At 69.4% G+C, this 187,161-nt stretch carries 176 protein-coding genes, 1 pseudogene and 1 riboswitch (1 of these 178 cut by a window edge); of the genes and pseudogenes, 71 read left to right on the top strand and 106 right to left on the bottom strand.

Going from position 1 to position 187,161, the window contains the following annotated elements; genetic code table 11:
- The first annotated feature begins 1 nt into the window (after nt 1).
- The gene (locus tag ASV56_RS21790; RefSeq protein ID WP_062564052.1) at nt 2-1,219 is read left to right on the top strand and encodes a glycerate kinase type-2 family protein; all 1,218 of its coding nucleotides are present in this window, start codon (nt 2-4) and stop codon (nt 1,217-1,219) included.
- Nucleotides 1,220-1,224: 5 nt separating this feature from the next.
- Here ASV56_RS21790 and ASV56_RS21785 read toward each other — a convergent pair whose 3' ends face one another.
- Both ASV56_RS21785 and hppD read right to left on the bottom strand, forming a co-directional pair.
- A complete protein-coding gene (locus ASV56_RS21785; protein WP_062564051.1) occupies nt 1,225-1,707 on the bottom strand; it encodes a pyridoxamine 5'-phosphate oxidase family protein in 483 nt (160 codons plus the stop codon).
- A 93-nt stretch (nt 1,708-1,800) separates the two neighbouring features.
- Nucleotides 1,801-2,907 (bottom strand): 4-hydroxyphenylpyruvate dioxygenase, encoded by a 1,107-nt coding sequence (gene hppD / locus ASV56_RS21780; RefSeq protein WP_062564050.1) that lies wholly within the window; start codon nt 2,905-2,907, stop codon nt 1,801-1,803.
- Between the two features lie 130 nt (nt 2,908-3,037).
- On the opposite strand from hppD, the gene ASV56_RS21775 reads away from it, so the two are divergent.
- Nucleotides 3,038-3,508: an Lrp/AsnC family transcriptional regulator gene (locus ASV56_RS21775; RefSeq protein WP_253880229.1), complete on the top strand. Its 471-nt coding sequence runs from the start codon at nt 3,038-3,040 to the stop codon at nt 3,506-3,508.
- Nucleotides 3,509-3,576: 68 nt separating this feature from the next.
- On the opposite strand, the gene msrA is transcribed toward ASV56_RS21775, so the two are convergent.
- From msrA to ASV56_RS21710, 13 genes are all read right to left on the bottom strand, one after another.
- Nucleotides 3,577-4,083, bottom strand: coding sequence for a peptide-methionine (S)-S-oxide reductase MsrA (gene msrA, locus ASV56_RS21770; RefSeq protein ID WP_062564049.1), 507 nt, complete (start codon nt 4,081-4,083; stop codon nt 3,577-3,579).
- Complete coding sequence (gene msrB / locus ASV56_RS21765) at nt 4,080-4,526, bottom strand: peptide-methionine (R)-S-oxide reductase MsrB (RefSeq protein ID WP_062564048.1); 447 nt, start codon at nt 4,524-4,526, stop codon at nt 4,080-4,082. Before msrB ends, msrA begins: the two co-directional genes overlap by 4 nt.
- 71 nt (nt 4,527-4,597) lie before the next feature.
- On the bottom strand, nt 4,598-6,658 hold the full coding sequence (paaZ, locus tag ASV56_RS21760; RefSeq protein WP_062564047.1) for a phenylacetic acid degradation bifunctional protein PaaZ: 2,061 nt from the start codon (nt 6,656-6,658) through the stop codon (nt 4,598-4,600).
- Nucleotides 6,659-6,713: 55 nt separating this feature from the next.
- Nucleotides 6,714-7,460 (bottom strand): Phenylacetic acid catabolic protein, encoded by a 747-nt coding sequence (locus ASV56_RS21755; protein ID WP_062564046.1) that lies wholly within the window; start codon nt 7,458-7,460, stop codon nt 6,714-6,716.
- A gap of 7 nt (nt 7,461-7,467) precedes the next feature.
- Nucleotides 7,468-8,544, bottom strand: a complete 1,077-nt coding sequence (paaE, locus tag ASV56_RS21750) for a 1,2-phenylacetyl-CoA epoxidase subunit PaaE (RefSeq protein ID WP_062564045.1) — start codon at nt 8,542-8,544, stop codon at nt 7,468-7,470.
- Nucleotides 8,545-8,566: 22 nt separating this feature from the next.
- On the bottom strand, nt 8,567-9,079 hold the full coding sequence (gene paaD / locus ASV56_RS21745) for a 1,2-phenylacetyl-CoA epoxidase subunit PaaD (RefSeq protein WP_062564044.1): 513 nt from the start codon (nt 9,077-9,079) through the stop codon (nt 8,567-8,569).
- A gap of 1 nt (nt 9,080) precedes the next feature.
- Complete coding sequence (gene paaC / locus ASV56_RS21740; RefSeq protein ID WP_156429275.1) at nt 9,081-9,929, bottom strand: 1,2-phenylacetyl-CoA epoxidase subunit PaaC; 849 nt, start codon at nt 9,927-9,929, stop codon at nt 9,081-9,083.
- A complete protein-coding gene (gene paaB / locus ASV56_RS21735) occupies nt 9,929-10,213 on the bottom strand; it encodes a 1,2-phenylacetyl-CoA epoxidase subunit PaaB (protein WP_018001690.1) in 285 nt (94 codons plus the stop codon). Before paaB ends, paaC begins: the two co-directional genes overlap by 1 nt.
- 65 nt (nt 10,214-10,278) lie before the next feature.
- Nucleotides 10,279-11,268, bottom strand: a complete 990-nt coding sequence (paaA, locus tag ASV56_RS21730) for a 1,2-phenylacetyl-CoA epoxidase subunit PaaA (RefSeq protein WP_062564043.1) — start codon at nt 11,266-11,268, stop codon at nt 10,279-10,281.
- An 11-nt stretch (nt 11,269-11,279) separates the two neighbouring features.
- On the bottom strand, nt 11,280-12,485 hold the full coding sequence (gene pcaF / locus ASV56_RS21725; protein WP_062564042.1) for a 3-oxoadipyl-CoA thiolase: 1,206 nt from the start codon (nt 12,483-12,485) through the stop codon (nt 11,280-11,282).
- A gap of 161 nt (nt 12,486-12,646) precedes the next feature.
- Nucleotides 12,647-13,480, bottom strand: a complete 834-nt coding sequence (locus ASV56_RS21720; protein ID WP_062564041.1) for a PaaX family transcriptional regulator C-terminal domain-containing protein — start codon at nt 13,478-13,480, stop codon at nt 12,647-12,649.
- A gap of 72 nt (nt 13,481-13,552) precedes the next feature.
- Nucleotides 13,553-14,854, bottom strand: a complete 1,302-nt coding sequence (locus ASV56_RS21715) for an MFS transporter (RefSeq protein WP_062564040.1) — start codon at nt 14,852-14,854, stop codon at nt 13,553-13,555.
- A gap of 111 nt (nt 14,855-14,965) precedes the next feature.
- Nucleotides 14,966-15,484 carry a histidine phosphatase family protein gene (locus ASV56_RS21710; RefSeq protein ID WP_062564039.1) on the bottom strand — a complete coding sequence of 173 codons (519 nt, stop codon included), beginning with the start codon at nt 15,482-15,484 and terminating at the stop codon, nt 14,966-14,968.
- Between the two features lie 215 nt (nt 15,485-15,699).
- On the opposite strand from ASV56_RS21710, the gene ASV56_RS21705 reads away from it, so the two are divergent.
- From ASV56_RS21705 to ASV56_RS21680, 6 genes are all read left to right on the top strand, one after another.
- The gene (locus ASV56_RS21705) at nt 15,700-15,909 is read left to right on the top strand and encodes a CbtB domain-containing protein (RefSeq protein WP_018001696.1); all 210 of its coding nucleotides are present in this window, start codon (nt 15,700-15,702) and stop codon (nt 15,907-15,909) included.
- A 12-nt stretch (nt 15,910-15,921) separates the two neighbouring features.
- Nucleotides 15,922-16,725 (top strand): CbtA family protein, encoded by an 804-nt coding sequence (locus tag ASV56_RS21700; RefSeq protein ID WP_062564038.1) that lies wholly within the window; start codon nt 15,922-15,924, stop codon nt 16,723-16,725.
- Nucleotides 16,726-16,853: 128 nt separating this feature from the next.
- Nucleotides 16,854-17,049, top strand: a riboswitch (cobalamin riboswitch).
- Between the two features lie 136 nt (nt 17,050-17,185).
- Entirely contained in the window at nt 17,186-19,090 is a 1,905-nt protein-coding gene (locus tag ASV56_RS21695) for a TonB-dependent receptor plug domain-containing protein (protein WP_253880227.1), read from the top strand.
- The gene (locus ASV56_RS21690) at nt 19,084-19,905 is read left to right on the top strand and encodes an ABC transporter substrate-binding protein (protein ID WP_062564036.1); all 822 of its coding nucleotides are present in this window, start codon (nt 19,084-19,086) and stop codon (nt 19,903-19,905) included. Before ASV56_RS21695 ends, ASV56_RS21690 begins: the two co-directional genes overlap by 7 nt.
- Nucleotides 19,905-20,888, top strand: a complete 984-nt coding sequence (locus tag ASV56_RS21685; protein WP_172823807.1) for a FecCD family ABC transporter permease — start codon at nt 19,905-19,907, stop codon at nt 20,886-20,888. Before ASV56_RS21690 ends, ASV56_RS21685 begins: the two co-directional genes overlap by 1 nt.
- On the top strand, nt 20,885-21,667 hold the full coding sequence (locus tag ASV56_RS21680; RefSeq protein WP_062564034.1) for an ABC transporter ATP-binding protein: 783 nt from the start codon (nt 20,885-20,887) through the stop codon (nt 21,665-21,667). Before ASV56_RS21685 ends, ASV56_RS21680 begins: the two co-directional genes overlap by 4 nt.
- Nucleotides 21,668-21,755: 88 nt before the next feature.
- Here the strand turns inward: ASV56_RS21680 and ASV56_RS21675 are convergent, their stop codons facing one another.
- Nucleotides 21,756-22,709, bottom strand: coding sequence for a ParB/RepB/Spo0J family partition protein (locus ASV56_RS21675; protein WP_062564033.1), 954 nt, complete (start codon nt 22,707-22,709; stop codon nt 21,756-21,758).
- The gene (locus ASV56_RS21670; RefSeq protein ID WP_062564032.1) at nt 22,706-23,905 is read right to left on the bottom strand and encodes an AAA family ATPase; all 1,200 of its coding nucleotides are present in this window, start codon (nt 23,903-23,905) and stop codon (nt 22,706-22,708) included. Before ASV56_RS21670 ends, ASV56_RS21675 begins: the two co-directional genes overlap by 4 nt.
- 604 nt (nt 23,906-24,509) lie before the next feature.
- On the opposite strand from ASV56_RS21670, the gene ASV56_RS21665 reads away from it, so the two are divergent.
- The 3 genes from ASV56_RS21665 to ASV56_RS21655 all read left to right on the top strand — a co-directional run bounded on the left by ASV56_RS21665 (nt 24,510) and on the right by ASV56_RS21655 (nt 28,215).
- Nucleotides 24,510-25,532: a replication initiation protein gene (locus tag ASV56_RS21665; RefSeq protein WP_062564031.1), complete on the top strand. Its 1,023-nt coding sequence runs from the start codon at nt 24,510-24,512 to the stop codon at nt 25,530-25,532.
- Between the two features lie 205 nt (nt 25,533-25,737).
- Nucleotides 25,738-26,067 (top strand): carboxymuconolactone decarboxylase family protein, encoded by a 330-nt coding sequence (locus ASV56_RS21660; RefSeq protein WP_062564030.1) that lies wholly within the window; start codon nt 25,738-25,740, stop codon nt 26,065-26,067.
- Nucleotides 26,068-26,169: 102 nt separating this feature from the next.
- Nucleotides 26,170-28,215: a catalase gene (locus ASV56_RS21655; protein WP_062564029.1), complete on the top strand. Its 2,046-nt coding sequence runs from the start codon at nt 26,170-26,172 to the stop codon at nt 28,213-28,215.
- Here ASV56_RS21655 and ASV56_RS21650 read toward each other — a convergent pair.
- The 9 genes from ASV56_RS21650 to ASV56_RS21610 are packed head-to-tail and all read right to left on the bottom strand — an operon-like array spanning nt 28,176 to nt 36,555.
- Nucleotides 28,176-29,633, bottom strand: coding sequence for a UdgX family uracil-DNA binding protein (locus ASV56_RS21650; protein WP_062564028.1), 1,458 nt, complete (start codon nt 29,631-29,633; stop codon nt 28,176-28,178). The two genes, ASV56_RS21655 and ASV56_RS21650, sit on opposite strands and share 40 nt — an antisense overlap.
- Nucleotides 29,630-30,865 carry a putative DNA modification/repair radical SAM protein gene (locus ASV56_RS21645; RefSeq protein ID WP_062564027.1) on the bottom strand — a complete coding sequence of 412 codons (1,236 nt, stop codon included), beginning with the start codon at nt 30,863-30,865 and terminating at the stop codon, nt 29,630-29,632. Before ASV56_RS21645 ends, ASV56_RS21650 begins: the two co-directional genes overlap by 4 nt.
- A 51-nt stretch (nt 30,866-30,916) precedes the next feature.
- Nucleotides 30,917-32,044, bottom strand: a complete 1,128-nt coding sequence (locus ASV56_RS21640; RefSeq protein WP_062564026.1) for a BatD family protein — start codon at nt 32,042-32,044, stop codon at nt 30,917-30,919.
- On the bottom strand, nt 32,038-32,649 hold the full coding sequence (locus ASV56_RS21635; RefSeq protein ID WP_062564025.1) for a hypothetical protein: 612 nt from the start codon (nt 32,647-32,649) through the stop codon (nt 32,038-32,040). The genes ASV56_RS21640 and ASV56_RS21635 overlap by 7 nt, the downstream gene beginning before the upstream one ends.
- Nucleotides 32,646-33,509, bottom strand: a complete 864-nt coding sequence (locus ASV56_RS21630) for a vWA domain-containing protein (protein ID WP_062564069.1) — start codon at nt 33,507-33,509, stop codon at nt 32,646-32,648. The genes ASV56_RS21635 and ASV56_RS21630 overlap by 4 nt, the downstream gene beginning before the upstream one ends.
- Nucleotides 33,506-34,429: a VWA domain-containing protein gene (locus ASV56_RS21625; protein WP_062564024.1), complete on the bottom strand. Its 924-nt coding sequence runs from the start codon at nt 34,427-34,429 to the stop codon at nt 33,506-33,508. The genes ASV56_RS21630 and ASV56_RS21625 overlap by 4 nt, the downstream gene beginning before the upstream one ends.
- Nucleotides 34,429-34,758 (bottom strand): hypothetical protein, encoded by a 330-nt coding sequence (locus tag ASV56_RS21620; RefSeq protein WP_062564023.1) that lies wholly within the window; start codon nt 34,756-34,758, stop codon nt 34,429-34,431. Before ASV56_RS21620 ends, ASV56_RS21625 begins: the two co-directional genes overlap by 1 nt.
- Entirely contained in the window at nt 34,745-35,599 is an 855-nt protein-coding gene (locus ASV56_RS21615) for a DUF58 domain-containing protein (protein WP_082724963.1), read from the bottom strand. Before ASV56_RS21615 ends, ASV56_RS21620 begins: the two co-directional genes overlap by 14 nt.
- The gene (locus ASV56_RS21610) at nt 35,593-36,555 is read right to left on the bottom strand and encodes an AAA family ATPase (protein WP_026155584.1); all 963 of its coding nucleotides are present in this window, start codon (nt 36,553-36,555) and stop codon (nt 35,593-35,595) included. Before ASV56_RS21610 ends, ASV56_RS21615 begins: the two co-directional genes overlap by 7 nt.
- Before the next feature lie 236 nt (nt 36,556-36,791).
- Between ASV56_RS21610 and ASV56_RS21605 the strand changes: the two genes are divergently transcribed.
- The 7 genes from ASV56_RS21605 (at nt 36,792) to ASV56_RS21575 (ending at nt 46,275) form a co-directional block, all read left to right on the top strand.
- On the top strand, nt 36,792-37,379 hold the full coding sequence (locus tag ASV56_RS21605; protein WP_062564022.1) for an ANTAR domain-containing response regulator: 588 nt from the start codon (nt 36,792-36,794) through the stop codon (nt 37,377-37,379).
- Nucleotides 37,376-38,551 (top strand): ABC transporter substrate-binding protein, encoded by a 1,176-nt coding sequence (locus tag ASV56_RS21600; protein WP_062564021.1) that lies wholly within the window; start codon nt 37,376-37,378, stop codon nt 38,549-38,551. The genes ASV56_RS21605 and ASV56_RS21600 overlap by 4 nt, the downstream gene beginning before the upstream one ends.
- A gap of 286 nt (nt 38,552-38,837) precedes the next feature.
- The gene (locus ASV56_RS21595; RefSeq protein ID WP_062564020.1) at nt 38,838-40,049 is read left to right on the top strand and encodes an MFS transporter; all 1,212 of its coding nucleotides are present in this window, start codon (nt 38,838-38,840) and stop codon (nt 40,047-40,049) included.
- An 8-nt stretch (nt 40,050-40,057) separates the two neighbouring features.
- Entirely contained in the window at nt 40,058-42,484 is a 2,427-nt protein-coding gene (gene nirB, locus ASV56_RS21590; protein WP_062564019.1) for a nitrite reductase large subunit NirB, read from the top strand.
- Nucleotides 42,481-42,816: a nitrite reductase small subunit NirD gene (gene nirD / locus ASV56_RS21585; protein WP_062564018.1), complete on the top strand. Its 336-nt coding sequence runs from the start codon at nt 42,481-42,483 to the stop codon at nt 42,814-42,816. Before nirB ends, nirD begins: the two co-directional genes overlap by 4 nt.
- Nucleotides 42,817-42,827: 11 nt before the next feature.
- On the top strand, nt 42,828-43,673 hold the full coding sequence (locus ASV56_RS21580) for a formate/nitrite transporter family protein (RefSeq protein ID WP_062564017.1): 846 nt from the start codon (nt 42,828-42,830) through the stop codon (nt 43,671-43,673).
- A 4-nt stretch (nt 43,674-43,677) separates the two neighbouring features.
- Complete coding sequence (locus ASV56_RS21575; protein ID WP_062564016.1) at nt 43,678-46,275, top strand: nitrate reductase; 2,598 nt, start codon at nt 43,678-43,680, stop codon at nt 46,273-46,275.
- A gap of 2 nt (nt 46,276-46,277) precedes the next feature.
- On the opposite strand, the gene ASV56_RS21570 is transcribed toward ASV56_RS21575, so the two are convergent.
- Genes ASV56_RS21570 through ASV56_RS21550 form a run of 5 tightly spaced genes read right to left on the bottom strand, consistent with a single transcriptional unit; the run spans nt 46,278 to nt 51,852 of the window.
- Entirely contained in the window at nt 46,278-47,243 is a 966-nt protein-coding gene (locus ASV56_RS21570) for an ABC transporter substrate-binding protein (protein WP_062564015.1), read from the bottom strand.
- 19 nt (nt 47,244-47,262) lie between these two features.
- Entirely contained in the window at nt 47,263-48,234 is a 972-nt protein-coding gene (locus tag ASV56_RS21565) for an ABC transporter permease (RefSeq protein WP_062564014.1), read from the bottom strand.
- The gene (locus ASV56_RS21560; RefSeq protein ID WP_062564013.1) at nt 48,231-49,712 is read right to left on the bottom strand and encodes a sugar ABC transporter ATP-binding protein; all 1,482 of its coding nucleotides are present in this window, start codon (nt 49,710-49,712) and stop codon (nt 48,231-48,233) included. The genes ASV56_RS21565 and ASV56_RS21560 overlap by 4 nt, the downstream gene beginning before the upstream one ends.
- Complete coding sequence (locus tag ASV56_RS21555; protein WP_062564012.1) at nt 49,709-50,803, bottom strand: Gfo/Idh/MocA family protein; 1,095 nt, start codon at nt 50,801-50,803, stop codon at nt 49,709-49,711. Before ASV56_RS21555 ends, ASV56_RS21560 begins: the two co-directional genes overlap by 4 nt.
- Nucleotides 50,800-51,852: a sugar phosphate isomerase/epimerase family protein gene (locus ASV56_RS21550; protein ID WP_062564011.1), complete on the bottom strand. Its 1,053-nt coding sequence runs from the start codon at nt 51,850-51,852 to the stop codon at nt 50,800-50,802. The genes ASV56_RS21555 and ASV56_RS21550 overlap by 4 nt, the downstream gene beginning before the upstream one ends.
- A gap of 96 nt (nt 51,853-51,948) precedes the next feature.
- Between ASV56_RS21550 and ASV56_RS21545 the strand changes: the two genes are divergently transcribed.
- The 3 genes from ASV56_RS21545 to repB all read left to right on the top strand — a co-directional run bounded on the left by ASV56_RS21545 (nt 51,949) and on the right by repB (nt 55,616).
- Nucleotides 51,949-52,962 (top strand): LacI family DNA-binding transcriptional regulator, encoded by a 1,014-nt coding sequence (locus tag ASV56_RS21545; protein WP_062564010.1) that lies wholly within the window; start codon nt 51,949-51,951, stop codon nt 52,960-52,962.
- Between the two features lie 525 nt (nt 52,963-53,487).
- A complete protein-coding gene (gene repA / locus ASV56_RS21540) occupies nt 53,488-54,672 on the top strand; it encodes a plasmid partitioning protein RepA (protein WP_062564009.1) in 1,185 nt (394 codons plus the stop codon).
- A complete protein-coding gene (repB, locus tag ASV56_RS21535) occupies nt 54,669-55,616 on the top strand; it encodes a plasmid partitioning protein RepB (protein ID WP_062564008.1) in 948 nt (315 codons plus the stop codon). The genes repA and repB overlap by 4 nt, the downstream gene beginning before the upstream one ends.
- Before the next feature lie 446 nt (nt 55,617-56,062).
- Here the strand turns inward: repB and ASV56_RS23200 are convergent, their stop codons facing one another.
- Nucleotides 56,063-56,260 (bottom strand): hypothetical protein, encoded by a 198-nt coding sequence (locus ASV56_RS23200; RefSeq protein ID WP_156429274.1) that lies wholly within the window; start codon nt 56,258-56,260, stop codon nt 56,063-56,065.
- A gap of 531 nt (nt 56,261-56,791) precedes the next feature.
- On the opposite strand from ASV56_RS23200, the gene ASV56_RS23840 reads away from it, so the two are divergent.
- The 14 genes and pseudogenes from ASV56_RS23840 (at nt 56,792) to ASV56_RS24985 (ending at nt 62,606) form a co-directional block, all read left to right on the top strand.
- Nucleotides 56,792-57,085, top strand: coding sequence for an HD domain-containing protein (locus ASV56_RS23840; protein ID WP_156429273.1), 294 nt, complete (start codon nt 56,792-56,794; stop codon nt 57,083-57,085).
- Nucleotides 56,985-57,743 (top strand): HD domain-containing protein, encoded by a 759-nt coding sequence (locus ASV56_RS24995; RefSeq protein ID WP_367577169.1) that lies wholly within the window; start codon nt 56,985-56,987, stop codon nt 57,741-57,743. The genes ASV56_RS23840 and ASV56_RS24995 overlap by 101 nt, the downstream gene beginning before the upstream one ends.
- A complete protein-coding gene (locus ASV56_RS23835) occupies nt 57,659-57,955 on the top strand; it encodes a hypothetical protein (RefSeq protein ID WP_156429272.1) in 297 nt (98 codons plus the stop codon). The genes ASV56_RS24995 and ASV56_RS23835 overlap by 85 nt, the downstream gene beginning before the upstream one ends.
- A gap of 21 nt (nt 57,956-57,976) precedes the next feature.
- A complete protein-coding gene (locus ASV56_RS23830) occupies nt 57,977-58,345 on the top strand; it encodes a DEAD/DEAH box helicase family protein (RefSeq protein WP_156429271.1) in 369 nt (122 codons plus the stop codon).
- Nucleotides 58,342-58,530: a hypothetical protein gene (locus ASV56_RS21520; protein ID WP_062564005.1), complete on the top strand. Its 189-nt coding sequence runs from the start codon at nt 58,342-58,344 to the stop codon at nt 58,528-58,530. The genes ASV56_RS23830 and ASV56_RS21520 overlap by 4 nt, the downstream gene beginning before the upstream one ends.
- 194 nt (nt 58,531-58,724) lie before the next feature.
- Nucleotides 58,725-58,847 (top strand): hypothetical protein, encoded by a 123-nt coding sequence (locus ASV56_RS24855; protein ID WP_301336105.1) that lies wholly within the window; start codon nt 58,725-58,727, stop codon nt 58,845-58,847.
- 282 nt (nt 58,848-59,129) lie between these two features.
- Nucleotides 59,130-59,297 (top strand): hypothetical protein, encoded by a 168-nt coding sequence (locus tag ASV56_RS23825; protein ID WP_156429270.1) that lies wholly within the window; start codon nt 59,130-59,132, stop codon nt 59,295-59,297.
- A gap of 272 nt (nt 59,298-59,569) precedes the next feature.
- Nucleotides 59,570-59,797: a hypothetical protein gene (locus ASV56_RS21515; protein ID WP_062564004.1), complete on the top strand. Its 228-nt coding sequence runs from the start codon at nt 59,570-59,572 to the stop codon at nt 59,795-59,797.
- A 186-nt stretch (nt 59,798-59,983) separates the two neighbouring features.
- Nucleotides 59,984-60,238, top strand: coding sequence for a hypothetical protein (locus ASV56_RS21510; RefSeq protein ID WP_062564003.1), 255 nt, complete (start codon nt 59,984-59,986; stop codon nt 60,236-60,238).
- A 419-nt stretch (nt 60,239-60,657) separates the two neighbouring features.
- Nucleotides 60,658-60,927, top strand: coding sequence for a hypothetical protein (locus tag ASV56_RS21505; RefSeq protein WP_062564002.1), 270 nt, complete (start codon nt 60,658-60,660; stop codon nt 60,925-60,927).
- Nucleotides 60,928-61,014: 87 nt separating this feature from the next.
- On the top strand, nt 61,015-61,209 hold the full coding sequence (locus tag ASV56_RS24725) for a type I-E CRISPR-associated protein Cas7/Cse4/CasC (protein WP_253880226.1): 195 nt from the start codon (nt 61,015-61,017) through the stop codon (nt 61,207-61,209).
- 167 nt (nt 61,210-61,376) lie between these two features.
- Entirely contained in the window at nt 61,377-61,862 is a 486-nt protein-coding gene (cas7e, locus tag ASV56_RS24720; RefSeq protein WP_156429269.1) for a type I-E CRISPR-associated protein Cas7/Cse4/CasC, read from the top strand.
- 157 nt (nt 61,863-62,019) lie between these two features.
- Nucleotides 62,020-62,178: pseudogene (locus tag ASV56_RS24990) on the top strand (type I-E CRISPR-associated protein Cas5/CasD); the annotation flags it as partial.
- Entirely contained in the window at nt 62,157-62,606 is a 450-nt protein-coding gene (locus tag ASV56_RS24985) for a type I-E CRISPR-associated protein Cas5/CasD (RefSeq protein ID WP_367577172.1), read from the top strand. The pseudogene ASV56_RS24990 and the gene ASV56_RS24985, both read left to right, overlap by 22 nt.
- Here ASV56_RS24985 and ASV56_RS24710 read toward each other — a convergent pair.
- A complete protein-coding gene (locus ASV56_RS24710; RefSeq protein WP_253880231.1) occupies nt 62,518-63,180 on the bottom strand; it encodes an ATP-binding cassette domain-containing protein in 663 nt (220 codons plus the stop codon). The two genes, ASV56_RS24985 and ASV56_RS24710, sit on opposite strands and share 89 nt — an antisense overlap.
- A gap of 360 nt (nt 63,181-63,540) precedes the next feature.
- Here ASV56_RS24710 and ASV56_RS21490 point away from each other — a divergent pair, with 360 nt between their 5' ends.
- The 9 genes from ASV56_RS21490 (at nt 63,541) to ASV56_RS21450 (ending at nt 69,734) form a co-directional block, all read left to right on the top strand.
- On the top strand, nt 63,541-64,227 hold the full coding sequence (locus ASV56_RS21490; protein WP_172823804.1) for an urease accessory protein UreD: 687 nt from the start codon (nt 63,541-63,543) through the stop codon (nt 64,225-64,227).
- 7 nt (nt 64,228-64,234) lie between these two features.
- Nucleotides 64,235-64,537 carry an urease subunit gamma gene (locus ASV56_RS21485; RefSeq protein ID WP_062563999.1) on the top strand — a complete coding sequence of 101 codons (303 nt, stop codon included), beginning with the start codon at nt 64,235-64,237 and terminating at the stop codon, nt 64,535-64,537.
- A gap of 14 nt (nt 64,538-64,551) precedes the next feature.
- Nucleotides 64,552-65,106, top strand: coding sequence for a HupE/UreJ family protein (locus ASV56_RS21480; protein WP_062563998.1), 555 nt, complete (start codon nt 64,552-64,554; stop codon nt 65,104-65,106).
- Between the two features lie 11 nt (nt 65,107-65,117).
- A complete protein-coding gene (locus tag ASV56_RS21475; RefSeq protein ID WP_062564067.1) occupies nt 65,118-65,423 on the top strand; it encodes an urease subunit beta in 306 nt (101 codons plus the stop codon).
- Entirely contained in the window at nt 65,423-67,114 is a 1,692-nt protein-coding gene (gene ureC / locus ASV56_RS21470; RefSeq protein ID WP_062563997.1) for an urease subunit alpha, read from the top strand. Before ASV56_RS21475 ends, ureC begins: the two co-directional genes overlap by 1 nt.
- A 2-nt stretch (nt 67,115-67,116) precedes the next feature.
- Nucleotides 67,117-67,593, top strand: coding sequence for an urease accessory protein UreE (locus ASV56_RS21465; RefSeq protein WP_062563996.1), 477 nt, complete (start codon nt 67,117-67,119; stop codon nt 67,591-67,593).
- Nucleotides 67,553-68,212 (top strand): urease accessory protein UreF, encoded by a 660-nt coding sequence (locus ASV56_RS21460; protein WP_082724962.1) that lies wholly within the window; start codon nt 67,553-67,555, stop codon nt 68,210-68,212. Before ASV56_RS21465 ends, ASV56_RS21460 begins: the two co-directional genes overlap by 41 nt.
- Nucleotides 68,209-68,853 (top strand): urease accessory protein UreG, encoded by a 645-nt coding sequence (ureG, locus tag ASV56_RS21455; RefSeq protein WP_062563995.1) that lies wholly within the window; start codon nt 68,209-68,211, stop codon nt 68,851-68,853. Before ASV56_RS21460 ends, ureG begins: the two co-directional genes overlap by 4 nt.
- Before the next feature lie 74 nt (nt 68,854-68,927).
- Entirely contained in the window at nt 68,928-69,734 is an 807-nt protein-coding gene (locus ASV56_RS21450) for a non-homologous end joining protein Ku (RefSeq protein WP_062563994.1), read from the top strand.
- Here ASV56_RS21450 and ligD read toward each other — a convergent pair.
- The 4 genes from ligD to ASV56_RS21430 all read right to left on the bottom strand — a co-directional run bounded on the left by ligD (nt 69,731) and on the right by ASV56_RS21430 (nt 73,106).
- On the bottom strand, nt 69,731-72,262 hold the full coding sequence (gene ligD, locus ASV56_RS21445; protein WP_062563993.1) for a DNA ligase D: 2,532 nt from the start codon (nt 72,260-72,262) through the stop codon (nt 69,731-69,733). The genes ASV56_RS21450 and ligD overlap by 4 nt on opposite strands.
- A 129-nt stretch (nt 72,263-72,391) precedes the next feature.
- A complete protein-coding gene (locus ASV56_RS21440) occupies nt 72,392-72,574 on the bottom strand; it encodes a DUF3008 family protein (RefSeq protein WP_062563992.1) in 183 nt (60 codons plus the stop codon).
- Between the two features lie 4 nt (nt 72,575-72,578).
- Nucleotides 72,579-72,788, bottom strand: a complete 210-nt coding sequence (locus tag ASV56_RS21435) for a hypothetical protein (RefSeq protein WP_018001463.1) — start codon at nt 72,786-72,788, stop codon at nt 72,579-72,581.
- A gap of 21 nt (nt 72,789-72,809) precedes the next feature.
- Nucleotides 72,810-73,106, bottom strand: coding sequence for a hypothetical protein (locus ASV56_RS21430; RefSeq protein WP_062563991.1), 297 nt, complete (start codon nt 73,104-73,106; stop codon nt 72,810-72,812).
- 149 nt (nt 73,107-73,255) lie between these two features.
- Here ASV56_RS21430 and ASV56_RS21425 point away from each other — a divergent pair, with 149 nt between their 5' ends.
- Entirely contained in the window at nt 73,256-74,098 is an 843-nt protein-coding gene (locus tag ASV56_RS21425; protein WP_062563990.1) for a non-homologous end joining protein Ku, read from the top strand.
- Nucleotides 74,099-74,132: 34 nt separating this feature from the next.
- Here ASV56_RS21425 and ASV56_RS21420 read toward each other — a convergent pair whose 3' ends face one another.
- The 6 genes from ASV56_RS21420 to ASV56_RS21395 are packed head-to-tail and all read right to left on the bottom strand — an operon-like array spanning nt 74,133 to nt 78,107.
- On the bottom strand, nt 74,133-74,894 hold the full coding sequence (locus ASV56_RS21420) for an ABC transporter ATP-binding protein (protein ID WP_253880224.1): 762 nt from the start codon (nt 74,892-74,894) through the stop codon (nt 74,133-74,135).
- The gene (locus ASV56_RS21415; protein ID WP_082724967.1) at nt 74,894-75,910 is read right to left on the bottom strand and encodes a FecCD family ABC transporter permease; all 1,017 of its coding nucleotides are present in this window, start codon (nt 75,908-75,910) and stop codon (nt 74,894-74,896) included. Before ASV56_RS21415 ends, ASV56_RS21420 begins: the two co-directional genes overlap by 1 nt.
- Complete coding sequence (locus ASV56_RS21410; RefSeq protein WP_062563988.1) at nt 75,876-76,907, bottom strand: iron ABC transporter substrate-binding protein; 1,032 nt, start codon at nt 76,905-76,907, stop codon at nt 75,876-75,878. Before ASV56_RS21410 ends, ASV56_RS21415 begins: the two co-directional genes overlap by 35 nt.
- Complete coding sequence (tsaA, locus tag ASV56_RS21405) at nt 76,904-77,365, bottom strand: tRNA (N6-threonylcarbamoyladenosine(37)-N6)-methyltransferase TrmO (RefSeq protein ID WP_062563987.1); 462 nt, start codon at nt 77,363-77,365, stop codon at nt 76,904-76,906. The genes ASV56_RS21410 and tsaA overlap by 4 nt, the downstream gene beginning before the upstream one ends.
- A complete protein-coding gene (locus ASV56_RS21400; protein WP_062563986.1) occupies nt 77,358-77,567 on the bottom strand; it encodes a TOBE domain-containing protein in 210 nt (69 codons plus the stop codon). The genes tsaA and ASV56_RS21400 overlap by 8 nt, the downstream gene beginning before the upstream one ends.
- Nucleotides 77,568-77,594: 27 nt before the next feature.
- On the bottom strand, nt 77,595-78,107 hold the full coding sequence (locus tag ASV56_RS21395) for a DUF2478 domain-containing protein (protein WP_062563985.1): 513 nt from the start codon (nt 78,105-78,107) through the stop codon (nt 77,595-77,597).
- 193 nt (nt 78,108-78,300) lie between these two features.
- Here ASV56_RS21395 and ASV56_RS21390 point away from each other — a divergent pair, with 193 nt between their 5' ends.
- Entirely contained in the window at nt 78,301-80,424 is a 2,124-nt protein-coding gene (locus ASV56_RS21390) for a TonB-dependent receptor plug domain-containing protein (RefSeq protein ID WP_253880223.1), read from the top strand.
- 81 nt (nt 80,425-80,505) lie between these two features.
- Here the strand turns inward: ASV56_RS21390 and ASV56_RS21385 are convergent, their stop codons facing one another.
- A complete protein-coding gene (locus ASV56_RS21385) occupies nt 80,506-81,531 on the bottom strand; it encodes a LysR family transcriptional regulator (RefSeq protein WP_062563984.1) in 1,026 nt (341 codons plus the stop codon).
- Nucleotides 81,532-81,993: 462 nt separating this feature from the next.
- Between ASV56_RS21385 and ASV56_RS21380 the strand changes: the two genes are divergently transcribed.
- The 5 genes from ASV56_RS21380 (at nt 81,994) to ASV56_RS21360 (ending at nt 89,438) form a co-directional block, all read left to right on the top strand.
- Nucleotides 81,994-82,830, top strand: coding sequence for a glycosyltransferase (locus ASV56_RS21380; protein WP_062563983.1), 837 nt, complete (start codon nt 81,994-81,996; stop codon nt 82,828-82,830).
- 277 nt (nt 82,831-83,107) lie between these two features.
- Nucleotides 83,108-85,321 (top strand): TonB-dependent siderophore receptor, encoded by a 2,214-nt coding sequence (locus ASV56_RS21375; protein WP_062563982.1) that lies wholly within the window; start codon nt 83,108-83,110, stop codon nt 85,319-85,321.
- Nucleotides 85,322-85,540: 219 nt separating this feature from the next.
- Nucleotides 85,541-86,275, top strand: coding sequence for a trehalose-phosphatase (gene otsB / locus ASV56_RS21370; RefSeq protein ID WP_062563981.1), 735 nt, complete (start codon nt 85,541-85,543; stop codon nt 86,273-86,275).
- The gene (locus ASV56_RS21365; RefSeq protein ID WP_062563980.1) at nt 86,272-88,071 is read left to right on the top strand and encodes a glycoside hydrolase family 15 protein; all 1,800 of its coding nucleotides are present in this window, start codon (nt 86,272-86,274) and stop codon (nt 88,069-88,071) included. Before otsB ends, ASV56_RS21365 begins: the two co-directional genes overlap by 4 nt.
- The gene (locus ASV56_RS21360; protein ID WP_062563979.1) at nt 88,068-89,438 is read left to right on the top strand and encodes an alpha,alpha-trehalose-phosphate synthase (UDP-forming); all 1,371 of its coding nucleotides are present in this window, start codon (nt 88,068-88,070) and stop codon (nt 89,436-89,438) included. Before ASV56_RS21365 ends, ASV56_RS21360 begins: the two co-directional genes overlap by 4 nt.
- Before the next feature lie 463 nt (nt 89,439-89,901).
- On the opposite strand, the gene ASV56_RS24705 is transcribed toward ASV56_RS21360, so the two are convergent.
- The 6 genes from ASV56_RS24705 to ASV56_RS21340 form a co-directional block, all read right to left on the bottom strand.
- Nucleotides 89,902-90,333 carry a DUF6634 family protein gene (locus ASV56_RS24705; RefSeq protein WP_253880222.1) on the bottom strand — a complete coding sequence of 144 codons (432 nt, stop codon included), beginning with the start codon at nt 90,331-90,333 and terminating at the stop codon, nt 89,902-89,904.
- The gene (locus tag ASV56_RS24700) at nt 90,272-90,496 is read right to left on the bottom strand and encodes a DUF6634 family protein (RefSeq protein ID WP_253880219.1); all 225 of its coding nucleotides are present in this window, start codon (nt 90,494-90,496) and stop codon (nt 90,272-90,274) included. Before ASV56_RS24700 ends, ASV56_RS24705 begins: the two co-directional genes overlap by 62 nt.
- Before the next feature lie 91 nt (nt 90,497-90,587).
- Entirely contained in the window at nt 90,588-90,929 is a 342-nt protein-coding gene (locus ASV56_RS24695) for a hypothetical protein (protein ID WP_253879828.1), read from the bottom strand.
- Between the two features lie 39 nt (nt 90,930-90,968).
- A complete protein-coding gene (locus ASV56_RS21350; RefSeq protein ID WP_253880217.1) occupies nt 90,969-91,697 on the bottom strand; it encodes a P-loop NTPase family protein in 729 nt (242 codons plus the stop codon).
- A 74-nt stretch (nt 91,698-91,771) separates the two neighbouring features.
- Complete coding sequence (locus tag ASV56_RS21345; protein WP_253880215.1) at nt 91,772-92,383, bottom strand: metallophosphoesterase family protein; 612 nt, start codon at nt 92,381-92,383, stop codon at nt 91,772-91,774.
- Between the two features lie 838 nt (nt 92,384-93,221).
- The gene (locus tag ASV56_RS21340; protein ID WP_062563978.1) at nt 93,222-94,847 is read right to left on the bottom strand and encodes an acyl-CoA dehydrogenase family protein; all 1,626 of its coding nucleotides are present in this window, start codon (nt 94,845-94,847) and stop codon (nt 93,222-93,224) included.
- Between the two features lie 259 nt (nt 94,848-95,106).
- Between ASV56_RS21340 and ASV56_RS21335 the strand changes: the two genes are divergently transcribed.
- From ASV56_RS21335 to ASV56_RS21325, 3 genes are read left to right on the top strand one after another with little or no spacing between them, the layout of a single operon-like run.
- Nucleotides 95,107-97,365: a FepA family TonB-dependent siderophore receptor gene (locus ASV56_RS21335; RefSeq protein WP_062563977.1), complete on the top strand. Its 2,259-nt coding sequence runs from the start codon at nt 95,107-95,109 to the stop codon at nt 97,363-97,365.
- Between the two features lie 48 nt (nt 97,366-97,413).
- A complete protein-coding gene (locus tag ASV56_RS21330) occupies nt 97,414-98,133 on the top strand; it encodes a response regulator (protein WP_062563976.1) in 720 nt (239 codons plus the stop codon).
- Nucleotides 98,130-99,455 carry an ATP-binding protein gene (locus ASV56_RS21325; protein WP_062563975.1) on the top strand — a complete coding sequence of 442 codons (1,326 nt, stop codon included), beginning with the start codon at nt 98,130-98,132 and terminating at the stop codon, nt 99,453-99,455. The genes ASV56_RS21330 and ASV56_RS21325 overlap by 4 nt, the downstream gene beginning before the upstream one ends.
- Nucleotides 99,456-99,521: 66 nt before the next feature.
- On the opposite strand, the gene ASV56_RS21320 is transcribed toward ASV56_RS21325, so the two are convergent.
- The 7 genes from ASV56_RS21320 to ASV56_RS21290 form a co-directional block, all read right to left on the bottom strand.
- Nucleotides 99,522-101,582, bottom strand: a complete 2,061-nt coding sequence (locus ASV56_RS21320) for a 3'-5' exonuclease (protein WP_062563974.1) — start codon at nt 101,580-101,582, stop codon at nt 99,522-99,524.
- Entirely contained in the window at nt 101,579-101,944 is a 366-nt protein-coding gene (locus ASV56_RS21315) for a response regulator transcription factor (RefSeq protein ID WP_062564063.1), read from the bottom strand. Before ASV56_RS21315 ends, ASV56_RS21320 begins: the two co-directional genes overlap by 4 nt.
- Nucleotides 101,916-104,621 carry a sensor histidine kinase gene (locus ASV56_RS21310; RefSeq protein ID WP_062563973.1) on the bottom strand — a complete coding sequence of 902 codons (2,706 nt, stop codon included), beginning with the start codon at nt 104,619-104,621 and terminating at the stop codon, nt 101,916-101,918. The genes ASV56_RS21315 and ASV56_RS21310 overlap by 29 nt, the downstream gene beginning before the upstream one ends.
- Complete coding sequence (locus ASV56_RS21305; protein ID WP_062563972.1) at nt 104,618-104,824, bottom strand: hypothetical protein; 207 nt, start codon at nt 104,822-104,824, stop codon at nt 104,618-104,620. The genes ASV56_RS21310 and ASV56_RS21305 overlap by 4 nt, the downstream gene beginning before the upstream one ends.
- A complete protein-coding gene (locus ASV56_RS21300) occupies nt 104,821-106,245 on the bottom strand; it encodes a putative nucleotidyltransferase substrate binding domain-containing protein (protein WP_062563971.1) in 1,425 nt (474 codons plus the stop codon). Before ASV56_RS21300 ends, ASV56_RS21305 begins: the two co-directional genes overlap by 4 nt.
- A gap of 159 nt (nt 106,246-106,404) precedes the next feature.
- On the bottom strand, nt 106,405-106,656 hold the full coding sequence (locus ASV56_RS21295) for a hypothetical protein (RefSeq protein WP_156429268.1): 252 nt from the start codon (nt 106,654-106,656) through the stop codon (nt 106,405-106,407).
- A 9-nt stretch (nt 106,657-106,665) separates the two neighbouring features.
- A complete protein-coding gene (locus tag ASV56_RS21290; protein WP_062563969.1) occupies nt 106,666-108,207 on the bottom strand; it encodes a S8 family serine peptidase in 1,542 nt (513 codons plus the stop codon).
- A 231-nt stretch (nt 108,208-108,438) separates the two neighbouring features.
- Here ASV56_RS21290 and minC point away from each other — a divergent pair, with 231 nt between their 5' ends.
- From minC to minE, 3 genes are read left to right on the top strand one after another with little or no spacing between them, the layout of a single operon-like run.
- Entirely contained in the window at nt 108,439-109,185 is a 747-nt protein-coding gene (gene minC, locus ASV56_RS21285) for a septum site-determining protein MinC (protein ID WP_062563968.1), read from the top strand.
- Between the two features lie 22 nt (nt 109,186-109,207).
- The gene (minD, locus tag ASV56_RS21280; protein ID WP_062563967.1) at nt 109,208-110,029 is read left to right on the top strand and encodes a septum site-determining protein MinD; all 822 of its coding nucleotides are present in this window, start codon (nt 109,208-109,210) and stop codon (nt 110,027-110,029) included.
- 1 nt (nt 110,030) lies between these two features.
- Nucleotides 110,031-110,291, top strand: coding sequence for a cell division topological specificity factor MinE (gene minE / locus ASV56_RS21275; protein ID WP_062563966.1), 261 nt, complete (start codon nt 110,031-110,033; stop codon nt 110,289-110,291).
- Nucleotides 110,292-110,640: 349 nt separating this feature from the next.
- Here the strand turns inward: minE and ASV56_RS21270 are convergent, their stop codons facing one another.
- Complete coding sequence (locus tag ASV56_RS21270; RefSeq protein WP_062563965.1) at nt 110,641-111,267, bottom strand: dimethylsulfonioproprionate lyase family protein; 627 nt, start codon at nt 111,265-111,267, stop codon at nt 110,641-110,643.
- 27 nt (nt 111,268-111,294) lie between these two features.
- A complete protein-coding gene (gene hpbA, locus ASV56_RS21265; RefSeq protein ID WP_062563964.1) occupies nt 111,295-113,331 on the bottom strand; it encodes an N-methyl-L-proline N-demethylase HpbA in 2,037 nt (678 codons plus the stop codon).
- A gap of 147 nt (nt 113,332-113,478) precedes the next feature.
- Here hpbA and ASV56_RS21260 point away from each other — a divergent pair, with 147 nt between their 5' ends.
- From ASV56_RS21260 to ASV56_RS21240, 5 genes are all read left to right on the top strand, one after another.
- The gene (locus ASV56_RS21260; RefSeq protein ID WP_062563963.1) at nt 113,479-114,102 is read left to right on the top strand and encodes a TetR/AcrR family transcriptional regulator; all 624 of its coding nucleotides are present in this window, start codon (nt 113,479-113,481) and stop codon (nt 114,100-114,102) included.
- Nucleotides 114,103-114,377: 275 nt separating this feature from the next.
- A complete protein-coding gene (locus ASV56_RS21255; RefSeq protein ID WP_062563962.1) occupies nt 114,378-115,166 on the top strand; it encodes a pyrroline-5-carboxylate reductase family protein in 789 nt (262 codons plus the stop codon).
- A 78-nt stretch (nt 115,167-115,244) separates the two neighbouring features.
- Nucleotides 115,245-116,243 carry an ABC transporter substrate-binding protein gene (locus ASV56_RS21250; protein WP_062563961.1) on the top strand — a complete coding sequence of 333 codons (999 nt, stop codon included), beginning with the start codon at nt 115,245-115,247 and terminating at the stop codon, nt 116,241-116,243.
- A gap of 67 nt (nt 116,244-116,310) precedes the next feature.
- Nucleotides 116,311-117,198 (top strand): ABC transporter permease, encoded by an 888-nt coding sequence (locus ASV56_RS21245; RefSeq protein WP_062563960.1) that lies wholly within the window; start codon nt 116,311-116,313, stop codon nt 117,196-117,198.
- Nucleotides 117,191-118,213 (top strand): quaternary amine ABC transporter ATP-binding protein, encoded by a 1,023-nt coding sequence (locus ASV56_RS21240; RefSeq protein ID WP_062563959.1) that lies wholly within the window; start codon nt 117,191-117,193, stop codon nt 118,211-118,213. The genes ASV56_RS21245 and ASV56_RS21240 overlap by 8 nt, the downstream gene beginning before the upstream one ends.
- 13 nt (nt 118,214-118,226) lie before the next feature.
- On the opposite strand, the gene ASV56_RS21235 is transcribed toward ASV56_RS21240, so the two are convergent.
- Together ASV56_RS21235 and putA are read right to left on the bottom strand one after the other, a co-directional pair.
- Nucleotides 118,227-118,646 carry a GFA family protein gene (locus ASV56_RS21235; RefSeq protein ID WP_253880213.1) on the bottom strand — a complete coding sequence of 140 codons (420 nt, stop codon included), beginning with the start codon at nt 118,644-118,646 and terminating at the stop codon, nt 118,227-118,229.
- Between the two features lie 87 nt (nt 118,647-118,733).
- Entirely contained in the window at nt 118,734-122,132 is a 3,399-nt protein-coding gene (gene putA, locus ASV56_RS21230; RefSeq protein ID WP_062564062.1) for a bifunctional proline dehydrogenase/L-glutamate gamma-semialdehyde dehydrogenase PutA, read from the bottom strand.
- A gap of 110 nt (nt 122,133-122,242) precedes the next feature.
- On the opposite strand from putA, the gene ASV56_RS21225 reads away from it, so the two are divergent.
- Nucleotides 122,243-122,707, top strand: a complete 465-nt coding sequence (locus ASV56_RS21225; protein ID WP_062563957.1) for an Lrp/AsnC family transcriptional regulator — start codon at nt 122,243-122,245, stop codon at nt 122,705-122,707.
- A gap of 337 nt (nt 122,708-123,044) precedes the next feature.
- Nucleotides 123,045-124,145 carry a glycosyltransferase family 61 protein gene (locus ASV56_RS21220; protein ID WP_062563956.1) on the top strand — a complete coding sequence of 367 codons (1,101 nt, stop codon included), beginning with the start codon at nt 123,045-123,047 and terminating at the stop codon, nt 124,143-124,145.
- Between the two features lie 269 nt (nt 124,146-124,414).
- Here the strand turns inward: ASV56_RS21220 and ASV56_RS21215 are convergent, their stop codons facing one another.
- From ASV56_RS21215 to rocF, 7 genes are all read right to left on the bottom strand, one after another.
- Nucleotides 124,415-124,600 (bottom strand): hypothetical protein, encoded by a 186-nt coding sequence (locus ASV56_RS21215; protein WP_062563955.1) that lies wholly within the window; start codon nt 124,598-124,600, stop codon nt 124,415-124,417.
- A 59-nt stretch (nt 124,601-124,659) separates the two neighbouring features.
- A complete protein-coding gene (locus tag ASV56_RS21210; RefSeq protein ID WP_062563954.1) occupies nt 124,660-125,541 on the bottom strand; it encodes a universal stress protein in 882 nt (293 codons plus the stop codon).
- A complete protein-coding gene (locus ASV56_RS21205; RefSeq protein WP_062563953.1) occupies nt 125,538-127,010 on the bottom strand; it encodes an amino acid permease in 1,473 nt (490 codons plus the stop codon). Before ASV56_RS21205 ends, ASV56_RS21210 begins: the two co-directional genes overlap by 4 nt.
- A 35-nt stretch (nt 127,011-127,045) precedes the next feature.
- Nucleotides 127,046-127,747 (bottom strand): hypothetical protein, encoded by a 702-nt coding sequence (locus ASV56_RS21200; RefSeq protein WP_062563952.1) that lies wholly within the window; start codon nt 127,745-127,747, stop codon nt 127,046-127,048.
- Nucleotides 127,744-128,871 carry an o-succinylbenzoate synthase gene (menC, locus tag ASV56_RS21195; protein ID WP_062563951.1) on the bottom strand — a complete coding sequence of 376 codons (1,128 nt, stop codon included), beginning with the start codon at nt 128,869-128,871 and terminating at the stop codon, nt 127,744-127,746. Before menC ends, ASV56_RS21200 begins: the two co-directional genes overlap by 4 nt.
- A gap of 62 nt (nt 128,872-128,933) precedes the next feature.
- The gene (locus tag ASV56_RS21190) at nt 128,934-129,992 is read right to left on the bottom strand and encodes an ornithine cyclodeaminase (RefSeq protein ID WP_062563950.1); all 1,059 of its coding nucleotides are present in this window, start codon (nt 129,990-129,992) and stop codon (nt 128,934-128,936) included.
- 8 nt (nt 129,993-130,000) lie between these two features.
- Entirely contained in the window at nt 130,001-130,927 is a 927-nt protein-coding gene (rocF, locus tag ASV56_RS21185) for an arginase (RefSeq protein ID WP_062563949.1), read from the bottom strand.
- Between the two features lie 109 nt (nt 130,928-131,036).
- Between rocF and ASV56_RS21180 the strand changes: the two genes are divergently transcribed.
- The gene (locus ASV56_RS21180) at nt 131,037-131,465 is read left to right on the top strand and encodes an Lrp/AsnC family transcriptional regulator (protein WP_062563948.1); all 429 of its coding nucleotides are present in this window, start codon (nt 131,037-131,039) and stop codon (nt 131,463-131,465) included.
- A 5-nt stretch (nt 131,466-131,470) separates the two neighbouring features.
- On the opposite strand, the gene ASV56_RS21175 is transcribed toward ASV56_RS21180, so the two are convergent.
- The 10 genes from ASV56_RS21175 to ASV56_RS21130 all read right to left on the bottom strand — a co-directional run bounded on the left by ASV56_RS21175 (nt 131,471) and on the right by ASV56_RS21130 (nt 150,986).
- Nucleotides 131,471-133,360, bottom strand: a complete 1,890-nt coding sequence (locus tag ASV56_RS21175) for a serine/threonine-protein kinase (protein WP_062563947.1) — start codon at nt 133,358-133,360, stop codon at nt 131,471-131,473.
- 2 nt (nt 133,361-133,362) lie between these two features.
- Nucleotides 133,363-134,127, bottom strand: coding sequence for a PP2C family protein-serine/threonine phosphatase (locus tag ASV56_RS21170; protein WP_253880211.1), 765 nt, complete (start codon nt 134,125-134,127; stop codon nt 133,363-133,365).
- Nucleotides 134,124-134,798, bottom strand: coding sequence for a type VI secretion system-associated protein TagF (tagF, locus tag ASV56_RS21165; RefSeq protein ID WP_062563946.1), 675 nt, complete (start codon nt 134,796-134,798; stop codon nt 134,124-134,126). Before tagF ends, ASV56_RS21170 begins: the two co-directional genes overlap by 4 nt.
- Nucleotides 134,777-138,388: a type VI secretion system membrane subunit TssM gene (gene tssM, locus ASV56_RS21160; RefSeq protein WP_062563945.1), complete on the bottom strand. Its 3,612-nt coding sequence runs from the start codon at nt 138,386-138,388 to the stop codon at nt 134,777-134,779. Before tssM ends, tagF begins: the two co-directional genes overlap by 22 nt.
- A complete protein-coding gene (tssL, locus tag ASV56_RS21155; protein ID WP_062563944.1) occupies nt 138,385-139,986 on the bottom strand; it encodes a type VI secretion system protein TssL, long form in 1,602 nt (533 codons plus the stop codon). Before tssL ends, tssM begins: the two co-directional genes overlap by 4 nt.
- A complete protein-coding gene (gene tssK / locus ASV56_RS21150; protein ID WP_062563943.1) occupies nt 139,986-141,320 on the bottom strand; it encodes a type VI secretion system baseplate subunit TssK in 1,335 nt (444 codons plus the stop codon). The genes tssL and tssK overlap by 1 nt, the downstream gene beginning before the upstream one ends.
- Before the next feature lie 79 nt (nt 141,321-141,399).
- A complete protein-coding gene (locus ASV56_RS21145) occupies nt 141,400-147,516 on the bottom strand; it encodes a hypothetical protein (protein ID WP_062563942.1) in 6,117 nt (2,038 codons plus the stop codon).
- Between the two features lie 118 nt (nt 147,517-147,634).
- Nucleotides 147,635-149,755, bottom strand: a complete 2,121-nt coding sequence (locus ASV56_RS21140; protein ID WP_062563941.1) for a peptidoglycan DD-metalloendopeptidase family protein — start codon at nt 149,753-149,755, stop codon at nt 147,635-147,637.
- Nucleotides 149,756-149,758: 3 nt separating this feature from the next.
- Nucleotides 149,759-150,496, bottom strand: coding sequence for a hypothetical protein (locus ASV56_RS21135; RefSeq protein ID WP_062563940.1), 738 nt, complete (start codon nt 150,494-150,496; stop codon nt 149,759-149,761).
- A gap of 7 nt (nt 150,497-150,503) precedes the next feature.
- Nucleotides 150,504-150,986 (bottom strand): DUF1036 domain-containing protein, encoded by a 483-nt coding sequence (locus ASV56_RS21130; RefSeq protein ID WP_253880209.1) that lies wholly within the window; start codon nt 150,984-150,986, stop codon nt 150,504-150,506.
- On the opposite strand from ASV56_RS21130, the gene ASV56_RS21125 reads away from it, so the two are divergent.
- From ASV56_RS21125 to ASV56_RS21105, 5 genes are read left to right on the top strand one after another with little or no spacing between them, the layout of a single operon-like run.
- Nucleotides 150,985-151,464, top strand: coding sequence for a hypothetical protein (locus ASV56_RS21125; protein ID WP_062563938.1), 480 nt, complete (start codon nt 150,985-150,987; stop codon nt 151,462-151,464). The two genes, ASV56_RS21130 and ASV56_RS21125, sit on opposite strands and share 2 nt — an antisense overlap.
- Nucleotides 151,465-152,091: a MotA/TolQ/ExbB proton channel family protein gene (locus ASV56_RS21120; RefSeq protein ID WP_062563937.1), complete on the top strand. Its 627-nt coding sequence runs from the start codon at nt 151,465-151,467 to the stop codon at nt 152,089-152,091.
- Nucleotides 152,092-152,094: 3 nt separating this feature from the next.
- Nucleotides 152,095-152,580, top strand: a complete 486-nt coding sequence (locus ASV56_RS21115) for an ExbD/TolR family protein (protein ID WP_062563936.1) — start codon at nt 152,095-152,097, stop codon at nt 152,578-152,580.
- The gene (locus ASV56_RS21110) at nt 152,577-152,972 is read left to right on the top strand and encodes an ExbD/TolR family protein (protein ID WP_062563935.1); all 396 of its coding nucleotides are present in this window, start codon (nt 152,577-152,579) and stop codon (nt 152,970-152,972) included. The genes ASV56_RS21115 and ASV56_RS21110 overlap by 4 nt, the downstream gene beginning before the upstream one ends.
- Nucleotides 152,969-153,967, top strand: a complete 999-nt coding sequence (locus ASV56_RS21105; RefSeq protein ID WP_062563934.1) for a hypothetical protein — start codon at nt 152,969-152,971, stop codon at nt 153,965-153,967. Before ASV56_RS21110 ends, ASV56_RS21105 begins: the two co-directional genes overlap by 4 nt.
- Here ASV56_RS21105 and tssH read toward each other — a convergent pair.
- From tssH to ASV56_RS20970, 27 genes are all read right to left on the bottom strand, one after another.
- Nucleotides 153,946-156,576 carry a type VI secretion system ATPase TssH gene (gene tssH, locus ASV56_RS21100; protein ID WP_062563933.1) on the bottom strand — a complete coding sequence of 877 codons (2,631 nt, stop codon included), beginning with the start codon at nt 156,574-156,576 and terminating at the stop codon, nt 153,946-153,948. The two genes, ASV56_RS21105 and tssH, sit on opposite strands and share 22 nt — an antisense overlap.
- Complete coding sequence (tssG, locus tag ASV56_RS21095) at nt 156,576-157,556, bottom strand: type VI secretion system baseplate subunit TssG (protein ID WP_062563932.1); 981 nt, start codon at nt 157,554-157,556, stop codon at nt 156,576-156,578. Before tssG ends, tssH begins: the two co-directional genes overlap by 1 nt.
- Entirely contained in the window at nt 157,553-159,454 is a 1,902-nt protein-coding gene (gene tssF / locus ASV56_RS21090) for a type VI secretion system baseplate subunit TssF (protein WP_062563931.1), read from the bottom strand. Before tssF ends, tssG begins: the two co-directional genes overlap by 4 nt.
- On the bottom strand, nt 159,451-159,975 hold the full coding sequence (tssE, locus tag ASV56_RS21085) for a type VI secretion system baseplate subunit TssE (protein ID WP_062563930.1): 525 nt from the start codon (nt 159,973-159,975) through the stop codon (nt 159,451-159,453). Before tssE ends, tssF begins: the two co-directional genes overlap by 4 nt.
- Nucleotides 159,976-160,123: 148 nt before the next feature.
- Nucleotides 160,124-160,621 carry an Hcp family type VI secretion system effector gene (locus ASV56_RS21080; RefSeq protein ID WP_062563929.1) on the bottom strand — a complete coding sequence of 166 codons (498 nt, stop codon included), beginning with the start codon at nt 160,619-160,621 and terminating at the stop codon, nt 160,124-160,126.
- A gap of 37 nt (nt 160,622-160,658) precedes the next feature.
- Nucleotides 160,659-162,143, bottom strand: coding sequence for a type VI secretion system contractile sheath large subunit (gene tssC, locus ASV56_RS21075; RefSeq protein ID WP_062563928.1), 1,485 nt, complete (start codon nt 162,141-162,143; stop codon nt 160,659-160,661).
- Entirely contained in the window at nt 162,143-162,661 is a 519-nt protein-coding gene (gene tssB, locus ASV56_RS21070) for a type VI secretion system contractile sheath small subunit (protein ID WP_018001533.1), read from the bottom strand. The genes tssC and tssB overlap by 1 nt, the downstream gene beginning before the upstream one ends.
- 67 nt (nt 162,662-162,728) lie before the next feature.
- A complete protein-coding gene (locus ASV56_RS21065) occupies nt 162,729-164,039 on the bottom strand; it encodes a type VI secretion system ImpA family N-terminal domain-containing protein (protein WP_062563927.1) in 1,311 nt (436 codons plus the stop codon).
- A 15-nt stretch (nt 164,040-164,054) separates the two neighbouring features.
- Complete coding sequence (tagH, locus tag ASV56_RS21060) at nt 164,055-165,191, bottom strand: type VI secretion system-associated FHA domain protein TagH (RefSeq protein ID WP_062563926.1); 1,137 nt, start codon at nt 165,189-165,191, stop codon at nt 164,055-164,057.
- A 6-nt stretch (nt 165,192-165,197) separates the two neighbouring features.
- Nucleotides 165,198-165,782 (bottom strand): DUF6931 family protein, encoded by a 585-nt coding sequence (locus tag ASV56_RS21055; RefSeq protein ID WP_253880207.1) that lies wholly within the window; start codon nt 165,780-165,782, stop codon nt 165,198-165,200.
- Nucleotides 165,783-165,847: 65 nt separating this feature from the next.
- Complete coding sequence (gene yjfF / locus ASV56_RS21050) at nt 165,848-166,810, bottom strand: galactofuranose ABC transporter, permease protein YjfF (RefSeq protein ID WP_062563924.1); 963 nt, start codon at nt 166,808-166,810, stop codon at nt 165,848-165,850.
- Nucleotides 166,807-167,826, bottom strand: a complete 1,020-nt coding sequence (locus ASV56_RS21045; RefSeq protein ID WP_062563923.1) for an ABC transporter permease — start codon at nt 167,824-167,826, stop codon at nt 166,807-166,809. The genes yjfF and ASV56_RS21045 overlap by 4 nt, the downstream gene beginning before the upstream one ends.
- Nucleotides 167,823-169,319 (bottom strand): sugar ABC transporter ATP-binding protein, encoded by a 1,497-nt coding sequence (locus ASV56_RS21040; protein ID WP_062563922.1) that lies wholly within the window; start codon nt 169,317-169,319, stop codon nt 167,823-167,825. The genes ASV56_RS21045 and ASV56_RS21040 overlap by 4 nt, the downstream gene beginning before the upstream one ends.
- Before the next feature lie 55 nt (nt 169,320-169,374).
- Complete coding sequence (ytfQ, locus tag ASV56_RS21035; protein WP_062563921.1) at nt 169,375-170,337, bottom strand: galactofuranose ABC transporter, galactofuranose-binding protein YtfQ; 963 nt, start codon at nt 170,335-170,337, stop codon at nt 169,375-169,377.
- A 41-nt stretch (nt 170,338-170,378) separates the two neighbouring features.
- Complete coding sequence (locus tag ASV56_RS21030) at nt 170,379-171,884, bottom strand: aldehyde dehydrogenase (NADP(+)) (protein ID WP_062563920.1); 1,506 nt, start codon at nt 171,882-171,884, stop codon at nt 170,379-170,381.
- Between the two features lie 10 nt (nt 171,885-171,894).
- Nucleotides 171,895-172,806 (bottom strand): Gfo/Idh/MocA family protein, encoded by a 912-nt coding sequence (locus ASV56_RS21025; protein WP_062563919.1) that lies wholly within the window; start codon nt 172,804-172,806, stop codon nt 171,895-171,897.
- Complete coding sequence (gene araD, locus ASV56_RS21020) at nt 172,806-174,548, bottom strand: L-arabinonate dehydratase (RefSeq protein WP_062563918.1); 1,743 nt, start codon at nt 174,546-174,548, stop codon at nt 172,806-172,808. Before araD ends, ASV56_RS21025 begins: the two co-directional genes overlap by 1 nt.
- Nucleotides 174,549-174,556: 8 nt before the next feature.
- Nucleotides 174,557-175,546, bottom strand: a complete 990-nt coding sequence (araD1, locus tag ASV56_RS21015) for an AraD1 family protein (RefSeq protein WP_062563917.1) — start codon at nt 175,544-175,546, stop codon at nt 174,557-174,559.
- A gap of 237 nt (nt 175,547-175,783) precedes the next feature.
- Entirely contained in the window at nt 175,784-176,434 is a 651-nt protein-coding gene (gene otnC / locus ASV56_RS21010) for a 3-oxo-tetronate 4-phosphate decarboxylase (RefSeq protein ID WP_062563916.1), read from the bottom strand.
- Nucleotides 176,431-177,684, bottom strand: coding sequence for a 3-oxo-tetronate kinase (otnK, locus tag ASV56_RS21005; protein WP_062563915.1), 1,254 nt, complete (start codon nt 177,682-177,684; stop codon nt 176,431-176,433). Before otnK ends, otnC begins: the two co-directional genes overlap by 4 nt.
- A 3-nt stretch (nt 177,685-177,687) precedes the next feature.
- A complete protein-coding gene (locus tag ASV56_RS21000; protein WP_062563914.1) occupies nt 177,688-179,076 on the bottom strand; it encodes an NAD(P)H-dependent oxidoreductase in 1,389 nt (462 codons plus the stop codon).
- A gap of 15 nt (nt 179,077-179,091) precedes the next feature.
- The gene (locus ASV56_RS20995) at nt 179,092-180,597 is read right to left on the bottom strand and encodes a tripartite tricarboxylate transporter permease (protein ID WP_062563913.1); all 1,506 of its coding nucleotides are present in this window, start codon (nt 180,595-180,597) and stop codon (nt 179,092-179,094) included.
- 12 nt (nt 180,598-180,609) lie between these two features.
- Nucleotides 180,610-181,113 (bottom strand): tripartite tricarboxylate transporter TctB family protein, encoded by a 504-nt coding sequence (locus ASV56_RS20990; protein WP_062563912.1) that lies wholly within the window; start codon nt 181,111-181,113, stop codon nt 180,610-180,612.
- 76 nt (nt 181,114-181,189) lie between these two features.
- Nucleotides 181,190-182,182 (bottom strand): tripartite tricarboxylate transporter substrate binding protein, encoded by a 993-nt coding sequence (locus ASV56_RS20985; protein WP_062563911.1) that lies wholly within the window; start codon nt 182,180-182,182, stop codon nt 181,190-181,192.
- 37 nt (nt 182,183-182,219) lie between these two features.
- Nucleotides 182,220-183,275, bottom strand: coding sequence for a 4-hydroxythreonine-4-phosphate dehydrogenase PdxA (locus ASV56_RS20980; RefSeq protein WP_253880205.1), 1,056 nt, complete (start codon nt 183,273-183,275; stop codon nt 182,220-182,222).
- A gap of 157 nt (nt 183,276-183,432) precedes the next feature.
- A complete protein-coding gene (locus ASV56_RS20975) occupies nt 183,433-185,148 on the bottom strand; it encodes a dihydroxyacetone kinase family protein (protein ID WP_062563909.1) in 1,716 nt (571 codons plus the stop codon).
- Nucleotides 185,132-186,097, bottom strand: coding sequence for a sugar phosphate isomerase/epimerase family protein (locus tag ASV56_RS20970; RefSeq protein WP_062563908.1), 966 nt, complete (start codon nt 186,095-186,097; stop codon nt 185,132-185,134). Before ASV56_RS20970 ends, ASV56_RS20975 begins: the two co-directional genes overlap by 17 nt.
- A gap of 149 nt (nt 186,098-186,246) precedes the next feature.
- On the opposite strand from ASV56_RS20970, the gene ASV56_RS20965 reads away from it, so the two are divergent.
- The gene (locus ASV56_RS20965) at nt 186,247-186,939 is read left to right on the top strand and encodes a GntR family transcriptional regulator (protein ID WP_062563907.1); all 693 of its coding nucleotides are present in this window, start codon (nt 186,247-186,249) and stop codon (nt 186,937-186,939) included.
- 27 nt (nt 186,940-186,966) lie between these two features.
- Here ASV56_RS20965 and ASV56_RS20960 read toward each other — a convergent pair whose 3' ends face one another.
- Nucleotides 186,967-187,161, bottom strand: the 3' end of a protein-coding gene (locus ASV56_RS20960; protein WP_062563906.1) for a response regulator transcription factor. 417 nt of this gene lie beyond the right edge of the window; 195 of the gene's 612 nt are visible here — the last part of the coding sequence; its start codon lies off the right edge, out of view — the gene reads right to left on this strand; it ends in the stop codon at nt 186,967-186,969.

The raw sequence follows: 187,161 nt of genomic DNA, 5'->3' as shown, positions 1-187,161 counted from the left end.
GCTGGCGCAGCGGCTTTTCGCCGCTGCGGTCAGCGCCGCCGACCCGGCGCTGGCGGTGCGCCGGCATTTCCAGCGCCATCCCGACACCGGCGGCACCATCCTGGTCGCCGTCGGCAAGGCCGCCCCCGCCATGCTGGCCGAGGCGATGGTGCATCTGCCCGATGCCCGCATCGCGCTGGCCGTCACGCATGAGGGGAACGCGGCCGATATTCCCGGCGCCCGCGTCCTGACCGCCAGCCACCCGGTCCCGAACGAGGCCGGGCTGCGGGCGGGGCGCGAGATCCTGGCGGCGCTGGACGGCGCCGGACCGGGCGACCGGGTGCTGGCGCTGATCTCGGGCGGCGGCTCGGCGCTGATCCCGGCACCGCGCGCGCCGCTGACGCTGGCGGACAAGCAGGCGGTGAACCGGCTCTTGCTGGCCAGCGGGCTCGACATCACCGCGATGAATCTGATCCGCCAGCAGCTGTCCGAACTGAAGGGCGGCGGCTTCCTGCGCCATGCCGCGCCGGCGCCGGTGACCGGGCTGATCCTGTCGGATGTGATCGGCAACGAGTTGGGTGCGGTCGCCTCGGGGCCGACCTCGGCGCCGCTGGGCAACCGGGCACAGGCGCGCAAGCTGTTGCAGGACAATGGAATCTGGGACCGCCTGCCCGATGCGGTGCGCCAGGTTCTGGACGCGCCCGACAGCGCGGCGCCCCTGCCTGCGGCCGAGAATTACCTGATCGGCAGCAACGAGCAATCGCTGCATGCGATGCGGGACGTGGTGGCGCCGGGCTGGGCGGCGCGTATCGTCTCGGATCGGCTGGAGGGCGACGTGGCCGAGGCGGCGGCGCTGATCGTGCAGGCCGCGCGCGAGGCGCCGCCCGACCGCCCGACCGCGCTGATCTTCGGCGGCGAGACCACGGTGACCCTGCGCGGCAACGGCAAGGGCGGACGCAACCAGGAACTGGCGCTGCGCGTCGCGGATGCCATGCAGGGCCAGCGCGGCGACTGGGTGTTCCTGAGCGGCGGCACCGACGGCCGCGACGGGCCGACCGATGCCGCCGGCGGCGTGGTCGATGGCGGCACCATGGCTCGGATCGCGGCCGCTGGCGCCGATGCGCAGGCGCTTCTGGCCAACAACGACAGCCATGCCGCGCTGGCCGCCGCCGGAGACCTGCTGCTGACCGGCGCCACCGGCACCAATGTCGCCGATGTGCAGGTCATGCTGCTGAACTGAGGCGGTCAGAAGCTCAGGGCGAAATGCCGGCCCATGTCGGGCTGGCTGCCGGTGATCTTGGACTTGGCGATTTCATAGAGAAAGCGCAGGTTGCCGCCGGTCAGCCAGACCTCGGCCGCCGTCAGGTCCAGCCGCATCAGCTGGATATCGGGATCCTGCTTGCCGTCCTCGAACCAGCTGGCGGCGACGGCGTTCCACAGCTCGTCGAGCTTGGCGCGGTCGTTCGAAAGCGACAGCGTCCCCTCGATCCGGGCAAAGAGCCCCGCCGATTCCTCGGTGACGACATGCAGCGCCGGGGCCGGGCCCCCGGCGACCGCCTGCGCAAGGTCGGTGCCCTTGGCGGTGATGAACCACAATGTGCCGGTTTCGGGCTCGGCATAATGCGACATTGGCACCAGCCGGGGATCCTGCACCAGCCCCAGCATGCCCGAGTTGATATCGTCGAGCCGGTCCCAGAAGTCGCGGCTTTGGTCGTCGGTATGGGTCATTGCATCCTCCTGCCGTTGCCGAAGAAACGGCTGGAGGGCATACGGGTTCCCCGCGGCGGCGGCTAGCCTTTGTTAAGCCGGCCCGGGCGGCGGCTAGCCGGCCTTCGACAGCACGCCGCGCCGGATCTGATCGGCCTCGATCGATTCGAACAGCGCGCGGAAATTGCCCTCGCCGAAGCCGTCGTCGCCCTTGCGCTGGATGAACTCGAAGAAGATCGGCCCGATCACCGTGCGGGAAAAGATCTGCAGCAGGATGCGGGTCTCGCCACCGCCGACCACGCCTTCGCCGTCGATCAGGATGCCGTGCTTGCGCAGCCGGTCCAGCGGCTCGCCGTGGTCTTTGACCCGCTCGTGCGACATCTCGTAATAGGTGTCGGGCGGCCCGGGCATGAAATTCATCCCGGCGGCATGGATGCGGTCGGTGCCGACATAGATGTCCTCGCTGCCGATGGCGATATGCTGGATGCCCTCGCCCTTGTAGCGCCGCAGGTATTCCTCGATCTGGCTGTGGTCGTCGGTCGATTCGTTGATCGGGATGCGGATCTTGCCGTCGGGCGAGGTCAGCGCCCGGCTGACCAGCCCGGTCTGCTTGCCCTTGATGTCGAAGAAGCGGATCTCGCGGAAATTGAACGTGTCGTGATAGAAGCGATACCAGGTGTCCATGTTGCCGCGGATCACATTGTGGGTCAGGTGGTCGAGATAGTAGAAGCCGAAGCCCTCGGGCCGCGGATCGGCCTCACCCAGCCAGTCGAAATCACCGCCATAGGCGCTGCCCGTCTCGCCGTAGCGGTCGATGAAATACAGAAGCGAACCGCCGATGCCATGCACCGCCGGCGCCTCGATCGACTTGCCGGGGCCGGTGTATTCGGTCGCGCCCAGGCTCAGCGCACGGGCCAGGGCCAGCTGCGCATCGACCACGCGCCAGGCCATCGCCGGCGCGCAGGGGCCGTGTTCGGCGACGAAGCCCGCCGCATGGCTGTCGGGATCGGCGTTCAGCAGGTAGTTGATGTCGCCCTGGCGATAGAGCGTGATATCCTTGCGCCGGTGCTTCGCCACCGGCACGAAGCCCATCTGGCGAAAGATCAGGTCCAGCCGGCCCGGCTCGGGATGGGCGAATTCGACGAACTCGAACCCATCGGTGCCGGCGGGATTGGCGGCGCTGATGCTCGCCCTGGGGGCGTCATGCGGGAAAGGGCCCATGGTCTTCGTCCTGTTCAGTGCGTTCCTGGGTCCATTATGCCACCGCCGGGCTGCAACGGGCTTGCAAAGCGCCGGCTATCCGGCAAGGATTTGCACGAAATACGCATCAGATCGCAGGATGGTGCATGAAATGCAGCTGGATCGGTTCGACATCGCGATTCTCATCGCCTTGCAGCGCGACGGCGCCATGACCAATGCCGCCCTGGCCGAGGTGGTCAACCTCTCGGCCTCGCAATGCTCGCGCCGGCGGGCGGCGCTGGAACAGGCGGGCGTGATCGAGGGCTACGCCGCCCGGCTCAGCGCCGCGAAGCTGGGCTTCGGGCTGCGCGCCATCATCCGCGTCAACCTGTCGAGCCACGGCCAGCGCAAGGAGGACGACTTCGCCCGCTTCGTCACCAGCCAGCCGGCGATCCGCTCGGCCTTCTCGGTTTCGGGCGATGCGGATTACGTGCTGGACCTGCGCGTCCGCGACCTCGAAAGCTTCGCCGATTTCGTCCATGGCCAGCTGCTGCCGCATCCGCAGGTCGCCCAGGTGCGCTCGGAAATCGTGCTGAAGACGCTCAAGGACGAGCCCGGCGTGGCCCCGTTCGACACCGCCTGATTTCTTTGCTCCCGAAATACCCTCGGGGGTCCGGGGGCAGAAAGCCCCCGGCAGCAACCCCGCAAGCCCTACTCGGCCGCCTGCCGGCGCGGCAGCACCCAGTTCGGCCGGGCGAAATGGCAGGTATAGCCCGCGGGATGGCGTTGCAGGTAATCCTGGTGCTCGGGCTCGGCCTGCCAGAAATCCCCGGCGGGCTTGACCTCGGTCACCACCTTGCCCGGCCACAGGCGCGAGGCATCGACATCGGCGATGGTCTCCTCGGCGATCCGGCGCTGCTCGTCCGAGGTATAAAAGATCCCCGAACGATAGCTGGGGCCCAGGTCGTTGCCCTGGCGGTCGGGCGTGGTCGGGTCGTGGATCTGGAAGAAGAACTCGAGGATCTTGCGATAGCTGGTCCGGGCCGGGTCGAAGGTGATCTCGATGGCCTCGGCATGATTGCCATGGTTGCGGTAGGTGGCATGCGCCACGTCGCCGCCGGTATAGCCGACGCGGGTCGAGACCACGCCGGGCAGCTTGCGGATCAGCTCCTGCATGCCCCAGAAGCAGCCGCCGGCCAGGATTGCCGTCTCGGTCATTGCGCGTCCTCCACCTGGTCCAGGTAATCGCCATAGCCCTCGGCCTGCATCCGGTCGCGCGGCACGAAGCGCAGCGAGGCCGAGTTGATGCAATAGCGCAGCCCGCCCCGGTCGCTGGGCCCGTCGTTGAAGACATGGCCCAGATGGCTGTCGCCCTGGGCCGAGCGGACCTCGGTGCGGATCATGCCATGCGAGACGTCGCGCAATTCGCGCACGTTCCCGGCCACGATGGGCGCGGTGAAGGCCGGCCAGCCGCAGCCCGAGTTGTATTTCGCCGACGAGGCGAACAGCGGCTCGCCCGAGACCACATCGACATAGATGCCGGGTTCGAAATGGTGGTCGTATTCGCCGCTGAACGGCCGTTCGGTGCCGTTCTGCTGCGTCACCCGGTATTGTTCCGGCGTCAGGCTGGCCAGCGCCTCTTCCCTGGTCCTTGCGTTCATCGCGGCCTCCTTCAATTGCGATCGTCCCCCTATGTGGGGGCTCGATCGCGAAATGGGAATGGCCGCGACGCTCAGGCAGCGGCCTCGGACGCCAGCGGCCAGGTCTTGGCCACCATGGTCAGCACGTCATATTGCGCCACCACCTCGCCCCGCTGGTTCGTCACCCGGCAATCCCAGCGCACCTCGCCATGCTGGGCGTTTTCGCGCGGGTTGATCTCCTTGCAGGTCAGCCGCACCTGCAGGCTGTCGCCGAAATAGACCGGGTTCAGGAAACGCAGGTTGTCCACGCCGTAATTCGCCAGCACCGGGCCGGGATTGGGTTCCACGAACAGCCCCGCCGCGAAGCTGGCGATCAGGTAGCCATGCGCCACGCGGTCGTCGAAGAACGGATTGGCCCGCGCCGCCGCCTGGTCCATATGGGCATAGAAGGTGTCGCCGGTGAAATGCGCGAAATGCTCGACATCCTCCAGCGTGATGGTGCGGGTGGCGGTCACCAGCTGGTCGCCGATGCGCAATTCGGCCAGCGACTTGCGGAACGGATGCTCGCCCGAGCGGGTCGGCGCGCCTTCGATCCAGCGGCCGGTGACCGCGGACAGCAGGCGCGGCGTGCCCTGCACCGCCGTGCGCTGCATGTAATGCTTGACGCCGCGGATGCCGCCCATTTCCTCGCCGCCACCGGCGCGGCCCGGCCCGCCATGGACCAAGGGCGCCAGGGGCGAGCCATGCCCGGTCGAGCTTTTCGCCGTCTCGGCGCTGCCGATCAGCACCCTTCCATGCCAGGGCGCGGCGCCCAGCACCAGCTTTTCCGCGACCGTTTCGTCGCCGGTGAAGACCGAGCTGACCAGCGAGCCCCGTCCCATCCGCGCCAGCGCCACCGCCTCGTCCAAGTCGTCATAGGGCATCACGGTCGAGACCGGGCCGAAGGCCTCGACCTCATGCACCGCCGCGGCGGCCTTGGGCGCATCGGCATACATCAGCACCGGGTTCAGGAAGGCGCCGCGCTCGGGATCGCCCGAGGCGACGCGCACCGCGTCGGGATCGCCCGCGACGATCTCGGCCACGGCTTGCAGGTCGCGGATGCGCTCGCGCACCTCGGCCCGCTGGTCGAGGCTGGCGAGCGGCCCCATGCGCGTGCCCTCGTCGCCCGGCAGACCCAGCGCCGTCTTGTCCAGCCGTTCGCGCAGCGCGGCGACCAGCGCCTGCACCTGCGCGCGGGGGGCGATGACGCGGCGGATGGCGGTGCATTTCTGCCCGGCCTTGGTCGTCATCTCGCGGGCGACCTCGCGCACGAACAGGTCGAATTCGGCGGTGCCCGGCACCGCGTCGGGGCCAAGGATCGAGGCGTTGAGGCTGTCGGCCTCCATGGTGAAGCGCACGGAATTGGCCACCACCGCCGGATGGGTCTTCAGCTTGCGGCCGGTCCAGGCCGAGCCGGTGAAGGTCACGGCGTCCTGTTCGCTGACATGGTCCAGAAGGTCGCCGACCGAGCCGCAGATCAGTTGCAGCGCCCCCTCGGGCAAAAGCCCGGTATCGATGATGCGGCGCACGCAAAGCTCGGTCAGATAGGCGGTCTGGCTCGCCGGCTTCACCACGCAGGGCAGGCCGGCCAGCAGCGTCGGCGCGATTTTCTCCAGCATGCCCCAGATCGGGAAGTTGAAGGCGTTGATATGGACCGCCACGCCTTCCAGGGGCGACAGGATGTGCTGGGCGACGAAGCTGCCGTCCTTCGACAGCACCTCGACTTCGCCGTCGGTCAGCACGCGGGCATTGGGCAGTTCGCGCCGGCCCTTGGAGGCAAAGGCCAGCATGGTGCCAATGCCGCCCTCGATATCGACCCAGCCGTCGGCCCGGGTGGCGCCGGTGTGCAGGCTTTCGGCGTAGAACTCCTCTTTCCGCGCCATCAGGGCCAGGCCCAGGGCCTTCAACATGCCGGCGCGTTCGTGGAAGGTCATGGCGCGCAGGCTGGCGCCCGCGGCCCGGCCATGCTCCAGCACGGCCGCGAAATCGAGGCCCGTCGAGTCGATCAGCGCCACCGGCGCCCCGGTCGCGGCATCCAGCAGGGTCTGACCTTCCTTGGCGCCCGGCGTCCAGCCGCCGCAGACATAGCTTTCCAAACGGCGCAGCGTGGTCATCGCGTTTCCTTCCAATCCTGTTCGCAACGGGGCGCGGATGGCCGCGCCCCTGAAATCAAAGGCCGAATGCGGCCAGATGCTCGGCCACCAGCGTTTCCCAGCGGGCCAGCAGAACCTCGTTCGGCTGGTGGCGCAGGCCAAAGCGGCGCAGCGTCTCATAGCGCGCGGAATGCGCGGCGCCGAAGCCCGCCGCCACGCGCGGGTGCCAATAGCCAAGGCTCGCCTGCACCCTGTCGCGGTCGCTTTCGGCCAGCGCGGCCAGGCCTTCCAGGCCCAGTCCCGCGTGGCGCGCCTCGCGCGGGGCGATCTCGCGGAAAACCTCGGCCAGCGGCGCGTAGGAGACGCGGGTCAGCTCGGTCATCTGCACGCCGGCCGCGAGGCCCTGCAGCACGTTCATCACCACCGCGTCGGTCCAGCCCGCGATCGGGTAGTGGAACACCGACAGGCGCATGTCGCCCTCGCGCCGGGCGGCGCCGATGTCGGCCTCGCGGTCGACGCGGGCAGCCCAGTCGTGGCTTTGCTGATAGCGGCGGCTGTCGGTGCCGAAATCCGCCATGACCGCCAGCACGCGCTCGGCGTGGTCGGCCTTTTCCAGCGTGATCCGGCTGGCGGCGATACGCTCCTTGATCGCCGGGGCGAAGTTGATCGCATCGGCGAAGCCCGCCGAGGCCGCCAGCTCGCTGTCGACAAAGCTGGACATCAGCCGCAGGAGTTCGCCGCGATAGCGCGGCGGCACGTTGCCGGGCGAGGTCAGCACGCCGCCCTGCGCGAGATAGTCGTCAAGGTTCATGGTCTGGGTCATGGCTGCCTCATTCGTCATAGGTGACGACCACGCGGTCGCTGATCGGATAGGCCTGGCAGGACAGGACATAGCCGGCGCGGACCTCGTAATCCTCCAGCGCGTGGTTGATGGCCATTTCCACCTCGCCCTCCAGCACCTTGCAGCGGCAGGTCGAGCAGACCCCGGCCTTGCAGGAATAGGGCGCGTCCATGTGGTTGGCGATGGCGGCTTCCAGGATCGTCTCGCCCTCGCGCGGCATCTGGAAATTGCGCGTGGCGCCGTCCAGCGTCACCGTGGCGGCGGTGCCATTGCCCTGCGTCGCCGCCTGCTGCGACACGGCGCGGGCCTTGGCGCGGCCGGGCTGGCTGCTGGCGAACAGCTCGAACTTGATCTGCTCGTCGCGCATCCCGTGTTCGCGCAAGCTGGCGGCCACGGCCAGCATCAGCCCCTCGGGGCCGCAGATGAAGGCGGTGTCCAGCGCGGTCGGATCGATCCAGTGCTGGAACAGCGCCGCCATCTTGCCTTCGTCGATGCGGCCGGTGAACAGGTCGATCTCCTGCGCCTCGGCCTTGAGGATATGCAGCACCGAGAAGCGGCCAAGGTAGAGGTTCTTCAGGTCCTCGAGCTCCTCGCGGAACATGATCGAGTTGATCTGGCGGTTGGCATAGACCAGCGTGAACTGCGAGCGGGGCTCGCGCGCCAGCACGGTCTTGATGATCGACAGCAAGGGCGTGATGCCCGAGCCCGCCGCCACGCCCAGATATTGCCGCTCGGCCGCGGGGTCGGTCTGGGTATGGAACTTGCCCATCGGCGGCATGGCGTCGATTTCCACGCCCGGCGCCAGGTTCTCGTTGGCCCAGGTGCTGAAGGCGCCGCCATCGACGCGCTTGATGCCGACGCGCAGGCAGCCGTCGTCGACGCCCGAGCAGATCGAATAGGAGCGGCGCAGTTCCTCGCCGTCGAAGTCGCGGCGCAGGGTCAGGTATTGCCCTTGGGTAAAGTCGAACAGCGCCCGGTCCTCGTCGCGCGGGGCCAGGGTCACGACCACGGCGTCGCGGGTGTCGCGGCGCACGTCGGTCACTTTCAGCGGGTGGAAGCGTGCCATTTTGGGTATCCTTCCCAAGCCCTTACAGGCATTTGAAATAGTCGAATGGTTCCAGGCAGTCCTTGCAGCGATAGCTCGCCTTGCAGGGGGTCGAGCCGAACTGGCTGATCTTTTCCGTGTTGGTGCTGCCGCAGCGCGGGCAGGCGATGGTCAGGTTGTGGCCGCCCAGCCGGGCGATCCGGCCCGCCAGCACCCCGTCCGCCGCGGTGCCGTCCACCGGCGGCGCGATGCCATAGCCGCGCAGCTTGTCGCGGCCCTCGGGCGTGATCCAGTCGGTGGTCCAGGGCGGCGACATCTGCCGTTCCAGCCGCAGCTTGTCGATGCCGTGGCCGCGCAGCGCGGTCTCGATATCCAGGTTGATGATGCTGGTCGCCGGGCAGCCGGAATAAGTCGGCGTCACCTTGACGACCAGCGTGTCATCCTGCCAGGCCACGTCCCGGATGATGCCCAGGTCCGTCAGGCTGAGCACCGGGATTTCGGGGTCCGGCACCTCGGCCAGCCAGTCCCAGACCTGCGCGATGCTGGGCGCGGCCATCCTACCAGCTCGCACCGGGATAGGCGCGTTGCAGGAACTGCATCTCGGCCAGGATATAGCCCAGATGCTCGGTATGGATGCCCTGCTTGCCGCCCTTGTGCGCAAAGGCACTGTCGGGCAGCGCCAGCGTCGCCTCGGCGAAGACCGCGCCGACCGTCGCCAGCCAGGGCTCGCGCAGGCTGGCCGGATCGGGCAGGATACCCCGCGCGGCAATCTCGGCGTCCTTGGCGTCGGCCAGGAACATCTCGCCGGTATAGGACCACAGCGCCTCGACGGCAGCGGCCATGCGCCGGTGGCTTTCCGCGGTGCCGTCGCCCAGCCGCACGATCAGGTCCGAGGTCCGTTCCAGATGATAGGCCACCTCTTTCGCCGCCTTGGCGGCGATTTCCGCCACCCGCGGGTCGGTCGAAGCCGCGGCGCCCTTCAGGAATTCATGGTGCCAGGCGTCGAACAAGAACTGCCGCATCAGCGTATGGCCGAAATCGCCGTTCGGGCGCTCGACCAGCAGCAGGTTGCGGAAATCCCAGGCGTCGCGCAGATAGGCGAGGTCGTCGGCGCTGCGGTCCTGGCCCTCGACCTCGGCGGCGAGCGCCAGCCAGTTCTGGGTCTGGCCGATCAGGTCCAGCGCGACGTTGGCCAGCGCGATGTCCTCTTCCAGCGCCGGGGAATGGCCGCACCATTCCGAGACGCGGTGGCCCAGGACCAGGGTCGAATCCCCGATGCGCAGCAGGCATTCGAACAGCGCCTGTTCGCCGGCGTCGGGGGCGGGCACCGGGGGGTGGGCATGCGCGCCTTGCATGCGGGCCAGTTCCGCCACCTCGGGCGTGTTCATGTCGGGCAGCGAGGGCATCACATATGCCCCACTTCGTCCGGGATGTCGAAGAAGGTCGGGTGGCGATAGACCTTGCTGTTCGAGGGCTCGAACAGCGGACCTTTCTCCGACGGGCTCGACGCGGTGATCTGCGCCGAGGGCACGACCCAGATCGAGACGCCTTCATTCCTGCGGGTATAGACGTCGCGGGCGTTCAGGATCGCCATTTCAGCGTCGGGCGCGTGCAGGCTGCCGACGTGGCGGTGGTTCAGCCCGTGCTGGCCCCGGATGAAGACCTCCCAGAGCGGCCATTCCTTGGACATGGTGTTCTCCCTTACTTGGTCGCGGCGCGGGGGCCGCATGTTCCTGGCGGGTTATTCGGCGCGGGTTATTCGGCGGCGACGGCGCGGCGGGCGGCGGCCTTCTCGGCATGGACGACCAGCGCGTCGCGGAACCAGGCGCCGTCCTCCCAGGCCTTGACGCGGGCGCCCAGCCGATCCTTGTTGCAGGGCCCGTTGCCGGCCAGAACGTCGTAGAACTCGGACCAGTCCGGCTCGCTGAAATCGTAGCCGCCCTTCTCCTCGTTCCATTTCAGGTCCGGGTCGGGCACGGTCAGGCCCAGATATTCCGCCTGCGGCACGGTCTGGTCGACGAATTTCTGCCGCAGCTCGTCATTGGTGTTCATCTTGATCTTCCACGCCATCGACTGCGCGGAATGCACCGAGTCCTTGTCGGACGGCCCGAACATCATCAGCGAGGGATACCACAGCCGGTTCAGCGCATCCTGCGCCATGCGCTTCTGCGCCGGCGTGCCCTGCGCCATCTTCATCATGATGGCGTAGCCCTGGCGCTGGTGGAAGCTCTCCTCCTTGCAGATGCGGATCATGGCGCGGGAATAGGGGCCGTAGCTGGTCCTTTGCAGCGGCACCTGGTTCATGATCGCCGCGCCGTCGACCAGCCAGCCGACCGCGCCCATGTCGGCCCAGGTCAGCGTCGGATAGTTGAAGATCGAGGAATACTTCATCTTGCCGGCATGCAAGAGTTCCATCAGCTCGTCGCGGCTGACGCCCAACGTCTCGGCCGCCGAATAGAGATACAGCCCATGCCCGGCCTCGTCCTGCACCTTGGCCAGCAGGATCGCCTTGCGCTCCAGCGTGGGGGCGCGGGTGATCCAGTTGCCCTCGGGCAGCTGGCCGACGATCTCGCTATGCGCGTGCTGGCCGATCTGGCGGATCAGCGTCTTGCGATAGCCCTCGGGCATCCATTCCTTGGGCTCGATCTTTTCGCCGCGGTCGATGCGGTCCTGGAAGGCAAGCTCCTCGGGGGTCATCTCGTCGCGGGTCTTGCTGCCTTCGGATTTCACAACCTGGGCATACATGGCGGGCCTCCTCAGACGCGTTCGATGATGATGGCGATGCCCTGTCCCACGCCGATGCACATGGTGCAAAGCGCGTAGCGGCCACCGCTGCGGTGCAGCTGATACATGGCGGTCGTCACCAGCCGGGCGCCGGACATGCCCAAGGGGTGGCCCATCGCGATGGCGCCGCCGTTCGGGTTCACATGCGCGGCGTCATCCGGCAGGCCCAGGTCGCGCAGAGTCGCAAGCGCCTGACTGGCGAAGGCCTCGTTCAATTCTATCACATCCATCTGCTGGATGGTCATGCCCGCGCGCGCCAGCACTTTTTTTGCCGCCGGCGACGGGCCGATGCCCATGATGCGCGGCTCGACCCCCGCCGCGGCCATGGCGACGATGCGCGCCTTGGGGGTCAGGCCTTGCGCCTGCGCCGTCGGACCCGAGAGGATCGCCAGCGCCGCCGCACCGTCGTTCACGCCCGAGGCATTGCCGGCCGTGACCGTCAGCTCGGGGCCGTTCACGCCCTTGAGCCGGGCCAGCGTTTCCGCCGTGGTGCCGGGGCGCGGATGCTCGTCGGTGTCGAAGACGATGGGCTCGCCCTTCTTCTGCGGGATGGTCACCGGCACGATCTCGTCGGCAAAGACCCCGGCCGCCTGCGCCGCCTCCCAGCGGGCCTGCGAGCGGGCGGCAAAGGCGTCCTGGTCGGCGCGGCTGATGCCGAAATCGGCGGCGACGTTGTCGGCGGTCTGCGGCATCGAGTCGATGCCGAACTGCGCCTTCAGCGCCGGGTTGACGAAGCGCCAGCCGATGGTGGTGTCATAGACCGCGTTCGAGCGGGAAAATGCGCTTTCCGCCTTGGGCATGACGAAGGGGGCGCGGGTCATGCTCTCGACCCCGCCGGCGATGACGAAATCGCAATCGCCCGCCTTGATCGCCCGGGCCGCCATGCCGATCGCGTCCATGCCCGAACCGCAGAGCCGGTTCACCGTGGTCCCGGGCACGCCGATGGGCAGGCCGGCCAGCAGCACGGCCATACGGCCGACGTTGCGGTTGTCCTCGCCCGCCTGGTTGGCGCAGCCATAGATCAGGTCATCGACGGCCGCCCAGTCCACGCCCGGATTGCGCGCCATCAGCGCCTTCAGCGGCACCGCCGCCAGATCGTCGGCCCGGACCTGGGCCAGCGCGCCGGCATAGCGTCCGATGGGGGTGCGCACCGCGTCGCAGATGAAGGCTTCCTGCATCCCGCTTTCCTTTGTGTTCGTGAAAGACCGGCGATTCTCCCAATTCGCCGACCGATTGGTCAGCTTATAGCGCGGCAAACATCACAGATAAAGCAAAACTTGCGGCTTTCTGTGATGTTTTGTCGCATGCCCATTCAAAGCTCTGGAAAGACTGGCAAAAATCAGGCCATTCCGACCAGCCGGGCTTGGGTCAGCGCGGTCTGGGCCGGCAGCGGACCGTCGACGCCCTCGAACCGGGCGGCGATGTGGCGCTCGGCGCCCGGAGTCAGCCGGGCATAGAGCCGGTCGAACAGCGCGCGCGCCGCCCCGCCCTGCCAATCCCCCGGCAGCGCCTGGGCCGGCAGGAGCGGATCGCGCAAGAGGACATGGCGATAGGTCTCGACCAGCAGAAGCCGGATCACCAGCGCGGTCTCGTCCGGCAGCGGGTCGGCGGTTTCGACCGGCGAGAACCGCGCCAGCATGTCGCGATAGCGCGCCTGCAAGGCAGACAGGTTCCAATAGCGCGCCACCTCGGCCAGCGGCTGCGGATCGCCAGCCGGAAAGACCAGCGCGCCCGGCGGCACCGGCTGGCCGCGGTCCGGGCGGATGAAGACGCCGGGCGCCATCTGGCCCAGCCGCAGGTGGCGGGCCTGGTCCTCGGGCAGGTCGGGGGCGTGCAGGATCTGCCAGCCACGCGCCGGCGGGTCGGGCGCATAGAGCAGCGCCGCCGCGCGCTGGAACTCCTGCCCGGCCGAGGCGTCCAGCCGGTAATAGCTGCGCCGACCGGCCCGTTCGCCGCAAAGCCGCTTGGCCGCCACCAGGCGCGAGACGGCGGTGCGCACCAGCGATTCGCTGATGCCGACGCGGTCGCAGATCTCGATCAGCGTGCCGGTCCACAACACGCCGCCGCGCGGCACCACGACATCGCCATAAACGGTGACGATGAACGAGGCCGAGCGCAGCTCGGTCCCGGCCAGAATACTGCGGATCAGTTCCTCGGGCGTCATGCCTCGCATAAACCGCATCCGCCGCCGAAACGCAAACGGGCGGCCGCGGCGGCCGCCCGTCCGGTTGCGCTGGCCAAAGGCTCAGACCTGGTCGCGGCCCGAGGCCAGGATGCAGAGCAGCGTGATGACCGCCGCCGCCAGCAGGTAATAGCCGACCGAGGCCATGCCGTGATGCGTCTGCAACCAGGTCGCGGCATAGGGCGCCAGCGAGGCGCCGAAGATGCCGGCGAAGTTGAAGGTGATCGAGGCCCCGGTATAGCGCACCCGCGTCGGGAAGGGCGCGGCCAGCGCCGCGCCAATCACGCCATAGGTCAGCCCCATCAGGAACATGCCCAGGGTGATGAACAGATAGATCGAGCCCTCGTTCTGCGCATCGCCCTGCATCAGCGGCGCCAGCAGGAACGAGAAGGCGGCGATGGCCACCGTCACGCCGATCAGGAAGCCATAGCGCCCGATCCGGTCGGCGGCCTTGCCGGCGATGGGGATGGCGATGCCGAAGACGACCGAGCCGAAGATCTGCATCGCCAGCGCGTCCTTGAACGGGATCTGCAACACCTTGACGTTATAGGACAGCAGCCAGGCCGAGCAGATGTAGAACAGCACGAAGGTCACCAGCGCGACGAAAGTGCCCAGGAACAGGCTGCGCTTGTGGTTGCGAAAGACCTCGGCCACGGGGACCGAGACGCGCTCTTCCTTGGCGATGGCGCGGGCGAATTCCGGCGTTTCGGTGATCGACAGCCGCACCCAGAGCCCGATCACGATCAGGAAGATCGACGACAGGAAGGGCAGCCGCCAGCCCCAGGCCAGCAGATCCTCCTGGCTGATGAAATGCAGCATGGCCCAGAAGAAGCCCGAGGACAGGAACAGCCCCAGCGGCGCGCCCAGCTGCGGGAACATGCCATACCAGCTGCGCTTGCCGGGGGGCGCGTTCTCGGTCGCAAGCAGCACCGCGCCGCCCCATTCCCCGCCCAGGCCGAAGCCCTGGCCGAACCGGCACAGCGCCAAGAGCAGCGGCGCCCAGACCCCGATCTGGGCATAGCTGGGCAGCAGCCCGATGATGACGGTGGAGATGCCCATGGTCAGCAGCGCCGCGACCAGCGTGACCTTGCGGCCGATGCGGTCGCCGAAATGGCCGAAGACCACGGCGCCGAAGGGCCGCGCGAAGAAGGCGATCGAGAAGGTGGCGAATGACGCCAGCAGCGCCGTCATCGGGTCCGAGGACGGGAAGAACAGCGTCGGGAAGATCAGCACCGCCGCGGTCGCGTAGACGTAGAAATCGAAGAATTCGATGGTGGTGCCGATCAGGCTGGCCGTCAGCACCTGAACGGGCGAGTTCAGGGGTTTCTGCCGGCTCGCGGCAGCACCCGAATGGATATGTGTCATGGTTCTTGTCCGCAGATAGTCAAGGGAGGCGTCGCGGCCGGCGGAACGGGCCCGACGCGCCCCCATAGCGCAGGAAGCCGCAAGGCGAAAGGGCACCCGCGCCGGCCGGCTTCAGGGCAAGAGCAGCAGCGACCAGCGCCGGCCGTCATGGGTCAGCTGCATGCGCGACAGCGGCCGGACGCCGATGGCGCGGGCGGCGGCCAGCGGCGCGCCCAGCACATGCACCAGCGCCGCCTGGATCGGGGCCGGATGGGTCACGGCCAGCAGGTTGTCGCCCCCCTGCGCCCGGTCCTGCAACCAGCGGGCCATGCGCTCGACCACGGCGGCGAAGCTCTCGCCGCCATGCGGCGCCGCATGGGGGTCGTCCTGCCAGCGGGCGAAACCCTGGGGGTCCTGGGCCAGCACCTGCTCGGGGGACTGCCCGGCCCAGGCGCCATAGTCCATCTCGGCCAGCGCCGGGTCGGGTCGCGCAGCCAGGCCCATAGCCTCGGCCGTCTGCACCGCGCGGCGCAGGGGCGACACGCGGGCCGGACCCGGCCGGGGATGCGGGCCGGGCAGCGCGGGATCGTCACCCGGAAACACCGGCCGCGCCGGGGCCAGCGAACAGATCAGCAGGATGCGGCTTGCCATGGCGCCAGATTGGCCGCGGCGCCGGGCGGGCGCAAGTTTGCTTTGACATTTGCCGCTCTGCAGCGCAGCTTGCCCGGCATTGCCCAGTCGCGGGAAGCCGGTGGAACTCCGGCACGGTCGCGCCACTGTAACCGCGCCCATCAGGGGCGGAAGTCAGACCCCGAGCCCGGGCATGTCAACATCCCAACCGGACGCGTATCCGAAGGAGCATTGCGATGGCCTATACCGAAGCCACAGACGATTTCCGCAGCCGCCCGATTCCCTTGGGCGAATGGGCGCCCTGGGCGATCTTCGCCGGGCTGGTCATGCTGCTGGCGCTGTATTTCGTCAGCACCGAACAGGGCGCGGTCGCGCTTCTCGACGGCACCGGCGTGCATGAATTCGTGCATGACGCGCGCCACCTTCTCGGCTTTCCCTGCCACTGAGGAGCAGCCCCCATGACAGGACGTTATCTGGTGCTCGGCATGATTGCCGGGCTGATCGCGGGTGTGCTGGCCTTTGGCGTCGGCAAGGTCTGGGGCGAGCCGCCGGTCGCCGCCGCCATCGCGCTGGAGGAAGCGGGCGCGCCCGCCGCCCCCGAACACGCTCATGACCACGGCCACGACGCGCCGACCGCCGCTGCCACGGCCGAGCCCGAACCCGCCGGCCATTCCCATTCCCATGGCGAGGGCGAGGGCATCAGCCGCGCCACCCAGGCCGGCATCGGCCTGCTGACCGGCATGGCGGTGTTCGGCGCCGGCCTGGGCGGGCTTTTCGCGCTGGTCTTCGCCTTCGTGCAGGGCCGGTTCTCGCATCTAGGCGCGCGGGCGACGGCGGGGGTGATGGCGGTGCTGGGCTATGTCTCGGTCGTGCTGGTGCCCTTCCTGAAATACCCGGCCAACCCGCCCGCCGTGGGTCATGGCGAGACCATCGGCCTGCGCACGCAGATGTTCTTTGCCATGATGGCGCTGTCGCTCATCGCCATGGTGATCGCGGTGGCAGTGGCGCGCAGCGGCCGCGACCGCTGGCGCGCCGGCATCCTGGGCGGGCTGGCCTATCTGGTCCTGGTGGTCGTCGCCGGCCTCGTCCTGCCCGCCATCAACGAGGTGCCGGCCGGCTTTCCGGGCGACCTGCTCTGGCAGTTCCGCAGCGTGTCGCTGGTGATCGTGGCAATGCTCTGGGCCGGGATCGGGCTGATCTTCGGCCAGCTCGTGCAAGGGTCGCTGGCCCGTGACCCGGGCTTGCGGCAGCGGCTGGCCTGATCCCCTGCGGCAAAATGACAGGGCGCCGGCGGGTCCGGCGCCTTTTTCGTTCGGCTTCGGCATGAAACCATGGCCCGCCACCCCATGCGGGCCGGGCCAGACCCCTTGACAGCCGGGGCCTCGTCGCGCGAACAGGTGGCTGCTTCGGTTCCGGCCCCTTGCCGGATGAAAAGGGAAGCCGGCAAGCCCCCGGGCCAATCCGGCACTGCCCCCGCAACTGTAGGCGGCGAGCGACGGTCGATAATGCCACTGGGCGCGTCCCGGGAAGGCCGGCCGAAGCGACGATCCGCGAGTCAGGAGACCTGCCGAGGCGTTCACCCATTTCCGGCGCGGGGCGCACCGGGAAAGCGGCCGTTCCGCAGAGGTGACGCTCACCCCCTGGCGGGCGGGCCGACCGGCCCGTTGCGCAGGGCAGTTCTGCAACCCGCGGGCTGCGGCCCGTGCCCGGAAAGGTCAAGGCATGTCTCGGACCCGAGCTTTCATCATGACTCTGGCGGCGGCGCTGGTGCCGGCCGTCGCGACGGCGCAAGACGCCGTCATCCTGGATCCCGTGATCCTGTCGGCCGGGCTCAGCCCCATCGCCAGCGATGCCTATGGCCGCGCCTCGACCGTGCTGACCGCCGAGGAGATCGAGGCACGCGGCATCGCCACCGTGCAGGACGCGCTGCGCAGCGTGCCGGGCGTGGCCGTCACCTCGACCGGCGAGACGCTGACCAAGCTGCGCATCCGCGGCAGCGAGCCCGGCCACGTCCTGGTGCTGATCGACGGGGTCAAGGCGAACTCTCCGGCCTCCGGCGACTATACCTTCTCGGGCATGACCGCCGCCGACATCGACCGGATCGAGGTGCTGCGCGGCCCGCAATCGGCGATCTACGGCTCGAACGCGGCGGCGGGCGTCATCTCGATCACGACGCGGCGCGCGCGAGAGACGGGGTTCCGCTATGGCGGCGGGGTCGAGATCGGCGGGCTGGGCACCCGCGCGGCCAACGGCCATGTCAGCTATTCGGACGGGCGCAGCGAGCTGGTGCTGTCGCTGGACTCGCGCCATGTCGAGGGCGAGGATGCCTCCCGTTCCGGCGGCGACCGCGATTTCAACGACCGCGACACGATCGGGCTGCGCGGCCGCTATGACCTGACCGAGAGCGTCAGCGCGGGTTTCGCCCTGCGCCGCAGCTGGCAGGAATATGGCTATGACCTTGGCAGCTTCGTCCCGGTGCCCACCCCCGACGATTACCTGATCGACGCGCCGCTGACCGCCGAGCGCAACGAGCTCTTTGGTTCGCTCTGGATCGAGGCGCAGGCGCTGGACGGACGGCTGTCCCACCGGCTGACCGTCTCGGGCACCAACCAGGACACCCTGTTCCTGAACGACGGCGCCTATGACTATGACGACGCCGCGCGCCGCCGCGGCGTGCAGTATCTGGGCAGCTGGGCCATCGACGGCGCCGACCTGGCCAGCACCCGCCATCGCCTGAACTTCAGCGCCGCGACCGAGCGCGAGACCTATCGCAGCTCCTTTGCGCCCGGCGGGATCTATGAACGCGACACGACTGCGCTGGCGCTGGAATATCTGGGCAATCTCGACCCGGACATCGACCTGCAGGCCGGCATCCGCCGCGACCTGAACGACGGGTTCAAGGATGCGACCTCGTGGAACCTGTCGGCGGGCTGGCAGGTGCCGGGGCGGGACATCCGCCTGCGCGCGGCGGCGGGCCGGGCCGTGGTCAATCCCGATATGTTCCAGCAATTCGGCTATATCCCCGGCTCTTACGAGGGCAACCCGGACCTGCGCCCCGAACGCAGCCTCGGCTATGAACTGGGCGTCGATCTGTCCTATGCCGGCGGCGCGGGCACATTGGGCGCGACCGTCTTTCACAGCGATGTCGAGGACCTGATCACCGGCTCGGGCGAAAGCTCGGTGAACCTTGACGGCACCAGCACCCGCAAGGGCTTCGAGGTGACGACGGCCATGCAGGTGACGGATGCCATCCGCATCGGCGCCGACTATACCTATACCGACGCGCGCCAGCAGGATGGCAGCCGCGTCGCGCGTGTGCCCCGGCATCAGGTCAACCTGCGCGGACAGGTGGATTTCGCGGCCGGGCGCGGCGGCCTGTCGGCGGAGCTGCGTTATGTCGCGGACAATTACGACGAGGAATGGTATAACACCGCCTGGCCCGACACGCCGGCCACCACCGAACTGCCGGAATTCGCCACCGTCAACCTTGCCGCGCATTATGACCTGACCGAAAACATCCGTCTGCACGGCCGGGTCGAGAACCTGTTCGACAAGGACCATTCCGAGGCATGGGGCTATTACGGCCAGGGCCGCACCGCCTATGCCGGATTGCAGGCGCGATGGTAGCGCGCTGGCTTCTGGCCGGCCTTCTTGCCTGCCTTGCCCTGCCCGTCGCGGCGGAAGCGCCGCGCCGGGTCGTCTCGATCAACCTTTGCACCGACCAGCTGGCCATGCTGCTGGCGGCGCCGGGACAGCTGGTCTCGGTTTCCTATCTGGCGCGTGACCCGCTGTCCTCGGGCATGGCCGAAGCGGCGGCAGCCCTGCCGGCGAACAACGGGCTGGCCGAAGAGATCTTCCTGCTGAAGCCCGACCTGGTGCTGGCGGGCACCTGGACCCCGCCCACGACCCTTTCGCTGCTGCGCCGGGTCGGCGTCCCGGTCGAGGTGTTCCAGCCCGAAAGCGACATCGCCGGCATTCGCGGCAATATCGCCCGCATGGGCCAGGTTCTGGGCCGCGAGGCCGAGGCGGAAGCCGCGCTGGCGCGGTTCGACGCCGACCTCGCCCGCCTGCCGCCGGCGCCCGAGCCGCGCCCGCGCGCCGCGATCTATGCCGTGAACGGCTATACGCTGGGCAGCGACAGCCTGGCGGGGCAGATCGTCGCGCTGGCGGGCTATGCCAATATCGCCGACGAGCTGGGCCTTGGCCCGGGCGGCACGCTGCCGCTGGAGGCGCTGCTGCTGGCCCGGCCCGACCTGGTGATCCTGGGCCGCCGCTATGCCGGCCACGCCCGCGCCCAGGACATGCTGGACCACCCGGCCCTGCGCGCGCTGCTGCGCGACAGGCCGGCGGCGGTGATGGCCGACCCGGACTGGATCTGCGGCAACCCGCGCATCCTGCGCGCCGTGGCCAACCTGCCCGCCGCCGCCGGGGTCCGGCGATGATGCGCCCCGCCGTCTTGCTGGGCCTGCTCGGCCTGCTGGTCGCGGCGCTGTTTGCGGGCTCGCTGCTGACCGGGCCGGCCGGGGCCGGGATTGGCCCAAGCCTCGCCGCGCTGGTCCGGGGCGACGATATGCTGGGGCTGGTCATGCGCGAGATCCGCCTGCCCCGCGCGGCTCTGGGCCTGCTGGTCGGCGCGGCGCTGGGGCTGGCCGGCGCGGCCATGCAGGGCTTCCTGCGCAACCCGCTGGCCGAGCCGGGGCTGATCGGCACCTCGGCCTCGGCAAGCCTGGGCGCGGTGCTGGCGATCCAGACCGGGCTGGCGGCGGTCGTGCCCCTGGGCCTGCCGCTGGCGGCCCTGGCGGGGGCCGCGCTGTCGGTGCTGGCCATGCTGGCCCTGGCCGGCCCGCGCGGCGGCACGCTGTCGCTGATCCTGGCCGGCATCGCCATTTCGGCGCTGGCGGGGGCGGGCACCGCGCTGGTGCTGAACCTGTCGCCGAATCCCTTTGCCGCCAATGAGATCACCTTCTGGATGATGGGCTCGCTGGCCGACCGCGCCATGCCGCATGTCTGGATCGCAGCCGCGCTGATCCTGCCGGGCGCCGGGCTGCTGCTGACCACCGGCCGCGCGCTGGATGCGCTGACGCTGGGCGAGGATGCGGCGGCATCCAGCGGCATCGACCTGGGCCGGTTGCGGCTGCGGCTGGTTCTGGGCTGCGCGGCGCTGATCGCCGGGGCGACGGCGGTGGCGGGGTCCATCGGCTTCGTCGGGCTGGTGGTGCCACATCTCTTGCGCCGTGCGGCGGGCGCGCGGCCGTCGCGGCTGCTCGTCGCCTCGGCGCTTGGCGGGGCGGCGATGGTGCTGGCCGCCGACATCGCAGTGCGGCTGATCCTGCCCGCGCAGGACCTGAAGCTGGGCGTGCTGACCGCGCTGGTCGGAGCACCGCTGTTCCTGCACCTGATCCTGAAAACCCGGAGGCAGGCATGACGCTGGCGCTTTCTGCCCTGGCCTGCCGCCGTCACGGCCGGACGGTGATCGAGGGCATCGACCTGACCGTCGCGCCCGGCGAATTCGTCGGCCTGCTGGGCCCGAACGGCGCCGGCAAGACCACGCTGCTGCGCGCCGCGCTGGGGCTGCTGCCGGCCGAAGGGCACAGCTCGCTCGCTGCATTGCCGGCGCGGCTGCGGGCGCGGGCGGCGGCCTTCATGCCACAGGGGCGCGAGATTGCCTGGCCGGTCTCGGTCGAGACGCTGGTGGCGCTGGGACGCATCGCCCATCCCGATGCCGCGGGCGAGACCGACCACGCCGCCGTCGAGGCCGCGCTTTCGGCGCTGTCGCTTCTGCCGCTGCGCGACCGCCCGGCCACGCAGCTTTCGGGCGGCGAACAGGCCCGGGCGCTGCTGGCCCGCGCCTTGGCGCAGGATACGCCGCTGCTGATCGCGGACGAGCCCATAGCCGGCCTTGACCCGGCGGCGCAGATCGAGGTCATGCGGCTGTTCCGCCGCCTTGCGGACCAAGGCCGAGCGGTGCTGGCCTCACTGCACGACCTGGGGTTGGCGGCCCGGCACTGCACGCGGCTGATTCTGCTGCATCAGGGCCGGATCATGGCCGACGGCCGCCCCGAAGCAGTGCTGACACCGGAAAATCTGGCCCGCTGCTTTGGCGTCGCCGCCCATGTCGCGCAGGGGCCGCAGGGGCTGATGCTGCAATTGCTCGACACCTTGCAGCCGGTCGTTTCCCCGGATTGCACCCCACCCAAAAAGTAACGGAAGCCTGCGACGGTCCCGGGATCGTCGTAGATCTTTCCGCCTATGTTCCTGCATTGTTCCGGAAATTGCCAATTGGCAATCCGGTTCATTGCCGGAAATGTTCCTCAAGAAAACCGTCCAGCGCGGCCCGCAGATCCGCCTCGGACAGGGTATCCGGGAACTCCAGCCGGATCTTCTTGCCGCGCCGTTCGACGGCCAACGGCCCCTGGACCTGCTTCTCGGCCGCGGGCGTGGCGCCATGCGCTGCCTCTTTCAGCCGCGCCAGCACACGGGGCACCGGCACATGGGCGCCCTGCCCTGCCCGCGCGCGCGCCTGCTCGGCGGCGATGGCGCGGGCTTCGGCCAGCACCTTCTCCTCGGCATCTTGCAACAGCGGCCGGACGCTGCGGGCGTGCAGCTCTTTGATCTCGGTCAGGCGCGGCCAGGCATCGAGGATCGGTTGCGGCAGCCGGGCCAGATGCAGATAGCGCGAGAGCCAGGCCTCGGACACCTCGAGCCGCGCCGCCATCGTCTTCTGCTTGCCGCCGTAATAGATGTCGAGCGCCTGGAGATAGTCGCGCGCCCGTTCGTAATCGCTGAGATCGGCGCGGTCGCGGTTCTCGATATCGGCCAGGCGGAAAGCCTCTTCGTCGGTCAGGTCGCGCACCTCGACCAGATAGCGGAACTGGGCGTAGTTGTTCGCCCGCAGCCAGCTGATGGCGAAATGCCGCCGCGCGCCGCAGATCACCTCGTATTCCGCGCCATGCCCCGCCGGCAGCTTGCGCACGATGGCCGGGAACTCCTGCTGGCCCTGCGCCTTCAGGCTGTCGATCAGGTCGCGGCAGTTGTCCTCGTTCAGCAGGTCATAGGCGCGGTTGTGCCGGGCCCACATCACGCAGGTTGCGGGGTCGACCCAGCGCAGCACCTTCTCCTCGCGCTCGCCGCTCTCGGCCAGCGCGTTGCTGCGTTTCAGGAAGCGGGCGCCGGCCTTGTCGCTGGCGGCCGGCGCCGACAGGTCCTTCAGCACGTCGTCGAAGATCGCATCATGGCGCTTGCTCACAGCAGGCCCTCCTTGCGCAATTGGCGGTGATGGCTGGGCCAGGTCTTGCGGATCAGCAACTCGACCTCGCGGCCCACGGCGTCCAGATAGGCGCGGCAGCGCTTGTGCGTCTCGGTCCGCGTGGCGGGGCCGGTCAGCTCATAGACGGTCATCAGGTTGGCGGTGGCGTTGTCGATCTCGGCCGAATCCTTCAGCGCGGCGTTCAGCATGTCCTGCGGAAACACCGCGTCCATCATGCGCTTGATCGCCTGATGCGCCGATTTCTGGTCGTTCATCTTGGACGTCAGAATTTTGACGAAGCTGTATTCCCGCGCGCCGCCGTGCCGGGCCAGTTCGGCCAGGGTCGATTCCATCATCTTCAGGAAATGCGCGGTCGAGGCGAAGTCGATATTGTTCGGCGGCGCCGGGATCAGCAGCGCATTGGCCGCGCGCAGCACCGACAGCGACAGCATGCCAAGCGCAGGCGGCGGGTCCAGCAGGATGATGTCGAACTGGTCGGCGATCGAGGCGACACCCTCGCGCAGCCGGTCCAGGATGAAGGTCGGATCGCGCGCCATGCGCGCCGCGAATTCATATTCGGCATCGTAAAGCCCCAGATTCGCCGGGATCAGCGCGATGCCGGGCCAATAGGTCGAGCGCAGAGCATAATGCAGCGATTTCGGCCCGCCGTGCTGCAGGAAGGGATAGAGCGTGTCCTCTTCCTCATCCACGTCAACATCGGGATTCAGCCCGAAAACCGCCGTGGTCGAGGCTTGCGAATCGCAGTCGATGACGCAGACCCGATAGCCCTTTAGTGCGAAATACTGCGCCAGATGCACCACCACGGTCGATTTCCCGACACCGCCCTTGAAATTCTGCACCGCCATGACCAGCGGCGCATCTTCGGGCGCGCGGTGCGGCATGGTGCCAAAGACCTCGCGCATGCGGTTGACCTCGGCCAGGGTATAGCCGTTGCGGCGATTGGTGGCGGCATCCTTGGTCGGCTCGGGCAGGCGGCCGTCGGCTTCTGCGTCGCGGATCGCCTTTTCCGAGCGGCCAACCATCTCGGCCGCGGTGCGCACGTTGAACAGCAGATCGAGCTGCTTCTGCGTGCCGGGCGCGAAGACGCGCTCGCGCAGGCGTTCGATGACGGTCGAGGCGCGCTGGCTCAGCACGGCCAATTCGTCCAGGGTAACGGGGGAAATCGCGGGATTCATGGGATGACTTTGCTGCTCGGGTTGCCGCACTATGGCCGAAACGCCCGGAGGCGTAAAGTTCGGTTTTTGGGACGATGCTCCGCAGAAAGCGATAGCGAGGTGGGTGCGCTGTCAGCGCCGCAAGTTGCCCGGAAAGGCCCAGGCCTTTCCGTAACCCTCCGGTGCAAGCCATCCCCATTTGTAAGTCTTTCGCGGTGCGGTGGCCATCCGGCAATCCTGATCTTGTGGATAAAAAACACTCGCTGGGTTCAGATTCATCAGATTCAGGATTCATTCCCGCCTAGACCTTGGAAATGCTGCGGTATTCCCCGCAAAACTTACGATTCGGGATGGTTCGCGATTCTTTTCGGGATGGCGGCGCTTACGGATCGGGTGGCTATGGCTTACAATCGGGGATGCGGCGTCGCCTTACATTTCGGGTGACTCGAAAACCGGCGATTTGCGTAGGAAAAAGGCCAGCAAAAGCAAGAGGCTGCGAATCGCCTGGTGGCGGTCCATGCGACTAGCGCTTACTTTTTGGGTTCGCCCGCCCCGCCGTCCACCCCGACGCTTGAAAACTTACGTTCTCTCGAATACAAAAGTAAGGTCTTTGATGTAGGGGAACATGGCTGAGACCCGGATACGCACGGTGGAGGCGCGCCCGAACGCCGACAGCCTGGTGAAGCCGGGCGAATTGGTCGATCTGATCGAGGTCACGCCGCTGACGTTAAACGACCGCCGCATCTATAACCAGCTGCTCGAGAACGCCTGGGAGGCGATCGACAAGCCGGTGACCCACGTGATTTCCAAATCCACCCTGCGTGGCAGCCACAATTCCAACGACAGGGTGGGCGAAAGCCTGGAGCGGCTGATGTCCGCCATCGTCAAGGTGGCGGTGATCTGGGACGGCGAGCCCGCCATCGAGCGCGTGCAACTGCTGGGCGGCAACCTGGAAAGCGGCCGCAGCGACGGCTTGCTGGAGTATGAGATCCCGGCGCGGCTGCGCAAGATCATCCGCAACAGCCAGGTCTTTGCCCGGCTGCAGCGCGAGGTCATGTTCGCGCTGTCCTCGAAATACGCGCTAACGCTTTACGAGATGGTGCAAAAGCGCGGCAACCTGCGCTGGAAGGCTTCGGAACGCTTCACGCTCGAGGCCCTGCGCGGCATCATGGGCGTCCCGAAAGGTAAGCTTTCGTCCTGGTCGAACCTGAAGCTGCGCGCCATCGACCCGGCGGTGGCCGAGGTGAATGCGCTTTCGGACTTCCTCGTCGAGATCCTGCCGATCAAGACCGGCCGCGCCGTGACCCATGTCGAGATGCGCTGGTGGCGCAAGGATGGCGATGCCAGCGGCGCGGCGGATCGCGCCCTGCAATTCTCGAAGGTCGGGCGCCGGGTCAAGGCCGAAGGCCGCACCGAAGAGGTCCGCCCCGCCCCTGAGAGCCGTCCCCGGCCCGGCTGGCTGGAATCGCGCGGACCGGCCTTGCAGACCGCGACCTATGAAACGGCCCGCCTGCGCCACCCCGGATACGACATCTATTTCGTCGAAAGCGAATGGCGGGAATGGAGCGCCCGCAAGGAGCCGGCCAAGGACCCCGACCGCGCCTATCTCGCCTTCTTCCGCAGCTATGCCGAGAAGAACCCGCTCTAGAAATTGCCAATTGGCAATTTCCAGGGCGCTAGGAGTAGACCGTTCCAGTGATCCGCATAAAGCACACATTCTGCGGATATGAACTGTCGGCCCTTTGAGGCTCCGGCCTCTACGAAATGCCCTTCGACGCGCTCCGAACCACCGAGCTTTTTCCCTTCGTCAGGCTTGGCTTAAATGGCGGCATCAAACCCAGCATGGTGCCGACATGACCGCGAAGCAGAAACTGTCCGAGATGAACGCCCGCGCCGCCGCGCTCTACAAGGCCGATCCCAAAACCATGTCCGCCTTTCGCGGGCTGATGACCGCCGCCGGCCGCGAGGGCCGGGTCGCCCCGGCGATGAAGGAGATGATCGCGCTCGCCGTCGCCATCGGCCGCGGCTGCGAGGATTGCGTGGTCTTTCACGCCAGCGAGGCCAAGACCCAGGGCGCCGACCGTGCCGAGCTCCTCGAGGTGCTAGCCGTGGCCGTCGAGATGTCCGGCGGCCCTGGAACCGTCTATGCCGCCAAGGCGCTCGCCGCTTTCGACGAGCTCTGAGCCGCATCGCGAGGAACCCTGCCCGCCCGCGGACGTTGGCCCCGCATCGGCGGCTGGCCCCGGCTGCGCCATGGCCGCACCCACCCTTCAAAGGCAGGACAGATGGCTGAGAACTCCTATGACACCACCCGCGGTACCGGCGGCGAGACGCAGCAGATCGGCAGCGGGCTGACCACCAACCACGGCATCCCGATCGCGGACAACCAGAACAGCCTGCGCGCCGGCGCGCGCGGCCCGACGCTGCTCGAGGACTTCCTGCTGCGCGAGAAGATCTTCCACTTCGACCACGAACGCATCCCCGAGCGCATCGTCCACGCCCGCGGCTCGGGCGCGCATGGCTATTTCGAATGCACCGACCCGATCCCCGAGCTGACCCGCGCCAGCCTGCTTTCCGAAATGGGCAAGCGCACGACGGTCTTCGTGCGCTTCTCGACCGTGGCCGGGGGCGCGGGCTCGGTCGACACGCCGCGCGACGTCCGCGGCTTCGCGGTGAAATTCTACACCGACCAAGGCAATTGGGACCTGGTCGGCAACAATATCCCGGTCTTCTTCATCCAGGACGCGCTGAAATTCCCCGACCTGGTGCATTCGGTCAAGATGGAGGCCGACCGCGGCTATCCCCAGGCCGCGACGGCGCATGACACATTCTGGGACTTCGTCTCGCTGATGCCCGAAACGCTGCACACGGTGATCTGGGCCATGTCCGACCGCGCCATCCCGCGCAGCTTCCGCATGATGCAGGGCTTCGGCATCCACACCTTCAAGCTGGTGAACGCGCAGGGCCAGGCGCAATTCGTCAAGTTCCACTGGAAGCCGCGGCTGGGGGTGCAGTCGCTGGTCTGGGACGAAAGCGCCAAGCTGCAGGGCGCCGACAACGACTATCACCGCCGCGACCTGCATGAGGCGATCGAGGCCGGCGACTTTCCGGAATGGGACTTGGGGGTGCAGATCTTCGGCCAGGAACTGGCGGACAGCCTGCCCTATGACGTGCTCGATGCGACCAAGATCATCCCCGAGGAGGTGGTGCCGCTGCGCGTGGTCGGCCGGCTGGTGCTGGACCGCAACCCCGACAATTTCTTCGCCGAGACCGAACAAGTGGCCTTCATGCCTTCGAACGTCGTGCCGGGCATCGACTTCACCGACGATCCGCTGCTGCAGGGGCGGCTGTTTTCCTATCTCGATACGCAGAAGTCGCGGCTGGGCACGACGAATTTCCACCAGATCCCGGTGAATACACCGAAATGCCCCTATGCCAACATGATGCGCGACGGCATGATGCAGACCCAGGTGCCCAAGGGCCGCGCCAATTACGAGCCGAACAGCCTCGACCAGGCCGGCGAGGTGACCGGGCCGCGCGCCAATGGCCAGGTCTTCACCACCGTCCCGCAAGAGGTCGAGGGCCAGAAGCTGCGCATCCGGGCCGAGAGTTTCGGTGACCATTACAGCCAGCCGCGGCTGTTCTGGCGCTCGCAGACGGAAAACGAACAGGCGCATATCGCCTCGGCCTTCGTGTTCGAGCTGTCCAAGGTCGGGCTGGACCATGTCCGCAGCCGCGTTGTCAGCCACCTGCGCAATGTCGACGAGGATCTGGCCAGCCGCGTTGCCAAGGGGCTTGCCATCGACCTGCCCGCAGCCGCGGAGCCGTTCCGCGCGCCGGTGGACCTGCCGCCGTCCGACGCGCTGTCGATCCAGAAGAACTGGCACGAGACCCTGCAGGGCCGCAAGGTCGGGCTGCTGTTCGGCGAGGGCTCGGACGCCGCCGCCATCGACGAGCTCATCGCGCGGATCGAGGCCGAGGGCGGCACCGTCTTCACCATCGCCCCCAAGGTCGGGCCGCTGAAGCTGACGGGCGGCGAGCGAGCGGCGGACGGCCAACTGGCCGGCTCGCCCTCGGTGCTGTTCGACGCCGTCGGCATGATCCTGGCGCCGGACGAGGCACAGCGCCTGGCCAGCGACGCGGCGGCGCTGTCCTTCGTCATGGATGCCCACGCCCATCTCAAGGCCATCGGCCATTGCAAGGGCTCGCAGGTGATCCTGGATCGCGCCGGCATCCGGGATGGCGAGGGCGTCGGCCCCTATGCCGACCTGCCCGAAATGGCCAAGCGCCGCTACTGGTCGCGCGAGCCCAAGCTGCGCGACCTCGCCTGAGACCCCAGCATCGCCGCCGCCCGGCCCAGGTCGGCGGCGAAGTCGCTGCGCGCCGCGCGGGCCTCGGCGGCGGGCAGGCGCAGGATCAGGCTCGGGTGCCAAGTCAGCAGCACCGGCCCGCCGTCCAGCGCCGGCTCGACGCTGCCGCGCCGCGCGGTCAGCGGCGCCTTGCGCCCGGTCAGCGCCAGCGCGGCGCTGGCGCCCAGGGCAACGGTCAGGCGCGGCGCAACCAGCCGCCGCTCTTGGTTCAGCCACCAGCGGCAATGATCGATTTCCGCAGCCGAGGGGTTGCGGTGCAGCCGCCGCTTGCCCTGCGGCGCGAATTTGAAATGCTTGACGGCATTGGTCAGCCAGGCCCGGTCCGGGTCCAGACCGACCTCGGCCAGCACCGCGCGCAAAAGCTGCCCGGCGGGGCCTACGAAGGGGCGGCCGCGCAGGTCCTCGTGATCGCCCGGCGCTTCGCCGACGATCATCAGCGCGGCATCGGGATCACCCTCGCCCCAGACGGTGCGGGTCGCGGCGTGGCACAGATCGCAGCGTTGGCAGGCCGCGGCCTGCGCGCCGGCCTGTTCCAGAGTCGCGGGTGCGGTCTCATCCGTCGGCAGCCGCAGCCGGGCCGTGACCTTGGCGGCAAAGCCCGGCGCCTCGCTCGCCCCCGCCGCGGCCATGGCCGCGACGCGGCGCGGCGCATCGGCCAGCATCTGCGGCACCAGCCGGGTTTCGGGCAGGTTCTTCCAGTATTTCAGCGGCATCTCGGACCGCATCGCCCTGGTCTTGATCCGCGCCGGGTTGAAGATATTGGCGAAATAGGTCTGCCACAGCGCATGGCTGGCGTCGGGCGGCAGGTCGGGGCGCGGCACCGGGTCGGAAAACCGCAGCGCGCCGTCGAAATGCGCCACGCCCTCGGGGGTGACGATGCGCCAGTCCATGTCGGCGAAGCGGCGGGCGAAGAAGGGCGTGACCGCTTGCAGGATCGGGTGCTCCGGCTCGAACCAGGCGGCGAAGCGGCGGCGCGGGCCGGTCGCCGGCAGCTCGTGAAAGCGCAGGAAGGCGTGCATCTTGTGAATGTCGCGCCGCACCGAACGCGCCAGCGCCTGCAAGCGGATCACCAGCGGATCGGCGGGATTGCCCAGCAGGTCGCGCTGTTCCTGCACCCGCAGCAGCGCGGTATAAAGCAGGCTCCAGCGTTGCGGATCGCCGTGGAATCCGACCTGCCGGCACAGCGCCAGGAAATCGGGCGTGGCGCGGACCGGATGGAGCCCCGGCGGCGGCAGCGGTTCGGCGCCGAACAGATCCGGCGCTGCCCCGGCCTCGGCCCAGGTCACGGCGCCCGGTTGGATGCGGGCGCTGGCCAGCCGGCGGGCGGCTGCGCGCCAGGCAGCAAGCCGGTCGAAACGCGGCAGCTCGACCCGGATCATCCGAACAGCGACAATTGCTCGGGCGCCGGCGCGAAACGCGCGTGCAGCCCGGCGCTGTCGGTCAGCGCGCCGGGTTGCCAGTCGGGCAGGGTGACGAAGGGCCGCGCCTTCGCCATCACCGCCCCCATGCGCAACAGGTCAGCGTAGCGCAGCGGTCCGTTGCGCCGCGCTGCCAGGATGCGGGCGACGGTGCGGGTGCCGAAGCCCGGCACGCGCAGCAATTGCTCGCGCGTGGCCCGCGCCACGTCCAGCGGAAAGTCGCCGCGATGCGCCAGGGCCCAGGCAAGCTTGGGGTCCAGCGCCAGATCCAGGTTGCCATCCGGCCGCGCCGCGCCGATCTCCTCGGCGTCGAAACCATAGAAGCGCATCAGCCAGTCGGCCTGATACAGCCGGTGTTCCCGCAGCAGCGGCGGCTTGACCAGCGGCAGCGTGGCCGAGGCATCCGGGATCGGGCTGAAGGCCGAATAATACACCCGCTTCAGGTCATAGCCCGCGTAAAGCCGGGCCGAAGTGCGCAGGATCTCGCGGTCGGGCGTCGCATCGGCGCCGACGATCATCTGCGTCGATTGCCCGGCCGGGGCAAAGCGCGGCGGGCGCTTGCCGCGATGCGAGGTCTCGGCTGCCGCCTCGCGCGCCAGCCGCATGTCGGCCATGGCGGCGCGGATCGTCTCGGGCCGCTTTTCCGGCGCCAGCCGGCGCAGGCTCTGGTCCTGCGGCAGCTCGATATTGACCGACAGCCGGTCGGCCAGCAGCCCGGCCTCGGCCACCAACTCGGGCGCCGCCTCGGGGATGGTCTTCAGGTGGATATAGCCGCGAAAGCCGTGCTCGACCCGCAGCATGCGCGCGATGCGGACCATGTCGCCCATGGTCTGGTCCGGGCTGCGGATGATGCCCGAGGACAAAAACAGCCCCTCGATCATGTTGCGGCGATAGAATTCCAGCGTCAGGCCGACGACTTCCTCGGGCGAGAAGCGGGCGCGCTCGACATTGCTGCTGACCCGGTTCACGCAATAGGCGCAGTCGTAGATGCAGAAATTCGTCATCAGGATCTTCAACAGGCTGACGCAGCGCCCGTCCGGTGTATAGGCGTGGCAGATGCCGGTGCCGCCGGCCGAGCCGATGCCGCCCTGGCGCGCATCGCGCCGCGTGGTGCCGCTCGACGCGCAGGAGGCGTCGTATTTCGCCGCATCCGAAAGAATCGCCAGCTTCTGCTGCAGGGTTCGCCGTGCCATGGCGGCATGGTATGTTCGCGAAATGTTCTTGTAAACGGCAAAAGCCGCCGGCTAACCTTTGCGGATCTGGCGCAGGAAAGCCGCCGTGTCGAAACCGCCTGCCTCGGGCGAGAAGATCGCCCGGTCCAGCCGCTCCAGCGCCGTCGGATCGACCGGCCGGCCGGCGCGGCGGGCATGGTCGGCATAGGCGCGGGCGGCGTGGCGCAGCGCCAGCAGATCGCCGGCGGCCGCCGCCTGGCGCAGCGCCGCCGCATGCGGATTCGGCAGCCAGCGCCGCCAATCCGGCGCCCGCAGTCCCTGGCCGCGCAGCGCCCAGGCCAGCGCCACGGCCAGCCCGGCCAGGGCGGCGGCCCCGCCCAGCCACGGGCCGGTCAGCCGGGCGCCGCCGCCGACATTCGCCCCGACATAGCCATAGCCGAAGATGATCGGCTGGGTGATCGCGCCGCGCAACTCGCGCTTGGCTAGGTCGAACCAGGAAATCCGGATCGGTGGCAGCGTGCCCTGTTCGCCGGTGATCGGCCGCAGGCTCCATTCCCATTGCACGAAGGCCAGCGGGCCGCGCTCGGTCAGCCGAGTCTCGCGGATCTCGGGCGCGGTGAAGCTGATCAGCCAGGCTTCGCGCAGATCGGGGCGCGTCGGCAGCAGATGCGCCATGGTGTCCTCGGCGGTGATGGTGATGCGGCGGCGGATGGTCTGGTTGTCGCGGATCCGCGCCGGGTCGTCCGACAGCTCGTCCGTGACCTTCAGGTTGCGCGCCGCCAGCGGCAGGCCCGGCGCCGGATAGGGCGCCACGGCGACCGAGACCGCCGGGGCGGTCACATCGACCACGCTGCGCGTAGCGCCGTCGGCCTTGGTCAGGTGATGCGTGACCGGACCGATGACCAGGTTGCCGGGCCGGCGCGGAATAAGCGCGATCTGGCGCTCGAAGACCTGGCGCGGCAGGCCGTTCACCCGCTCCTGCCGCCAGTCGTCGGGCAGAAGCTGCATCCAGTCATAGGCCGGCGAATCCGGGAAGATCATCTCTTCCAGCGCCACGAAGCCGGTATATTCCCCGCGCACGGTCAGGCGGATCATCTCGCCCACCACCGGGTGGACCTCGGGCAGTTCGATGCGCAGCCGGTCCTGCGCGGCGGCCGGCGCGGCGATGAGCAGCAGCAGAAGCAGCAGCAGCCTCACCATGGCTCGCCCTCGGCCGGGCGGATCAGGCCAAGCGCGGCGCGGCGGTCGTATTCCGCCTTGAGCCGCAGGCGCAGGAACTCGCCCGGATCGTCGGCCAGCGTCGCGAGCCACTCGTCGCTGGCGGCGATGCCGCGCGCCTCGACGTCGCGCTTCCAGTTGATCATCAGCACGCCCGAGGTCGTGGTCTCGGTCGGCCCGGCCGGTCCCAGCCCGCCGGCGCCGGCGATGCGGCCGGGCACGCTGCTGTCGCCGCGCTCGGGCGGGATCAGCGCATTGACCGCCTCGCGGTTGCGGCGCGCCTCGGCATCGGCGGGATTGGCGAACAGCACCGCGTCGAAATAGGCCCGCGCCAGCGCGTATTCCCCGGTGGCGGCCAGGCTCAGGCCGCGGTTATAGGTCTGGGTCCGCCCGGCCGCGGCAAAGGCCGCATCGGCGGCCGGATAGGCGCCGGCGCGATACAGCGCCACGCCGCGCTCGGCCGGGTCGGGCAGCAGCGGGGCGGCCAGGCCCGGCAGCCCGGCCCACAGCGCCACCCGCCCCAGGGCCTGCGGCCCGGCCAGCGCCAGCAGCGCCAGCGCGACGGCGGGGGCGAGAAGCCGCCTCATGCCTGCCTCCGGAACTGCCAGAGCAGCGGCAGCAACGCCAGCGCCGCGATCCAGGGGCCAAGGTCGCGGTATTGCAGCGCCCGCATCGCCGGATCATCCCCCAGCGCCGAGCGCGCCAGCGCCGCCACTACCGGCCCCGGCGCCGTCGCCGGCACCACCCGGCGCGCGATCCGCGTCAGCGCCCCGGCATCGGCGGCGGGATCGCCCGCGACGCTGAGCGCCTGCACCTGCACGCCCGCGGCGCGCAGCCGCTGCGCCTCGGCCTCGGCCGCCGCATCGACGCCGCCGCCGTCCGAGATCAGCACCAGGTCGCCCCGCGCCAACCCCGCCAGCATCTGCCCTGCCAGCGCCAGCGCGGCGGCGGGATTGCTGCTCTTGCCGGGCATGGTGTCGCGGTCCAGCACCGCCAGCAGGCTTTCCAGCACGCGCGGATCGGCGGTGGGCGCGGCGGCGGTATAGGCCTCGCCCGCATAGAGGATCAGCCCGACCGGGCGGCCCGGCAGCGCCGCCATCACCTGCGCGGCGCCCGCCTGCGCATCGGCCAGCCCGCCGCGCAGGACCGAATCCGACAGGTCCATCGCGATCACCACCGCGTCGCTTTGCGCAAAGACCGGCGCATCGGCGCGCGGCACCGCGGGCCCGGCCAGACCCAGCGCCAGCGCCAGCCCGCCGGCCCAAGGCAGCAGCCGCAGCCAGCCCGGCGCGGCGCGGATCAGGCCAAGCGCCGCCAGCCCGGCCAGCATCGGCGGCGCCAACACCGCCTGCCAGCCGCCGGCATCCGGCCCGCGTCGCCAGCGCAGCCACGCCGCCAGCACCAGCAGCGGCAGGACCGCAAGCCACCAGGGGCGCAGCAGGATCATCCGCGCCTCCATCCGATCAGCGCCAGCAGCGCCAGCGCCAGCGCCGCGGGCCAGGCCCAGAGCGATTGCCAGAAGCGCAGCGGCGGGCGCTCGGCCGGGTTCGGCTCCAGCCGGTCCAGCGTCGCGGCCATAGCGCGCAGATCCTCCATGCCGCGCACCCGGAAGCTGGTCCCGCCCGAGGCCTCGGCCATCTCGCGCAGCATGCGGGCATCCACCGCGTCGCGCGACTTCGGCCGGGTTTCCAGGTCGTCGGGACCCAGCGCGATGGTGTGGACGCGGATGCCATGCGTCGCCGCCAGCCGCGCCGCATCGACCGCGCCGACCTTGCCCGAGGTCGCGACCCCGTCCGAGAGCAGCACCACCACCCGCGTGGGCGCATCGCTGTCCATCAGCCGCCGCATCGCCAGGCCCAGCCCGTCCGAAATCGCGGTGGCGCGGCCGGAAATGCCGATCTGCGCCTCGTCGATGGCGCGGGCCACGGCCTCGACGTCGAAGGTCACCGGCTGCGCGACATAGGCGCGGTCGCCGAAGACCACCAGCCCGATCCGGTCGCCCTTGCGCGCCGCGACAAAGCCCGAGGCGACCCGCTTGACCGCCTCGAGCCGCGACACCGGCTGGCCGTCCAGGCTGAAATCCTGTTTCTCCATGCTGCCCGACAGGTCCAGCGCCAGCACGATGTCGCGCCCCGAGGCCGGCAGCAGCGCCGATTGCCGCTGCATCTGCGGCCCGGCCAGCGCCAGAACCATCAACGCCCAGGCCAGCGCCGCCAGCATCCAGCCGCGCCGCGCCGCGCCGCCCGTGGTGCCGTCCAGCACATGCGCCGGCACCAGCAGCCCGCCCTGCGCCGCGCGCGGCGGCAAAAGCCGCATCAGCAGCGGCAGGGGCAGCAAGACCAAGGCCAGCGGAAAGGCGAAACCCATCAGCGACCTCGCCTGGCGATGCGCTCGATCTCGGCATCGGGCGGCGGCGGGGCGGCGCCATAGGCCGCCGGGCGCAGCGCCGCCGGCAGGCCGCCCCGGATGCGGGCGATGGCCAGCAGCCTTTCGCCGGCCGGCAGGCCCCGGGTGCGCCGGATCCGTTCGGCCCTCGACACGCGCCGGCCCAGCAGCGGCGACAAAAGCCAGGCCAGCACCAGCCCGGCCAGCAGGCCCAGCCCGAACAGCGCCAGGTATTCCGGCCAGCCCGGCGCCTGCATGGCCGGCGGCAGGCGCGAGGGCGCCAGTTGCGCCACCAGCTCAGCCGGCGTCATCGTCCGTCACCAATCGGGAATGCGCGCCCAAGGCACGCAGATGCGCCAGCAGCGGCTGCGGGTCATGGCGCGACAGCCGGCCGTGGCGGCTGTGGCTGCCGTCGCTGACCGCCAGCGCGGCGGCGGGCGGGGCGGTCTCGGCCGGGTCCAGCACCAGATGCAGCTCGAACCGCCGGCTTTGCGCCAGGCGGCGCAGGGCGGCATCGGCGCCGGCCGGCCCCTCGGGGCCCGTCGCCAGATGGACGCGCCCGCCCGGCGCCAGCATGCGCATGGCCTGAGCCAGCGCCGGGGCCAGCGCCGGGGCATCGGCGCCCCCGGCGACCCGTCCCAGCAGCGCCGCGTCATGGCCGCGCGCCATGGCCAGCGCCACGGCCTGCATCTGCGCCACGCCCCCGGCCGGGTTCAGCGCCAGGGCCGCGCCGGCGCCCAGCACCAGCAGCCCGACCGAGCCGCCGCGCCCGACCGCCCGCCAGCCCAGCATCGCCAGATGCCGCGCCGCCCGGACCGAGCGCAGCGCCGTGCCGGTGCCCCACAGCATGGCGGGGCGGAAATCGGCGATCAGCAGCGTGCTGTCGTCGCGATCCTCGTGAAAGCTGCGGACGTGCAACTGCCCGGTGCGCGCAGTGGCGGCCGGGTCGATGCGGCGCAGGTCGTCGCCCTCGGCAAAGGCGCGGATCTCGCGCAGGTCCATGCCCTGTCCTGCCACCCGCGCCGGGATGGCGCCGGGGCGGCGGCTGGCCGGACGCTGGCGCTGCATCCGCGCCGGCGGGCGCAGCGCCATCAGCTCGGCCGCCGTCAGCCGCAGGCCCGGCCGGTCCAGCGCGGCCGGCAACCCTACCACGGCCGCACCGCGCGCAGGGCGTCGGCGATCAGGCTGCGGCCGCTGCGCCCCTCGCCCTGGGCGCGCCAGCTGGGGATCAGCCGGTGCGCCAGCGCGTCCTCGGCCAGTTCCTCGGCATCCTCGGGCAGGCCGTGGTCGCGGCCCTGCATCCAGGCCCGCGCCCGCACCGCCGCCGCCAGGGCCAGCGTGCCGCGCGGCGAGACCGGGTGCTCGACCCATTCGTGCACCGCCCCGCCCGGCCGCGTCGCCATCACCAGCCGCACGATGAAATCCTTGAGCACCGGCGCCAGATGCACCGCCGCCACCTGCTGCCGCGCCGCCCGGATCTGCCCGTCCGAGATGCGCTGCATCGGGCCGGGTTCGGGCGCCAGTCCTTCGGCCTCGACCAGGTCCAGGATGCCGCGCTCGGCCCCGGCATCGGGCAGCTCCAGCCGCAGGTGCAGCAGGAAGCGGTCCATCTGCGCCTCGGGCAGCGGGAAGGTGCCCTCGTGCTCGATCGGGTTCTGCGTGGCCACGACCATGAAGGGATCGGGCAGCGGCCGGGTGACGCCGCTGGTCGTGACCTGGTGCTCGGCCATCGCCTCCAGCAGCGCGGATTGCACCTTGGGCGGGGCGCGGTTGATCTCGTCCACCAGCACCAGCGAATGAAAGATCGGGCCGGGCACGAAGTCGAAGCCGCCGCTGCCGGCGCGATAGACCTGCGTGCCGGTCAGGTCCGAGGGCAGCAGGTCCGGCGTCGCCTGGATGCGGGCATGGCTGCCCGACAGGCAGTCCGCCAGCCGCTTGACGGCGCGGGTCTTGGCGATGCCGGGCGGCCCCTCCAGCAGGACATGGCCGCCGGCCAACAGCGCGATCACCAGCCGCTCGGCCAGCCGTTCGTGCCCGACCAGCCCCTGCGCGACGCTTGCCGCCAGATGCGTCACGGCCTGCGCATCGACGTGATCCATATGTGACATGTTCGCTCTCCCTGACGGGAAGGTTGACCCGGGCGCGCGCCAGATCAAACCCCGACGGGCGTTTCTGCGACCAAGGGCTTAACCGGCTGCGATCCCGCGTCCGGCTGCCGCGCAGGCAGAAGCGCGCGCCGGATGCCCGCAAAGCGGGCAATGCCGGGACCGGCCGCCGCCCGGGACCGGCGCGGCTTGCCCCGCGCCCGGCGCCGTGCCAGCGCGGGACGAACAGCAGGGCCGCCATGCAGCAGAAGCTCGTCATCGTCGTCGTCGAACCCGACCCGGACCGCGCGCGGCCCATCGCCGAGGGCCTGCGCGCCGCCGGCGATCACGACATCCGCATCATCGCCGAGCAATCCGGTCTGGCGCGGCAGGTGACCGAGCTGCGCCCCGACGTCGTGCTGATCGACATCGCCAACCCCTCGCGCGACATCCTCGAGGAACTGGCGCTGGCCTCGGGCCCGTCCGAACGTCCGGTCGCGGTCTTCGTCGACCGCTCGGACGAGCCCCTGACCCGCGCCGCCATCGAGGCCGGGATCTCGGCCTATGTCGTCGACGGCCTGCGCCCCGAACGGATCAAGCCGATCCTCGACGCCGCCATCGCCCGCTTCAACGTCTTCCAGCAGATGCGCGCCGAACTCGCCGCGACCCGCGCCGCGCTCGAGGAACGCAAGGTCATCGACCGCGCCAAGGCGATCCTGATGTCGGCGCGCGGCATCAACGAGGAAGCCGCCTATGCGCTCTTGCGCAAGACGGCGATGGACCAGGGCAAGCGCATGGCCGAGATCGCGCAGCAGCTGGTCATGGCGGCGGGGCTCCTGGGCCGATGAAACGCTTGCGCCTGGGCTATCTGCCGCTGATCGACGCCGCGCCGCTGGTGGTGGCCCGCGAGCTGGGCTTCGCCGCCGAGGAGGGACTGGCGCTGGAGTTGCGGGCCTTCGGTGCCTGGGCGCAGGTCCGCGACATGCTGGGCGCCGGGCTGGTCGATGCGGCGCATATGCTGGTGCCGATGCCGCTGGGCCAGGCGCTGGGGCTGGGTCCGGCGCTGCCGGCGATGGACCTGGTGATGTTCCTGTCCCATGGCGGCCAGGCCATCGCCGTCAACCGCGCGCTGGAAGCGCGGCTGCGCGACGCCGGCCACGATTTCGCCTTTCGCGACGCCGGTGCCGCGGGCCGCGCGCTGCGCGCCGTGGTGGCGGGCCGGCTGCGGGTCGGCGTGCCCTTCCCCTTCTCGACCCAGCTCGAACTGACCAGCCTGTGGCTGAGCGCCAGCGGTTTCGCCCCGGCTGCGGTCGAGCTGGTCACCCTGCCGCCGCCGATGATGGCCGACGCCATGGCCTCGGGCGAGGTCGACGCCTTCTGCGTGGGCGAGCCCTGGGCCAGCGTCGCGGTCGAGCGCGGCGTCGCGGCCCTGCTGCTGCCGGGCACCGCGATCTGGCGCGCGCCGCCGGAAAAGGGCCTGGTCCTGCGCCGCGACTTCGCCGAGACCCGCCCCGAAGAGACCGGCGCCCTGATGCGGGCGCTGTGGCGGGCCGGGCGCTGGCTGGACGCGCCCGAGCATCGCGGCACCGCCGCCGAGATCCTGTCGCGCGCCGAATACCTCGACCTGCCGCCGGTGCTGGCCGAGCGCGGGTTGACGGGCCGGCTGATGATCGCACCCGCCGGCCATATGCGCGCGGCGCCGGATTTCGTCGCCTTCCACGCCGGCGCGGCCAGCTTCCCGTGGAAAAGCATCGCCGCGCTGATCGCCGGCCGCATCGCCCGCCGCCACGGCCTGCCCGAGACGCCCGCGATGCTGGCGGCCATGCGGCATTTCCGCACCGACCTGTATCGCCAGCACCTGCGCCCGGCCGGCGCGGCGCTGCCCGGCGCCTCGGCCCGGATCGAGGGCGCGCTGGCCGAGGACCGCGTGGTGCCGGCGGAAAAGGGCCAGATGATTCTGCGCGCCGACGGCTTCTTCGACGGCTTCAGCTTCGAACCGCCGCTGCCATCCCGGAACTGACCGATTTGCAGGCATTCGCCCGCCGCAGCCGCATGAAATTCATGCGCTGCAACGCAGCGACCGCGAAATCCGGCCAAGGCTGCACCGCAGCGCTTGCATCATTGCGCCACTCCGGCAATTCCTTGGACATGGCCCGGCGCAATGGCGCGCCACCGGCCCGCTCGCAACGATGCGGCAACCTTCCGAAAGCGATCCGCTGCGGCTTGCCTTCTGTCCCACGGGACAGCGTTCCTGCCTGCGCCGCTTTCCGACAGCCACTGACCCCAGTTTCGCCATCGGAGCACCCATGTCCGCCATTCCCCCGACCCATCCCGATTCCGGCCGCGCGCTTTCCCTGTCGACCGCGGCCTTCACCGTCTGTTTCGCGGTCTGGACGATCTTTTCCATCATCGGCATCCAGATCAAGCAGCAGCTCGCGCTGACCGAAACCCAGTTCGGCCTCTTGGTCGGCATCCCGATCCTCAGCGGCTCGCTGGTGCGGGTCGCGCTTGGCGTCGCCACCGACCGCATCGGCGGCCGCGCGGTCTATACGCTGACCATGCTGGCCGCCGCCGCCGCGACCTGGCTGCTGAGCTGGGCCGACAGCTATCCGCAGATGCTGCTGGCGGCGCTTGGCGTCGGCCTGGCCGGCGGCAGCTTCGCCGTCGGCGTGGCCTATGTCTCGCGCTTCTACGCCGCCGGACGGCAGGGCACTGCGCTGGGGATCTTCGGCGTCGGCAATGTCGGCGCCGCCGTGACCAAGTTCGCGGCCCCCTTCGTCATGCTGGCCTGGGGCTGGCAGGCGACGGCGCAGGTCTGGGCCGCGGCGCTGGCGCTGACCGCGATCCTGTTCTGGGTCTTCTCCAGGGACGACCCGCTGACCGCCGCCCGGCGTCAGGGCAGCCTGCCCCTGCGCAGCCTGCGGGCCGAGTTCGCGCCGCTGAAGACCATGCAGGTCTGGCGCTTCGCGGCCTATTACTTCTTCAGCTTCGGCGCCTTCGTCGCGCTGGCGCTGTGGCTGCCGCATTACCTGATCGGCGTCTATGGCTTCGACATCCGCACCGCCGGCATGGTCGGCGCCGCCTATTCCATCCCGGCCTCGGTGTTTCGCGCCTATGGCGGCCACCTGTCGGACCGGATCGGGGCGCGGCGGGTGATGTATGCGACCTTCGCCGTCTCGCTGGCCGCGACCGCGATCCTGACGCTGCTGCCCGGGCTGCCGGTCGCCGGCTTCCTGGTCACGATCTTCACGCTGGGCTTCTTCATGAGCCTGGGCAAGGCCGCCGTCTACAAGCACATCCCCAGCTATTATCCCGGCAATGTCGGCGCCGTCGGCGGGCTCGTCGGCATGATCGGCGGCCTGGGCGGCTTTGCCCTGCCGCTGCTCTTCGGCTGGCTCAAGGACCAGACCGGGCTGTGGTCCAGCTGCTTTGCCGTGCTGTTCCTGCTGGTCGCGGCCTGCCTTTTGTGGATGCACGCCTCGATCCGCCGCCTGCAACCCGCCCTGCAAACCGCCTGAGGTCCGCCATGAAGAAAAAACTCGTCATCATCGGTGCCGGCATGGCTTCTGGCCGGATGCTGGAACAGCTTTTCGACGCCGCCCCCGACGCCTGGGACGTGACCCTGTTCAATGCCGAGCCGCGCGGCAACTACAACCGGCTGATGCTGTCGCCGGTGCTGTCGGGCGAAAAGACCTATGAACAGATCGTCACCCACGATGCCGACTGGTATGCCGCGCGTGGCGTCACCTGCCGCTTCGGCGAGCCGGTGGTCCGCATCGACCGCGCGGGCCGCGTGGTGCATTCCAACCGCTCCAGCGCCGAATATGACGCGCTGGTCATCGCCACCGGCTCGGCGCCCTTCATCATCCCGGTGGTGGGCAAGGACCTGCCCGGCGTCGTCGCCTATCGTGACCTCGAGGACACGCAGGCGATGATGGCGACCGAAGGCAAGGACGCTGTGGTGATCGGCGGCGGGCTTCTGGGCCTGGAGGCGGCGGCGGGGATGGCGGCGCGCGGCGCCCGTGTCACCGTCATCCACCTGATGGGCCACCTGATGGAGCGCCAGCTCGATCCCGCCGCCGGCTACCTGCTGCAACGCGACCTGGAAAAGCGCGGCATCACCGTGCATTGCAAGGGCGCGACCAAGGCGATCCTGGGCCATGACCGCGCCGAGGCGGTGCTGCTGGAGGACGGCACCGTCTATCCCGCCGATCTGGTCTGCATGGCCGTCGGCATCCGCCCCGAGACCCGGCTGGCCAATGACGCGCATCTGGAGGTCGAGCGCGGCATCGTCGTCGATGACGCCCTGCGCACCAGCGACCCGCATATCTTCGCGCTCGGCGAATGCGTCGAGCATCGCGGCCAGCTTTTCGGCCTGGTCGCGCCGCTTTACGACCAGGCCAAGGTGCTGGCCCGGACGCTAATGGGCGAGGCAGCCGTCTTCGCCCCGGTCCAGACCGCGACCAAGCTGAAGGTCACCGGCTGCGACCTGTTCAGCGCCGGCGATTTCGCCGAAGCCCCGGGCCGCGAGGACATCGTCTTTCGCGATCCCGGCCGCGGCATCTACAAGCGGCTGGTGCTGGAAAACGACCGCATCATCGGCGTGGTCATGTATGGCGACACCGCCGACGGCAGCTGGTTCTACGGGCTGATGAAGGACGGCGCCGACATCGGCCCGATGCGCGAGACGCTGATCTTCGGCCCGGCCTTCCAGGGGGGCGCCACACCGGACCCTATGGCGGCCGTTGCAGCCTTGCCGCCTGAGGCGGAGATCTGCGGCTGCAACGGCGTCTGCAAGGGCATCATCATGGCCGCCGCGCAGGGCGGCGCCCATACGCTCGACGCGATGCGGAGCTGCACCAAGGCCAGCGCCTCCTGCGGCACCTGCACCGGGCTCGTGCAGCAGGTCATGGCGCTGGCGCTTGGCGGCGCGGTGGCCGAGACGCCGGCCGGCCTGTGCAAATGCACCGACCACAGCCACGAGGACGTGCGCCGCCTGATCCGCAGCATGGGGCTGAAGTCGATCCCCGCCGTGATGCAGGAACTGGGCTGGAAGTCCGTGGGCGGCTGCCATTCCTGCCGCCCGGCGCTGAACTATTACCTGCTGGCGGAATGGCCCCTTGAATACCGGGACGACCGCCAGTCGCGTTTCGTCAACGAAAGGAACCACGCCAATATCCAGAAGGACGGCACCTATTCCGTGGTGCCGCGCATGTGGGGCGGCGTCACCACACCGGCCGAGCTGCGCGCCATCGCCGACGCGGCCGAGAAATACAACGTCCCCATGGTCAAGGTCACCGGCGGCCAGCGCATCGACCTGCTGGGCGTGCGCAAGGAGGACCTGCCGCATATGTGGAACGACCTGAACGCGGCCGGCATGGTCTCGGGCGCCGCCTATTCCAAGGGGCTGCGCACCGTCAAGACCTGCGTCGGCAAGGAATTTTGCCGCGTCGGCACGCAGGATTCGACCGGCCTCGGCATCAAGCTGGAAAAGCGGATGTGGGGGTCCTGGACGCCGCACAAGCTGAAGCTGGGCGTCTCGGGCTGCCCGCGCAACTGCGCCGAGGCGACCTGCAAGGACATCGGCGTGGTCTGTGTCGACTCGGGCTATAACATCTCGATCGGCGGCGCCGCCGGGATGGAGGTCAAGGAGACCGTCGCCCTGGCCTCGACCCCGTCCGAGGACGAGGCGATCGCGATCATCCTGGCCGTGACCCAGCTTTACCGCGAAAACGCGCGCTATCTCGACCGGCTCTGGAAATGGATGGACAAGGTCGGGCTCGACTGGATCAAGGCGCAGATCGACGACCCGGCCAGCCGCGCCGCCCTGGTCGAGCGCTTCGAGATCAGCCAGTCGGTCTATCGCCGCGATCCCTGGGCCGAGCTTTCCACCCCGACCGAGACGCCTCGCTGGGCGCCTCTTGCCGACCTGACGCTGGAGGCTGCGGAATGACCATCTTCGTCGATATCGGATCCCTGGACGACATCCCCCGCCAGGGCGCGCGGCTGGTCAGGACCGCGCAGGGCTGCGTCGCGGTGTTCCGCACCATGGACGACCGGGTCTTCGCGCTGGACGACCGCTGCCCGCACAAGGGCGGCCCGCTGTCCGAAGGCATCGTGCACGGCAGCTCGGTCACCTGCCCGCTGCATAACTGGGTCTTTGACCTGAACACCGGCGCCGCGCAGGGCGCCGACCAGGGCCGGGTCCGCACCCATCCCGTCCGCGTCGACCAGGGCCGCGTCCTGATCGACGCCAGCCTGATCCGTTCCCGCAACGCCGCCTGAGGAGCCAGCCCATGTCCTATGTTCCCCCCGCCGACTTTGCCCGCAAGATGATCGACGCCGGCGAGGCCAAGGTCTTCATGTCCGCGCGCGACACGCTGATCCGCGCCTATATGGCCGGCGCGATCCTGGCGCTGTCGGCCGCCTTCGCCGTGACCGTGACCGTCAATACCGGCGAGCCGCTGCTGGGCGGGCTGCTGTTCCCGGTCGGCTTCTGCATGCTTTACCTTCTGGGCTTCGACCTGCTCACCGGCGTCTTCACCCTGGTGCCGCTGGCGCTGATCGACCGGCGCCGCGGCGTCACCCTGCGCGGCATGCTGCGCAACTGGGGGCTGGTCTTTGCCGGCAATTTCGCCGGCGCCTTCACCGTGGCGCTGTTCATGGCGATCATCGTCACCTTCGGCTGGTCCGAGGCCCCGAACGCCGTCGGCGAAAGAATCGGCCATATCGGCGAGGGCCGCACGCTCGGCTATGCCGCCCATGGCGCGGCCGGGATGCTGACGCTGTTCGTGCGCGCGGTCATGTGCAACTGGATGGTCTCGACCGGCGTGGTGGCGGCGATGCTGTCGACCAGCGTCTCGGGCAAGATCATGGCGATGTGGATGCCGATCCTGGTGTTCTTCTACATGGGGTTCGAACATTCCATCGTGAACATGTTCCTGTTCCCGGCCGGGCTGCTGTTGGGCGGCAATTTCACCATCGCCGACTACATGATCTGGAACGAGATCCCGACCGTCATCGGCAATATGGTCGGCGGCATCACCTTCGTCGGCGCGATGATCTATGCCACGCATCACAAGACCCGGCCCGAACTGGACCGTCAGCCGGCGCCGCAAGCGCCTGCCGTCGCGGCCGAGTGACGCCATGAACATGGCAGCGCCCCGCCCCGCCATCCGCACCACCTGCGCCTATTGCGGCGTCGGCTGCGGCGTCTTGGCGACGCCGGACGGGCTGGGCGGCCTCGGCATCGCCGGTGACCCCGAGCATCCGGCGAATTTCGGCCGGCTTTGCGTCAAGGGCGCCGCGCTTGGCGAGACCGTGGCGCTGGACGGCCGGTTGCTGGCGCCGCGCATCCACGGGCGCGAGGCCGGCTGGGACGCGGCGCTGGACCTGGTCGCGCGCCGGTTTTCCGACACCATCGCCGCGCATGGCCCGGATTCCGTGGCGATGTATGTCTCGGGGCAGCTGCTGACCGAGGATTACTATGTCGCGAACAAGCTGATGAAGGGCTTCATCGGCAGCGCCAATATCGACACGAACTCGCGGCTCTGCATGGCCTCCTCGGTCGCGGGCCACAGGCGGGCCTTCGGCAGCGACACCGTGCCCGGGCTCTACGAGGACCTGGAACAGGCCGATACCGTGGTGCTGGTCGGCTCGAACCTGGCCTGGTGCCATCCGGTGCTGTTCCAGCGGCTGGCGGCGGCGCGCGCGGCGCGGGGCACGCGGGTCGTGGTGATCGACCCGCGCCGCACCGCCACCTGCGACATCGCCGACCTGCATCTGGCCATCGCGCCGGGTGCGGATGCGGCGCTGTTCAACCTGCTGCTGGCGGATATCGACCGGCGCGGCCTGGTTGCCGCCGACCCTGCGGGCCTGGCCGAGGCGCTGGCCGCCGCCCGCGCCACCACCCCGGCCGCCACCGGCCTGCCCCACAGCGCCCTGCAACGCTTCCTCGACCTGTGGTGCGGCAGCGCGCGCGTCGTCACCGTCTATTCCCAGGGCATCAACCAGTCCGACTCGGGCACCGACAAGGTGAACGCGATCCTGAACTGCCACCTTGCCACCGGCCGCATCGGCCGGCCCGGCATGGGCCCGTTCAGCGTCACCGGCCAGCCCAACGCCATGGGCGGGCGCGAGGTCGGCGGTCTCGCGAACATGCTGGCCTGCCACCTCGCGCTGGAAAACCCCGCGCATCGCGCCGCGGTGCAGGGCTTCTGGGCCGCCCCGCGCATGGCCGAGAAGCCGGGCCTCAAGGCCGTGGACCTGTTCCGCGCCGTCGAGGCCGGGCGCATCAAGGCGCTGTGGATCATCTGCACCAACCCCGCCGTCACCATGCCCGAGGCGGACCGCGTGGCCCGCGCCATCGCCGGCTGCGCCTTCACCGTGGTCTCGGACCTGTTCGCGACCACCGACACGGCGCGGCTGGCGCATGTGCTGCTGCCGGCCACCGGCTGGGGCGAAAAGGACGGCACGGTGACGAATTCCGAACGCCGCATCAGCCGCCAGCGCCGCGCCCTGCCCGCCCCGGGCCAGGCCCGCGACGACTGGCGCATCCTGGCCGATGTGGCGGCGCGCATGGGCTGGGGCGCGGCTTTCGCCTGGCAGGGCCCGGCCCAGGTCTTTGCCGAGCACGCGGCGCTTTCGGGCGTGGCGGGTGCGCTCGGCAGCGATTTCGACATCTCGGACCATGCCGGCATCACGCCCGACGGCTATGAGGCGATGCAGCCCTTCCTCTGGCCGCAATCGGCGCAAAAGCGCGGCGGGCGCTTCTTCGGCGACGGGCGCTTCCACCACCCGGACGGCCGGGCGCGCATGGTCGCCGTGACCCCCGCCCTGCCCGCCCCGGACCCGGGGCATCCCTTTCGCCTGAACACCGGCCGGGTGCGCGACCATTGGCACACCATGACCCGCAGCGGCCGCGCGCCGCGGCTGTCGCGCCACCTGGCCGAGCCCTTCCTCGAGCTGCACCCGCAGGATGCCGCCCGCCTGGGCCTGGAACCCGCCACCCTGGCCGAGATCGCCAATCCGCTGGGCCGCGCCATCCTGCGCGTGCTGGTGACCGACCGCGTGGCGCCCGGCCATCCCTTCGCGCCGATGCACTGGACCGGCGAGACCGCGCCCTCGGGGCGGATCGACGCGCTGGTGCCGGGGCTGGCCGATCCGGTCTCGGGCCAGCCGGCGCTGAAATCCGCCGCGGTCGCGATCCGGCCGTTCCCGGCGGCCTGGTACGGCTTCGCCGTCTCGATCCGCGCCATGGCGCCCGATTGGGACTATTGGGCCAGCGCCACCCTGCCCGGCGGCTTCCAGGCCGAGCTGGCCGGGACCGCGCCGCCCGAGGACTGGGCGCAAGCCGCGCAGCGCCTGTTCGGGCTGGACGACCCGCCGCAGATCCTGCGCGACGACAGGCGCGGCATCCTGCGGCTGGCCTTCGCGCGGCGCGGAAGGGTGCAGGCGGCGCTGTTCGTCGCGCCCGGCCCCGTCGCCCTGTCGCGCAGCCACCTGGCCGCGGCGCTCGGCAACCCCTGCGAGCCCGGCCTGCTGGCCGGCCGGCCCGGCGGCGACCGCCCCGACGGGGGCGCGGTGGTCTGCGCCTGCCTGGGCGTCGGCGTGAACACCATCCTCGAAGGCATCAGGGACGGCCTCGCCTCGGTCGAGGCCATCGGCGAGGCCCTGGGGGCCGGCACCAGTTGCGGCTCGTGCCGGCCCGAACTGCGGGCGCTGCTGGCGCGCCAGCCCGCCTGAAATCAGAACGGGCTGTCGGGGTAATAGAACTTCTCGGCGTTCTCGGGCGTGATCAGCTGGCTGCCGATGATGAACCGCCCCGTCATCGGCGCGTTCGAGACGAAATGCAGCGCCGTCATCTCGATGGCCGAGGAGATCAGCGCCGGCGGATAGGTCACGTTCACCGGCAGCTGCTTGTCGCCCTCCATGATGCGCTTGACGATCTCCTTCATGCCGGCGCCGCCGATCACCCACATCTGGTCCTGGCGGTTGGCGGCGGCAATGGCTTCCAGCACCCCGACCGCCATGTCGTCGTCCGCCGCCCAGACCGCGTCGATCTGCGGGTATTTCGCCAGATAGTCCTGCATGACGTTGAAGGCGTCGTCGCGGTTCCAGTTGCCGTGCTGCATGTCCAGGATCTCGATCTCGGACCCGTCCAGCGCCTTCTGGAAGGCCTCGACCCGCTCGTTGTCCAGCGTGGTCGGGATGCCGCGCAGCACGACGATCTTGGCGCCGGGCTTCAGGTTCGCCTTGAAATATTCGCCCGCGACCCGGCCGAAGGCGGTGTTGTCGCCGGCGACATACAGATCCTCGATCCCCTCCTGCGACAACCCGCGGTCCACCACGGTCACGAACTTGCCCGCGTCCTTCACCGCCTTGACCGGCGCGGTCAGCGGCTCGGATTCAAAGGGCAGCACGACCAGCGCGTCGATGTCGCGCGTGGCCATCATGTCCTCGATGTCATTGACCTGCTTGGCGCTGTCGCCCGAGGTGGACAGCACGAATTCCAGGTTCGGATAGGCCGCGCCCAGCCGCTTGATCGTGTCCTGCGCGTGCCAGTTCAGCCCGCCCATGAAGCCATGCGTGGCCGAAGGGATGGCGACGCCGATCACCGTCTTCTCGCCCTCCTGCGCCAGCGCCGCGCTGCCCCAGGTCATCGCCAGCAGCCCCGCCACGGCGGCGCCCTGCATCAGGCTTCTGCGTTTCATGTCTTTCTCCTCCCAGAGGTCACCGCTCGCCGGCGGCATGTTTTTCCCGCTGCAACACGACAGCAAGAACGATGATGACGCCCTGGATCGCCCCGTTCAGATAGGGGCTGACCAGATTCGCCAGATTCAGGATGTTGTCGATCAGCGACAGGATCAGCACGCCCATCACCGTGCCCCAGACCCGGCCGCGCCCGCCCTTCAGCGCCGTGCCGCCGATGATGACGGCGGCGATGGCCTCCAACTCCCACAACACGCCGGTCGAGCCCGAGGCCGAGCCCAGCCGCGGCACGTAAAGCACCACCGCCAGCCCGACCAGCAGGCCCAAGAGGACATAGGTCAAGAGCCGCACCCGGTTCACGTCGATGGCGGAATAGCGCGCCACCCGGTCGTTCGAGCCGATGGCCTCGACATGGCGGCCGAAACGGGAATGGCGCATCATCCATTCGCCCAGCAGGGCGACCAGGGCAAAGCAGATGATCGGCCAGGTGATCCAGCCGATGCCGCCGTAATAGACCGGGCGATACAGCGTCCGCAGCGCGTAATCCAGGGACAGCGTGCCGCCATCGGCCAGCCAGGTCACCAGGCTGCGAAAGATGCCCATGGTGCCCAGGGTGACGATGAAGGGCTCGATCCGCGCCTTGGTCACCAGCGCGCCGTTCAGGTATCCGGCAGCCAGCCCGCCCAGCACCGCCACCCCCATGCCGATCAGGATGGTGCCCCAATGCGTGCCCAAGTTTGGCACCAGCACGTTCATGGCGATGATGGTGATCCCGGCCAAGAAGGCCGCCATCGAGCCCACGGACAGGTCCAGCCCGCCCGCCGTGATCACGAAGGTCATGCCCACCGCGATCATGCCGATGAAGGCCGAGCGCGCCAGCACGTTGGTGATGTTCGCCGGCGCCAGGAAGGCGCTGTTCAGGCTGGCCCCCAGCACGACCAGCGCGATCAGCGCGATCAGCGGGCCCAGGGTGTGGAAGTCGATCTTTCTCATGCCGCCTCGCTCACGCCCATGGCCAGGCGCACGATATTGTCCTCGGTCAGGGCCGCGCCCTGCAATTCGCCGGCCAGCCGGCCCTCGCGCATGACCAGCACCCGGTCGGCCAGGCCGATCACCTCGGGCATCTCGCTGGAAATCACCATGACGCTCAGCCCCTGCCCCGCCAGCTGGCGGATGAAGGCATAGATCTGGCTTTTCGTGCCCACGTCGATGCCGCGCGTCGGCTCGTCGATGATCAGGATGCGCGGATCGGTCAGCATGGTCTTGGCCAGCAACAGCTTCTGCTGGTTCCCGCCCGACAGCTTGCCCGCCACCATGTCGCGGCGCGGGGCGCGGATGTCGAAATCCTGCGTGGCGCGGTCCAGCGCCGCCTCTTCGGCGGGGCGGTCGATGCGCCAGCGGCCGAAACGCTCCAGCGCCGCCAGCGTCAGGTTCTCGCGCAGGGGCTTTTCCAAAAGCAGCCCGGCCTCCTTGCGGTCCTCGGTCAGATAGGCCAGCCCGTTGGCAAAGCCGTCGCCGGCCGAGCGGATGCCGACCGGCCGCCCGTCGATGCGGATCTCGCCGCTGGCGGGACGCAGCCCGGCGATGCCCTCGGCCAGTTCGGTGCGGCCCGAGCCGACCAGCCCGGCCAGCCCCAGCACCTCGCCCCGGCGCAGGCTCAGGCTGACGTCATGCACCCGGCCCGGCACCGACAGGCCGCGGACCTCCAGCGCGATCTCGTCGCCGGGCCGGCCTTTCGGCGGATAGAAATCCTGCAACTCGCGCCCGACCATGGCCGTGGCCATGCCGTCCTGCGTCAGCTCGCCTCGCAGCGCCCGGCGCACGACGCGGCCGTCGCGCAGGACGGTGATGCGGTCGGCCAGATGCGCCACCTCGTCCAGCCGATGCGAGCAGTAAAGCACCGCCACGCCCTCGGCCCGCAGCCCCTCGATCTGCGCGTAAAGCGCGCCGACCTCGCGATGGGTCAGGACCGCGCTCGGCTCGTCCATGATCAGCACGCGGGCGTTTCGGGACAGCGCCTTGGCGATCTCGACCATCTGCCGGTCCGGCACCGACAGGTCGCCGACCAGCGCGTCGGGCGAAATCGGGCTGTCGAGGCGTTTCAGCAGCGCCGCCGTCGCCTGCCGCATGGCCGCGTGATCCAGCCGCCAGCCGCCCGGCTCGCGGCCCAGGAAGACATTGGCGGCCACCGTCAGGTCGCGGGCCAGGTTGAATTCCTGGTGGATGACCACGATGCCCTGCGCCTCGGCCTCGGGGCCGCTGGCAAAGCGCACCGGCCGGCCGTCCAGCAGCACCTGCCCCGAGGTCGGATCCAGAAACCCGCCCAGCAGCTTCATGATGGTGGACTTGCCGGCGCCGTTCTCGCCGATCAGGGCATGCACCTCGCCCGGTTCCAGCGCGATGTCGATGCCGTGCAGCACCGTGACCGGGCCGAAGCTCTTGCCGACATTCTCCAGCGCCAGCACGCTCATGGCGCCACCTCGACCCAGGCGCCACCCTGGGCGGCCGAGGCTTGGACGGCGGCGATGAACGCCATGCCGGACAGCCCGTCCGCCAGTCCCGGCACCCGGTCGGCCGGGCCGTCATCGCCCCGGATGATCCGCGCGATGTCGCTGTAAAGATTGGCGAACCCCTCCAGATAGCCCTCGGGGTGGCCCGGCGGCGTGCGCGAGGATGCGCCGCGGTCCTGCGCCCGGGTCAGGATGCGCGCCGGCCCGTCCTTGCGGGTCAGCAGCAGCCGCTCGCAATCCTGCAACCGCCATTCCAGCGCCGTCTCGCTGCCAAAGACCCGCAGCGCCAGCCCGTTCTCCTGCCCGACCGCGACCTGGCTGGCCCAGAGCCCGCCCTTGGCCCCCGAGGCATAGCGCAGCGCCACCCGCGCGTCGTCGTCGACCATGCGGCCCGGCACCATGCTGGACAGATCCGCCGAAACCTGCGCCGGCACCTCGCCGGTCACGAACGCCGCCAACTGCCAGGCATGGGTGCCGATGTCGCCCAGGGCGCCGGCGCCGGCGCGGGCCGGATCGGTGCGCCATTCCGCCTGCTTGCCCTGCGCCGCATCGGCCAGCCAGCCTTGCAGATAGTCCGCCTGCACCAGCCGCAACTGCCCCAGCGCGCCCTCGGCCACCAGCGCCCGCGCCTCGCGCACCATCGGCAGTGCGCAGTAGTTATGCGTCAGGAAGAACCGCGCCCGGCTGGCCCGCGCGGCCGCGGCGATCGCTGCCGCCTGCGCGGGCGTCGCCGCCAGCGGCTTGTCGCAGATGACATGGATGCCGGCCTCCAGAAAGGCCACGGCGGGGGCGGCGTGCATGTGGTTCGGAGTGACGATGGCCACCGCCTCGATCCCGTCCGGCCGCGCCGCCTCGGCCCGCGCCATCTCGGCGAAATCGGCATAGCTGCGGATGCCCAGTTCATCCGCGCTGGCCTGCGCCCGGCCGGGGTCCGAGGACAGCGCCCCGGCGACCAGCTCGAACTGCCCGTCCATCCGCGCGGCGATGCGGTGGATGCTGCCGATGAAGGCCCCCTGCCCGCCGCCGACCATGCCCAGCCGGATCCGTGTCATAGCCCCAGCGCCCTGTCGATGGCGGCGCGATCCACCGCGCTGGCCGCGAAATCGTCGAAGGCATGCGGCGTCACCCGGATGATGTGGTCGCGCACGAAGCGCGCGCCTTCGCGGGCGCCGTCCTCGGGGTGCTTCAGCGCGCATTCCCATTCCACTACCGCCCAGCCGTCGAAGCCGTATTGCGTCAGCTTCGAGAACACGCCCTTGAAATCCACCTGCCCGTCGCCCGGGCTGCGGAAGCGCCCGGCGCGCTGCGCCCAGGGCTGGAACCCGCCATAGACGCCCTGCCGCCCGGTCGGGTTGAACTCGGCGTCCTTGACGTGGAACATGCGGATGCGGTCGTGATAGATGTCGATATGCTGAAGGTAATCAAGCTGTTGCAACACGTAATGCGACGGGTCGTAGAGCAGGTTCGCGCGCGGGTGCTGGCCCAGGCGGTCCAGGAACATCTCGAAGCTCACGCCGTCATGCAGATCCTCGCCCGGGTGGATCTCATAGCAGATGTCGATGCCCTCATCCTCGGCCAGGTCCAGCAGCGGGCGCCAGCGCGCCGCCAGCGTGTCGAAGGCCGCCTCGACCAGCCCCGGCGCGCGCTGCGGCCAGGGATAGAGATAGGGCCAGGCCAGCGCGCCCGAGAACACCGCCATGCGGTCGAGACCCAGCAGCCGGCTGACCCGGATGGCGCGGGCGACCCGCGCCACCGCCCATTCCTGCCGCGCCCGGGGCTTGCCGCGCAGCGCCGGCGGCGCGAAGGCATCGAAGCCCGCGTCATAGGCCGGATGCACCGCGACCAGCTGGCCCTCCAGATGCGCCGAAAGCTCGGTCACCGCGACGCCGTTCTGCGCGGCGATGCCCAGGAATTCGTCACGATAGCCCTGCGATTCGGCGGCGCGGTCTAGGTCCAGAATGCGGGCATCACCCACCGGCACCTGCACGCCGGCATAGCCCAGTTCGGCCGCCCAGCGGGTGATGCCGTCCCAGCTGTCGAAGGGCGCGGCATCGCCGATGAACTGCGCCAGGAACAGTGCCGGCCCCTTGATGGTCTGCATGATCGCCCCTCTCTCCCGTCCTGCAGGCTGCACCGGTCTGCAATCGATTGCAAACATTTTCTTGCGGCGGCTTGGGCAAGCGCCTAGCCTGACGCGATGGACAATCACGCGGGGCCGCAGGGCCGGGTCAGGCTGTCGGATGTGGCGCGGATGGCGGGGGTTTCGACCGCGACCGTCAGCCGGGTGCTGTCCCATCCCGACATGGTCGCCGAAGCCACCCGGCTGGCCGTGGCGCAGGCGCTGGACCGCAGCGGCTACCGGATGAACCACGCCGCCCGCAACCTGCGCAAGGGCCGCACCGGCTGCGTGGTGGCGCTGGTGCCGAACCTCGGCAACCCGTTTTTCGCCAAGATCCTCGTCGGCATGGGGCGCGAGCTGGCGGCGGCGGGCTATGACCTCCTGGTCGCGGACACCCAGGACCAGGGCAGCCTGCCTGCGACGCTGCGGCGCTTTCTCGACCCGTCGCGCGCCGATGGCATCATCCTGCTGGACGGGCGCGCCTCGGCCGCGCAGCTGGCGCCGGGCCCGGACCGGCCGCCGGTGGTGCTGGCCTGCGAATGGATCGAGGACGCCGCCCTGCCCCGCGTGGTGCTGGACAACCAGCGCGGCGCGGCGCTGGCGGTGACGCATCTGCGCGCGCTGGGGCATCGCCATATCGGCGTGATCGGCGGGCCGCCGGCGAATGTGCTGCACCAGGCCCGGCTTGCCGGCACGCGAGACGCGGCGCAGGACCTGCGGCTGACGCTGTTTCCGGGCGATTTCTCGCTGCAGGCCGGGCAGGCGGCGGCGCGGCACTGGCTGGCGCTCGCGCCGGCCGAGCGTCCCGGCGCCGTCTTCGCCTTTTCGGACGAGATGGCCTGCGCCTTCATCGCCGACCTCGGCCGCGCCGGGCAGCGGGTGCCGCGGGACGTGTCGGTGGTCGGCTTCGACGATATCGAGCTGGCCTCGCATCTGCTGCCGGCGCTGACCACGATCCGCCAGCCCAAGCGCGACCTCGGCCGCAAGGCCGCGCAGGTGGTGCTGGCCGCCATCGCCGGCCATGAGGTCGCCGCCGTCACCCGGCTGGAACCGCAGCTGATGCTGCGCGAGACGACGGCACCGCCGGGCTGACGGGTCCATCGCCGGCACGCGGCGCGGCCATCGCCACGGTGCGTCCCCGATCCGGCGCCGCGCCGGTCGCAAGCGTGTCGCGTAGCGTTGCCTGGTCTGTTAGTAAAGCATTGAATGAAAATGAAAACTTTTAGAGCAACTGGCGGGGACTGAAACCTGCGTATAGGGCGATGGTGTCCCAATGGCAGCGGGCGAAATCGCCGGGCTTGCGCTTGGGTTGCGACGCGACAGCGGCATGGTCAGAGAAATGGGAAACGCACCCTGCGCCGCGTGCCAGCGCGAATCGTAGGCAAGGCTTGCGGCCGCCCGTCCACCGCCGCGCCGCAGCCGGACCAGCACGAGCGATTTCCAATAGGGTGAAAACCAAGCTCGCGCCCGGCGCCGGAAGGCGCGATTTCCGATCCGCTGGAAAGCGCGGACATATCGCTGAGCGTATAAGAAAGCTTGCGAGTCGCGTGGACTTGCGAGATGTTCACGAAAAACGCCATTCAAACGATAAAAAGCGTGAACACGCGGAGCGGGCAGATGACAGACCTTTTTGCCGAGGACCTGAACGCGGTCATCAGGCAACATTCCGAGGCGCTGGCCAAGCAGCTTCACGCCCAACGGGAATCGCTGTTTCCGCCTGATGCCACTAAGCAGATGCGTAAGTTCACCTCGGGCGAGGCGGCCGCGCTGTTGGGGGTGAACGACAGCTACCTGCGCAAGCTGCATCTGGATGGCAAGGGCCCCTCGCCCGAAACCACGGCCGGCAACCGCCGGCTCTATTCGGTGCAGGATCTGCACGACCTGCGGCAACTGCTTGAAAAGACCGCCCGAAAGCCCGGAGATTATCTGCCCGGCCGGCGCGAAGGCGACCATCTGCAAATCATCGGCGTGATGAACTTCAAGGGCGGATCCGGCAAGACCACGACCGCGGCGCATCTGGCGCAGCGGCTAGCGCTGACCGGCTATCGCGTGCTGGCCATCGACCTGGACCCGCAGGCCTCGATGACGGCACTGCACGGGGTGCAGCCCGAATTCGACCTGCCCGACGGGGGCACGCTTTACGACGCGATCCGCTATGACGATCCGGCGCCGATCCAGGCGGTGATCCGCAAGACCTATATCCCCGGCCTGGACCTGATTCCCGGCAATCTCGAACTGATGGAGTTCGAGCATGAAACGCCCCGTGCCCTGGCCCAAGGCAATGCCGGGCTGTTCTTTTTCCGAGTGCGCGAGGCGCTGGCGCAGGTCGATGCCGATTACGACGTGGTGGTCATCGACTGTCCGCCGCAACTGGGTTTTCTGACCATGTCGGCGCTGTCGGCCGCGACCGGCGTGCTGGTCACCATCCACCCCGAGATGCTGGACGTGATGTCGATGAGCCAGTTCCTGCGCATGACCGCCGACCTGATGGACGTGATCGCCGACAGCGGCGCCGACATGTCGCATGACTGGATGCGCTACCTGCTGACCCGCTATGAGCCCTCGGACGCGCCGCAGAACCGCATCGTGGCCTTTTTGCGCACGATGTATGGCGACAACGTGCTGAACGCGCCGATGCTGAAATCCACCGCGATTTCCGATGCCGGCCTGACCAAGCAGACGCTTTACGAAGTGGACCGCAGCGCCTTTACCCGCTCGACCTATGACCGCGCGGTGGAAAGCCTGAATGCGGTGAACGATGAGATTGCAGCCTTGATCCAAAAGACCTGGAGGCGCGGATGAGCGAAGGCAAGAAACGCCGCATGTCGATGCTGGACAACATGACCGGCGCCGCACCGGCAGCACCGATGATGGCGAACCGGGCATTGCGCTCGGCGCGCGATGCGGTCGATACGCACCGGATCTGGGACCTGGACCCCGAGTCGATCACCGATGAGCGCAGCGCCGACCGGCTGGATCCGGCGGATGTGGCCGATTTGCGCGCCTCGATCGAGGCGGTGGGCCAGACCGTGCCGATCCTCGTGCGCCGCGACCCGGCGCGTCCGGATCATTACCTGCTGGTCTATGGCCGCCGGCGGCTTGAGGCGGTGCGCGGATCAAGCCAGGTGGGCAAGGTGCGCGCCATGATCGCCGCTCTCGACGATCACGCGGCCGTCGTGGCCCAAGCCTCTGAAAACACGGGCCGCCGCGACCTGAGCTTCATCGAGAAGGCGCTGTTTGCCCAGGAGTTGACGGAAAGCGGCTTCGGCAATCAGACCGAGGTCGCCGAGGTGCTGAACATGACGAAATCCGCCGTTTCCATGGCGCTTTCCGTGGCGCGGGCGGTAGGGCGCGAGCTCGCCTCGGCTATCGGCCCGGCACATGGCGTCGGTCGGCCGCGTTGGGAGGCGATGGTCAAGGACCTGCAAGCCGCCGCCCTGCCCGTCCCGGAGCTGGCGGAGCTGGCGCAGCGCGCCCGCAGCCAAGCGCGGCCGGACGCTGCCGACCCCTCGGTTGCTGCGTTCGATGCGGTAAGCCTTCGTTTACGAAAGGCCGTGACGCCGCCCGGTCCACGACGCGAGACGCGCCGGCTGGCGCTGGACAAGGACAGCGCCGCGAGGCTGACCCGAACCCGGGACGGTTTGCGGCTGGAGGTGCAGACCAAGGATCAGGATTGGGCGGAATGGCTTCTGGACCATGCCGGCACCGCCCTTGAAGAGCTTCACGCCCGCTACAAGAGGCGTTGAGGAGAGCAGTCGGAAACCATACAGGGGGCACGGACAAGCTAAAGAAGGTTCCGTGGAGCATGTACCCCACGAGACCCCTTCGATCTTAGCACGTCCAGGGTGGTCAATCGGTGTGGCACCGCAAGGCCATCCCGTCGATAAATGGGACGTCTTGCGCGATCTGGCATCGCAAGGACCCGTTTCTCGCTGTCGGGCTTCTGATCGATCGGCATCAAGCGCATGAGCCGCAGGATGCGCTTCTGGTTCACGCCGTGGCCCTCATTTTGCAGATGCCACGTCATCGCCGGACGCCGTAGAAGGGCGTGTCCAGGAACTGCCGATCGATCAGCTGCATCAGACTCCGGTTCATCTCCGTCTCACCCGATGGCTCGTCATAGAACGACGAGCGCGAGACCGACAGAGGCGGCACTGTGCGCCGGTCGACAGCGCGGGATGGTCCGGCCCAATCAACCTGCGCCCCGCTTGCCGGTCCACGGCTTGAGCTTTCGTGACAAAAAATCGTTGGCCACAGCCAGTTCCCCGATCTTGGCATGCAGCGAGCGGACCGTTTCCTCGTCCGCCTCAGCAGGCTTTCGGCTGCCCCGCTCGAAAATACCCGCAGCGCCATCCAGTAGCGATTTCTTCCACTCGTCCTTGGAGACCAAGAAACGTCAGACCGTAGCTTCCGTCACTGTCCGATGTCCGGGGAGTAGCTCACATCGTGCTGGCTGCGGCTGTGGATAACCTACCGCGCTTTGCATCTTTCGCCGAGGATTCGAGCAGCAATGACAACCGGAATGAGCAGCACCAATACAATACACAAAAAAATCCTGATTCTGACAGCAGTGTCGAAACCGTGACAGACGGCCCCTGGCCGAGGTGATCGACACGTGCGATGGACTGCAAGGCCTTCCTGTAGAGCCAATCAGTGACGGGACGGCGCTGGTAAGCGCTGAGAGGTTGCGTCCGATGATCGGAATTTGCGATGCTGTCTGGCACCAGACGTTAAGGCATATGGACATGATCGCAGCAGCCGATGCTGCAACGGTTGACCAGATTCGCACGCCCGCGGCCTATCTGGGGATCTTTCAGTGAATGCCGCCAGGGGCGAATTCTCGGCGGTTAAAATGATCCGCAATATTTCCCTGCAAAGTTCACAGCTGTGAACAGTCTGCCTGCTGGTCAAAGAATATTCCATGCGCGAACCCTGGGGAAAGCCCGACCTGCCGACGGGTGGTAGCCACCACCTGATTTATCACAGCGCGGATGTCGCCGCTGTGGTACACGAGCTGCTGCTGTTGCCAAGCTTTCGATCCCGCCTGGAAGCAGCCGCCGGGGTGCGCGTAGACGATGACGGCATCGCCTGCCTGGCCGCGCTGGCCTTCCTGCATGATGTCGGCAAGCTGGCCCCGCCTTTCAGGCCAAGGGCTGGCCGGCCGGCCATGGCATCCCGCCGCGCGATCACCTGCGCTGCGGATGGCGCTGGTTGAGCGGGAGGAGCCCGACAATGGCCTGGATGGCAACGCCGTGCATATCGTCCGCTGGCCGGGGATCCAGGAATGGTTCAAGGTGCTGTTCGCTCATCACGGGCAGCCCATCGCTGAACCGCCCGAAAGCTGGGCGACGGCGGCGTTCAACGATCCCATCGATTACAGCTGGAAAGCGTCCGAGCCCCAGATGGGACGGGCGATGTCGGCCTGGTTTCCCGAGAGTGCCGCGGCCGCTCCACTCGAGCCGGTTCCGCGGCTGGCCCATCATTCTGCGGGCTTGCTGGCGCTGGCCTACTGGATCGGCTCGGATCGCGGCATATTGGCTTCGTGCCGGATTACGACCGAGGCTATTATGCCAGGGTGCGCGCTGGCCCGCGCCTGGCTGCGGACGATCCAACTTGATACGACCTTGGCCAGCCTGCGTGGCGGCGCGGATTGGAAGCTGCTGTCCGACCATCGCCAACCGCGCCCGGCCAGCAGAAGCTGGCAGAAATGCCGCTGGACTAAACCCTGGTCATCCTCGAGGCCGAGACCGGCTCGGGCAAGACCGAGGCGGCATTGTGGCGCTTTGCCATGCTGTATCAGGCCGGGGCGGTGGACAGCCTTTACGTCGCCGTCCCGACCAGGGCCGCCGCACGGCAGTGGCAAGGCAGGGTGAATCAGGCGCTGAAGCGGATGTTCGCCGAACCTACGCCCGAGGCGGTGCTGGCCATCCCCGGCCAGATGCTGGCGGGCGAGGCGCGCGACATCCGGCTGCCCGACTTCAGGACGCGCTGGGACGATGGCGAAAACCGGCGCGGTGGGCGGCGGAACATGCAACGCGCTTCCTTGCGGCCCAGATCGCCGTCGGCGCCGTGGACCAGGCGATGATGGCCGGCCTGCAGGTCAAGCATGCGCATATGCGCGGCGCTGGCCCGGTCGCTGCTGGTCATCGACGAGGTGCATGCCTCGGACAGCTGGATGACCCGGATCCAGAAAAGAATGGTGGATGCGCAATGCGCGCTTGGCGGGCACACCTTGCTGATGTCTGCTACGCTGGGTGCGTCCGCAAGGGCAGGCTGGCGCGGGGGTGCCTTGCCCAGCTTCGACCAGGCGCGGCGCGAGCCTTATCCTGCTGTCTGGACGCGCCGTGATTGCCACCCGGTTACTGCGGATCCGCGCCTGAAAACTGTTGCGTTGCAGGCGCTTGACCGCTGGAGTCGGGCAGACGCGGCCGAACTGGCGCTGGCTGCGGCGGGCAGGGCGCCCGCGCGCTTGTGATCCGCAACACCGTCGATCACGCCCGGGAAACCTGGCGCGCCTGCGTTGATGCATCGCCGGAACTGGTGCTGGCGCTGAACGGCATCCCGGACATGAACCGCGCGCTGGTCGAGGCTGCCACCCATCCCGCGCAGCTTGAGGCGATTGCGCGGCAAACCGCTGGGAAAGCTATCTGCGCCGCATGACCGGCAGCGCCCTGGCCCAGACAGGGCGCCGAACTGGTCATCCTGGACCGGGCGCGGCCTTTTCCCGACAGCTTTCCGTCGGATGAGGCGGTGCGCATCCGGAGGGGCGAGGAAGGCGTGATCCTGACCTTGCCGGACGGAACCATCGGCCCGTTTGGGCGCCCATCGCCCGGCTGGCCTTGCCGGTGCATTGGTTGCGCGGCATGACCGGCGAGGGCAAGGTCACGGTGGACCCCGGCGCGGTCCTGACAGTCTGCACAGAGGAACAGCGCTTCTCCTATGGACCGGATGGGGTGTCGCGCGAAGAAATCGATTGACCGGATCAACGCAAGGAAAAACTGATGGAGGTATTTCGGGAGCGAGTATCAATGCTATCGGTTTCAGTGCGTTCCGAGCATTCTCGGAATAGTCCCAGTTTGCTCTTCTCCGGGGCAATTTCCCCGATCACTCGGGGCTTGCGATGAAACACGACCTGCTGCACGATCCGCTTATCGAAACGATGCGGGCATGTTCAGCCTGCCGGGGCTGCTTGCCGCGATGGCAGCGGGCAGGGTGAGCCGTTTCCGGCGCTGCGGCCGCATCAGCGCCCGGCCTGGCCCATGTTCCTGATGCAGCTTGGCGTCATGGCGCTGGACAGGGCGGGGCTGGCCTCGATCCCCGAGGACGAGGCCGTCTGGTGCGCGGCTTTGCGCCATCTGACGCGGGATTTTCCCGATGATGCGCCTGCATCTGGTCGTCGATACGCCGCGCAACCGGGCTTCATGTAGCCTTCTGGCCCCGGCGTCTGAAATGGACCGAGGTTCCGACGCCCGATGCGCTGACATGGTCATCACCTCGCTCAGTCATGACCTCAAAAGCGAAGTTGCGCAGAATGCCGTGCCCCAGGACTGGATCTTTGCGCTGGTCAGCCTTCAAACGATGGAGGGGTTAGGCGGCGCGGGGCATTATGGCGTGGCGCGGATGAACGGTGGATCGTCCTCGCGCGCCATGCTGGCCCTGGCGCCGGCGGGGCAGGGCAGGCGGGTCGGAAAAACCTGCATTGCTGCGGTGTCTGCCTTGGCTCGAAGGCCGGGCGCTGACGCTGGATCAGCTGCACCCTCTGGCCCTTGAGATCTGCCGGCGCGTGCGGTTGCAGAACGGGTTGCGCGCGCTTCGCGCCACATCCGCCCGGGTCGAGGCCAAGGCGTCCAAGGGCATGACCGGCGACCCCTGGGCGCCGGTCCGTGTCGCTGAGACCAAGGCGCTGACGCTGGGCGTGCAGGACTGAGCCTACAAGCTGATTTGCGAACTCTATTTCAGCGGCACCTGGGCTCGTCCCCCTGCTGGCCGAGCCGGGTCCGGACGAAGGGGCGGCCGACATGCTGCTGATCGCCGAGGCCTTTGCCCGCGGCAATTCCAAGACGGACGGCTTCAAGTCGCGGGTCATCCCGGTGCCCAGGCGGTCAGAAAGACCATGCTGGGCAGCGAGGCGGTCGAACTGGCCGAAGCCCAGATTGAGTTGGTGAAGCAGGTAGACAGCGCCCTGCGCGAGGCGCTGGCGCTGATCAGCGCCCAAGGCGAGCGGGATAAGGTCGGCAAGGCGGATTACGCCCGGACAACTCCCGCCCGCGATGCGCTGCAAGCGCGCGCCGATGCGCCGTTCTTTCCTGCGCTCTGGGGCAAGCTGGCGGCGGGCTGGGCAGCCGGAATGTCGTCCACGCCCGGCTGATGCGCGACTTGGCCTCGGCGGCGCGGGGCGTGTTCGAACGTGCCGCGCCGGGCATCCCCTGCGCCTCGATCATGCGGCCGCGGGCCGTGGCACGGGGCAGGGCGGCGCTGAACCGGGCATCGCCGCGATCTTCAAGGAAGCCGACATGACAGAGATCGAACATGCCTGAGCCCAGCGACTCCGTGGACACCTGCGCCTGCGTCATCGCCGCCGCCCTTGCTGTTGCTGACAGCGGCGACCGGGCCGCAGCCCGCCGCATGGGCCCCGAGGGCAGCGCATTCTCCTGGCGATGGTTGCCCGCCACGGCATCACCCGCGGCGAAGAGGACAAATGGCGCCGCATCACCAAGCTGTTGGCGCTGCTGACCCCCCGCCAGCGCGACCGGGGCCCGGCGCCGGGCCGGGCGGAAATTCGGCGCCGTGCTGGCCGATGGCGGCGCGGAAACGGCGCGGCTGGACAAGCCCGCCCTGTCGGAACAGCGCCTGGCCCGGCTGCTGGCCGCGCGCGGCCCGGCGCGGCTGGACGCCATCGAGCGCGCCATCCACGCCTTGGCCCGCCAGCAACCCTGCATCCGTGCGCCCAGCCTGGCCTGGGCCGTCCTACGCGAGGACGGCCGCGACATTGCGCGCGACTATTACGCCCGGCTTGACCGCCGATCCGAACAAAAGCCCGAGGATACCGATGACTGACCCCCGTTTCCTGCAGATCCATTTCATGGCCCTATACTGCCGCGCTGCTGAACCGCGACGATGCCGGGCTGGCCAAACGCCTGCCCTATGGCGGGGCATCTGCGCACCCGCATCAGCTCGCAATGCCTCAAGCGGCATTGGCGGCTGGCGGACGATCCGCATGCGCTCGACCGGATCGACGGCGCGGATGCGGCCTGCCGTTCGCGCGAGATCATCGAGCGCAAGGCGCCTGGCGAGGGCGTGCCGGTGACACGATCACGGAAATCCGCGAGGTGTTGCTGAAGGCGGTCTATGGCGACAGGGCACCGACAAGAAATCCCGCCAGACGCTGCTGCTGGCGAAGTCGAGGTGGCCTATCTGACGCAGGCCGCGCAGGCGAACGGCGATCCGAAACAGGCAAGGAGGTTGCCGCCGAGTGGTTCAAGACCTACAAGGCCAATCTCAAGGCCATGGGCGAGGGGGCGAAGCTGCCCGGCGGTCTGGTGGGCGCGCTGGTCGGGCGCATGGTCACCTCCGACCCGCGCGCCAATATCGAGGCGGCGGTGCATGTCGCCCATGCCTTTACCGTCCATGCGGAAGAGACGGAAAGCGACTATTTCATCGCCGCCGACGATCTGGCGCGTGACGAGGAAACCGGCGCCGACACCATCCAGGAAACCGAACTGATCTCGGGCCTGTTCTGTGGTTACGTCGTCGTGGACCTGCCGGCGCTGATCGACAACCTGGGTGGCGACCGGCGCCTGGCGGGCGAGGTGCTGCACAACCTGGTCTATCTGGTGGCCGAGATCTCGCCGGGCGCGAAGCTGGGCTCGACCGCACCCTACAGCCAGGCGTCGTTCCCGCTGCTCGAGGCAGGTGACCGCCAGCCGCGGTCGCTGGCCGAGGCGTTCCGCGACCCGGTCCGCCCGACACCGCGCAGGCGGTCGCGGCGCTGAGCGATCACCTTGCCGCGCTGGACGCTGCCTATGCCACCGGAGAGCAGCGCCGCGTGATGACGCTGGTGAACCGCGACCTGTCTGGCGCCGCACGCGGCACGCTGGCCGAGTTGGCGCAGTTCGCCGGCGGGCTGCCCACCGCGGTTCCGATGCCGGCATGACGCACCGCTGGCTGCACTTGCGCCTGGCTTCGCCGCTGATGGCCTTCGGTGGCGTGACCATCGACCATGTCGGCATCATGCGCGAGTTTCCCTCGGCCTCGGCGCTGACGGGGCTCTTTGGCAATGCGCTCGGCTGGCAGCGTCACCAGGGCGCCGAGCATCAGGCCCTGCAGGACCGGCTGGTCTTTCCCGCGCTGTCGCGGGGGCGATTTCCTGGATCATCACCGACAACCAGAATGCGCGCCCTTATGAGGGTGAACCAGCGTGGACGACATCTGGAGAGCCCGAGTGCAGAAACAAGGGGAGCCGCTATTCGAACCCCGCTGTCAAAACCCAGATTGGCAACGAAACCGGCAGAAAGTGGATAACGCACCACCGCCGGCGCGACTATCTGGCCGATCACGAAACCCGCGTCGTGCTGCGGCTGGCAGCGGGACAGGGGCTTTCGCTCGATGAGCTGGCGCAGGCGCTGGACCGCCCGGCGCGACCGCTGTTCATCGGGCGCAAGCCCTGCATGCCCTCGGCCCGGCTGGTCCAGGCTGGACCACGGCCGACAGCGCCCACCAGCCCCTGCAATCGCTGAACCTGGCCGGCCGCGCCCTGTGGCTGGACGAGGGGCAGGCCCATCCGCGCGCCCTGCGTCTGGACATTCCCGACACCCGCAACTGGGTCTCGGGCCTGCATGGCGGCACGCGCATCGTCTGGCAGGGAGATCTGGCATGAGCCTGCACCTGGTCGAAATGCCGCTGCCGACGCTGAACCGCTGGGCCGGGCCGCGCGCGCGCGGCGCCTTTGACGAAGGGCTGGCGCTGCATCACCTGCTGGCCGAGGTGTTCGGCGCCGCCGCGCTGCAACCCTTCCGCCTGCTGGTGGCGCCGCGCGTCCAGACGGGCACGCTTTATGCCTATGCCGCTCGCCCGGCCGAGGCGCTGCACCCAGCGCGGCGCCAGCATGATGTTCTGGCCGACGGTCAGGTGCGGGAACAGGTTGTAGCTCTGGAAGACGATGCCCACGTCCAGGTGCAGGGCGCGCAGCTGGGACCGGGTGACGTCGTGGTGCAGGTGGTGATTGCAGACGGTGATCTCGCCGCTGTTGATCTTTTCCAGCCCGTTGATGCAGCGCAGCGCCGTGCTTTTCCCCGATCCGCTGCGGCCGATGATGGCGACCGCGCTGCCCGGAGCGACGTCGAAGCCGGCCCGGTCGGCGCGCCGGCCTTCAGCACCCGCGCATCATGCGCGCGCGCCCCATTGGCCGCGCGTTTCGCGAAAGATCAAAAATTGCGCAGCCTACCTTGAAATCAGGCAATTCCGGCCGCGGACCCGGCGCGCGCCGTCGCCCCTGCCGCGCCGCCGATTGACCCCCGGCGGTATTCCGGTCCTGGTCGGGGCAGGCAAATTCGGGACCGGCTCATGGCATGCGACCAGCCCAATCCTGTCCAGGCGCTTCCGCGCAGTTTCGGGGCAGTTCATCTTGCGCGGGCCGGGGGCCGGCTGCTGCGGCTGCATCAGCAGGGCTGCATGAAGATCCTGCTGCCGCGCGGCCGCGCCGAGGCGGTGGTGGTGAACACCGCGGGCGGCATCACCGGCGGCGACCGCCTGGCGGTCCGGATCGAGGCGGGCCGCGACGAGGCGCTGACCGTGACCACGCAGGCCGCCGAGCGGGTCTATCGCAGCGCGGGCGGGACAGGGCAGGTCGACAACGAGCTGACGCTGGCACAGGGCGCGCGGCTTGACTGGCTGCCGCAGGAAACCATCCTTTACGAAGGCTCGTCCCTGGCGCGGCGGCTCAGCGTGCGGATGGCGGCGGGCGCCACGCTGCTGGCGCTGGAAAGCCTGGTCTTCGGGCGCGCGGCGCATGGAGAGACGCTGCGCCATGTCAGCCTGCGCGACCAGTGGCGGATCTGGCGCGACCAGCGCCTGATCCATGCCGAGGCGGTGCGGCTGGACGCGATGCCCGCCAGCGACGCGACCCTGGCCGGGATCGGCGCCAGCGCGACGCTGGTCGTGGTCGCCGCGGCGGCCGAGGATGCCTGCGAGACGGCCCGCGCCCTGGTGCCCGAGGGCGCCGTGGCCGGCGTCACGGCGCTGCCGGGGATGCTGGTCGCGCGCTTCCTGGCGCCCAGCTCGCAGGCGCTGCGGGCGGCGCTGATCCCGATGATCCGGCATTTCCGCGCGGGACCGCCGCCGCGCGTCTGGCAACTCTGAGGCTCTGATGAACCTGACCCCCCGCGAAAAGGACAAGCTGCTGGTCGCCATGGCCGCGATCGTCGCGCGCAATCGCAAGGCGCGCGGCCTCAGGCTGAACCATCCCGAGGCCGTCGCCCTGATCACCGACGCCGTGGTCGAGGGCGCGCGCGACGGGCGCAGCGTGGCCGAGCTGATGTCGCACGGCGCCGAGATCCTGCGCGCGGAGGATTGCATGGAGGGCGTGCCCGCCATGATCCCCGAAATCCAGGTCGAGGCGACATTCCCCGACGGCACCAAGCTGGTGACCGTCCACCACCCCATTCGCTGAGGAAAGCCATGCCCATGCGGAAAACCCTTGCCGTCCTTTTGCCGCTGGCGCTGCCCGGCGCGGCCCTTGCCCATCCCGGCCATGTGACCGGGGCGCCCTTCGCGGCGGGCTTTGCCCACCCTTTGGGCGGCAGCGATCACCTGCTGGCGATGGTGGCGATCGGCCTGTGGGCGGCAAGCCTGGGCGGGCGGGCGGTCTGGGCGCTGCCGCTGGCCTTCGTCTCGGCGATGATCGCGGGCGGCGCGCTGGGTGCGGCGCATCTGGCGCTGCCGCTGGTCGAGCCGATGATCCTGGCCTCGAGCATCCTTCTCGGGGCCGTCGTCGCCCTGGCGCTGCGGCCGCCGGTGCATCTGGTGCTGCCCGTGGTGGCGGTCTTCGGGGTGATGCACGGCTATGCCCATGGCGCCGAGGGGCCGGGCCACGGGTTTGCGGCCTATGTGGCGGGCTTCGCGCTCGCCACCGGCGCGCTGCACCTGGCCGGCATCGCACTGGGACGGCTGGCGCTGGTGCGCTGGCTGGGGGCCGCGACCGCCGCGGCGGGGCTCGTGGTCGCGGCGGTGCAGGGATGACGCGCGCTTCCCTGATCCCCGGCGAGATCATCGCCGCCGCGGGCGAGATCGTGCTGAACGCGGGCCGCAGCGCCGTCACCCTAACCGTCGCCAATACCGGCGACCGCCCGGTGCAGGTCGGCAGTCATTACCACTTTGCCGAGACCAACCCGGCGCTGGATTTCGACCGCGCGGCGGCCCGCGGCATGCGGCTCGACATTGCCTCGGGCACGGCGATCCGCTTCGAGCCGGGCCAGACCCGCGACGTGGCCCTGATCCCGTTCTCCGGGGCGCGCCGGGTCTACGGTTTCCGCGCCGGCGTGATGGGAGAGCTCTGATGCCCGCAACCCTGTCCCGCGCCGACTATGCCGCGATCTATGGCCCGACCACCGGCGACCGGGTGCGGCTGGCCGATACCGACCTGATCATCGAGGTCGAACGCGATCTGACCACCTATGGCGAAGAGGTGAAGTTCGGCGGCGGCAAGGTCATCCGCGACGGCATGGGCCAGTCGCAGAAAAGCCGGGCCGAGGGCGCGATGGACACGGTCATCACCAATGCGCTGATCGTCGATGCCTCGGGCATCTACAAGGCGGATGTGGGGCTGAAGGGCGGCCGCATCGCCGTGATCGGCAAGGCGGGAAACCCCGACATCCAGCCCGGCGTCGACGTGCTGATCGGCCCCGGCACCGAGATCATCGCGGGCGAGGGCCGCATCCTGACCGCGGGCGCCATGGACGCGCATATCCATTTCATCTGCCCGCAGCAGATCGACGACGCGCTGCATTCGGGCATCACCACCATGCTGGGCGGCGGCACCGGCCCGGCGCATGGCACGCTGGCCACGACCTGCACCCCCGGCCCCTGGCATATCGGCCGCATGATGCAGGCCGCCGATGCCTTGCCGATGAACCTGGCCTTTGCCGGCAAGGGCAATGCCGCGCAGCCCGCCGCGCTGGAGGAACAGGTCCGCGCCGGGGCCTGCGCGCTGAAGCTGCACGAGGACTGGGGCACCACGCCCGCCGCCATCGACTGCTGCCTGTCGGTCGCCGACCGCATGGACGTGCAGGTGATGATCCATACCGATACGCTGAACGAATCCGGCTTTGTCGAGGACACCATCGCCGCCATCGCCGGCCGCACCATCCACGCCTTTCACACCGAAGGGGCGGGCGGCGGCCATGCGCCCGACATCATCCGGGTCGCGGGGCTGGCGAATGTCATCCCCTCCTCGACCAACCCGACGCGGCCCTTCACCGTCAACACGATGGAGGAACATCTGGACATGCTGATGGTCTGCCATCACCTGGACCGTTCCATCCCCGAGGACATCGCCTTTGCCGAATCGCGCATCCGGCGCGAGACCATCGCGGCCGAGGACATCCTGCACGACCTGGGCGCAATGTCGATCATCTCCTCCGACAGCCAGGCCATGGGCCGGGTGGGCGAGGTGCTGATCCGGACCTGGCAGACCGCCCACAAGATGCGCCGGCAAAGGGGCAAGCTGGGCGAGGGCCCCGCCGACAATTTCCGCGTCCGCCGCTATATCGCGAAATACACCATCAACCCGGCCGTGGCGCATGGGCTGAGCCACGAGATCGGCTCGGTCACGCCCGGCAAGCGGGCCGACCTGGTGCTGTGGAACCCGGCGTTCTTCGGGGTGAAGCCAGAGATGGTGCTGCTGGGCGGCAGCATCGCCATGGCGCAGATGGGCGATCCCAACGCCTCGATCCCGACGCCGCAGCCGGTGCATTCGCGGCCGATGTTCGGGGCATTCGGCCGCTCGGTCGAACGCAGCGCGGCGATCTTTGTCAGCCGCGACGCGGAACTGGATCACCTGGGGCTGGCCAAGGACAGGGTCGCCGTCCAGGGCACCCGCGGCATCGGCAAGGCCGACATGGTGCTGAATGACGCGACGCCAAAGATCACCGTCGATCCCGAGACCTATGAGGTTCGCGCCGATGGCGAACTTCTGACCTGCCAGCCGGCCGAGTCCCTGCCGATGGCGCAACGCTATTTCCTGTTCTGAAGATGAAAGCCACATCCGTCCTTCACCCCCCGCTTGCCAGCACCCCCATCGACCGGGTCGAGCTGGATTACGACGCGCGCTTCCTGCGCCGCAAATTGCTGCGCACCGCCCTGGGCAGCGATCTGCTGGTGGACCTGCCCAAGGTGACGGCGCTGGCGCATGGCGACGCGCTTTTGACCGACGCCGGGCTGATCGAGATCGCCGCCGCCGAGGAACCCGTCTTGATCGTCACTGGCGACCTGCCGCGCCTGGCCTGGCATATCGGCAACCGCCACACGCCCTGCCAGATCGAGCCGTTCCACCTGGTCATTCGCGCCGATCACGTCCTGCGCGCGATGCTGGTCGGCATTGGCGCCACCCTGGCCGAGGCGCGCCGCCCCTTCACGCCCGAGGGCGGCGCCTATGGTCCGGCGCAGGTGATGGGCCACGACCACGGCCATGCGCATGGGCCCGGGCACCACCATCATCATCATGGCTGAGATCGCCGGGCTGCAGCGCCTGTTCGCCTGGCTGTCCCCGGCCTATCCGGTCGGCAGCTTCGCCTATTCCCATGGCATCGAGCAGGCCATCGCCGATGGCTGGCTGGCCGATGCGCAGGACGTGCAGGGCTGGCTGGCGGATCTCCTGCGCCACGGCGCCGGCCGCAACGACGCCATCCTGCTGGCCCATGCCTGGCGGGGCGAGGATGTCGCCGATCTGGCGCTGGCCCTGTCGGGCTGTGCCGAGCGGCGGCGCGAAACCCTTGAGCAGGGGGCCAGCTTCGCCCGCACCGCATCGGCCATCGACGGGCCCTTGTCGGCGGCGCCCTATCCGGTCGTCCTGGGGCAGGCCGCGGCCCGCGCGGGGGTAGCGCTGCCCGAAACGCTGGCGATCTTCCTGCAGGCCTTTGTCGCCAACCTGGTCACGGCCTGCGTCAAATCCGTGCCCATCGGTCCGACCGACGGCCAGCGCGTGCTGTCGGCCCTGATGCCGCTGATCCGCGACATCGCGGCCGAGGCGCAGGCCGCGACGCTGGACGACCTGGGCGGCTGCGCCTTCCGCGGCGACCTGTGCGCCATCCGCCACGAAACCCATCAGCCAAGGATCTATCGCACATGACCAGCCCGAACGGCCCCCTGCGCATCGGCATCGGCGGCCCGGTCGGCGCGGGCAAGACCCGCCTGACCGAGGCCCTGTGCCGCGCCCTGTCGCAAGACCTCTCGGTCGCGGCGATCACCAACGACATCTATACGCGCGAGGATGCCGAATACCTGATGCGCGTGCAGGCGCTGCCGATCGAGCGCATCCGCGGCGTCGAGACCGGCGGCTGCCCGCATACCGCGATCCGCGAGGATTGCTCGATCAACCTGGCGGCGGTCGAGGATCTGCGCCGCTGCTTTCCCGATCTGGACGTGGTGCTGATCGAATCGGGCGGCGACAACCTGTCGGCCACCTTCTCGCCCGAACTGGCCGACCTGACCGTCTATCAGATCGATTGCGGCATGGGCGACGACATTCCGCGCAAGGGCGGGCCGGGGGTCACCCGCTCGGACCTGCTGGTGGTCAACAAGATCGACATCGCCGAGGCGGTGGGCTGCGACCGCGACCGCATGGCCCGCGACGCGGCGCGGCAGCGGGGCGCGCGTCCGGTGCGCTTCTGCTCGCTGCGCACCGGCGAGGGCGTGGCCGAGATCGTGGCCGAAATCCGCAGGCTGGGCGGATTGGCCGCGCCGCCCGCCTGCGGACCCTCTGGACGCTGACGCGATGGCCCGGGCGGGAACATTGCGCGGCCTTCGCCGTTGATCCCAAACCGCCCCCACGCAAGAAAACCCCGATGGCGCCGCGTTCGTTCTGGAAGGGCTATCTGAAGCTCTCGCTCGTCACCTGCCCGGTGGCGATGACCCCCGCCACCAGCGAGGGCGAGAAGGTGCGTTTCCATACCCTGAACGCCAGGACCGGCCATCGCATCGCCAGCCGCTATATCGATGCCGGGACCGGCAAGCCGGTGGCGGATGAGGACCAGGTCAGCGGCTATCCCCGGGGCGAGGACGAATATGTCATGCTGGAGGCGGACGAGATCGCCTCGCTGGCCCTGGAAAGCACCCGCACCATCGACATCGAGATGTTCGTGCCCGCGGATTCCATCGGCTGGATCTGGTATGACAAGCCGCATTACCTGACCCCGGACGATGCCATCGGCGAAGAGGCGTTTTGCGTGATCCGCGACGCCATGGCGGCGACCGCCACGGTCGGCATCGCGCGGCTGGTGCTTTATCGGCGCGAGCGGGCGGTGCTGCTGGAGCCGCGCGACAAGGGCATCGTGCTCTGGACCCTGCGCTATGGCGACGAGGTGCGGCCCGAGGCGGATTATTTCGCAGGCATCGAACCCGGCAAGGTCGATCCGGCGGCGCTGAAGCTGGTGACGCGGCTGATCGACGACCGCACCACGGCCTGGGATCCGGCCATGGTCGCCGATCCGGTCCAGGACAAGCTGCTGGAGATCATCGCCGCCAAGACCAAGGCCCGCAAGCGCAGCGCCAAGCCCGCCGCCGAGAAGCCCGCGCCGCGCAGCAATGTCGTCGACATCATGGACGCGCTGAAGAAAAGCATCGCGGCGGAAAAGAAGCCCAAGGGCCGCTAGCGCGCCTTGGGCAAGGGCGCCGCGGCGGCGCGAAAGCCGTCCCAGGGATCGGCCGAAAGCTGTGCCAGGCGGGTCGGCATGTTCTGAAGCGTGAACCAGGCCGGGCCGGGCAGCTCGTCCAGTTCCTCCCAGCCCAGCGGGGCCGAGACGGCGGCGCCGGGCCGGGCGCGCGTGGAATAGGCTGCGACGGCGGTCGCGCCGCGCTGGTTGCGCAGATAGTCGATCAGGATCTTGCCGCGCCGCTTGGCCTTGCTGATGGTCGAGACGTAAAGCTCGGGCTCCTCGGCCGCCATCGCATCGGCCATGGCCTTGGTGAAGGCCTTGATGGCCGGCCATTCCGCCCGGGGCTTCAGCGGCGCCACGACATGCAGCCCCTTGCCGCCCGAGGTCTTGACGAAGGCCGCAAGGCCCAGAGCGTTCAGCCGCTGGCGCAAGGCCCGCGCGGCGGCGACCACCGCGGACCAGGCCACGTCCTCGCCCGGGTCGAGGTCCATGGTGATGAGGTCCGGCCGCTCCCAGTCGGCCAGGGTCGAGCCCCAGGGATGGATCTCCAGCGTCGCGGATTGCACCAGGCCCATCAGCCCGTCCAGATCCTCGATGGCGATCAGCGGCTCGCCCTTCGGATCCTGGGGATCCTGCACTTGCAGGACATGCGGGCTGATGCCCTTCCAGGCGTGTTTCTGGAAGAATTTCTCGCCCGCGATGCCGTTCGGGCAACGCAGCAGCGCCAGCGGCCGGCCGGTGATCCAGGGCGCGATCTGGCGCCAGACCTCGGCGTAATAATCGGCCAGTCCTTCCTTGGTGATGCCCTCGTCGGGCCAATAGACGCGGTCGGGATGGGTCAGCCGCACCCGGCGGCGTTGCGGGGCCGGCGGCTTGGCGGTGGGCTTGGCTTCGCGCGTGATCTCCTCGGGCGGCTTGTCCTCGCGCAATCCGCGAAACGAGGCGTGGCGCAGGTGGCCGTCGGCGGTCCAGGCGCGGAACTCGACCTCGGCCACCAGCTCGGGGCGGACGAAGCGGGCCTGGCGCGATTCCTCGGCGGTCAGGCGCGCGGCGAAGGGGCTTTCGGGGATGCGCAGCCGTTCGAGGCGCTGGAACAGGTCCTCGGCCACGGTGGCGGAAAAGCCGGTGCCGACCCGGCCGACATGGTCGAGCTGGCCGCCGTCATAGACGCCCAGGATCAGCGAGCCGATGGCCTTGCGCGACACCGACGAGGGCACATAGCCGGCAATGACGAATTCCTGCCGGGCCGAGCATTTCGACTTGACCCAGGCCTTGCCGCGCCCGGCGCGATAGGGGCTGTCGGCCAGTTTCGAGACAATGCCTTCCAGGCTGAGCCGGCAGGCGTGGCGCAGCACCATCGCGCCGCTTTCCTGAAGATGGCTGCTGAAGCGCACAAGCCCACCGTCCGCGCCCAGCAGCGGCGCCAGCAGCGCCTTGCGCTGGACCAGCGGCACGGCGGTCAGGTCATAGCCGTCCAGATACATCAGGTCGAAGGCGTAGAAAGCAAAGCGGTCCGTGCGCTCGGCGCTGAGATCCGCCTGCAGGGCCGAGAAATCCGAGGCGCCGGCGTCGGTTTCGACCACCAGCTCGCCGTCGATCACCGCCTCGCCCAAGGGCAGGCCGGCCAGCGCCGCCGGCAGCGCCTTGCCGAAGCGCGAGGTCCAGCCCAGCCCGCTGCGGGTCAAGAGCTTAACCCGCCCGGCCTGGATGCGGGCTTGCAAGCGGTAGCCGTCGAACTTGATCTCGTGCAGCCAGCGTTCGCCGCTGGGCGCCTTCGCAACCAGCGTGGCGAGCATCGGCGGCACGAAGTCCGGCATCGCCGCCTTGCGCGCGCCCTTGACGGCGGCAAGGTCCAGATCCGGGGGCGCGGCTTCCGGCGCCGGCTCGGGCTTGGTTTCAGGCTTGGCAGCGGTCTTGGCTGTCTTGCGGATGCGCCCGGTTTTCGAGGACCAGCCCGGCGCCTCGCCGGCGACATCGGCGATGTGGCGGCCGGTCTTGACCGACTCCGGGCGCTCGTCAAGGATGTCGGGGGCGTCCTCGGGCCGGGCAAAATCGTCCTCGCCCTTGATCAGCAGCCAGTTCTCGCGCTTTTCGCGGGGCTTGCCGCGCATGCGGATCAGATGCCAGCGGCCGTGCAGCTTTTCGCCCTCGAGCGAGAATTCCATATGCCCCTTGGCATAGCCCTGATGCGGGTCGCCGATCGGGGTCCAGCTGCCGCGATCCCACAGGATCACGGTGCCGCCGCCGTATTCGCCCTTGGGTATCGTGCCCTCGAAATCGCCGTATTCCAGCGGGTGATCCTCGACATGCACGGCCAGGCGCTTTTCGCCGGGCACCAGGCTGGGCCCCTTGGCGACGGCCCAGCTTTTCAGCACGCCGTCCAGTTCCAGCCGGAAATCGTAATGCAGACGGCGCGCGGCATGCTTCTGGATCACGAAGGCTTGACCCGTCTTGCGGCGCCGGCCGCCGCGCGGTTCGGGCGTGGCGGTGAAATCGCGCTTCTCGCGATAGGTTTCCAGCGCCATGCTCAGCGTCCCCGGAATGGATCGGAGCGTGCCATGCGGGATGTTCCCTTTCTGCTCGCAATGATCCAGTCAACGGCCGGCGCTGGGGTTTGTTCCCGCAGGGCGGGGCCGTCCGCCCCGCCGCCGGTGTCAATCCTTGTGCTCGGGCTTGCCCTTGCGCTTGGTGCTGGCGAGTTCTTCCAGCTCCTTCTCGGACATCGAGTCATACATCTGCCGCGATGCCTCGTGCAGCTCGCCCTTGGCGGTGTCGCCGCGCTTGGCGGACAGCGCCGCGCCGGCCGCCTTTTGCTGGGCCTTGGACTTGGCGGGCATGGCGTTATTCCCCGCCGTTGGTGGCGCGGTCGTTCTGCCGGGCCTTGCGGTCGCCCGCCTCGCGGTTCTGGCCGCCGGCATTCGCCTCTTCGTCGGGGCGGCGCATCCGGCCGGGGTTCAGCGCCGGATCGGCATTGCCCATCTTCAGCGCCTGGGCTTTCTGCTGGACGTTGAACTTTTCGTTCTCTTCCTTCGGGTCGAATTTCTCGCCCATGGCCGTATCCTCCGTTTTCGATCAGTGGTGATGCTCGGGCAGGGCTTTCAGCTCGTCCTTGGTCCAGCGCGTCACCGCATGCACGGTGCCCTCGGTGTCCCGCATGAAATCGAGCTCGCGCGCCAGGATGCCCACCGGCTTGGCGCCGATGCCCAGGAAGCCGCCGACGTCGATGATGACCTGCGCCTCGCGGCCATTGCCGTGGACATGCGCGACATGGCCGATCTTTTCGTCGCCCGGGCCATAGATCGTGGCGCCGGTCAGCGTGTCCGGGGTCAGTTCCTGCTCCTGCAGGCGGATATGATGGCTGTGGTCCATTCCGATCGCTCCTTTCCTGTGGGGTAGGCAAGGGGAACCGTCCCGGGGCCGGGATGTTCCGTCACGCTGCCGTGATCCCGGGTGCGGGTCGCGCGGAACCCGGACCGCGGCCGGGCGTTGGCCCCAGGCGGATGCGGAGGATGCGAGCCATGGCCCCTCGGGCAGTCTGGAAAGGCCGGTTGCAGATCGCCGAACTGAGCTGCGCGGTGGCGCTGCATACGGCGGCCTCGACCTCCGAGCGGATCGGCTTTCACACCCTGAACCGCGCCACCGGCAACCGGGTCCGGCGCCAGTTCGTCGACGCCGAGACCGGCAAGCCCGTCGAAAGCGAGGATCAGGTCAAGGGCTATGCGCTGGCCAGCGGCGAATATGTCGTGCTGGACCCCGACGAGATCGCGGCGGCGGTGCCGGAAAGCGACAAGACATTGGCGGTGTCGGATTTCATCGCCTGCCAGGACATCGACGACACCTATTTCGACCGGCCCTATTACCTGACCCCGGCCGACCGGGCCGCGCAGGAGGCCTTTGCCCTGATCCGCGAGGGCATGGCGCGCCGCAAGGTGGCGGCGCTGGCGCGGGCGGTGCTGTTTCGGCGCGTGCGCACGGTGCTGATCCGCGCCGACGATGCCGGCATGATCGCGACGACGCTGAACTTCGACCACGAGGTGCGCCCCGCCGCCGAGGTGTTCCGCGACATTCCCGCCCGGCGCATCAAGGGCGAGATGCTGGAGCTGGCCGAGCATATCATCAAGACCAAGATGGGCGAATTCGACATCTCGGGCTTCGACGACCGCTATGACGCGGCGCTGGCCGAGCTGGTCAAGGCCCGGATCGAGGGCCGCAAGATCACCCCCCGGAAACCCGCTCCGCGCGAGAATGTCGTGGACCTGATGACGGCGCTGCGCGAAAGCGCGGGGGTGGCGAAGAAGGCGTCCTCCTCGCGCAAGGCCCCGGCGGGGAAAAAGCCGGCACCGCGCCGGAAAAGCGGCTGATCGGCCCCGGGTGCCACGGCATGCGGCGACGATCTCAGTGGAAATGCAGTCGCCCGTCCGCGGTCTCGGTGCGGCCTATGGCGATGCCGTAGAGCCGCGACAGGTTTGCCGCCGTCATCACCTCGGGCGCCGGGCCCAGGGCCAGAACGCCGGCGCGGTTCACCAGCAGCACCTCGTCGGCCAGGGCCGCGGCATGGTCGGGGTCGTGGCTGGACAGGATGACGCCGTGCCCGGCATCGGCAAGGCGGCGGATCGCCTGGCCGACCTGGCGGCGGTTGGCGAAGTCGAGGCTGGCGGTCGGCTCGTCCATGACCAGCGCCGCCGCGTCCTGCGCCAGCGCCCGGGCGATCAGCACCAGCTGGCGCTGCCCGCCCGACAGAAGCGCCAGATCGGCCGTGGCCAGGTCGGCGATGCCCAGATCCTGCATCGCGGCCATGGCGCGGGCGGTCTCGGGCCTGCCGGGGCGGGCGAATGCGCCCAGCCGGGCGGCGGCGCCCATCAAGACGATGTCGCGGGCGGTGAAGGCAAAGGGATTGGCCAGCGCCTGCGGCACATGCGCAAGCCGCGCCGCGATCTGGCGGCGCGACAGCCGGTCGATCGGATCGGCGCCCAGCAGCACCTGGCCCGAGGCCGCCGGGATCAGCCCCAGGAGCGTGCGGAACAGCGTCGTCTTGCCGGCGCCGTTCGGCCCCAGCACGCAAAGCACCCGGCCGGGCGCCAGCCGGAAATCCACGCCCCGGATCAGCACCCGGTCGCCATGGCCCACGGCCAGGTCGCGGGCGGCCAGCAGCGGCATCATTCGCTCCACCCCCGCGCGCCGCGCGCCAGCAGGCCGACGAAGATCGGCGCGCCCAGCACGGCGGTTAGGATGCCCAGCGGCACCTCGATCTGGGCGATGTTGCGGGCGGCGGTGTCCACCAGCACCATGAAGCCCGCCCCGATCAGCACCGAGGCCGGCAGCAGCCGGTCGAAGCGCGGCCCGGTCAGGAGCCGCGCCGTATGCGGCACCATCAGCCCGACCCAGCCGATCACCCCGGCCATGGCGACGGCGGCCGCGGTCATCAGCGTGGCGCAGGCGATGACCAGAAGCCGCAGCCGGCCGGCGGGAATGCCCATGGCGCGTGCCTCGTCCTCGCCCATCGCCAAGAGCCCGATGCGCCAGCGCAGCGCCAGCAGCGGCAGCAGGCCGGCCAGCACGGCGGGCAGGGCGGCGATGTCGGGGCGCTTGATGCCGGCCAGGCTGCCCATCAGCCAGAAGGTGATCGCGGGCAATTGCTGCTCGGGGTCGGCCAGCAGCTTCACCAGCGCGATGCCGGCCCCGGCCAGTGCGCCGACGGCGATGCCGCACAGCACCATGACCAGCACCTGGCCCGTGCCGCGCAGCGCGAGGCTCAGCGCCAGTACCAGCCCGACCGTGGCAAGCCCGGTGCCGAAGCCCAGCATCTGGATCGCCATGACCGGCAGGCCCAGCAGGATCCCCAGCACCGCCCCGAAGCCCGCCCCGGCCGAAACCCCCAGGATGTCGGGCGAGACGAGCGGGTTGCGGAACACGGTCTGATAGGCCGCGCCGGCGGCGGCCAGCGCCGCGCCGACCAGGGCGGCGGCCAGCACGCGCGGCATGCGGATGTTCAGAAGCACCGTGACCGCCTGCGGGTCCGAGCGGTCGCCGCCGAGGATCGCCAGGATGCGGCCCGGCGGCAGGCCGTAGGGGCCAAGCGCCACGCCCAGCAACACCGCCGCCGCCAGCCCCGGCAGCAGCAGCGGCAGCAGGCTGCGCTCAGTCACCCAGCAGCGCCGAGACAGCGGCGGCATCGGGTCGCGGCCCATAAAACAGCTGGTAGAAATCGGCGATCTGGCCGTGCAGATCGCCCTTGGCGGCCTGGGGATACAGCTTGTGCGACAGCCAGATCACCCCGGCCAGCCGGTTGACCGAGGGCGGCGCATCGATGAAGCCGAAGGGCGCGGCCGGCGCCAGGTAGACCCGGCCCTGCGCCACCGCCGGAATGCTCTGCCATTCCGGCATCGTGGCGACATTCGCGGCGAAATCCGGATCGACGGCGATGATGACCTCGGGCGCCCAAGCCTGCACCTGCTCGGGCGAGACATTGGCCAGGCCGTCGCTGTCGGTCTGGGCGACGTTGGTGGCGCCGACGCGGGCGATGACCTCGGCATTGATCGAGTTGGGGCCGGCGGTCTCGGTGCCCTCGGGGCCGCGCGCGAAATAGACCCGGGGCCGCGCTTCAGCCGGGATCTCGGCCAGCATGGCGTCGAGGTCGGCCAGCGTGGTCTCGGCATAGCGGGCCAGCGCCTCGCCGCGCTCGGGCACGCCAAGCGCGCCGGCCATCTGCCGGATCGCCTGCGGCATCTGCGTGAAGCCGCCGTCGACCAGCACATAGGGCACGCCGGCCTGGTCCTGCACCCGCGCCGCCAGGTCGGCATAGGTCGCATTCACCGTGCCGTAATCGACGATCAGCTCGGGCCGGGTGGACAGAAGCACCTCGAGGTTCAGCGTGTCGCCCCTGCCGGTCAGGCGGCCGAGGGTCGGCAGGTCGGCGACCTCGGGGCGCAGGAAGGGCAGGTCCTGCGGCTTCAGCGGCCGGACCCAGCCGACCATCGCCTGCGGCTTCAGCGCGTAAAGCAGGGTCGCCGCCGGCGGTCCGGCGGCAAAGACCCGCGCCGGATTGGCCGGGACCGCGACCGCGCGTCCGGTCGCATCGGTGAAACGCGCCCCGTCCAGCGCCAGCGCCGGGCCGGCCGCCACCAGCGCGAGGATCAGGCCGGAGAGGCTCCGGCGGGTCAGGCGGATCATGCGAGGGCTCCGAACGCTGCCTTGATGTCGATGAGCGGGGTGCCGTCGAGGCAGTCGAGTCCGCGCACGGTCAGCACCGGCCCCCGCACCTCGATGAGCCGGACGACCGACGAGGCCACCGGGTTCGGCCGCACCGGAGAGCGCAGCGCGAAGGTGCCCGTCGCGCTGTCGCCGAACTTGGGATTTTGCAGCACCAGATCGCGGCGCGCCTGGTCCATCCAGTACAGGATCTGCAGGCGCTCCTGCGCCTCGATGCCGGTCAGCGCCGGCCCCCAGGGGTCGAACAGCTCGATCCGGCACGGCGGGCCGGCTTCGGCATCGCCGCGATGCGGGCAGTCGCCGCGCCGGGTCCAGGGGGTGCGGATGCGTCCGATGAACCACAGCCCGGCGTCAAAGCCCTGCGGCGTGCCGACGGCCTGCTCATGGGGCCTCAGCGCGTTTGCGTCGGCATCATTCATCCACGCCGACCATCACGTCCGAGGCCTTGATCACGGCCGAGGCGCGGCTGCCGACCTTGAGCCCCAGTTCCTTGACCGCGTCATTGGTGATCGAGGCGGTGACCACGCTGCCGCCCAGGTCGATGCGGACATGGCTGGTCACGGCGCCGGTCACGATCTCGGTCACGGTGCCGGGCAGGACGTTTCTTGCGCTGAGTTTCATGGCAGTTCCTTTCCAGAGGGTTGCAGGTCAGTCGGCCCTGGCTGCGCAGGCCTGCTGCAACCATGTGACAATCGCCTCGGCCTCGGCCGGCAGCGGCTGGGCCCTGTCCTCGGCGAAGGCCAGGAAGGCCTCGCGCCATTGCGGGGCGACGCCGACCAGCACCGGCAGGCCCTTTGCGCAGGCCTCGCCGATGGCGCCGACCAAGCCGCGGCCCGCCGCCTCCTGCTTGCCGAACTTGTTCACGACCAGCGCCTGTGCGCCGGGCAGGCGGCTTTCGACGACGGCGACGGCGGCCTCCAGCGCCTCGGGGTCCAGCCGGCAGCCGGGCACCTCGGGCGGCAGGTCGATGCTGATGCCGCGCCGCTCGCCATCCGGCAAGAGCGCCAGCACGATGTCGCAATGGCCGCGCGGCACCTCGGGATCGACCGGCTGCACGGTGCCGGCCAGCGCGATGCCAAGCGCCGTCGCGCGTTCGGCCGCCGTGCTCAGCACGCTGTCGGTCCTGAACTCCTCCTCGGAGCAGACATAGCGAATGTCCATGGTGGTTCCCCCCTTTGGCGCTGATTCTCGCGACGTTATGGATGATGGAACATAACGGGCGGTGCTGGCAAGCGCCGCGTGGCGCGGCGGACACGACCCGGGTGCGACGCCGTTCAGGCTATGGCCATCCCGTCCGGTTACGTTATGTCTTGTTAAACATAACGATTCGCGAGAGGGAGCGATGGGGTTTCACATGAGGGGGCTTTTCGCCCTGGCTTTGCTCGGGCTGGTGCCCGGGGCCGGCATGGCACAACAGCCCGACACGGGCGCGGCACAAGAGCCCGACACGGGCATGGCGCAAGAGGCCGCACCGGCCAGCCCGGTCTTCACGCTGGGCACGGTGGTGCTGACCGGCAAGGCCGATGCGGGGGGCGGCACCGCCAGCACCGTTCCGGCCGAGCAGGTTGCACGGCAGAACCGGCTGACGCTGGACGATGCGCTGGCCGTGGTGCCGGGGGTCGAGGTCGGCAATACCGGCGGCAGCCGCAACGAGCGGTTGGTCTTCGTGCGCGGCTTCGACCGCTTCCAGGCGCCGCTGTCGATCGACGGCATCCGGGTCTATCTGCCGGCCGACAACCGGCTGGACTATGGCCGTTTCCTGACCCCCGACCTGGCCGAGATCCAGGTGCAAAAGGGCTATGTCTCGGTGCTGAACGGTCCCGGCGGCATGGGCGGCGCCATCAACCTGGTCACGCGCCAGCCCACGCAGCCCTTCGAGGGCGAGGCCCGGCTGGGGGTCGAGGCCGGCAATCGCGGCGACATCTCGGGCCGCAGCGGCTATGTGTCGCTGGGCATGAAGCGCGACCAGTTCTGGCTGCAAGGCAGCTATCTGAAGCGCGACAGCGACGGCTTCCACCTGTCGCGCGATTTTCAGCCGCGCCCGCAGCAGGGCGCCGGCCTGCGCGACTATTCCGACAGCGAGGATTCGCGGCTGAACCTCAAGGCCGGCTGGACGCCGAACGCGAGTGACGAATATGTGCTGAGCTATACCCGCCAGACCGGGCAGAAGAACGCGCCCTATCACGTCGACCAGCCCATCCGTGGCCTGACCGACGAGCCTGGCGAGGGCCAAAGCTGGCAGCGCGACTGGACCTGGCCGGAATGGGACATCGACAGCCTGGCCTTCTATTCGCACACCGAACTCGGCGCCGGCTATGTCAAGACCAAGGCCTATTACAACCGCTTCGACAACCTGCTCTCGGCCTGGGACGATTACACCCACAGCACCCAGACCGAGCGCCGCGCCTTCGACAGCCGCTACAAGGACCGCTCCTGGGGCCTGAGCCTGGAGGGTGGGGCCGACATCGGCGAGCACAGCCTGCGCAGCGCCGCGCATTTCCGCCGCGACAAGCATGAATCGATCCAGTTCTCGCGCCCGGGACTGGGCGGCAGTCCCGATCCGGCCGAGATCAGCACCGAGGAAACCTGGTCCGTCGCGCTGGAGGATACCTGGCAGGCACGCGAGGATCTGCGCGTGGTCGCGGGCCTCAGCTATGACAGGGCCCGCGTGCTGGAAGCCGACCGGACCGGGGATGACGCCGGCCTGCCGACGGGGTCCTCGGATGCGGTGAACTGGCAACTGGCGGCGATCTGGCAACCGGGGGCTATGGGCGAATATCGCGCCAGCCTGTCCTCGCGCACCCGGTTCCCGACGCTCTTCGACCGCTACAGCACCCGCTTCGGGACGGCGGTGCCGAACCCGGACCTGGAATCGGAACGCGCGCTGAACGCTGAACTGGGCTACAGCGGCGACATCGGCCCCGCGACCGTGGACGCGGCGCTGTTCTACAGCAAGGTCAAGGACATGATCCAGTCGGTCCCGACCGGCGCGCTGGACGCAGAGGGCGAGCAGATCACCCAGAGCCGCAATGTCGGCGACGGGGTCTACAAGGGTTTCGAGGTCGCGGCGAACTGGCAGCTGGCCGACAGCCTGGTGCTGGTGACGAACTATACCTGGCTGCACCGTTCGATCACCGACCCGTTGCGCGCCGACTATCGGCCGACCGACACGCCGCGCCACAACGCCTTCCTGCGGCTGGACTGGCAGGCGACGCCGGTGCTGACGGTCTCGCCCTCGCTGCAGGTGTCGAGTTCGCGCCTGTCGGAAAGCGCGATCCAGCCCGAGGATCCGGCGGCCATCGCCTATACCCGCATGGGCGGCTTCGCGCTGGCGAACCTGGATTTCGCCTGGGCCGCCAGCGAGCGGGCCGAGGTGCTGTTCGGCGTGCGCAACCTTTTCGACCGCGACCACGCGCTGGTCGAGGGCTATCCCGAACCCGGGCGCAGCTTCTTCCTGACCACGGCGCTGCGGTTCTGAACCTGTCCGGGCAGCTGCCGAGGCCGCTTACGACGAGGATCGCGGCCCTGCCGGCCGCGATCCGTCCCGGCCCGAGGGCGATTATCCCTCGTCGCCCTCGGGCAGTACCGCGCCGGGCAGTTCGATCCGCAAGAACTGGTTGCGGGCATAGTCCAGGAACACCGCGGCGGCGAGCGGCAGCGTGCCGCCGCCGCGCAGCATGACGCCAAAGCGGTTCGCGGGCAGGCCCTCCTCGGACAGCGGCCGGAACACCAGCCGGCCCTCGGCGATGTCGGTCTGGGCGCCGATGGGCGTGGTGATCGAGACATAGCGCCCGGTCAGCGCCAGTTCGACCAGCATGCGGATGGAATCGACCTCGACCATGGGCGGCAGGGTCTGGGTCGCCTGCAGCAGGAACGGGTCGACGATCCTGCGGATCGAGATCTCGGAATTCGCGATGGCCATCGGATGGGCCAGGCATTCGGCCAGGCTGACCGGGCCGCGGCTGTCGGCCAGCGGATGGTCGTGGCGGATCATGGCGCCGATATGCACGTCGCGGTGCAGGGCGACGGCGATCTGCGGATGGGTGTCGGTGGGAAAGCCGAAGCCGACCTCGGCCCGCTCGTCGATCAGCCGCTCGATCACCTCGGCGCCCGGAACCATCGACACCTCGAGTTGCAGGCCCGGGTAGCGCCGGCCGAATTCCGAGATGATCTCGGGCAGGAAGGCGATGCCGATGCTTTCCACCGTGGCGATCCGCACCGTGCCGGTCTTGAGCCCGCGCAGCAGCTCCAGCTCGTCCACGGCGCTGTCGAGGATGTTGCCGAGGTTGCGGGTATGGCCGTAGAGGATCTCGCCGGCGGGCGAGAGCGTCAGGCGCCGGCGGCGGTCGCGCACGAAAAGCTCGACCCCCAGGGCGAATTCCAGCTGGCTGATCTGCCGCGACACCGCCGAAGCGGCGATGTTCAGGCGCCGCGACGCCTCGCGCACCGACAGGTGCTCGGCCACCGCATTGAAGTGAACCAGCGACGCCTGGTAGAAAATCCGCGCCAGCAGGGCAGGGGACAGCGCCTGCCCGCGGCTGACCGGAAGCGCGGTTTCCTCTGCTGTTGCCGATTGCTTCACCATGGACGTTTCTCCGTGTTGCTTTTCCGGCAGCAGCAGATGACCTAATCGGAAATTTCGCAACCCGCATCCTGCGTGATTAATCAACTTGGCTGCGGCATTTTTGTCGGGGCCGGGTTTAACAGTAATGAGTGCGCTGTCTCGGCGGCCGGGGATCCCACGATGCCCGGTCGCTTCGGTACGCGCCGGCCTGCGGAAAGTTCTGCTGCCAGATCAGGTCCTTGCCAGAGCTTGCCTGCGCGGCCATCCCCCGCTATGCATAAGAGAGTTTTCCAGTGGTGGCCCGTGTCAAGGGGCCGTCTATCTGTTGATCCATTGCCATGCGAAGGTGGTTTCAGATGGTGGTTTCTTTCCAGGCAATGGCCCTGTTCCGGGCTCGGCTTTCCTTCGCTGCGGCGCCGGCGGCCAAAGGCAACAGCGCGCGACTTTTTCCGGTCGGCGCGCATCGGGGCGGGGAGGCTGGCCATGGCTGACCTTATCGTCGGGATCTGCCGCTTTTCCTTCCTGGGCCGGGGCGACTGGGCCATCTATTCCGGCACCGGGCACGGCTCCGAGGCCGAGGCCGAAGCGCGCCGCAAGGTCGCCGAGACGCTGTATCAGCCCGAGCGGCTGGAGCAGCGCTTTCGCAGCTTCGAGGCGCTGACGCTGGCCTCGATCAAGGCGCAGCGCCATCCCGATTTCCATTTCATCGTGCTGACCTCGCCGGCGATGCCGCAGGCCTATCGCGCGCGGCTGGAACGGCTTTGCGCCGCCGATGGCCGCATCCACCTGCTGGTGTCGGACCAGCCGACGGTGAACGAGGCGCTGGCGCCGCTGCTGGCGCAGATCTCGGACGGCGGGCGGCACCGGCTGGTGCAGTTCCGGCTGGACGACGACGACTGCCTGGGCATCGAATACACCGCCGCCCTGCATCGCGCCGCCGAGGCGGGCCGGCAATACGACGTCTTCGCCTTCAGCATGCCGCGCGGGCTTCTGGTCAGCAACTATGCCGGTGCCGAGCCGGCGCGCTACGAGATCGACCGCCCCTTCCATTCGGCCGGCGCGGCGGTGCGGCCGCGATCGCCGGCGCAGACGATCTATTCCTTTGGCCATTACGCGCTGATGCGGCGCTTTCCCTGTCTCCTGGATCCGCGTTTCCTGGGCTCGCTGCAACTGAAGCTCGAAGGCCACGATTCCCGGCCCGAGGTGCCGCGCCGCGGCAACGGGTTGAGGGTGCTCGAGCAGCCGGTCTTTGCCGAGAACCTGGCCCGCGCCTTTCCCTTCGTCGCGCTGAGCCAGCTGGAAACGCTGCTTCTGGCCTGAGTTTCGGCTGACGCGCACCGGCGGTAACCGTATGGCGCCCCGCGCAACGCTCGGGCCCGCGCCCGGCTTGATGCGGGGTCTGTCACATTCGTGCCACAGCGGGGCAAAGGCGACGGCCTGGCGCGCTGCCCCTCCACGGGAATCGTTGACGGCGCCGGTCATGCATCGGTTAGGGAAGAAACCAAGCCAGCCGCGACCCTGACGCCTGCGGCCAAGCCAGCCGCTCGATATTTCCGGGGCGTGCCTGAGCATGGCGCACCCCGCCAGGAGTAGTTTCATGGTCGCGAACCCGATCCGCCGGCAACTTGCCGGCTGCGCCAGCCCTTTGGCGCTGGCCCTTGTGGGGGCACTGGCCGCCCCGGCCGCCTTGGCCCAGGACAGCGATGCGGCGCCGGATGCGCCCGTGGTGCTGGACACCGTCACCCTGAGCGGCGATGCCGCGACCGAGGGCACCGGCCGCTATACCACCCAGGCCGCCTCGGGCACTGCGGCGGGCCTTGACCTGTCGGCCAGGGAAACGCCGCAATCGGTCTCGGTGATGACCAGCCAGCAGATGCAGGACCAGGGCATCACCACGCTGAACCAGGTCGTGGACTGGACGCCGGGCCTGACCGCGCAGCAGGGCAACGGCGAATTCCGCTGGATCTTCTACGCCCGCGGCTCGGCGGTCGAGAACCAGCAGTTCGACGGCGTGCCGAACTATGTGCATTACTATTCCCGCGACGTGAACCCGCAGGAAGACATGGCGATGTTCGACCGCGTCGAGGTCGTGCGCGGCGCCACCGGCCTGCTGGAGGGGACCGGGAGCCCTTCGGCCTCGATCAACCTGGTGCGCAAGATGCCCACGGCCGAGCGGCAAAGCTCGGTCGAGGTCGAGGCGTCCAGCTTTGGCAACGGGCGGCTGACCTATGACACCTCGGGGCCGATCACGGCCGACGGCCGGCTGCGCGGCCGCTTCGTCGCATCGGCCCTGGCCGGCAACGGCTTCCGCGACTACATGACCGACGAACGCGGGCTGCTTTACGGCGTGCTGGAATACGACCTGACCGACAGCACCACGATCAGCGCGGCGCTGAGCCATGGCAAGGAAAAGATCGACGGCTATTCCTGGGGCGGCGTCTGGACCGCGCGCGACGGCAGCTTCTACGATTTCGATTCCCACACCGCCTCGGCGGCGGAATGGGAATATTCCGACCGCGAGCAGACCGTCGGCTATCTGGACCTGCGGCATGAGTTCGACAACGGCTGGGAGCTGACGGCCAAGCTGCGCCGGTCGAACGGCATGGTGGACATGCTGTCGTCCTATATGTGGTATGACACGACCGGAGCGCTGTATCGCGACGGGGCGCTGTTCCATTATGTCAGCCAGACCAACTCGGGCGACCTGCGCCTGTCGGGCAAGGTCACGCTGTTCGGGCGCGAGCATGACCTGGTCTTCGGCGTGAACGGCAACCGGGACCGGACGCGCTACGACGGCAAGAACCCCTATACCTATGTCATTGCCGATCCCTCGGTCGCCGATCCGAACGAGCATCCCTATCCGGAACCGAGCGACGTGACCTATTTCGGCGACATGGTGTCGCGGAACTACGGCCTCTACGGCTCGGCCCGCTGGAGCCTGGCCGAGAACGTCAAGCTGATCACCGGCGCCCGGGTGTCCTGGTATGAGGCGCAGAACGAAAGCGGCTATGCCGGCAGCAATTCCAGCGACGGCTACAAGGTCGATGCCGAGGTGACGCCCTATGTCGGGCTGGTCTATGACGTGAACGACACCTGGACCGTCTATGGCAGCTATACCGGGATCTTCACCCCGCAGAATGCCCTGGGCGTCGACGGGCTGATTGACCCGGTCTATGGCAAGAACTTCGAGGTCGGCGCCAAGGCCGCGCTGCTGGACGGCGGCCTGACCTTTGCCGCCGCCGCCTTCCAGACCGACCAGGACGGCCTGGCCGAGGACGACCCGGACAATACGGGCTGCGGCGGCCCCGCCACCGGCTGTTCCATCAACGCCGGGCTGATCCGCACCCGCGGCGCGGAGTTCGAGCTGTCGGGCGCCGTCAGCGACCGCTGGAACGTCGCGGCGAGCTATACCTATGCCCATGCCGAATACGAGGAAGGCGAGGATGCGGGCCAGCGCTACAACACCGGCACGGCGCCGCTGCACCTGGTCAAGCTGAACACCACCTATCGCCTGGCCGGCGCGCTGGAGGGGCTGACGGTCGGCGGCGCGCTGCGCTATCAAAGCCGGACCTATCAGGACAATCCGGACGGCTCGTTCGATTCCGGCGGTGCGCCTTATGCCATGCGCCAGGGCGGATTCGCGGTGGCCGACGTGATGGCGCGCTATGAGCTGTCCGAGGCGACGGCGGTGCAGCTGAACGTCAACAACCTGTTCGACAAGCAGTATTACTCGGCCATCGCCAGCCCGGGCTACGGCAATTTCATCGGCCGGGGCCGCAACGCCACCCTGTCCCTGGTGCATAGGTTCTGACACCGGCCGTCGCGCCGCATGCCGGCGCGACGGCATCCCCGCGACAGGCGCGCCGGCCCGCTTCATGTCCCTGACCGCGCGCCGATCACGGAACCTTGCGCCGCCTCCGGGCCTTAATGGAGCAGCGGTCGGCGCCGCGCCACGGCGGGGCAGGGGCCGCGATCCCGCGTCCGGCCGCGCCATGCAGCGCGCGCCGGCGGCGGCAGGAAGGGGCAGGGGTTGACGGATTACAGCACAGCGGGCGAGGCGATGCCGGACCCTCGAAGCCACGGTTTTTTCTTCGATTTCGACGGCACCCTGGCCGAGATCGCGCCGCGCGCCGAAGATGTGGTGCTGGACCAGGGCCTGCGCGCCGACCTGCTGCGGCTCTGGCAGCGCAGCGGCGGCGCCGTCGCCGCGCTGAGCGGTCGGCGCCGCGCCGACCTGGCCCGCTATCTGCCCGCGGGCATTCCCCTGGCCGGGCTGCACGGCTGGGAGATCGACGGCGACACCCCCGACCTTGCCGCGCTGGCGGGCGCGCTGGACGGGTTGCGCGACAGCCTCGCCGCCATCGTCGCTCGCCATCCCGGCGCGCGGCTCGAGGACAAGGGCCCGGCGCTGGCGCTGCACTGGCGCCTGGCGCCCGCGGCCGAGCCGGCCCTGACCCTGGCCGCCGAGCAGGCCGTCACGGCGCTTGGCCCGGGCTGGGTGCTGCAACCCGGCAAATGCGTGGTCGAGATCCGCCCCCGGGGCCATGACAAGGGCGATGCGCTGCGCCGCTTCATGGCGCACCCGCCGTTTCGCGGCCGCCGCCCGGTCGCCTTCGGCGACGACCTGACCGACATTCCCATGCTGCGGGCGGCGCGGCAGGCCGGGGGGCTGGCCGTGGCCGTCGGCGAACGCGACCTGCCTTGCGACCTGCGCCTGGCCGGGCCGGCCGCCCTTGCCCTTTGGATAAGACGGAGCCTCGAATGATCCCGATGCCTGCCCCCTCGCTGGAACTCGGCCTGATCGGCAATGCCGCGACCGCCGCGCTGCTGAACGCGCTTGGCGACGTGACCTGGATGTGCCTGCCGCGCTTCGACGGCGACCCGGTGTTCTGCCGGCTGCTCGAGCCGCAATCCGGTCCCGATAGCGGGCTGTGGTCGATCCGCTGCGACGGGCTGGCGCGCACCCGGCAAAGCTATCGCGGCCATACCGCCATCCTCGAGACGATCCAGGAGGACGACCAGGGCAACCGCCTGAAGATCACCGATTTCCTGCCCCGCTTCCCGGATCGCGGCCGGATGTTCCGCGGCCGCACGCTGGTGCGCATCGTCGAGCCGCTGGCCGGCACGCCGCGCATCACCGTGCGCCTGTGCCCGCGCCACGGCTATGGCGCCCATGCCGCCCGGGTCATGCGCGGCTCCAACCACCTGCGCTATGACCTGGACCAGCAGGCGCTGCGGCTGACCACCTCGGCGCCGGTGGAATTCGTGCTGAACGAGACGCCCTTCCTGCTGGACCGTCCGCATGCCTTCCTGCTGGGCCCCGACGAGCCGCTGAGCGACGGGCCCCATGTCATCGCCGCCGCCTTCCTGGAACGGACCGAGGCCTATTGGCTGGACTGGGTGCGGGCGCTGTCGATCCCGCCGGATTATCAGGAGGTGGTGATCCGCGCCGCCATCACGCTGAAGCTGTGCGAATACGAGGAAACCGGCGCCATCGTCGCGGCGCTGACCACCTCGATCCCGGAATATGCCGATACGCAGCGCAACTGGGATTACCGCTTCTGCTGGCTGCGCGACAGCTTCTTCACCGTCAAGGCGCTGAACAGCCTGGGCGTCACCAAGACGATGGAGGATTACCTCGCTTATGTGCTGAACCTCGCCACCGGCACGCCCGACGGCTATATGCAGCCGCTGTTTGGCCTTGGCCACGAGCGGGTGCTGGACGAAGAGACCTGCCCGGCGCTTCTGGGCTATGATGGCAACGGCCCGGTGCGCTGCGGCAACGCCGCTTATGCGCAGGTGCAGAACGACGGCTATGGCTCGGTGATCCTGGCGGTCAGCCAGTGCTTTTTCGACCAGCGCCTGCCGCGGCTCGGCGGGGTCGAGTTGTTCGAGCGGCTGGAGGTGCTGGGCCGGCAGGCGGTGGCGCGCTGGAACACCCCGGATGCCGGACTGTGGGAGTTCCGCACCCGCGAAAGCGTCCACACCCATTCGGTGCTGATGTGCTGGGGCGCCTGCGACCGGCTGGCGCGGATCGCGGCGCATCTGGGCCTGCCGCAACGCGCCGCCGCCTGGGGCGCCCATGCCGACGCCATGCGCCAGGCGATCGAGAGCCAGGGCTGGAACGACACGGTCGGGGCCTATGTCTCGGCCTTCGGCGGCGCGGACCTGGATGCGAGCCTGCTTCTGATGCCCGAGGTCGGCTACTGCACCGGCGAGAACCCGCGCTACCAGGCCACCGTCGCCGCCTGCGAGGCGCAGCTGCGCCAGGGCCACCACCTGTTCCGCTATCGCGCGCCCGACGATTTCGGCACGCCCGAGACCGCCTTCACCGCCTGCACCTTCTGGCTGATCGACGCGCTGGTCCGGCTGGGCCGCCATGACGAGGCGCGCGAGATTTTCGCCGCGGTGCTGGAACAACGCACCGCCCTGGGGCTTCTGTCCGAGGATGTGCATGTCGCCAGCCGCACGCTCTGGGGCAATTTCCCGCAGACCTATTCCATGGTCGGGCTGATCAACGCCGCGATCAAGCTGTCGCGCAAATGGGAAGACGTCGTATGAGCCGCCTTGTCGTCGTTTCGAACCGATTGCCCGCACGCGGCAAGGGCGTCGCGGCCGGCGGGCTTGCCGTCGCGCTGGAAGCGGCGCTGAAGGACCGGGGCGGGCTGTGGCTGGGCTGGTCGGGGCGCACGGCGGAAACGCCGGGCCCGGTCGCCCTCAGCCAGGCCGGCGAGGTCACCTTTGCCGCGCTGGATCTGACCCCGGCCGAGGTCAAGGGCTATTACGAAGGCATCTCGAACAGCGTGCTCTGGCCGCTGTGCCATTATCGCGCCGACCTGCTCGACTATACCCGCGACGACATGGAGTGCTACCAGCAGGTGAACGGCCGCTTTGCCGATGCGCTGGTCGGGCTGTTGCGGCCCGACGACCTGATCTGGGTGCACGACTATCACCTGATCCCGCTGGCGGCCGAGCTGCGCCGGCGCGGGGTGCAAAACCGCATCGGCTATTTCCACCACATCCCCTGGCCGGCGCGGGACCTGTTCCGGGCGCTGCCGCGCTCGCGCCGCTTCCTGTCGGCGATGCTGGCCCATGACCTGGTCGGCCTGCAGACCCCGACCGATACCGCCAACCTGCGCGACGCGCTGGAGGGCGCCCGCGACCGGCTCGAGTTCGCCCCGCCGCGCGACACCCGCATCGGCGCCTATCCGATCTCGATCGACACGGCGGGTTTTGCCGCCCGGGCCGCGCGGGCGCGCGATCTGCCGCGCATCCGCGAGCTGCACCAGCGTTTCGGTGCCCGCGACCATGTGATCGGCGTGGACCGGCTGGACTATTCCAAGGGCCTGCCCGAGCGGCTGCGCGCCTTCGAGCAGCTGCTGGCCAGCCACCCCGAGCTGCATGGCAAGCTGGGATACATGCAGATCACCCCGGCCTCGCGTGCCGGGATCGAGGGCTATGAACGCATCCGGCAAGAGGTCGCCGAGCGCGCCGGCCGGCTGAATGCGGCCTATGGCAACCTGGACTGGGTGCCGGTGCGCTATATCAACCGCGCCTTCAGCCAGACCTTGCTGGCCGGGCTGTATCGCATGTCGCGGGTCGGGCTGGTGACGCCGCTGCGCGACGGCATGAACCTGGTGGCCAAGGAATATGTCGCGGCGCAGGACCCGCAGGACCCGGGCGTGCTGATCCTGTCGCGCTTCGCCGGGGCGGCGGCAGAGCTTTCGGCGGCGCTGATCGTCAACCCGCATGACATCGAGGAGGTGGCCGAGGCCCTGGCCAGCGCCCTGACCATGCCGCAGGACGAACGCCGCGAGCGCCATGCCGCGATGATGGCGGTCCTGCGCGCCAACCCGATCGAGGCTTGGGCGCGCGGCTTTCTGAAGGATCTGGCGCCGGTGCCGATCAGCAGTGCGCCCGAGGCATAGGTGACCTGCGCCGCCATCCCGGCAGTCGGCCCGAAGCTGGTCCATCAAGCGACGACCGCATATGCCTCGGCCCGCGCCGGCGCCGCAGGTGCCTGCCGCGCCTTCCGTATTCCATGGCTTTGACTGGATCTTTCTGCGATCCGCGGCGATGCCTTGATCGTCCTGCGGTCATGGGACTTGCACGCGGCCGCCCGCAGCTTGCGGACGGCTGCCAACCACTGACGGCCGAAATGCCGTCGAAGCCCGGCAGAACCGCGCCGGCCTCGCATTTCTGCTTGCCGGCGTGGATGGTCGCTGCCGGTGTCATCCGGATGCCAGCGAACCTTCGTTCCTGCTTGCTGTCATCAGGCGCGCGATGCCCGGAGCGATAGCGCATGCCCAGCACAACCCTTTGGAAAGCTTGCGCGACGCGCGCTCGCCGGAGATCGCGCGGTGCGTGTCCTTGCCGGGTCGGGGACTGCTTTCAGCGGCCAGGCGCCGACAAGAGGGATATTGCGGTAGATGCCGATGAGGCAAAATCGTCAAAGGTCGGCGCGGTGTGCGCTTCCGGATCGGCAACGTCCTTCTCCCGACGTGACCTTGCCGGCAGCCTCGCAGGACAACGGGTTGTGTCAGCTGCGTCGATCTCGCGCACCCGCGTGATATATTCGGCGAGGAGCTTCTGAAGCAGCTCGGGATCATCGATGTTGGTGAATCCGGGAAGGGTGAAGTCGATGGAACCGGCAAGGGCCTTCTTCCCATTCATGGAATCAGCCAATTCCGCCTCGAGGACGTCGATGGATCGGCCGAGCCGATACCAGCGCGATGCCGTCCGGGCCCAGCCGGCTTCGGGATCAATCGCGATGAGCTGCGAGGTGGTGATGTTCGCAGTGCCGAGAAGCGGGTGGTCGGTCACCTCGCCCCAAAAGCATCACATGCCCGCCGGGCGAAATCGCCGCTTTCCAATCCGGCAGGACCGGCGCCTGTGCGAGGTCTGCGTCAGACGGGCCGGCCTCGGCGGCGTCGATGGCGCGCAGCACCTTGTCGAACCAGGCGCGCTCGTTGGGCGAGAGTTTCATGATGATACCTCCATTTCGATGGCTTGAAGAGGGGCGGCTGCGGCATCGCCGCAGGCGCGCTGGATTCAGGGAAGTATGAAAAGGGGCCGGTTCAGCGGAGCGTCGGCCCCTGTTCCAGATCGGCGGCGCGCTGCAGCATGCGGATGGCGGTCCGCACGCTGAGCCGATCCCGCTGCAGGGACGGATGGGACAGAATCTCGCAGATCGCCTTGACACTCGTCTCGGACAGGTTGCGCTTCGCGCCCTCGCGGCGCACGAAGGCCTGCAGTTCCGCAAGAGTGAGGTGGCGCAACCGGATCGGCGGGCACCGGCTGAGCAAGGGCTCGGGCAGCAGCCGGCAATCGTTCGAGGTCAGCACCCAGCTCACCCAGCTCATATCGAATTTCACCTGGTAATACGGGCAGCTCCAGCGCTGCGCGGTCAGCGGTTCCAACAGCGGCAGAACCGCCTCGGCCAGACCGAAGGCATGCCCTTACATCGAAACCGCGGTGCCGGCTTTTTCGATCTCGTCCACAATCATGACCGGATTGGCGATGCGGCTTTGCAGGACGGTTTCGATCAGTCGACCGGGGTAGGATCCACCCCAGCCACGTTGCGAACCGACAATGCCGAAGGAGGCATTCTCGCCGGTGGCCTCGATCACGGCGGTGGACGTGGCCAGCAATGTGGCAAGATCTCTGCCGAAACGGCTTTTGCCAATGCCGGGCGGGCCGGTGAGCTGGAGTGGCGGGATCCTGAGGCCCGGAGCACCCTCGCGCCACGAGCGGCGCATTGCGTGCCAGATCACCTCGGTGGCCGGGGCCATCCAGGGCATGTCCCCGTGCAAGCCCGCGGCCAGCTCGTCGGCGTGATGCTCGCTCCGGATCGAGATTAGCCGGACGCCGTCTTTCAAGGTCTCAAGCCGCGCCCGGTTATCGGACTTAAGATGTTCGAGGCCAGAAGCCGCCTTGCGGTGCTCCAGGAGCCGTTTGACCCGACGATTGATACGGGCCTCGTCGTGGGCACTGATCCCAATGAAATCCATAAGATCTGGCCCCTGGCCGTCGTCTGCATCCTCTACATCGCTGATCGGGGTTAGAAGCTCTGGAGGAATCTTCCCGCAGCGCAGTTTGCGCAGGTGATTCTTGAGGCGGGTTTCGAGTTCAATGCGCCCTTCGGCCGGGTCGAAGAAGCGGGCTTCTATGAAAGGGATGGTGGACATGGGAATACTCCGGGCATGAGGGGGCCATCGGCCGAGGAAGACCCGGCCGGGAAAGAGGATTGGGGGAATGGCGATCAGGCGCCGGGGAAGATCAGGCCGCGCAGCAGAAGCTCGGCCTGACCGCCCTCTGGCACCTCGTCGGGAGTGCCGAGCGAGACGTTGACAACCGGCGCGCCGCGGATGCGGGTCGAGAGCGGCCGGTGGGTATGGCCGAAGAACCAGTAGTCGGGCCGGTGTGCGTCGATCCAGCTTTCCAGATCCGAGGCGAAGGCCGGGCTGATGCTGGAAAGGGGACCGGCCACAGCCGCGTCCGGGGCGTGATGGGTCGCGACAATGGTCTGTCCGCGCCAAGGTTTGGCAATCTCCCGCGTCAGCCAGTCGCGGTGATCATGGTGAATCGCGACGGTGTCCCCGGGGCGGATCAGCCCGCCCTCCGCCCGGCGGATCCGGGCGTAGTCCAGCATCCCCATCCCGGCGCGGGCCATGGCCGCCTCCGGATCGCCGGTCAGTGCAAAGTCGGTCCAGAGCGTGCAGCATAGCAGCCGACAGTTGCCGAAGGTCAGCACCCGCTTCTGGGCAAGGTTTGCCCCGGCCTCCGTTACGATCCGGGCCAGAACATTGTCGTCGAGCGTGGCACCATAATAGTTGTGATTGCCGGGAATGACCCAGATCCGCGCGGGCGGCACCAGCGCCCGAGCTGGGCAGTGCCAGGGGCCAGCTCCGCCGCGGATCATTGGCCAGGTCGCCGGCGATGATCAGTGCGTCGAGGTCACGCAACACCGGCACGATGCCGGCGAACGGATCGCGTCCGTCGTCGGCCCAGAGGTCGACGTGCAGGTCGGCCGTGATCAGGATGTTCATTGGCCGCGCGCCTCCGCTGCAAGAATGAGTGCGACCTGGCCCTCGTTCGGATTGAAAAAACGGGCCTCGAAAAACGGGATGCAGGACATGAGGGGTTCCTTTTGGCAAAGCAGCGCCAGCAGCCGGAAACCGGCCGGGCTGTTGCAACAGAGGTGGGTCAGGGCAGGGGCCGACGTTCGGCTCAGCGCATGTGAGCGGGAAACCGGGCCGGGCAGGGCGGTGGTGATTGCGCCTGGGCCTCAGGGGCATCTTGTCCAGGGGCTGGATGGATTTCATATTGCGACATCGTGTCGACCTTCGAGACATGGCTCCGCCGTTCGGAAAGGCGGCACTTTCCGGCGGAAACGTGGTGGTCAGGAAACTGCGGAGATCTGGCGACCTTCAGGCGTTCCCATCGCTCCAAATGAGATTGAGGCGACCTTGCCGGTCAGTATCCGGACGGTCAACGGGTCAGGTCCAAGGCCGGATGACGGATCACAACCGCAGGAGACGGTCGGCCGGATTCCGTCAATAAATTGAAATCAAATGATTTTGTTCAGGTCGAGACACGGCAATGGCCACTAAATGGTTGTATAATGGTCAAAAAAGGGGCCCGAATGGTCATTATTTCAGTGGTAGGACAGATAGACGTTGCACAATCGGAAGCAATAATGATAATTTGATTTATGTAATGTGTTCACCAAACGCGCCGCCCAAAGCCTGCTCCGCGGCCGAGACCGGCAAGGCGCCGATGAACCGACCGCGCCTGCCGGTCAGGCGCGTTTCCACGAAACTTGTCGCCACGGCAGGCTCATGCGAGTCCAGCAAATTCGCCGCAGCCAGAAGCAGCGCCGTCTCCTCGACGAACCAGCGCGCCTCGGCCTCGGGCGGCAGGCCGGGCCAGCGCGCCCGATGCGCCGCCAGCGCGGTATCGTAGCCCGGCTCCAGCCCGATCACCGCATCCAGGCGAGCCGCAAGCGACTCGGCCGCCAGAGGCTCGCGCGCCAAGCTGCGCAGCGCGTCCAGGCAGATCACATTGCCCGAACCCTCCCAGATGCTGTTCAGCGGCGCCTCGCGATACAGCATCGGTAGCGGCGTATCCTCGACATAGCCCATGCCGCCCAGCATCTCCATCGCCTCGGCGACCACCAGCGGGCACAGCTTGTTGGCCAGGTATTTCGCCAGCGCCACGCCGATGCGGGCCAAGGCGCGGTCATGCCCGCCCTCGCTGGCCGCCGCCACGCCCAGCCCCAGCGCCAGGCAACCGGCCCAATCCAGCACCAGATCCCCCAGCACCGCCCGCATCAGCGGCTGGTCGATCAGCCGGCGCTGAAAGGCGCTGCGCTGCGAGATCCAGCGATGCGCCTCGCGCAGCGCGGCCCGCATCAAGCCGACCGGGGCCATGGCCGTGTCGAGCCGCGTGTGATGCACCATCTCGAGGATCGTGCGGATGCCGTCGCCCGCCTCGCCCAGTTGCCAGGCCAGCGCATCGCGATATTCGATCTCGGCCGAGGCATTGGCGCGATTGCCCAGCTTGTCCTTCAGCCGCTGCAACTGGATGCCGTTGCGCTCCTGCTCCAGCCAGCGCGGCACCAGGAAGCAGGTCAGGCCGTCCGGCGCCTGGGCCAGGGTCAGGAAGCCGTCTGACATCGGGGCCGAGCAGAACCATTTATGCCCGGTCAGCCGCCAGGCCGCACCGTCGCGCCGTGCCTGCGTCTGCGTGGCGCGCAGGTCCGATCCGCCCTGCTTTTCGGTCATCGCCATGCCCAGGGTGATGCCCGCCTTGGCGGCCGCCGGCCGGATCGAGGGATCATAGTCGCGCGACATCATCCCCCGCTGCCAGTCCGCAGGCAGGCCCGAGGCGGCGATCACCGGCTGCGCCGCATGCGTCATGGTCAGCGGGCAGCAATGGCCTGGCTCGACCTGGCTGGCCAGATAGACCATCGCGGCATGACGCGCATGGGCGGCGGGCCCGCCCTCCCAGGCGACCGAATGATAGCCGGCGCCGACCGACAAGCGCATGAACCGGTGATAGGCCGGATGGAAATGCACCTCGTCCAGCCGCCGGCCGCCGCTGTCGAACAGGCGCAGCTCGGGCGGATGACGCTCGGCGTCGCGGGCGGCATCGCGCATCCCCGCCGCGCCCAGGCCGGCGCCATAGCGCGCCAGGTCTTCCAGCGCGGCGCCCTGCCCGCGCAGCGCCCGGTGCAGCACGGGATCGTCCTGCCAGGGATCGACATCCCCGGCCGGCGCCGGCTGGTTCACCACCCGATGCGTTTCCAGCTCGGCCGTGCCTGGCAATCCGGTCATGCCCCGCCTCTCCTCTGGGCCGCCATCTTACTCCCGCGCGCCTCATTGGCATTCTCTTTTGTGTCCAAATATCCCACGGGGGTCCGGGGGTGTGAAACCCCCGGCAGCGGCGGTGAAGCCCGGCGATCCGGTCGATTTGCGACATTTCGCGACACAATAATCCCACACCGCGCATTGCTGCCCGGCTTCACAAATGCTTGAAGCGGGCCTAGCCCGCGCGCGCGCCAGCCATCCCCGAACCCTTTCAAAGGAACATGCGATGGCGACGCCTTTCCCGCGCCCGGCCACGGGCACCGCAATCTGTCTGCTGATGTCGCTGCCGGTCTTTGCCGGCGCGGCTCTGGCCCAAGACGCCACCAATCCCGATGAAACCATCGTCCTTGAAACGGTGGTGCTTTCGGCCGAGGAACAGGGCAAGCAGGCCCTCGGCACCTCGACCGTGACGGCCGAGGACATCCAGGATGCCCCGCCGGTCAATGACATTGCCGAAATCGTGCGCAAGATGCCGGGCGTGAACCTGACCGGTTCTTCGGCCACCGGGCAGCGCGGCAACCAGCGCCAGATCGACCTGCGCGGCATGGGGCCGGAAAACACCCTGATCCTGATTGACGGCAAGCCCGTGCTGTCGCGCAACGCCGTGCGCATGGGCCGCTCGGGCGAGCGCGACTCGCGCGGCGACAGCAATTGGGTGCCGGCCGAGATGATCGAGCGCATCGAAGTCATCCGCGGCCCGGCGGCGGCGCGCTACGGTTCGGGCGCGGCGGGCGGTGTGGTCAATATCATCACCAAGCGCCCGACCGAGCCGACGCTGAGCTTCGGCACCTATGTCAATTCGCCCGAAAGCAGCCTGGAGGGCGGCAATTACCGCGCGAACTTCCTGTTCGCCCGGCCGCTGGGCGAAAACCTGACCTTCCGGCTGACTGGCAACTACGCCAAGTCGGAAGCCGATGACCCGCTCATCAACGGCGTGATCGACGATTCGACCTGCGACTACGACACCGAGGCCGGCACCGAGGAAACCGTCGCCTGCCCGGCCGCCGGGGTCGAGGGCGTGGTGAACAAGGACGTGACCGCGCTGCTCAGTTGGCAGCTCGATGCCTCGAACGTCATCGACTTCGAGGCCGGTTTCAGCCGCCAGGGCAACCTGTTCGCCGGCGACCGGCAGAACTCCTCGGTGAACGAGGTGCTGACCTCGCTTTACGGCAAGGAAACCAACACCATGCTGCGCCGGACCTTCTCGGTCACGCATCGCGGCGACTACGATTTCGGTACCGCGCACAGCTATCTGCAATACGAGCGCACCGACAACACCCGCAACCTGGAAGGCACCGCCGGCGGCCCGGAGGGTTCGATCGTCGACACCGAGCGCGGCACCATCGAACTGGAAAACATCACTGCCAAGTCCGAGCTGATCCTGCCCATGCAGTTCTCGGGCCGCGAGACCAGCCTGACGCTGGGCGCCGAGCTGCGCCACGAGCAACTGGTCGACCCGATCTCGAACCGGCAGACCGTGAACGACGGCGCGATCCCCGGCACGATCAGCGACCCCGAGGCGCGCGACGCCAAGATGACCCAGCTGACCGCCGGGCTCTATGCCGAGGCGAACATCTACTGGACCGACAAGCTGACGGTGACGCCGGGGCTGCGGCTGGACCATGGCGATACCTTCGGTTTCAACGCCAGCCCCAGCCTCAACGTCAGCTACAAATTCGACGACGCCTGGACGATGAAGGTCGGCGTGGCGCGGGCCTTCAAGGCGCCGAACCTGTACCAGCTGAATCCGAACTACGTCTATTACACCCGTGGCAACGGCTGCCCGGCAGCCTATCCCAGCCTGGGCAGCGGCTGCTATGTGGTCGGCAACGCCGACCTCGACCCGGAAACCAGCCTCAATGCCGAAATCGGCATCGCCTATGACGCGGGCCAAGGCCTGTCGGGCACGCTGACCGCCTTCCACAACGATTACCGCGACAAGATCCAGGCCAGCCTGGAGCCGCTCGGCAGCTTCGACACCGGCAGCGGCAATCGCGCGCAATATTTCCAGTGGATCAACATTCCCAAGGCGGTCGTGGCCGGGGTCGAGGGCAACTTGAGCAAGGAAATCACCCCGACCCTGACTTTCAATACCAACTTCACCTATATGGCGAAGTCCGAGAACAAGGAGACCGGCGACCCGCTGAGCCTGGTGCCGAAATACACCGTCAACGCCGCGCTGGACTGGCAGGCCACCGAAAAGCTGACGGTCACGCCCTCGCTGACTCATTACGGCAAGATCGAATCGCCGACCTACAGTCCGACGACGCTGGATCCGGTGGAAAACCCCAAGGCGCGCGACCCCTATACGATCGTCAACCTGGGCTTCAACTACCAGCTGACGGACAATGCCCGCATGGGCGCCGGCGTCACCAATATCTTCGACGAGCGGGTGCTGCGCGAAGGCAGCGGCGTCAGCGCCGGGGCCAATACCTTCAACGAACCGGGCCGCGCCTTCTACCTGTCGCTGACCTCGACCTTCTGATATGGATCGGCGGCGCGCCCTCTGCGCCGCCGTTTCCGCCGAATGCCGATGACCGACACGCTTGAACCGCGCATCCTGATCGTCGACGACGCCCGCGACATCCGCGAGCCGCTGGGCCAGTATCTGCGCCGCAACGGCTTTCGCATCCGCCTGGCCGCCGATGCCGCCGAGGCGCGGGCGGCGCTCGAGCAGGATCCGGTGCATCTGGCGATCATCGACGTGATGATGCCGGGCGAGGACGGGCTGAGCCTCTGCCGCGACCTGGTGCAAAGCCGGCGCCTGCCGGTGATCCTGCTGACCGCCCGCACCGCCCAAGAGGATCGCATCCAGGGCCTCGACCTCGGCGCCGACGATTACGTCACCAAGCCCTTCGACCCGCGCGAATTGCTGGCCCGCATCCATGCCGTCCTGCGCCGGGTGCCGCCCGAACTGCCCGCCCCCGCCCTGACCCGGCGCCGCTTTGCCGGGCTGGTGCACGAGGCCGGCCGCGCCATCGTCACCCTGCCCTCGGGACAGGAGGTGGCGCTGACCTCGGGCGAGAACCGGCTCCTGTCGCTGTTTCTCGACCATCCCGGCCAGGTGCTGTCGCGGATGCGGCTGCTCGACCTGCTGGCGGGACGCGAGATGCGGGCCTATGACCGCGCGGTGGACAATACCGTCAGCCGGCTGCGCCACAAGATCGAGGCCAATCCGCGCCTGCCGCAGCTGATCGTCACCGAATGGGGCGGCGGCTACCGGCTGGCCGCCGAAGTCGAGCCGCTGGCATGAGCCGGCTCTGGCCCGGCGGGCTTGCGGCGCGCTTCTCGCTCTTGCTCATCGCGGCGCTGCTCGGCGCCAACCTGATCGCCGCCTGGGTCATGGCGCGCGAGGGCTCGGCCTTCGACCGCGCCATCCGCCTGCAGGGCGACGCGCACCGCCTGCACGCGCTGGTCGCGGCGCTGGAGACCGCGGACCTTGCCACGGCGCGGCTGCTGCCCGGCACCAGCAGCACCGGCTTCACCCGCTTCTGGGTCGCGCCGCAGCCGCCCGACCTCAGCGAGACCACGCGCCTGCCCGACCACGAAGCCGACCTCGCGGCCGAACTGCCGGGCCGGCTGATCCGCATCCATGAAAGCACCCCCCAGCCCGCCGAACAGGAACGCGCGGCGCTGATGCTGGTCTCGGTCCGGCTGGAGCGCGGCGTCGATGCCGGGCAATGGCTGAACGCGCTGGTCTATCCGCTGCCGGCGCATGATGCCTGGCAATGGAAGCAAGGCTTCTTCGCACCGCTGCTCGCCTCGCTTCTGGGCACGCTGGCCGTGGGGCTCGTGTTCGTGCGGCGGATGACCCGCCCGCTCAGCGCCCTTGCCGAGGCCGCCCGCGCCGCCGGCCGCGGCGACCGCAGCGCCCGCGTCACCGAATGCGGCGCGAGCGAGCTGCGCGAGGCGGCGCTGGCCTTCAACGACATGCAGCGCCGCATCGCCGGCTTCGAGGCCGAACGCATGCGCATGCTCGCCGCGCTTGCCCATGACATGCGCACCCCGATCACCGGCCTGCGCATCCGCGCCGAGATGCTGGAAGGCGACGAACAGCGCCAGGACATGATCCGCGTCCTCGACGAAATGGCGGTGATGGCCGACGGGCTGATGCATGCCGCCTCGGCCCGGCGCGGCGCCGAGCCGCTGCAACCCGTCGACCTCGACGCGACCCTGGCGCAGCTTTGCGCCGAAAGCCAGGCGAGCTACGCCGGCGCGGGCCCGCTGGTGATGCCGCTGCGCCCGGTCGCCATCCGCCGCGCCATCCGCAATCTTCTCGACAACGCCCGCCGCTATGCCGGCCCGGCCCGGGTCAGCCTGAAGCGCGGCCCGAACGCGGCGCTGATCCGCATCGAGGACGACGGCCCCGGCATCCCGCCCGCGCTGCTGCCGCGCGTCACCGAACCCTTCGTGCGCGGCGAGGCCAGCCGCAACCCGGCCACGGGCGGCACCGGCCTCGGCCTTTCGATCGCCCAGGACGTGATCGCCGCGCATGGCGGCACGCTGGAGCTCGGCAACCGCGCCGAAGGCGGGTTGCGGATCCAGATCCGCCTGCCGCTCGATGCCCAGGGCTGACGCCCTTTCGCCCTTCTCCGTTCTCCAAATACCCCGGGGCCCGGGGCAGCGCCCCGGCGCCGACGGCTAATATCGCAGCCGCGCGTAATAGGATGTCTCGGCCGCCGCCCGCGCCTCGCCCAGCGTGACGATGCCGCGCCCCTTCAGCAGGGGCAGCAGCGCCAGGAACACCTGCGCCGTCGCCAGCGCATCGCCAGCGGCATTGTGGCGCCCGGCGATCGTCACCCCCAGCCGCGCGGCGATGGCCTCCAGCGATTGCGAGGGCTCGTGCGGCTGGGCGATGCTGGCCAGCAGCAGCGTGTCCAGCACCGGCTGGTCGAAGCGCAGCCCGGTCGCCGCCTCTTTCAATTGCAGGAAGCGCATGTCGAAGGCGACGTTATGGCCGACCAGAACCGTGCCCGCGGCATAGGCGTGAAAGGCCGGCAGCACCTCGGCGATGCGGGGCTGGCCCCGCACCATCTCGGGGCGGATGCCGTGATAGGGGATGCCGGCCTCGGGGATCGAGCGGCCGGGGTCCACCAGCTGGTCGAAGCCCTCGCCGTGCAGGATCTTGCCGTTCAGCACCCGAACCGCGCCGATCTGGATGATCTCGTCGCCTCCGGCGGGGTCGAGCCCGGTCGTCTCGGTGTCGAAGACCGTATAGGCCAGCTGCTCCAGCCGGCTGTCGTCCAGCGCATGGCCGGCCGCATCGGCGCCGAACAGGTCGAAGTCATAGAACTCGGGCCGCGGATCGCCCGCCGCCTCGCGCCGGCCCTGGGCCATCGGCAAGAGAAAGCGAAAGAACGACCGGCCCGCGGCGCGGTCATGCTCCAGCCACAGCTCGCCGCCGTGGCGCTCGGCCACGGCGCGGGCCGACGCGCGGATCGCGGCAAAGCCCTCGGCCGGCGCGGCGTCCTGCGGCCAGCTCAGGTCCAGATGCGCCCAGCCCGGCGTCGCCGCCTCGGCCAGCCGCAGCCCCGGCGCCACCCCCTCGGGCAGCGGCGCCGCCAGATCGCCCAAGGCATGCACCAGGGCGAAACTGTCGACGCGCAGCCACAGGTCGGGGGCCGGCTCCTCGACCGCGGGCGCGCGGCCTGAACTGGCACGCAGATGCCCGGCCGCCGCCGCCAGCAGGTCGGCGCCCAGCATGTCCTGCAAGGGCCAGCGCGCCTGCGCATCCGCCCCGCCCTGTGTCAGCTCGGCCAGGCGCGCCGCCATGGCCTGCACCTCGTCGCGGACCACCTGCTGGAAGCTGTCGCGCTCGGCCGGTTGCAGGTCGGGATAGTCCAGCATGTCCAGCGCGGTCTGCATATTCGCCAGCGAGGCGCGGCTGGCCTCGGTCAGCGCCACCAGCCGCTGGTCGCGGCGCGATTGCGCCGCCTGTTCCTCGGTGATGTCGTCCAGAAGCAGCACATAGCCGGTCAGCGCGACCTCGGCCCGCACCGGCGCCCAGAGCACCTGCAACAGATGCCCCGCCCCGGTGGTGGTGACGAAGCGCGCCGCCCCCGCCGGTTCGCCGCGCGCCAGCTGCCGCTCGACCGTCTCGCGCGCATGCTCGATCAGCGGGCGGTCGATCACGGCATGGATCGAGCGGCCAAGCCCGATCAGGTCCGCCCCGCCGGCGATCTGCGGCGCGTCGGACAGCCGCTGGAACAGCGCCCGGGCGCGTTCGTTATACAGCAGGATGCGGCCGTCCAGCGTGCAGACCACGACGCTTTGCTGCAATTCCGCCATCAGCGCGCCCAGCTGGTCGCGTTCCTGCGCGACCTTGCGGCTGGCCTCGGCGACCAGGCGCTCCATGTCGGCCTGCAAGGCGCGGCTGCGGCCCGCCAGCCGGTTCACCGCCTGCGCCAGCGGCGCCGGGTCATCGAGCAGCGGCGCCGCCGGGTTCTCGGCCAGGTTCGCCGCCGCATCGGCCAGCCGGCGCGGTGCCCGCACCAGCCGGTCGTGCAGCGACAGCGCCAGCCAGCCGGCCCCGGCCGCGCCAAGCGCCAGCCAGCCCAGCAGCAGCGCGCCCTGCCCCGCCAGCGCCTGGGCCAGCGCCTCGGGCCGCGCGGCGCGCCAGATCAGCAAGCCCGCGCCGGACCATATCGCCAGCGCCAGCCCCGGCGCCAGCGCGGCCAGCACGCGGCCCCGGTCGAGCCTCATGCCAGCATCTCGCGGATCTTCACGATCAGCTCGCGGGTCGAGAAGGGCTTGGTGACATAGGCATCCGCACCGGCACCGATGCCGCGGGCGATGTCGGTCTCGCGTCCCTTGGCGGTCAACATCAGGATCGGCGTGCCCGCGACCTCGGGATCCGCCCGCACCGCCTCGCAGACCTCGAAGCCGGTCATGCCCGGCATGGCGCCGTCGAGCAGCACCAGGGCCGGGCGCTCGGCCCGGATCGCCGCCAGCGCCTGCACCCCGTCGGGGACGGTCAGCACCTCGTAGCCCTCGCGTTTCAGCATGAAGGACAGGGTCAGGACGATGTTCGGCTCGTCATCCGCGATCAATACCCGTGTCACCATCCACCCCCTCCCGATGGCGAAGCGGCAGGCTGAAGGCGAAACAGGCGCCCCGGCCCGGTTCCGACTCCAGCCACATCCTCCCGCCCAGATTATCCACGATCTGCTTGCTGATAGGAAGCCCGAGCCCCGTCCCCGGCGGCCGCGTCGCCGCATCGCCCGCCTGGCGGAACTTCTCGAACACCGCCGCCTGGTCGGCCAGGGGCACGCCCGGGCCGTTGTCGGCGACCCGCACCTCCAGCGCCTCGCCCGTCTGCCGCAGCGAAACGCGGACCCGGCCGCCCGGCGCGGGTGCGAATTTCGCCGCGTTCGACAGCAGGTTGACCATGACCTGCACCAACCGGTCGGCATCGCCCATGACCGGCGGCACCTCGGGCAGGTCCAGTTCCACCGCCACCTCGCGGTCGCGGAACAGGCCCATGCTGCTTTGCACCGCACCCCGGATCAGCGCCGCCATGTCGACCGGCGCGCTGTGCCATTCGGCCATGCCGGCCTCGATCTTGGCGAGGTCGAGCACCTGGTTGACCAGCCGGCTGAGCCGCTCGCTCTCGGTCAGGATGATGGCCGTGAATTCCTGCCGCTGCGTCTCGTCGATGTCGGGCGTGTCGATCAGCAGCTCGGCCAAGCCGCGGATCGTGGTCAGCGGCGTGCGCAGCTCATGCGTGACCGAGGACATGAAATCGTCCTTGAGCTGGTCGAGGCTCAGCAGCTTTTCATTGGCCGCGCGCAGTTCCTCGGTCGCAAGCTCCAGCGCCCGGGCATGGCTGCGCACCTGCGAGGCCTCGTCGAGGATTTCCAGCACGTCGGCGGTGCCCAGCGGCTCCTCTTGCGCGACCGAGGCGACCATGACGCGGGCCGAGGCGGTGCCGATGGCGCCGGCGATCTGGCGCTCGACCCGGTCCACCAGCCTTGCGTCGGGGGTCAGCGCGCCGGTCTCGCGTTCGTGGTCGGCAAACAGTGCCTCGGCCCGGGCCGGGCCCAGGAAGCGGGTGGCGAGGGCGCGCAGGTCCTGGGTCCGCGCCCGGCCGCGCCAGAACACCGGCCCGTCCGCGCCGCGCCGGAACACGTCGACGAACAGCACCGCCTGGCTCGCCTCGCGCACCGAGGGGCGGCTGGCCAGCGACACGCCCACGTAAAGCCCGACATTGACCAGGAGGCTCCAGAACAGCGCATGGGTCAGCTCGTCGAAGCCGGTCAGGCCGAACAGGCTGTGCGGCGCCAGGAACGCGAGCCCCGACGGCCCGTCGAGGAACCCCGCCGGGATCCAGCCCGATTTCGCGACCGAGGGCAGCATCAGCGTCCAGGCCCAGACCAGCGTGCCGCCGATCAGCCCGGCGAAGGCGCCGGCGCGGGTCGCGCCCTGCCAATACATCCCGCCCAGCAGCGCCGGGGCGAATTGCGCCACGGCGGCAAAGCTGATGAGGCCGATCGAGACCAGCGCATAGGCCTCGCCCGCGATGCGGAAATAGAGATAGCCCAGCAGCACGACCGCCAGGATGGCGGCGCGGCGGATGTTCAGCAGCAGCCGGGTCAGGTCCTGCCCCTCGCCCAGCCGGCCCCGGCGCAACAGCGCGGGCATGACCAGATCGTTGCAGACCATGGTCGAGATGGCCACGGTCTCGACCACGATCATGCCGGTCGCGGCCGAAAGCCCGCCGATATAGACGAAGAGCGCGAGCCAGGGCGCGCCTTGGGCCAGCGGCAGGGTCATGACATAGCTTTCCGCCCCTGCCCCGCCGTCGCCAAGGCTCAGCATGCCGCCGATGGCGATGGGCAGCACGAACAGGTTGATCGCCAGCAGATAGGCCGGGAACAGCCACGAGGCGCGCAGGATCTGCCGCTCGTTCCCGCATTCCACGACCATCATCTGGAACTGGCGCGGCAGCAGCAGCACCGACAGCGCCGACAGAAGCGTCAGCGCGAACCATTGCGCCCCGGCAAAGCCGGTGAATCCCGGCCCGCCCAGGGATAGCAGCGCGCCGATCTGCGGATGCTCCCGGGCGCGGGTCCAGATGTCGCCCATGCCGTCGAACAGCCCCCAGGTCACGAAGACCCCGACCGCCAGGAAAGCCACCAGCTTCACCGCCGACTCGAAGGCGATGGCGGCGACCATGCCCTCGTGCCGCTCGGACAGGTCCAGGTGGCGGGTGCCGAAGACGACGGCGAAGCCCGCCAGCGACAGCGCCATGTAAAGCGTGCCGTCGCGCCACCACGGCGCGCCTTGGGCGCCGGCATGGCCGGTCAGCACGTCATAGCCGACCGAGACCGCCTTCAACTGCAAGGCGATATAGGGCAGGATGCCGACGACGGTGATGATGGTGACCAGCGCCGCCAGGCCCGGGCTCTTGCCATAGCGGCTGGCGATGAAATCGGCGATCGAGGTGATGCGATAGCTTTGCGCAATGCGGACCATCTTGCGCAGCACCAGCCAGGCCAGCGCCATGGCCAGCATCGGGCCCAGATAGATCGGCAGGAACCAGACCCCGGCCGTGGCCGCGCGGCCGACGCTGCCGAAATAGGTCCAGGCCGAGCAGTAGACCCCCCAGGACAGCGCATAGACCAGCCCGTTGCCGCCCAGCGACCGGCCCTGCCCGGCCCGCCGGTCGCCCCAGGCCGCGACCGCGACCAGCAGCAGCAGATAGCCGAAGGATGCGACCAGCACGGTGCCCGGCGCGATCATTCGCCGCCATCCCGGCCCGAGACCAGCGCCAGCAGCCCGACCAGCACCGCCCAGATCACAAAAAGCGCCACCGGCAGCAGCGGCAGGCCCAGGACCGTCACCGGCTTGTCGAAGATCAGCAGCAGCGGAAAGTTCAGCGCCAGCACCCCCGCGCCGCACAGCGCCACCAATAGCCGGGCGGGCGGGCCGTCGCGGCGGTTCACAGCGCGTCCAGCCGATAGTGCTGCGCCAGCCAGGCCTTGAAATCGCGCACGATGTTCAGCGAATCGCGCAGCGCCTGGCGGTCCAGCGTGCCCAAGCCCGCCGGGCGGATGGTGTTGTCGGGTGCCCGTCCCGCCGCGATCTGGCCCAGGTTCGAGGCGAGCTTCAGCCCCATCATGCAATGCAGCGCATCGGTCAGGTCGCGCGCCTGCCCGGCGTCGATCCGGCCCGCCTCGGCCAGTTGCCGCAGCCGCTCGGCCGTGGGCTGCGCGCTCAGGCCATATTCCAGCGCCAGCGCCCGGACCCCGTGCACGACCGGGAAGATGCCCAGCTTCTTCAGGTCGATCTCGGCCGCCTCGGGGCCACGCAGGCCCGGCAGGCGCCGCCACCAGCCGCCCTGCGCGGTGCCGCCGAACTGCTGGATCGCCGCGGCGAAGCGGGCATGGAAGCCGTCGCCGCCGGTCAGGATGCGGCGCAGTCGCGCGCGCAGTTGCGCCAGCAGCTCGGCGTCCCCCGCCACCACCGCCGCATCCAGGAAGATCGCCAGGTTCATCGCCCCCTCGGGGTCGCTGCCATGCACCCAGTCGTAAAGCGCGGCGCCGAAGCCCTGGACGCTTTGGCACCACAAGGGCCGGCTCAGCATGATGCCGCCGGGACAGGGCGGATAGCCGAAGCCGATCAGCGCCTGGGTGAAGCGTTCGGTGATGCGGTCGAGCCCCGGGAAATCGAAGCCGTCGCGCAGGATCAGCGCATTGTCCTGATCGGTGCGGATGATCTGTTCGGACCGGCCCTCGCTGCCCATGACGATCAGGCAGGAATTGGCGCGCAGTGCCTCGGGGGCCAGCAATTCCCACAGCCGGCGAAAGATCTGCCGGTTCAGCCCGCCGACCAGCGCCGCGATGATCTCGATGCGCACGCCGTCGCCATGCAGGACGCGGATCAGCCCCTCGACCTGGCCCGCCGCATGGGCAAGGTCGGGGACGTCGGCGGCCTGGGCCACCTCGGCCGCGATCAGGTGCGAATGGCTGGCAAGAAAGCCCATCAGCTCGAGCTGGCTCAGGATGCCGACCACCTCGCTGCCGTCGCGCACCAAGAGGCGGTGGATGCGGTGGCGCAGCATCAACAGCATGGCGTCGTAAAGCGGGTCGCCCGCCTGCACCGACCAGGGGTCGAAATGCGTGAACGCGCCCACCGTCAGCGCCGAGGGCGGCCGGTCGCCGGCCAGCGCCGCCACCAGGTCGGTCGCGGTAAAGATGCCCAGCCGGTCGCCATCGCGGACCAGCGCATCGGCAATGCCGCGCGCGGCCATCTCGCGGCACAGCGTGACCAGGTCGGTGCCGGCATCGGCGAAATGCGGCTTGCGCAGCGCGGCGTCGCGCACCCGCGCCGTCATCAGCGAGACCATCTCCCGCTGCGCGCGCATTCCCGCCTTGGACTCGGCACTCGTCACGACACGATTCCCCCAGCCGGCCCCTACCCCGGCGCGGACCGGGCAGGACGGCACCGGCCGGCCGATGTTAGGCGGCAGGCGGGGCTTGCCGCAAGTCTTTTGACCGTGGGGATTTTTCCGGCGCCGCGCCGGTCAGCGCATCGCCTTGTAGGGCGGGTTCAGCCGGAACACCTTTTCGCGTGACAGCTTCCAATGCGCCAGCGGCCCGGTGCAGCGTTCCACCTCGCGCCGCGGGCCGGTGACGCGAATCGTGCCGGGAATCACCTCCTCGGCCGGCAGCGGTCTCAACTGGTCCAGAACCTCGGCCGTTTCCTCGCGCGAGGGGTCGCGGTCGTCGGAATAGACCAGCACGAAACATTCGTTGCGCTTGTTTTCCATAGCCATCGCCAAAACCTATTCGATCAGTCCAGCGCCTTCATATTCCTTGCCGAATCCGATCGGCCGTGCATGTTCGTTCGCCATCCGGATGATGTCGTCCGAGCGTTGCTGGTTGCGCTCGGCCGACAGCAGCCCGGGGGTCCGGGACAGCAACCGCGCGATCAGGCCCGCCACCGCCGGGCAGGCCATCGAGGTGCCGTCCATCACCCCTTTCGACGTGTCGTCGACCCAAGATATAATACCAACGCCCGGCCCGATAAAGTCCACCTCGGGGCCGATATTGCTGAAAGATGCAAAGAAACGCTCGCCCACGGGCGCCGGATCCCGGGCGACATTGCGCGCGGTGATCGCCCCCTCGGGCCAGGCGTCCAGCACACCGCCGGCCGAAACGCCCAGCACGGCCGCCGAGCGCGCCGGGTAGGACACCGGCGCCATGCCGTCGTTGCCGGTCGCCGCGACGCAGACCACGCCAAGCGCCCGCGCCCGCCGCACCTCGCGCGAGATCGAGATCGGCTCGGAGGACTGGCCCAGGCTCATGTTGATGATGTCGCAGCCGTCCTCGACCGCCTGGCGGATGGCGCGGGCGATGGCGAATTCGCTGGCGCCGCCGTCGCCCTTTTCGAAGACGCGATAGGCGTGCAGCGCCACCTTGGGCGCGACGCGGGCGATGATGCCGGCGACATGGGTGCCGTGGCCGGTGCCATTGCCGAACCATTCGTCCGCCGGTTCGGTGCCGGTGGTGTTCAGCCCCTTGACCAGGTTCAGCCCCGGCGCCGGGTCGACCCCGGTGTCGATGACCGCGACCTTGATGCCCTCGCCGTCGCTCTTGCCCGCCGGCGCCACCATGCGGGCCAGCGCATCGGGAAAGTCGTCGGCGATGGGCGGCACCGGCAGCTCGACCTCGGTGACGCCCTGGGGCGCGACCTCGACATCCTGCACCCCGCCCGGCCAATAGCCGGCCAGCGGCGCGCAGATGATGGCGTCGATGCGGGTCTGCCCGGCCGGCAGCGCGGTGCGGAACCAGCCCTGCGCATCGGTGCGCACGTCCGAGATGCCGAAGCCCCGGCGCCTGTTCAGAACCACCACGACCTGCGCCCCGGCGATGGGCTTGCCGCTGGCGGCATCGACGCAGCGCAGCGCCAGTTCCTTTTCCGAGCGGAAGGCGGTGGGCTTGGCCTGCTGGCGGATGATGTTCACCTGGCCGAAGCGCAGCGGGTAAAGCCGCAGCTCGGGCCGGATGCGCAGCCCGGGATAGGCGCGCTGCAGCACGAAGGCCTGTTCGGGCGTCATGCGGACCAGCGAGGCCTCGTCCTCGCCGATGGAATCGATCAGCCGGATGCGGCCCGCCTCGGTCTCGAGGATGCGCAAGGGCGGCCGCGTCGGCGACAGGTCGCCCGCCTCGGCCCCCTGCGCGGCGCTGCTGGCAATGCTGGCGCCGCGGCCCCCGAACAGCCGCTGGTGCATGCTGCGAAACAGCCGGAAGCTTGCGGTCTCCATGCCTTCGTTGAAGACGTTGTCCTCGGGGACGATGACATATTTCCGGGTCTTGCCTGACATGGCGGCGATTCCTTCCTGCCGGTTTCGGATCAGGTGACGGCAGAAGCGGCCATGAAGGCAAGAGGGGACGGTTTCCCGCCCATGCACCCGGGCCGGACGGCGTGTCTCTGCCGAAATCGCGCGGCGCGGCAGTTGCGCATGGACGCAGCCGCCGCGACGTATTAGGAAGGCAGCCCTAAGCGCGCCGGACAAGCGCGCAGCCAGAATCGACCATAGCCCGAGCAGAACAGAATGCACCCCGGCAAGAGCGCGACGCGCAAAGTCGCGACCCTGAAGCCTATCCAGATCCGCGGCCGCTTCTTCACGGCCGTGGCGCTGCATCTGTCGGGCCGCCCCGACGCCGGTTTCTTCGACGCGCTGGACGCGCGGCTGGCGCAGGTGCCGCTGTTCTTCGACAATGCGCCCCTGGTCATCGACCTGGAACAGGCCGAAGGGCTGGAAAGCGTCGATGAGATCCTGCGCCTGACCGACGACCTGCGGGCGCGCAACCTGTCGGTCTTCGGCATTCAGAGCGGCACGGCGGCGCAGGCCGCGGCAGCGCGGGCGGCGGGGCTGATCTCGCTGGCCGGCGGGCGCGACGTGCCGCTGGACCGCGTCAGCCGCCAGGGCAGCCGCCCCGAGACGCCGGCCCCGGTGCGCGAGGCACCGCAGCCCACCAGGATGGTGACGCAGCCGGTGCGCTCGGGCCAGATGATCTTCGCCGACCGCGGCGACCTGGTGATCGTCGGCTCGGTCAGCTCGGGCGCCGAGGTCATCGCGGCCGGCAACATCCACATCTATGGCCGGCTGCGCGGCCGGGCGCTGGCCGGCGTCAACGGTGACACCTCGGCCCGCATCTTCTGCCACGCGCTCGATGCCGAGCTGCTGGCCATCGCCGGCCTCTACCGCACCAGCGAGAATCTGGGCCCCGACACCCCCCGCGACAATGTGCAGGTCTGGCTGGATGGCGAGAAGCTGCGCATCGAATCGCTGAAATGACCATGATCGAAAGGAAACGCTCGTGAGCAAGGTTATCGTTGTCACCTCGGGCAAGGGCGGCGTCGGCAAGACGACCTCCTCGGCCGCCATCGCCGCCGCGCTGGCCGCACGCGGCAAAAAGACGGTCGTGATCGACTTTGACGTGGGCCTGCGCAATCTCGACATGATCATGGGCTGCGAACGCCGCGTGGTCTTCGACTTCATCAACGTGATCCAGGGCGACGCCAAGCTGAAGCAGGCGCTGATCAAGGACCGCCGGCTGGAGAAACTCTACGTCCTGCCGACCTCGCAGACCCGCGACAAGGACGCGCTGACCACCGAGGGCGTCAAGGCGGTGCTGGACGAGCTGCGCGAGGAATTCGACTATATCATCTGCGACAGCCCGGCGGGCATCGAGCGCGGCGCGCATCTGGCGATGTATTACGCCGACGAGGCGGTGGTGGTGACCAACCCCGAAGTGTCCTCGGTGCGCGACAGCGACCGGGTGCTGGGGCTGTTGAACTCCAAGACCTTCCTGGCGGAAAAGGGCGACGACAGCGCGGTCAAGGCGCAGCTGCTGCTGACCCGCTTCGATCCGGCCCGCTCGGCCAATGGCGAGATGATGAGCGTGCAGGATGTGCTGGAAATCCTGGCCATCCCGCTTCTGGGCATCATCCCGGAAAGCACCTCGGTGCTGAAGGCCTCGAACGAGGGCACGCCGGTGTCGCTGGACGAGAAATCGCCGGCCGGCAAAGCCTATCTGGACGCGGTCGGCCGCCTGGTCGGCGAACAGATCGAGATGCGGGCGACCCCCGGCGAACAGCGGCGCGGCTTCTTCCAGCGGCTTCTGGGACGGACGGCCTGAGATGTTCGGTTTCTCACTCCGCCCGCGCAAGCCCAGTTCGGCGCAGACCGCCAAGGAGCGGTTGCAGATCCTGCTTGCGCATGAACGCACCAGCAATTCCGGCCCCGACTTCCTGCCGCTTCTGCAGCGCGACATCCTCGAGGCGGTGCGCCGCCACATGGATGTCGACGGCGATGCGGTCGACATCAAGCTGGAACGCAGCGACGACCTGTCGAGCCTGGAAATCAACATCGAGATGCCCGGCACCCGCAAGGCGTCCTGACCGGCCGGCTTCTTTCTTGCCGAAATATCCTGGGGGGAGCGTTTCGCGCACCCCGTCGAGGGGTGCACGAAACGCGGGGGGCAAAGCCCCCCGGGCCCCGCGCGCAAGCCGAGCCGGACCAAGAACCCTCGCACATTGCGGCCGGCAAACCCGTGGCGCTCAAGGGCCCGACCGTCACCGACGCCCAAGCGGTGATGGCAAGGCTGCCCGAGCTACAGCGCCCATGCCGTCATCGACCAGCAGGTCGAACGCGGGGGCCCGACTGTCGCTCGATGCGCAGGGCCGGCGGCGCTGAACCTGACCGCCACCTTCAAGACTGCCGAGCCGGTCGCGCGCGACCGGCCGCGGTTCAGGGCGCTGCAAGCCGCGGCTTGTGCGAGGCCGCCTCGCGTTCCGGCCGCAACGCCCAAAGCGCCAGCAGCGGCTCGTCCCCGGCCTTCATGGCGTGCTGGATGTTCGGCGGATTGTAGAAGCTGCCGCCGACGCCGGGCTGGAACCAGTCGCCGTCTTCCTGCCAGAAATCGCCGGGCGAGAGCACGAGATAGGTTTCCTCGGGCGCGTGCTGGTGGTCGGGATAGCGGATGCCCGGCGCCAGCAGGCTGAGCCCGATCCACAGGTCGCGGCGGTCCTCGATCCCGCCCGGCCCCAGCAGCATGGCATTGGCATGGCCGTCCTCGAAGCCGGGCCCGGCGGTGGCATCGCCGCTGCGCCGGCGCCAGCAGAGCCGCGGCGCCAGGGCCCGCAACGCCGCCAGCAGCGCCGCAAGATCGGCCTGTTCGACCGGGCGGTCCAGCGCAGGCTCCAGCACCCGCTCGACCACCGGCTGGCTGGCCGGCGCCGCGCCGGGCGCGGCAGGCGTGGCCGCGGCCTTGGCGATCCAGGCCAGCGAGGCCCGCGATTGCGCACCGACTGCCCGAGCCTGCATGGCGGGCAAGGCGATGTCCAGGAAATCCTGCAATTCCTGCGGTCGTTCCATTCCGTGCCCTTTCCGTTTCCCGTTCGATTACAGATCCTTGACCAGCCGCAAGGCGTCGTAGATGGCGGCATGGGTATTGCGCGCCGCCACCGCGTCGCCGATGCGGAACAGCCGGAACTTGCCCTGGGGGTTCTTGCGGACATCCTGCAAGCCGCCGGTGGTCAGCGCCTCGTAATCCACCTCGCCCAGGTTCGAGGATTGCGGCTTGAGGTCGAAATACAGCTCGTCCAGCGGCCGGGTGCCGTGGTTCACCACCACCTGGTCGACCAGCCGGTCGCGGGTGACGCCGCCGTAATCGCTGCCCAGCGTGGCGCGCAGCCGATTGCCCTCGCGCGCGACCGATTGCAGCCGCCAGGTGACGGTGAAGGTGGTGTCGCGCTTTTGCAGGCTGCGCATATAGGGCACCAGGTTCATCGCCATGACCTCGGGCGAGAAGCTGCGGTCGGGGGTGACGATCTCGACCTTCGCCCCGGTCGCGGCGATCAGGTCGGCGGCCTGCAGCGCGGCATGGTCGCCGGCGTCGTCATAAACGAGCACGCTCGAGCCCGGCTTCACGTCGCCCGACAGGATGTCCCAAGCCGAGCAGACCAGCTCGTTGCCAGCCTGCAAAACCTCGGTATGCGGCAGTCCGCCGGTGGCGACGATGACCTCGTCCGGTCGGGTCGCGAGCACGTCATCCGCTTCGGCGAAGGTGTTGAAGTTGAAGGTGACGCCGTGCTTTTCGCACATGGCCTGGCGCCAGGCGATGATCGAGATCATCTCGCGCCGGCGCTCTTGCAGCGCGGTCAGGCGGATCTGGCCGCCGGGTTGGTCGGCGGCCTCGAAGACGGTGACCGTGTGGCCGCGCTCGGCGGCGACGCGGGCGGCCTCCATGCCCCCCGGACCGGCGCCGACGATGGTGATGCGCTTCTTCACCGCGGCCGGCGGGATGGTCTGCGGCATGGTCTCCTCGCGGCCCGTCGCCGCGTTGTGCAGGCAGAAGGCCAGCCCGCCCTGATAGATGCGGTCGAGGCAATAGTTCGCGCCGACGCAGGGGCGGATGTCGTCCTCGCGGCCCTCGACGACCTTGCGCACCAGATGCGGGTCGGCCATGTGGGCGCGGGTCATGCCGACCATGTCGACCAGCCCGGCGGCGATGGCGTGGCGCGCCGTCGGCACGTCGGGGATCTTGGCGGCGTGGAAGGTCGGGAAATTCGTGGCCTTGCGGATCTGGCCGGCGAATTCCAGGTGCGGCGCGTTGCGCATGCCCTGCACCGGGATCACGTCGGTCAGCCCGGCGTCGGTGTCGATATGGCCGCGCACCACGTTCAGGAAATCGACCAGCCCGCTGTCCTTGAGCTTTTGCGAGATGGCGATGCCGTCCTGCGCGTCGAAGCCGCCGGGCAGGCATTCGTCGCCGGTATAGCGCACGCCCAGCAGGAAATCCTCGCCACAGCGCTCGCGGATGCCCTTCAGGATGTCGAAGGTGAGGCGCAGCCGGTTGTCCAGGCAGCCGCCATAGGGGCCGTCGAGGTCATTGGTCAGCGGCGACCAGAACTGGTCCATCAGGTGACCATAGGCCTGCAATTCCAGCCCGTCCAGGCCCGCGGCCTTCATCCGCTCGGCCGCATCGACATAATCGCCGATGATGCGGGCGATGTCCCAGTCCTCCATCTTCTTCGGGAACGAACGGTGCGCGGCCTCGCGTTCGTGACTGGGCGAGACGACGGGCAACCAGTCCGCCTTGTCCCAGCGCGTGCGCCGGCCCAGGTGAGTCAGCTGGATCATGACCGCGCAGCCGTGGTCGTGGCATTCGTCGGTCAGTTGCTTCATCCAGCCGACCACCTCGTCCTTCCAGGCCAGAATGTTGTTGAACACCGGCGGGCTGTCGCGCGAGACCGAGGCCGAGCCCGCCGTCATGGTCAGCGCCACGCCGGCCTTGGCGCGCTCGACGTGATAGGCGCGATAGCGATCCTTGGGCATGCCGTCCTCGGGATAGGCCGGCTCGTGGCTGGTGATCATGATGCGGTTGCGCAGCGTCAGGTGCTTCAGCTGGAACGGCTGCAGAAGGGGATCGTTCGACATGGCTCTGCCTGCTCTGGGTGGAGTGTGCTGTTCCGAGAAAATCCGAAAATGTTCACTTGTGTCAATTAAAAAATCATCGGTGAACCGAAAGCGCCGCAAATTGCACATTTATCTTGCTCGGTTGTCGCGCGCGTCCTAAGCAGTGTCATGGATCAGGCGAACGCATCCGAAACGGGCTGGCGAGGGTCGCGCGAGGGTTGGCTGGAAGCCGGCTATCAGGCGCTGATCGAAAGCGGCATCGACGCGGTCAAGATCCTGCCCCTGGCCAAGCGGCTGAACCTGTCGCGCACCAGCTTCTACTGGTTCTTCGAGGATCGCGAGGCGCTGCTGTCCGCCCTGCTCGACGGCTGGGAGCTGCGCACCACCCGGCCGCTGATCGATTCGACCACGCAATATGCCGAGACCCGGGCCGAGGCGATGCTGAACGTCCTGACCTGCTTCCTGGCGCCGGGCGTCTTCGATTCGCGGCTGGAATTCGCGGTGCGCAGCTGGTCGCTGCAGGACGAGAACGTGGCGGCGCGGATCAAGGCCGCCGACTTGGCCCGGCTCGCGGCGCTGACGCAGATGCTGGCGAAATGGGGCATCGCTCCGGACGAGGCCGATATCCGCGCCCGCACCATCTATCTGGTGCAGATCGGCTATATCTCGATGCAGGCGGACGAGGACATCGAGACCCGGCTGGCCCGCATCCCCACCTATGTCAAGATCTATGCCGACGAGTTGCCCGAGCCGCGCGAAATGGCCCGTTTCACCGCCCGCTTCCGCCCCTGACGGCCGGCCCGGGCGCCGCGCATGGCGCAAAATTACAAGAAAGGGTCGCAAATCATCCCTATTGGGGGTAATTTTGCGGCATCCTTGCCTTAGGATCGTTCCGAAAACGCAATCTGGCGGGATATGTGCAGGATCGTCACGATTCCGTTCTTGCATGACCATGGAAGGGTCTTTGATGAACCCTGACAAGACAATCGTGAACATTTTCTTGCCAGATATGGCGCGAATCTGTTAGCCAAGTGGGGCAAGCTGGCAGAGATCGGGGAATCGACGACATGCGTGTGGGGATCATCGGCGCGACGGGATGGCTGGGATCGGCCCTTGGGCAGCACCTGCTGTCCGGCCGGGTGGTCCCGGCCGAGGCGCTGGTGCTGCTCAATCGCAGCGGTCCGCGCGCCGACTATCACGGCCACCGCCCGCATTGGGCCGCCGATGTCGCCGAACTGGTGGCGCTGGCGGATGTCATCGTGGTTTCCGTCCGCCCCGAGGACTGGCACGGCCTGGCGCTGCAGGCGCCGGGCAAGCTGGTCCTGTCCTTCATGGCCGGGGTCGGCGCCGATCTGCTGGCGGCCTCGGGCGGGCGGATCGTGCGCGCCATGCCGAATGCCGCCGCCGAAAGCGGCAATTCCTATTCGCCCTTCTGGGCCGCGCCGGGCGTCACTCCCGAGGATCGCGAGGCCGTGCGCCGCATCCTGGGCGCCATCGGCACCACCGACGAACTGCCGGCCGAGGCGCAGATCGACCTGATGACCGCCCTGCCCGGCTCGGGCGCCGCCTATCCGGCGCTGATGGCCATGGCCATGGCGGATTTCATGACCGGCCATGGCGTGCCGGAAACCGTCGCCTGGCGCGCGGTCGAGGCCGCGGTCTGCGGCGGCGCCGCCATGCTGGCGGGCCGGCCGCAGCGCGCAGTCGAACTGGTCGCGGCCTATCGCGACTATCGCGGCACCACCGCCGCCGGGATCGAGGCCGCCGAGGCCGCCGGCTTCCCGCAGGCGGTCGCGCGCGCGCTTGAAGCCGCCATGGAAAAGGCCCGCCGCCTGGTCGCACCCGCTCCGACCTAGCCCCATAGCCAGAGCCCGGCGCGCCAGGCGGCAGCGTCGCGGGGACCCTCAGCCAAGCCGCCACAGGGAGAAAAAACAATGAAAAAACTTGCATTCGCCATCGCCGCCGCCATCCCGGCGGCAGGGTTCTCGACCATGGCGCAGGCCGATTGCGGCTCGTTCACCATCGCCAGCATGAACTGGCAAAGCGCCGAGGTGCTGGCCAACCTCGACCAGTTCATCCTGAACAACGGCTATGGTTGCAGCGTCGACATCACCACCAGCGACACCGTGCCGGCCATCACCTCGCTGGTCGAGAAGGGTCAGCCCGAGGTGGTGCCGGAAGCCTGGGTCGACCTGGTGCCCGAAGTCGTCGCCGGCGGGCTGAAGGACGGCAAGATCGTCGAGATGGCGCGCTCGCTGTCGGACGGCGGCCAGCAGGGCTGGTACATCCCGCGCTACATGCTGGACGAACATCCGAACCTGAACAAGATCGAGGAAATCCTCGCCCACCCCGAGCTGTTCCCGGCGCCCGAGGATCCGTCGAAGGGCGCGATCTACAACGGCCCGCAGGGCTGGGGCGGCACCATCATCACCACACAACTCGCCAAGGCCTTCGACGTCGAGGGCAAGGGCTTCACCCTGGTCGACACCGGCTCGGCGGCCGGGCTCGACGGCTCGATGGCCCGGGCCTACGAGCAGAAGGCGCCGTGGCTGGGCTTCTACTGGTCGCCGACCTCGATGCTGGGCAAATACGACATGGTGCCGGTTGATTTCGGCGTGCCGAACGACATGGCGGAATGGAAGCGCTGCACCTCGGTCGCGGAATGCACCGACCCGAAGCCGAACGCCTTCCCGCGCGACAACGTCTTCACCCTGGTCTCGAAGGACTTTGCCGACAAGACCGACGCGGGCGTGCTGGACTATTTCAAGAAGCGCAGCTGGACCAATGACACCGTGAACCAGCTGATGGCGTGGATGACCGACAACCAGGCCACCGGCGAGGATGGCGCGCGCCAGTTCCTCAAGGACCACCCCGAGATGTGGACCGAATGGGTCAGCCCGGAAGCGGCCGAAAAGATCAAGGCGGCGCTTTGAGCCCCGCGCGGGGCCGCCCCGGCGGTCCCGCGCCTTCTTCGTCCTAGCCCCCCATCGAAAGGTCGCCATGGCTTGGTTCAACGAGTTTCCCCAGCTGGATGACGGTTTCCTCCGTGATCTGAAGAAGGTCATCGACGATGGCTTCCGCTCTTTCACCCGCAGCTACGGCGACGCCATCGAGGGCCTTTTCGAGCCGCTGCGCGTGTTCCTGATCTGGTCCGAGAACCTGCTGACCAACACCCCCTGGCCGATCATCCTGGCCGTGGTCGCCGCCATCGCCTGGTTCGCCAGCCGCAGCCTCAAGATCGTCATCGCCAGCATCGTGACCCTGTGCCTGATCGGCATCTTCGGCATGTGGGCCGATACGATGAAGACCATCTCGATGATCCTGACCTCGACGCTCTTGGCCATCGCGGTCGGGCTGCCGATCGGCATCCTGATGTCGCGCTCGGACCGGGTGCAGGCCTTCGTGAACCCCATCCTGGACGTGATGCAGACCATGCCCAGCTTCGTCTACCTGATCCCGGTGGTCATGCTTCTGGGCATCGGCAAGGTGCCGGGGCTGATCGCGGTGGTGATCTATGCCATCCCGCCGATGATCCGCCTGACCAATCTCGGCATCCGCCAGGTCGACGGCGAGGTGCTGGAGGCCGCCGACGCCTTCGGTTCCTCGAAATGGCAGCGCCTGGTCAAGGCCGAGCTGCCGCTGGCGCTGCCCACCATCATGGCGGGCATCAACCAGACCATCATGATGGCGCTGGCCATGGTCGTCATCGCCTCGATGATCGGCGTGCAGGGCCTGGGCCAGCCGGTGCTGAAGGCGATCTCGAACCAGTATTTCACGCTCGGGCTGTTCAACGGCCTGGCCATCGTCGGCATCGCCATCCTGTTCGACCGCATCAGCCAGGCCTGGGGCCACCGGCTGCAAAAGCATCGCGGAGGCAGCCATGTCTGATCCCATCGGCATCGAGATCCGGAACCTGTTCAAGATCTTCGGCCCGCGCGGCGCCACGTTCATCGACGCGGTCAACCGCGGCATGACCAAGCAGGAGCTGAACGAGAAGCACCGCCATGTGCTGGGCCTGCGCGACATCAACATCAGCATCCCCGCAGGCGCCATCCAGGTGGTGATGGGGCTGTCGGGCTCGGGCAAGTCGACGCTGATCCGCCACATCAACCGGCTGATCGACCCCACCGCGGGCCAGATCCTGGTCGAGGGCCAGGACGTGGTGAAGATGGCCCCGGACGAGCTGCGCGCCTTTCGCCGCCACAAGACCGCCATGGTGTTCCAGAAATTCGCGTTGCTGCCGCATCGCACCGTGCTGGACAACGTGGGCTACGGGCTCGAGGTGCAGGGCCTCGATTCCGCGGCCCGCAACAAGGTCTCGATGCGCTGGATCGAGCGCGTCGGGCTGAAGGGCTTCGAGGCGAAATATCCCGCACAGCTGTCGGGCGGCATGCAGCAGCGGGTGGGCCTGGCGCGCGCGCTGGCCAATGACGCGCCGATCCTGTTGATGGACGAGGCCTATTCGGCGCTGGACCCGCTGATCCGCTATGACATGCAGACCGTGCTGCTGGACCTGCAGAAAGAGGTCCGCAAGACCATCGTCTTCATCACCCACGACCTCGATGAGGCGCTGCGCATCGGCGACCGCATCGCGCTGCTGCGCGACGGTTCGGTGATCCAGCAGGGCACCGGTCAGGACATCGTGCTGCACCCGGCCGACGACTACGTGACGAATTTCGTCCAGCATGTCGATCGCGGCAAGGTGGTCCAGGTCGGCTCGGTGATGGAGCCGCTGAACGGCACCACGCCCGAGGCGACGATCGGCGCCGACGTGACCCTGACCGAGGCGCTGCGCGACATGATGGGCCGCGGCGTGCAGGCGCTGGGGGTCGAGGACGCCCAGGGCCGTCCGGTCGGGCAGCTGTCGCTGAAACGCGCCATCTCGGTCTCGGCCGGCGCCTGAGGCGTGCCGAACGCTATTCCCTGTCCATGCAGGGAATGGCGTTCAGCTGCTCCAGCCAGGGCAGCCGGGATCGGCCCCAGATCTGGGATCGCGGCACCAGCTGCGCGCGCTGGTCGATGGTTCCGGCGCGGATGCCGACGATCTGCGCGGCCTCGCCCTCGCCGGTGGTGTAGATCGGCGCGCCGCAGTCGCCGCAGAAATACTGGAACCGCTTGGCGCCGCTGTCGCCGTGCTTGAGATAGCAGCGGGGCGCCGTCCCGGTCAGGGTGAAATCCTGCGCCCGGGCACGGACCGTCAGCCGAAAGGCCGAGCCGGTCAGCCGCTGGCAATCGGTGCAATGGCAGATCGACACCGCCTCGGGGTCGATCACGGCGCGATAGCCGACCGCGCCGCAATGGCACTGACCGGTGATCTGCATCCGGGGTCTGTCCATGCGTTCCGCCCTTGCTCTGCCTGCCGGCGAAGCATAGCCCGGTTGGTCGGCGAGCGGCACCGGAAAAACCGGGCCGCCCGTGCCGTTTCAGCCCGCCAGCAGCGCCGCGTTGCCGCCTGCTGCCGTGGTATCGACGCAGAGGTGGCGCTCATGCGCGACATGGGCCAGGTCGGGCATCGCCGCGATCAGCGGCACGATCTCGCCCTCGCGCGCCGCCAGCGCCTCGGCATAGGCGCGGCCATGCGCGGCGTCGCCCCACCACAGCACCGCCGAGATGCCCTGAAGCCCGGTCAGCGACGCGGCCGGCAACGCGCCGTCGACGGCGACGGCATTGCCGCCCAGCCGCTCGACCGCGGTGACCTGCGCCGCCACCGCCGCCCGGCCCGGACCCAGGCACAGCACCGGCGCGCGGCTGTGGGCCGAAAGGCGGTTCAGCTCTCCGGTCGGGCCCGGCATCAGCCGCTCTTCGATGCGGCGCGGCGCGGCCGAGGCCAGCGCGGCGCGCAGGCGGACCTCATCCGCCGGCCCCTTCCATTCCATGCCGATGGCGGCCGGCGGCTGCGGCGCGAAGAAGCGCGGCACATAGCGCGGCCCGCCGGCCTTGGGCCCGTTGCCCGACAGCCCCTCGCCGCCAAAGGGCTGGCTGCCGACCACGGCGCCGATCTGGTTGCGGTTGACATAGATATTGCCGACGTGGATGGCGTCCGAGACCTCCTGCACGCGGCTGTCGATGCGGGTGTGCAAGCCGAAGGTCAGGCCGAAGCCGCGGGCGTTGATGTCGGCGATGACCTTGGGCAGCTCGTCGCCCTTGAAGGTCGCGACATGCAGCACCGGGCCGAAGACCTCGCGTTCCAGATCGGCGATGCCGCGCACCCGGATCAGCGTCGGGGCGACGAAGAAGCCGCGCTCCGGTGCCGCCAGCCGGTGCAGCACCCGGTCCTGCCGCGCGGCGACATAGTCGAGGATGCCGCGTTGCGCCGCCGGGTCGATCACCGGGCCGACATCGCTCGCCAGATCCCACGGATCGCCCACGACCAGCTCGTCCATGGCGCCCTTGATCATCTCGATCAGATGCGGCGCGATGTCCTCCTGCACGTAAAGGCAGCGCAGCGCCGAGCAGCGCTGGCCGGCGCTGCGGAAGGCGCCGTTGACTATGTCGCGCACGGCCTGTTCGGGCAGCGCGGTGGAATCGACCACCATGGCGTTCAGCCCGCCGGTCTCGGCCACCAGCGGCGTGCCGGGGGCGAGGTTCGCCGCCATGCTGCGCGCGATGGTCTGCGCCGTCGCGGTCGAGCCGGTAAAGACCAGCCCCGCCATGCGCGGGTCGGCGCTCAGCACCGCGCCGACCACGCGGCCGGCGCCGGGCAGCAGTTGCAGCGCCGCCGCCGGCACGCCGGCCTGGTGCAGCAGCTGGACGCCCAGCATGGCGATGATCGGCGTCGCCTCGGCGGGCTTGGCGATGACGGCATTGCCGGCCATCAGCGCCGCCGCGATCTGGCCCGAAAAGATCGCCAGCGGAAAGTTCCACGGGCTGATCGCGCCGATGATGCCGCGCGGGCCCTGCGGGCTCGCCTCGCCCTCGGCGGCGTAATAGCGCAGGAAATCCACGGCCTCGCGCAGCTCGGCCACGGCATCGGCCAGCGACTTGCCGGCCTCGCGCGCCAGCACGCCCAGGATCGGACCGGCATTTTCCTCGTAAAGATCGGCGGCGCGGCGCAGGACGGCGGCCCGCTCGGAGGCCGGCGCCTGCCAGGTCCGGGCATCGTCGACGGCCCGCGTCGCGGTTGCGGCATCGACCATCAGCACCTGGGCGATGGCCTCGCCCGTGGCCGGGTTCAGCACGTCCTGCACCTGCCCCGAGGCTTCGCGGACCGTCAGCGGCTGCGCATCCGGGATGGCGCCGTCGCGGGCGGCAAAGATCCCCGCCAGCACCTCTTCGTCCGACAGATCGAAGCCCTGCGAATTCGGCCGCTCGTCGCCGTACAGCGCAGCGGGCGCCAGCAGGCTGCGCGGCGGGCGCGCCTCGGCCAGCGCGTCGAAGGGGTCGCGGGCGACCTCCTCGGGCGAGATCGATTCGTCGACGATCTGGTTCACGAAGCTGCTGTTCGCGCCGTTCTCCAGCAGGCGCCGCACCAGATAGGCCAGCAGGTCGCGATGCGCGCCGACCGGCGCATAGATCCGGCAGCGGCCGTTATAGTCGCGCAGCACGATGTCGTGCAGCCGCTCGCCCATGCCATGCAGGCGCTGGAACTCGAAGCGGATGTCGCCCGCCATCTCCAGGATCGCGGCGACGGTCTGGGCGTTATGGGTGGCGAATTGCGGATAGATCCGGTCGGCATAGCCGATCAGCTTGCGGGCATTGGCGATATAGCTGACGTCGGTCGCAACCTTGCTGGTGAACAGCGGAAAGCCCGGCAGGCCCTCGACCTGGGCGCGCTTGATCTCGCTGTCCCAATAGGCGCCTTTGACCAGCCGCACCATGATGCGGCGGTCCAGCCGGCTGGCCAGCGCATGCAGCCAGTCGATCACCTGCCCGGCGCGCTTGCCATAGGCCTGCACCACCACGCCGAAGCCGTCCCAGCCGGCCAGCGAGGGGTCCGACAGCACCGCCTCGATGACCTTCAGCGACAGGACCAGCCGGTCCTGCTCCTCGGCGTCGATGTTCATGCCCATGCCGCCGGCCTTGGCCTGTTGCGCCAGCCGCAGCACCACCGGCACCAGCTCGGCCATGACGCGCGCTTCCTGCGCCACCTCATAGCGCGGATGCAGCGCCGAGAGCTTGATCGAGATGCCCGGATTGGCCTCGACCGAGCCCTTGTCGCAGGCCTTGGCGATCGAGGCGATGGCATCGGCATAGGCGCGGTCATAGCGCGCGGCGTCAAGCCCGGTCATCGCCGCCTCGCCCAGCATGTCGTAGCTGTAGGTGAAGCCCTGCGCCTCGCGCTTGCGGGCGCGGACCAGTGCGTCGTCGATGGTCTGGCCCAGCACGAACTGCCGGCCCATCTCCTTCATGGCGCGGCCGACGGCGGAACGGATCACCGGCTCGCCCAGCCGGCGCACCATGCGGCGCAAGGTGCCGGCCTGGTCGTCGTCCAGCACCTTGCCGGTCAGCATCAGGGCCCAGGTCGAGGCGTTGACCAGCGACGAGGTCGCCTCGCCCAGGTGCTTGCCCCAGTCCGAGGGCGCGATCTTGTCCTCGATCAGCGCGTCGATGGTCTGACGGTCGGGGACGCGCAGCATCGCCTCGGCCAGGCACATCAGCGCCACGCCCTCGCGCGTGGACAGCCCGTATTCGGCCAGGAAATGCTCCATCATCGAGGGCTTGGCCTCGGCCCGGATGCGGCGCACCAGATCGGCGGCGCGGCGGGTGACGGCGGCGCGCTGGCCGGCGTCCAGCCCCGCCTGCGCGACCAGCCCCTGCAGCAGCGCGGATTCGTCCGCGAATTTGGCTTGGCAGGAAAACACCTGGGTGCTGACAGAGGACATGCCGATCTCCTTGATCCGATGCGCGTGGTTTATCACAAGGATGCTGGTCGATGCGTCCGAAGTCATGCTATATGCTAGGCGAAAAGAACATTTTTGGGGCAGGTTTCAGGATGGATCATGCACTCGACGCCGTGGATCGCAGGATCCTAGCCGAATTGACGCAGAACGCGCGCATCCCGGTGGCGGAGCTGGCGCGCAAGGTCGGCCTGTCGAAGACGCCCGTGGCGCTGCGCATCCGGCATCTCGAGGAGATCGGCCTGATCACCGGCTACCGCGCCATCCTGTCGCCGATGAAGCTGGGCCTGACCAACGTGACCTATCTGGAGGTGCGGATGAACGACACGCGCGAGGCGGCGCTGCAGCAGTTCAACACCGCCGCCCGCGCCATCCCCGAGGTCGAGGAATGCTACATGATCGCCGGCGGCTTCGACTACCTACTCAAGATCCGCTCGCGCGACATGGCGCATTTCCGCAGGATCCTCGCGGAAAAGATCTCGACCCTGCCGCATGTGAACAGCACCTCCAGCCATGTCTCGATGGAGGCGGTGGTCGAGCAGAACTTCCACCTCAGTTGACGCCCCGGCCCGCAGCTTTCCGTTTTCGAAATACCCCGCCGCCCGTGCCACAGGCGGGGCGGCGGCCCGAAACGTGGCCGCGAAACCGCGCCGCCGCGAAAACCGCCGGGCTGGTTAACGGTGCCGGCCGGCGCCGCGAAGGCGGCGGCGCGGAACAGCATTCCAGAAATGCCCGATCGGCGGGAAATGATCACGGCTTTGCCGCGATACCCCGCCCCGAACCGGAACGGTTTCCGCCATGGCGGATCGTCAAGCCAGCAGCGGCGCGGCTTGCCTCGGACGGCGGCGCATGGTCTGAAGGGCCATCACCCTGACGTGACCCTTTGCAGAGCTGAACATGATTCACGAACCCCTTCCCGACGGCGGCTGGTCGCGGCAGATCCTGAACCTGCGCAACGCCTTGGTCTGCCCGGCCGAGACGCATCAGGACATCCCCGGCGTCTGGTGCGACGGCGACGTGGCCGAGGCCACGACCTGGCGCGACGGCGCCCGGGTGACGCCGCCGCTGACCGAGGCGCCCGAGCCCACCGCCACGCTGGCCGGGCTGCATCTCTGGGCCGGGATCTATTTCGGCCATTTCGGCCATTTCCTGGTCGAGACCCTGTCGCGGCTCTGGGCCGCGCGCGCCGAGGGCGTGGAAAGCGTCATCTTCACCCCGCGCCACAGCCGGCTGCGCGACTTCGTCTCCTACCAGAAGGAGCTGATCGAGCTGACGCTGCCCGACCTGCCGGTCCGCATCCTGCGCGAACCGACGCGGGTGGAAGAGCTGGTCGTCGCCGGCCAGGGCTTCGGCCTGGGGCGGATCTCGGCCGGAACCGAGGAATTTCGCAGCTTCATCCGCGACGCCTTCGCCCCGATCGAGCCGGGCGGGCTGGAAAACGTCTATGTCTCGCGCACCCGCTTCGGCGGCAAGGGCGGCATCATCAACGAGCAGCTGGTCGAGGACAACCTGATCGCCCAGGGCTATACACCGGTCTACCCCGAGAAACTGTCGATCCGCGAGCAGCTGTCGATCTTCAAGGGCGCCAGGCGCATCGTCGGGCTGGACAGCTCGGCCTTCCACATGCTGGGCTTTGTCGCCAATCCCGACCAGCAGGCCTGCATCATCCTGCGCCGCAACCATCCCGCCTATCACCATATCGTCGAGCATCTTGCCGGCTTCACCGGCCGCCGGCCCGAGGTCATCGACGAACTGGTCGCCGACTGGATGCCCGAGCGGCAGAAGATCGCCAACCATGTCACCTGGGGCGAGCTCGACCAGCCGCGCCTGGCACAGCGCCTGGCCGAGCTGGGGCTGATCGCCGACGCCGGCCGGTGGCGGGATGCGACGCCCGAGGAATTCGACGCCGCCGTCCAGCGCGCGGCCGAGCGCAGCCAGGAGCCGCTGGTGCGCCGTCCGACCGTGCGCCGCCCGGCCAAAGCCCCGGCGGCCGAGTGATCGGCCCAGGCCGTGCATTGCGTCTGTTCGCCCGCGCCCAGGTTCCGGGCGGTGGTCGAGCTTCAGCCCCTCCAGCGCCGGGTTGCGGACGCCGACGTCAAGCCCAGCGACAGATCGGCGACCAGCAGCGCGTCGTTGCGCAGAGCATCCGCACCTCGCCGGTCTGGCGCGAGAAATCCGGGTGCTCGGGGTCGGTTGTCAGCAGGTTCTGCAGCGTGATGCGACAGGCCCGGACGGTCAGCAGCGCGTCCGAGCCCGGCGGCTGGTATTCACCCCGATCTCGTATTGCTCGGCCTTGGTCGGTTCGCAGGGCTTGTCAGGCTGGGCGCCAGATAGATGCGGTCGTCCTGCACCGCGTCCATCTGCATGCTGCCCGATTGCGCGAAGCCGACGACACGCCAGCGCGCCGTCGCGACGCCGGCCATGTCCAGGCCCGATTGCACCATGACTGCCATAGCGCAGCAGCGCCTGGCCCGGCCCAGCAAGAAGCTCGCGCCGGCGTGATGGCCGATGCTCAGGCCGTCAGCCGTGGCACGATCAGGCGCGGCACCAGGGCGTGGCGCAGGATCTTGCCCGAGTTCGAGCCGACAAAGACCCGCATCAAGCCGCCCAACCCGCTGGAGCCGATCACCAGCAGCTCGTCCGGCCGCCAGTCCAGCGCGCCGACCGCTTGGCGCCAGTTGCGCCCGTCGCCCAGAACGCACTCCGGCAAGGCCTCGTCCGGCCAGTCGGCGCGGATGCGGTCGTGCAGGGCATGGGCCTGGCGGCGGAACTGGTTCGCGACCAGGTTCTCGGCGTCATAGCCCGCATCGCTGGGATACATCTGCCGGTCGCGCACGATGAAGGTGGCCAGCCGCAGGGCCGCGTGGAACCCCGCCGCGATCTGGCCGGCGCGCCGGGCCAGGGCGATGGAATGCTCCGAGGCGGACAGCGCGCAGGTCACCCGCGACACGCCGCCCGACAGCGCGTCATAGCCGCGCGGTGCCAGCGCCACCGGCACCTGGGCGCTGCGCAGGATCTCGCTGGCGACGACGCCTTCCTGGAAGCGCGCCATCGGCGCCTTGCGCGACGAACCCAGCACGATGGCGTCGGCATCGGTCTCCTCGGCCAGCGCCAGCAGCCCGGCGGCGGTCGAGGCGCCGTGCCGCGCCAGGTATTCCGCCGGCACGTCCGGCGGCATTGCCGCCCGCGCGGCAGCCAGGGTGCGCGCGGCATGGCGCTCCAGGAAGGCGGCATATTCCGCGTCGACCATCGCCGGCGAGGGGTGGTCCCAGGTCTGCGGCAGGATCACCGCCGCGACCACCCGGCCGCGCGCCGCCCGCGCCAGCGTGGCGGCCAGCCGCAGCGCCTCGGCCCCGCCCTTGTCCGCCGAGTGACCGACCAGGAACGTCTTCATTCCGCGGCATCCATCACGGCGTCGCCGCCCCGCTCCAGCGCCGAGTTCCGCGCCGAATAGGTCAGATACAGCACCGCCGCCAGCACCGCCCAGATCGCCGTCAGCTTGAAGACGATCGAGGACAGGCTGGAGATCAGGTAGAGGCACGAGACGATGCTGAGGATCGGCAGCAGCGGGAACAGCGGCACGCGAAAGCCGCGATGCGCGTCGGGCCGCTGATAGCGCAGGATGATGACCCCGGCCGAAACCACGGTAAAGGCGACCAGCGTGCCCATCGAGGTCAGGTCCCACAGCACCGCCGAGGGCAGGAAGGCCGCGATGGCCGCGACGCAGCAGGCCACGATCACGGTGTTCGCGGTCGGCGTCAGCGTATGCGGGTTCACCCGCGAAAAGATCGGCGGCAGCATGCCGTCGCGCGACATGGCGAAAAGCACGCGGGTCTGGCCGTAAAGCACCACCAGCGTCACCGAAAAGACCGAGACCACCGCCCCCGCCGACAGGATCACCGAGGGGATGGCCGAGCCGGTGACGTTCTGCAGGATCACCGACAGCCCGGCCTCCTGCCCCTCGAAGGCGGCTTGCGGCTGGGCGCCCAGTGCCGCCAGCGCCACCAGCAGGTAGAAGCTGATGACGATCACCAGCGCCAGGATGATCGCGAGCGGCAGGTTGCGGCGCGGGTTCTCGACCTCTTCGCCGGCGGTCGAGACCGCATCCAGCCCGACGAAGGTGAAGAAGATCGACCCCGCCGCCGCGCTGACGCCGGCAAAGCCGTGCGGGGCAAAGGGCGTCATGTTCTGCGGATCATAGGCCGAGAAGGCGATGGCGATGAACAGCGCCAGCACGCCCAGCTTGACCAGCACCATGATGGCATTGGCCCGCGCCGATTCCCGCGAGCCGCGCGTCAGCAGGATGCAGCACAGGAACACCAGGATCGCCGCCGGCAGGTTGATGATGCCGTCGCCGCCGAAATGCAGCGCATAGCCCTCGGCCACCAGGGGCGCGTGCAGCAGCGCGCGGGGCAGTTCCAGCCCGGTGGTGATCATCAGGAGATTGTGCAGATATTCGCTCCACCCGACCGCGACCGCGCCGGCCGAGACGCCGTATTCCATCACCAGGCAGGCCGCGACCATGAAGGCCAGCCCCTCGCCCAGGGTGGCATAGGCATAGGAGTAGCTGGAGCCCGAGACCGGGATCATCGAGCTCATCTCGGCATAGCAGAGCGCAGTCAGCCCGGCGGCCAGGCCCGCGATCAGGAACGAGACCAGCACCGCCGGCCCCGCGACCGGCACCTGCTCGGCCAAGACGAAGAAGATGCCGGTGCCGATGGTGGCGCCGACGCCGAACATGGTCAGCTGGAACAGCGTGATGCTGCGGCGCAATTCGCCGCCATGCGCCTGCGACTGGATCACGAATTGTTCGACCGGCTTTCGCCGCATCAGGCGCTGTCCTAGGCTTGGCATCTCGGCCATCTGTTCCTCCCTGCTTGTCCTCGCGGCGCCGGGCCTCAGCCCAGCCAATATTCCGCCTTTTCCGTATCGAAACCGATGATGCCCAGGCCGGCGGCGAAACCTTCGGTCAGCGCGGCGCGCAGTTCCATGCGTGCCGCCAGCGCCTGGTCGGGCGCCGCGCGCAGCAGCGCGTCCAGGTCGCGCGGGATCGGCACGCGGCGGGCGACCGTTGGCACGGGCGCGGCGGCGCCTTCGGCGCAGGCGGTCACGCCGGGACTGTCCAGCTGCCAATCCAGCATCAGCCGGTCCGAGGGCAGCCCGGCATTGATCCCCTCCATCGCGCCGTAGTAATCCGGCAGATAGGTGGTCGAGACGCCCCCCAGCGCCGCCACGTTCAGCCCGGCATTGACCGCGCGCAGCGGGTCATAGGTCCAGCGCACGAGCCGGATGCCGCGCTTGAGGCACCAGTCGCGCTGGAACCATTTCAGCCGCAGCCCCAGCCGCAGCCCGCGCGCCCGGCGCAGCACCGCCAGCCGGTGCGAATGCTGCACCCCCGGCGTGGCCGAGGGAAAGGCGAAGAGAAAGCCTAGCATGTCCGCGCCGTCGAAGGCGCCGGCGACCAGCCCGCCCTCGTGCTGGATCGCCAGCAGCAGATCGGCATTGTCGGCCGGGTCGCCCTGCCCCCAGACTGCGCGTTGCAGATCCTCGGAGCGTTTCAGCTCGGCCAGCCCGTCGAGTTCGCGGATCGCCACCGTCATGCGGCAAACACCTCGGGCGCGTCGCTGACCTGGGCGAGATAGGCGCGGTCCAGCGTGACGCCCAGGCCCGGCCCGTGGCGCGGCACGGCCATCAGCCCAGCCTCGGCCTCCAGCGGCTGCTCGACGATGTCGCGGCGGAAATAGCGGCTGGCGGAGGAGGTATCGCCCGGCTTGGTGAAATTCGGCAGGCTCGCCAGGTGGATGTTCTGCGCCCGGCCGATACCGGATTCCAGCATGCCGCCGCACCAGACCGGCACGTCGAAGGCCGCGCAAAGGTCGTGGATGGCGCGGGCCTGGCCAAAGCCGCCGACGCGCCCAACCTTGATGTTGACCACCCGCGCCGCATCCGCGACCAGCGCCCGCCGCGCATCGGTGGCCGAGCGGATGCTTTCATCAAGGCAGATCGCCGTCAGCATCTGCGCCTGCAGGCGGGCATGGTCGTGGATGTCGTCATAGGCCAGCGGCTGTTCGATATAGTCGAGGCCGAAGGCGTCCATGGATTTCAACAGCGGCAGGTCGCCCAGCCGGTAATCGGTATTGGCGTCCACGGTCAGCTTTGTGTCGGGGAACTCCGCCCGGACGGCCGCCAGCAAGCCCGTGTCATGGCCGCGCTTGATCTTCAGCTTGACGCGGCGATAGCCGGCCTCCACCGCGACCCGCACCCGGTCGAGCGTGGTCGGAATGTCGGCGATGCCCAGGCTGACGCCGACCTCGACCGCATCGCGCACGCCACCAAGCGCCGCCGACAAGGGCAGGTTCAGCGCCTTGGCCCACAGATCCCACAGCGCCATTTCCACCATGGCCTTGGCCATGCGATGCCCGCGCCAGGGGTCCAGCAGCGCCGCCAGCGCCGCCGGGCTGTCGAAACGGCGGCCGACCAGCTGCGGCAGCACCGCCTGGCGCAGAAAGGCCAACGATCCGGGCAGGGTTTCTTCCAGATAGTCGGGCAGCGGGTCCATGACGCCCTCGGCGTAGCCTTCCAGCCCTTCGCCGCGCAGCACCAGCAGCGGGAACAGCTTTTCCGTCATGGTGCCGGTCGAGATGACGAAAGGCGTCAGCAGGGGCAGGCGCACCAGCCGAAGCTCGGCCGCGTCGATGCGGATGCCGGGGAAAACGGGCGTCATGGAAACCTCCGGGGACATGATGGGGCGCGTTTAGCGGCCCCATGGGCGGGGCCGCAAGCGCCTCAGGCGGCCTTGGCCGCCTCGGCCCGCAGGATCATGCCGAAAAGGTCGCGCGGATCGTCCGGGTCGGCGATCATGTCGAGCCGCTGGAACAGGCCCGATTCCTTCAGCCGCGAATGGACATAGCGCAGCGCCGAGAAATCCTCGATGGCGAAGCCGACGCTGTCGAAGAGCGTGATCTGGCGCGCATCCGTGCGGCCCTGCGCCTGCCCGGCGATGACCTGCCACAGCTCGGTCACCGGGTGGTCGGGGGATAGCTGCTGGATCTCGCCCTCGATCCGGGTCTGCGGCGGATATTCGACGAAGATGCCGGCGCGCAGAAGAATGTCGCGGTGCAACTCGGTCTTGCCGGGGCAGTCGCCGCCGACCGCGTTGATATGGATGCCGCTGCCGACCATGTTGTCGGTCAGGATGGTGGCATATTGCTTGTCGGCGGTGCAGGTGGTGACGATCTGCGCCCCCATGATCGCCTCTTCGGCCGATCGGCAGGCCACGACCTTCAGCCCGCGGCCGGCAAGGTTGCGGGCGCATTTTGCCGTCGCCGCAGGGTCGATGTCGTAGAGGCGCACCTCGGAGATGCCGCAGATCGCCTTGAATCCCAGGGCCTGGAATTCGGCCTGCGCACCATTGCCGATCATCGCCATGGTGGTCGCGCCCTGGGGCGCCAGCCACTTCGCCGCCATGGCACTGGTCGCTGCCGTGCGCAGCGCGGTCAGGATGGTCATCTCCGACAGCATCAGCGGATAGCCGGTCGCCACGTCGGCCAGAAGCCCGAAGGCCGTCACCGTCTGCAAGCCCTGCCGGGTGTTCGAGGGATGGCCGTTGACGTATTTGAAACCATAGGTCTCGCCGTCCGAGGTCGGCATCAGCTCGATGACGCCGATGTCGGAATGGCTGGCGACGCGGGGCGTCTTGTCGAACAGCGGCCAGCGGGCAAAGTCGCGCTCGATCTCGGCGGCCAGCTCGGCCAGCATCGTTTCGACGCCGACATGCAGCACCAGCCGCATCATGTTCTCGACGCTGACGAAGGGGACATAGGCGGTTTCGGAGGGTTTCAGCATTTGGATACTCAGTGAAAGCTGCGGGTGGGACGGTCAAAGACCCGGCGGCCGAAAAGCGAGCCGGCCAGGTCCACCATCAGCCGCGCCGTGCGGCCGCGATCGTCCAGGAACGGGTTCAGTTCCACGAGGTCCAGCGAGGTCATCAGCCCGGATTCGTGCAGAAGCTCGCAGACCAGATGCGCCTCGCGGAAGGTGGTGCCGCCGGGGACGGTGGTGCCGACGGCCGGTGCGATGGACGGGTCGAGGAAATCGACGTCCAGCGACACGTGCAGCATGCCGTTCTCGGCCCGCACCCGGTCGAGGAATTCGCGCAGCGGCGCGACGATGCCGCGTTCGTCCAGCACGCGCATGTCGTTGACGATGATGTCGGTTTCGCGCAGCGCGGCCAGCTCGGCCTCGTCGACCGAGCGGATGCCGAACATGCAGATGTTCTGCTGCGGCACCGGCGCCGGAAAGGGCGGAAAGGCCTCGAAACCCGGCCGGCCGGCGATATAGGCGACGGGCGTGCCGTGCAGGTTGCCGGATTCGGTGGTCAGCGGCGTGTGAAAATCGCTATGCGCGTCCAGCCACAAAAGGAACAGCGGACGCGAGGCTGCGGCGGCATGTTCCGCCGCCCCCGCGACCGACCCCAGCGCCAGGCTGTGATCGCCGCCCAGCACCACCGGCATGCCGCCGGCGCCCAGCACGCCTGCCACCCGCTCGCGCAGGGCGGCGGTCCAGGCCAGGGTCTCGGGCAGCTGGTCCACGGCGGGGTTCGGGCATTCGGCCTGCGGCAGGCCGGCCAGCGAAACATCGCCCAGGTCCGTGACCGCGTGGCCCAGTTCGGCCAGCACCCGCTCGATGCCGGCGACGCGATAGGCGGCCGGCCCCATCAGGCAACCGCGGCGGCGCTGGCCAGAGTCGATCGGCGCGCCGACAAGGGAAATTCTGCTCATTCCGCTCTCCTTCTTCGATGGAAATTCCTGCCGCCTGGTGGTGACTTCAACCGGATCTTTGGCTAATTTGCACAGCAGTTCAACCAAACTGGCAGGTAAGGCCACCATTATGGACGATCTCGACCACGGGCTGATCGCCGAGCTGCGCCGCGACGGGCGGGCGCCGATTTCCGAATTGGCCGAGCGGTTGCGGGTCAGCCGCGCCACGGTGCGCAGCCGGCTCGAGCGGCTGAAGGCGGCGGGCGAGATCGCGGGCTTCATCGTGCTGACCCGCGCGGATGTGTCCGAGGCGCCGGTGCGCGGGCTGATGATGATCGGGATCGAGGGGCGCGGCAGCGACCGCATCACCGCGCGGCTGACCGGCATGCCGGCGGTGATGGCTGTGCATGCCACCAACGGCCGCTGGGACATGATCGTGGAGCTGGCCACGGAATCGCTGGCGGAACTGGACGAGGTGCTGCGCCGGATCCGCAACCTGGAGGGCGTGGTGACCTCGGAGACCAGCCTGCTGCTGACCACGCGCCGCGCCGGGCGCTGAGCCGTTCAGGGCGCCATGATCGGCTGCACCGCAACCGACGCGGCCTGGCCGGCGGCGCGCAGTTCCTCCAGCACCCGGGGCAACAGCTGCGCCGCCGGCACACCCGAGGGCGCGGCCGCGACCGCCGCCAGCGGCGCCTCGGTCGTCAGCGCCACCAGCAGATAGGTCCCGGGCGCCTGCCCGCCCAAGGACAGCGCGAAGCCGAAGTCGCGCGCGCCCTCGCCCGGCGCGGCCAGCTGCGCCGACAGGTCATAGACCTCGCCCGTGGGCGGCACGATCCACAGCCACAGGTTGCGGTCCCGGCCCGCCTCGACCGCGCCGCGGATCTGCAGCTGCTGGTCACCGGCGCTGGCCTCGGCCCGCAGCAGCAGGGGCGGTGCCGGGCGGCCCGAGATCTCGCGCAGGAAGTCCAGCGCCGGGCATTGCGCCGCGCTGGCCGTCGCCTGCTGGACCGAGGGGCTGACCCCGAAGCGGCTGCCATAGGCCGCGACCACCGGCGCCGGTTGCAGGTCGCCCGGACCGATGAATTGCAGCTGGCCGGCGTTGGGACCGGCGGCGATGCGCTCGACCGTCGCGCAGGCCGGCAGCGCCTGCTCGGCCAGGAAGCCCTCGCGCGTCGAGGGGTCGCGCGGCGGCAGCCCGGCCGGCGTCGCGGCCGGGGCGTCGGGCGGCGCGACGGCGGGCTCGCCCGGATCCAGCATCACCCAGCCAAGGCCGGCGATCCCCGCCAGCAGCAGCGCCGCGCCGCCGATCAGCGGCCAGCGCCGCGGCTCGGTTGCGGGCGGCACCGGCGGCGTTTCGGCGGGCGGCGGCGGGGCCGCGCCGAAGGGACTGGCGGAATGCGCCGGCCCGCTGAGGCCGGAACCCAGGCCCGAGCCGGTCACGGCGCTGGCCTCGGCCTCGGCCAGCGGCGCGGCGGCGCTGTCCTGCCACAGCGGCAGGCGATAGCGCGAGGGGATGCGCGAGGGGTCGTCAAGCATCGCCAGCACCGCGCCCATGTCGGCGGGCCGCAGCGCCGGGTCGGGTTCCAGCATGTGCTGGAGCAGCGGGAACAGCCGGTGCGAGATGCCGGACAGGTCCGGGATGGCGCCGCGCAGGGCCGAGGCCGAGACCACGGAATCGCCCATGTCCAGCGGCTTGCCGCGCGCCACCGCGGCGATCAGCAGCGCCAGGCCATAGACATCGGTGCGCGGGCCGATCTTGCCGCCCCAATGGCCCAGCTGCTCGGGGGCGATATACTTGAACTTGCCGGCAAAGCGCCCGGCCAGCCCGTCGCCCAGCTCGGTCGAGCGGGCGATGCCGAAGTCGATCAGCACCGCCTCGGCGATGCGGTCGTCGCGCAGGATCACGTTGTCGGGCGACAGGTCGCGATGGGTGACGCCGCTATCATGGGCGCGCATCAGCCCGGCACCGATGCGGCGCATCAGCACCAGCACCTCGGGTTCGGACAGTGCGCCGTCGGTCTTCAGCCGCGCGCCCAGGTGCCGGCCCTCGACGAATTCCATGATCAGGCAATAGCGGCCCAGCCCGGGGTCGAGGACGAAGTTGTGATAGCGCACGATGGAATCGTCGCGCAGCTGCACCAGCACCCGCGCCTCGCGCCGGAACATCTCCAGCACCGCCTTGTCGTCGGCGAGGCCGGGCAGGATGACCTTCACCGCCACCGGGTCGCCGGTGAAGACGTTCTCGGCGCGATAGACCTCGCCCATGCCGCCGGCGCTGACCAGGCCGAGGATGCGGTAATTGTTGTTGATCAGCGTGCCGGGCTGGACCAGCCGCGGCTCGGGCGTGGCCGCGCCGGCGCCGATCACCGTGGGATCGGCGGCCGAGGCCATCACCGTCGCGTCGGGCGGCGCGGGACGGGGGGCGTCGGGGTCGGGGTCCGGGTCGGACATGGTCAGTCCAGCTCCTCGACCAGGGCCGGCGGCGCCTGGCAATCGACCACGATCACGCTGACATTGTCGCGCGCGCCCCGCGCCAGGGTCTCGCGGATCAGCGCTTCGGCGATGCTGGCGGCGCGGCCGGCCTGGCCCAGCAGCCGGGCGATCTCGGCATCCTCGAAATGCTCGGTCAGCCCGTCCGAGCAGATCAGGAAGCGGTCGCGGTCCATGGCGAGCCCGGTCACCACCTCGGGCGCGGCGGGGTCGCCGACGCCGATGGCGCGGGTGATGACATTGCGGCGCGACGAGGCGCGGGCCTCGTCCTCGGTCATCTGGCCGGCGGCGATCAGCAGCGCCACCTCGCTGTGGTCGCGGGTCAGCCGGGTCAGCCGGCCGTCGCGCAGCAGGTAGACCCGGCTGTCGCCGGCCCAGACGCAGGCCAGTTCGCCCTCGTGCAACAGCAGCGCCGCCACGGTCGAGCCGGCGCCGCGCGCGCCGTTCCGGCCGGCGTGGTCGAGGATGCGGCGATTGGCGCGGTCGATGCGGGCGATGACGCGCGCGCGCTGGTCCTGGGCGCTGACCGCGACGCCGGTCGAGGCCAGCTCCTCGACGATCATGCCGCTGGCGACCTCGCCCGCCGCATGGCCGCCCATGCCGTCCGCGACGGCCCAAAGCCCGAATTCGGGCAGCGCGATGACGCTGTCCTCGTTCTGGTCGCGCAGGCAACCCCGGTCGGTCAAGGCGGCGAAATCATAGCGGAAATTCGTGTTCATCTCGATCATGCCCCGACCTCGTCCGGTGCCGCGCGGGCGATCAGCCAGCCCAGCTCGGCCACGCCCGGCCAGCCTTGGCAGCAGGCGGCGCCCGACGGGCCGTCCCCGGCGCCGAACCACCAATAGCTGCGCCCGGCCGTGGCATGGGCATGGTCGGCCATGGCCAGCTGCGCCAGCAGCCGTTCGGGCGACAGCGCCGGATTGGCGGCCCAGAAGCCGGGCCAGTCGGGCACCGGCGGACCGGGCGCGGGCAGCGCCAGTGCGGCGGCCGCCGCGCGCGGATCGAAGCTGTCGGCGGCCAGCAGGCCGGCCAGCGCCGCCTCGGCCGCGTCGTGGAAATCCTGGCCTGGCTCCAGCACCGGGGGCGCCCCGCCCGCCTGCGCCAGGACCAGCGGAAAGCGCCGGCCGCTGCGGTCGCGCGACGGCGCCATGACGCCGCGCAGCGCCTGGCCCGCCCCGGTCAGCGCCGGGCCGATCCAGAACCGCACCACGGGCGCCGCATCGAAGCGCGGCTGCCAGTCCGGCCCCTGCGCCTCGCGCCATTCCCCCAAGCCCGCCTGCAACCAGTCCGCGAAACCCGGCCAGCCCTCGGCCAGCCCGGCCGAGATGAAGTCGCCGAAGCCCGGATGCTTGCCGTAAAGCCCTGCCGCACCGGCGGTCAGTCGATGCTCTGCGGGCATTGGAAATCCTTGATCTCGGGCATGGTGAAGGGGTTCGCCACCGCGTTGATGGTGAAGTCATAGGTGATGTTGCGCCCGCCCAGCATGAAGGTGGCGCGCAGCGTGTCGCCGCGTTGCTCCTTGTAGCGGGCGGCGGCGAGGAACTGCATGAAGGTCCAGGAACTGCCCTCGAATCGCAGCACCGAGTCGCGCTCCAGGGGCGGCGACAGTTGCAGGATGGTGGACTTGCCCGCCCCCGGCCAGACCACGGTGCGCGGCATCGAGCCGGTCGCGGTCTCGACCACGGTGTCGTTGATCGCCAGGATCGCCGAGCGCACGGTCGGATGCGCATCGACCTGCGCCACGGTGATCTCGACCGAAGGGCTGGTGCCGCCGCCCGCGAAAAACGCGCGGCGGATGCGCTCGGCCCGCTCGAACTGGCGCAGGGTGGCGGTGGACAGGCGCTGGGTGATCTCCTTGTCGGCGCGCCAGGTCAGCCCCTCGGGGGTGCGCTCGACATAGGGCTCCAGGTATTCGGTGAAATACTTGTCCATCTCGCCACCCGGGCCGAAGAAGCGGGCGAAATTGTCGATGGACAGGCTGCGCGAGCCGCTGCCGAAGGGATAGGCCGGCGCGATGGTGTCGCGGCACATGAAGGTGATGCGGTCGGTCAGCGCCCGGTTCATCACCTCGATTGAGGCATCCGAGGCGCCCGAGCGGAAATCGCCCTCGGCCTTGGTCACCATGCGCGCCAGCGGGTCGGGCAGCTGCGAATTGTATTGCGTCAGCGAATTCAGCAGCGTCGGCAGCGCGGCGGCCGACTGGTCGGGGTTGTGCTCGGCCAGGCGCAGGTTTTCCCAGACCGCGCCCAGGTTGCCCAGCAGCGTGTCGATGGGCCGCTTGCCCGGCTCGCCCGCGACCAGCAGCTGCCAGTTCTCGAAGGCTTTCGCGATGGCCTCGATGGGGGCGGTGACGCTGTTGGTCTCCTCCTCGGCCCCGGCGCCGGCGCGGCGCGCGGCCTTGCCTTGCTTGCGCATCGCCGCGTCCATCAGAATGCGCTGCACCCCGGACGAGCGCGACTGGATGCGCGAGGCCAGCGCATCGCCGATGCCGCCCGCCGTGCTGCCCTCGGCCTCGGCTTGGGCCTCGGGCAGCTCGCCCTCCAGCTGCTCGTATTCGCGGGTCAGCTGGGTCTGGTCGGCGACCGACTTGACCAGTTCCAGGATGGGCGAATTCTGCGCCTGCGCCGCCGTCCCCAGCGCGGCGTATTGCGGCTTGTCGGCGACCATCGAGGCCAGCGTCAGGTTGTCCAGCACCGTGTTCCAGGCGGCGATGAACTCGGCGCGGTAACGATCCAGCAGGTCGCGGTCCAGCCGCGCCAGCCGGCCCTCGATCTCGTCGGAATTGGCGTAATCGCCCAGCACCCATTGGTCGCGGCGCAATTCCTCGCCCACCACGGCCAGCTGGTCGTAGAAATAGCTCCAGAAGCCTTCATAGGTATAAAGCCCCGGCACGGTCATGGCCGCAATGTCGCTGCCGTCACGGGCGGCAAAGACCTGCGTCGCGGCATTGCCGCCCGCCGCCTGCACCAGCGCCCAGTCGGGCAGGCCGGCGGCGACGGCGCCGTCCTTGATGATGGCATAGGCCTGTTCGTCCAGCGGCAGCTGCGAGATCGCCGCCCGGGCCTTGTCCACCGTGGTCTGGTCCAGCGTCACCAGCAAATCGCGGCGGTCGTCCAGCGCCAGCATGGCCTTCAGGTGCCCGGAAAGCTGGTCGATCATCTCGAGCCCCGCGCGGCCGGGATAATCCTGCCGCCAGCTTTGCGCGAACCAGGCCTCGATGGCGGGGTCGTCGGTGGTCTCGCCCTGCTTGCCGAGCAGCAGATAGACCTTCAGCGCGCGATAGATCTCGGTCATTTCGCCCGAGGCGATGATCTCGGGCATCCGCCGTTCCAGGTCCAGGATCAGCCGCGGGCGCAGCATCCGCTCCAGCGCATTGGAATAGCTATCGGTCGCGACCTTGTTCAGGCGGTCGCGCTGGCTGAGGCCGAAGCCTTCCCACAGGCTGGGCTCCTCGCTGTCGCCATAGCCGGCGGGCATGCTGGCCAGATCGTTCAGCAGCGGCAGCACCGGCGTCAGGTCCGGATCGTCGATCACGTCGCGCTGCAACTCCTCGGCGGCGGCGCGGCGCCAGTTGGTGGTCTCGGCCTCGGCGGTGCGGACCAGTTCGCGGTTCTTCCAGTAGCTGACGCCGATGGCGGTGCCGGCGCCCAGCGTCAGCACCGCGATGGCAGCCAAGGCCACGCTGCGCAGCACGAAGGCGCGCCGCACCGCCTTGCGGTCATGCGAGACCCAGCCCTGTTCCGGGAACACCACCCCGCGCAGCAGGTCGTGGATGAAGAAGCTTTTGCCGCGCCCGGACATGAAGCTTGATCCGATGCCCATGCCCGGCTCCTGGATCGCGCCCAGCACCTGGTCGATGGGCGTGCCCTCTTGCGTGCCCGAGGTGAAGTAGAAGCCGCGCAGGATGGCGTTGGTCTTGTAGCGCGTGGGCTCGAACACCTTGCGCAGGAAGCCGGCCACGCTGTCGCGCAGCAGGGCCATCTGGCCCGGCAGGCCGAAGATGGCGATGCGGGCGACGCCATCGGGTTCCTCGCTGAGCCGGTCGATGATCTCGTCCGACAGGCGCGAGACCAGGCGGTCGAACTCGGCCGGCACCGCTTCATGCGTGATCGCCTTGCGGTCGGCGGTCTGGAAGGTCACGCCCCAGACCAGCTTGCGGCGGTTCAGGCTGAAGCTGCTGAAATATTCGCGGAAACCGGCGATCAGGTCGGCCTTGGTGAACATCACATAGACCGGGAAGTCGATCTTCAGATGCTCGTGCAGTTCCGCCAGCCGGGCGCGCACCGTCTCGGCATGGGATTGCAGCGTCGCGGCGTCCTGCTGCATCATGTCCTCGACCGAGAAGGACAGGATCACGCCGTTGATCGGCCGGTTCGGGCGGGTGCGTTTCAGCAGGTCCAGGAAGGCGTCCCAGCTGGCCTTGTCGGCCACCTTGTCGCTGTCCTGCGTGGTATAGCGGCCGGCGGTGTCGATCAGCACCGCATCCTCGGCGAACCAGAAATCCATGTTCCTTGTGCCGCCGAAGCCGCTGATCGCCTGGGTCTGCGCCAGCGGGAAATCCAGGCCGGAATTGGCCAGCGCCGTGGTCTTGCCCGCGCCGGGCGGGCCGATGATGACATACCAGGGCAGGTCGTAGAGCGAGGCCGCGCCGCCGGATTTCTTCAGCACCGCCAGGGCTTCGGACATCTTCTCGGCCAGCGCCTTGCCGTCGCCCTCGGGTTCGGGCGGGACCAGCGCCTGCTCGATGGCGCGGGCGGCGCGGACGCGGCGGCGCCAGCGCAGCAGCAGCACCGTCAGCGTCGCGGCCAGGATCAGCCCGACGATCAGCCCCCGCCAGAACACCGAGGCCAGCGGCCCCCAGCCCGTCATCGGCCCGCCGATCCAGACCGCCGCGCACAGCGCCGCGATGCCCAGCAGGGTGACGGTCCAGCGCCACCAGCCATGCTTGCTCCAGCGCGGGGTCGGGACGTAGATGCCTAGCAGTCTCAATTCGCGGCCTCCTGCGGGGCGGGGGCGTCATAGGTGCCCTCGCGCGCCAGCATGATCTCGACCCGGCGGTTGGCGGCCTGGCCCTCGGGCCTGGCATTGTCGGCGACGGGATCGTCCTCGCCCCGGCCCTCGGTCGTCACGCGGGAGGGGTCTTTCAGCAGCGGTTTCAGCACCTCGGCCACGCCCTCGGCGCGGGCGGCCGAGATCTGGTAATTGTCCTTGAACCGGCCCCGGCCCGAGACCGGCACGTTGTCGGTATGGCCCTCGATCAGGATTGGGCCGGGTTCGGCGTTCAGCACCTCGGCGATGCGGGTGGCCAGGTCGGCGAAGCCCGGCTTCACCGTGACCGAGCCCAGGTCGAACAGCTGCAGGTTGCCGACGCGGATGGCGATATAGTCGCCCTTGGCCTCGACGCCGACGCGGCCGTCCGCGATTTCGGCCGCGAAGGCGTCGCGGATGCGTTGCAGCTGCGGGATCTCGGCGACATAGACCTCGCCCGGGGTGCGGTCGATCTGGATCGCCGGCGCGTCCAGCGCCACGCCGCGCAGATCCTCGGCCGCGACGGCGGCGTCGCGATTGATCAGCGTCAGCAGCGTGGCAAAGGCGGCGACCAGCGCCACGGCGGCGATGCCCGCCACCGCCGGCACCGGGATGGCGCCGAAGCGGCGCGCCCTGCCCTGCACCACCGGCACCCACATCACGGAAATATCCTCGTCCGGGCGCGGATTCACCCGGCGCAGGCTTTCATAGATGGCGCTGCGGATGCGCGACAGCTCTGCCGCGCCGTTCGGCATGGTGCGGAACTGGCCCTCGAAGCCCAGGGACAGGCAGACCAGCATCAGCTCCAGCAGGTTGTAGTTCTGCGCCGGGGCATAGAGCGCCTTTTCGGCCTCCTGGAAGAAGCCGACGCCGGAATCGCGCTTGTGAAAGAATCGCGCGACCATGGAATATTGCTGCCAGTTGCCGCGGTCGGCGCCGGGCAGGTTCTGGACGATGTCGTCCGCGGTGCCCGACAGCGCGTATTTTGCCACCAGCGCCTCATGCGGGTTGATGCCGTGCGAGAGCGCATTGCGCTCGAAGCGGTCGATTTCGCGCGTGACATGCTCCATCAGCGGCGCGACCTGCAATTCGACGAGGCCAGTGCGCAGACGTCCCAGCAGGATCAGCAAGGGGGCAGCCGAGGCGATCAGCGGGTTCGCGGAACTGGCCGCGCCCAGATCGCGCACCTGCATCGCCTGCGCCTGCGGGATGCGCGGCGCGACGCGGTTCGGCTGCTGCGGCGTGGCGATGTCGGGAAAGAAGCCGCGCTGGTCCGGTCCCGCCGCCCGCCCGATCTGCGCGGGATCGGCCGGGCCGAAAGGGCTGTGCCCGCCCTGCCCCGGCGGCTGCCAGCCACCGGGATAGCCCTGATGGCCGGGGGTCGGTTGCTGTGCTGCCGGGCGCGCCGGACCGCCGATCCAGGTCTGGCCCTCGGCCGGCTGGCCAAAGGGCGAGCCCGAGCCGCCGCCTGGCCCTGGCCGCGACCAGTCCTGCGGGTGCTGACCCGGAAGCGGGCCGCCGAAGACCGTCTTGTCGCCGTCGTCGTCCTTGCCCGCCATCACGACCTCTCGGGCACCGCCCACAGTTCCAGTTTCAGGTTCGGCCAGTCGCCGGCGAAATGCATGCCGATGGCCGTCGCGGTCGAGAATTCACGCCACAGCGGCGAGTTGCGCTCCAGCCGGAAATAGACGTTCGAGGACAGCACCCGGATCTGCCGCGGCGGGTTCGGCAGGTGCTGCAGCGCGATGCCGGGCAGGTTGTTGTTGACGATTTCCGACATGCGGGTGTTCGGCCCGACCTTGCACAGTTCGGGGAACTGCAGCTGCACCTGCGACAGCGGCTTGGCGCTTTCGACCTCGATGATGAATGTGGCCTCGCGGAACAGGTTGCGATCCGCCACCGCCGCCAGATAGGAGTTCTGCCGGACCTGCTGCAAGGGCAGCCGGATCGCCCGGCCGACGTCGCGCGACAGCAGGCGCTGGATGTCGGCCACGATCTCGCCGAAACTTTCCTTGGGGTTTTCGTGGTCATAGGCCGGGTAATCCGGCGCGTGCCGGCTGGCGCTGTCGAAGCTGGCAAGCTCGCCCGCCAGCGAGACCAGTTCGCGGTAAAGCTGCTCGGGATGCACGGCCAGCGTCCGAGACAGGTGGCGCAAGACGCCGATCTGGCGGTTCAGCGCCATCAGCATCAGGTAGTCGCTGGCCTGCAAGCCGCCGCCTGCCGAGGGGTCGGTGGCATAGCGCGACAGGCTTTCCAGCCGCGCCTCGATCCAGCCGATGACCCGGGTCAGGTAGCCCATGACTTGCGGATGCGCGCCGATGACCAGCGAAGGCGGCGGAAAGGTCTCGTCCAGCGTGACCACGCCGTCGCGCAGCTCGGCGATGCGGGCCAGGCGGATGTTCTGATAGCCGGGGCGCGGGGTCTTGCGGATCGCGATCTCAAGCCGCGGCACGGCCAGTTCCAGCACCTGCTCGATGCGCGCGGACGAGGCGCTGTCGCTGACCGTCTCGGTCACGATGCCCCAGCGGGTCGTCGCGCCCTCGTCCTCATAGGGGGCGGCGTCGCGCATGTTGGGGCTGGAATCGGGCAAGGTCAACCAGACGAATTGCCCGGCCGCGTCCTCGGGCACCCGCACCGGCACCGGCAGCGGCCCGGTGCCCGGCGCGTCGAAAGGCGTGCCGTCGGGCATGATCCCGGCCACGGCGCGCAGCGCGATCATGCCCTGCTGCGCCTGGTCGCGGTCCAGCACCAGCTCGCCCACGCCCCAGGGATAGGGGGTGATCAGCCGGGTGCGGGCCTGGACCAGATGCTCGTGATAGCGGTCGGCCTGCTGCAGATGCTGGGGCTGCAGGAACAGCCCCTCTTTCCAGGCGACCTTGCTGAACCAGGACATGCGTCAGCGAACTCCCGTTCTCGTTGTGTCTTCCCGCGGCGGCGCGGCCAAACTAGCGACGCGCCGCCCGGGTGACCAGTCAGAATTGCCAGCGGAACTGGCCCGAGACGCCGACGCTGTCCAGCTGGTCGCCGAACCGGGCGTCGATGCGCGCCCCGGCGCTAAGCTGACGGCCCCGCGCCTTCGGTCCCATCACCTTGATCCAGTTGGCGCCGACGCTAAGCTCGCCATAGGAACCCAGGTTCTCGGTCGTCAGCGTCTCGGTGTTCTCGGCCGAGGCGAAAAGCGAGATCGTCGGGTCGGCGAAATCCTTGTACCAGGTGCCGGTCGCGAAGGCGTAAAGCGCCGTGTTGCGGCCGTTGTCGACGAAGGTCTTGGCCAGGGTGGCGCCGGCGAAGCCGATCTTGCGGGTGCTGTCCTTGAAGATCAGCGTGTAATCCTCGTCGAAGCGGATCGAGTCGGTGGACAGCTTCGACCAGGCGAAGCCCATGGTCGGCAGCACCGCCCAGCCGCTGTCCCCGATCGGGAAGCCGTAGCTGATCGAGCCGCTGAGCGTCTGGGTGTCCGAGGAGAAGTCGGTCTCGTCCAGGCCCAGGCCGGTATAGCCCGGCAGCGGCTTGTTCTCGATGGTGAAATCGGTGCGCTCGATGCGGTATTGCAGGTCGGCCTGGAACCGCCCCTTGGTCGCCGTGGCATAGAGCCCGGCATAGCGCTGCTCGAAATCGGTCGAGGTATAGGAGGTCAGGATCGAGGTCAGGTCCTGCGAGTTCGAGGGGTCGATGGCATAGACCGGCTGGCTGGTCGAGCCGCGGTTGATGCCGGCCAGCGCGCCGAAGGCCATGTTCCAGCCGCCGAAGCGGTTGTCGAAACAGGCCAGGTCGGTGCCGACCTGAAGGCCGTAGTAATCGGCATTCACCTCGGTTTCGACATTGCTGATGCCGTTGTCGGTGCGGCCGCTGGCGGTGGCGTGACCGCCGATGGCGCGGCCCCAGCTGCCGATGCCGCAGGGCTTTTCCTGGTCCTCATAGGCCAGGGCGGTGACGAAGGGGCTGGTCGGGCGGTTCACCACCGAGCCGATCAGCGACTGCACCAGCGCCACGTTGCCGAAGATCGCGCCCATGGCCGGGTTCAGCTGGCTGACCAGCTCCAGGTCGCCCTGGCGGTCCGATCCGGCGCGCTGCACCGAATAGACGATACGCTCGGACCCGGCCGGCAGGTCGCTGCGGGTATAGTTGAAGTCGTTGGCGCTGCCGAAACTTTCGTCGACGTCGATCAGCGTTACCCGCGCCCCGCGCTGCGGCACGGTATCGCGGTCGGTCAGGTCGAAATCCAGGTGGTAATTGCCATGCGCGGCGCCGCCCAGCACCTCGATCCGGTCGGCGGTCATGGTGCGCAGGTTCAGGTCCAGCCGATAGGTGCCGCTGCCGTTCAGGCCGCCGATGCGCAGCACGCCCGAGGTCGAATTGTCGGCCATGTCCAGAGTGCCGCTGTTCGTGACCGCGCCCGAGACGTGGGCCTGGTTGCCCGCCACCTCGACCGTGCCCTGGTTCAGCAGCGCGCCGTCCAGCAGGCCGGCCAGCGCCAACGTGGTGCCGGAGCCGACCACGGTGCGCGCCGCCGAGACCTGGCTGCCGGCGCCGAGTGTGTAATCGGCATTCAGCCGCAGGTCGCGGCCGATGCTGGCGCCGTCGCGCAGGACCAGCGTGCCGCCGTCATAGATCAGGTCGCCCGTGACCGTGCCGGCCAGCGTCGCCCGGCCCGAGGTCGCCAGCGAGCCGTCCAGCGTGCCCGCCTGGGTCAGGGTGCCGCGGTTCTCGAGATCGCCGGTCAGCCGGCCGTTCAGGAAGAAATTGCCGCCCGCCTGGTTCAGGATGCCGCCCGTCGCGGTCAGCCCGCTGCCGGCGACGATACGCGCCGTCGCGCCGGATTCGTTGCGCATGCCGCCCGCAACGGTGGCATCGCCGCCGCGGGTGGTGAAATTCCCGGCCTCGTTCACCAGCCCGCCGGCGAGGGTGCCGGCCAGGGTCAGGTCGGCGCGGTTGGTGACGGTGCCCTGGATGCGGCCGGCCCAGTCGGCGCTGCCGGTGTTCAGCACCGCGCCGGTGATGGTGCCGGCACCGGCCAGCGTGCCGGCATTGACCAGCGCGCCCTGCAGGGTGCCGTCGACGGTCAGCGCGCCGCTGGCCAGGTTCTGCGCCGCGACCGGCGCGCCTTGCGCGGCGTCCGGGTCGGCCATGGCCAGCCGGCTGCCGGCGGCGATGCTGGCGGTGCCGGCATTCAGGAACTCTTCGGTCGAGAGTGTGCCCGCCACGTCCAGCCGCCCGTTCCGGAGGTTGCGCAGCGACTGGACGCTGCCGCCCAGCGTGGCCGTGCCGGCGTTCTCCAGCATGCCGGCGATGGTGCCGGTGCCGGTCAGCCGGCCAAGGTTGCCGACATCGCCGGCGATCGTGCCGCCCGTCAGCGTGGCGGTGGCGCCGGCGCGGTTCGCAAGATCGGCCTGCAGTTGGCCGGCCAGGGTCAGGCCGCCGGCGTTCTGCACCGTCGCGGCCGAGGTCAGCACGCCCGTCTCGGCGATCGACATGGTCTGGTTGTTGAAAAGCTGGCCGATGTTCAGCCGGGCGCCGGTCGTCAGGGTGCCGTCGTTGACCAGCCGCCCGGTGATGCGCCCGCGCCCGTTCAGCGTGCCGGCACTGGCGACGTCGCCCTCGACCGTGCCGCCGTCCAGCGTCACGGTGCCGTGGTTTTCCACGAAGCCGTCCAGGGTGCCGGCCAGGCTCAGCCGGTCGTTGTTCACCATGCCGTCGTCGAGGCTGAGGCGGTGGCCCGCGCCGACCGTCACCCGCTCGTCATTGATCAGCGTGGCGACGCTCAGGTCGTCTTGCAGCGCCAGCGTGCCGGTGTTTTCCAGCCGGTCGACCCGGCCCGCGATAGTGGCATTGCCGGCATTGGCCAGCGTGCCGGTCACGGTGCCGGTCCCGGTCAGGGTGCCGCCATTCTCCAGCCGCCCCGCCAGCGTGCCCCCGGCCAGCACGGCCGAGCCGCGGTTGCTCAGCGTGCCCTCGATCCGGCCGGCCAGCGTGGCGCGGTCGTTGTTGACCAGGGTGCCGTCGCCGCGCAACGTGCTGCCGGCGGCGACATTCAGCACCTCGTCATTGACCAGCGAGCCGACGCGCAGCGTGCCGCTGCTGGTCAGGGTGCCGGCATTGGTGACGGCGCCCGTCACCCGTCCGGCCAGCGTGGCCGTGCCGTTGTTGGCCAGCGCGGCGATGGTGCCGTTGCCGGTCAGCGTGCCCGCGTTCGTCACCGTGCCGGCGATGGTGCCGCCGTCCAGCGTCGCGCTGTCGTGGTTGACCACATCGGCCTCGAGCCGGCCCGAGACGATCAGCTCGTTGCCGTTCTGCACCGCCGTGTCCGATTGCAGCGTGCTGCCCGCGGCCACGTCCACGAGGCCCGCGTTCTGCACCGAGGCGACGCTCAGCCGGCCCTGCGAGGTCAGCACGCCGGTGGCCGCGTTCTCCACCCCTCCCCCGACCCGCCCGGACAGGGTGGCGCTGCCGGCATTGCTCAGCGCGCCGGTGATCGTGCCGCTGCCCGAGGTCTGGCCCAGGTTGACGACCCGGCCGTCGACCGTGCCGCCGTTCAGCGTCAGGCGGCCGTTCGCCTGGTTCTGCACCATGCCGTTCAGCCGGCCGGCGACGGTCAGGCGGTCGCGGTTCTCGACCACGCCGGTCGCGGTCAGCACCCCGGTCGAGGTGATGTCGACCACCTCGTCGTTCACCACCCCCGCCACGGACAGGCTGCCGTCCTGGGTCAGGGTGCCGGTATTGGTGACCGTGCCGGTGACCGTGCCGGTCATCTCCATGCTGCCGCTGTTCGTCACCCCGCCGGTGATGGTGCCGGCGCCTTGCAGGTTGCCGCTGTTCGTGACCGATCCGGCCACCGTTCCCGCCGCTAGCGTCGTGGTGCCCGAATTGTCCAGGTCGCCCGTCAGCTGGCCCGAGAGGTTCAGCTCGGCCTCGTTCTCCAGCGCCGTGGCCGTGGTCAGCGTGCCCGCGACCTCCATCACCCCGTCGTCGTGGTTGCGCACGCTCTGCGCCGTGGCCGTGGTGCCGGCGTCGATGGCAAGGGTGCCCTCGTTCGTCAGGGCGCGGACATTGTTCAGTGCGCCGCTGGAATCGGCATCGGTGGTGACATGCAGGTCGCCGCGGTTGTCGAGATCGTGGCCGCGCATGTCCAGCCCGGCCGAGACGGTGATGTCGCCGCTGGTATCGTTGGTCAGGTTGCCCTCGAGGAAGGAATCCTCGCTATAGGTGACGGTGCTGCGGTTCAGCAGGTCGCCGATGATGTCGACGTTGTTCACCGTGCCGCCCTCGTTGGCGAACAGGTCGGCGACGATGGTCAGCGTGTCCTCGGTGCCGTTGGTGCCGTCCACCCGGCCCGAGTTGGTGAAGATGCCGTCCACGCCCAGGGTCACGCTGCCATTGGTGCCGTCCAGCGTCAGCTGGTTGCGGTTGGTCAGGTCGCCGTTCACCTGCGACGAGGAATTGACCAGCAGCGTGCCGCGGTTGGTCAGGTTGCCGTTGACCTCGGCGCCGTCCAGCGTGACCGTGCCGCTGGCGCTGTTCTGGATGCCGGCGGTGCCGTTCACGGTCACGGTGCCGGCGATGTTCAGCGCGCTGCTGTTGTCGATGCGCTGGGTCGCGGTCACGGTCTCGCCCGCGTCGACGGTGGCGGTGCCGGAATTGTCCAGCCGCTCGACCTGAAGGTCGCCGGTCAGGTTCAGGGTCTGGTTGTTGTCGAGCGTGCCCACGGAACCGCGCGCGTTCAGCACGCCGTCGTTTTCCAGCGTGCCGGTGACGCTGCCGCCGTTCAGCGCCGTGGTCGCGCCGGCCCCGTTCAGCAAATCGCCCGCGATCGTGCCGGCGACCGTGGCCTGGCCCCGGTTCACCACGCGCTGGTCGGCGGTCAGGACATGGCCGGCGCCGACGGTCATCGTGCCGGTGACATTGTTGGTCAGCTGCCCGACCCGGACGTCGCCCGAGGTGGCCAGGATATTGTCGTTCGTCAGCCGGCCCGCGACCTGGCCCGCGATATTCATCGTCCCGGCATTGTCGACCCCGCCCGAGATCGCGCCGTTCGCGCCCATGTTGACCGTGCCGGTGGCGCTGTTGTCCAGCCCGCCGCTGAGGCTGCCGTTGACGGTCAGCCGGTCGTTGTTCTGCAGCGCCCCGCCGGTGCTGGTCAGGCTGTCGCCACCGCGCACGGTGACCTGCTCGTCGTTGACGAGCGTTCCGACCGTCAGCGCGCCGTCGGTGGTGACGGTGCCGGTGTTGCGCACCTCGCCCGAGACGGTGCCCCGGCCCGTCATGCCGCCGGCGTTGTCGAGATCGCCGTCCAGCGTGCCGCCTTCCATCGAGAGACTTCCGTCGGCGTCATTGACCAGATCCGCTGAAATCTCGCCCTGCAAGGCGATGTCGCCGCTGTTCTGCAACGCATTGGCGACGCTGAGCCGACTTCCCTCCTGGACGATAAGCTCGCCGCCGTCGTGGTTCTGCCATTCATCGGCCGAACTATCGCTGACCACATAAGTCTGGCCGTAGTCATCGACCCGGCCATTCACCGTCCCGAGGATGTTCAGCCGGTCGTTGTTGCGCACATCCCCCGTGACCTCTCCACGTAAGGCGAAGAAACCGTCGTTGACCACATTGCCGGCCAGAGCACCCTGCCATCCCAGGGCCAGCGTGCCAGGACCGTCGATGTGGACGTCGCCGTCAACGTCAATGTCCAGTACCAACTCGTGGCCGCTGCCGACCCAAAATTCCAGCGGGTCGCTACCATTGGCATTCAACTCCCCGCCCCAAAATCCGTCACGCCTCAGCCGGAAATCGCCGCCGTCCAGCCGCAGCCCCGCCGCCGTGACCGGCCCGCTGACCCGCATGGTGATCCTGCCGGAAGGCGAGCCGGTGATCACTCCGGTTTCATTCGCCGGCAGGTTGTCATGATCGCCGTCGGCATCAAGCCAGATCTGGCTACTGTCCGACCAGCCTTGGTCCACGCGCGAAAGATCCAGCTCCATGTCCGCCCGCGCCGCCCCCGGCAGCGCGGCGAGCGAGATCAGTGCGGTGGTCGCGAAAAGGCGCGAGCGGGCGAAGCGCCGCAGCGGCAGGGAAATGTCCGATATGAAAACTGGCAGCATCTGAATTCACTTTTTGCGAAGGAATAATGTGGCACGCACGGAACTCTGCTTAACAGGGTTACTTTGGCCCGCCGGGCCTGCACAAGTCCCGAACCGCCCCCTGCGGCGATTTTCGCGCTCAGCCGGGGCCGGGATGCCGCATCCGGTCCACCTCGGCCACGAAGGCGCGCAGCGCGGCGGTCAGCGGCCGGGCCGGCATGGTCTCGACCGCCGCGACCGCGCCGCCGGGGCCGGACATGCGCCGCTCGGCCCAGTCGCGCAGTTCGGCCACCGTCCAGCGGCGCAGGAAGGGGTTCGCCGCCACCACCGCGCCGCCCATGACGCTTTCAACCGATTGCGCCGGATCGGCCCGCAGCGCCATATCCGCGCCACCCGGGCCCAGGAAATGCGCCAGATACAGCCGTCCGGCCGAGACGGCATGACCGCGCGCGCGCAGGAAGGCCTCGTTCTCCTGCGCGAGATGGCGCACCATCTGCCGCGACAGCGCCGCGTCCAGCCGCAGGTCCAGCACCTCGCGCGGCGACAGGCGCGCCACCAGGTCGGGGCGATAGCTGCGCATCATCCGCAGCCAGGTGCTCTCGATGAACTGGCCAAGCCCGGTCGCGGTCGAGCGCGGGTTCTTCGCCGCCGCATCGCCGCCGCTCTCGACCCGGATGATATGGCCGATCAGCGTCTCGATGGAATCCGAGGCCAGCACCTCGCCCCCGCCGCCCAGGAGCGGCAGCGGGTCGACCGGCGTGCCGTCGCGCAGCAGTTGCAGCGCCAGCCCCGGCTCGGCCCGGCCCGGAGCGACGCCGGCGCGGCCGATGACGGCGCCTTGCGCCAGCTCCGCCCCCTGCGCCACCTCGGGCGCAAGGCCCAGATAGCGGCTGACCAACCCGCCGGGATGGGTGATCTCGACCAGGCCCGCGCCAAGCGCCGAGACCCGCCCGGCGGCGACCGCCAGCACCGGGCTGCCCTGCGGCGCGCTCCAGACCACCTGGCCACGGCCCTCGGCCGCATCGCCCGGCACGAAGCGCTGCGACAGCACCCCGCCCACGGGTTGCAGCAGCGCCGCCCCCTCCGCGCGCCGGACCCGCGCGCCGGGGGCGTAGCATTCGAAACCCTCGGCCGTCGGCACGACATAGCAGGGCTTGTCGCCCGAAGGCCCGCTGACGCCGACGAACAGCACCGCCCCCGGCCGCTCGGCGGCGGCATCGGCATAGATCAATGTCAGCCGGTCCTGCGCATCGGCGAAGCCGTCCAGGTCGAAGACCTGCGACATCAGCGCCAGCGCCTCGCCGATGACGGCGGGCGGCACGTCGCCGCGCAGCGCCGCGGAATAGATCACGTCCAGCAGCCGCTGCTGGCCCTGCGGCGGCGCGGCATCGCCGGCGCGCGCCATGGCGTCCTGCATCAGCGGCTGGTCGGCCCAGGCATCGGCCGAGGCCGCCAGCTGCCCCGCCGCCGACAGCGCCAGCGAGCCGAGATAGCCCTGCGGCCCATAAAGCGACAGCTGGATCACCTCGCGCCCGCCGTCGCGCGGCCGCCAGCGCAGCGCCAGCACCGTGCCGCGCGCCAGCTTGCCGTCCATCGCAAGCTGGCTGTGCAGGCGCTCCTCGACCCGGGCCGCGGCCCCGGCATCGAAGCCGTTTTCCGAAAGCAGCGCCGCGGCCGTGGTGTCGCGCGCGGTCTCCAGCACCATCTCGCGCCACAAGGGCACCCGGCTCGCGGCATCGCGCAGGAACAGCACGCCCGCGCTGGCATCGGCCTGGGCCGGCGCGGCAAGGCTGGCGTTCATCAGCCGCTCGCGGCCGCGCTCGGCCTGGAACAGCGCGAATTCCTCGCGCGTCGAGGGCAGCGCCGCCACCAGCTGCCGGTCCTGCGGCACCAGCGTGCTGTCCAGAAGCCGCACCCCCGCCGCCGCCCCCGGCACCCGCCCCGAAGCGGTCAGCGCCGGCGGTGCAGGCAGCCGGCGCGTCTCGGCCTCGGCACCGTCGCCGGGCGGCGGGATGATGATCGGGTCGCCGGGAATGTCGGTGAAGGTGTCGCCGCGCACCACCGGGGCGATGTCGAATTGCGATTCGACCTGCACCATGGCCGGCTCGGACGCCAGCAGGGCCGAAAGGCGCGGCCACAGCCAGGCCCCGAGCCCGGCCAGCACCAGCGCCGCCAGCGCGCCGCGCAGGGCAAGGCCCCGGCGCCGACGCCGGCGCGCGCCCTGGCCCATCTGGCGGAAACGGGGGTCGATCCCGGTCATGGCCTAGCGGAACAGGCCCGAACCCATCAGCGACGGGTTGATCTGCCGGCTGGGCGTGGGCTGCTGCGCCGGCGCAGGCTGGCGGCGCGGCGCGGCCTGCTGGGCGCGGCTGGCCGCAGGCGCGGCGCGGCTTTCGCGTGCCGGGGCAGAGCGCGCCGCGGCGGCGCGGGGCGTGGCCGCGGGCTGTGTCGCGGCCGTGGCCGGCGCGGGGCATTGCAGCTCGCCCCGGCGCAGGATGGCGCGGAAGAGGCCGGTGTCCGGGCGCGCGTCCGCCTCGGCGCCGGCCGCCTGCGACCAGCGCCGCACCGCCCCCGCCGAGCCCGCGCCCCAGGCGCCGTCGATGCTGCCGGCATAGCAGGCCATGCGCCGCAATTCGGTCTGGATCGCCTCGGCCAGACGATCGGCATCGGGATCGAAGGCGCCGTCGCCCAGCAGGCGCTCGAAAAGCCCGGCGTCGCGCTGTCGGATCGCCTGGCGCGATTCGAAGGCCAGGCCCAGCGGCCCGCGCGGATCGAAGCCGGCCAGCACGGCAAGGTCGCCGACGATGATCGAGGGTTGCGGCAGACCGGGACGGGTCGGGGGCTGCGGCCCGCTGTCGGGCAAGGGCGCGGGCATCGGCGCGGCCACCGCCTCGATCACCTGGCCCGAGGGCAGCGGCGTGATGACCAGCCCCTGCGCGCCGGCCGGCGCCGTCCAGCCCGCCAGCACGACCATCGCCAGATATGCCCCGCGCCTGCCCATCCCCCCCTCAATTCGGCCTTGGCGTGGCGAAGACCGTCCAGTCGGCGCGGTCCTGGGTGTCGATCTCGGCGAAACGGGCGTCAAGATAGCCGCGCAGCAGGCAGTCCCGCTGGCCCTCGATCTGGAATCGGCGCGGTGCCACGCACATCGGAATCGCCCCCGCCAGCACCTCATTACCGAACACATCGGCGGCGAAAATGTAATAATAGCGTGAGCGCAGCGGGTCGCGTTCCAGGGTGGCGCATTGGTTCGGCGCCACCCGCCACCAGCCCCGGGTGGCGAAATCCTGCCCCGAAGGGCGGGCCAGCGCCACGTTCAGCACGTCAAAGGACTGATTGCACAGCCGAAGCTCGGCCCATGCGGCTGCCGGGCCGAGTGTGGCCAGCACGCCCAAGGCCAGAATTTTCAATTCAGGGTTGATAGAGCGCCGATTGAGCACCGCTTTCAGCCATGTTACAGCCCGGGACGGGCAAAGGAGTTTCAACAGCATGAAACCGATCCTGACAGCGGGCGCAACCTTTCCGCGAGGCCGGGGCCCTGGCTTGCGGGCGGCCGCGCTGCTGGCGGTGCTGGCCGGGCCCGCCCTGGCGCAGCAGGACGCCCCCGCCGCCAAGCCGCTGCTGCTGGAGCTGAACGGCGCCGTCACCACGAAGGACGGCGGCTGCCAGCTGACCCTGGTCGCGACCAATGCGCTGCCGACCGGTCTGACCCGCGCCGCCTGGCAGGTGGCTATCTTCGACCGCGCGGGCGCGGTGCAGGGCCTGCCGATCCTCGACTTCGGCGCGCTGCTGGCCGGCAAGACCAAGGTCGCGCAATTCGCCCTGCCGGGCCAGGGCTGCGACGGCATCGGGCGCATCGTCGTCAATGACGTGGCGGAATGTCTGGCCGAGGACGGCTCGGACCAGCGCATGGCCTGCCTGACCGGGCTCGAGGCCCGCAACCGCAGCGAAATCGAGTTCGGATTGTAAATGTTCGCCGACCTGCCGCTTGTCACCTGGATCGTCTTTGCCGCGCTGGCGGGGCTTTCGGTGCTGACCCTGACTGTCGTGATCTTCAAGCTGATGCAGTTCCGCCGCATGGGCGTCGGCGGCCACCGCCTGGCCGAGGCGATCCTGGACGACTGGCTGAACGGCCGCCCGGACGAGGCGCAGCGCAAGGCCAATTCCGGCCGCACCGTGCTGGCCCGCGTGCTGGGCGCCACCATGTCGGGCCTGCGCGCCCGGCCCTCGGAACCCGGCTATGGCGAGGAACTGGCCCGCCAGGTCGCGCTGGCCGAGCTGGTGCAGATGGGCGCGCGCATGCGCCTGCTGGAGGCCGTGGTGCAGATGGCACCGATGCTGGGGCTTCTGGGCACGGTCATCGGCATGATCGACGCTTTCGGCAACCTGGCGCTGAGCCAGCAGACCTCGGACCCGCGGCTGCTCGCCGGCGGGATCTGGACGGCGCTGACCACCACGGCGGCCGGGCTCGCCATCGCGCTGGTCGCCTATTTCGTCTCGGCCTGGCTGGAAGGCCGGATAGAGGATGAGCGCCAGGGTATCGAGCTGGCCGTTTCGGCCGCGATCCACGGCCGGATCGCGCGGCCCGGACGCTAGGCCATGCAGGTGGCGCGGCCCTCGATCCGGCCACCCGGGCTCGACCTGCCGCGCAGGCCGCGCCGCCGGGGCTTCTTTGCCATGACGGCGCTGGCGGATGTGCTGTTCCAGCTTCTGATCTTCTTCATGGTCTCGGCGAGCCTCGTCAGCTATTCGCTGCTGCCGCTGCGCAGCGGCGCGCTGCGCGACAGCGGCGGCGGCGCGGCGGCCGGCGAGGAGGCGCCGCAGGCCGGCACCACCCTGACCGAGGCGCGCGCCACCGCCGTCTGGACGCTGAACCCCGGCGGCATCACCGCCTCGGGCCAGCAATTCGCCCTGCCCGGCGTGGCGGCGCTGGCCGATGCGCTGGCGGCGCAGGGGACGCGCAACGTGCTGATCGTGCTGCGCCCCGCGGTACCGGTGCAGGACCTGGTGCAGGTGCTGGAAATCCTCTCGGCGCGCGGCATCGACTCGGTGCAGATCGCCGAGGCGCCCGGGGGCGCGGGATGAGCCTGCACCTGCCCTCGCGCCGCGAGCGGCGGGTGCATGTCGACAGCGCGCTGTCGATCGTGAACATCGTGCTGCTGCTGATCTTCTATTTCCTGCTGACGGGCCAGGCGCCGCGGGTCGAGACGCCGCTGGAGCTGGCGCGCTCGACCACGCTTTCGGCCGAAGACCTGCCCTCGCCGGTGCTCGAGATCCGGGGGCCGCAGGACTGGCTGCTGGACGGCGCCCCGATCCGGCCCGAGATGCTGCCGGCGGCGCTGGCCTCGGTGTCGGGGCCGGTGCATCTGCTGATGGACCGCGCGGCGCCGTCCAGCCTGCTGATGCAGGTGCTGCGCCGGCCCGAACTGGCCGATCACGACATCCGGCTGGTGACGCGGAAGGATGTCGCGCCGTGATCGGCCAGCAGCCCATGGCGCGCGGCTGGGCGGTCGCGGCGGCGCTGTCGCTGGCCGTGCATGGCGCGGCGGCGGGCGCGTTCCTGTGGCGCCCGGCCCTGCCCTGGCAGGAGCCGACGCCGGCGCCGGCGCAGATCCAGGTCAGCGCCCTACCGCTGCCGACGCTGGCTCCCGAGACCGAGGTTCTGCGCCCGATCACCGCCCCGGCGCCGCCCGAGCCCGAGACCGGACCGGAGCCCGCACTGGCGCCGGCGGTGCCGCAGGGCGCTTCGCCCGTGCTGACCAGCAGCGCCCTGCCGACCGGCCGCGAGGCTGCGCCGCCCCAGCCCGAACCGCAGCCCGAGGCCGGGGCCGAAACCGGTCCCGACGCCGACCCGCGCCTGGTCGCCCTGTTCCAGCGCATCCGCAGCCAGCTGACCGCGCCCTGCCTGCTGGCGCTGCCGGCGCTGGATGCCGAGGGGCGGATCCGGCTGAACCTGCTGGCCGCCGACGATGCGCAGATCCCCGGCCTGCTGCGGGCGCTGACGCAGGGGCTGGAAACCGGCGTCGACGGCCAGGCGGTGCTGCTCGACCGCCGGCAATGCCCGGCGCTGGCCTTTGCCCGCCGCGACGCGCGCTATCCGGTGTTCCCGCTGGGCATCAACCTGCAATCGCAGGACGTGGCCAGCGGCGCGAGCCTGCGCGGCACCATCTCGGGCGGTGCCGGGCGGCAGGTCACGCTGCTGTTGATCGACGACAATGGCGTGACCCACGACCTGCGCCGCTTCATGGTCAGCGCCGGCGGGCAGATCCGCTTCGACCTGCCCATCGCCCGCGACGGCGCCGGGCGCGACACGCATCAGCTGCTGCTGGCGGTCGCCACTCCCGCCCGCCCGGCCAGCGTCAGCGCCGGGGCGGGCGAACTGGCCGAGACCTTCTTCGAGCGGCTCGCGCGCGAGGTCGGACCCGAGGCGCTGGTCGGGGTCAGCAGCGTCTATGTTCGTGCAAAATCATAGGAAAAGCCGTCATCCTTCACCTGGATTCTAACGTCCGACATGCCTTGCCCCGAGACCATGCGCGACAGCACCTGCCGCGACAGGTCGGGCAGGATCGAATTGGTGATGATATTGTCGATCATCCGGCCGCCGCTGTCCGGGTCGCGGCAGGCGGCGACGATATGGTCGATGACCGCATCGTCCCAGGTCAGGCTGGCGCCGTGGCTCTCGCGCATGCGCCGCGCCACCGAACCGAGCTTCAGGCGGCTGATCCCGCCCAGCACCTCGGCCGACAGCGGCACATAGGGGATGGTGACGATCCGGCCCAGCAGCGCCGGCGGGAAGGTGCCCAGCAGCTCCTCCTTGAGGCTGGCTTCCAGCGTTTCCTCGTCGGTGATGCTGCCCTCGGGGGCGAGGGTCATGATCGTGCCGGTGCCGACGTTCGAGGTCATCAGGATGAGCGTGTTGCGGAAGTTGATCGGGCGGCCGTTGCCGTCCTCCATCCGCCCCTTGTCGAAGACCTGGAAGAACAGCTCGTGCACGTCGGGATGGGCCTTTTCCATCTCATCGAGCAGCACCACGGAATAGGGCTTGCGGCGCACCGCCTCGGTCAGCCGGCCGCCCTCGCCATAGCCGACATAGCCCGGGGGGGCGCCTTTCAGCAGGCTGACGGAATGCGCCTCTTGGAATTCGGACATGTTGATGATGATGACGTTCTGCTCGCCGCCGTAAAGCGCCTCGGCCAGCGCCAGCGCGGTCTCGGTCTTGCCGACGCCCGAGGGGCCGCAGAGCATGAAGACGCCGATGGGTTTCTCGGGGTTGCCGAGACCGGCGCGGGCGGTCTCGACCCGGCGCGCGATCATCTGCAACCCCTGGTCCTGGCCGATCACCCGCGCGCGCAGCAGGTCCGACAGGCCCAGCACCGCCTGCAATTCATCGGCGACCATGCGGCCGGCCGGGATGCCGGTCCAGTCGCTGATGACGCTCGCCACCGCCTGCTCATCGACATGCGGCCAGATCATGCGCGCGTCGGCGTGGATCTGGCCCAGCTGGTCCATGGCGGCGGTCAGCTCGGCGCGGATGGTGTCCTCGTCGAAACCCTCGCCCTCGCGTGCCGCCAGCGCCTTGCGCAGGGCCAGGATTTGCTCGACCAGCGTTTTCTCGTCGGCAAAGGCGGCTTCCAGATCAGCCAGCTTGGCACGCGCGTCGTCCAGCCGGGCGCGGGCCTCGTCCAGCCGGGCGGCATCGCCCTCGCCCAGGTCGCGCTCGGCCTCGCGGGCGGCGATCTCGGTTTCCAACCCGGCGATCTCGGCGCGCAGGTCGGCGATGCGGGCGGGGATGGCGCTTTGGCTGACCGCGACGCGGGCGCAGGCGGTATCCAGAAGCGACACCGCCTTGTCGGGCAATTGCCGCGCCGGCAGGTAGCGCGCCGAGAGCTTCACCGCCGCCTCCAGCGCCGCGTCCGCGATGCGGACCTTGTGATGCGCCTCCATCGGCGCCAGCAGGCCGCGCATCATGGCGCAGGCGACCTCGACCGAGGGCTCATCGACCGAGATCGGCTGGAAACGTCGGGTCAGCGCTGGATCCTTCTCGAAATAATTGCGGTATTCGGCCCAGGTCGTCGCGCCGATGGTGCGCAGCGTGCCGCGCGCGAGCGCCGGCTTCAGCAGGTTCGCGGCATCGCCCGTGCCCGCCGCACCGCCGGCGCCGACCAGCGTATGCGCCTCGTCGATGAACAGGATGATCGGCGTGGCCGAGCTTTGCACCTCATCGATGACCGAGCGCAGGCGCTGCTCGAACTCGCCCTTCATGCTGGCCCCGGCCTGCATGGCGCCGATATCCAGCATGTGCAGCCGCATGCCCCGCAGCGCCGGCGGCACCTCGCCCGAGGCGAGCTTCTGCGCGAAACCCTCGACCACGGCGGTCTTGCCGACGCCGGCCTCGCCGGTCAGGATCGGGTTGTTCTGGCGCCGGCGCATCAGCACATCGACGATCTGGCGGATCTCGTCGTCGCGGCCGACGACCGGGTCCATCTTGCCATCGGCGGCCTGCGCCGTCATGTCGACCGAGAACCGCCCCAGCGCAGTCGCGGCGCCCTCGCGGCCGGCGGGCGCGGCGCCGATGCCGGTGCCGTCCATCGGGCGCAGGCTTTCCTCTTCCGAGTCCTTCCATAGGCTGCGCGCCTCGGAGCCGATGCGTTCGGCCGACATCTCGGCGAACAGGGGCGAATATTGCTCGATCTCGCGGCGCAGGACCGGGTCGTTCAGCAGCGCGACCAGCAGGTGGCCGGTGCGGATCTGCGCCTCGCCGAAGAACAGCGTGGCATAGGTCCAGGCGTGGTTCAGCCCGTCCGCCAGCCGTTCCGAGATGCCGGGGGTCTCGGTCACGTTCTTCTGCAACCCGTCCATCGCCCGGCCCAGGTCCTTGAGCATCCGGCCCCGGTCCAGCCCCAGCCCGCGCAGGGTGACGGAAATGTCGCCGTCCTGTTGCGAGACGGCGTGGAACAGCCAATGCGACAGCTCGACATTGCGGTTGCCGTCGCCGCGCGCCTGCCGCATCGCCTGAAGGAAGGCTTCATAGCCCAGCCGGTTCATCTTGCCGGCGAATTTCTCGATGGTGATCGCGGTCATCAATGGCCTTTCGCGGAATGCTGGCCCGCATCGCGGCCAAGCGCGAAACGGGCGACTTCAATCGGGGCGCCGCTGCGGGGCAGGCCCTCGGGGCGCATGGCGGCAAGCCAGCCGATGGCGGCATCGCCGCCCAGGGTGGCGGCGGGAATGCGGTCGGCCGGCAGCGCCAGCGCCAGGTCCACGTCCAGGCACTTGCCCAGATACCAATAGACCAGCGCCGCCAGCTGGCCATGGTGCGGCTGGCCGGGCAGGAAGCTGCGATAGGTCCGGGCATCGGGCAGGTCCAGCCGGATGCAGATCTTTTCGTTCACCGATTGCAGCCGCGCGCCCAGATAGCTGTCGCGCCCCAGCGCCCCGCCCCGGCCCAGGCCGCGCAGCTCGTCGGGTTCGAATTCCAGCCAGCTGGTGACATGTTCCTGCACCGTCACCGGAAAGCCGAAATAGCCGCCGAGCAATTGCCGCAGCCGCACGCCGCTGCGCACCCGGCCGCCAAAGACCGGCACCAGCGGCAGGCGCGCGATGTCGGGAAAATCGTCGTGCTGGCGGAAGGCGGGCGAGCCGATCCCCGCCACCGCGCCGACATAGGACTGGAAGCGGTCCTGGTCGGGGCGGTCGTGCTGGGTGATGGCATGGGAGTCGGACCAGGCGCGAAAGAACAGCTGGTAGAACCGCGCCGACAGCATGTCGGTGAAGGCGACGAAGGCATCCTCGCCCGCGTCCTGCCAGCGCAGCACCTCCTCGGTGGTGTTCAGCGGCAGCGCGCCTTGCGGGCCGAAGAAACCGGTGAACTGCGCGCGGATGCGCGGGCGGGGGCCTTCGATCTGGACGTCGGCCAGATCCTCGGCCGGGAAGGCCAGGCGCGGGTCCTGGCCGATATCGGCGATGTCCTGCGCGCGCCGCGTGCTGCGGCCGATGCGCGGCTTGGCTTCGGCCTCGCGCTCCAGCCGGCGCAGCAGGGCAAGAAAGCCCGGCGCGGTCATATCAGCGGCCCCATGCCGGTGCGGGACGGGAAACGCTTGAGGATGCCGCGCTGGCGGCTGGCGATCACCGTCTGGGTGAAGCTGTTGATGCTGGCATATTCGGCCAGGAAGCGGTCCAGCACCGCGCCCAGCAGGATGATGCCGCTGCCCTCGAAGGCGGTTTCGTCGAAGCTCAGCACCAGCTCCAGCCCGCGGGCCGGAAAGATGCCCTCGGGCCGGCGGATCGAGCGGGTGATCGGCCGCACCGCCAGCCCGGTCAGCCCAGCGATCTGCACCTCGGTCACATGGTCCGAGGCGTCGGCGAACAGCGTCAGGATCTCGCGCAGGCTGGCGGCGCCGTCGCGGCCGAAACGGTCGTCGAGGCCGAAATGGTTCAGCGACAGATAGGAGATCAGCCGCCAGTAGACGTCGCCCTGGCGCATGCGGTGCGGGCCGGCGCGCTCGATTTCGGTCATCGCCTCGCGCGGCGGCGTCGGGCCGTTCACGCAGGTCAGGGACAGCGCCTGGTCCGAGACCATGGCGAAATCGTCCGAACCCGCCAGGGGCAGCACCGCCGGCAGGTGCCGGTTCGAGCACAGCGCCCGGATATGCAGCCGCTGCGCGCGGCGGCCGACGACCGACTCGGGCGGCTCGTAGATGGCGATGAAACTCTCGGTGCCGCGATAGTCGTGGCGCTGGCCGGTGCGGCGCTCGGTCTCGGTCAGCCGGCGCGGCTTGCGGCGGATGGTGTGGTAATAGGCCGCGCGCGGCGCGCCGCCCTGCGGCAGGGCGTAAAGCGGATGCACATCGACCCGGTCATGCGCGGTGCCATAGCTGGCCTGCACGCGCAGGATGCGCTGGATCTCGTAATGGGTGATCGGGCTGGAATCCGGGGTGACGACATATTCATGGCGCTTGTCGTCCAGCCGCACCTGGTTCGAGCTTTCCTCGAACAGGTTGATCGCCGGCGCGCAGTTCAGCCGGATGTCGCGCGGCTGGATCTGGCGCGCCAGCTCGTCATTGGCGCGGTCGAATTCCAGGATGAGTTGCACCTCGCCCGCCGGGATGCGGGACAGCACGCTGCGCATGTCGGTCAGGCGGAAGCCCATGAACTTGCGCGGAAAGGCGAAGAAATCGCGCAGGATAGCGAACCCTTCGAACAGCCGGCCGTCGCGGTCGAAAAGCAGCTCCTCGCGGGTGAAGCCGATCTGCTCGACCTGGCCCTCGCGCAGGCGCAGGAAGGCCGGGTCGCCGTTCGGCATCAGCCAGCGCAGCGAGACTCGGGTCAGGTTGCAATGGATCTGCTCATAGGCGGCGATGGCGCGGACATGGTCGGCGGTCAGGTGGAAGGTCAGCGCGTCGGGCGCGTTCAGCCCCATCGCCTCGCCATCGGTGCGGGCAAGGTCGATCTGCAGGCCGGCGCGGGTCGCCGGGTCGGGGTCCTGGCCCAGGCCGCCCAGCGTCGTGGTCTGGTCGTGATAGGTCAGCCCCGCAACCGCCAGCGGCAGCACCACCAGGTCCGAGGTCAGGCTGAAGCGGCAGGCCACGCGCTTTTCGGCATCGCGAAAGCGCGCGTCCAGATATTCGCCGCGCTTGAAGACCTGCGGCCCCTCGTTCCGGCGCGACAGCGGCGCGGCCTCGACGATCATGCAGCTGGGGATCGGCGCCAGCGCATCGGGAAAGATCTGCTCCAGCAGTTCGGTGGTGAAGTCGCGGAACTCCTCGTCGAGCTTCAGCTGCACGCGGGCGGCCAGGAAGGCCGAGCCCTCCAGCAGGCCGGCGATGGTCGGGTCGATGTTTTCGCGCAGGACGCCGCCCAGGCGTTCGGCGAGGCCGGGAAATTCCTCGGCGAATTCGGCCGAGCGCTCGTAGAGCATGTCCAGTTCGCGCTCATAGGCGTCGCGGAAGGCTTTTCTCATGGCTCGGCCTGCATGCGTTTCATGGCGATCTTGCCGGCGGCGGGGTCGACCTCGGCGTGAAACTGCACCGCGATGTCGGTCGGGTCCGAGATCATCTCGGCCAGGATCTCGAAGGTGACGCGCTGGTCGGGGCCGGGGTCCAGATCCTCGACCCGCACCTCCAGCGTCTCGGGGCGCAGGCGCGGCTCGTTGCGGATCAGCGCCTCGCGGATGGCCTGGGCCAGGTCCATCGGCGTGCGATGGTCGCGCCACAGCGTGTCCATGTCGGGCAGGCCGTGATTGACGACGGAATCGCGCACGCGCGGCGTGTCGGACAGGTCGGTGCAGACGTCCAGCCGGATGGTGTTCATCAGGCTGGCCAGGTCCAAGACCAGGTTGCGGCGCAGCGATTCCTCGCTCGCGCCCTCGCGGTGCTTCTGGCTGATGAGCGTCAGGTCGCGCTCGCCCTCGGTATAGCGGCGGCCGGGGTCGCGCGAATCGCGCCGGCGCGCGGAATCGCGAAAGATATGCATCAGGGACATTTCGCGCAGGCCCCTGCGCACGGTCTCTGCATCAGAGCGACGCGCCATCATCGGCCCCCGGTTGCGGCGCGCCCGGGCAAAGGCCCGGCGCGCAAAGGAACAGGGCCGGCTGGGCCGACCCTGTCCCCGATTGCTGGCAAGGGGGCGCTTAGGCGCTCCACTCCTTGTTCTCGGCGATGTCCCAGCCGGCCAGGGTTTCGGCGCCGGCGGCACCGGTGTCCTCTTGCAGGGTGTAGGCCACCTCGAACTGGCGGAAGTTCAGGGTCAGGGTTTCTTGGATGCGGTCAAGACCGTCCTTGGCGCCACCAGTCGAATAGCTGGTGATCATGATCTTGCCCATCTTGATGCGGAAATATTCGACCGGCGCCGCGCCGCCCGACTTGCGCACGATCAGCTCGCCGTTTTCGATGTGCTCGCCGTTGGTGCAGCGCTTGATCAGGTCGTTGGTGGCCAGGTCGACGTATTTCGTCAGGGTAATATCCTGCACGTTGACCTTGCCGCCGCCGCCGCCCGAACCGACATGGGTGGTGCCCGACTGGGTCAGGCCCCAGTTCCAGGCCAGCACATCGATTTCGTCGCGGTGGGTGTCGTCCTGCGACTCGCCCTTGATGTTGTTGGAAAGTTTCAGAAAGATATCGACAGCCATTCGATCACTCCTTGGCTATAATAATCATCTCAATGGGTTACTTGCCTTTCGGCAGCTTGGAGACCAGCGACATGCCGACATCCATGCCTTCCAGCTGGAAGTGCGGTTTCAGGTAGAATTTCCCCATGTAGTAACCGGGGTTTTCCTCGTCCTCCACCACTTCCACCTTCGCACCGGCCAAGGGTTTCTTGGCCTTCTCGCGCTCGGTCGCGCTCTCGGGGTTGCCCGAGACGTATTTGTTGATCCAGGTCTGCAACTGGGTCTGCAATTGCAGCCGGTCCGGGCTTTGCCCGATCTTGTCGCGCACCATGCACTTCAGATAGTGACTGAAGCGTGACACCGCGAAGATATAGGGCAGCCGCGAGGACATGTTGTCCGAGGCCGTCGCCTGGTCGTCGACGTATTTCTTGGGCCGATACAGCGTCTGCGCCCCGATGAACGCCGCCTTGTCGGTGTGCTTGCGATGGATCAGGCCGATCATGCCGGCTTTCGACAGCTCGGCCTCGCGCCGGTCGGTGATCGACACCTCGGTCGGACATTTCAGGTCCTTCGAGCCGTCGCCGGTGTCGAAATTGTGCGTGGGCAGGTTCAGCACCTCGCCGCCCGACTGCACGCCGCGGATCTGCACGGTCCAGCCATGTTCCTTGTGCGCGCGGTTGATGTTCACCGCCAGCGCATGGGCGGCGTTCATCCAGGAGTATTTCTGACCGGCGTGGCCGTCGGTCTCTTCCTCGAAGTTGAACTCCTCGACCACGGAATTCGAGTTCTGGCTGTAGGGTTCCCGCGCCAGCACGCGCGGCATGGTCAACGCGACATAGCGCGAATTCTCGCTGTCGCGCAGCCCGTTCCAGGCGGCGTAATCCGGGGTGTCGAAGATCTCGGACAGGTCGGGGGGCGTGCCGAGCTCGGTCCAGCTGTCCATGCCCAGCAGCTCGGGCGCGGCGGCCGAGATGAAGGGCGCATGCGCCGCGGCGGCGATCTTGGACATGTCGCGCAGCAGCGCCACATCGGCCGTCGAATGGTCGAAGTAGAAGTCGCCGATCAGCGCGCCGAAGGGCTTGCCGCCCAGGGTGCCGAACTCGGCCTCATAGACGCGCATGTTCAGCGGCGACTTGTCCCATTTGGCGCCGGGATAGCGCCGGAACATCTGCTGCAGTTCCTTCTTCGAGACGTTCATCACCTTCACGCGCAGCGAGGCGTCGGTCTCGGAATGGTTGATCGTATAGGCCAGCCCGCGCCACGACGATTCCAGCTTCTGGAATTCCTCGTTGTGGATGACCTCGTTCAGCTGTTCGGTCAGCTTCTGGTCCAGCTTCGACAGCATCGCGTCGATGGTGTCGATCACGTCCTCGGCGATCAGGGTCTCGTCGTCCAGCGCCTCGCGCACCAGCGCCACGACGGCATTGTCGACCTCTTTCGCGGCGACGTCGGTGCGCGGCTTGATGGTCTGCTTCAGGATATCCGAGAACTCGTCAAGGCCGGTCAGGCTGCCTGCGGCCTCGGCCTGCTGTTTCTGCGCCATCAGTTATCCTCTTCCTCGGCCGATTTCGACGTCTCGCGCTCGGCCAGGGCGGCCATCAGTTCGGGGTCGTTGAGCAGCTTGCGGATCTGCTCCTGCGCCTTGGGCTTCGAGTTCATGTAGCGCTGCAGGTTCGCCAGGTGCTGGCGCGCCTCCAGCAGTTTCTTCAGCGCCGGGATCTGGCGCGCGACGGCGGCCGGGTTGAAATCGTCCATGCTTTCGAAGGTCAGCGAGACGCCCAGCCGGCCCTCGCCGCCCAGCTTGTTCTGGACGTTGAAGCTGGCACCGGGGGCCACGCTCTTCATGTAGTCGTCCAGCGTGGCGGCGGTCACGTCGACGAAGTCGCGCTCTTCCATCTCGGGCTTCTCGACCTCGGAGGCATTGCCCGACAGGTCGGCCATGACGCCCATGACGAAGGGCAGCTCGACCATCTTCTCGCTGTCATAGGGGTCTTCGTAGGAAATATTCACCCGAGGCGGGCGGTTGCGCTTGATAAAATCGGTCGCCTTGTCCGAAGCCATCAGATCAATCCTCCATTGCGCAAGGCAAACTGTAAAACACCCGGCGAGTCAATTCCGCAAAACTGCCCTAAGTTTCCCCGCCGGAACCCGCCTGGGCAAGCAATTCCGCCACGATGGCGTCAAAACGCTTGTGCAGCATGTCACGCGCCTTGGCCAGAAGCAACGGCACCGGGCTGGCCGGCTCATGGGTGGCGAAATAGCCCTCGACGCCCTGCAGCGTGGCGACCAGGTCGGCGCGGCGGGCGATCGGCGGCGGCGCGGCGGGCGCAGCCACGGCCGCGGGGCGGCCTTCCAGCCCGGCCTGGGTCAGCGCCTTCAGCCGCTCCATCGGCAGGGCGAAGGGCGTGCCCTGGCCAATGCGCAGCACCGCGACGCCGGCCTGCTGCGGCATCAGCATCTCCAGCGCCTCGACCAGCGGGCGGCCGATCAGCGCGCGCGCCTGCGCGACCAGCATCAGCGCCGGGGACGAGGGCTCCTGCGCGGCCAGCCAGGCGCGCGCCGCGTCCAGCGCCGCCTCGGCCGCGGCGCGGTCGGGGACCGGGCGTTCGCCCGCCGGCGGGGCGGGCAGCGGCGCGGGCGCATCGGCGACGGCCGGGTCCGCGGCGGGGGTCGGCGCCTCGGGTTCGGGCGCGGCCTGCCAAGGCGACAGCTCGGGCCGGGCGGCGGCGATCATGGCCTGCATCTCGGCCACCGCATCGCGCAGCGCGGCCAGGTCGGGGCGGAAGCCCTGCCCCGCCGCCAGCGCCGCGATGCGGTGCAGCGCGTCCAGCAGCCGCGACAGCCGCTCATGCACCTGCGTCACCGCGCGCAGATTGGCCTCCGAACGCAGCGCGCCCAGGAAGTCCGAGCCCGCCAGATCCTGTTCGGATTCGCGCGGGCTGGCCTTGCCGGTCACCACCATATAGCGACGCAACGTCACTTCGCCGTTCGGCACCACCGAGAGGTGCATGAGCGGCATCACCGCGGTCGCCTGGGCGTTCAGCGCCTCGATGGCGGCGCGGCGCGCGCTGCCCTGCGGATGCAGATCGTCCGGCCATTGCGCCAGCGCCGCCGCCATGTCCTCGACCGTGGCGGTGAAATCCTCAAGCCGCCCGGCCAGGATCTGGAACCGTGCGAGCAGGCTCAGCAGCCGCAGGTCGCGCGACCGCGCCAGCAGCCCTCGGATCGCCGCGGTCTCGGCCGCCAGATCGACCGAGCGCGGGTCGAACAGCCGGTCCTCGCGCCGGTCGCCCGGGTTGCCGGGGATGAAATAGCGTTCGGGCAGGCGCGATTCCGCCTCGTAGTAATAGTCGAGGAAGGCGTCGTCCTCCTGCGCCTCCAGGTCGGGTCCGCAGGGCGGCTCTGCGGCCACGGGTTCCAGCACGTTGAAATCAGCCAAAGCGAAATCCTCTCGTCACGGCGCGCCACCGTCATGGGCCTTGCGATAGGCTTCGGCGAACAGGCGCAGGAATTCGTCCAGGATGCCGTTCTCGCTGGCGGTGCGGGCATCCCAGCGCGCGACATATTCATCCCAGGCCTTGGCCTTGCGGTTGCCCATCAGCCCGCCGCCCTTGACCTCGCCCTCGATCCGCTCGGGCGCGAGATCGCCGACCAGGCCCAGCAGCGCCGGTTGCAGCGCGGCGAAAAGCGCGGTCTGGTGGCGGCGCAGGTCGCCAAGCGCCGCGTCGAAACCGGCGGCGCCGGTCAGGAAGCCGGCGCGCGGGCGCAGGAACAGCGCCTCCAGCGCCTCGCCGGCATCGGGCAGGAATTTCAGCGGGTTGTTGTCGCTGGCGCCGCGCATGGTGCGCTCGGCCGAGCGGGTGAAATGCCGCGCCGCCGCCCGGTCCTGCAAGCCGGCCATGACCTGGCCCGCGACGGCGCGCAGGGCCTGGCCAAGCGCGCGGGCCAGATCCTCGGCCGCGACATTGCGCGCCAGGTCGGGCGGCAGGCCCGCGCCTTCGCAAAAGGCGCGCAGCACGGCCGAGGCGTCCTCGGCCGGGGGCGCAGGGGCCGGGGCGGGCGCCACCGGCGCGGGGGCGGCTTCGGGCGCAGGGCTGGGAAAGGCCATGAAGTCGCTGGCGAAATCCGGGCCGCGCCGCGTGTCGGAAGGCGGCGTCACGTCGATGGGCGCGGGTGCCGGGGCAAGCGCCCAGGGGTCGTCGATCACCGGCTCGTCCACCGGACTGTCCACGCGATGCTCGGGCAGCGAGCCCGGCGTCATCGGCGCGCCCTCCGGCTGGTCGAACAGCGCCACCACCACATATTGCCCGACCTGGAAGCGGTCGCCGTGGCGCAGGACATGCGGCCCGTCCAGCCGGTGGCGATGGCCTTGCAGGAAGGTGCCGTTGGTCGAACGGTCGCGCAGCAGCCAGCGCCCCTCCTCGAACCCCACGTCGAAATGATGGCCCGAGATATGGCGGCTGGCGTCGGGCAGCACCCAGTCCATGCCCGAGCGGCGGCCGACCTGCAGCCCGCGCTGCGGCACGGCGACGCTGACCGGGCCGCCGTCGTCCAGCACATGGAAGTTCTCGATTTGCAGGGTCAGGGTCATATCTTGTCAATAGGCACGAAACAGCGCCTCGGCCATATCCAGGAAACGCGCAAGATAGAACGACCGCCGCGACAGGTCCGCCCGCGCAAGGCAGGACAGCACCGCGCTGTTCAGCGCCACCGGTGCCTTGTGCGGGGCCGAGCGTTCGGGGTCGTTCGGCGCCGGCGTGCCCGTGGACCAGCCCACCGCCAGCGCCAGCAGGACCGAGGGGCTGCGGGTCGGCGCCCAAAGCGCCGCGCGCATGATCTCGTGCCGCTGCCGGGTCGTGGGCTGCGCCAGCCAAGCAGCGATCTGCTGCATCGCCGGGCGCTCCTGCGGTTGCAGGTGGTCGGCCATCAGCCGCAGGCATTCATAGCCCCAGCCCGCCGCGACGCTGGGCAGGGCGGCGAAGGCGGTGAAGGTCACAGCCTCTTCCGGCGTGGTCGAGGCGCGCAGCCGGTGCAGGAAGGCCAGCCCCTCCTCGGCCTCGCGCGGGCGCAGCTTGACCAGCTCGGCCAGCTGCGGGATCTCGGCGAACAGCGCCGACGGCGCGGCCTCCCGCAGCATCCGCCGGGGAGGCTTGGTCTTTTCATCCGCCGCGCTTGCGTCCATTCCGCCGTCTCATCGCTGCCCGCGCCGACTATGAAAGCAGCGGACGGGAACCGCAACCTTCGCGATCACGCCAGACGGGATTGCGACAGTTTCAGCAGCCCCTTCTGCAGCAGGATGAAGACCAGCAGCAGCACGCCGATGACGATCTTGGTCCACCAGCTCGACAGCGTGCCGTCGAAGACGATGTAGGTCTGGATCAGCCCCATGGTCAGCACGCCGACCAGCGTGCCGAACATATAGCCTGCGCCCCCGGTCAGCAGCGTGCCGCCGATCACCACCGCCGCGATGGCGGTCAGCTCTGTCCCCACCGTCGCCAGCGAATAGCCCGAGCCGGTGTAGATGGAAAACACGATGCCCGAGAGCCCGGCCATCAGCCCCGAAAAGGCATAGACCAGCATGGTCGTGCGGCCCTGCCGGACGCCCATCAGCCGCGCCGTCGCCTCGCCGCCGCCAAGCGCATAGACGGATGCGCCGAAGCGAGTCTTGTGGGCGACGACCATGCCCGCCAGCACCGTCAGCAGCATGACGACCCCGATCAGCGTCAGCCGGCCCTTGCCCGGCATCAGCCAATAGGCCGATTGCAGGGTCTTGTAGAACGGATGCGCGATCGGCACCGAGTCGATCGACAGCATATAGGCCGTGCCGCGCGCCAGGAACATGCCGGCCAGCGTGACGATGAAGGCGGGCATGGCCAGCCGGTCGATCAGGAAGCCCATGGCCGCGCCGAAGGCGGTGGTCAGCGCCAAGAGCAGGGCGAAGACGACCAGCGGGTGCAGCGACGTCTCGCGCAGGATCACGGCAATGAACACGCCGGAAAAGGCGATGACGCTGCCCACCGACAGGTCGATGCCACCCGACAGGATCACCAGCGTCATGCCGACCGCGACGATGCCCAGATAGGCGTTGTCGGTCAGCAGGTTGCCGATCACCCGCGTCGAAAGGATGTTCGGGAATTGCAGCCAGCACAGCAGATAGGCCAGCAGGAAGATCACGGCGGTCGCGTAAAGCGGCAGGGCGCGGGTGTTCATTTCGCGGCTCCTCGTTGCAGCGCGGCCTCGCGGCTGGCGCGGTGGCTGTCGCGCCACAGCCGCCATTCCGCGGCGATGCGCGGCGATTGCAGCACCAGGATCACCAGCACCAGCCCGGCCTTGATGACCAGATTGTATTCGGACGGGAACCCGGCCAGCAGGATGCCGGTGTCGATGGTCTGGATGATGAGCGCGCCCAAGAGCGAGGCGATGATGGAGAACCGCCCGCCCAGCAGGGAATTGCCGCCGATCACCACGGCCAGGATGGCGTCAAGCTCCAGCCACAGTCCGGCATTATTGGCGTCCGCCCCGCGGATGTCGGCGGTGACGACGATCCCGGCCAGCGCCGCGCAAAGCCCCGAGACGACATAGACCGCGATCAGCAGCACCGTGGCGTTCACCCCGGCCAGGGCGCTGGCGCGGCGGTTGATGCCGATGGATTCGACCAGCAGGCCAAGCGCGGTGCGCCGCATCAGCGCCGCCATGCCCAACCCGCAGGCCAGCCACAGCCAGGCCGGCACCGGCAGGCCCAAGAGGCTGCCCGAGCCGAAGAAGGCGAAGCCTGCGTCGGTGAAGGTCAGGATGCGCCCTTCGGTGATCAGCTGGGCGATGCCGCGCCCCATGGTCATCAGGATCAGCGTGGCGACGAAAGGCTGGATGCCGACCACGGCGACCAAGAGCCCGTTCCACAGCCCCGCGAGCGCACCGGCGGCCAGCGCCAAGAGCAGCGCGGGCACCAGCCCCCAGCCGCCGGCCACGGCCCATGCGGCGACCGCGCCGCAGATCGCCATGGTGGTGCCGACCGACAGGTCGATGCCGCGCGTGGCGATGACCAGCGTCATGCCCACCGCCAAGAGCGCCACCGGCGCGCCGCGCTTCAAGACGTCGATCATCGGCCCGACCAGCCGGTCGCCGCTGATGCCGATCTTCAGGAAATCCGGATAGAACACCGTCACCAGCGCCACCAGCAGCGCCAGCGCCACCAGTTGCGGGGCAATGCGTTTCAGCAGGGTCATGCCGCCACCTCCCCGCCGGCGATGGCGCGCATGATCTCGGCCCCGGTCACGCGCGGCCCGTCCAGCTCTGCGACATGGCGGCGGTCGCGCAGTACGATCACCCGGTCGGCGCTGGCGACCAGCTCGTCGATCTCGCTGGAGACCAGCAGGATCGACATGCCGGCCTGGGTCAGCTCGCGGATCAGGCGCAGGATCTCGGCATGGGCGCCGACGTCGATGCCGCGCGTCGGCTCGTCCAGGATCAGGAAGCGCGGGTTCATCGCCAGCCAGCGGGCGAGGATCGCCTTTTGCTGGTTGCCGCCGGACAGCTCGCCGATGGGCTTTTCCCGGCCCGAGGTGCGGATGTCGAGCCGCTTGATATAGTCGTCGGCGATGCGGTTCTGTTCGGCGCGCGGAATCGGCCGCGCCCAGCCGCGCCGGGCCTGCAGGCCCAGGATGATGTTCTCGCGGATCGACAGTTCGGCGACGATGCCGTCGGTCTTGCGCTCTTCGGGGACGAAGCCGAAGCCTTCGGCGATGGCGGCGCGCGGGCTGGACAGGTCCAGCCGGGACTGCGCGTCGCTGGCCTCGCCCGATTGCGCGGGGCGCACGCCGAACATCATCTCGGCGCTTTCGGTCCGGCCCGAGCCCAGCAATCCCGCCAGCCCCACCACCTCGCCCTGCCCCACGGTCAGGTCGAAGGGCTCGACCACGCCGCGCCGGCCGAAGCCGCGGAATTCCAGCAAGGACGGGCGGGCGGCGGCGGTCCGGGCGGCCTGCCCGGCCACCTCATGCTCCAGCGCGCGGCCCAGCATGTGCTCGATCAGCTTCACCCGGTCCAGCTCGGCCGTGCGCTCGGTCACGATCTTGCGGCCGTTCCGCAGCACGGTCACGCGGTCGGTCAGGTCAAACACCTGGTCGAGGAAATGCGACACGAAGACGATGCCCAGGCCGCGCTCGCGCAGCCCCCGCACCACGTCGAAGACCATGCGCACCTCGGCCGCGTCCAGGCTGGCGGTCGGCTCGTCCAGGATTAGCACCTTGCCCGACAGCGCCACGGCGCGGGCGATGGCGACGATCTGCTGGATGGCGACGGAATAGCTGCCCAGATCGCGGTCCACGTCGATGTCGAGGCCATAGGGCCGCAGCGTCTCGCGCGCCTCGGCCCGCAGGGCGCGGCTGTCGATCAGCCCCCAGCGGCGCGGCTCGCGGCCGAACATCAGGTTCTGCGCCACGGTCAGGTTGGGCAGCAGGTTCACCTCTTGATAGACGGTGCCGATGCCCTGCTCCTGCGCCTCGACCGTGGATTGCGGGTCGATCTGCGCGCCGTCCAGGGTGATGGTGCCGCCGTCGCGGCGATAGGCGCCGGTCAGGCATTTGATCAGCGTGGACTTGCCGGCGCCGTTCTCGCCCAGAAGCGCGTGGACCTCGCCGGCGGCCAAGTCGAAATCCACCGCGTCCAGCGCCTTCGTTCCCGGGAATGTCTTGGTCAAAGACCGGATGGTCAGCAGCATCGTGCCCCTCCTTGCTCGGTCCGGGCCGCCGCATGGACGGCCCGGCCGCCGGCTGTCAGTAGCCCAGACCCTTGCGGCGCTCGTATTCGCCGGCCGGGTCGTCGGCTTGCGTGTAGAGCTTCGACTCGGTCTGCAGGAACTTCGCCGGCTGGGTGCCGTCCTTCCAATAGGCGGCGAGCGCGTCGAAGGCCGGGCCGGCCATGTTCGGGGTCAGCTCGACGGTGGCGTTCGCCTCGCCATTGGCCATGGCCTGGAACAGGTCCGGCACGCCGTCGATGGACACGACCAGGATGTCGGTGCCCGGCTTCAGCCCGGCCTCCTTGATGGCCTGGATCGCGCCGACCGCCATGTCGTCGTTATGGGCATAGAGCGCGCAGATGTCCTTGCCGCCATTCTCGGCCTGCAGGAAGCTTTCCATCACCTCCTTGCCCTGGGCGCGGGTGAAATCGCCGGTCTGGCTGCGCACGATCTTCAGATTGTCATGGCCGGCCAGCGCGTTCTCGAAGCCCTTCTTGCGGTCGATGGCGGGGCTGGAGCCTGTGGTGCCCTGCAACTCGACGACGCGGCATTCCTTGTCGCCGACGGTGTCGACCAGCCATTTGCCGGCGACCTCGCCCTCATGCACCAGGTTCGAGCCGACGGCGGTCAGGTAAAGATCGTCCGAGCTGTCCACCTGCCGGTCCAGAAGCACGACCGGGATCTCGGCCTCCTTGGCCTCTTGCAGCACGGCGTCCCAGCCGGTGGCGACGACCGGGGCCAGCAGGATCGCGTCCACGCCCTGCGCGATGAAGGAGCGGATCGCGGCGATCTGGTTTTCCTGCTTCTGCTGCGCGTCCGAGAATTGCAGCTTCAGGCCGCGTTCCTCGGCCTGGGTCTTGGTCAGCGTGGTCTCGGCCGCGCGCCAGCCGGATTCCGAGCCGATCTGGGAAAAGCCGATGGTTTCGCCCTCGGCCAGCGCGGCCGTGGCCGAGATCGCCAGCGCGGCAGCGGCGGCGGTGCTCATCAGGAATCTGGTCATGGTTTCCTCCCTCAATGACCGTTTTCTACGGGGCTGTCCTCTCAGCCCCGCAAGTCCTCCGGCAGCAGCGCGTCGGGCAGGTTCTGGAAACAGACCGGCCGCAGGAAGCGGCGGATCGCCAGGGTGCCGACGCTGGTGGCGCCGAAATTCGTCGATGCCGGGTAAGGGCCGCCATGCACCATGGCGTCGGCGACCTCGACCCCGGTGGGCCAGCCATTGGCCAGCACCCGGCCGGCCTTGCGTTCCAGGACCGGCATCAGCCGGCGGGCCAGCGCGGTGTCGCCGGCCTCCATCTGCAAGGTGGCGGTCAGCTGGCCGTCCAGCGCGCGGGCAAGGCCCAGCATCTCGTCGTCCGAACTGGTGGTGACGACAAGGCCAAGCGGGCCGAAGACCTCTTCCCCCAGGGCGTGGCTGTGCAGGAAGTCCCGCGCGCTGGTCCGGTAGATGCCGGGCCGCGCATTGCGGCCCCGGCTGTCGCAGGCCAGCACCGGCGCGGCATGGGCTCCGATACGGGCGGCGCCTGCGCGATAGGCCTCGGCGATGCCATCGGTCAGCATGACCTGTTCCGGGGCGTCCGTCAGCGCCTCGGCGGCGGCGGCGGTGAAGGTCTCGGCATCCTCGGCGCGCAGCACCAGCAGGCCCGGATTGGTGCAGAACTGCCCCGCGCCCATGGTCAGGCTGGCGGTCCAGTCGCGCGCGATCTGCTGGCCGCGCGCCGCCAGCGCATGGGGCAGCACGAAACAGGGGTTGATGCTGCCGAGTTCGCCGAAGAAGGGGATCGGCTCGGGCCGCGCGGCGCAAAGATCGTAAAGCGCCCGGCCGCCGCCCAGGCTGCCGGTGAAGCCGACGGCGCGGATCAGCGGGTGCTGCACCAGCGCCGCGCCGGTCTCGTGCCGGTCGCCGTGGATGAAGCCGAAACTGCCGGCGGGCATGCCGGTGGCGCGGATGACGGCAAGGATGGCCTCGGCCACGATCTCGCCGGTGCCGGGATGGGCGGGGTGGCCCTTGACCACCACCGGGCAGCCCGCCGCCAGGGCCGAGGCGGTGTCGCCGCCCGCCGTCGAGAACGCCAGCGGGAAGTTCGAGGCGCCGAAGACCGCCACCGGCCCGATCGGGCGCTGGATCAGCCGCAGGTCGGGACGCGGCGGCTGGCGGTCCGGCAGCGCCTTGTCGTGGCGGCGGTCGAGGTAATCGCCCTTGCGGATATGGTCCGCGAACAGCCGCAACTGGCCCACGGTGCGGCCACGCTCGCCTTGCAGCCGGGCCTCGGGCAGGCCGGTTTCCTGCGTGCCGATGGCGGTGATCGCCTCGGCCCGCGCCTCGATCTCGTCGGCGATGGCGTCGAGGAAAGCCGCGCGTTCTTCGCGCGCGGTCCAGCCATAGGTCCAGAACGCCTCCTCGGCCGCGGCGCAGGCGCGATCCACCAGATCGACGGTGCCGCTGGCGAAATCATGCGCCGGGCCATGCGCGGGGGCCGAGCGGAATGTCGCCTCGCCCCCGACCCATTCGCCCGCGATCAGATGCTTGCCTTGCGGTGTCCAGTCCATCGGTTTTCCTTCAAAAGTCAAATGCGTCCACGGTATTGCGGCTGCCAAGGGTAAAGGCGTCCGCCACCAGCACCATCGGCGACAGGTCCACCTCGGAGGCGCCCCTGCGCACCAGCTCCGCCATGCGCGCGTAAAGCGCCGGGTATTCGCCCATGATGCTGGCCCGCCCGCCGGCCTCGGTGCCGTCGATCTCCAGCACATTGCCGCCCAGCCGCAGCGCCAGCCGGCCGGCGTCGGTCCGGAACTCCATGTCCCAGGTCTGCGGGCCCTGCTGGCGGAAATCGAAATCGGCGGTGATATTGCCCGACAGCGCCAGCCGCGCGGCGATGGGGGCCTGGCGGTTTTCCGGGAAATCCAGCTCGGCGGCGCGCAGATGCACCGGCATCGGCAGGATCTCGGTCAGGATCGACAGCGCGTTGATGCCGGGGTCGAAGACGCCCATGCCGCCGGCCTGAAAGATCCAGTCCTGGCCGGGATGCCATTTGCGCACGTCCTCGCGCCAGGTGATCCGGCCCTCGTGGATCACGCGATCGGCGAGCCATGCCTTGGCACCGGCAACGGCATGGGCCATGCGCGAATGCCAGGTGGCGTAAAGCGTCACCCCCTGCGCCTGCGCCAGGTCGCGCAGGATATGCACCTCGGCCAAGGTCGCGCCGGGCGGCTTTTCCAGCATCAGGTGCCGCCCGGCGCGCAAGACCGCCTGCGCCGCCTCGAAGCGCGGCACGGGCGGCAGGCACAGGCTGACCGCGCCGATGTCGGGGCGGGCGTCGAGCATGTCCTCGATGCGCGGGAAAGCCTCGACCCCATCGACCCGGCCGTGGCGGCTGACCGTCGCGGCCAGTTCCCAGTCCGGGCTGGAGGCCAGCGCCGGAACGTGCTGGTCCAGCGCGATCTTGCCAATGCCGACGAGCGCGAGTTTCATCAGTGGCTGTCCTTTCCGACCGGGTTGCCACGGCAGCCGCGCAGGAAATCCAGGTCCGCGCCGGTATCCGCGCCCATGACATGCGCCTGATGCAGCCAGGCGTAACCGCTCGCCGGCTGGTCGGGCAGCGGCTGCCATGCCGCCAGCCGCGCCGCCAGTTCCGCGTCGGAAATGTCCAGGTGCAGCCGGCGGTTCGGCACGTCCAGTTCGATCATGTCGCCGTCGCGCACCACGGCCAGCGGCCCGCCCGCCGCCGCCTCGGGCGAGGTGTGCAGGACCACGGTGCCGTAAGCCGTCCCCGACATGCGCGCGTCGGAAATCCGCACCATGTCGGTGATGCCCTTGCGCAGCACCTTGGGCGGCAGGCCCATGTTGCCGACCTCGGCCATGCCGGGATAGCCCTTGGGGCCGCAGTTCTTCAGCACCATGACGCAGGTCTCGTCGATGTCCAGCGCCTCGTCCTCGATCCTGGCCTTGTAGTCGTCGATGTCCTCGAAGACGACGGCACGGCCGCGATGCACCATCAGATGCGGGCTGGCGGCCGAGGGCTTCAGCACCGCGCCCTTGGGCGCCAGGTTGCCGCGCAGCACCGCGATGCCGCCCTGGTCGGTCAGAGGCCGGTCGGCGGGCAGGATCACGTCCTCGTTCCAGTTCACCACGTCCTTGACCTCGTCCCAGATCGTGGCGCCGCTGACGGTCAGCGCGTCCTTGTGCAGCTGCCCGGCCTCGCCCAGCCGCTTGATGACCACGGGCAACCCGCCGGCATAGAAGAACTCCTCCATCAGGTATTGCCCCGAGGGCATCAGGTTCACGATGGTCTTGACGTCGCGGCCGCAGCGGTCCCAGTCGTCCAGCGTCAGGTCGACCCCGACCCGGCCGGCCAGCGCCAGCAGATGCACCACGGCATTGGTCGAACCGCCGATGGCGCCATTGGTGCGGATCGCGTTCTCGAACGCCTGCCTGGTCAGGATGTCGCTGGGCTTCAGGTCGTCCTTGACCATCTGCACGATGCGCCGGCCCGACAGCTGCGCCATGACGCGGCGGCGCGAATCCACCGCCGGGATCGCGGCATTCCCGGACAGAGCCATCCCCAGCGCCTCGGCCATCGAGGCCATGGTCGAGGCCGTGCCCATAGTGTTGCAGGTGCCGGATGAGCGGGACATGCTCGCCTCGGCCTCCAGGAACTCCTCCTGCGTCATCTCGCCGGCCTTCACCGCCTCGCTGAACTTCCACAGATGCGTGCCGGACCCCACCCGCTCGCCGCGGAAATAGCCGTTCAGCATCGGGCCGCCGGTGACGATGATCGAGGGAATGTCGGTCGAGGCCGCCGCCATCAGCAGGCTGGGCGTGGTCTTGTCGCAGCCGACCAGCAGCACCGCGCCGTCCATCGGCTGGCCGCGGATGGTCTCCTCGATCGCCAGCGCGGCGAGGTTGCGAAACATCATCGCGGTCGGCCGGAACGTGTTCTCGGACGCCGAGAACACCGGCACCTCGACCGGAAAGCCGCCGGCCTCCCAGACCCCGGCCTTCACCTTTTCCGCCAGTTCGCGCAGGTGGCCGTTGCAGGGCGTCAGGTCCGACCAGGTGTTCAGGATGCCGATCACCGGGCGGCCGTCGAACAGGTCGTGCGGATAGCCCTGATTCTTCATCCAGCCGCGATGATAGATCGTGTCGCGCGAGGTGCCGCCATACCAGTGCTGCGAGCGAAGCTGACGGGGCCAGGGGGCGGGTTTGAAGGACATGGGCGACCTCAGAGGGCAAAGACGGCGACCGGCGCCGATGCGTTGGGCTGTTGGCTCAGCGGGTTTTTCAGCGGCAGGCCGAAGGCGTCGCAACTGATCTCGAAACTGTCGCCCGGCCGGGCCGAGACGCCGTCGGCAAAGGACAGCGTCGCCGTGCCGAAGAAATGCACATGCACGTCGCCCGGCTGGCGGAACAGCGGGTATTTGAAATGGTGGTGTTCCAGGTTGGCCAGGCTGTGGCTCATGTTCGCCTCGCCCGACAGGAACGGCTTTTCCCAGATCACGGCGCCGTCGCGGATGACGCGGCTGGTGCCCTCGACATGCTGCGGCAGGTCGCCCAGCCGCAGCTCGGGGCCATAGCTCGCCGGGCGCAGCTTGGAATGCGCCAGCCACAGGTAATTGCCGCGTTCCGTGACGTGGTCGGAAAACTCGTTCCCCAGCGCGAAGCCCAGCCGGAAGGGCGTGCCGTCCGGGCCGATGACGTAAAGCCCGGCGATTTCCGGCTCTTCTCCCGCGTCCAGCGCAAAGCCGGGGCTGTCCAATGCCGCGCCGGGCGCCACGGCGGCATGGCCGTTGCCCTTGTAGAACCATTCGGGCTGCGCGCCGACCTGGCCGGCGCCGGGCTTGCCGCCTTCCAGACCCATGCGGAACATCTTCATGCTGTCGGTCAGCTCGTCGCCGTCCAGCTTGGCATGCATGGCATTGCGCGTCGCGGCCGAGCCGAGATGCGTCAGCCCCGTCCCGGTCAGGTGCAGATGCGCCGGGTCGGGATGGTCCAGCGGCAGCAGCATCCGCCCCTCGGCCAGCACCTGCGCCAGATCGACCGCGGCGCCTTGGCCGCGCGCCTGGACCTCGTCGGCCAGGCTGCGGCCGGCGGCGATGGCGTCCAGCGCCAGGTCGCGGGTCGCGGTGGCGCCGGGCACCAGCCGGGCCTCGGTTTCGTGCCGCAGGGCGACGGCGCGGCTGCCGTCGGGCAGTCTGATTTGCGACAGGAACATGGGCCGATCCCCCTTGCGCTTGCGATGGATGCGAGGGCCGCGCCGGGCTCAGGTCATGCGTGGTCAGACGTCCGCATGGCGGCGCATCCGATTGCCTTGCATCCCCCTCCCGGCGGCGCAGCGCCGCCGCATCGGCCCCGGCTTGCGACGGCGGCCTGACGGAACGATAACGCCGCGACGACATGATAATAAAATGACATTGCCACCATTCGCCATATCAATTTTGATATGATTAGGTCAGTCCTGCCAGGCGATCTCGTGCAGGCGCAGCAGTTCGGCGACCTGGGCGGAGTCCAGCATGTTCGGCCGGGTGCCGCGCAACAGCAGGGCCAGCCGGGCGGTGGCCTCGAGTTCCTCGATGGCATTGCAGGCGCCTTCGAGGTCGAGCCCGGCGACGACCGGCCCGTGATTGGCCAGCATCACGGCCGAGCGGCGGCCGGCAAGGCCGCGCACCGCCTCGCCCATGGCCGGGTCGCCGGGGCGGAAATAGGGCAAGAGCCGCACCCGGCCCAGCTGCATCAGCGCATAGGGGGTGATCGGCGGCAGGAAATCCTCGGCATCCGCCTCGGGCAGCGCCGACAGCGCCACGGCATGGCAGGAGTGCAGATGCACCACCGCCGCCGTGCGCGCCCGGGTCTGGTAGAAGGCCGCGTGCAGCGGCATTTCCTTGGTCGGGGCATCGCCGCCGACCTGCCGGCCCGAGGCGTCGAAATGCGCCAGCCGGCCCGGATCGAGCCGGCCGAAGCTGCTGCCGGTCGGGCTGACCAGCAAGCCGCCATCCGGGGTGCGGACCGAGATATTGCCGCTGGACCCCGCCGTCAGCCCGCGCGCGAACATCGAGGCGGCAAGCTCGCAAAGCCGCTCGCGCAGGCGGGCATCCGTGCTCATGCCCGGCCCGCAAGCACGGAATCGGCGGCGGCAAAGAAGTCCTCGGCGCCGAAATTGCCGGATTTCAGCGCCAGCACCAGCCCCGCGCCGGCGCGCATCGCGGGCACGCCGGGCGCGATCTCGGGGCCGATCTCCAGCGCGCCGGGGGCCAGCGCCTCGACCACCGCGCCCGAGGTCTCGCCGCCGGCGGTAATCAGCCGGGACACGCCGCCCGCGACCAAGAGCCGCGCGGTCTCGGCCATGAAGCCCTCCAGCGCGGTCGCGACCCGGGCGCCGCCGTGGCGGTCCTGCACCGCGCGCACCGCCTGCGGATCGGCCGAGGAATAGACCAGCGGCAGGCCGTCTTGCGCCAGCGCCCAATCGGCCGCCGCCCGCGGGGTTGCTGCGCCCAACAGCACCGCCTCGGGGTCGATCTCCTGCGCCGGCGCACCGCTCGCGACATGCCGCGCCACCTGTCCCCGCGTCGCGCGCGAGCAGGAACCCGACAGCGCCGCCGCCCGGCCCGGCTGGCCTTGCCACGGGGCGGCCCCCCCGGCCAGCAGGCCGGCGCGGGCAAAGTTTCCCGGCAGCCCCAGCGCGATGCCCGAGCCGCCGGTGATCAGCGGCATATCGGCCGCCGCCTGACCCAGCGCCACCAGATCGGCGTCGCGGATCGCATCGGCGATGACCAGCGGCCGCCCGGCCTCGGCCTCGGCCGCCAGCCGCGCGCGGATCGCCGGCACCCCCTGCCAGACCGTGGCGGCCGGCAGGTGGCCGACGCCGCACCTCGCCTGCGCGGCCAAGCAGCGGCGCAGGTCGGGGTCGGTCATCGGCGTCAGCGGATGCGCCTCCATGCCGCTTTCGCTGAGCAGCCGGTCGCCGACGAACAGGTGGCCCTGCCAGACCGTGCGCCCCGCCGCCGGAAAGGCCGGGCAGAAGATCACCGCATCGGCGCCAAGCGCCTCGGCCAGCGCCTCGGCCACCGGGCCGATATTGCCCTGCGGCGTCGAATCGAAGGTCGAGCAGTATTTGAACAGGAACTGCCGGCAGCCTTGGGCGCGCAGCCAGTCCAGCGCCGCCAGCGACTGGCGCACCGCCTCGGCCGCCGGGACCGAGCGGGTCTTCAGCGCCACCACCCCGGCCTCGACCGCGGGATCCGCCGGCACCTCGGGGATGCCGCAATATTGCACGGTCCGCATGCCGGCCTTGACCAGCGTATTGCCCAGGTCGGACGAGCCGGTGAAATCGTCGCCGATACAGCCCAGCAGCATGGCCTAGCTCCAGTCCTGCGCGTCCTGCGCCCGGCGCAAGGCCAAGAGTTCGGACCCCTCGTCCAGCGCCACGTCGGCGCAGCGGATCGGCTGGCCGGCCGCGACATCGCGCGCGAGCTTGCGCCCCGCCGCCAGATAATAGGGGATCGGCGCGTCCTCGGCCAGCGCCGCCGCCGGGGTCATCCGGCCCGAGACATGGGCGATGGAGTGGTGGTGCCCCTCGGCCGACAGCAGCGTGCCGGCGGGCAGGTCGCGGTCGGCATGGGCGGTCAGGTCGATCACCGGGCGCGGCTCTGCCACGCCCGAGGACTGGCCCAGCAGCGCGACCTCGAAGACGGTGGTGGCGGCTTCCAGCCCCAGCAGGTGGCGCGGCAGGCCGATCATCGCGGTGCGGCCGTTCCGGGCCACGACATGGCCCTTGTCGCGCAGCATGGCCCAGCTTTCGTCGTCCTCGCAGGCGACGGTGACGAAGACCCCGCCGGCAAAGCTGGGCTCGCCCGGCAGGCGCAGACAGTGGAACACGTCGAGCGCCGGCGTGCCCCCCAACAGCCCGCCGTCGGCAGCCGGCGCCATGATATCGGCCAGTTCGGTGATGCGGGCGATGGGCGCGTGCAGGTCGGCCCGGTCGGGGCCAAGACCAAGCGCATTGGCGACCACCGTCATCTCGCACAGGTCCGGCACGGCGCGCTGCGGCAGGGCGGCAGCCGCCTTGGCGCGGCCGGCGGCGACTTCGGGCCAAGGCCGGTCGCCGGCCAGGGTCCAGGCGCCGAAGTCCGGCGCCGGCACGGTCACGCCGTTGCTGGTGATGGTCCGGGTCGCCGGGTCATAGACGAAGTCGTATTCGCTGGACTTGCCGGCCGCGACCAGGCGCAGCCCGACCACCTCGGCCCAAGTGGCAAGGCCGATCAGCAGGCTGGGCTGGTCGCCGTCGACCGGCGAGACCACCCGGCCCTGCGCCGCCGCCATGCGCGCCAGGATCGGGCCGACGACGCTGTCGGTCTCCTTGGTCACCATGACGACATGCTTGTCGGCCTCGATGGCCAGCCGGGCGTGGCGGGCGCCGGCCTCGGGGTTTCCGGTCGCCTCCAGCACCACCTCGACCGGCACTTCGGCCAAGAGCGCGGGGTTGCTGGCGGCGATGGGCTTGCCCGCCGCCCAGGCCGCACGGATCTGCGCGGCGTCGGCGCATTGCGCGATCTCGGCGCGGTCATGGCCGGTTGCGGCCAGGGCGGCGGCGGCAATGGCCGGGTCGCGGTCAAAGGCCAGCCGGCAGGACAGGCCGCGCACATGGCGCGCCTGCGACAGGAAGCTGCGGCCGAAACCGCCGCTGCCGATCAGGGCGCATTCGATGCGGCGCGTCTCGCGCCCGGCGAACATCCGCAGGTGGTTCATGGCGGCCCTCTTTTCTTATTCGACCGGCTGGCGGCGACGCAGGCGCCCGCCCAGGTGCAGCAGTTTCGGCAGGATCAGCAGCGCCAGCCCCAGCGCCATGATCGAGCTGACCAGCGTGTTCGAGAAGAACACCGACAGCGAGCCGTCCGACAGGATCATCGACTGGTGAAAGGCGTTCTCGGCCTTGTGGCCCAGCACCATGGCCAGCACCAGGGGCGCCAGAGGATAGTCGAGCCGGGTGAACAGATAGCCGACCACGCCGAAGAGCAGCACCAGCCACAGATCGAAACTGGCGTTCGAGACGGTATAGCCGCCGACGAAGCAGATCGCGACGATCATCGGCCCGATGATCGAGAACGGGATGCGCAGCAGCGCCGCGAACATGGGCACGGTCAGCAGGACCAGGATCACCCCGATCACGTTCGAGACATACATGCTGGCGATCAGGCCCCAGACGAAATCCGGCTTGGTCGCGAACAGCATCGGCCCGGGCGTCAGGCCCCAGATCATCAGCCCGCCCATCATCACCGCCGCCGTGGCCGATGACGGCACGCCAAGCGCCAGCATCGGCAGCATGGCGCAGGTGCCGGCGCTGTGGTCGGCAGTCTCGGGGGCGATGATGCCCTCGGGGCGGCCGGTGCCGAAGGCTTGGCCCTTGCGCGAGGCCTGGCGCGCGATGCCGTAGGACATGAAGGATGCCGCCGTCGGCCCGCCGGGCGTGATGCCCATCCAGATGCCGACCAGGCCGGAACGCACCGAGGTCGCCCAATAGCGCGGCAGTTCGGCGATGGTGCGCAGCACGTCGCGCAGGTCGATGCGGGACGAGACGCCGCGGAACGACAGCCCCTCCTGCACCGTGGCCAGCAGTTCGCCGATGCCGAACAGGCCGATCACCACGACAAGGAAGCTGATGCCGCCCAGAAGATCGGAAAAGCCGAAGGTCAGGCGGACCTCTCCGGTCACGTTGTCCATGCCGACCGAGGCGAGCAGCAGCCCCGTCGCCAGCGCCACCACCGTCTTGACCGGCGAGGCGCTGCCCATGCCGATGAAGGCGGCAAAGGCCAGGAAATAGACCGCGAAATATTCCGGCGCGCCGAAGCGCAGCGCGAAGTTCGAGGCCCAGCCGGCCAGCAGGGTGATGACGATCACGCCCAGAAGCGCGCCGATGCCGGCCGACATGAAGGCAAGCGTCAGCGCCCGGGTCGATTGCCCCGAGCGCGCCATGGGATAGCCGTCGAAGGTGGTCGCGACCGAGCTTGGCTCGCCCGGGATGTTGAACAGGATCGAGGTGGTCGAGCCGCCGAACAGGGCGCCCCAATACATCGAGGACAAAAGGATGATGGCCGAGGTCGGGTCCAGCGTGAAGGTCAGCGGGATCAGCAGCGAGACGCCGTTCGGCGCCCCGAGCCCCGGCAGCACGCCGACGACCAGGCCCAGAAGCACGCCCACCACCATCAGCAGCAGGTGCATCGGCGTGATGGCGACGCCGAAGCCATGCATCAGAAGATCGAAATTGCCCATGACGCGCCCCTATCAGTAGATGCCCAGAAGCGGCTCGATCGGCCCCTTCGGCAGCGGCATCAGGAAGATCACCTCGAAGATGATGTAAAGCGCCGCGGCGAAGCCCAGCCCGATGGCCAGCGCCACGGGAACGCGATAGCCGCCCTTGCGCCAGGTGTTCCAGGCGATGTAGCCGGTCGCGCCGACATAGATGCCCAGCGTCAGGGTGGCGACGACGAAGGCCAGCATCGCGGCCAGGAAGCCGCCCAGCCGCGCGAGCCGCTCGCCGTCCAGGAACGGCGCCTCGATGCCGGCATCGTCCAGCGCCGGGCGGCGATGCTTGACGAAGGCGGCGACCAGGTTCCACAGGCTGGCGGCGATCAGGATCAGCCCGACATAGAACGGGAAATAGCCCGATTGCGGGCCGCTTTCCTCCCAGCCATAGCCCAGCTCGGTGGCGCCGATCACTGCGGCCGCGCCGATGGCGCCGGTGCCGATGGCGGTGCCGATCTCGGCGTGAAAACGTCTGACGGTCATCGCTCCCCCCTCAGGTTGCCGTCCGGATATGGAGGGGCGCCGGCCGGGAATCCCCGCCGGCGCCCGCGTCAGCCTGTCACTCCTTGGACCAGCCCTCGGCCTTGAAGACCTCGACCGTGCGGGTCTCGCTGTCGGCGATGAACTTCGACAGTTCCTCGCCGGTCAGATAGGCGCCGGTCTGCGAGGTCTTGGCCAGGTAGTCCTTCCAGTCCTGCGATTCGGCGACCTTCTTCAGCGCGTCGCGATAGAAGGCCACGGCCTCTTCCGGCACGCCGGCCGGCAGCCAGACCGTGCGCGGCATCTGGTAGCTGTCGATGGCCAGGCCCTGCTCCTTGCAGGTCGGGATGTCCTGCCAGCCCTTGCCGTCGTGGATCGGCGCACTCTCGGCCATGCGGGTCGGCGAGAAGACGCAGAGCGGACGCACCGCGCCGGCCTGCCACTGGCCCAGGTTCTCGTTCGGGTTGTTGACATTGGCCGCGACATGGCCGCCGGCCAGCTGCACGCCGACCTCGCCGCCGCCGTTGAAGGGCACGTATTTGAAATCGGCGCCGGTGGTCTGCTCGATCAGGGCGACCAGGGTCTCGTCGGTGTCCTTGGACTGGCTGCCGCCGAAGGGGATCTTGCCGGGCTCGGCCTTGGCCGCCTCGACCAGGTCCAGCACGGTCTGATAGGGCGCGTCGGCCTTGACCCAGACCACGAACTCGTCCACCGCCAGCGCGGCGACCGGCTGGAGATCCTCGGCCTTGTAGGCCAGCTTGGCGATATGCGGCAGCAGGTAGACGTTGTTGGTGCCGAAGATCACCTTGTTCGGGTCGGCGGCGTTCTGCTTGGCGTAAAGGAACGCCTCGGCGCCCGAGCCGGCGCCCTTGTTCAGCACCACGATGGGCGCGTCGACCAGCTTGTCGCGGGTCAGGATCGCCTGGATGGTGCGGGCGAAGTTGTCGGTGCCGCCGCCGGCGCCCGAGGCGACGACGAATTCCTGCGGCCGCTCGGGCGCCCATTCGGCGCTTGCGGGCAAGGCTGCCGCGAGCGCCAGCGCCGCGATGGCTCCGGTCTTGAGATGGTTCATGGTCGTTCCTCCTCCACAGATCTTTGCGCCGGGCTCCTCAGCCGGCAACGCGCGCCGCTTCTGCCACGGCTTCGGTGGCCCAGTCCGCGGACAGGGCGGCCTGCCCCTGCCGGGGCGGGTTCAGTTTCGCCAGGTCGAAGCCCAGCCGGGCGGCGGCCAGCGTCGCGCCCAGGTCGGCCTTGCCTTGGCCGGCGATGTCGAAGGCGGTGCCATGCGCCGGGGTGACGATCGGGAAGCCGTAGCCCGCGATCAGCGTCACGCCGCGGTCGAAGCCCATCAGCTTCATCGCGATCTGGCCCTGGTCGTGATACATGGTCAGCACGGCGTCGAATTCGCCGCGCGTCGCCCGCACGAAGACCGTGTCCGACGGGATCGGGCCCGAGACCCGGATCCCCTCGGCCGCGGCCCGGGCCACGGCGGGGGCGATGATGTCGTCATCCTCGTCGCCGAAGTTGCGGCCGTCGCCGGCATGCGGGTTCAGCGCCGCGACGCCGATGCGGGGCTTGGGCTTGCCGGCGCCCTCCATGACCTCGACGGTCAGGCGGATGCTGTCCAGGATGCGCTCGACCGACAGGCGCGAGGCGACCTCGCGCAGCGGGATATGCGAGGTGACGCGGGCGTTCCAGACCTCGTCCAGCACGTTGAACTCGCGCCCGCTGCGGGCGGCGCCCAGCGTGGCGTCGATGAAGCCGATCTCGTCGACATAGGCCGGGCGCGCCAGCCGCATCGAATGCTTGTTGAAGGGCGTGAACATCACCGCATCGGCCAGGCCCGATTGCGCCAGCCGCAAGACGGCGGCGAAGTTCTGCAGCGAGGCCGCGCCGGCTTCCGGCGACGAGGCGCCCAGGCTGCGCCCCTCGACCGGGCAGTTCGCCAGGTCGACGATGACGCGGCCGGCGGGCAGTTCGGCTTGCAGCGCATCGGCCGCCAGCACCGGCAGGTCCAGCGCCACGCCGGCATGCTCGGCCCCCATGCGCAGCACCCGCGCGTCGCCGACGACCACGATGTCGCGGTCCTGCATCTGAGGATGCGCCAGAAGCTTCGCGGCCAGTTCCGGCCCGACGCCGCCCGCATCCCCGATTGCCAGTGCCATCCGCATGTCCGAATCTCCCCCTCGGCTTACATTTAGAATTCTGTATACAGCATTTTGAGCCCTGTCCACGAGTTTCTTCCGGGCCGTGGCGCCAAGAGGCGAAAGCAAACGGCGCCGGTGTCGCCCCGGCGCCGTTAAGCCGTCAGGCAGAGGCGGATCAGGCCTCGCGCAGCGCCTCGGCCACGACCCGCGCGCAAAGCGCCAGCGACACAGCGCCGGCGTCGGGATGGCCCAGGCTGCGTTCGGCCAGCGGGCGGGCACGGCCCAGTTTCGGCAGCAGCTGCGCGGTGGCATCGGCCGCCTGGGTGGCGCTGTCGGCGGCACGCTGCCAGGCTTCGGCCAGCGGCGTGCCGGCATCGACCGCCGCGCGCAACGTCTGGACGAAGGGCACGAAGGCATCGACCAGCGTCTTGTCGCCGGGCCGGGCGCCGCCCAGCCGCAGCACCGCGACCAGGCCCGCCTGCGCCCCTTCGGCGACACGCGCGGCCGAGGCCGGCTCGGCATCGGTCAGCGCCGCGCCCCAGCCGCGCAGGGCCACGCCCCAGAGCGCGCCCGAGGTGCCGCCGGCGCGATCCGCCCAGGCGTCGCCCGCCAGCCCCAGCACCGTCGCGGCGCCGGCCCCGGCCTGCGCCGCCTCGGCGGCAGCGGCCGCGGCGGCCTTGGAGCCGCGCGCCATGCCCTGCCCGTGGTCGCCATCGCCGGCCTGGGCGTCGATCTGGCCCAGCATCTCCTCGGCCTCGGCCAGGGCCTGCGCCAGCCGGCCCAGAAGCCCGGCGATGCAGGCGCCGGCCTTCTGCGACTCGGCCGAGCCGGGCGCGATGCCCTGCGCCGGCGCGACCTGCGGCGCGGCATCCTCAGCGACGGCCTCGCCCGGCGCGACATTGCCCTTGCGGAAGGCCGGGGCATCGGCCGGAGCGCGCCAGAACGCCTCGAGTTCCGCGTCCAGCCACAGGATCGACAGCGAGCAGCCGGCCATGTCGAGGCTGGTGACGAATTCGCCGACCTCCGGGTCGACCACCTCCAGCCCCTCGGCTTCGAGTTGCCGCGCGATGTGGTGCCAGAGCACGAAAAGCTCTTCGTATTTGGTGCAGCCCAAGCCGTTCAGCACCACGGCGATGCGGCCGGCATGGCCCTGCGGCCGCTCGGCCAGCAAGGGCGCCAGCAGCATGCGGGCAATCTCGGCGGCGGGTTTCATCGGTTCTTCGCGGATGCCCGGCTCGCCATGGATGCCAAGGCCCAAGGCGACGCCGCCCTCGGCGACCCGGAACAGCGGCGCGGCCTGGCCCGGCAGGGTGCAGCCGTCGAAGGCGACCCCGAAGGAAACGGCGGCGGCATTGGCGCGTTGCGCCACCGCCTCGACCGCGTCGATGTCGAGCCCCGCTTCGGCGGCGGCGCCGGCGATCTTGAAGACCAGCAGATCGCCCGCCACGCCGCGGCGCTTCGCACGCTCGGCCGGGCCGGCGCTGGCGACGTCGTCGGTCACGGCCAGGATGCGGGCGTCGATGCCCTCGGCCCGCAGCCGCTCGGCCGCGGCGCCGAAGTTCAGCACGTCGCCGGCGTAATTGCCGAAGCCCAGGATCACGCCGCCGCCGCGATGCGCTGCCCGCGCCACGCCGGCCACGGCGCTGGTCGAGGGCGAGGCGAAGACGTCGCCCGCCACCGCCGCATCGGCCAGGCCCGCCCCAACATAGCCCAGGAAGGCCGGGTAATGGCCCGAGCCGCCGCCGACCAGCAGCGCCACCTTGCCCCGGGGCCCGGGCGCAGCGCGCAGGGCGCCATGCGGCACCGGGCGCACGCGGTCGCGGTTCGCGGCGCAGAAGCCCGCAAGCGCGGTGGCGGCGAATTCCTCGGGATCGTCAAACAGCCTGGTCATGGTTCCTCCTGCCGGCAAGGATGCTGCGGATATAGTCGCGGTTCTGCGCACAGACGCCCAGGCCGTCGCCGCCGTAATGTTCGCACAGGAAGGGCGCCGCAAAGCCAAGGTCCAGCGCCGTCCCGATGGCCGCGCGCCAGTTGATCGTGCCGCCCAGCAGCGGCGCGGGATGGGTCATGACCAGCCCGCTGCGGCGGTCCTCGATCCGGTAATAGTTCTTGACGTGCCAATAGCCGGCAAAGGGCGCGCACAGCCGGATCATCTCGGCCCAGGGCTCGACCGGGCGGTGCAGGCGGACCAGGTTGCCGATGTCGATGTTCAACCGGACGGCGGGATGGTCGACCTCGGTCACGAAGCGCACGGCATCGCGCGCGGTGCCCAGATAGGTGTCCTCGTACATTTCCAGCGCGATGCTGACGCCGCATGCCGCGGCATGGCCGGCGAGCTCGCGCACGCGCTCGACCGCCAGGCGCCAGATTGCCGGATCGTCGGGGTTGCGCGGCCCGTCCTCGGTCCAGAACCACAGCGCCTGCTGCTGCGCGGGGGTCAGCGGCTCGAAGAAGCCGAAGCTGACATGGCCCGCGCCCAGTTCCGCCGCGCAGTCGATGACGCGATGGCCATAGGCGAGGTATTCGGCGCCGTGCCGGGCGTCGATCAGGCTGCGCCGCGAGGTTGAGATCGCCGGCACCGCCAGCCCCAGGTCGCGGCACAGCGCCGCGAAATCCGCCCGGCGCACCGGGTCCAGGTCGGCGACCCGCAGCCAGGAATCGGTCGGGTCCACCGCCTCGAAGCCGGCGGCGGCCACCTGGCCCAGTGGCCCGGCCCAAAGCTCCGGGCCCCCGTCCTGCATCGCCCGCCCGTCCGGCAGCACCGCCGGGAACGGGATCATCGCCGCCGCGATCGGCCAGCTTTCGGCCGTCCAGCCGGCGGCCTTGGCATGCTGCGCCATGTCTCCCCCCTTTCGAATCATCCCCTTGCGCCTGTCCTAGCGCATGGTGGTTCGCACAGCAATTATTTTGTATGCAGCATTCAGAGCACGTCATTGACTTGCGCCCCGGCCATGCGTAGCCATGACGAAAGCTAGCAAGGAGAGCCATCGTGGAGGAATCCCGCATCCGCAGCGCCGGATTGCCCGAGACCCCGAACCGGATCGAGCGGCATTCGCTGCACGATGCCATCCTGACCCGCCTGCGCGACATGATCATCGAGGGCGAGCTGGCGCCGGGCACGCGCATCAACGAAGGCCAGGTCGGCGCCTTCCTGGGCGTGTCGCGCACCCCCCTGCGCGAGGCGATCAAGTTCCTGGCCAGCGAGGGGCTGATCGAGCTGATCCCCAGCCGCGGCGCCGTGGTGAAGAAATTCACCGCCAAGGAGGTGCGCGACATGATCGACGTGATCCGCACCCTGGAACAGCATGCCGGCCGCACCGCCTGCGCCACCGCCAGCGACGCGGGCATCGCCCATGTGCGGGCGCTGCACGACCAGATGATCGGCTGTTACCAGCGCGGCGACCGGCTGGCCTATTACAAGCTGAACCAGGCCATCCACAGCGCCATCGTGGCGCTGGCGGACAATGCCGCGCTGGCCGACGTGCACCAGCTGTTGCAGACCCGGCTGAAGCGCATCCGCTTCATCGGCCACGAGGGGCCGCAGAAATGGGCCGGCGCCGTGGCCGAGCACGAGGAGATGATCGCCGCGCTGGAGGCGCGCGATCCCGACCGGCTGGCCGCCATCATCGGCGAGCACATGGACCAGGCCTGGAACCGGGTGCAGGACGGGCTGGAGGGCTGACCGCCGGTGGCCGGGCCGGGACCAGGCTCAGCGCGTCGCCAGCGCGATCAGCTCGGCCACGGATTTCACGTTCATCTTTTCCAGGATGCGGGCGCGGTGGTGATCGACCGTGCGCGGGCTGATGCCGAGCGCCGCCGCCAGTTCCTTGCTGGAGATCTCGGAGGGGCGGGCGATCATGCGCTGCACGATTTCCAGCTCGCGCGCGGTCAGGCTCTGGAACCG

Origin of the sequence: Paracoccus aminovorans (genome assembly GCF_001546115.1) — a bacterium.
GTDB classification, from domain to species: domain Bacteria; phylum Pseudomonadota; class Alphaproteobacteria; order Rhodobacterales; family Rhodobacteraceae; genus Paracoccus; species Paracoccus aminovorans_B.
This window is presented reverse-complemented; position numbering and strand designations above follow the sequence as displayed.

Bases quoted from the DNA above. Each gene is read 5' to 3' on its own strand.
- ASV56_RS21785 (WP_062564051.1), bottom strand. From the start codon at position 1,707: ATGACCCATACCGACGACCAAAGCCGCGACTTCTGGGACCGGCTCGAC.
- hppD (WP_062564050.1), bottom strand. From the start codon at position 2,907: ATGGGCCCTTTCCCGCATGACGCCCCCAGGGCGAGCATCAGCGCCGCC.
- ASV56_RS21775 (WP_253880229.1), top strand. From the start codon at position 3,038: ATGCAGCTGGATCGGTTCGACATCGCGATTCTCATCGCCTTGCAGCGC.
- msrA (WP_062564049.1), bottom strand. From the start codon at position 4,083: ATGACCGAGACGGCAATCCTGGCCGGCGGCTGCTTCTGGGGCATGCAG.
- msrB (WP_062564048.1), bottom strand. From the start codon at position 4,526: ATGAACGCAAGGACCAGGGAAGAGGCGCTGGCCAGCCTGACGCCGGAA.
- paaZ (WP_062564047.1), bottom strand. From the start codon at position 6,658: ATGACCACGCTGCGCCGTTTGGAAAGCTATGTCTGCGGCGGCTGGACG.
- ASV56_RS21755 (WP_062564046.1), bottom strand. From the start codon at position 7,460: ATGACCCAGACCATGAACCTTGACGACTATCTCGCGCAGGGCGGCGTG.
- paaE (WP_062564045.1), bottom strand. From the start codon at position 8,544: ATGGCACGCTTCCACCCGCTGAAAGTGACCGACGTGCGCCGCGACACC.
- paaD (WP_062564044.1), bottom strand. From the start codon at position 9,079: ATGGCCGCGCCCAGCATCGCGCAGGTCTGGGACTGGCTGGCCGAGGTG.
- paaC (WP_156429275.1), bottom strand. From the start codon at position 9,929: ATGCCCTCGCTGCCCGACATGAACACGCCCGAGGTGGCGGAACTGGCC.
- paaB (WP_018001690.1), bottom strand. From the start codon at position 10,213: ATGTCCAAGGAATGGCCGCTCTGGGAGGTCTTCATCCGGGGCCAGCAC.
- paaA (WP_062564043.1), bottom strand. From the start codon at position 11,268: ATGTATGCCCAGGTTGTGAAATCCGAAGGCAGCAAGACCCGCGACGAG.
- pcaF (WP_062564042.1), bottom strand. From the start codon at position 12,485: ATGCAGGAAGCCTTCATCTGCGACGCGGTGCGCACCCCCATCGGACGC.
- ASV56_RS21720 (WP_062564041.1), bottom strand. From the start codon at position 13,480: ATGCGAGGCATGACGCCCGAGGAACTGATCCGCAGTATTCTGGCCGGG.
- ASV56_RS21715 (WP_062564040.1), bottom strand. From the start codon at position 14,854: ATGACACATATCCATTCGGGTGCTGCCGCGAGCCGGCAGAAACCCCTG.
- ASV56_RS21710 (WP_062564039.1), bottom strand. From the start codon at position 15,484: ATGGCAAGCCGCATCCTGCTGATCTGTTCGCTGGCCCCGGCGCGGCCG.
- ASV56_RS21705 (WP_018001696.1), top strand. From the start codon at position 15,700: ATGGCCTATACCGAAGCCACAGACGATTTCCGCAGCCGCCCGATTCCC.
- ASV56_RS21700 (WP_062564038.1), top strand. From the start codon at position 15,922: ATGACAGGACGTTATCTGGTGCTCGGCATGATTGCCGGGCTGATCGCG.
- ASV56_RS21695 (WP_253880227.1), top strand. From the start codon at position 17,186: ATGTCTCGGACCCGAGCTTTCATCATGACTCTGGCGGCGGCGCTGGTG.
- ASV56_RS21690 (WP_062564036.1), top strand. From the start codon at position 19,084: ATGGTAGCGCGCTGGCTTCTGGCCGGCCTTCTTGCCTGCCTTGCCCTG.
- ASV56_RS21685 (WP_172823807.1), top strand. From the start codon at position 19,905: ATGCGCCCCGCCGTCTTGCTGGGCCTGCTCGGCCTGCTGGTCGCGGCG.
- ASV56_RS21680 (WP_062564034.1), top strand. From the start codon at position 20,885: ATGACGCTGGCGCTTTCTGCCCTGGCCTGCCGCCGTCACGGCCGGACG.
- ASV56_RS21670 (WP_062564032.1), bottom strand. From the start codon at position 23,905: ATGAATCCCGCGATTTCCCCCGTTACCCTGGACGAATTGGCCGTGCTG.
- ASV56_RS21665 (WP_062564031.1), top strand. From the start codon at position 24,510: ATGGCTGAGACCCGGATACGCACGGTGGAGGCGCGCCCGAACGCCGAC.
- ASV56_RS21660 (WP_062564030.1), top strand. From the start codon at position 25,738: ATGACCGCGAAGCAGAAACTGTCCGAGATGAACGCCCGCGCCGCCGCG.
- ASV56_RS21655 (WP_062564029.1), top strand. From the start codon at position 26,170: ATGGCTGAGAACTCCTATGACACCACCCGCGGTACCGGCGGCGAGACG.
- ASV56_RS21650 (WP_062564028.1), bottom strand. From the start codon at position 29,633: ATGATCCGGGTCGAGCTGCCGCGTTTCGACCGGCTTGCTGCCTGGCGC.
- ASV56_RS21645 (WP_062564027.1), bottom strand. From the start codon at position 30,865: ATGGCACGGCGAACCCTGCAGCAGAAGCTGGCGATTCTTTCGGATGCG.
- ASV56_RS21640 (WP_062564026.1), bottom strand. From the start codon at position 32,044: ATGGTGAGGCTGCTGCTGCTTCTGCTGCTGCTCATCGCCGCGCCGGCC.
- ASV56_RS21635 (WP_062564025.1), bottom strand. From the start codon at position 32,649: ATGAGGCGGCTTCTCGCCCCCGCCGTCGCGCTGGCGCTGCTGGCGCTG.
- ASV56_RS21630 (WP_062564069.1), bottom strand. From the start codon at position 33,509: ATGATCCTGCTGCGCCCCTGGTGGCTTGCGGTCCTGCCGCTGCTGGTG.
- ASV56_RS21625 (WP_062564024.1), bottom strand. From the start codon at position 34,429: ATGGGTTTCGCCTTTCCGCTGGCCTTGGTCTTGCTGCCCCTGCCGCTG.
- ASV56_RS21620 (WP_062564023.1), bottom strand. From the start codon at position 34,758: ATGACGCCGGCTGAGCTGGTGGCGCAACTGGCGCCCTCGCGCCTGCCG.
- ASV56_RS21610 (WP_026155584.1), bottom strand. From the start codon at position 36,555: ATGTCACATATGGATCACGTCGATGCGCAGGCCGTGACGCATCTGGCG.
- ASV56_RS21605 (WP_062564022.1), top strand. From the start codon at position 36,792: ATGCAGCAGAAGCTCGTCATCGTCGTCGTCGAACCCGACCCGGACCGC.
- ASV56_RS21600 (WP_062564021.1), top strand. From the start codon at position 37,376: ATGAAACGCTTGCGCCTGGGCTATCTGCCGCTGATCGACGCCGCGCCG.
- ASV56_RS21595 (WP_062564020.1), top strand. From the start codon at position 38,838: ATGTCCGCCATTCCCCCGACCCATCCCGATTCCGGCCGCGCGCTTTCC.
- nirB (WP_062564019.1), top strand. From the start codon at position 40,058: ATGAAGAAAAAACTCGTCATCATCGGTGCCGGCATGGCTTCTGGCCGG.
- nirD (WP_062564018.1), top strand. From the start codon at position 42,481: ATGACCATCTTCGTCGATATCGGATCCCTGGACGACATCCCCCGCCAG.
- ASV56_RS21580 (WP_062564017.1), top strand. From the start codon at position 42,828: ATGTCCTATGTTCCCCCCGCCGACTTTGCCCGCAAGATGATCGACGCC.
- ASV56_RS21575 (WP_062564016.1), top strand. From the start codon at position 43,678: ATGAACATGGCAGCGCCCCGCCCCGCCATCCGCACCACCTGCGCCTAT.
- ASV56_RS21570 (WP_062564015.1), bottom strand. From the start codon at position 47,243: ATGAAACGCAGAAGCCTGATGCAGGGCGCCGCCGTGGCGGGGCTGCTG.
- ASV56_RS21565 (WP_062564014.1), bottom strand. From the start codon at position 48,234: ATGAGAAAGATCGACTTCCACACCCTGGGCCCGCTGATCGCGCTGATC.
- ASV56_RS21560 (WP_062564013.1), bottom strand. From the start codon at position 49,712: ATGAGCGTGCTGGCGCTGGAGAATGTCGGCAAGAGCTTCGGCCCGGTC.
- ASV56_RS21555 (WP_062564012.1), bottom strand. From the start codon at position 50,803: ATGACACGGATCCGGCTGGGCATGGTCGGCGGCGGGCAGGGGGCCTTC.
- ASV56_RS21550 (WP_062564011.1), bottom strand. From the start codon at position 51,852: ATGCAGACCATCAAGGGGCCGGCACTGTTCCTGGCGCAGTTCATCGGC.
- ASV56_RS21545 (WP_062564010.1), top strand. From the start codon at position 51,949: ATGGACAATCACGCGGGGCCGCAGGGCCGGGTCAGGCTGTCGGATGTG.
- repA (WP_062564009.1), top strand. From the start codon at position 53,488: ATGACAGACCTTTTTGCCGAGGACCTGAACGCGGTCATCAGGCAACAT.
- repB (WP_062564008.1), top strand. From the start codon at position 54,669: ATGAGCGAAGGCAAGAAACGCCGCATGTCGATGCTGGACAACATGACC.
- ASV56_RS23840 (WP_156429273.1), top strand. From the start codon at position 56,792: ATGCGCGAACCCTGGGGAAAGCCCGACCTGCCGACGGGTGGTAGCCAC.
- ASV56_RS24995 (WP_367577169.1), top strand. From the start codon at position 56,985: ATGATGTCGGCAAGCTGGCCCCGCCTTTCAGGCCAAGGGCTGGCCGGC.
- ASV56_RS23835 (WP_156429272.1), top strand. From the start codon at position 57,659: ATGCTGTATCAGGCCGGGGCGGTGGACAGCCTTTACGTCGCCGTCCCG.
- ASV56_RS23830 (WP_156429271.1), top strand. From the start codon at position 57,977: ATGCGCATATGCGCGGCGCTGGCCCGGTCGCTGCTGGTCATCGACGAG.
- ASV56_RS23825 (WP_156429270.1), top strand. From the start codon at position 59,130: ATGTTCCTGATGCAGCTTGGCGTCATGGCGCTGGACAGGGCGGGGCTG.
- ASV56_RS21510 (WP_062564003.1), top strand. From the start codon at position 59,984: ATGCTGGGCAGCGAGGCGGTCGAACTGGCCGAAGCCCAGATTGAGTTG.
- ASV56_RS24725 (WP_253880226.1), top strand. From the start codon at position 61,015: ATGGCGGGGCATCTGCGCACCCGCATCAGCTCGCAATGCCTCAAGCGG.
- cas7e (WP_156429269.1), top strand. From the start codon at position 61,377: ATGGGCGAGGGGGCGAAGCTGCCCGGCGGTCTGGTGGGCGCGCTGGTC.
- ASV56_RS21490 (WP_172823804.1), top strand. From the start codon at position 63,541: ATGAAGATCCTGCTGCCGCGCGGCCGCGCCGAGGCGGTGGTGGTGAAC.
- ASV56_RS21485 (WP_062563999.1), top strand. From the start codon at position 64,235: ATGAACCTGACCCCCCGCGAAAAGGACAAGCTGCTGGTCGCCATGGCC.
- ASV56_RS21480 (WP_062563998.1), top strand. From the start codon at position 64,552: ATGCGGAAAACCCTTGCCGTCCTTTTGCCGCTGGCGCTGCCCGGCGCG.
- ureC (WP_062563997.1), top strand. From the start codon at position 65,423: ATGCCCGCAACCCTGTCCCGCGCCGACTATGCCGCGATCTATGGCCCG.
- ASV56_RS21465 (WP_062563996.1), top strand. From the start codon at position 67,117: ATGAAAGCCACATCCGTCCTTCACCCCCCGCTTGCCAGCACCCCCATC.
- ASV56_RS21460 (WP_082724962.1), top strand. From the start codon at position 67,553: ATGCGCATGGGCCCGGGCACCACCATCATCATCATGGCTGAGATCGCC.
- ureG (WP_062563995.1), top strand. From the start codon at position 68,209: ATGACCAGCCCGAACGGCCCCCTGCGCATCGGCATCGGCGGCCCGGTC.
- ASV56_RS21450 (WP_062563994.1), top strand. From the start codon at position 68,928: ATGGCGCCGCGTTCGTTCTGGAAGGGCTATCTGAAGCTCTCGCTCGTC.
- ligD (WP_062563993.1), bottom strand. From the start codon at position 72,262: ATGGCGCTGGAAACCTATCGCGAGAAGCGCGATTTCACCGCCACGCCC.
- ASV56_RS21440 (WP_062563992.1), bottom strand. From the start codon at position 72,574: ATGCCCGCCAAGTCCAAGGCCCAGCAAAAGGCGGCCGGCGCGGCGCTG.
- ASV56_RS21435 (WP_018001463.1), bottom strand. From the start codon at position 72,788: ATGGGCGAGAAATTCGACCCGAAGGAAGAGAACGAAAAGTTCAACGTC.
- ASV56_RS21430 (WP_062563991.1), bottom strand. From the start codon at position 73,106: ATGGACCACAGCCATCATATCCGCCTGCAGGAGCAGGAACTGACCCCG.
- ASV56_RS21425 (WP_062563990.1), top strand. From the start codon at position 73,256: ATGGCCCCTCGGGCAGTCTGGAAAGGCCGGTTGCAGATCGCCGAACTG.
- ASV56_RS21420 (WP_253880224.1), bottom strand. From the start codon at position 74,894: ATGCCGCTGCTGGCCGCCCGCGACCTGGCCGTGGGCCATGGCGACCGG.
- ASV56_RS21415 (WP_082724967.1), bottom strand. From the start codon at position 75,910: ATGCCGCCGCTGTCTCGGCGCTGCTGGGTGACTGAGCGCAGCCTGCTG.
- ASV56_RS21410 (WP_062563988.1), bottom strand. From the start codon at position 76,907: ATGATCCGCCTGACCCGCCGGAGCCTCTCCGGCCTGATCCTCGCGCTG.
- tsaA (WP_062563987.1), bottom strand. From the start codon at position 77,365: ATGAATGATGCCGACGCAAACGCGCTGAGGCCCCATGAGCAGGCCGTC.
- ASV56_RS21400 (WP_062563986.1), bottom strand. From the start codon at position 77,567: ATGAAACTCAGCGCAAGAAACGTCCTGCCCGGCACCGTGACCGAGATC.
- ASV56_RS21395 (WP_062563985.1), bottom strand. From the start codon at position 78,107: ATGGACATTCGCTATGTCTGCTCCGAGGAGGAGTTCAGGACCGACAGC.
- ASV56_RS21390 (WP_253880223.1), top strand. From the start codon at position 78,301: ATGAGGGGGCTTTTCGCCCTGGCTTTGCTCGGGCTGGTGCCCGGGGCC.
- ASV56_RS21385 (WP_062563984.1), bottom strand. From the start codon at position 81,531: ATGGTGAAGCAATCGGCAACAGCAGAGGAAACCGCGCTTCCGGTCAGC.
- ASV56_RS21380 (WP_062563983.1), top strand. From the start codon at position 81,994: ATGGCTGACCTTATCGTCGGGATCTGCCGCTTTTCCTTCCTGGGCCGG.
- ASV56_RS21375 (WP_062563982.1), top strand. From the start codon at position 83,108: ATGGTCGCGAACCCGATCCGCCGGCAACTTGCCGGCTGCGCCAGCCCT.
- ASV56_RS21365 (WP_062563980.1), top strand. From the start codon at position 86,272: ATGATCCCGATGCCTGCCCCCTCGCTGGAACTCGGCCTGATCGGCAAT.
- ASV56_RS21360 (WP_062563979.1), top strand. From the start codon at position 88,068: ATGAGCCGCCTTGTCGTCGTTTCGAACCGATTGCCCGCACGCGGCAAG.
- ASV56_RS24700 (WP_253880219.1), bottom strand. From the start codon at position 90,496: ATGAAACTCTCGCCCAACGAGCGCGCCTGGTTCGACAAGGTGCTGCGC.
- ASV56_RS21350 (WP_253880217.1), bottom strand. From the start codon at position 91,697: ATGTCCACCATCCCTTTCATAGAAGCCCGCTTCTTCGACCCGGCCGAA.
- ASV56_RS21340 (WP_062563978.1), bottom strand. From the start codon at position 94,847: ATGACCGGATTGCCAGGCACGGCCGAGCTGGAAACGCATCGGGTGGTG.
- ASV56_RS21335 (WP_062563977.1), top strand. From the start codon at position 95,107: ATGGCGACGCCTTTCCCGCGCCCGGCCACGGGCACCGCAATCTGTCTG.
- ASV56_RS21330 (WP_062563976.1), top strand. From the start codon at position 97,414: ATGACCGACACGCTTGAACCGCGCATCCTGATCGTCGACGACGCCCGC.
- ASV56_RS21325 (WP_062563975.1), top strand. From the start codon at position 98,130: ATGAGCCGGCTCTGGCCCGGCGGGCTTGCGGCGCGCTTCTCGCTCTTG.
- ASV56_RS21320 (WP_062563974.1), bottom strand. From the start codon at position 101,582: ATGAGGCTCGACCGGGGCCGCGTGCTGGCCGCGCTGGCGCCGGGGCTG.
- ASV56_RS21315 (WP_062564063.1), bottom strand. From the start codon at position 101,944: ATGGTGACACGGGTATTGATCGCGGATGACGAGCCGAACATCGTCCTG.
- ASV56_RS21310 (WP_062563973.1), bottom strand. From the start codon at position 104,621: ATGATCGCGCCGGGCACCGTGCTGGTCGCATCCTTCGGCTATCTGCTG.
- ASV56_RS21300 (WP_062563971.1), bottom strand. From the start codon at position 106,245: ATGCGCGCGCAGCGGGAGATGGTCTCGCTGATGACGGCGCGGGTGCGC.
- ASV56_RS21295 (WP_156429268.1), bottom strand. From the start codon at position 106,656: ATGGCTATGGAAAACAAGCGCAACGAATGTTTCGTGCTGGTCTATTCC.
- ASV56_RS21290 (WP_062563969.1), bottom strand. From the start codon at position 108,207: ATGTCAGGCAAGACCCGGAAATATGTCATCGTCCCCGAGGACAACGTC.
- minC (WP_062563968.1), top strand. From the start codon at position 108,439: ATGCACCCCGGCAAGAGCGCGACGCGCAAAGTCGCGACCCTGAAGCCT.
- minE (WP_062563966.1), top strand. From the start codon at position 110,031: ATGTTCGGTTTCTCACTCCGCCCGCGCAAGCCCAGTTCGGCGCAGACC.
- ASV56_RS21270 (WP_062563965.1), bottom strand. From the start codon at position 111,267: ATGGAACGACCGCAGGAATTGCAGGATTTCCTGGACATCGCCTTGCCC.
- hpbA (WP_062563964.1), bottom strand. From the start codon at position 113,331: ATGTCGAACGATCCCCTTCTGCAGCCGTTCCAGCTGAAGCACCTGACG.
- ASV56_RS21260 (WP_062563963.1), top strand. From the start codon at position 113,479: ATGGATCAGGCGAACGCATCCGAAACGGGCTGGCGAGGGTCGCGCGAG.
- ASV56_RS21255 (WP_062563962.1), top strand. From the start codon at position 114,378: ATGCGTGTGGGGATCATCGGCGCGACGGGATGGCTGGGATCGGCCCTT.
- ASV56_RS21250 (WP_062563961.1), top strand. From the start codon at position 115,245: ATGAAAAAACTTGCATTCGCCATCGCCGCCGCCATCCCGGCGGCAGGG.
- ASV56_RS21245 (WP_062563960.1), top strand. From the start codon at position 116,311: ATGGCTTGGTTCAACGAGTTTCCCCAGCTGGATGACGGTTTCCTCCGT.
- ASV56_RS21240 (WP_062563959.1), top strand. From the start codon at position 117,191: ATGTCTGATCCCATCGGCATCGAGATCCGGAACCTGTTCAAGATCTTC.
- ASV56_RS21235 (WP_253880213.1), bottom strand. From the start codon at position 118,646: ATGGACAGACCCCGGATGCAGATCACCGGTCAGTGCCATTGCGGCGCG.
- putA (WP_062564062.1), bottom strand. From the start codon at position 122,132: ATGTCCTCTGTCAGCACCCAGGTGTTTTCCTGCCAAGCCAAATTCGCG.
- ASV56_RS21225 (WP_062563957.1), top strand. From the start codon at position 122,243: ATGGATCATGCACTCGACGCCGTGGATCGCAGGATCCTAGCCGAATTG.
- ASV56_RS21220 (WP_062563956.1), top strand. From the start codon at position 123,045: ATGATTCACGAACCCCTTCCCGACGGCGGCTGGTCGCGGCAGATCCTG.
- ASV56_RS21215 (WP_062563955.1), bottom strand. From the start codon at position 124,600: ATGGCAGTCATGGTGCAATCGGGCCTGGACATGGCCGGCGTCGCGACG.
- ASV56_RS21210 (WP_062563954.1), bottom strand. From the start codon at position 125,541: ATGAAGACGTTCCTGGTCGGTCACTCGGCGGACAAGGGCGGGGCCGAG.
- ASV56_RS21205 (WP_062563953.1), bottom strand. From the start codon at position 127,010: ATGGCCGAGATGCCAAGCCTAGGACAGCGCCTGATGCGGCGAAAGCCG.
- ASV56_RS21200 (WP_062563952.1), bottom strand. From the start codon at position 127,747: ATGACGGTGGCGATCCGCGAACTCGACGGGCTGGCCGAGCTGAAACGC.
- menC (WP_062563951.1), bottom strand. From the start codon at position 128,871: ATGACGCCCGTTTTCCCCGGCATCCGCATCGACGCGGCCGAGCTTCGG.
- ASV56_RS21190 (WP_062563950.1), bottom strand. From the start codon at position 129,992: ATGCTGAAACCCTCCGAAACCGCCTATGTCCCCTTCGTCAGCGTCGAG.
- rocF (WP_062563949.1), bottom strand. From the start codon at position 130,927: ATGAGCAGAATTTCCCTTGTCGGCGCGCCGATCGACTCTGGCCAGCGC.
- ASV56_RS21180 (WP_062563948.1), top strand. From the start codon at position 131,037: ATGGACGATCTCGACCACGGGCTGATCGCCGAGCTGCGCCGCGACGGG.
- ASV56_RS21175 (WP_062563947.1), bottom strand. From the start codon at position 133,360: ATGTCCGACCCGGACCCCGACCCCGACGCCCCCCGTCCCGCGCCGCCC.
- ASV56_RS21170 (WP_253880211.1), bottom strand. From the start codon at position 134,127: ATGATCGAGATGAACACGAATTTCCGCTATGATTTCGCCGCCTTGACC.
- tagF (WP_062563946.1), bottom strand. From the start codon at position 134,798: ATGCCCGCAGAGCATCGACTGACCGCCGGTGCGGCAGGGCTTTACGGC.
- tssL (WP_062563944.1), bottom strand. From the start codon at position 139,986: ATGGCGGGCAAGGACGACGACGGCGACAAGACGGTCTTCGGCGGCCCG.
- tssK (WP_062563943.1), bottom strand. From the start codon at position 141,320: ATGTCCTGGTTCAGCAAGGTCGCCTGGAAAGAGGGGCTGTTCCTGCAG.
- ASV56_RS21145 (WP_062563942.1), bottom strand. From the start codon at position 147,516: ATGCTGCCAGTTTTCATATCGGACATTTCCCTGCCGCTGCGGCGCTTC.
- ASV56_RS21140 (WP_062563941.1), bottom strand. From the start codon at position 149,755: ATGACCGGGATCGACCCCCGTTTCCGCCAGATGGGCCAGGGCGCGCGC.
- ASV56_RS21135 (WP_062563940.1), bottom strand. From the start codon at position 150,496: ATGGGCAGGCGCGGGGCATATCTGGCGATGGTCGTGCTGGCGGGCTGG.
- ASV56_RS21125 (WP_062563938.1), top strand. From the start codon at position 150,985: ATGAAACCGATCCTGACAGCGGGCGCAACCTTTCCGCGAGGCCGGGGC.
- ASV56_RS21130 (WP_253880209.1), bottom strand. From the start codon at position 150,986: ATGCTGTTGAAACTCCTTTGCCCGTCCCGGGCTGTAACATGGCTGAAA.
- ASV56_RS21120 (WP_062563937.1), top strand. From the start codon at position 151,465: ATGTTCGCCGACCTGCCGCTTGTCACCTGGATCGTCTTTGCCGCGCTG.
- ASV56_RS21115 (WP_062563936.1), top strand. From the start codon at position 152,095: ATGCAGGTGGCGCGGCCCTCGATCCGGCCACCCGGGCTCGACCTGCCG.
- ASV56_RS21110 (WP_062563935.1), top strand. From the start codon at position 152,577: ATGAGCCTGCACCTGCCCTCGCGCCGCGAGCGGCGGGTGCATGTCGAC.
- tssH (WP_062563933.1), bottom strand. From the start codon at position 156,576: ATGACCGCGATCACCATCGAGAAATTCGCCGGCAAGATGAACCGGCTG.
- tssG (WP_062563932.1), bottom strand. From the start codon at position 157,556: ATGACCGCGCCGGGCTTTCTTGCCCTGCTGCGCCGGCTGGAGCGCGAG.
- tssF (WP_062563931.1), bottom strand. From the start codon at position 159,454: ATGAGAAAAGCCTTCCGCGACGCCTATGAGCGCGAACTGGACATGCTC.
- tssE (WP_062563930.1), bottom strand. From the start codon at position 159,975: ATGTCCCTGATGCATATCTTTCGCGATTCCGCGCGCCGGCGCGATTCG.
- ASV56_RS21080 (WP_062563929.1), bottom strand. From the start codon at position 160,621: ATGGCTGTCGATATCTTTCTGAAACTTTCCAACAACATCAAGGGCGAG.
- tssC (WP_062563928.1), bottom strand. From the start codon at position 162,143: ATGGCGCAGAAACAGCAGGCCGAGGCCGCAGGCAGCCTGACCGGCCTT.
- tssB (WP_018001533.1), bottom strand. From the start codon at position 162,661: ATGGCTTCGGACAAGGCGACCGATTTTATCAAGCGCAACCGCCCGCCT.
- tagH (WP_062563926.1), bottom strand. From the start codon at position 165,191: ATGACCCTGACCCTGCAAATCGAGAACTTCCATGTGCTGGACGACGGC.
- ASV56_RS21055 (WP_253880207.1), bottom strand. From the start codon at position 165,782: ATGGACGCAAGCGCGGCGGATGAAAAGACCAAGCCTCCCCGGCGGATG.
- yjfF (WP_062563924.1), bottom strand. From the start codon at position 166,810: ATGAACACCCGCGCCCTGCCGCTTTACGCGACCGCCGTGATCTTCCTG.
- ASV56_RS21045 (WP_062563923.1), bottom strand. From the start codon at position 167,826: ATGACCCTGCTGAAACGCATTGCCCCGCAACTGGTGGCGCTGGCGCTG.
- ASV56_RS21040 (WP_062563922.1), bottom strand. From the start codon at position 169,319: ATGCTGCTGACCATCCGGTCTTTGACCAAGACATTCCCGGGAACGAAG.
- ytfQ (WP_062563921.1), bottom strand. From the start codon at position 170,337: ATGACCAGATTCCTGATGAGCACCGCCGCCGCTGCCGCGCTGGCGATC.
- ASV56_RS21030 (WP_062563920.1), bottom strand. From the start codon at position 171,884: ATGGACTGGACACCGCAAGGCAAGCATCTGATCGCGGGCGAATGGGTC.
- ASV56_RS21025 (WP_062563919.1), bottom strand. From the start codon at position 172,806: ATGAAACTCGCGCTCGTCGGCATTGGCAAGATCGCGCTGGACCAGCAC.
- araD (WP_062563918.1), bottom strand. From the start codon at position 174,548: ATGTCCTTCAAACCCGCCCCCTGGCCCCGTCAGCTTCGCTCGCAGCAC.
- araD1 (WP_062563917.1), bottom strand. From the start codon at position 175,546: ATGTTCCTGTCGCAAATCAGACTGCCCGACGGCAGCCGCGCCGTCGCC.
- otnC (WP_062563916.1), bottom strand. From the start codon at position 176,434: ATGAGCACGGATGCCCGCCTGCGCGAGCGGCTTTGCGAGCTTGCCGCC.
- otnK (WP_062563915.1), bottom strand. From the start codon at position 177,684: ATGCTGCTGGGCTGTATCGGCGACGATTTCACCGGCTCGTCCGACCTG.
- ASV56_RS21000 (WP_062563914.1), bottom strand. From the start codon at position 179,076: ATGAACCACCTGCGGATGTTCGCCGGGCGCGAGACGCGCCGCATCGAA.
- ASV56_RS20995 (WP_062563913.1), bottom strand. From the start codon at position 180,597: ATGGGCAATTTCGATCTTCTGATGCATGGCTTCGGCGTCGCCATCACG.
- ASV56_RS20990 (WP_062563912.1), bottom strand. From the start codon at position 181,113: ATGACCGTCAGACGTTTTCACGCCGAGATCGGCACCGCCATCGGCACC.
- ASV56_RS20985 (WP_062563911.1), bottom strand. From the start codon at position 182,182: ATGAACCATCTCAAGACCGGAGCCATCGCGGCGCTGGCGCTCGCGGCA.
- ASV56_RS20980 (WP_253880205.1), bottom strand. From the start codon at position 183,275: ATGGCACTGGCAATCGGGGATGCGGGCGGCGTCGGGCCGGAACTGGCC.
- ASV56_RS20975 (WP_062563909.1), bottom strand. From the start codon at position 185,148: ATGACCAGGCTGTTTGACGATCCCGAGGAATTCGCCGCCACCGCGCTT.
- ASV56_RS20970 (WP_062563908.1), bottom strand. From the start codon at position 186,097: ATGGCGCAGCATGCCAAGGCCGCCGGCTGGACGGCCGAAAGCTGGCCG.